Raw genomic sequence first — 225,441 nt, forward strand, 5'->3', positions numbered from 1 at the left:
CCGCGGCACGGCGGCCCGGCCCGGCTGATCGTGCCGCACCTGTACTTCTGGAAGTCGGCCAAGTGGGTACGCGGCATCCGGCTGCTGAACGAGGACTGGCCCGGCTTCTGGGAGACCGCCGGCTACCACAACTACGGCGATCCGTGGCGCGAGCAGCGCTACGAGGGCGACTGAGGTGCGCCGCCTGGTCTGGCGGGCGGCCGAGCTCGCCGAGATCGTCACCGAGACCGCGACCGCGCGCACGCTGCGGTTCCGGGTGCCCGAATGGCCGGGGCACCTGGCGGGGCAGCACGTGGACGTCCGGCTGACGGCCGAGGACGGCTACACCGCGCAGCGCAGCTACTCGCTGGCCGGCCCCGCCGACGGCGACCTCGTCGATCTGACCGTGGAGACCGCCCCGGACGGCGAGGTGTCGCCGTACCTGACCGAGGTCATCGAGGTCGGCGACCAGGTCGAGCTGCGCGGCCCGGTGGGCGGCTGGTTCGTCTGGCGGCCGGAGAGCAAGGCGCCGGTCGTGCTGGTGGCCGGCGGGTCGGGGATCGTGCCGCTGATGGCGATGGTCAGGGCGCGCAGGCAGGCGGGCAGCCAGGTGCCGTTCCGCCTGCTCTACTCGCTGCGCGACCCCGGCCGCCGCTACTACGCCGAGGAGCTGCGCCGCCCCGACCCGGGGCTCGACGTCTCCTACCTCTACACCAGGTCCGCGCCGCCCGGCGCGTCCCGACCGGCCGGGCGGATCATGCTGGACGACCTGGCCGAGGGCGGCTGGCCCGCGAGCTTCGAGCCCGACTGCTACGTGTGCGGGCCGACGGCGTTCGTGGAGGCGGCGGCCGACCTGCTGCTCGCGCTGGGGCACGCGCCCGAGCGCATCCGTACCGAACGTTTCGGATAGTGGGAGCTGATATGACCGCAGAGCACCTCGACGGCAACGCGCTGGCGGGCCCGCTCGGAGAGATCTTCGCCGTGGACGTCACCGCCGCCACCGGCCGCTGCGCGAGCTGCGGCCTGGCGGGCCCGATCGCCTCGCTGCGCGTGTACGGCCCCGGCCCCGGGCTGGTCGCCCGGTGTCCCGGCTGCGAGGAGGTGATCCTCCGGCTGGTACGCGGCCCGGGCACGGCCTGGCTCGACCTGCGCGGCACGGTGTCGCTGCGCGTCAACCTGCCCGACTGACGGCGTTGGGGACAGATCGTTCCTCATGGAGCCGCCCGACTGAGTACACTCGGGCAGGTTCAACCGGCCGAGATCTGTACGGCGAGGCTCTTGGCCATGGGCTGCGGCCCGCGGCCCCGTCCCTCTGGAGTCACGTGAGCAGCGGGCTAGTCGACGCGCCCCCGTCCGAACCGAGCGCGCCACCCCGGCGTCGCCGCCGCTGGCTGCGCTGGACGATCGCGGTCGCCGTGACCGTGGTCCTCCTGGTCGCCGGCGTGGCCGTCGGCGTCTACGCGAAGCTGACCGGCAACGTCAAGCACATCGACGTCACCGCCGACGACCTCGGCGCCACCCGGCCGCCCAAGGTCGCGGGCACCGCCATGAACGTCCTGGTCGTCGGATCCGACCAGCGCGACGGCAAGAACGCCAAGTACGGGCACCACATCGCCGGCGAGCGCACCGACACGATCATGCTCGTCCACGTGTCGTCCAAGCGCGACAACGCGATGGTCGTCAGCTTCCCGCGCGACTCGCTCGTCCAGCTCCCCGCCTGCCGCGCCACCGGCGGCCTGCCCGGCCAGCGGCCCCACCTGGGCATGATCAACGAGTCGTTCAACTCCGGCGGCATCGCCTGCACCTGGAAGACGATCGAGACGCTCACCCACATCCGCATCGACCACTTCGTGAAGGTCGACTTCACCGGCTTCAAGAGCATGGTCAACGCCGTCGGCGGCGTCGAGATCTGCCTGCCCGAGCCGGTGAACGACAAGAAGGCCCTGCTCCACCTGCCCGCCGGGCGGCAGACGCTCACCGGCGAGCAGGCGCTCGGCTACGTACGCGCCCGCTACAGCATGGGCGACGGCTCGGACATCGGGCGCATCCAGCGGCAGCAGATGTTCATCGCGTCGATGGTGAAGAAGGTCATGAGCGGCGAGACGCTCACCGACCCCGCCAAGCTGCTGGGCATCCTCGACGCCGGCACCAAGGCGGTGACCACCGACCGCGGCCTGAACTTCGGCGTCATGAAGGACCTCGCGACCAGCCTCCAGGGCCTGAACGCCGGGCAGATCCGCTTCATCACCACCCCCTGGCACTACTCCCTCACCCAGCCCGGCCGGGTCGAGTGGGTGCAGCCGCAGGCCGGCCACCTGTTCCAGATCGTGGCCAAGGACCAGAGCGTCCAGGGCGTCAAGGGCGGCCAGGCCAAGGTGGGCCGGACCAAGATCCAGATCGAGCTCCGCAACGGCACCTGGCGCAGCGGCCTCGGCACCCAGGTGGCCGCCGCCCTGGAGCAGCGCGGCTACCACATCACCAAGATCGGCGACTCGGCCCGCAAGCCACAACCCAAGACCACCGTCCTGTACGGGCCCAACGGCGAGACCCGCGTCCCCACCCTCACCAACGACCTCCAGACCTCCACGCTGCGGAAGGTGGCGGGGGCGCAGACCAACCGGCTGGTGCTGGTGATCGGCTCGGACTGGACGGGCCTGAAGCCGTTGCGCGCGGACGACACGGAGGCCATCAAGGGCTTCGACGCCACCCACGACACCTGCGCCACCTGACCCCCCGACGCGCCGCCGTACGAGAGCGCCGGGCCCCGCCCCGCACCCCATCCCGCCGACGCGGCGCGCCAAAGACCAGTGCCACCGCACGGCCGCCAAGCCGCCGCACCGTGCACCAGCAGCACCACGCCGCCGCGCGAGGGTGCCGGGCCCCCGGCCTCAGCCCAAGCCCTCCAAGCGCCGGGTCGGCGGGGCTAAGGACGGCGGCGTCCGGCGCAACGCGCACGGCGACCAGCCCACCAGCACGGCGACCCCAGCGGCGCATCCCGGCGCGCCGCCGTACGGGAGCGCCGGGCCCCACCGCACCCCGTCCCACCGACGCGGCGCGCCAAAGACCAGCGCGGCGGCCCCACCGGGGTGCGGCGGGCAGCGCTGTGGGCGCGGAGGGCAGCGCTGCGGGTGCGGCGCGCGGTGGTGGTGCCGCAGGTGGTGCCGGTTGCGGTGATGTGGGAGCGCGGTGTGGCGGGGCCGGGAGTGGGGGTGGGTTCGCGGGTGGCCAGAACGCGGTGAGAGGGTCAGAGGGCTTCGGAGAGGCCGCCCCCGTCGATGGCCGTGAAGCCGGCGTCCTCGATCAGCGGCACCACCGCCTTCTTGGCCGCGTCGTCGTCCCCCCAGTAGGGCATGTCGGCCCGCGAGCCGCCCCGCTGCCCCACCGTCCCCAGGGTCAGCAGCTCCTTCGAGTACTTCGTGTTGAACGTCCGCACCAGCCGGACCTCAGCCCCGAGCACGTGCTGCTGGTACTGCGGGCTGGTGAGCCCGCCGGGGACGGCGACCACCACGGACAGGCCGTCCCGTTCGGCGATCGGGTTGCTGGGGTCGACGACGATCTTGCCGGAGAGCGCGCCGTCGAGCTCCGCCGCCACGGCGCGGAACGCCTCCCATCCCACCGCCAGCACGATGACCTCGCCGAACCGCGCGGCCTCGCTCGGCGTGCCGCCCCCGGCCTGCCCGCCGGTCGCCGCCGTGGCCGCCTCCACGCGGTCAGGGTCGGCGTCGCTGAAGAACACCTCGTGTCCGCCCGTCGAGAGCAGGCGGCCAAGAGGCACGCCGAGTCTTCCAGAACCCACGATTGCCACACGCATGTCTTGATCACCTCGTCACCGAAAGGAACCCACCAGACCCCGCCGGTGACATTCCTCCCCAGGTCAGAGGCTTGCTACGCGATGAGTGACGAGAGAGCGGCAAGGGAGTCGACGACCTGCCGGGCGTCGGGCGTGGCGGCCGGGTCGAGCAGCCACTGCAGCAGCAGCCCGTCGGTGATGGCCACCAGCACCGACACGAGCACCTCGGGCGGCACCGGCAGCTCGATGCCGAACTGGGCGACGGCCCGGCGCACCATGTCGGCGCCCGCCTGGCGGCAGCGGGCGTACGACTCGGCCAGCCGCTGCCGCAGCGCGGCCTCGCGCAGCGCCGCCGGGTAGCCCTCGACGAAGACCACGAGCTGCGGCCGCAGCTCCTCGAACCTGTCGACCAGCTCCGTCATGGCGCGCTCCAGCAGCTCCCGCGCGCTGCCCGGCTCCGAGCTGAACATCGCCCGCTCGACCTCGGCGATCCACTGGTCGAAGAACTCGGCGAGGGCCTCGTTCAGCAGCGCGTCCTTGCCGCCGAAGTGGTAGCCGATGGAGGCCAGGTTGGTGCCCGAGGCGGCGACCAGGTCTCGGGCCGTCGTACGGGCATAGCCCTTCTCCTGCAGGCAGCTCACCGCGCCCGCCAGCAGTCTCTCCCGGTATCCACCGGCCTCTGTTCGTGCCACGCGATCCATGCTACAGATGTATACAAATGTCTATGACGAACGTACGTACATCTCAATGAAGAGGTCGGACATGATTCCTCCAGGGCCGAGGCTTCCCTCGGCGGTGCAGACGGCGTGGTTCATCCGGGACGCGCCCGGCATGCTCACCAGGCTCCGGCGCAAGTACGGGCCGATCTTCACGGTCCGCTTCACCGGCCTCCCGCCGGAGGTCTACGTGACCACCGGGGAGCTGGCCGAGCAGGTCTTCCGTACCGACCACGGCGGCGGGCGCGCGGGCGAGGCGAGGCGCGAGTTCCTCGCGCACATGGTGGGCGAGCACTCCGTCCTCACGCTCGACGGCGACCCGTGGTGGCGGCACCGCAAGCTGCTCAACCCACCGCTGCGCGCCAAGCAGGTCGCCGGCTACCGCGACGACATCGCGGCCATTGCGGCGGAAAGGATCGCGACCTGGCCGCTGGGCAGGCCGTTCGCGCTGCGCGACCGCATGCAGGACATCACGCTGGAGATCATCATCCGGCTGATCTTCGGCATCCGGGACGCCGGGCGCGTCAGCCGGCTACGGGCGCTGCTGCCCCGCCTGATCGAGACCGGCGGGTCGCCGCTGATCCCCATGCTCCCGGAGGGGTTCCGCCGGATCCCGTTCGGGCCCTACCCCCGGTTCGTACGGGTGAGCGCCGAGGTGGACGCGATCCTCTTCGACGAGATCCGCCGCCGCCGGAGCGCGCCGGGAGGCGCCGACGTGCTCGGCCGCCTGCTGGACACCGAGCTGGGCGACCACGAGATCCGCGACGAGCTGATCACCATGCTCCTCGCCGGGCACGAGACCACCGCCACCGGCCTCGCCTGGGCCTTCGAGCGGCTCCTGCGCATGCCCGAGATCCTCGACCGGCTCCCCGACGACGAGACCTACCTCGACGCGGTGGTCAAGGAGGTGCTGCGGGTCAGGCCGGTGGTCTACGAGGCGCCGAGAATGCTCGACGCCCCGCTACAGCTGGGTGAGTACGAGATCCCCGCCGGATGGTACGCCGGACCGTTCATCCCGCTCGTGCACCACGACCCCGCCGCCTTCCCCGAACCCGACGAGTTCCGCCCGGAGCGCTTTCTCGACGGGCCCCAGAGCAGGGCCTGGATGCCGTTCGGCGGCGGGCGGCGCTTCTGCGTCGGCGCGCAGCTGGCGCTGCTGGAGATGCGCGTCATCATCCGCGAGGTACTGCACCGCCTGGAGCTCACGGCACCCGATCAGGCGCCGGAGGCCAGGCGGCTGAAGAACGTCACGCTCGCACCCGCGAACCTGACCCGCGTCACTGCGCGCGCTCGGACTCCTGCTCGGACCCCGTAGGCGGGTAGATCTCCTCGCGGCGCGCATCGGCTCCCAGCTCCTCCCGAAGCCGGTCATAGTCGATGTTGTGGTTGGTGTACTTCAGCTGGCGAGCGACCTTCGTCTGCTTCGCCTTGGCTCTTCCTCGGCCCATGGCTACTCCCTAGTCCCCGCTGTCATCCTAGCCAACAACGTTACGACTTGAAGAATTATGCAACTGCGCTGGATTAGTCTGGGCTATATGCACGTGGAGGTCCACCAGGCCAAGGCCGACTTCTTCAGAACGCTCGGCCACCCCGCTCGCATCCGAGTGTTGGAGCTACTCCAGGAAGGGCCGCTTCCCGTCCGGGATCTGCTGGCCCAGATCGACATCGAGGCCTCGAGCCTCTCCCAGCAGCTCGCCGTCCTGCGTAGAGCGGGGATCGTGAGCGCGATTCGCGAGGGCAGCACCGTCGTCTACACGCTGGCCACACCCGAGCTGGCCGACCTGCTCGGGGCTGCCCGCAGGATTCTCACCGACATGCTCGCCGACCAGGGCGAGCTGCTCGCGGAGCTGCGAGCGGAGGTCACTTAGCCGGCGCCGGCCGCACGCGCTTGGGATACCAGGCCGTGAAGACGGCGGGCAGAACGAAGGTGAGCACCTTGATGGCGATGACGAGCGTCGTCGCGTGAGGTGAGACGGAAAGCACGAGCGTCAGGGAGGCCGCGGCGACGGTGAAGGCCGCCGCCCACACCGTGGTGATGACCGCGTTGACGCGGTGGAACCGCGGGGTCTCCCAGACCTCCTTCGGCGCCATCGTGCGCGCGATGCCGAGCGTGAAGGGCTTGCCGATGGCCAGCGAGCCCCAGGCGGTGCCCGCCAGCCAGACGTTGACCAGCGCGGGGCCGTACGGAGTGAGCGGCGAGTGCGGGGCCACCAGCGACAGCGCCGTGAGGCAGGCGAAGAACAGCGCCGCGCTGCTCTCGATCACCATCTCGTCCCAGGCCCTGCCCGCCCTGCGGTCGATGACGACGAGGCCGAGGGCGATGACGAGCCCGGTGATGGCGCCCCAGCGCCACTCGTCGCCGGTGGCGATGACCGCGTAGACGATCCAGGGCAGGAAGCCGAGCAGACCGCGCATGGTGGGATGTCCTTCCACATTCCTAAAGTGACATGTCGAAACTAGAACCTCCTATCTCGATATGTCAACATAGGAATATGAGCCTTCGACACGCCGTGCTGGGACTGCTCTCCGAGGGGCCCGCGAGCGGATACGACCTGATGAAGATGTTCGACATCTCGCTGTCGAACGTGTGGCCCGCCACGCAGAGCCAGCTCTACGCGGAGCTGGGCAAACTGGCCGACGCGGATCTCGTGGACGTGTCGGCCGAGGGCCCGCGCGGCCGCAAGGAGTACGCGATCACCGAGGCGGGCCTGGCCGAGCTGCGCCACTGGATCACCGAGGTCGAGCCGGCCAGGGTCCTGCGCAGCGACATGCTGCTGCGCGTGTTCTTCCTGGCCCAGGTCTCGCCCGAGCAGGCCCGCGGATACCTCCGCCACCAGGCCGAGCACGTCCGCAAGCACGTGGAGCACCTGGAGGGCCTGCGCGAGTTCCTTGAGAACCGCGAGGACAACCTCTCGGCGTACGGCCGGCTCAGCCTCGAATACGGCCTGCGCCTGGGCAAGGCCCAGCAGGAGTGGGCCGAGTGGGCCGAGGGACAGATCGGTTAGGCTCTGGCGCATGGTCTCCGAACTGTTCGATCCCAAGGCGTGGCAGGCGGTCGAGGGATTCGACTTCACCGACATCACCTACCACCGGGCAGTCGACCAGGGCACGGTGCGGATCGCGTTCAACCGTCCCGAGGTGCGCAACGCCTTCCGCCCGCAGACCGTGGACGAGCTCTACCGCGCGCTCGACCACGCCAGGCAGACCACCGACGTCGGCTGCGTGCTGCTCACCGGCAACGGCCCCTCGCCCAAGGACGGCGGATGGGCCTTCTGCTCCGGGGGCGACCAGCGCATCAGGGGCAAGGACGGCTACCAGTACGCCGACGGCTCGGCGGCCACCGGCCGGCTGCACATCCTGGAGGTGCAGCGGCTCATCCGGTTCATGCCGAAGGTCGTGATCTGCGTGGTGCCCGGCTGGGCCGCGGGCGGCGGTCACAGCCTGCACGTCGTGGCGGATCTCACCCTGGCCAGCGCCGAGCACGCCCGCTTCAAGCAGACCGACGCCGACGTGGCCAGCTTCGACGGCGGCTTCGGCTCGGCCTATCTCGCGCGGCAGGTCGGCCAGAAGTTCGCCCGCGAGATCTTCTTCCTCGGCGACACCTACACGGCGGCCGACGCGCACCGCATGGGCATGGTCAACGCCGTCGTCCCGCACGAGGAGCTGGAGCGCACGGCCCTGGAGTGGGGCCGCAAGATCAACGGCAAGTCGCCGACGGCGCAGCGCATGCTCAAGTTCGCCTTCAACGCGATCGACGACGGGCTCGTCGGGCAGCAGGTGTTCGCCGGCGAGGCGACGCGGCTGGCGTACATGACGGACGAGGCGGCCGAGGGGCGCGACTCGTTCCTGCAGAAGCGCGAGCCCGACTGGTCGCCGTACCCCTGGCACTTCTGAGCCGGCGCTTTCGGGCAGGCTGGGGGCATGAGGATCAAGGTGCCGGCGGCGTTGACCGAGTCGCACGTGAAATGGGACGGGGAGGCCGGTCGCGCCTGGTCCGCGGCGCTCCCCGCGCTGGCCGAGCGTTACCTGGAGGAGTGGGCGCTGCGGCTGGACGGGGAGCCCAGGCACGGGGTGGTGTCCCTCGTGCTGCCCGTCTTACGCGAGGACGGGACGAAGGCGGCGCTCAAGCTCCAGCCCGTCACCGACGAGAACGCCACCGAGGCCCCCGGCCTGCGCACCTGGGCCGGTGACGCGTCGGTGCTGCTGCTCGACTCCGACCCCGATACCGGCACCCTGCTGCTCGAACGCCTGGAGGCCGACCGGTCCCTGTCCGGCATGCCGGACGACATGAAGGCCCTGGGCATCCTCGCGGACCTCCTGGCCCGCCTGGTGTCCTACCAGGCGCCCGAGGGGCTGCGCCGGTTGGCCGACATCGCCCGGGCCATGCTGGACGACGTGGACCGGGCCGTGGCGAAGCTGCCGCGCGAGAGCGACCGCCACTGGATGCGCTACTGCGCGGGCGCCGTCGGCGAGCTCGTCTCCGAGCCGGGCGACCGGCTGCTGCACTGGGACCTGCACTACGACAACGTGCTGGCCGCCGAACGGGAGCCGTGGCTGAGCATCGACCCCAAGCCGCTGGCGGGCGACCCGGGGTTCGACCTGCTGCCCGCCCTGCACAACCGCTGGGACGACGTGGTCGCGACCGGCGACGTGACGCGGGGCGTGCTGCGCCGCTTCGACCTCATGGTGGACCGGCTCGGCCTCGACCCCCGGCGGGCCGCCGGGTGGACGCTCGGCCGGGTGCTGCAGAACGCCCTGTGGGACGTCAAGGACGAGGAGACCGAGCTCGACGAGATCGGCCTCGCCGTCGCCGAGGCCGTGCGGCACCGCCTCTAGACCGTCAGGACGACCTTGCCCTGGCCGTGGCCGGTCTCGACCTCCCGGTGCGCCTCCGCCGCGTCCTCCAGCGGGTACGTCCTGCGTACCGGGAACTTGAAGGCGCCCTCGGCGTACAGGCGGGCGTAGCGCCCGAGCCGCTCGGCGGAGCGCTGCCCCTGCACCACCCGGACGCCCAGCTCGGCCGCCTTGCCGTGCTCGGCCAGCGTGACAATCCGGCCGCGGTCCTTGACCAGCTCGATCGAGACCTCCAGCGCGTGGCCTCCGGCCCCGTCGAGCGCGGCGTCCACGCCGTCCGGGGCGAGCGCGCGTACCCGGTCGGCGAGCCCTTCGCCGTAGACCACCGGGATCGCGCCGAGGTCGCGCAGGTAGTCGTGGTTGACCTCGCGGGCCGTGCCGATCACGGTGGCCCCGCGCCGCCGGGCGATCTGCACGGCCGCCGTCCCCACGGCCCCGGCCGCGCCGTGGACGAGCAGCGTCTCGCCCTCCGCGAGGCCGATCCCGTCGATCGCCAGCTCGGCGGTCTGCACGCCCGCGGTCAGCCCGCCGGCCACCTCCCACGGCACCTCCGCCGGTTTGGGCGCCACGTCGGTCCCCTTCACCACGATGTACTCGGCGTACGCGTACAGCGCCGAGAACCCGAGCACCTCGTCCCCCACGGAGACCCCGCTCACCCCGTCGCCGACCTGGTCCACCACGCCCGCGAACTCGTTGCCGGGGATGCGCGGGAAGGGGGTAGGCCCTGTGTACGGCGGCAACCACCCCGCCCGTACGGCCGTGTCGAACGGCTGCACGCCGGCCGCACGCACCCGCACCCGGACCTCGCCGGGACCCGCCTGCGGCGCGGGCAGCTCCATCACCTTCAGGACCTCCGGGCCGCCGGGTTCGGCGAAGGCCGCGGCTCTCATCACGTCAGTCATGGGCCCCAGCCTGCAACCTCAACCTAAGTGGAGGTCAACCCCGGGAAAGTCGCCAGACTTTTCGGGAACTTTCCACTTTAGTCGCGCTTTATCTGTATATAGTCCGTCAGGACATCAACGGGGGATGGGCACACGGGGCGGGATGATCGAGTTCTTAGAGACCGTACTGAGCTTTCCGACTGTCATTTTCACTTTCCTTCTCGTGGTGGTCATCGGCTATTGGCTGACCGTGATCACCGGGCTGTTCGAACTGGAAGATGACGCCACCTGGCTGGGCCTCGGGGGAGTCCCGGCCGGGATCGTGCTTTCGCTGTTGATTGCCCTGGCCTGGTTGCTCTGCCTCATAGGCAGCGTGGTGGCGAGTGGCGGCCTGATGATCGCCGTCCCCTTCGCCGCGCCGGTCGGGGCCTGGCTGGCCATCCGTGGCCTGCTGGGTCCGCTGCGCAGGCTGTTCCCCGCCGGGGACCGGCACTCGCGTGGCGACTTCGTCGGACAGATGTGTGTGATCCGCACCGGCGCGGCCACCTCCGACTTCGGCCAGGCCGAGGTCACCGCCGCCGACGGCTCGTCCGCGGTCGTGCAGGTACGCACCACCGGCGAGGACCGCCTCGCCCGCGGCGACAACGCACTCATCTTCGAATACGACAAAGACGGCGAATTCTTCTGGGTCATGCCCTACGAAAGTGAGCACTGATGGACGTCATCTCCACCGGCTTCGGCGTATTTCTCGCCGTCATCCTGGTCATCGTGATTGGCCTGGTCGTCGTCATAGGCCGCCTTTTCCGCAAGGTGGAGCAGGGCAAGGCGCTGATCATCTCCAAGGTCAACAAAGTGGACGTGACGTTCACCGGCGCGGTCGTCTTACCTGTCGTCCACAAGGCCGAGACCATGGACATCTCGGTCAAGACCATCGAGATCGAGCGGACCGGCCGCGAAGGGCTCATCTGCCGGGACAACATCAGGGCCGACATCAAGATCACGTTCTTCGTCCGCGTGAACAAGACCGCCGAGGACGTCATCAAGGTCGCCCAGGCCATCGGCACCGTCCGCGCCAGTGACGAGTCGACGCTGCAGGAGCTGTTCAGCGCGAAGTTCTCCGAGGCGCTCAAGACGGCCGGCAAGCAGCTCGACTTCGTGGACCTCTACACCAAGCGCGACGAGTTCAGGGACCAGATCGTCCGGCTCATCGGCACCGACCTGAACGGCTACAGCCTCGAGGACGCCGCCATCGACTACCTCGAGCAGACCTCGCTGCTGCAGCTCGACAAGAGCAACATCCTCGACGCGCAGGGCATCCGCAAGATCACCGAACTGACGGCGATCGAGCACGTGCGCACGAACGAGTTCCAGCGCAACGAGGAGAAGGAGATCACCCGCCAGAACGTCGACGCCCGCGAGGCCATCCTGGAGCTGCAGCGCCGCCAGGCCGACGCCGAGCTCAAGCAGCGGCGGGAGATCGAGACCGTCAAGGCCCGCGAGGAGGCGGAGATCGCCCGCGTGCAGGCCGAGGAGCGGCTGCGCGCCCAGAGCGCGAACCTCAAGGCCGACGAGCAGCTCGGCGTGCAGAACGAGAACCGCGCCCGCGAGATCGCCGTCGCCGAGAAGAACCGCGAGCGCGTGATCGCCATCGAGTCCGAGCGGATCGAGAAGGACCGCCTGCTGGAGGTCATCGCCCGCGAGCGGGAGACCGAGCTGTCGCGCATCGCCAAGGACAAAGAGGTCGAGACCGAGAAGCGGACCATCGCCGAGGTCATCCGCGAGCGCATCGCGGTCGACAAGACCGTGGCCGAGCAGGAGGAGAGCATCAAGCGGCTGCGCGTGGTCGAGGAGGCCGAGCGCACCCGCCAGACCGTGATCATCGCCGCCGAGGCCGAGGCCCAGGAGAACCTGGTCAAGGACATCAAGGCGGCCGAGGCCGCGGAGGCCGCGTCCAAGTTCAGGGCCCGCGAGGAGCTGGTGCTGGCCGAGGCCAGGCAGCAGGCGGCCGAGCTGGAGACCAGGGCCAAGATCCGGCTGGCCGAGGGCATCCAGGCCGAGTCGGCCGCGGCCGGGCTGGCGCAGGTGCAGGTCAAGGAGCGCGACGCCGAGGCCATCGAGAAGGTCGGCCGCGCGGAGGCGCTGGTGCTGAAGGAGAGGCTGGCCGCCGAGGCCGACGGCGCCAGGTCCATGGCGCTGGTCGAGGGCGACCGGCTCAAGGCGCAGGCCGAGGGTGAGCAGGCGATGGCGCTGGCCGGGGCGGCCGCGGTGGGCGAGAAGCTCAAGGCCGAGGCCGAGGGTCTCACGCAGAAGGCGGCCGCGATGGCGGCGCTGGACGAGGCCAGCAGGGCGCACGAGGAGTACCGCCTGCGCCTGGAGGCCGACAAGGAGATCAGGCTCAAGCACATCGACGTGTCGCGGCAGGTCGCGGAGTCGCAGGCCAGCGTGCTGGCCGCCGGTCTCGCCAAGGCGAACATCGACATCGTCGGCGGCGACACGATGTTCTTCGACAAGGTGGTCGGGTCCATCACCGCTGGCAAGGTGGTCGACGGGTTCGTGGACCACTCGGAGGTCGCGGGGGCGCTGGTCTCGCCGTACGTGAACGGCTCGGCCAGCCTGGCGGCCGACCTGGCGAACCTGGTCGGCGGCGTGCGCAGCGAGGACATCAAGAACCTGACCGTCTCCGCCCTCCTCATGCGGCTCATCCAGGACGGCGGCCCGCAGGCGACGGCGCTCGGCGAGCTGCTGGAGACGGCCCGCAGGCTCGGCGTGGCCGACTCCCCCGTGGCGGCGCTCGCCGGAGCCGCTCGGTGACCGAGCGGAGCGAGGGCACCAATGAACACAGCACTGCCAGTCACAGGGCCGGAGGTCCTGTGACTGAGCTGAAGGCGGGTGAACTGGAGGCGGGGACTTATGAGGTCCTCAGGAACAGGCTCCAGGCCCAGGCCAAGACCCTGACGGCGGCGGCCGAGGCGCTCAACGGGGCGCGGCTGAAGGTGTTCGGCGGCGCGGAGCTGCGCCTGCTGGGCACCGAACGGATCCGCACGGAGAACAACTGCGTCCCCAGGGACATCGTCTCCCTGGGCGACGTGATGCTCTTCGGCTACAACGTCTTCATCGGGCTCAAGCCGGAGACGGCGGTGGCGGACGTGTTCGCGGTGCACCGGTTCTCCCGGGACGGCGACGCGTTCAGGTTCGACGCCGACAAGCTGGAGACGCTGGGCGATCCGGCGTTCAAGAAGGACTTCGCCGAGCTGTACCGGTACTACAAGGAGACCAGGCTGCAGCAGCTGCGGCGGGTCGAGGGCAAGCTGCTGGCGGTGTTCCAGACGGGACCGGCGGACCTGCGGGTGCTGCGGTGGGCGGTCGACAACGGCGGAGTCCCGAAATATCTGGACAACCGGGGGGAGCGTGACCACACCTTTCCCCCGTCCCACGACTTCGAGTGGACGCCGACCACGCGCGACGACCACGTGCTCGGACGGCACCCGCACATCTCGATCGAGGGCGAGGTGTTCGTCGAGACGGTCGGCGGCGACCTGACCATCAAGATCGAGAACAACACGGAGACCGGCGCCGGCATCTACGCCGAGCCGGTCGCCGAGCAGCTGCAGAGCCTGGCGGACGCCGACGTCGAGTACGCCAAGGTGGGGCCGCTCGTCCTCATGCGGATCAGGCCGTACAAGGAGACCGAGTGGCGCCACCTGGTCTTCAACACCCGCACCAAGGCCGTCATCAGGCTCGACGGCCTGGGCCAGGCGTGCCAGCGCCTGCCCGAGGACCAGGGGCTGATCTTCCCCGGCGGCTACTACCTGGCGACCGGGACCAGCAAGACGTTCGACACGGACGTGACGGACCTGGAGTTCGAGCGGGTGGTCCGCTCGCCCAACGGCGAGGACGTCCTGTACGTCTTCCACGCCAGGGGCGACGGGCGCTCGCTGCTGCTGCCGTACAACGTGATCAGGAAGGAGGTCGCCAACCCCATCGTCTGCCACGGCTACTCGCTGTTCGACGACGGCACGATGGTGGTCTTCCGCGCGACCTCCGACGAGCCCACCCGGGTGCACCCGATGCAGGTCTGGCAGACGCCGTACGTCTCCGACACCTACGCCGCCGCGCAGCCCGCCGGGACGGGGCCCCTGGAGCGCATCGGCAACGCGGAGCTGGTACGCGGCATCTCCGACTGCCTGTCCGTGTCGCGGATGGTCGAGGAGATGGCGGCGTCCGCGGGGACGTTCGAGGGGCTGATCGCCGCCTGCACGCGGACGTTCGACTCCTACCACTGGCTGGAGGAGCACGGCCTGAGCGGGCCGCTCGCCGACGTGCGGGCCACGGCCGAGCAGGTGCTGGACGAGTACGAGAACGTCGAGCAGCTCACCCGCCAGGCCGCCGAGGCGCTCGCCACCGCCTCCGAGGAGACCACCCACCTGGTACGCGAGGCGCGCTCCGGCAGCCCGGTCACCGCGGACGCCTGGGTCGACACGCTGGCCACGCTGCGGCGGGCCCAGGGTCGCCTGGTGACGTTGCGCGAGACCCGCTACATCGACCTGGCCGGGCTGGACGCGCTGTCCTCCTCCGTGACGGAGGAGCTGGCCTCCGTCGGCAGGCGGGCGGTCGGCTTCCTGCAGGGTGCGGACGCGTTCACCGCCTACCACGCGGCCGTCGAGGAGCTCGCCGCCGCGGCGGCCGGGATCGGCACGGTCGCGGAGGCCGCCCCCGTGGCGGACCGGCTGGCCGCGCAGGCGGAGGGGCTGGAGGTGGTGACGGAGGTCGTCGGCTCGCTGGACATCGCCGACGCGACCGTGCGCACCTCCATCCTGGGCCGGATCGCCGAGGTCCTCGGCGGGGTGAACCGGGCGCGCGCCATCCTGGACGGGCGCCGGCGCGAGCTGCTCGGGGCGGAGGGGCGGGCCGCGTTCGCCGCCGAGTTCGCCCTGCTCGGCCAGGCCATCACGGGCGCGCTGGCCATGGCGGACACCCCGGCCAAGTGCGACGAACAGCTCGGGCGGCTGATGCTGCAGGTGGAGACCCTGGAGTCGCGCTTCGGCGAGTTCGACGACTTCGCGGCGCAGCTTTCCGCCAAGCGGGAGGACGTCTACGAGGCGTTCTCGGCCCGCAAGCAGACCCAGCTCGACGACCTCGCCCGGCGCGCCGACCGCGTCTTCGCCTCCGCCGAACGCATCCTGGGCAGCATCACGCGCCGCCTCGGCACGCTCGGCTCCCTGGACGAGGTCAACACCTACTTCGCCACCGACCCGATGGTGGCCAAGGTCCGCTCGGCCGCCGTGGAGCTGCGCTCGTTCGGGGACGCCGTACGGGCTGAGGAGCTGGACGGGCGCGTCAAATCCGCCCAGCAGGAGGCCGGGCGGGCCCTCCGGGATCGCCTCGACCTCTTCTCCGACGGCGGCGAGACGCTCCGGCTCGGCCGCCACCGCTTCGCCGTCAACACCCAGCCCATCGACCTGACGCTGGTGCCGCACGACCAGTCCATGTACTTCGCGATCACCGGGACCGACTACCGCTCGCCGGTGCCCGCCTCCTTCGCCGACACCCGGCCCTTCTGGGACCAGTTGCTGGTGTCGGAGACTCCTGAGGTGTACCGGGGCGAGCACCTGGCCGCCTCGCTCCTGGACTCCCTCTCCCCTGGGGCCGCTCTTGAGGACGCGGTACGGCAGGCGGTGGAGTCGCGCTATGACGAGGGGTACGAGCGCGGGGTCCACGACCACGACGCCGCTGCCATCCTGGACGTGCTGGTACGGCTGCGGTCGGGGGCGGGGTTGCTGCGGTACCCGGCCGAGGTGCGGGCGGCGGCGCAGCTGTTCTGGGCGTTCGGGATGGACGAGGTTTCACGTAAAACATTCACCACGCGGGCCGTGTCGCTCGTCCGCGCCCGCGCCGTCTTCGGCCCCACCCCTGCCCTGGACTCGCTGGCGGTCGAGCTGGGGACGTTGATCGCCGGCTTCCTGGCAGGTCTCCGCACGATTGCGCCGGGCCCCACCGACGCGGCCCACCAGTGGCCGGCACCGGGTGTCGTAGGCGTGGCACCTCACACCGCCGGCCACGCGCCCACCCACCCCGACGCGGCACCCACCGGCGCCGGGTCGGCGGGATGGGGTGCGGCGGCACTCGGCACAACGGGGACGGCGCCCAGCACGGGCGCGGGCACGGGCGCCGGGTCGGCGGTTGACGCGGGCATCGGGGCGGGGGCCGGGCTCGCCGGGGAGTATCTCGTCGAGGAGCTGGGCAGCAGCCCGTTCGGGTTCGTGACCAGCAAGGCGGCGCGCGACCTCCTCGACGGTTTCCGGCAGACCCTCGGCCCGGCCAAGGTCCGGGAGTTCGAGGAGGAGCTCAAGAGCGTCCCCCTCTCCGAGCGCCTGCAACTGGCCCACGCCTGGATGGCCGCCTACCACCAGGGTCCCGAGGTGGCGGAGGCCATCGCGGTGCAGCTGTGCGACGTCCCCCGGCACGACTCCAGCGCCGCCACCCAGGAAACCGTGGACGGCCTCCTGGGCACCCACCCCCGCATCAAGGACCGCAAACTCGACATCCGGCTGGACGAGCTCCTCACCCGGACCCGCCGCTTCCGCCGGGAGCGGGTCCCGGCGTACCGGGCCTACCAGCGGCGCAGGAGCGAGCTGGTCGAGGCCGAACGCCACCGCCTGCGCCTGGACGAGTACAAGCCCAAGGTCATGAGCGCCTTCGTCCGCAACCGCCTCCTCGACGAGGTGTACCTGCCGCTGATCGGCGACAACCTGGCCAAGCAGCTCGGCGCGGCGGGCGCGGGCAAGCGCACCGACCAGATGGGTCTCCTCCTGCTCATCTCACCGCCCGGCTACGGCAAGACGACCCTGATGGAGTACGTGGCCAGCCGCCTGGGCCTGGTGTTCGTCAAGGTGAACGGCCCCGCCCTGGGCCACGAGGTGACCTCGCTGGACCCGGCGGACGCGCCCGACGCGACGGCCAGGCAGGAGGTGGAGAAGATCTCGTTCGCGCTGGAGACGGGCAACAACACGCTGCTCTACCTCGACGACATCCAGCACACCTCGCCGGAGCTGCTGCAGAAGTTCATCTCGCTCTGTGACGCCCAGCGGCGCATCGAGGGCGTGTGGAACGGCCGCACCCGCACGTACGACCTGCGCGGCAAGCGGTTCGCGGTGTGCATGGCGGGCAACCCGTACACCGAGTCCGGACAGCGTTTCCGCATCCCCGACATGCTGGCCAACCGCGCCGACGTCTGGAACCTGGGCGACGTCCTGTCGGGCAAGGACGACCTGTTCGCGCTGAGCTACGTGGACAACGCGCTGACCTCCAACCCGGTGCTCGCGCCGCTCTCCGGCCGCGACCGCGCGGACGTCGAGCTCCTCGTACGGCTCGCCAGGGGCGACACGACCGTCCAGCCCGACCAGCTCCGTCACCCGTACAGCAAGCCCGAACTGGACCAGATCCTCAGCGTGCTGGCCAAGCTCGTACGCGTCCAGGAGGTCGTGCTGGCCAACAACCAGGCCTACATCGCCTCGGCCGCCCAGTCCGACGCGGCCCGCACCGAGCCCCCGTACCGGCTGCAGGGCTCCTACCGCAACATGAACAAGCTGGCCGAGCGCATCGTCCCCGCCATGAACGACGCCGAGCTGGAAGCGGTGATCGACGACCACTATCTGGGGGAGGCCCAGACCCTGACCACGGACGCCGAGGCCAACCTGCTCAAGCTGGCCGAACTGCGCGGCCGCCTCACCCCGGCCCAGGCCGGACGCTGGGCGGAGATCAAGACCGCCTACCTCAAGGCCAAGGCCCTGGGCGGCGCCGACGACGACCCGATGGCCCGGGCCGTGGGCGCCCTCGGCCTGCTGGCCGACCGCGTGAGCGAGGTGGGCACCGCCATCCGCGAAGCCGACCGCTAGCGCCGGCCCACCCTGGTGCGGCACCCGCGAACCCATCCACCGCCCGCCGCACCAGGCCACCACCCGCCACCGCACGCCACGACAAGCCACCACCCGGCCGCCGCCCGAGCCACCGCACGCCACCACTGCCTGCCGCACCAGGCCGCCGCACACCACCACCGCCTGCCGCACCAAGCCGCCGCACGCCACCACTCAACGACCACCACCCGACGACCACCGGCCACCGCGCCCGGCGCACATCGCCACCGCCATCCGCCGACCCCGGCGCGCCATGTGCAGGGCGTCTGTGCTGGAGACCGCGCGTGATGAGCGGCGCGGAGGGGGCGGCCCCCGAGGACGGCGGGGGCTACGTCGTCAGGTCGCGGGTGGCCGCGCGCTGGAGGGCCGTGGCTCGGGTGACGTAGTCGAGGATCAGCTCCAGCTCGTCATCCGTGTACCGCTCGTACAGCTCCCCCAACGCCGCCACGAACGGCTCGAACAGCTCGCTGAACCCGGCCAGCCGCTCGTAGTTGATCTCCACGATGACCCGCCGCCGGTCCCGCGTGTCACGCACCCGCCGCACCAGCCACTTCGACTCCAGCCGGTCGATCAGCCCGCTGACGGTGGCCGGGGCCAGCCCCGCGTGCTGGCCGATCTCCCCCGCCGTCAGCGGCCCCATGCGTTGCAGCAGGTCGAGCGTCTTCTCCTCGGTCATGCCGAGCCCCAGCCGCTCGCCCATGGCGGTGTGGTACATCACGGCGGCGTTGCTGTTGTCCCGCCCGGCCATGCTGAGGGCCTCCAGCAAATTCTTTCGCCGCTCCGAAATATCTCTGGACACAGGTAAAGCCTCCGCATATATTTCGTTCGACCGAACGAAAGGTTATCACCATGCAGGCTCTGATCATAGGCTGCGGCATCGCCGGACCCGTCACGGCGATGGCCCTGCGCGAGGTGGGCATCGACGCCCAGATCTTCGAGGCGTACGAGCAGGGCGCGGAGGACGTGGGCTCGTTCCTGAACGTCGCCTCCAACGGCCTGGCCGCGCTCCGGGTGCTGGGCGCGCACCACAAGGTCCTGGCGCAGGCCATTCCCACCCCACGCATGGTCATGTGGAGCGGATCGGGCAAGCGGCTGGGCGAGGTGGCCAACGGGCTGCGGCTCGACGACGGCACGGTGAGCCATACCGTCCTGCGGTCCGACCTCTACCGGACCATGCGTGACGAGGCGACCCGGCGCGGCATCGAGGTCACGTACGGCAAGCGCCTGGTCTCGTACGACGAGAGCGAAAGGAAGGTGACGGCGAGGTTCGCGGACGGCACGGAGGCCACGGGCGACCTGCTGATCGCGTGCGACGGCGTGCACTCGCGCACCCGCACGATCCTCGACCCGCAGGCCCCCGCCGCCCGCTACAGCGGCCTCTACAGCTTCGGCGGGATCATCAAGGACGCCGGTTTCACCGGCGAGCCGGGCGTCTACAACATGGTCTTCGGCAAGCGCGCGTTCTTCGGTTACACGGAGCGGCGAGCCTGGGGCGGAGAGCGGCAGCTTGCGTCACCAGCGGAGCCCCGTGCGAGCGCGACCATGGGCGCGGTGCCCGAGCCGGGCGAGACCTGGTGGTTCGCGAACCTGCCCCGGCGGCTCGGCGACGTTCCGGAGGACTGGAAGCCGGTGCTGGTCAGGGCGTTCGAGGACGACGCGAACTTCTCCGCCGAGCTCATCCGGCGCAGCGACGTCGGGCCGGGGTCGCCGATCTACGACCTGCCGCCGGTGCCCGTGTGGCACCGCGGCCGGGTCCTGCTGATCGGGGACGCCGCGCACGCCACCTCACCCAGCTCCGGCCAGGGCGCCTCGCTGGCCGTCGAGGACGCGGTCGTGCTGGCCAGGTGCCTGCGCGACAGCGGGAGCCACACGAAGGCGTTCGAGCGCTTCGAGGCCGAACGGCGGCCCAGGGCGGAGCGGGTGGTGGCGTACTCGAGGACGATCAGCAACAGCAAGGCCGCGGGCCCGGTCGCCCGGGTCTTCCGCGACCTGATGCTGCCGTTCTTCCTGAAGAAGAGCGCGAGCCAGGAGTCACTCGCCTGGATGTACCGCTATCAGGCGAGCCTGTGAGACCGCCGCCTCCCCGGCCGGGACCAGCGGCAACCGCACGTCCGGGGTCGGGATCAGGCCCTGGGCGTGCAGCACTCCCTTGATCACGGTGGGGTTGGGCTCGGCGAAGAGCGCGGCCGAGAGCCTGGCCAGCCGGTGCCCGAGCGCCCTCGCCCTGGCCGCGTCGCCCGCGTTCCAGGCCTCCACCAGCTCGACGAAGCCGCGGGTCTGCAGATGCGCCGAGGCGAGGATCCCGCCGACGGCGCCCAGGGCGAGCAGCGGCGAGATGAACGCGTCGTCGCCGCCCACCACCTCGAACCCCTCGGGCAGGTCCCCCAGCAGGTCCACCGCGTCCTGGTCGATCCCGCCCGCCGCGTACTTCATGCCCGCGATCATCGGGTGCGCGCCCAGCTGCCGGAAGGTCGCGGCGCGGACCGCCTGACCCGTCCGGTACGGGATGTGGTAGATCACCAGTGGCACCGGCGTCGCCTCCGCCAGCGCCTCGAAGTGCGCGATCACGCCGCGCTCGCCCGGCCGCAGGAAGTACGGCACCGTCACCAGCGCGGCGCCGACCCCCGAGGGCAGGCCCTGCAGGGCCCGGGCCGTCGAACGCGTGTCGTTCCCCGTCACCCCCACCGTCAGCAGCGCCTGCCGCTCGGCGCACACCCGCGCGCACGCCTCGATCACCAGCTCCCGCTCGCCGGGGTCGAGCGCGGCCACCTCGCCCGTCGTGCCCAGCGCGACCAGCCCGGCGGCGCCCTGGTCGAGGTAGTCCGAGGCGAGCTTCTCGATCGCGTCCACGGCCACCTCTCCCGACGAGGTGAACGGGGTGACCAGCGGTACGTGTAGTCCTCTCAGCATGGTTCGAGCCTGTCCTGCCCGGACCCGTTAGGTCCAGCGCGGATTTCTTCGGTCGAGATTAAGCTGAGCTTATGCTCGACCCGCGCAAGCTCCACCTCCTCCGCGAACTCGCCCGGCGCGGCACCATCGCCGCGGTCGCGGAGGCGGTGACGTTCACCCCTTCGGCCGTCTCCCAGCAGCTCAGCGCCCTGGAGCGGGAGGCGGGCGTGCCGCTGCTGGAGCGCACCGGCCGCACGGTGGCGCTGACGCCCGCCGGGCGCCTGCTGGTCGAGCACGCGCACGCCGTGCTGGAGCAGCTCGAACGCGCGTCGGCGGCGCTCGCCGCCGCCCGTGGCGGGCCGTCCGGGCCGCTGCGGATCGGCGCGTTCCCGACGGCGGCCCGCGTGCTCCTGCCCCCGGCGCTCGTCGACCTGACCGGGGCGCATCCCGGGCTGGTGCCGATGGTCTCCGAGATCGACCCCGCCGACGTCTCGGCCGCGCTGCGGGCGGGCGAGCTGGACGTGGCGCTCGTACACGAGTACGACTTCGTTCCGCCCGTGACCGACGCGTCCATCGAGACGGAGCCGCTGTTCAGCGAGCCGATGTACCTGACCGACCGGCCCTCCGTGGCCGACGCCCGCGCCGACGCGTGGATCACCGACAGGCCAGGCACCCTCTGCCACACCATGGCGATCCGGGCGTGCCAGGCGGCCGGGTTCGAGCCGCTCGTACGGCACCACATCGACGACTTCGACACCGTGCTAGCGTTCGTCGCCGCCGGGCAGGGGGTCGCGCTCGTACCGCACCTGGCGGCGATCGACCCGCCGGCCGGGGTGACGCTCACCCGCCTGCCGCTGAGCCGCCGCACGCTCGCGGCGTTCAGGAAGGGGAACGGCGAGCACCCGGCGATCAGGGCGGCCGTCGCCGCCTTCCACGCGGCGATCCCCCACCTGCCCCTCTGACGCAGCAGCCCCCTGACCAGGCCGGCTCTACCGCAGCAGCCCCCTGACCAGGTCGGCGAAGCCGGCGGCGAGCCGTTCGTGCTGCCCGGCCCGCAGCTGGCTCGCGATCGGCTCCATGTGCAGCGTGCCGAGCAGCATGTGGGCGATCTGCTCGGCGTCCACGTCGGACCGCCCTTCGGCGATCAGCCGGGACACGTGCCGGTGCCAGGACCGGTAGATCGGGTTCTCCTCCCTGCGCTGCTCGCCGTGGGCCTTCGTGGTGACCCTGGCGTGCTCGATGGCGCTGACGAGGTTCCCGTTGCGCGCCGCCAGCACGGTCAGGTCCGCGAAGAAGGCGACCAGCCGCTCGACCGGCTCCGCGCCCGGCCCCAGCGGCGGCGGCCCCTCGGTGAACGCCTGCTCGAACTCGCGCGCCCGCTCGCTCATCAGCTCCAGCATGAGCCTCGTACGGCTCCCGAACCGGTGGAACACCGTCCCCTTGCCCACGCCGGCGGCGGCCGCCACCCGCTCCACCGAGACCTGCTCGGGCGGGTGCCGCCGCAGCAGTTCCTCGGCCGCCCGCAGGATGGCCTGCCTGTTGCGCGCGGCGTCGGCCCGCTCTCGACGTTCCATCCAGTCATTCTTTCCCATGGACAAACTTGACCAGTGGTCCATATATTAACTGGACCATCGGTTCAGTTAGAGGAGTTCAAGCATGCGCGCGATCGTCCTGACGGAAAAGGGCGGCCCCGAACGGCTCGAAGTCGCGGACCTGCCGCGCCCCAGCCCTGGCGAGGGCCAGGTCCTCATCCGCACCCAGGCCGTGGGCGTCAGCTACGCCGAGACGCAGATCCGGGCGGGGACGCTGCCGTTTCCGCTGCCGCTGCCCGCCGTGATCGGCGCGGAGGCGGCCGGCGAGGTGGTCGAGGTCGGCGAAGGGGTGGACGCCAAGCTGCTCGGGAGCACGATCGTGGGGGTCACCGGCGGCCTCGGCTCGTACGCCGAGTACGCCGCGCTCCCGGCCGCCATGACGGTCCCGGTGCCGGACGGCGTGACACCGGACCAGGCGCTGGCCGCGGGGGCGCCCGGCGCGATAGCCCTGGCCCTGCTGCACAAGGCGCGCCTCGCCGGCGGGGAGACCGTGCTCGTCGAGGCGGGCAGCAGCTCGGTCGGGACGTACCTGGTGCGGCACGCGAAGGAGTTCGGGGCCGGGCGGGTGGTCGCCACCGCCGGCTCGGCCGCCAAGCGGGACCGGACCGCCGAGCTGGGGGCCGACCTCGTGCTCGACCACGGCCCGGCCGGCTGGCCCGGTGAGCTGCCCGAGGTGGACGTGGTGTTCGAGGCCATCGGCGGCACGACGGCCAGGCGGGTGCTCGACCACCTCACCCCCGGCACCGGCCGGATGCTGTACTACGGGATGCTGACCGGGGAGCCCGCCGCCGTCACGGCCGCCGACCTCATGGAGCGCGGGGTGACGCTCACCGGGTGCAGCGGCCCCGGCTGGGCCGGGGAGGTGTTCGGGACGCACTATCCGGCGATGCTCGACCGGCTCGCCTCCGGGCGCAGCGTCGCCTACATCGACCGTACGCTGCCGCTGGAGGAGGCCGCGCAGGCCCACCGCCTGCTGGAGAGCCGCGCGGTCACCGGCCGGATCCTGCTCGTTCCGTGAGAACCCGTAAGGAACCTCAGGGAGCCGTCGGGAGCCGTCAGGAGGCGAGGACCGCTTCGAGCACGGCCGTGGAGCTGTCCCCGCTCTGGTCGTAGTCGCCGGCCGTCAACGCCACGACCAGCTCCTCCTCGGGCAGGACGAGCAGGCGCTGGCCGCCGTTCCCGAGGCCGCCGACCCAGTGGCGGTTCCGGGTGTTCACGTACCACTGGTAGCCGTACTCGAACCCCTCCTCGATCACCACCCGCGACCGCACCAGCTCCTGAAGCCACTCACCGGGCACGATGCCCCGGCCGCCGTCGAGCACCAGCTGCCCGACGGCGGCCAGGTCGACCGGCCGCAGCCGCAGGCCGGCCGCGGCGCTCACCGTGTCGTGGTACCCCTTCGACCACTCGAACGCGTCGATCCCGAGCGGGCGGAGGAGCGCGGTCGCGGCATACTCCTCCAGCGGCCTGCCGGCCCCGCGCGCGATCAGGCCGCCGAGCAGGGCGGCGGCTCCGCCGCAGTAGTGCCAGAGCTTGCCCGCCTCCTCGACCACGGGCCGCTCCAGCAGGTACCGGTACCGGTCGGGCGCCAGCTCCATCGCGATCTCGCTGTTGGCCGGGCTGGTGTAGGGGGCGCTCTCGTCCCATTCGAGGCCGAGGGTCATGGTCAGCGCGTGCTCGACGGTCAGATGAGCGCGCTCGGGATCTGCCACCAGATCCTGATATTCCGGAAATTGGGCCACCAAGGGCGCACCCGGCTCCGGCACGAGCCCATCGCCCAGCGCGATGCCGTACAGCAGCGCCACCACGCTCTTGGACACGGAGCGCAGGTCGTGCAGCGTGTCCCGGTCGAAGTCCACGTGCCCCAGCGAGTCGCCCAGCCGGTGGTCCGGCCCGGCGCCGTAACGCTCCAGCACGATCTCCCCGCCCCGCATCACCACGAGACCGTGGAAGTTCGGCGCCTTGCCCGTGCCCAGGATCTCGTCGACCCGCTCAGCCATTGCCACGATGTTCCTCCCGAAAGTCGGCACATCCTGGCATACCGCCTCACACGGTGTCAGGCGCAAGCCCCTAGGACAGCTCCGACAGCGCGCGTCCCCAGGGGAAGCGGTGGGCACCGGCGTCCGGCTCGTCCGTGGCGACCTGTCCCGGCAGGCCGAAGACGACCCGGACGCCGTCCGCGCGCAGCTCGTCGATGCTGCGCAGGAAGGGCCGGCGGGCGGCCAGGGCGCTGTTGACGAAGGGCAGCACGACGACGGGGATGCCGAGCCCGGGCGCCTCGGCCAGCAGGCCCAGGGCGTAGGTGTCGGCGATGCCCCGGGCGAACTTGTTGACCGTGTTGTACGTGGCCGGCGCGACGATGATCGCACCCGGACGAGGGGGTTTGGGCTCGTGCGGCTTGCGATAGCGGCTGCGGACGGGCCGGCCGGTCTGCGCTTCCAGGGTGGCCACGTCGATGAAGTCGAGAGCCGGCGGAGTGGCGACGACCTGGACGGCCCAGCCCCGCTCCTGCGCCATGGCGACGAGCCGGCCCACGTCGGGGGCCGGCCCGGCCGCGCACACGATGATGTAGAGCTCGTCGCCCTGCGGTTCGGCCACGCGTCGGCTCCTGGAGGTCGGCGGTGCCGCGGCGGCCTGGGCAGCCGCGGCACCTCTGCTGTGTCAGTCGGTGCCGAGCTCCATCGCAGCGTGGTCGAGCAGTTCGTCGTCGCCGGGGATCTCGCCGCGCTCCCCGCGGTTGGCGATCGCCTCGGCGCCGCCCTCGGGCATCTCGCCGATCAGCTCGGTCGAGGCCGTCTGCGGCACGTCGGTCAGCATCGGGTGCTGGGGGCCGACGATGCCGAGCCCGGCGTACTGCTCCAGCTTGGCGCGGGTGTCGGCGATGTCGAGGTTGCGCATGGTCAGCTGGCCGATGCGGTCGACCGGCCCGAAGGCGGAGTCCTCGGTGCGCTCCATGGACAGCTTGTCCGGGTGGTAGCTGAACGCCGGTCCGGAGGTGTCCAGGATGGAGTAGTCCTCGCCGCGCCGCAGCCGCAGGGTCACCTCGCCGGTGACCGCCGTGCCGACCCAGCGCTGCAGCGACTCGCGCAGCATCAGCGCCTGCGGGTCGAGCCAGCGGCCCTCGTACAGCAGCCGGCCCAGCCGCCGCCCTTCGGCGTGGTAGTTGGCCAGGGTGTCCTCGTTGTGGATCGCGTTGACCAGTCGCTCGTAGGCGGCGTGCAGCAACGCCATGCCCGGCGCCTCGTAGATGCCCCGGCTCTTGGCCTCGATGATCCGGTTCTCGATCTGGTCGGACATGCCCATGCCGTGCCGGCCGCCGATGGCGTTGGCCTCCAGCACCAGGTCGACGGCGGAGGGGAACTCCTTGCCGTTGATGGTCACCGGCCGGCCCTGGTCGAAGCCGATCGTGACGTCCTCGGCGGCGATCTCGACGGTGGGGTCCCAGAAGCGCACGCCCATGATCGGCTCGACGATCTCGATGCCCGCGTCGAGGTGCTCCAGCGCCTTGGCCTCGTGGGTCGCGCCCCAGATGTTCGCGTCGGTGGAGTAGGCCTTCTCCGTGCTGTCCCGGTAGGGCAGCCCGTGGGCGAGCAGCCACTCGGACATCTCCTTGCGGCCGCCGAGCTCGGTGACGAAGTCGGCGTCCAGCCACGGCTTGTAGATCCGCAGGGAGGGGTTGGCGAGCAGGCCGTAGCGGTAGAACCGCTCGATGTCGTTGCCCTTGAAGGTGGAGCCGTCTCCCCAGATCAGCACGTTGTCGTCGAGCATCGCGCGCACGAGCAGGGTGCCCGTGACGGCCCGCCCGAGTGGCGTGGTGTTGAAGTAGGTGCGCCCGCCGGAGCGGATGTGGAACGCCCCGCAGGCCAGTGCCGCGAGCCCCTCCTCCACGAGCGCCGCCCGGCAGTCGACCAGCCGGGCGACCTCGGCGCCGTACGCCGTGGCGCGGCCGGGCACCGAGGCGATGTCAGGCTCGTCGTACTGGCCGATGTCGGCGGTGTAGGTGCACGGCACCGCGCCCTTCTCGCGCATCCACGCGACCGCGACCGAGGTGTCGAGGCCACCGGAGAAGGCGATCCCGACACGTTCACCGACAGGCAGAGAGGTGAGCATCTTAGACACGAGTCGAAGTATATACACACCGATGCATGACCATGCAAACCCCCTCGCCGGATTTCCGCCGCGATGCGCATCGCCGGCTCAGGTGGCGGGTTTCCTGACCTCCAGAATGCCGGTGGTGAACCACGGCCCGCCGTACCAGAACCGCCAGCCCGCGTCGCGCCGCCGCACGTCCACGACGCCGAGCGAGCGCAGCGTGTCCTCGTACGCGGCCGTGTGCTGGAAGTCGGCGATCAGCATCAACCCGCCGGGCCGCAGCACCCGATGGGCCTCGCGCACGGCCTGCGCCCGCCCTTCGGCGTCGGGGATGTTGTGGATGGCCAGGCTCGACACGATCGCGTCGAACGCGCCGTCGCCGAACGGCAGGTCGTGCATGTCGCCCGTCACCAGCTCGACGCGGTCGGCGACGCCCTCGACCGCGGCGTTCGCCCTGGTCCTGGCCGCCCGGTTGCCCGACTGGTCCTTCGAGTGCCACAGGTCGACGCCGGTCGCCCTGCCGCGCTCCAGCCGCCGGGCCGCCATCAGCAGCACCGCGCCCCGGCCGCACCCGAGGTCGAGCAGGAGCTCGTCGCCCTTCAGCCGCTCGAGCTCCTCGGCCCAGACCGCGAACTTGCCGCGCCGCGTCGTGTAGAGGTAGCTGGCCGCGCTGGCCAGCGTGTAGAGCCCGCCGAACAGGAACGCGATGCCCGCCAGGGGGATGTCGAGCAGGAACGAGACCGACGCCAGGGCCAGGAGCACGAGCGCTCCGAACAACAAGCCGACCAGCGCCCAGGGAGCGTCGAATCCGTAGCTTCCGTGTCGCTTGCGCACACTCACGTTATATCTCAAGGTGGTCTTGACATGGAATTGACCTGACCCGTCCCTTCCTACCGTCTTTCCCGCACAGCGCATTACTAAGGTGGCGTGGATGGGCGCGCAAATGGGGGTTTGACCAGGCATGACGGAGAAAGAGCGGGGATTCGGCCTGGGGGCGAGCTTGGCCCTGACGCTGGCATCGTCCTTGTTGTGGGGAGTGGCACATCTGGCCGCAGAGCGCCGCAAGACGGGCTTGGCGCTCATGTTCGGATATGTCGTGATGCTTGCCGGCATCCTCATGGTGTTCACGGCGTACAGCACTCACCTGCTGACGCTGGCGGTGCAGCCCCGCTGGCTCGTCGGGTTCACCGTGGCGCTGGTGGCGATCGCGATCGCCTGGACCGGCGTGGTCGTCTGGTCCTTCGTCCTGGTGCGCCCCCCGCGCTCCGACAGGATCGGCCGCTTCCTGACCACGGCGCTGACGCTCGCGCTCTGCGCGCTCATCATGACCCCGACGATCTACGCCAGCAGGCTCGCGTACCTGTCGCGCGACGTCGTGAACACCCTGTTCCCCAACGCCACCGCCACCGCGCCCATCATGGCCCAGGACCCGTGGAACGGGGCCCGGCGGGTCAACTTCCTGCTCCTGGGCGGCGACGCCGCGCCGAACCGGCCCGGCGTGCGTACCGACAGCATGACCGTGGCCAGCGTGGACACCGAGACCGGCGCGACCACCCTGTTCGGCCTGCCGCGCAACCTCCAGCGCGTCGAGTTCGCCGCAGGGCCGGCCAGGGACCTGTTCCCCTACGGGTTCACCGGCAGCGGCCCCGACACGCCCGGCCTGCTCAACGAGATCTTCCAGTACGCCGAGGACCACCCCGAGGTGGTGCCGGGCGTGGAGCGGCGCCAGCGCGGGCCCGCCCTGATCAAGCAGACGATCGGCGACATCCTCGGCATCCCGGTGGACTACTACGCCCTGGTGGACATGAAGGGGTTCGCGGAGATCATCGACGCCATGGGCGGCGTGAAGGTCACCATCAAGGAGCCCATCGTCTACGGCAAGTACCGCGAGGGCCTGCTCCCGGCCGGCACCCGCAGGCTGTCCGGCGAGGAGGCGCTCTGGTACGGCCGCTCGCGCACCGACAGCGACGACTACGTCCGCATGGGACGCCAGAAGTGCCTGCTCAACGCGCTCGCCAAGCAGGCCGACCCGATGACCGTGATCAACAGCTTCGAGCGGCTGGCCGTGGCGACCAAGCGGGCCATCTCCACCGACCTTCCACAGGACCTGCTGCCGGCCGTCATCGACCTCGCCCAGCGGGTCAAGGACGCGAAGATCCGCAGCCTCAGCTTCGTGCCGCCGCTGATCAACACGGCCTACCCCGACTGGTCGTTCATCCGCCGCAAGGTCGCCGAGACCCTGGAGGCCGGGCCCGTGACCAGGGCCGGCACCGCCGCCGAGCGGACACCCGACCCGGAGACCCCGGTCAACCTCGACGCCACCTGCACCTGAACCACCTCGTCCCGGCCACGTGGAACCCCTTCCACGTGGCCTTTTTCGCGTTGTCCGGGCACGCCCCGGACGGAGTGTGGCATGATGACAACCGAAACGGAAACGGTTTTCATACCCACATGGAGGGGTCGTGAGGGTGGCGTTCGTCGGAAAGGGCGGCAGCGGCAAGACGACGATGTCCGCGCTGTTCGCCAGACATGTGGCGAGCCAGGGCGGGCCGGTGGTGGCCGTGGACGCCGACATCAACCAGCACCTGGCCATGGTGCTCGGCCTCGACCGGCAGCCCGAGCCGCTCGGCGCCCACCTCACCGAGATCAAGGAGCGGCTGCGCGGCGACAACCCCCGCATCCCCTCCGCCGAGGCCATGGTCAAGACCACCCCGCCCGGCCGCGGGTCCCGGCTGCTGAGCTTCGACGACCTGGCCGCCGACCCGTACGCGCTGACCACCCCGGAGGGGCTGCGCCTGCTCGCGACCGGCCCGTTCAGCGAGGACGACCTCGGCGTGGCCTGCTACCACTCGAAGGTCGGCGCGGTGGAGCTGCTGCTCAACCACCTGGTCGACGGCCCCGGCGAGTACGTCGTGGTCGACATGACCGCGGGCGCCGACTCCTTCGCCTCGGGGCTGTTCACCCGGTTCGACCTGACGTTCCTCGTCGCCGAGCCGACCAGGCAGGGCGTGAGCGTCTACCGGCAGTACCGCGAGTACGCCGCCGCGTACGACGTCGCGCTGGCCGTGGTCGGCAACAAGGTCCACGGCCCGGCCGACGTCGACTTCCTGCGCGAGCACGTGGGCGACGACCTGCTCACCTGGATGGAGCACTCCGCCGCCGTCCGCGCCATGGAGCAGGGCCGCCACTTCACGCTCGACGACCTGGAGCCGGTCAACGCCGACGCGCTGGCCGTGCTCCGCAAGACCCTCGACGAGCAGGAGAAGGACTGGGCGCGCTTCGGTCGCCAGACCGTGGAGTTCCACCTGCGCAACGCCCACGCGTGGGGCAACGACCGGACCGGGTCCGACCTGGCCTCACAGATAGACCCGGATTTCGTGTTCGGCCCCTGAGTGCCCCCCTCCAGGCATCTGGAGCGATCACAGATCCCCGCTTAGCGTCAGATTGATCCCATTCGAGAGGAGACAGCATGTCGCTGACCGTTCCGAACGAGCTGCTCGACCAGGCCAGGTCCGGTGACGTGGACGACGCGGCATTCATCGCGTGCGTCCGCGATTCGCTGCCGTACGCGTGGTCGCTGATCAGCGGGCTGGCCGAACAGCGCGAGCAGACCGGAGCCGAGTTCGCCGACAACCAGGTGCCACCGCCGTCCGAGGAGGCCCGCGGCCAGCTCCTGCGCTGCCTGGCGAGCGACGCGATGCGCGCGGCGCTGGAGCGCCACTTCGGAGTGCGGCTGGCCTTCCAGAACTGCCACCGGGTCGCCGTCTTCGACCCGACGGCGACCAAGGCCCTGCACGAGTTCGTCACCCCGAGGGCCCAGATCCTCAACCAGAAGCCGGAGCTGGTGGACTGCTGACCAACCGGCCCGGTGACCCGGCACTGCCCGGGTCACCGGGTCCGCAGCAGCGGCAGCACCTCCGCCCCGAACCGCCGCACGTTCTCCAGTGTCCGCCGATGCTCGCCCAGCCCCTCGACCAGCAGGATGAACCGCTCGATCCCGGTGTTCTCGGCGGTGCGCAGGATCGTCGCGGCACAGTGCTCGGCCGACCCGACCGGATGAATCCGTGCCAACAAATCCACATATGCCGGGATATTTCGCATAGGTCGGGGCCGGTCGTCCACCGGCACGTACCCCGCCAGCCCCGGCCCCAGCCACCGCGGCAGCGACTCCTTGATCTCCCGCACCGCCTGCTCCGTGGAGTCGGCCACGCAGGCCACCCCCGCCGCCACGTGGTCGGTGGCGCTCCCGCCGCGGGCGGCATAGTCCTCGACCAGGGCGGCCTTCTCGGCGTCCCCGATGTGCATCCCGAGCAGCATCGGCAGCCCCCGCTCCGCCGCCACCCCCACGGTCGCCTCCGAGGTGCACGCGACCACCGGCCGCATGCTCGCGGCCGGCACCACCCGGACCTCCCTGAACCGGAAGAACTCCCCGTCCCCGGCGACGGGACCGCCGGAGAGCCCGTCGAGCAGGAGGTCGAGCGACTCCCCGAACCCCCGCTCGAACCGCTCCGCCCCCGTCCCGAACACCTCCAGGTCCACCCACGGCCCGCCCCTGCCGACCCCCAGCGTGAACCGCCCGCCGGACAGGTGGTGCAGCATGGCCGCCTGCTCGGCCAGCGCCACGGGATGCTGCGTGGACAGCACGCTGACGGCCGTGCCGAGCCCGATCCGCGAGGTCCTGCCGAGCGCGACCGCCGCCAGGGTGGTCGCGGAGGGGCACACGCCGTAGGACATGAAGTGATGCTCGGCGACCCACGCGTCGTCGAACCCCGCCTCCTCGGCGGCCACGATCACTTCGACGGCATCGGCCAGCACCTGCCCGGCCTCCTGGCCGGGGAACTGCGCCGCGAGGACGAAGACGCCGATTCGCACCCATCCGATGATGCCCGATGCCCCGCGTTCAGCCGAACAGGCTGGCCTGGCCCTCCCCCACGAGCGGGTCCCGGTGGTGCTTGAGGTGCCGCCATCGAGGCAGGTCGTCCAGGTAGGACCACGAGAGCCGATGGTGGGCCGTGGGACCGAGCCGGGCCAGGGCCTCCTGGTGCAGGGGTGAGGGGTAGCCGGCGTTGTCGGCGAAGCCGTACTCCTCGCAGCCGATCGTCCCCATGTACGCGTCGCGCCGGACCTTGGCCAGGACGGACGCCGCCGCGACCGAGATGCTGGCCGCGTCCCCCTTGACCTCCAGGCGTACCGGCCAGGGCGGGCCGATGTAGTCGTGCTTGCCGTCGAGGATCACCGCGTCCGGGCGCACCGGCAGCGCCTCCAGCGCCCGCCTGGCGGCCCGGCGCAGGGCCTCGGTCATGCCCAGCTCGTCGATCTCCGTGTGGGTGGCCTCGCCGAAGCCGATGCCGGCCGCCCACGTGGCCAGCTCCTCGGCGAGCGGGGCGCGTCTGGCCGCAGAGACCTGCTTGGAGTCCGTGAGGCCGGACGGCGGGTCGGACAGGTCGGTGACGACGGCGCAGACCGTGACCGGCCCCGCCCAGGCGCCGCGGCCCACCTCGTCGACGCCCGCGACCGTGCGGGTGCTCGGCTGGGAGAGCAGGAGGTGCTCGATGTCGTACGTCGGCGCCATAACGGCAGACGCTATCGCCTCCCGAGCCGTTCACTGGGCCGCCCCGTCATTCTTCCAGCGGATCGCCGGGCGGGCGGCGGTCCGCCGGGCCTACCGGATCCAGGTCGGCGGCGAGGAAGCGGGCGGCCACGTGGATCGCGCGCAGCGTCACCGACACCGACGGCCGGTTGACGCTGGAGTTGCGGGCGACCGCGTGCACGTCGCGCCCCACCGGGTTTCCCGGGAACTGGCGCACCGCCAGCCCCCGCACCCCCGCCGCCAGCGCGAGCGCGGGCACGGCGGCGATGCCGATCCCCTTCGCCACCAGCGACAGGATCGTTCCCAGCCCCTCGAACTCCCACGGCGTGGGCCGGGTGCCGCCCACGTCCACCAGGAGCCGGTCCACCGCCAGCCGGGACGGCTCCCCGTCGGGCGTCGCCATCCACGGCTCGTCCCGCAGCTCCCGCAGGTCCACCGGCACGTCGGGGTCGGCCAGACGGTGCTTGCGCGGCACCACCAGCACCAGGGGGTCGCGCAGCAGCGGGAACACCCGCAGGCTCTCGTTGTCGCGCACCCGCCCGTACCAGTCGTCCACGAGCGCGATGTCCACCTCCCCCGACTGCACCTCGCGCATGCCCCGGCCCGACCTGCTCTGCCCCAGCCGGAGCGTCAGCCCGGTGTGGCGGCGCAGCGAGCGGGCGAGCGCGGGGGCGAAGGCGACCGCGGCCGTCGGGAAGGCGGTGACCACGACCCGCCCCGCGGGTGTCCCCGCCTGGGCGGACAGGTCCGACTCCGCCTCCTCGACCATGGCCAGGATGCGCTCCGCGTGCGCCACCAGCCGCCGCCCCGCGTCGGTCAGCTCGGCGCTGCGCGCGGTCCTGTCGATGAGGGCCGTGCCGGTCTCGCGTTCGAGCGCGACGAGTTGCTGCGACACGGCCGAAGGACTGTACCCCAGTGAAGCCGCAGTCGCAGCGATACTTCCGCGACGAGCGAACTCGCAGATCAGCACCAAACGCCGCAATTCAAGCATCAGTCTTCCTTATGCCTACCCACGAAAAGCCTCGCTTGTACCGATGCCTTCATCCAACCACCCTGGGAACGTGACAAACATGACGGTGACGTTGTCCGCCACATTGGCGGCAAACGAGGACATCGACCGAAGACGGCGCGCCGGGGAACGAGTGCTCCACCTGGCCTTCGGCGAGGCGGGGCTGCCCGTCCACCCGGCGCTGCGCGACAGGCTGGCCGGCGCGGCCGAACGCAACGGCTACGGGCCGGTCGCGGGGGCGTCCGGGCTCAGGTCGGCGGCGGCGGGCTACTGGACGCGACGCGGGCTCCCCACCGACCCCGAGCTCGTCGTCTGCGGACCGGGCAGCAAGTCCCTGCTGTACGGCCTGCTCCTGGCGATCGGCGGCGACATCGTCCTGCCCATGCCCAGCTGGGTCAGCTACGCGGCCCAGGCGGAGCTGGTCGGCTCCCGCCCCATCCTGGTGCCCGCACCGCCAGGAGGGGGCGGAGTGCCCGACCCCGACCTCGTGGCCGGCGCGGTGCGCCGGGCCAGGGCCCAGGGCAGGACGGTCAACTCGCTGCTGGTGACGCTGCCCGACAACCCGACGGGCCGCCTGGCCGGTCCGGAGACCATCGCCCGCCTGGTGGAGATCGCCCGCGAGCTCGATCTGATGATCATCTCGGACGAGATCTACCGCGACGTCGTGCACGACCCGGCCCTGCCGTTCACCTCCCCCGCCGACCTCGCCCCCGAGCGCACGATCATCACCACCGGGCTGAGCAAGAGCCTGGCGCTGGGCGGCTGGCGGATCGGCGTGGCCAGGCTGCCCGCGGGCAGCCACGCGCTGCACAGGAGCCTGCTCGCGGTGGCCAGCGAGATCTGGTCGGCGCCCGCGGCCCCGGTGCAGGAGGCGGCGGCGTACGCCTTCGACGAGCCGCAGGAACTGCTGGCCCGCATCGAGCTCGGCCGGCGGCTGCACGGCACGGTCGCCAGGGCCGTGCACGAGAGGTTCATCGAGATCGGGGCCGACGTGCCCGCCCCGCAGGGCGGCTTCTACCTCTATCCCGATCTGAGCCACCTCGGGCTCGGCGGCTCCGCCGAGATCACCAAGATCCTGCTGGAGGAACACGGCATCGGCGTCCTGCCTGGACACGCCTTCGGCGACGACCCGGCGGCGGCCAGGGTGCGGGTCGCGGTGAGCCTCCTCTACGGCGAGACCTCCGAAGAGCGACTGACCGCCCTGAACAGCCCGAACCCCCTCCAACTCCCCTGGATCGCCGACAATCTGGACTATCTTTCGACGGGTCTGAACGAGCTGGCCTCGGTGCGGCACGGAGCGGTGCGTGAACAGCGTCCCGCCTTCGTCCCGACACCATGTCACAGTTAGGCGAATCTTTCCCCAAGAGCGGGTTTACCATCCCTCAAAAGGGGCCGCTGACCTGCAGGAACACCCCCTCTGCAGAAAGCTGCAAAAGATCTTCCTTACTGCATGGTTACGTGCGCCCCCGCTTCCCCTCATCATGTGCTCATGCCCGCTCTTGTCACCTTGTCCGGGCGCTCTGTGCGCCTGGAACCTCTCAGCCTCGCGGCGATCGACGACCTCGTCGCCGCGGCGAGTGAAGACCGTTGCACTTACGCCTTCACTCGCGTCCCGGAAACCCGGGACGAGATGGTCTCCTATGTGGAGGCCGCCATGGCTGAGCAGGCGGAGGGCCGCTCCATGCCCTTCGCCATCCGGTGGCTGAACACCGACCGCGTGGTCGGTGCCACCCGTCTCATGCACCTGGAGTACTGGCAGGGCCCCATGCCCTGGCCTCCGGGTACACGTGGCGCGGTGGGCGAGATCCCGTCCGTGGCGGACATCGGTTACACCTGGCTGGCAGCCAGTGCCCAGGGCACAGGTGTCAACCGTGAGAGCAAGTTCCTGATGCTCTCGCTCGCCTTCGAGACATGGAACGTCCACCGCATCACCCTCAAGGCAGATGTACGTAACACCAAGTCCCGGGCCGCCATCGAGGCCCTCGGCGCACACTTCGACGGGGTGCGGCGAGCGGATAGCCGAGGCGCCGACAACACGGTCCGAGATACCGCGTTCTACTCGATCCTGAGCTCCGAATGGCCGCTCGTACGCGAGCGGCTCGCCCTGCGGCTCGGACTGGTCGAGGCGGCCTGAGAACCTGTCCACCACGGCCCCGCCCCAAGAAAGTTCGGGCGGGGCCGTATTTTTTCCCGCCTACGAGTGCTCTACATGACACGCCCCCGCGGTGTGAGTCATGCCTAGCCGACCATCAGCATCCAGGGGCGTGCTCAACACCGGATCAAAGACGGATCAACGGCACATTTAACGATCAGTCCGGAGTCTAGGTGACAAAGGACGTTGGATCTATCATTTGGTAACAAAACGATCCATTGGCTGGGAGACATTCGGCATGGCTGGTCAGAGCGTCGAGGGCGGGCTGAGGTTCGCCGTGCTCGGTCCTGTCCGCGCCTGGCGTGAGGGCCAGGAGCTCGATCTGGGCACCCCGCTGCAGCGTTCCATCCTGGGCATGCTCCTGCTGCGCGAGGGCCATGCGGTCACCCCCAACGAGATGATCGACGCGGTCTGGGGCGAGGACGCGCCCCCGAGGGCCCTGGGCGCCCTGCGCACCTACGTCTCCCGGCTGCGTACGGTGCTGGAGCCGGACCGGCCCGCCCGTTCCCGCCCGGAGCTGCTGACCTCCATCGGGAGGGGCTACGCGCTGCGGCTGCCCGACGGCTCGCTCGACCTGGTCCGCTTCGAACGCGGCGTCCAGGACTCCGAGAGCGCCCGCAAGGGCGGACGGCTGCGCGAGGCCGCCGAGGGGCTGCGCGAGGCGCTGTCACTCTTCGAGGGCGAGCCGCTGGCCGGGACCGTCGGCCCCTACTCCGAGCACCAGCGCGACCGGCTGGTCGAGCGCCGCATCAGCGTCGTCGAGACGCTCATGGACGTGGACCTGGAGCTGGGCAACCACGCGAAGGTCGTCTCCGAGCTGATCGCGCTGACCGCCGACCACCCGCTGCGAGAGAAGCTGCGCGCCCAGCTCATGCTGGCCTACTACCGGTGCGGGCGGCAGGGCGACGCCCTCAACGTGTTCACCGAGACGCGCGAGGCCCTCATCGAGGAGCTCGGCATCGAGCCGGGCCCCGAGCTGGCCGCGCTGCACCAGCGCATCCTGGCCGCCGACCCCACGCTGGCCGCCGCCGAGGTGCCCGCCGAGGAGCCGGTGGAGGAGCCGGAGCAGCGGCAGGCCCCGCAGTTGCCGCGCCCCGCGCAGCTCCCCGCCGCCGTCAACGACTTCACCGGCCGCAAGGAGATCGCCGTACGGCTCCGCACGCTGCTGTCGGCCCAGTCGTCGGCGCAGTCGTCGGCCGAGGGCGTGCCCGTGGTGGCGGTCTCCGGCATCGGCGGCGTGGGCAAGACCGCGCTGGCCGTGCACGTCGCGCACCTGGCCGAGGACCTGTTCCCCGACGGCCAGCTCTATGCCGACCTGCGCGGCTACACCGACGAGGCGACCGTGCCCGAGTCGGCGCTCGGCGGGTTCCTGCGAGCGCTCGGCATCCCGCCGGACATCGTCCCGGACGGGCTGCCGGAACGCGCCGCGCTCTACCGGTCGATCCTCGCCGACCGCCGCATCCTCGTGCTGCTCGACAACGCCCGCGACGCCGAGCAGGTCAGCCAGCTGCTGCCGGGCTCGCCCGGGTGCGCGGCCATCGTGACCAGCCGCGGCAAGCTGGCCGACCTGCCCTCCGCGCGGCTCATCGACCTCGACGTGATGGAGCCGGGCGAGGCGCTGTCGCTGTTCGCGTCGGTGGCCGGGGCCGAGCGCGTGTCGGCCGAACACGGCGCCGCCATGGACGTGGTGGCCGCCTGCGGGTTCCTGCCGCTGGCGGTGCGCATCGTGGCCGCCAGGCTCGCCGCGCGGCCCTCCTGGACGGTCGCCTCGCTGGTGCCCAGGCTGGCCGACGAGCAGCGCCGCCTCGACGAGCTGCGCGTGGGCAACCTGGCCGTCGAGGCCACGTTCGCGCTCGGGTACGGCCAGCTCGCACCGGCCCAAGCGCGGGCCTTCCGCCTGCTCTCGCTGTCCAAGGGGCCCGACATCTCCACGGGGGCGGCGGCCGCCGTGCTGGCGGTGAGCCAGTTCGAGGCGGAGTCCGTACTGGAGTCCCTTGTGGACGCGAGCCTGCTCGAGGCGCCCGCGCCCGGCCGCTACCGCTTCCACGACCTGCTCAAGCTGTTCGCCAGGCGCCAGCTCGACAAGGCCGAGCCGCCCGAGGCCAAGGCGCGGGCGCTGCACCGGCTGCTCGGCTTCTACCTGGCCTCGGCCCAGTCCGCGCACAGCCTGGCCTACGAGGGCAGCATGATCCCGGCCAACATCGTGACGATCAGCGAGGGACTGTCGTTCACCAGCGTGGACGAGGCCGTGGCCTGGCTGATCGCCGAGGGCGACTCGCTGTTCGCGGCCATCAACCAGGCCGCCGCGTCGGCCGTCGCCGGCGAGCAGCTGCTGCCCGCCGGCGACCTGCTGGTGGCGATGGAGCCGCTGCTGGAGGCGGGCACGCACACGCGCGAGTTCGCCCAGGGCACGCGTGCCGTGCTGAGCGCCGCGCAGCGGATCGGCGACCAGGGCAGCGAGCTGCGCAGCCGGTACGTGCTCGGCCGGGTGCTGTTCGCCGACAACCAGCTCAAGGCGGCCGAGGCGCACTTCAGGGTCGTCCACGAGCTGTCCACGGCCCGCGACGAGAAGATCGTCACCGGCGAGGTGCTCAACGCCCTGGCCGTCGTCGTCGGCAGGCAGCGCCGCCACATCGAGGCGCTGGAGCTGTTCGAGGCGGCCATGCGGTTCTACCGGGCGAACGACGTGCCGGCCGGCGAGGCGCTGGTGCTCAGCTACTCGGCCCGCGACCACCTGGGGCTCGGCCGCCCCGCGGACGCGATCGCGGCGGCGGAGAAGGGCCTGGCCCTGTTCACCGAGATCGGCAGCGGCGCCGGGACCGCCCGCGCCCGCTACCACCTCGGCATCGTGCTGTCCCGGGTCGGCCGGCTCACCGAGGCCGTCCACCACCACGCCGAGTGCCTGGCCTTCTTCCGGGCCAGCAAGCAGCGCGTCTGGGAGCAGCGGGTCTGCTCCAGGCTGGCCGAGACGTTCATCGCCGCCGGACGCCACCCCGAGGCCGTGCGCCACGCGGAGCAGGCGCTGGTGGTCTCCCGCGAGATCGGCCACCCGTACGGCGAGGCGCTGTCGCTCACGGTGCTCGGCAAGGCGCTGCACGGTCTGGGCAGCACGACCAGGAGCCTGGAATGCCTACGGCAGGCGTTCGAGATCTTCTCCCGGCTCGGCGCCCCCGAGGCCGGCGACCTCAAGGCCCTGATCGAGGCCGTCCCCGCCGAAGGGGCCGTCGTCGAGTCCTGAGTACAGCTCATCGTCCAGACGTGTCATCCACACATGGTTGAACAAGGCTGTCCTTCCGATGAGAAACCTGCCACATGGACTGCGCGCATGGTCTTAGGTTTCTTGTCGACCAGGCCGTCACGAACATGTCGTGATGCAGCCCGGCCGGTCATCTCGCCACCACGCGTCGCTAGGGGGCCCGGTTATCCGGATGCTCCGCGTAGTGGCTAGCCGCCTCACCTTTAGACGACCGGCCGGACCTGACACGGCCCTCGAACCCCCCGGGGTCCGCGTCTTGGCCATGAGCCTCCACCCGGGCGCTCAACGTCCAATTAACGGGCGATTAAAGCAGGAAGTAACCCTCCGCGATCAGCGGCCTGACCGCGTCGGAGTCAGGGATCTCACCGTCGCCGACCAGCTCGGCGATCACGTTGAGCAGGGGGCCGAGCGCCAGCTCGCCGTCGCAGACCCCGGCCAGCGCGGCCTCCACCGTGCCGACCTCCCTGCTGCGGCGCAGGCCCTGCGTCTGGCGCAGCACGATGCGGATGGGGTCCTCCGCGCCCGGCAGGCCGATGCGCTCGTCGAGCAGGCCGTCCGCGGTGCGCAGGAGCGCCGTGTCCAGCTCCTTGGCGCGGTGCGCGGCGGCGATGGCGTCGAGCACGGAGTCCACGTAGTCGCCGACCGGGAGCGAGACCGCGTGGTCCAGGTGCTCGACGCGGACGACCGGGTCGAGCGTGCCGGAGTTGCGCATCGTGATCCAGCCGAACCCGATGCCCTCGACCTTCCGCTCGTCGAACCAGGCCAGCCAGCGGTCGTAGTGCTCGGCGTACGCCTTCGTGCCCTGCTCGGCGGCGTCCCTGAGCCAGAGCTCGACGTACTCGGCCGGGTCCTGCACGTCGCGCTGGACCACCCAGGCGTCGCAGCCCGTCTCGCGCAGCCAGCCGCCCACGCGGTCGTGCCAGTCCTCGCCCTCGACGTGCAGCCAGTTGGCCAGGAAGTGGGCCTGGCCGCCGGGGCTGAGGTGGCCGGGCGTGCGGCGTACGAGGTCGCGGCAGAAGCCGTCGCCGCCGGCCTCGCGGTAGGTCAGGCCGCCCCCGGGGCCGATGACGAACGGGGGGTTGCTCACGATCAGGTCGAACAGCTCGTCCTCGACCGGCTCGAACATCGACCCCGTACGTGCCTCCACGCCGGAGATGCCGGACAGCTCCCAGCTCAGCCTGGCCAGCTCGACGGCCCGCGGGTTCACGTCGGTGGCCACGATGTGCTCGGCCCGCCCGGCCAGGTGCAGCACCTGCACGCCGCAGCCGGTGCCGAGGTCGAGCGCGCGCCCCACCGGGCGGCGGGTGGCGAGCTGGGCCAGGTTGGCCGAGGCGCCGCCGGCCCCGACCACGTGATCGGGACGCAGCGCCGGGTCGCCGGGGCGCACCTTGCGGTCGGAGACGAGGTAGCCGCCGGTCTCCCAGGGCTGCAGGTGCACGGTCGCGCTCACCTGGTCGCCGTCGGCCCTGACCAGCCCGGAGTCGAGGACCTCCGGGGCCAGGGACGCGGCCGGGACGGGAACGCCGAGCCACCACAGCCGGATCGAGGCCGCCAGCGGATCCAGGTCGGCGGTGGCGCGCAGGGCCGGCACCAGCTCCTCCCTGGCCAGGGCCGAGGCTGCCATGCTGCCCAGCCGCTCGCGTACGCCGTCGATCGTGTAGTCGGTCTCCAGGAGGTGATGGCGCAGTCGTTCCACGAGCCCATCTTTTCACCACGCACTCTCCCTCATGAGCTCGTCGCTCCGTGTGCTCATACTGTTACTTAGACACCCAAGCGTTCTGCAAGCGGCGGACAAGTGGTGAGCGATATCTCTAGGGAAGTCGGCGCATTATCCCGAGGAGCGGACCCATGCTGATCCCTTGCTTGGCCTGCGAGTCCCGGTTCGGACCCGACGAATACTTCCGCGCCTGTTCCGACTACAACCGCGGCATGGACCTGGTGTCCTGGACGTGCCCGCGCTGCGGCAACCGCGACGACCTGCGCGTGCTGCCGGGCGAGCTGGGGTTCGGCTATCCGCATCGGGGCAGGTTCGACGTGCACGACCGGGTCCGCGTGCCCGGCCTGCGCAGGCACCGCGGCGACCTGCGGCTGGACATCTCGCTCGACCGGGCGAGCTGGCGCGTCCACACGCGCCTCCGCCAGCCCGCCTGAGGGCCCGGACGACTCGGGCGGTCGGGGGCGAGGCGGATCAGGCGAACGGCAGGGCGGGCGCGCAGGCGTGGGCGGGCCGCTCGCCGCGCAGCAGCCGGGCGATGTCCTCCACCAGCGTCCCGGCCAGCTCCTCCCGGCTCTCGCCCGTGGCCTCGCCCAGGCGGGGCGTCAGCACCACGTTCGGCAGGCCCGTGAGGGGATGGGCCGGATCGAGCCACTCGCCCTCGAAGTGGTCGAGCCCCGCGCCGCCCACCTGGCCCTGGCGCAGCGCGTCGACCAGCGCCGTCAGGTCGTGCAGCGCGCCGCGCGAGGTGTTGAGGTAGATCGAGCCCGGCCGCATCGCGCCGAACTCGGGATAGCCGAAGAAGCCCCGCGTCTCCCCGGTCAGCGGCAGGTGCAGCGACACCACGTCCGCCTCGGCCAGCAGGGCGGGCAGGGGGTGGGTGGCCTCGGGGACGAACGGGTCGCAGGTGATCACCCGCATGCCCAGGCCCTCGCACCGCCAGCGCATGGCCCTGCCGACGCGGCCCAGCCCCACGATGCCGAGCGTCCTGCCGGTCAGCCGCCTGCCGCGGTGGCGCTGGGCGGGCGGCACCTTGCCGACGCGTCCCTGGCGCACCTCCCGGTCCGCGGCCACGATGTTCCGGCTGACGGCGAACATCAGCGCGAGCGTGAGCTCGGCGACCGACTCGGGGTCGCGGTCGGCGGCGTGCAGGACGGTCACTCCGCGCTCGGCGGCCAGCGTCAGGTCCACGCTGGTGGTCGGGCCCATGACGGCCACCACGTCGAGGGGCAGGGCGAGCACCGACGTGCGAACCTGGTCGCCGTCGGTGATGAGCACGCTCGCGCCGGTCTCGATGACCAGGTCGGCGAGCTGCTCGTCGGTGAAGCCGAGGCTGGGACGCGCGGGAACCTCGGCCAGGTCGGCTACCTCACCCAAGCGGGCGAGCGCGCTCTCCGGCATAGCGGGCAGTGCCAGCGCCCGAGGTCGAGTCACAAATGGACAATAACACCACAGACGGTGCCCGGATCATCGCTCCCCGCGCTGGCCAGGCCCCTTGTGGGGACCTGTCATTGCTGGCGCAGGCTCTGCCAGGCGGCGGCGCCCAGCCCCTTGATCTCCTCTTCCGTGGGCGTGTGGGCGCCCGCGAACCACAGGCGGCACATCTCCTGCGCCGGCCCCAGCCACAGCACGTAGCACATGGTCGGGTGGACGGTCTGGAGCAGGCCGTTCTTCATGTGCGGCCGCCACCAGTCGGAGACCTGGCGGAAGAACCCGCGCCGGGCCTCCGCCACCTCCGCGCCGCCCGGCTCGTGCTTGCGCGGCGGTCGCTCGCTGACCAGCAGCCTGGCCCGCTCCGGGTGCTCGCCGGCCCACCGCATGTGGAAGGCCACGACGGCCTCGATGCCGTCGCGGGCCTCGTCGTGGCTGACCAGCTCGGCGAGGAAGGCGGCCTGGTAGGCGGTCAGGATCTCCGCGTACAGCACGCCGAAGACATGCTCTTTGCTGGCGAAGTGGTGGTAGAAGCTGCCGACGCTGACGCCGCTCTCCTCGCGGAGGCTGGCCAGCGTGGTGGCCGACACCCCGTCCTGGCTGAAGCGGCGGAGGGCACCCTCGATGATGCGGGTACGGCCGTCGCGTCCGTTCTTGGCACTCTTCACGCTGTCAATGGTGTGCCAACAGAACCTTGTTCCGCAAATAGGCCGAGTGGATCGATCATAGCGGTCACCTCCACCGATCCGGAAGTCACCTTCATCTCGGCGTCCGGCCAGAGCCTGCGGACGAGTCTCAGGACGCGCCGGTTCTCCCCCAGCACGTCCATGCCCACGGTCCGCGCACCCCGCACGGCGGCCCTGAGCAGCAGCACGTCGATCAACCTGGGCCCGATCCCCCGCCCCTGCCACTGGTCGGCCACGACCACGGCGACCTCCACGTCGGCGCAGCCGCCCTTGAAGCTCATGGCGTGGCCGACGATCTCGCCGCCCTCGGTGGTCGCGACGAGCGCGTCGCGGCGCTCGTCCAGCGCGAGCAGCGTGCGCACCAGCCCCGCGGCGGGAGTGGAGATGCCGGTGAAGAAGCGGAGCGTCTGGGTGTGGAGCGACAGCTCCGCCAGGAAGCGTCTGATCCGTTCCTCGTCGTCCGGGCGCGCGGGGCGGATCTGGGTTCCCTGCATAGACTCAGCCTGCCCGTTCCGTGCTGAGTCTGTCAAATGAACTCAGATATAATGTGGCAATGAACGTTCCCTTCCGGGTGAACAACTGCTCGATCGAGCGCACCCTGGACATCGTCGGGGAGAAGTGGACCTTCCTGGTGCTGCGCGAGGCGTTCAGCGGCGTGCGGCGGTTCGCCGACATGCAGGCGATCACCGGCGCCCCCCGCCAGGTGCTCAGCGCCCGGCTGGCCCGGCTGGTCGACGAGGGCCTGCTGCGCAAGGAGCCCTACCGCGAGCCGGGCCAGCGGCAGCGCGACGAATACCGGCTCACGGACAAGGGCCGCGACCTCTATCCCCTCCTGGTCGCGCTCATGCACTGGGGCGACAAATACCTGGCGGACGACGACGGGCCGGCGGTCCTGCTGACCCACCGCGACTGCGGCGCCCCCATCGAGCAGCATTTTCGGTGCGCGGACGGCCACGAGGTGAGCGGGCCGCGCGAGGTGACCCCGGTGCCGGGTTCGGGGGCCCAGCTCAGAAGCGCCTAGGCGCGTGAAGGGGCACCCCCTCCAGTGCCTAACCTTGAAGCGTGTACCGGTTCCTGCTGACGCCCCGATGGCTCGCGCTCCACGTGGTGGTGCTGCTGGTCATCCCCGCCTTCGTGTTCCTCGGGCGGTGGCAGTTCGGGCGCTTCGAGGAGCGCTCGGCCAACAGCGAGCGGGTCACGGCCAACATCGAGGCCGCGCCGGTGCCGCTGGAGCGGCTGGCGGCCCCGGGGCAGCAGGTCCGCGCGGACGACCGGTTCAGGAAGGTCACGGTCGCGGGCACGTACGACCCGTCCCACGCCCTGCTCGTACGCAGGCGCCCCCAGGAGGGGCAGAACGGCTTCTACGTCCTGACGCCCCTCGTCACCGGCAACGGCACGGCGGTGATCGTCAACAGGGGCTGGGTCAAGGCGGGCGCCACCGCCGACGCCACGCCCGAGGTGCCCGCCCCGCCCGCAGGACAGGTAAATGTCACCGGGCGGCTACGGCTCAGCGAGACCGAGGACTCCAGCGGCATCCGCGACCGCGCCGGGCTGCCGGCCGGGCAGGTGCTGCTGATCAACGCCGACAAGATCGGCAAGGGGCTGCCGTACCGGCTGGTGGGCGGCTACGTGGAGCTGACCGAGCAGACGCCCCCGCCCGCCACGGCGCCCGCCCCGGTGCCCGAGCCCGACGTGGGCGCGGGAGGCGGCCTCAACCTGGCCTACGGGGTCCAGTGGTGGCTGTTCATCGGCATCGCCCTGGCCGGCTGGGTCCTGCTGATCCGCCGCGAGGTGGCCGAGCGGAAGGCCGGCGATTCATCCAAGGAGTCCGTCACCGTCGCCAATTAAGGTGTTGAGGGTGATCCGCCACATTGAGTTCGCCAACATCTTCAATTTCCGCGACGTAGGTGGATATGCGACCCATGACGGGCGCACAGTCCAGTGGCAGCGGCTCTACCGGGCCGACGCGCTCGGCTGGCTGGCCGGAGACGATCTCAGGATCTTCCGGGAGTTGCGCGTGCGCACGGTCATCGATCTGCGGCACGCGTACGAGGTCGAGAAGGGGGGCCGCGTCCCGGACGCCGAGGGGCAGAGCTACCAGAACCTGCCCATCGAGGGCCGCCGCTGGGACATCGCGGCCTACAGCATTGAGAGCGGCGTCGGGAGATACCTCGCCGACCGCTACCTGGAGACGACCGAGGACGGCGTCGCGAACCTCAGGACGGCCCTGGAGACGATCGCTCGGGCCGACAGCGCGCCCGTGGTGATCCACTGCGCGGCCGGGAAGGACCGCACCGGGGTGCTCGCCGCGCTCGTCCTGTCGCTGGTGGGCGTGGGCGAGGACGACATCGTGGCGGACTACGCGCTCACCGGGCTGGCCACCGAGCGGTTCATCGCCAGCTGGCGCAGCAGGCACCCCGACGCGCCCATGTGGCCGGGGTTCGGCCTGGCGCCCGCGGAGGCCATGCGCCTGTTCCTCGGCGACCTCGCGGCGCGGCACGGGTCGATCGAGACGTATGTCACACAGGTCCTGAACATTTCTCCGGCCACCATTTCCGAATTACGCGACCACCTGCTGACTGAACCGGGCTCGAAGGGGTAGTGGCAGGCCGGGTCCCACCTGCTGCGTCCAGGTGAGTGGCCCATCCCTGGCCTGGGACCGCCCGTCGACCCCCTCCCGGCGGTCCCGGGTCGAAGATCTCGGATACCCAACGGATACGTCGCAGCTTGTTCGACGTTATCCCGCCGTCGTACGGTTACCTGCGTGACTACGCCGCTGATCCCCGACCCTGACCCGAGGCGGCGCGACTACGTGATCATCTCCGCCGACGATCACCTGATCGAGCCTCCCGACCTGTTCGACGGGCGGCTGCCGGAGAAATATGCCGAGGTCGCGCCCAAGGTCGTGGAGACGGAGGCGGGTCACCAGGTCTGGCGCTACGGCGGGGCGACATACCCGTGCGCCGGCATCGACGTGGGCGCCGGGCTGCCCCGCGAGCAGCGCACGCTCGACCCCATCAGGTTCGAGAGCATGCGCCCCGGCTGCCACGACATCGAGGCCCGCGTCCAGGACATGGACGTGGCGGGCATTTGGGCCGCGCTGTGCTTCCCCGGCATGCTGGCCGGGCAGTCCGGCATGCCGTTCGCCAGGACCCGCGACCAGGAGCTCGGCCTGGCCCTGGTCAAGGCGTGGAACGACTGGCACATCGACGTCTGGGCCGGCACCTACCCCGAGCGCATCATCGGACTGCAGCTCCCCTGGCTGCCCGACCCCGACGTGGCCGCCAAGGAGATCCGCGAAAACGCCGCCCGCGGCTTCAAGGCCGTGGTCTTCCCCGAGTTCCCGACCCGGCTGCGGCTGCCGTCGATCCACTCCGGCCACTGGGACCCGTTCTTCGCCGCCTGCGAGGAGACCGGCACGGTGGTCGCCCTGCACACGGGCGCCTCGTCGTGGTCCCCGGTGCCCTCGCCCGACACGCCCATCGAGGCCATCACCACGCTGATGCCGACCAGCGCGATGTTCGCCTGCGCCGACTGGCTCTGGTCGGGCGTGCCGCTGCGCTTCCCCTCGCTGCGCATCCTCATCGTCGAGGGCGGCGTGGGCTGGCTGCCCATGCTGGCCGAGCGCGCCGACTACGCCCTCGACCACCCGGTCGCGGGCGAGGCGTCGTGGGAGGGCGGGCTCAAGCCCAGCGAGGTGCTGCGCCGCAACTTCTTCTTCGGCACGCTCGACGACCACGCGCTCTCAGGCGTGCGGCTCGCGGTCGGGCTCGACCACGTGCTGCAGGAGAGCGGCTACCCGCACTCCGACTCGACCTGGCCCGACACGCAGAAGTCCGTGGCCCGCAATCTCGGAACGCTCCCGCCCGCCGACATCGCCCGGGTCGCCTACGGCAACGCCGCCCGCCTCTTCGGCCACCCGCTGCCCTCGCGCGCCTGGCTGCGGATGGAGGAGATCTAACCCTCGTCCTCGACCAGCCTGGCCTGGATGACATTGCGCTCGTGCTCGACGTAGCGGCCGCTCTCGCCGAGCAGCGTGGCGGCCAGCCACAGGAACACGCCGAAGTCGTCGACCACGCCGACCATCACCAGGAAGTCGGGCACCACGTCGACGGGTGACAGGATGTAGACCACGCCGAGCCCGAGCATGGCGAGCTTGCCCTTGCCCATGCCCGCGTACTGCCCGCGCATGACCGCGCCGACCATCCGCGGGATCGCCCGGATCCTGGTCATCAGGCCGGGCGCCCCCGGCTTGGTCACCTCGCGGTAAGTCCGCCAGGCCGCCGCTGCCCGTGCTGCCTTCGCCATCATGAGGAACCCCCTACCCCCGGCTTCTCACGACATAACGCGTCGGGACCGCCACGAGTTCCTGACCCGGTTCAGACGGAGGTCAGCGCAGGGCCGCGTGCTCGAACGGCCTGGCCCGCTCGATCTGCGCGGCCACCCGGACGAGCAGGTCCTCCCTCCCGGCCGCCGCCACGAGCTGCACGCCCACCGGCAGACCGGCCTCGGTGCGGTGCAGGGGCAGCGAGATGGCCGGCTGCCCGGTCGCGTTGACCGGCGAGGTGTAGGCCACGGCGTGCGCCGTGCGGCCGAACGCGACGCTGAGGTCCTCCGGCGGGATCCAGCCCAGCGGGAACGGCGCGACGCCCAGCGAGGGCATCAGCAGCAGGTCGTGGCCCGCGCTCCACCAGGCGGCCATGCGGCGGCGGTAGCCGTCGATCCACTGGGTGGCCAGGATGTGATCGGCCGCGCTGTGCGTGCGCGCCGCGCCGAGCATGGCGGCGTTGCGCGGCTCCAGCTCCTCCGGCCGTACGGGCGCGCCGCGCAGCTCACCCAGGCTCGCCACGTGCGCGGCGAGGTTGTCGGCCACGATGGCGCCGAAGTGCTGGGCGAAGCCGGGCTCGGCGAGCGCCCTGGGGCCGCCGGGCTCGACGTCGTGACCGAGCGCCTCCAGCAGCGCGGCGGCCCTGGTCACGGCCTCGGCCAGCGCGGGCACCTCGGGCACGGACCGGTTGGGATGCCTCGTGACGAACCCGACCCGCAGCCGTCCCGGCTCCCTGCCGACCTCGTCGGCCAGCGGACCGGGCAGCGCGGGGGCGTCGTACGGGTCGCCGGGCCGCAGGCCGGACACGACGTCGAGCGCCGCCGCCGTGTCGCGCACGGTCCTGGTGACGAATCCCGGGCACGAGAACCCGCTCCACCCCTCCCCCATGGCCGGACCCAGGCTCACGCGCCCGCGCGTCGGCTTGAGCCCCACCAGGCCGCACAGGGACGCGGGGATGCGGATCGAGCCGCCGCCGTCGCTGGCGGTGGCCAGCGCGACCATCCCGGCCGCCACCGCGGCCGCGGAGCCCCCGCTGGAGCCGCCCGCCGAGTAGGCCGGGTCGTACGGGTTGCGCGTGGGCCCGAACGCCACCGGCTCCGTGGTGATCGTGCTGCCGAACTCCGGGGTGTTCGTCCGCCCGAGCAGGACGAACCCGGCCTCGCGCAGGCTCACCACGCCGTAGCCGTCGACGCCGGGCTCGACGCCGTCGCGGACGTTCGAGCCCCCGCTGTACGGCTCGCCCGACTCGCGCCACCCGAGGTCCTTCAGCAGGATCGGCACGCCGCGGAAGGGCGCCTCCTCGGGGATGGAGTCGATCTCCGCCAGCGCCCGCTCGAACCGGCGGTGGATGACCGCGTTCAGCTCGCCGTCGTGGGCCTCGATGCGGGCGATGGCGGCCTCGACCAGCTCCCTCGCCGTCACCTGCCCGTCCCTGACCGCCTGCGCCTGACCGACCGCGTCCAGCCTGAGTACGTCGTCCATGCACCCTCCTACGCTCGGGGAGCTACCTCTTGGGGGCCAGCTCGCGCACGGCCTGCTCTATGGAGATCTCACCGCCCGGGACAGGCGCGAGGACGGGGGTGTCGAGGCCGTTGTCCACGTACTCCTGGATCCTGGCCCGGCAGGTGGCCGCGTCGCCGTGCACGATCAGGGCGTCGACCACCTCGTCGGGGATCGCCTTGAGCGCCGCCTGCCGGTCGCCGGCCTGCCACGCCTCGTGCATGGGCCGCAGCACCTCGCCCCGGCCCAGCCAGTCGTGGAAGGCGGCGTACACCGGGACGGTCAGGTAGGTGGCCAGCATCCACCTGGCCATCTCGCGCACGCGGTCGGTGTCCTCGCTGACGCAGACGAACAGGCGGGCGATCAGCTCGGTGCCCTCCCCGATCTCGGCGCGCACCTTGCGCACGTCGTCGGGCGAGAGCCAGTTGGTGATCGCGCCGTCGGCCTCCGCCGCGGCCAGGTGGAGCATCCTGGGCCGCAGCGCGGCCAGCACGATCTTCGGCGGGAGCTCGGGGGCCCGCTCCAGCTTGAACCCCTTGATCTCGAACGTCTCGTACGACTCCGAGACCTTCTCCCCGGCCAGCGCCTTCTTCAGGAAGCGCAGCGTGTCGCGCGTGCGCGCGTACGGCTTGTCGAAGCGCCCCGCGTTCCACCGCTCGACGATCGCCGGCGACGAGGCGCCGATGCCCAGCACGAACCGGTCAGGCGCCAGGTCGGCCAGCGTGGCCGCGGACATGGCCAGCAGCCCCGGGCCGCGCGTCGAGACGGGCACGATGGCGCTGCCCAGCCTGATCCCCGGAGCCCACTGCGCGGCCATCGCCAGCGGCACGAACCCGTCGGCCCCGTTGACCTCGGCGGACCACGCGTCGGTGTAGCCCAGCTCGGGCAGCTCCGCGATCAGCTCCTGCGACTTCGACAGCGGGCGATCGTAGAAGGGGATGGTCATGCCCCAGTTGTGACTCATTCACGGCCTCCAGGCGCCTCCGCAGCGTGCCGCTCCACCGTACCAACCGACCGGTATGGCGTCCTAGGCTCGCAACTCGTGGACCGCCGCGATGAAGTCCTTCGTGATCCCCCTCAACCCGGGCAGATGCGACAGCCCGACCAGCCGGTCCACCAGCGGCACCGTCACCTCGATCAGCCGGTACGTACGCTCGCAGCCCGGCGAGGTGTCGTGCACCCAGAACAGCACCATGCCCATGGACAGCAGCCAGAGCAGCTCGGGCAGCTCCTCGCGCAGCTCGGCGTTCATGCGGTCACGCGACCCCTCGACGACCTGGCGGTAGATCTCGATGGAGGCCTCACGGGCCGGGGACGACTGCTTGCTGAACGGGCTCAGCGGGTTGGTGGGCTCGGCCGCGTGCTTGAAGAACTTCACGGCGAACTCGTGGTAAGGCTCGGAGACGCGTACCCACTCGCGCAGGACCCCGCTCAGCCTGGCCGCGAACGACGGCTCGCTGGCCAGGAACTCCCTGCAGGCCGCCTCGTGCTCGGCCTGGGCGCGGTCGTAGTACGCCTGGATCAACGCTTCCTTGCTCGCGAAGTAGTAGTAGGCGTTGCCCACGGACACCCCGGCCTCGGCGGCGATGGCACGCATCGTGGTCGCGTCGAAACCGCGCTCCCTGAACAACCGCAATGCCGTCTCGACGATGACGTCTCGGGTGCTCTCCGATCCTCGGTTTCGGGCTTCGGACACGTTCGTCACTTTACGTCGTGATCGGGCGTCGGGCAGAAAACCCGCTCATCAGGCTGCTGTCCCTCTGTTGCGTCTGGTCAGGGCCATAGCAGCAGTCAAACCTAGCAGGTTTTGCAGTCCAAGGTCATGGAGCCGCACGGTGATCACCGCCACAAGGCAAAGTTGCACCTGCGGCATGAGTTATCTCCTGTGAAAGGTGGGATTGTCGTTTCAGGCGGAAGGGCTATTTCCGCGAAAAGGCATCGACATGTGGATACGTGGACCAGTGCGCCTCGCAGTAGTCGCGCTCCTCGGCATTGAGATAACCATAATCGCGCTGGCCTCGGCCGCTTCAGCCGCCACCCACCCCGAAGGGTCGGCTGCGCCGGACAGCCAAAAATCGGCCGGGTCGGAGGGCTCGGAGTACCAGTCCGGGCCGGACCCGGGCAGGGTCTGGGCGTTCGATCGGCTCATGGCGGCCGGTGACGAGATCACCGCGACGTCGGGCTGGCCCTTCGGTGACTCGGCCGACGAACAGGAGTGGCCGGCGGACGAGCCGGCCGACGACTGGACGCCGGCCCGCCGGCGCCGGCCCGCGCAGCTGACGGTCATCGACCCGGCGGCGATGGCGCCGCGATCTCCGGCCGCCAGATCCGCCAAGAGCCGCGTTCGTACCAGGGTGGCCCGAATGCCCCGGGTACGGCCGCGCGCGGCGCTCAGGCGCTCTGAAGTCGATCTGACGCGGGTCCTGCCGCGCTTCGGGACCATGCCCATGTCCCACGCCCTGGCCACCGGCTGGCTGAGGAGCGGGGGCGTGCGGATGAAGTCGACCGGCAACTGCTCCAGCAAGCAGGTGCACCACTGCACGTCGCTCGACTCGGTGCGGACCGGGACCATCGCCCGGATGATCGAGCTGAAGCGTGAGAGCGGCTGCCCGATCATGGTGACGGGCGGCACGGAGGCGGGCCACGCGCCCGGCCAGTACAGCCACGGCAACGGCTACAAGCTCGACATCTCTCACAACAGCTGCATCGACCGGCACATCACGCGTTACCACGCGAAGGCCGGCGTGCGCAGCGACGGCGCCCGCCTCTACCGCTCCGGCTCAGGCACCGTCTTCGCCGACGAGAGCGACCACTGGGACATCCTCTTCCGGTGACAGAGCCCGGGTGAGGGGACGCCGCGCGGGAGGCGCACGGCGTCACACCCCTGGACCATCTGGACGGCTTGGACTGACGCCGCGCGGGGAGCGCACGGCGTCACACCCTCCGGGTGGGTTTTACAGCTCGCCCGCGACCAGCTCAGCGATCTCCGCCGCGTTGAGCGCCGCGCCCTTGCGCAGGTTGTCACCGCACACGAACAGGTCGAGCGTGTTGGGGAAGTCGATCGCCTGACGGATGCGGCCCACGTAGGTCGGGTCGTTGCCCACCACGTCGAGAGGCGTCGGGTAGACCCCGTTGGCCGGGTCGTCCATGAGGACCACCGTCGGCGCCGCCTCCAGCACGCGGTGCGCGTCGGCGACCGTGATCTCGCGCTCGAACCGCGCGTGCACGGCCAGCGAGTGGGTCGTGATCACCGGCACGCGCACGCAGGTCGCGGAGAGCTTGAGGTCGGGGATGCCAAGGATCTTGCGGGACTCGTTGCGGAGCTTGAGCTCCTCGGAGGCCCAGCCGCCGTCCTTGTAGGAGCCGGCCCACGGCACCACGTTGAACGCGATGGGCGCGGGGAACGGCGAGTCGTCGTCCAGCTTGTTGGCCAGCACCTTGCGTACGTCACCGGCCGCCTGGCCGATCGTGCGGTCGCCCGCCAGCGCCTCGACCTCGTCGTAGAGCCGCGCCGAACCCGCCACGCCGGCGCCCGACACCGCCTGGTAGGAGGCGACGACCAGCTCCGTGAGCGTGAACTCGGCGTGCAGCGCCCCCATGGCCGCCATCATCGACAGCGTCGTGCAGTTGGGGGTCGAGATGATGTTGCGCGGCCGGTTGCGGGCGTCGAGCGGGTTGACCTCGGGCACGACCAGCGGCACGTCCGGCTCCATCCGGAACGTCCCCGACTTGTCGATCACGATCGCGCCGCGCTCGGCCGCGATCGGCACCCACACCGCCGACACCTCGTCCGGCACGTCGAAGATCGCGATGTCGACGCCGTCGAACACCTCGGGCGCGAGGGCCTGCACCACGACGTCCTCACCGCGCACCTGAAGCACCTTGCCCGCCGAACGCGGCGAGGCGACGAGACGGATCTCGCCCCAGATGTCCTCACGCGACGACACGATGTCGCGCATGACGGTGCCCACGGCGCCGGTGGCGCCGATCAGGGCGAGAGTAGGCCTGCTCATCGTCCACTACCTCCGTACACCACGGCTTCGACCTGGTCGGCGTCGAGCGAGAACGCGCGGTGGGCGGCCTGCACGGCCGTGTCGACACCGTCCTGCTCGACGACCACTGAGATGCGGATCTCCGAGGTGGAGATCATCTCGATGTTGACCCCCGCGTCGGCGAGGGCCGCGAAGAACGTCGCCGTGACGCCGGGGTGCGAGCGCATGCCCGCGCCGATCAGCGACACCTTCCCGATCTGGTCGTCGAAGAGCAGCGACTCGAAACCGATCTGACTCTGGATCTTCTTCAGCGACGACAGCGCCGTCTGGGCGTCGGTCGTCGGCAGCGTGAAGGAGATGTCCGTGCGGCCCGTGGCCGCGGCCGAGACGTTCTGCACGATCATGTCGATGTTGATCTCGGCGTCGGCCAGCGTTTTGAAGATCGAGGCAGCCTCTCCGACCTTGTCGGGGACCCCGACAACAGTGATCTTGGCCTCGCTCCGGTCGTGCGCGACGCCGGAGATGATCGGCTGCTCCATCTCGGTTCCTTCGGTGTAAGGGTCGGAGACGACCCAGGTGCCTTCCTTGGTGCTGAACGAGCTGCGTACGTGAATCGGCAGGTCGAACCGGCGCGCGTACTCGACGCAGCGCAGGTGCAGGATCTTCGCGCCGCACGCGGCCATCTCCATCATCTCGTCGTACGAGATCCTGGGGATCTGCTTCGCCGCCGGCACGATGCGGGGGTCGGCGGTGTACACGCCGTCGACGTCGGTGTAGATCTCGCACACGTCGGCCTGCAGGGCCGCCGCCAGCGCCACCGCCGTGGTATCGGACCCGCCGCGGCCCAGGGTGGTGATGTCCTTGGTGTCCTGCGAGACGCCCTGGAACCCGGCCACGATCGCGATGTTGCCCTGGTCGATCGCCTCACGGATGCGGCTGGGCGTCACGTCGATGATGCGCGCCTTGCCGTGGGTCGAGTCGGTGATCACACCTGCCTGCGAACCGGTGAACGAACGGGCCTCGTGGCCGAGGTTGGCGATCGCCATCGCCAGCAGGGCCATCGAGATGCGCTCGCCCGAGGTCAGCAGCATGTCGAGCTCGCGGCCCGGGGGCAGCGGCGACACCTGCTCGGCCAGGTCGAGCAGTTCGTCCGTCGTGTCGCCCATGGCGGAGACGATCACGACCACGTCGTTGCCGGCTTTTTTCGTCGCGACGATCCGCTGCGCGACCCGCTTGATGCAGGACGCGTCGGCGACGGACGAACCACCGTACTTTTGCACAACGAGCGCCACGAGAGTCTCCCGGTTTGGAGTGTGAGGTGCCAGTCTACTGGGGGCCTCTCATGGACCGGCTGGTCCGTACCACTATCTGGACGATCAGATCAGACGGTGGTCTCCTCGGCGACGTCCAGCCGCGAGTGCGCGGCCAGGGCCTGCAGCGCGCGCATCGCGGCGCCCGCGTGGTTGCCCCAGGTGTTGAAGTAGGAGTACTGCCACCACCAGAGCGCCTCGTGGGGCCGCCCCGCGTGGTAGTGGCGCAGGCCGTGGATGAGATCTGCGGCGACCGCGGTCAGATCGTCGGAGAGCCGGTAGGGCGTGACGCCGGTGTCCTTGTACGGGTCGAACACCTCGGCGTAGTCGTCGACCGGCTTCAGCCGCTCGGCCAGCGCGGTGCGCACGCCGTCGATGTCGGGGTCCTCGCTCATCGCAGGCTCGTAGTTGCCCGAGAGGATCACGTCGCGGTTGGCCCCGAGCTTGGCGCCCGCCAGGCTGACCTGCGCGACCTCCACCAGCAGCAGCGACCAGATGGCATCGCCGCCCTCACCGCCGGCGACCCTGGTCAGGCCGTCGACGTAGTCCTGCGCATGCCCGGCGATCTCTTCAGCCAGCGCACTCCACTGGTCAGACATCCAGCAGCCTCCGTCCTTCGAACGCGCGGCCCAAGGTCACCTCGTCGGCGTACTCGAGGTCACCGCCCACAGGCAGACCGCTGGCCAGTCGTGTCACTTTGATGCCCATCGGCTTGACCAGACGGGCGAGGTAGGTAGCCGTCGCCTCGCCCTCGAGGTTGGGATCGGTGGCGAGGATGAGCTCGGTGACCCGGCCATCCGCCAGACGTGTCATGAGCTCGCGGATGCGCAGGTCGTCGGGGCCGATGCCGTCGATCGGGCTGATCGCGCCGCCGAGCACGTGGTACGTGCCGCGGAACTCGCGCGTCTTCTCGATCGCGACGACGTCTTTCGACTCCTCCACCACACATATCACGTGGGTGTCGCGGCGCGGGTCACGACAGATCCGACACTCTTCCTCAGCGGCCACGTTTCCGCAGACCCGGCAGAAGCGGACCTTCTCCTTGACCTCCAGCAGCGCGTGCGCCAGCCGCTTGACGTCGGCCGGGTCGGCCGCCAGCAGGTGGAACGCGATCCGCTGGGCGCTCTTGGGACCGACGCCGGGCAGCAGGCCCAGCTCGTCGATCAGGTTCTGGACGACCCCCTCGTACATGCCTAGAACCCTGGCAACTGTCCGAGGCCGCCGCCACCCAGCCCCTGGGCCAGCGGGCCGAGCTTCTCCTGCTGCAGATCGGCCGCCGCGCGGACGGCGTCGCGGACGGCCGCGATCACCAGGTCGGCGATCGTGTCCGCGGTGTCCTGCGCGTCCCCGGAGTCGATCACACTCGGGTCGATCTTGAGCTCCAGCAGCTCGCCCGAGCCGTTGACCACGGCCGTGACAAGGCCACCGCCCGATGAGCCCTCGATCTGCGCGTCGTTGAGCTCCTGCTGGGCGCTCACAAGCTGCTGCTGCATGAGCTGGGCCTGCTCCAGCAGCTGCTGCAGGTTGACATCCCCTGGGTTCACCGTCGTGCGCTCCTCGTGGCTCCGATTCTTGACTGCCACGAGCCTACGGGGTTTGAGCGTCGTCCTGTACTGGTGCGGCCCTACCTGGGATGTTTTTTGGCCGGATCTCGGCCCCCCTCCAGCGTCCGAGACCCGGCCACCACGTCGGCGGAGCGGCCGCACCACGCCGACGCGTTGCCACAAGAAGTTAGCGACCCGAACGTTGCACACACGTTGCGTTCATTCAATCACCCTCCGCAATCCCCCTTAGGGGGTTGCGCGGGACCACCCGCAAGACGGATGCTCTTTGTTGACTACTTGGAGTGACCGATGAGTTACGCAGACCTCGACGCGTACTCGCGCCTGCTACGCGGAGCGCACGAGGCGGCGGCGGCCGGCCGCGTGCCGCCGGAGCCGCCCCGCCGCCTGATCACCGCCTCCTGGCAGCGGTCGCTGGAGGCCGGCATCGACCCTGAGGGCGAGAGCGCGCCCCTGGTCTACGACCTTCCCGACATCGAGGACGTCCGTCAGGCGCACCCGTTGCGGCCGCTGCTGCCCCTCATCGCCCAGACGCTGTCCGCCCTGGCCGACGAGGTCCTGATCGTCACCGACGACGACGGGCGGGTGCTGTGGCGCGAGGGCAACCGCGCGATCATGCGCCGGGCAGACCAGATCGGTCTGGCCGACGGGCACCAGTGGGCCGAGGGCACGGTCGGCACCAACGGCATCGGCACCGCGCTCGAAGCGGGCCGGCCCGTACACGTCTACTCCGAGGAGCACCACATGCGGGTGCTGCACATCTGGTCGTGCAGCGCCGCCCCGATCACCGACCCGGACTCGGGCCAGATCGTCGGCTGCGTCGACGTCAGCGGCACCTCGCGCAGCCTGCACCCCGCGACCGTCGCGCTGGTCGCCGCCACGGCCAAGCTCACCGAGACCCAGCTCGCGCTGCGCATGCACGAACGCGACGAGCGCCTGCGCCGCCGCTTCGAGTCCCTGCGCGGCCGGCCCGGCGTCCTGCTGTCGGGCACCGGCCGCGTGCTCTGCGGCGACCCGGCCGGCTCCCTGGGCGAGCGCATCCGCCTGTCCGGCCCGCGGGTGATCCTCCGGGACGGCTCCGCCGCCGTGCTGGAGCCGTTCTCCGACGGCTTCCTCCTGCGTCTCACCCCTTCCGCGGCGCCTCCCACGCTCGCCCTGTCCTTCCTCGGCGAGGGGCAGCCCGTGGCCACGTTCGGCGAGCTCGACCGGCCGCTCTCGCTCCGGCACGCCGAGATCCTGACCCTGCTCGCGCTGCATCCGCACGGGCTGACGGCCGAGCAGCTCTCGTTCCGCCTCTACGGCGACGCCGGCAATCCGGTGACCATCAGGGCGGAGATCCACCGGCTGCGTACCCAGCTCGGGGAGGCCATCGCGGCCAAGCCGTACCGGCTGACCTGCCCGCTGGAGGCCGACTTCCTGGAGGTCCGCCGCCACCTGTCGGCCAACGACTCGCGCGCGCTGGCCCGCGCGTACCGCGGCCCGCTGCTGCTCCGCTCGGAGTCGCCGGAGATCCGCCGCGAGCGGGACGAGCTGGAGGCGCAGGTGCGTGTGTGCCTGCTGCGGCACGGGTCGCCGGAGGAGCTGTGGACGTACGCGCAGACGTGCAGCGGCCGTGACGACTACGAGGTCCTGGAACGCCTGGCCGCCCTCCCCTCCACCGACCCCCGCTCCGCAGCCGCCCGCTCCCGCCTCTGCCCCTGACCCTCAGCCGCACTCTCAGGCACGCCCTTGGGCACGGTCTCAGACGCGGCCGGGGCGCTCTCAGGCACGGTCTCAGTCTCAGGTGTGGTCTTACTCGCCCGCCGCAACCTCGAGCGCCATCGGTAGCCGTCACCGGGCAGGCGCGGCCCTTTCGGGGCGTCTCAGGTGTGGTCGATCTCGCCGATCACCTGGGCGCCGAGCTCGCGCTCCAGCAGTGCCATTCCGGAGACCGCGTCCACGTCGGCGTCGGCGTCGTTCAGGGGGTCGACCTCGTCCGACTCCGGCCCCTTGTTGCGGGCGGGGACGGTCTCCGGCCAGGCCGCCGCACCGCCACGGGCGGCCGGAACGCGCGGACCCGCCTGAGCCGCGGCCCGCGCCGCCGACCTCGCGGCGGCCAGCCCGCTGCCGACCGCGACGGCGGAGACGGTGTTCGTGGGGTCGGGGCCCGGCGGTGAGCCGGGGCTGACGTCGTCGGGAGCATCGGGCCAGGACTCGTCCGTGGTCTGACGGCCAGTGGATCCCGCCGCAGGGTGGCCTGGGCCCGCCTCCTGGGCGTCCCCGTCCTCGTGGGACCCGCCGTGGGAGGCCGTACGGCCCTGGGAAACATGCGCCCCCGACTGGGCACCCGGCCCACCCTGGGCACCGGCGGATCCGGCCATCCCGGAGGCAGCAGAATGCGGACCGGCCGAGCCGGGCGCCGCGCCGTGACCTCCCGCGGGACCACCATGTGGGGCGCCGTGACCTCCCGCCGGACCACCATGCGCCGCCGGACCACCGGGCGCCGGCGGACGGGGAGCACCCCGGGAAGCGGAGCCTCCACCAGGGGCCGGGGAGCCGCCGACGACCGCCTCGACGCGCCACGTACCGCCGAGCACGTCGCCGAGCGCCCCGGCCACGACGGCGTCCTTGCCGCCACCCGTGAAGTTCTTCATCGCGCCGACCTGGGTGAAGCCCAGCGTGACGACGTTGCCTTCCACGCCCACGACCTGGGCGTTGGTGCTCACGTTCGCCCAGACGACGATGCTGCGCTGCTTGAGCGAGGCCAGCACGGCCGCCCACTGCGCCTGAATGGCCCCCGCCCCACTCCCGGTGGGAGCGCCACCCCCGGCGGGCGCGCCGCCACTGGACTGTCCGGCACCGCTTCCCGCCACTGGGGCCGCCTGCGCCACGGAAGGCGAACCGGGACGAGCCGGCTCAGGCCAGTCGTCACCCCCCGCCGCCGCACCGGCACCGGCGACGGCCGAACCCTGACCGGACGAGGCACCCGCCTGAGAGCCGGGCACCGCCCCAGACCCAGCCGCAGAACCCGTACCGGCTCCCCCGGAAACGGGCGGGATGGAAACCGGCGGGACAGACGCCACCGAAGGGACCGAAGGGGCAGAAGGGACTGGTGGAGCAGCGACCCTGGCAGCGGCGGCCATCTGCGCGACAGCCCCACCACGCTCCAGCCGCTCGATACGGGCGAGCAACGCCTCCTCACCCTGCGCGGCCCCCGGGAGCAGGACGCGCGCGCACATCAGCTCCAGCAGCAGCCGAGGCGAGGTGGCCCCGCGCATCTCGGTGAGACCGGCGTTGAAGACCTCGGCCGCGCGGGTGAGCTCCGCCGGGCCCATCGAGGCGGCCTGCTGAACCAGGCGCTCCAGCTCGTCGGCGGGCCGGTCGAGCAGCCCGCTCGACGCCGCCTCGGGGACGTTCGCCAGGATGACCAGGTCACGGAAGCGTTCGAGCAGGTCGGAGGCGAAGCGGCGGGGATCGTGGCCGCCCTCGATCACCCGGTTGACCGCGTGGAACACCTGCCCGCCGTCACGCGCCGCGAACGCGTTGACGACCTCGTCGAGCAGGTCGCCGTCGGTGTAGCCGAGCAGGGAGACGGCCTTGGCATAGGTGATGCCGTCCTCCTCTGCCCCGGCGAGGAGCTGGTCGAGGATCGACAGCGAGTCACGCGCCGAGCCCGCGCCCGCCCGTACGACGAGGGGCAGCGCGGTGGGCTCGAAGGGCACGCTCTCGGAGGTGAGGATCTCCTCCAGCAGCCCGCGGAGCGTCGCGGGCGGCATCAGCCTGAACGGGTAGTGGTGGGTACGCGACTTGATCGTGCCGATGACCTTTTCCGGCTCGGTCGTCGCGAAGATGAACTTCAGGTGCGGCGGGGGCTCCTCGACGAGCTTGAGCAGCGCGTTGAAACCCTCCCGGGTCACCATGTGCGCCTCGTCGATGATGTAGATCTTGTAGCGCGCGGAGACGGGGGCGAAGAACGCCCGCTCACGCAGGTCGCGCGCGTCGTCCACGCCACCGTGCGAGGCGGCGTCGATCTCGATGACGTCGAGGTGGCCAGGACCGGTCGGGGCGAGCGCGACACACGACTCGCAGACCCCGCACGGGTCAGGCGTCGGACCCTGCTCGCAGTTGAGGGAGCGCGCCAGGATGCGCGCGCTGGAGGTCTTGCCGCACCCGCGGGGGCCGCTGAACAGGTAGGCATGGTTGATCCGCCCCGTACGCAACGCCTGCCGCAGCGGGTCTGTGACGTGCTCCTGACCCTTGACCTCGGCGAACGTCCCGGGCCGATACTTGCGGTAAAGCGCAAGGCTCATGCGACCATCCCGCCTGCGAGGGGGCTCTCAACGAAGAGACCCCTCGCACACCCGCCAGAGCCCGCTTATCCTTGCTGCCTTCCGGCCCTGGGGAGGTTCACAGGATGACGCCGCGCGAGGGGTCCCTGCACAGTCTAGCCGGATGCTGCAGTGCTTGCTCCACACCGGAAAAGGTGGTCTGCACACGTCCAGAAGTCCGGTAAGCTCGTCGGCGGAGGATTCGCCTAGTGGCCGAGGGCGCACGCTTGGAAAGCGTGTATAGGGCAACCTATCAGGGGTTCAAATCCCCTATCCTCCGCGCCTGGTTGAGGCAGTAAACGCGAAGGGGCCGACCCCATCCAAGTCGGCCCCTTTCGCTATTCGGGTCTCAGTTGGCCTCTCCAGAGTCCCTGTCTGCCTACCAGATGAGACCCCGACTTGCTTGGCCACGGTCTGCCGGATGCCGTCTGTCACGTGCTGATGCCGCGCCGCCATGCCCGAGCCGGACCACCCCATGATCGCCATGACTGTACGCTCAGGCACGCCGAGGATGAGCAGTACCGTGGCGGCGGTGTGGCGGGCGTCGTGAAGACGACCATCCCGTAGACGGCCTTTGACTTGGTGTCCGACGTGGCCTCGTTGACCTGCTTGCGCTTCGGGCAGTAGCCGGGTTTCCGGCCACAGGGCCTGTGGCCGCAGCCGTGGGCGTACTTAGGACGCTGACGACTGCGCCGTACCCGCAGAACGCCCTTGTCGAGCGCACCGGCCCGGACAGCGGCCGGACCAACGCTCCGCCGACGTGCTGGAACTGCGTCCCCACGGCCCTGGAGCAATGCCCCATGCTCCGAGAAGACTTCACCCTGTACACCGTGAGAGCCGTCAAGACCGCCGGGGTGCTGGCTGACCTCTACCGACCGGGGATCTTCCGTGAACCGATCCCGACCGCGCACAACGTCTTCGTTCCATGGGACGCGCCCCGGTACCACCCTCCTGGCCGTCGCCCAGGTGCTGGAGCTGTATGGCATGGAATCCGGCGCTCCCTGAAAGGCCGCACGCGACTCCCTCAGCCGGTTGTTCATACAACCTGCCTTGACCTGACTAGTTGATCAACCGTCGAAGACCGCCCACTTGATCCCACAGTTGGCCAGTGGGCGTAGCAGGCTGCGGTGTGCGGCACCGAACCAGACACTGCACTCGTCCTTCTCCTCGTCGTCATCGACACAGGCGATGAGACCAGGCGCCACGTAGAACGACGTCTGATACAGAGGCCACATCCAGGTCTTAAGCGGAACCCGGCGCAGCGTGCTGAGCAACTCGGAGGCGATCGGCGTCGGCACCGGGCCGCCTCCCGCGTGATAGGGCGCGTTCACCATGGCCTCATGCAGGGAGAACTGGAGCAGGAAGCCACTCAGGCGTTCCCGTTCGGCGTAGCGATATTCAGGCTCGTCGATCGTCCACACGGTCGGGTCGTCCTGGGAGAGGTCGAGCGACCAGGCGAAGCAGGCCTGGTTCTCGTAACCGAACTCCAGCAGACCGTCAGCGTCGGTGGACAGTTCCTCCGCGGGACTAATGAAGTTCTGGACGCCGAGGACTTGTGGCCGCCCATGAGCCAGCCGATAGAACGCGGCCAGGGCCTCAGGGACATGAACCGCTGGCGTGGCCGGCACCGCATCGGTGTTGGACAGCGGATGCCAACTCTCGATGAACAGTCGCAGCGCGGTGGCGCGGTCATCGTTGACATGGTCGAGCCAGTCCAGTCCGGGCAGGATGGTGGGCGTGCTCGGTGGGCGGACTCGGTCGAGCACGTCAAGGCTGAGTGGCTGATCGATCCACAGGCCACAGTCATCCATCGTCTGCTCGTCCGTCCTCCACCCGCTCCGACCGGGCCGGACGGTGCCGAGGTAGAGGGAACCTACCTCCAGTCGGACGAAGAGATGGATCGACCCGAGTTGCGATTGTTCCAGGGAAGGCCACGCCCCAGCCCACCTCAAAAACCGTTCTGCCAGAGCCTCTGGTACCGGGCCGATGAGCCGGAACTCCTCGCTACTCCACACTCCGCTGGCTGCGAGATCATCGACGGCATCAGCGATGACCACACTGCCGCTTGGGCCAACGGTGACATCGGCGCCACCGGCCGTGAACGTCTCCGTGGGCGTACCTGCCAGGCTCAGCACATCGACGTCAGCGACAATGTCCATGGGCGAAAGCTGCATGCCGGCGACTGTAGCCCGCTGTCAGGCGGAAGATCGATTTTCGCTGCTGATGGCCATAGAGCTTTTGTCAGAGGACCCCACCTCTGCTGGTTAGAACACAGAATCACGGTCCAGCTTGCTCGGGCACGTTCACGGCCGGGTCCTACCATCGATGGATGGGGCTTGACTACAGCTATGAGCTTTACCTACATCGCCGCGATATACCCAGCGTGTTGTCCGATCTGGCCACCGACAGGACGGCCGATCATGAGCCCACGAGGTCTACCGTAGTTGAGCCCCCGGAGGGGCAGCACCTTGTGATGCCCTTCACCAGCGGATTTACCGGTGGGCGAACCCTGCTCCTAGGTCCCGGACTGGCGCTGGATCTGACGATCCGCTTTGCCGAAGACCAGCATGTCCTCGACTATGCCAGGGCCCGCTCGATCCTCCCAGAAGACACCGGCTCCCAGTGGTCCACCGACGCAGACAGCCGACGACACTATGACATCGGCTACATCTACCTCACCGTGCACGAGGCCTCATGGCTGCACCCTGACTACCTGGAACTATGCTTCATGGCGGCCACGAGCAGTATGAGTCGCCTGTTTCGGGAATCGGTGTCGATCCGGGACTTCTTCGCCACCTTGACCATCCGCAACTCAGGGCTGCTCTGCATGCTCGATGTAGAGGACGACGGGAGGATCGTGGTGTCGGCGGGGAACCAGCGACTGTTCGAGCCCGTGCCCGGGACACGGTGGGCCTCGATTGCTGATCTGCTGTCCGCGTACAACCTCATCCCCTGACCGACCCAGTCCCTTCGAAAGAAGCCGCACCCAGGTTGGGCACTTTCATCCTGGGCTACGGCCATCCTCGACTGTGACTTTGGCGGTGGATGACGCGACATCTTTGTTGCTACGTGGCGCCCGTGACGATGTAGCAGTTCTATGACCCACCTGACGATGCGTGGTCCCTGCTGTCCCTACTGCCCCTGAACCTGCACTGGCCAGCACAAACGCAGAGGACGATGAGGGACACTCCACCGGGGTGGGTGTCCCTGCTGTCCCTGAACGACAAAGAGCTGAATGGCGCTTCGCACGCCTTCCTAGCGCGCTACGCGCGAAAACCGGCTGCAACACCTGGGGCCCCAGTGTTACAGCCGAATTCCCTCCGGATGGGTCTCATTCAGGGTCTCAGTTCACCCCCGTACAGGGGCATTCACCAGGGTCGCCGCAAAGGCCTTCGCCCCAGCTAGAGACCGCCATGACCGGCGGTGAACCCGCTCGCCCACAGCCCGAAGGCAGGCCTGCGCCTGCTGGAGCGTGCCGGTGCCCGCATGGTGCTGGACGCGCTCGCCGATGGCACCTGCCCGCTCACCCATGAGGGCCTGGACACCTTCCTGCCGAACAGGTCCGTCGCCTTCCCGCGGGCCGCCCTGGTCACCGCCAGGGTTCCGCCCGAGCGAGACGAACGGTTCATCGCCTTGGAACGGTGGATCGCCGCAACGACCGCCGAGGCCGTCCCCGACGACGGCGAACGCAAACTCGTCCAGCGTTTCGCGCCATGGCACCATCTGCGACGCGTTCGCCGCGAGACCTAGGGCCGCCCGATCACCTCGCCCCAGACGGCCTCGGTTCGGGCCAGCATCCGCGCCGCCGTCACCCTGCTGGTCTGGTTGCGAGAACATGGCACCGACAGGCCGGCGGCACCTGGGCCCGCTACGCGGCTCAACTCCCTGACCGACCCAACCCCAGAACCTAAGGTGTCGTCTCATCTGTTGTCGCCGCGTAGCAGGTGAGACGACACCTAAAATATGGTTCTACCTGGGCAGACTCTTAGAGCGCTCCAGACAGCCGGGATTCAGCTGCGCCTGCTCATTTCTTCGCCGAGCCCGTGAGGAATCGGATGATCAGATCGGTGAGGTCACTGGGCTGCTCCGCGACCATGTTGTGGCTCGCGGCCAGCTCGGTCACGCGAACAGTGCTCGGGAGGTCGTGAAGGTCGCGCCGTACCCCTCGGCGGAAGGCAGTCATGAGCTCACCGCCGTCCATTCCTGCCGGGTCTCGGTCGGACAGGACGACCAGCGCGGGGCACGTCACCGCGCGGAGGAGGGGGATCGCATCGCGAAACTCCGGCGCGTAGCGCAGCGCCGCCAGAGTCTCCGGGCCAGGGCGAAGGTAGCTGTGGCCGTCCCGGGCGGTGAGGGCCCTTTGAGGGAGCATCGGTGCCTGCTCGGCGGGGACCGGCTGGCCCATCACCGCAGTCTGAGCGTCGAAGGTGGCCTTGAGCTGGTCGAGGGCCGTCTTGAGCGCGTCCTGCGCCATGCCCGGATAGTTGCCCGGGTCGTTCTCCGCGGACCTGAGTCCGTCGAGGTTGACGATCGCCGGGCATCCGGGGTGGCGTCGCGCCCACATAATGGCGAGCATGCCGCCGAGAGAGTGGCCCACGATCGCCGGACGGTCCAGGCGGAAATGCTTGACCACGGCATCAAGGTCGTCGAGAACCGCGTCCCACTCCCAAAGACCGTCCCCGGACAGCCCATGGCCGCGCAGGTCCATGGCCACGACCCGGTGCCTTCGCGCGAGGAGCGGTGCGAGCGCGTCCCAGGCTTCGAGCGTCCCGCCCAGCCCATGAAGGAGCAATACGGCGGGGCCGTCCCCGCCGTGGTCACGGGCCGCCAGAGGAATGACATGGTCAGTGATGGTGATGTCCTGAGGGGACACGCTGCTCCTTTGGTTGGTTGAGCCGGGCGCGCACGGACTCCGTGGTCACCCCGCCGTCGGGATGGCGTTCGAGCTTCGCGCGCTTGACGAGGTCGTGAACCCCCTGGCGGGTGATGCCGAGCATCGCCGCAGCCGTGGCGTACGGCACGGCCGCGGCCCCCGGGTGCCCCGCGCGGCGGGCGACGGCCTGCCCGAAGGCTGAACGCCACCACGCCTCTGGAGGGTCGAACGGCTCGTCGCTGGGGAAGGCCGCCGCGATCAGCCGCGCCGCCGTACGGACCGCGAGCTTGTCGTCTGGGCCTAGCAGCTGTGCCGCCCATACCTCGGCCTCGATGCGCAAGCGTTTCCGTATCGGCCGGACCTGATCATCCGACTCGAAAAGGATCTCGAGCGGGTCAGCGATCCGGGTTTCCATCAGCCGGACGAGCTCTCTGGCCAGTTCGACGTGCTCTGCCGTACTCACTTGGTCCACTTGACGAACAGTAGCAAGTACTTGGCAGAGCATGTCAAGGAGAAAGGAAGCGCCTCAGGTCGCACTAGGCTGATCGACGCCGCTGGCATAGGCCGGATCGATGGTCGCGCCGTGGCCTGCATCAGTCCGGAGTGGCTGGTGAGGTTCCACACGGGTTATGCCACTGCCTCTGTCAGCCGGGGTTACCAGTAAGTGCAGAGCCGAGCGCAGCAACGATGCGGCGCTGTGGCAGAACCTGGTGACTGCATCAAACCCTGAGCCAGCATCTTCCAGAAGCTCCGTGTGGAGAGCTGCGGGGCGATGGGCTGGCGGAGTCTCATTGGCAGGCGTTGGGGTCGGCGGAGTTTGGGCTTACCCCGCGTTGGGCTACGTGTTGGCAGGAGGGGCTGCGCCGGCGATGCTCGCCCTCGTGATCGTCACGGCAGTCACCATCCTCAGCTCCAAGGAAGAGGATCCGCGTTTCGAACGCTTGATGCGGCTGTCCTGCCTCTAGCCAGGACGAAGCGAGCCTGGACGGAGAAGACGTCGAACGCCTCCGTGAGCTGCGACACAAGGATTCGCAGTCTCATTTGTAGTCTCAGTTCACCGTCGTTCGTGGGTGTTCATCGGGGTCGCCGATGCGTCGATGATCCTTGAGAGGATCCAGTGAGCGAATCGCGTGACCTCGCGCGGGTCGAGCTCGGCAGCGGGTAGGCATCGCTGGCGATCGAGGGCCGACCGGACCAACTCATGGTCCGCTGTCGACACGTGGCGGAGCGCCCACTGTCCACCGTCGATTTTGGACACGAGTGTGCCATCCACTGCGAACCGCCAGGCACGACAGGCATTGAGCACTGCGTATTCACCAGGCGCGTGCTCGGCGGCCCAGCGCAACTCTGGCACCAACTGGGCCAGAACCAAATCATGGGCGACCGGAGCGAACACCGCGGCCGGAGCGCGGCCGGGACCGACGAGGCGCCCAGCCTGGCGGCATACGGCAAAGTGCAACACCAAGTCGGGGTCTCCCTCGTGCCCATGACCATCGACGACCTTGGTGTTGTCGGGAGCTGTAGTGACATGGAGCTCGAATGGCGGCTGTGCCTTGGGGTGCAGGGTGACCGGGAGGGTAACAACGCTCAGTTCGAGCCCATGAGCAGGGCAAGGTAGGCGGTCGTTGCTTAGCCGCTCCGCGGCGGCTGCCTGCTCATCTGCCGTCATGGGGTGCTCACAGACGACAAGGGCGTCGATGTCGCTGCGTCGCGCGTCGAAGCCACCGAGCACTGCGGAACCATGCAGGTAGACCCCCACCAGGCGCGAGCCAAGCACCGCGGCCATCGCGGATGCGACGTCTCTGATGTAGTGGTCTGACAGAGAATCCATGATCCGGACTATAGGAATGCCGTAAGCCCATGAGCGAGATGGGCGATACGAAGTGGAGTGAAGTCGGTATCGGACTGGCGAGCAGGATGTTATGCCGTTTGCGTGCTTGATCAAGATCTGCCGTATGTCTGTGCCGTCGAGACTGCTGGGCCAAAATGGCCAGCATGTCTACCGTGCCCCAAGATCACGTTGAGACCGCAAACCCCTCCCCATTCAACGACTACGACAGGATGGCTGAGGGTTACGCGGCCGAGAACGAAACCAGTCTCCTCAACGCGTACTACGAGAGGCCCGCGATGCTGGAGCTTGCCGGGAATGTGGCCGGAAGGCGCATCCTCGACGCCGGCTGCGGCTCAGGCCCCCTGTTCGCCGAGCTGCGCGATCGAGGCGCCATCGTCACCGGCGTCGACGCGAGCGCCGGGATGCTGGAGCAGGCCCGGCAGCGGCTGGGCGCCGACGCCGATCTGCGGGTCGCCGACCTGGCCGGCCCACTGCCCTTCTCCGACGAAGCGTTCGACGACGTCATCGCGTCCCTGGTGCTGCACTACCTGGAAGACTGGGGACCGACGCTGGCCGAGCTGCGACGCGTGCTGAAGCCTGGTGGCAGACTCCTCGTCTCGGTCGACCATCCTTTCAGCGTCGCTCTCTTTCAGCACATGGCCGGGGAAAAGCCCAAGTACTTCGAGACCCGCAGCCGGACCGACGAATGGACCATGGGCGGGCAGACCGTCCAGATGAGCTTCTGGGACCGGCCCCTGCACGCGATGACCGAAGCCTTCACCGCGGCGGGCTTTCGCATCAGCGTCATCAGCGAACCGCCGTTTGTGCCGGAAGCCCGCGAACTGTTCCCCGAGGAGCTCCGCGAGATCGAGCCCACTCGCACGAGGTTCCTGTGCTTCTTGTTCTTCGTTCTCGAAGCCAGCTAGGCGCCCCCTGATCAATCGTCGTGACTGAGCGTTTCAGCGGACGATTCCCGCAACTGAAGCGCTCGGTCACAGGCAGGTCCAGGTCGTCGACAATCCGCTCCCATCTGGCGTGACGCACTTCCATCTGCAAGGCCGTCAGACAGTCGAACCCGTCAACGCCTCGAAGACTGCCGCTACCGGGCTGGCTCGTTTCACCGGCCTGAGCTTCCGTTCGGTGAACCGGTGGCAGGCGGACAACGTCATCAGCGTGTGAAGCGCATCCATTGGATCAGCGTCGTCGTGGCGGCGGTCCTGCTTCTCGTCGCGGTCGTCCTGGTTCCGGGCACGGTCGGCGCGCCTGCGCCGCCGGTGCCGGCTTCGTGTCCGCAGCGATGGGACAGCAACGAGATCGGCCGCTGGGTGCCGGCTGCCGCCGACTTCGACGGAGTTGAGGACTCGCTCGTGCCCGGTACGCCCACAAGCGCGTTGATCTGCGCCTACCCCGGGCAGAACTCGAATCCGGGCGGGGAGTTGCTCGCCGGATCACGGATCTTGACCGACCAGGCCAAGTCGATGGCCTACGACCTGGGCTATCTTCCCGTCACCACCGAGCGAGGGGAAAAGGTGTGCACGTTGGTGGGCGGGCTGGCGACCAACTATCTCATCCGGTTCGTCTACGCCGACGGCCAGGCGCTGTGGGTGGGCAGCGCCGAAGAGGTCAACTCCTGCGTCACCACCACCAACGGCACAGTCGTCAGCCATTCCTACATCGGGCCCGGCATCACCGCTGCCTACCGCACCGGGACCTGGGCACTCCCCCGGCCGAAGGACCCTTGCGACCCGGCGACCGGACGGCGAGGGCAGAACGAGCAGCTGGTGCCCGATGGGGCCGTCAAGGTGCTGGTCTGCCGGGATGATCAAGGTGGGAGCTCCACACCCCGCCCATCTCGCGGGCTGGAGCATGGGGAGCGGCAGGCGCGTGAACTGGCAGCGGAGCTGAACTCGCTGGACACCGAACCGGGCGGGAACACGTGCAGAGAAGTCGGTGACAGACGACGGGAGATGTTCCTTCTGCACTTCGGTTACGAGGAGGGGCCGCCGGCTTGGGTGCGGATCCTTTCCCGCTGCCGGCCCTCGGTGAACAACGGGGTGCTGGTGGCAGACCTGGACGATGCGCTTCTTAATCGGGTTGGTCGGCTGGCGCCGCCCGCCTGAGATGGCGGCGCCGGTTACATCGGCGGCTCGGCCACCGCCCGGTACTCCGCCGCCCGCGCCTGCTGCATCTCCGCCGCGATGGCTCTCTCCTGCGCCAGGCCGGCGGCCGTGGCCAGCCAGAGGGTGGAGCTGCCGCCGACCTCGCCGAGGAGATCCCACGATGCCTGCTCGCTCGCTCGTGCTGCTGGCCGCCTCGCTCCTCACGGGCTGCCTCGCGGCTCTGGTGTTGTACGTCCAGGACTCCGACCTGGTGCTCTTGAGTGAGCACCTGAACCATCCGTTCGCGCTCGGGTTGCCGGCCTGCGCGTTGATGGTGCTGGGCGCCCTCGAGCTGCGGTGGAGGTGGGTACGTGCCGCGGTCATCATCCTTGGCGGGCTGGGGGCGAGTGCCGCGCTGTTCGCGGGGTCGATCGCTCTTGCGCTCACCGCCACCAAGGAGGTCGGCTTCGTCGCCGGGCCGGCCCCGTACAGCGTCCGCCTCCAGCAGTCGGCGGCGGGTCTCGGGCCGGACACGGTGATGCGGCTCAGCGTCCTCAGGGACGGCGGGTTGCTCACCAGGGAGTGGGAGCTCGGCTGCTTCAATGGCGACGACCCCGATGACGGCTTCGACTCGGTCAAGTGGACGGGGCCGAGTTCGGTCGAGATCCGGGTGGTCGACGGGCGAACGTTCCCCGTGGCCCTGGACCCCGCCTCAGGCCGGCCCCGGACCACCGCTTCCCTCAACTGCTGACCTGAAGGTTGCGTCCATGGAAGATCTGTTCGGCGGGGCCGCGCCCTACTACGCCAGGTACCGTCCGGGCTACGGCGAGGCGGCGATGGAGCACCTGGCGGAGACGTTCGGCGCGGACAGCCGCGTGCTGGATCTCGGCTGCGGTCCCGGGACGATCGCGATCCCGCTGGCCCGGCGGGTGCGGGCGGTGCTCGCGGTGGACCCGGCGCGGGAGATGCTCGCCGAGGGCAGGCGGCTGGCCGAGGGGGTCGCCAACATCGCCTGGTTGCAGGGGGATTCGACCGTTCTACGGGCGTTGCCGGCGTTCGAGCAGGTGGTGATGGGCCGGTCGTTCCACTGGATGGATCGCAGGTCCGTGCTGGCGGAGCTGGACGAGCTGCTGCCGACCGGCGGCGCGGTGGCTCTGGTCGGCCCGGCGAGGCAGCGGGGAGAGCCGTGGCAGCCGGACGCGCAACCGTGGCAGCCGGTCGAGAGGCGGGTGTGCGAGGAGTTCGGCCTCGGCATCCGCGCCGCCGCCGACTCCTTCCACGCCACCGGCGAGCACCACCACGACGTGCTGGCCGCCTCGCCCTTCAGCAGGGTGGAATCCCGGGTGTTCGGCCGGCGGCTGGTCTGGGACGTGGAGGGGCTGATCGGGCTCCAGCTCTCCTACTCCTACAGCTCGCCCGCCAGGCTCGGCGAGCGCCTGACGGCGTTCGTCGAGACGCTGCGACGGGCGTTGCTCGCCGACAACCCGGCAGGCCGGTGGGAGCAGGAGCTGGTGAGCGAGGTGCTGGTCGCCAGGCGGCCCTGATCGCTCCAGGCGAAATCTAGGGCTTTATCCGGCTGGCCCGGGACTCCAGGTATCGCTGCTCGGCGAGGCTGGCCGTGGACTTCGCGGCGCGCCGGTAGTGCTCGTACGCCCCGGCCGGGTCGCCGGTCTTCTCCAGCAGATGCGCCCGTACGGACAGCAGCCGGTGATGCCCGGCCATCCGCTCGTCGCCGTCCAACGTGGACAGCAGGGCCAGCCCGGCCGCCGGGCCCTCGACCTCGGCGAGCGCGATCGCGCGGTTGAGGGTGACCATCGGGTTGGGCGCGATCCGTTCGAGGATCAGGTAGAGGGCGTGCACCTGCGGCCAGTCGGTCTCCTCGGCCGTGGCCGCGTCGGCGTGCGTGGCGGCGATGGCGGCCTGCAGCTGGTAGGGCCCCAGCGCCGGGCCGGCCAGCGACGCCTTGACCAGCTCGGTGCCCTCGTCGATCAGCCCGCGGTCCCACTTCGTACGGTCCTGCTCGTCCAGCGGTATCAGGTCGCCGGTCTCCGTCGTACGTGCCTGCCGGCGGGCGTCGGTCAGCAGCATCAGCGCGAGCAGCCCGGTCACCTCGCCGTCCTCGGGAAGCTGCGCGTGCACCATCCTGGCCAGCCGGATCGCCTCGCGCGCGAGGTCGGAGCGGTGCAGCTCGTGACCCGAGGAGGCGGTGTAGCCCTCGTTGAAGATCAGGTAGAGGACGTGCAGGACGACCCGCAGCCGCTCCTCGCGCTCCGGGCCCTCCGGCAGGCTGAACGAGCTGCCGGCGGCCTTGATGCGCTGCTTGGCCCGGCTGATCCTGGCCGCCATCGTGGCCTCCGGCACCAGGAACGCGCGGGCGATCTCGGCGGTGGTCAGGCCGCCGACCGCCCGCAGCGTCAGGGCGGTCTGGGAGGCCGCGGTCAGGATCGGATGGCAGCACAGGAACAGCAGGACGAGCGTGTCGTCGGTGTCCGGCACGTCCTCGGGCACCACCTCGGCGGCCGTGGCCGACTCCCGCTCGCGGCGCGCGTGGTCACTGCGCAGCTGGTCGATGAGCCGCCGGGAGGCGACGGTCACCAGCCAGCCGCGCGGGTTGTCCGGCAGTCCCTCGGCCGGCCACTGCACGCTGGCGGCGAGGACGGCCTCCTGCACGGCGTCCTCGCACGCCTCGAACTGGCCGTGCCGGCGTATCAACGCGCCGAGGACCTGCGGCGTGAGCTCACGCAGCAGGTCCTCGATGGCGGATGTCGTCATGCCTCCAATTGTCCGTCAGCGAACATCACCTGCCGCACCTCCACCCCCAGACCCTGGATCGCGGTGTCCGGGATCTGCGTCGCCAGCTCGATCGCCCGCTCCTTGTTCTCGCAGTCGATCAGGTAGAAGCCGCCCAGGTACTCCTTCGCCTCCAGGAAAGGGCCGTCGGTGACCACCGGCTGGCCGTTGCGTACGGACACCACCGCGGCCTGGGACGGGTCGACCAGCGCCTGCGTGGTGATCAGCTCGCCGGACTCCTTCAGCGCCTCCATGAACCTGCCGTGGCCCTCGCCGATCGCCGCCTTCTCCTCGTCGGTCAGCGCGTCCAGCACGGCCGGATTGATGTGCAGGCTGATCAGGAACTTCATCGTGTCCTCCTCGTGGTTCGCGAGCCCCGGCCGGGGCCCTTCGACCGGTTGGTCGGAGCCGCCGCCACCGTCTTGACATGCCCCGGCAGAACCTTCGCATGAATTTTTCGCCGTCCCTCCCCTGGGCCGATGTCAAGAAGCTCTCGGCCGCTCCGACCAACCGGCGAAACGTCGAGAGAACAGGGAGTTTCGGATATGCGAGTCAACCGGGCCTGGCTGGGGCTGGTGGTCCTCATGCTGCCGACATTGCTCGTCGCGATGGACATGACGGCGTTGCTCCTCGCGCTCCCCCAGCTGAGCGCCGACCTGGGTGCCACCAACGTCGAGCAGCTGTGGATCAGTGACGGCTACGGGTTCATGGTGGCCGGCATGGTCATCACGATGGGCACGCTCGGCGACCGGATCGGCCGCCGGCGGCTGCTGATGATCGGCGCGGCGGCGTTCGCGGTGCTGTCGGTCGTGGCCGCCTTCGCCGTCAGCCCGCTGATGCTGGTCATCGCACGGGCACTCCTGGGCATCGCCGGGGCGACCCTGGCGCCGTCCACCCTCGCCTTGATCACCAACATGTTCCGCGACGGACGGCAGCGCGGGCAGGCCATCGCGATCTGGGCGACCTGCCAGTTCGCCGGCGGCGCGCTCGGACCCGTGCTCGCCGGGTTCCTGCTCCAGCACTTCTGGTGGGGATCGGTGTTCCTGGTCGCCGTGCCGGCGATGGCGCTGCTGCTGCTCGCCGGGCCGGTCCTGCTGCCGGAGTTCCGCAGCGACCAGGCCGGGCGGCTGGACCTGGCCGGCGTCGGGCTGTCGCTCGTGGCGGTGCTGCTGATGGTCTACGGCATCAAGCAGCTGAGCGTCGAGAGCGTGCCGGTCGTGCCGGCGGTGGCCCTGGTCGCCGGCGCGGCCGTCGGGTCGCTGTTCGTACGCCGGCAGCTGCGGCTGGAGACGCCGCTGCTGGACCTGCGGCTGTTCCGCAACCGCCCGTTCACGGCCGTGATCGTCGGGCTGGTCTTCGCCGGCGTCGCCATGGCCGGCACGGGCCTGCTGGTGACCCAGTACCTGCAGAGCGTGCTGGGCTTCTCGCCGGTCGCGTCGGCGCTCCTGTTCGCGCCCATGGGCCTGGGCGTGGCGGTCGGCACCATGGCCGCGCCGGCGCTGGCCCGGCGGATGAAGCAGACGACCGCGATCGCCGGCGGGCTGGCGGGGTCGTCGCTGGGCAGCCTGCTGCTGGTCGCCGTCGACGGTACGGGCGCGCTGCCGCTGGTGATGATCGGCATCACCGTGTTGGCGCTGGGCACCGGCCCGCTGTTCGCGCTGGGCACCGGCCTGGTCGTCGGGTCCGTGCCACCGGAGCGCGCCGGCTCGGCGGCGTCGATGTCGGAGACCGGCAACTACTTCGGCGGCTCGCTCGGCTTCGCGCTGCTCGGCGTGGTGGCCGCGATGGTCTACCGCAGCCGGATGGACGGCACGTCCGACTCGCTGGCGGGCGCGGTCGCCGCCGGCCGGCACCTTCCCGCCGACCAGGGCGCGGAACTGCTGCACGCCGCGCGGGAGGCGTTCACCGCCAGCCTGCACGTCACCGGGGGCGTCGGCGCGGTCATCTTCGCCGGGCTGGCCGTACTGGTCCTGGCGATGCGCCCGGCAGCCCGGACCACCTCCGCCCCGCTCCCCGAGGCGGCCCGCTCATAGCCCGGCCGCTAGGCGGGGACCAGGGCCTTCGACCGGTCGGTGGCCATGTGGATGGCGAAGACGCCGAGGATCGTGCCGGTGACGTAGCGCTGGACGCGGAGCCAGAGGGGGCGGCTGCCCAGGAAGGCGGCCAGGGCGCCGGCCGAGATGGCGATCAGGCCGTTGACGGTGGTGGCGACGACGATCTGGACCGAGCCGAGCGCCAGGCTCTGCAGCAGTACGTGGCCCATCGAAGGCTCGATGAACTGCGGGAGCAGCGAGAGGTACAGGATGGCGATCTTGGGGTTGAGCAGGCAGGTGAGCAGGCCCATGCCGAACAGCTTGCGCGGGGGTTCGGGCGTGAGCGTGCGCGGCTCGAAGGCCGAGGTGCCGCCCGGCTTGAGGGCGTTCCAGGCCAGCCAGAGCAGGTACGCGGCGCCGGCGAGCTTGAGCGCCGTGTAGGCGGCCGGCACGTACGCGAAGATCGCCGTCAGCCCCAGGCACGTCGCGGCCAGGTAGAGCGTGAAGCCGAGGAAGACGCCGGTGAGGGAGATCAGACCGGCCCGGCGGCCCTGGGTGATCGATCGTGAGACCAGATAGACCATGTTCGGCCCGGGCGTGAGAACCATGCCCAAGGACACCAACGCGATTCCGATCAAGCCGCCCGTCATATCGGCAGATTAGCGGACATATCCGGTCGCGCGCATCCCCCTTTCGTCGCGCTGCGTATTCGATCCGTTGCTGGGGAGTAGGGAGGAATGCAGTTCGACGACGACGCGCAACTCGATCCGTCGCAGGTCGAGGACGTACGGGCCTCGGGTCCGCAGCCGGGCTGGGGCGGGATGCCGGGCGGGTGCACGTTGCCCATCGGCGGACGCGGCGGCTGCGGCGGCTGCCTGATGTTGATCCTGGCGGCGGCCGGGCTGTTCCTGTTCGGGGTCATCCCCTCGCCGTTCAGCGGCCAGGGAGGCGGGCCGCAGGGCGGTGGGCTGCAGCCGAGCGCCCCGGCCACGTGGCCGGGGGCCGCCCCGACCGGAAACCTGGCGGCGCGGTGCCGGACGGGCGCCGATGCCGAGCAGTCCGAGGACTGCCGCGTCGTCGGCACGGTCAACAGCATCCAGTCGTACTGGCGGCAGGCGTTCCAGGAGCGCGGGCGCACGTACAGGCCCGCCAGGACCGTGCTGTTCTCCAACGCGGTCGAGACCGGCTGCGGCACGGCCGACGCCGCCGTGGGCCCCTTCTACTGCCCCGTCGATCGCAAGGTCTACCTCGACCTGTCGTTCTTCAACACGCTCCAGCGCGACTTCGGCGCCGAGGGCGGTCCGTTCGCGCAGGCGTACGTGGTCGCCCACGAGTACGGCCACCACGTCCAGAACCTGCTCGGCACCATGAACAGGGTCGGCCCCGACAGCAGGCCGGGCGCCGGCAGCCCGTCGGTGCGACTGGAGCTGCAGGCCGACTGCTACGCGGGCGTCTGGGCGCACAACGCGGTCAAGACCGGCTTCTTCCGGCAGCCGTTCTCCCAGACGGACATCGACCAGGCGCTCAGCGCGGCCTCGGCGGTGGGCGACGACAGCATCCAGCGCCGCACGCAGGGCCGGGTGACCCCCGACGCCTTCACCCACGGCACGTCGCGGCAGCGGAAGAGCTGGTTCACCGTCGGGTACGACAGCGGGGACCCCAAGCGGTGCGACACGTTCTCCGGAGGTATTTGATACCGCCCTGTGGGGAAGTTGTCATGCGGTCGCATCCCCAGAAGGGACGTCAGTATGGATTTCAGGGACGACGTCGAACTCGACTCCTCACAGGTCGAGGATGCCGGCGGCGGTTATTCGGGCGGTGGTGGTGGCGGCGGCTTCCCCGGCGGCATGATCCTCGGCGGTGGCGGCATCGTCAGCCTGATCGTGCTCGTGCTGGTCGTCGTGCTGAACAACGTGGGCGGCGGCGGTGGCGGCGAGCCCGAGCAGCGGCGGTCCCCGTCCAACCTGTCCGGGCAGTGCCAGACGGGCAAGGACGCCGACCAGTCGGAGCGGTGCCGGGTGGTGGGCGTGGTCAACAGCATCCAGGACTACTGGAAGCAGGAAATTTCGGGATATCGGGCGGCGAAGACCATCCTCTACTCCGGCCGGTTACGTACGGGCTGCGGCACGGCCAGCTCGGCGGTCGGCCCCTTCTACTGCCCCAGCGACCAGCGCGTCTATCTCGACCTGAGCTTCTTCGACCAGCTCCACACCCAGTTCGGCGCCAAGGGCGGCCCGTTCGCGCAGGCGTACGTGATCGCCCACGAGTACGGCCACCACGTGCAGAATCTGCTCGGCGCGCTCGACACCGGCGGCTCCTCCGTCTCCACCGAACTCCAGGCGGACTGCTACGCCGGCGTCTGGGCGCACAACGCGGTCAAGACCGGCTTCTACGAGAAGCCGTTCACCCAGTCGGATATCTCCGAAGCCCTGGACGCCGCCGCGGCGGTCGGCGACGACAGAATCCAGCAACGCACGCAAGGCAGAATCGATCCTGAATCGTTCACGCACGGCAGCTCCGAGCAACGCGTCAACGCCTTCCAGCGCGGCTACGAAAACGGCTCGGCGGGCGCCTGCGAACCGGGCGACCTGCGCTGACGCTCCCGGACAACGCAAGGAATCGGATTCTCTCCTAAAATCGGGGGGGTGATCTTCAAGCTTGTCGGCGACGGCCGCCCTTATCCCGACCACGGTCTCTCGAACCGGGAGTGGGCGCAGATCCCTCCACGGCAGGTCCGGCTCGACTCATTGATCACCACGAAGGCCGTACTGGACCTGCATTCGCTGCTCGCCGCCGACTCCACCTTCTACGGAGACCTTTTTCCGCACGTGGTGCAGTGGCAGGGCGAGCTCTATCTGGAGGACGGCCTGCACCGCGCGTTGCGCGCGGCCCTGCACCAAAGATCGATCCTGCACGCCAGGGTCCTCGAGCTGCCCAACTGAGAAACGAAAAAGGGAGCCGCGAATGCCGCGGCTCCCTTTTCGTATGCGCGCCATAAATGATGTTGGAAAGCCCCCGCCTGACCTGGTGGGGCCACCCCCGCCATTCGATCCCACCGTCGCCGCGGTGCCGGCCGCGCTCAGCGGGGGAGGGATTCGGTGGTGCGCAGGTATTCCCTCAATCCCCGTTCGGTGCTGTTGACGTGCAGCAGTGCAGCGGCCTGGCTGAGAGCGGCGTCACGGGTGGACAGGGCCGTGAAGATCGCCTCGTGCTCGGCGAGGGTGCGGCCCGCAGCGTCGGCGTCAACGAGGCCACGCCAGATGCGGGCGCGCAACGTACGGCCGGAGATGGCCTCCAGGAGGGTGAGCAGCGTGTCGTTGCCCGTGGCTGAGACGACGGCACGGTGGAAGGCCGCGTCGTGGGCGTTGAGCCGTTCGACGTCGTCGCGGGCCTCACGCATGGCGTCCAAGTGCTGTTGCACCTCGGCGAGTTGTTCGTCGGAGATCCGGATCGCGGCCAGTGCTGTGGCGACCGGTTCGAGGAGCCGACGTACCTCCATCAGATCCTGCAGGGCGGCCGAGTCGCCCTGCAGCAGCTCCACAGCCCCGCCGAGACCCTCGAAGAGCAGACTCGGCTGCAGGCTGGTCACGTACGTGCCGTCCCCCCGCCGGATCTCCAGGACTCGCGCGACGGCCAGTGCCTTGACCGCTTCCCGTGCGAGGTTGCGGGACAGGCCCAGTTGAGCGGCCAGGTCCGGTTCCGGTGGCAGCTTCGAACCCGGCGGCAGGGCCCCGGTGCGGATCAGTTCCCGGATCTGCTCAATGGCCTTGTCGGTCAAAGACAATGCGAACTCCTCTGGTGCCCCTTCTCGGCAGGCACGTCGGATCTGATCAATCCTTGGGCACGAAGGTCCTCCCAAAGGCCTTCGGGGATGTGCCGACGGTGGAGTTCAGCGTTCCTCGCGACCTGCTCAGCATTCCGCATGCCCAAGGTGACGTTGATGATATGGGGATGGGTGTACGGAAAGGCAATCGCCGCTGCCGGGAGAGTCGTGCCGTGCGCCACGCAGACCTCGGCGATCGCCAGGGCACGGGCGACCAGAGCAGGCGGCGCGTCCCGGTAGTCGTACTTCATGCCCTGGGCGGGCCGGTCGAGGGAGAGCAGTCCCGAATTGAACACACCGACCGCCACCACACTTTTGTCCAGTTCCTGAGCGGCGGGCAGGACGTCGTCCAATGCCGACTGGTCGAGGAGCGTGTAGCGGCCGGCGAGCATCACCACGTCGGCGGCGGTGTCACGCAGGAAGCGGGCGAGCATGGCTGACTGGTTCATGCCGGCGCCGATGGCGCCGATCACTCCTTGGCCGCGTAGCTCCGCCAGGACGGGCATGGCCTCCTCGGCGGCCTGCCTCCAGTGGTCGTCGGGGTCGTGCAGGTAGACGACGTCCAGACGATCGAGGCCCGTGCGCTCCAGTGTCGCCTCGATGGAGCGCAGTACCCCGTCCCGGCTGAAGTCCCACTGCCTGCGCAGGTCGTCTCGGACGACGAAACCCTCGTCGTCGACCCCGCGCGGCCGCTCGTTGGGCACCAGCAGACGGCCCACTTTGGAGGATATGACGTACTCGTTCCGCGGACGGTCCCGCAACGCGGCGCCCAGGCGGCGCTCGGACAGGCCCAGGCCGTAGTGGGGTGCTGTGTCGAAGTACCGGATGCCCGCGTCCCAGGCCGCTTCGACCGCGGCTGCCGCGTCGAGGGCCGGTGTGACGCGGTGGAGATTGCCTATGACGGAGGCCCCGAAGCCGAGTTCGCTGAGCTCGACAGAGGTGTTCGTGATCTTCCGGTGTCGCAAGGTGTGCTACACCTGCTCGGGGGAGAGCACGGTGCCGGCGCCGACGGTCATCGGCCCAGCCATCCGCCGTCGACGGGGAGGACGGCGCCGTGCACGTAGGCGGCGCCGTCGGAGGCCAGGAACACGGTGGCGCCCGCGAGATCGTCGGCGGTGCCCCACCGCCCGGCCGGGATGCGGTCCAGGATCGCCCGGCTGCGCGCCGGATCGTCCTGGAGAGCCTGAGTGTTGTCGGTAGCGATGTAGCCGGGCGCGATGGCGTTGACGTTGACGCCGTGCGGGGCCCACTCGTTGGCCAGCGCCTTGGTCAGGCCGGCGACACCGTGCTTGGCGGCGGTGTAGCCGGGCACATTGATGCCGCCCTGGAAGCTGAGCAGCGACGCCGTGAAAATGATCTTCCCGTAGCCTCGGGACACCATCGCCGCGCCCACCGCCCTGGTCAGGGTGAACTGGGCGCTGAGGTTGACCTGGAGGACCAGCTCCCAGTCGGCGTCGGCGTGTTCGGACGTCGGGGCGCGGCGGATGGTGCCCGCGTTGTTGACCAGGATGTCCACCGGTCGCTCACGTCCAGCGAGGTCCGTGGCCAGGGCCCGGACGGCCTCTGGGTCGGCGAAGTCGGTGCGGATCGCCTCGAAGGTACGGCCTGCGGCAACGACGTCCTTCTCGACGGCGCTGCCGGACCCCTCCAGGTTGGCGCTGACGCCGATGACGTCGGCGCCGGCCTCGGCCAGCGCCCGGGCCATGGCCCGGCCGATGCCGCGCCGGGCGCCGGTGACAACGGCAAGTCTTCCCGTGAGGTCGAAGGCAGTCATACGGCTGCTCCCTGTGCGTCGTCGGTGCAGTTCACGAGGATCTTCATGACGTCACCACCCGCCTCGAGCGCTTCGAACGCGGCGGGCGCCTGGGTGAGTGGTACCACCTTGCTGATCAGCTGCTCGGCGGGGATGGTGGCGTCGGCAACCAGCGTGACCGCCTTCTCGAAGTCCGAACGGTCGTACAGCCTTGCCCCGATGAGGGTCAGTTCGCGCCAGAAGAACCGATGCAGGTCGACCTCTCGAGGCCGGGGGTGGATGGCCACGAGGCACAGCCGGCCGCGTACGCCCAGCACTTGGACCGCGGTGTCCACACCGCCTGCCGCGCCGGAGACCTCGAATGCGACATCCGCGCCTGCGTCGCCGGTCCACTGCCGGACCAGTTCGGGCACGTCCTCGGCAGCCGGGTTCCAGGCGGTCAGCCCCAACTTCTGCGCCAGGATCCGCCGGTGTCCGCTCAGCTCCACCACGCGGACTTCGGCACCGGTGGCACGCGCGACCAGCGCGATCAGGATGCCGATGGGTCCACCGCCCACGACGACCACCCGCTCACCGTCCCGCACCCGGGCCCGGCCGACGTCGTGTACCGCCACCGCAGTGGGTTCGACGAGCGCGGCGCGGTCCAGGGGGAGCGAGTCGGGCAGCCGTACGAGGGTGGCGGCGGGCACGATCCAGCGCTGCTGCATCGCTCCCGGGGAGTCGATACCGATGAAATCCAGGTGCTGGCAGATGTGCCGGTTGCCTGCGCGGCAGGCAGGGCAGCTGTCGTCCCAGCGCAGCGGCATCACGGTGACCGCGTCGCCGGGCCGCCAGCCTTCGACGTCCGGCCCGACACGGAGGACACGGCCGGACATCTCGTGCCCCAGGACCGCGGGTGTGCTGACCCGGGCGTCCATGTCACCGTGGAAGATGTGTAGATCGGTGCCGCAGATGCCGACGTAGGCGGGGGCCAGCTCGACCTCACCCGGTCCGGGGGAGGTGGGTTCGACGGGCGCCGTGTCCAGGGTTCGGGCAGCCGTGTAACGGACGGCGATTGTCATCGTGTTCTCACGGTCCTTTCAGTGCGAACGCCGATGGTCAGCAGCAGGTTCGCGTAGGTACGGATGTCGGCGGTGACGATCGCCAGCGCCAGGTCGGGTGAGCGGGCGGCGTCGTAGAACTCGAAGCGGCTGAGTTTCTCGACCGGGACGGGCGCCAGCTTCGAGCGGTACTCGGTGATGGCCGGCGGCTCCGGTGCGCCCTCGGGGGGCACCATCACCTGGGCCGACTCGACGGGCAGGGCCCGCAGCAGGACGTCGAGCACGACGGTGACGCCAGCAGGCCGGGGGCCAGGTTGAGGTGGACCGTCCTGGCACGCTCGCCGGTGGCGGTGCTGGCGGGGTAGTGGCCGTCGGCGAGCAGGACGCGGGCGCCGTGGCCGGCTCCGGCCAGGGCTTCGAGGATTCCAGGGTGCAGCAGTTCGGTCAGGAGCATGGGGCGGTCCTCCCGCCGGCGGATGTCAGGCCGTAGAAGGTGGTCGCAGTGGCAGCGAGCACGTCACCGATCGCCGGGGAGGTCAGGTCTGCCCAGCCGACGACCGCGCCGATCAGCGGGTTCTCGTCGGCCAGAGCCGGCAGCTCGCGTGTCTCGGCCACGGACGTGACGCACTGGACGACCAGGGCGTCAGACACGGGCGGTCCAGACCGGGCCGTCGGGGTAGGCGTACTCCTTGAGAGACTCCGGATGCATCTGCGCGCTGAGTCCGGGCAGGGCCGGGGCGAGGTAGTGGCCGTCCACAACGCGGACCGGGTCGACGAAGTGCTCGTGCAGATGGTCCACGTACTCGATGACCCGGTCCTCGACCGTGCCGGAGACGGCGACGTAGTCGAACATCGACAGGTGTTGCACCATCTCACACAGGCCCACACCGCCCGCGTGCGGGCAGACCGGCACCCCGAACTTGGCAGCGAGCAGCAGGATCGCGATGTTCTCGTTGACGCCGCCGACCCGTGCCGAGTCGATTTGCACGATGTCCACCGCGCCCGCCTGGAGGAGTTGCTTGAAGACAACCCGGTTGGCGATGTGCTCGCCGGTGGCGACCTTGATGGGGCTGACCGCCTTGCGAACGGCGGCATGCCCGAGGATGTCGTCCGGGGAGGTGGGCTCCTCGATCCAGTACGGCTGATATGGAGCCAGGGCGCGCATCCAGTCGATGGCGGGCTGCACGTCCCATCTCTGGTTGGCATCGACCGCGATGCGAATGCCCTCGCCCACTGTCTGACGAGCAGTGCGCATACGCCGTAGATCGTCCTCGAGGTCCGCGCCGACCTTCAGCTTGATCTGGGTGAAGCCGTCGGCGACGGCCTCGCGGGCGAGGCGGGCCAGCTTCTCGTCGGAGTAGCCGAGCCAGCCAGGGGTGGTGGTGTAGGCGGGGTAGCCGCGCTCCAGCAGGTGGGCGATGCGCTGCTGGCGGCCCGGTTCGGCGCGGCGCAGGATCTGAAGCGCCTCCTCTGGGGTGAGGGCGTCGCTCAGCCAGCGGAAGTCGATCTGGGCGACCAGATCCTCTGGCGACATCTCGCCGAGAAACCGCCAGACGGGCTTGCCGGCCCGCTTGGCCGCGAGGTCCCATGCGGCGTTGACGACGGCGCCGGTGGCCATGTGGATGGCGCCCTTCTCCGGGCCCAGCCAGCGCAGTTGGGGGTCGTGGACAAGGGAGCGGGAGAACTTGCCGAGGTCGGCGCAGACCTCGTCGACGGACAATCCGACCACATGCGGGGCCAGGGCCGCGATGGCGGCGGCCTGGACATCGTTGCCACGGCCCGTGGTGAAGGCCAGGGCGTGACCCTCCAGTCCGTCACCGGCGTCGGTGCGCAAGATGACGTAGGCGGCCGAGTAGTCGGGTTCGGGGTTCATCGCGTCCGATCCGTCCAGATGCTCGGACGTCGGGAACCGGACGTCCATGACGTCGAGCGCGGTGATGCGGGCGGATGCGGACACAGCAGAGGACATGGCAGCAACTCCTGTGGCGGCAGGCGGCGACACGACCTCCTGCGACGGAACAAAGATGGGGCGGCGTACGGCGGCGTGGGGCCGCCCGGTTCACTCCTGGACCTTGCCGCCCGTGATGCGGGAGATGGTCAGCGCGACCAGGATGATCAGGCCGTTGAGGGCGCCGATCCACTGGGCGGGGACACCCGCGAGGGTGAGCACGTTCTGGATCATGAAGAGCAGCAGGATGCCGCTGAAGGCGCCGAACATGGTGCCCTTGCCGCCGTTGAGGCTGATCCCACCGATGACGGCGGCGGCGAACACGGTGAAGATGTAACCGTTGCCCTGCGCGGAGGCGACGGAGGCGAGACGCCCGGAAAGCATCAGCCCGGCGAGTGCGGCCAGCAGGCTGCCGGTGACGATGACGATCCACAGCACCCGGTCAGTGCGGATACCGGCCGCCTTCGCCGCGTCGACGTTGCCGCCGATGGCGTACAGCGAGCGGCCGAAGCTGGTCCAGCCCAGGACGACGATCGCGACGGCGAACAGCACCAGGCAGATCCAGATGGAGGCGGGTATCCCGAACCACTGGGCGGTGCCCAGGTAGAGCATCGACTCCGGCAGTTGGAAGAAGGTCTGGCCGCCGGAGATGCCGGTGAGGACGCCACGCAGGACGATCAGCATGCCGAGGGTGACGATGAAGCCGTTGAGGCCGAAGCGGATGATCAGCAGGGCGTTGACCACGCCGATGAGCGCACCCACGGCCAGCGTGATGGGAATCGACCAGGCGCCGGGGAGGAGCCCGAGGCCGGGTCCGACGCCGGTCGGAACCACCAGCAGGGCGGCGACGCCGGGCGCGAGGCCCATGGTGGACTCCAGAGACAGGTCCATCTTCTTGACGATCAGGATCATCGTCTGGGCGAGGACCAGCAGGGCGATCTCGGACATGGTCTGCAGGACATTGATCAGGTTGTCGCCCTGGAGGAAGACCGGGTTGACGATCTGGCCGACGATCGCGATCGCGACGATCGCGGGAACCAGGGCGAGGTCGCGCAGCCGGGCCACGGGTATCCGGCCGCCGAACAGCCCCTTCCGCCCGGCCTCGGGCTTCGTGGGCTTGGGGGCGGGCGTGTCCGCGAGGGCGGTTTCAGGCATTGAGGTCCACTCCTTCCATCGCGGCCACTAGGTCGTGGTCGTGCCAGCCGCGGGCGATCTCTGAGGTCACTCGGCCCTGGAACATCACCAGGACCCGGTCGCACATGCGCAGGTCGTCGAGTTCGTCGGAGGCGATGAGCACTCCGGTGCCGCCTTCCGCGGTCTCCTCGACCTTGCCGAGGAGGAACTCCTTGGAGCGCACGTCCACGCCTGCGGTCGGGTTGATCAGTACCAGCAGCCGGGGGTCGTCGGCGAGGGCGCGGGCCATGACGACCTTCTGCTGGTTGCCCCCGGACAGCGCGGAGACCGACAGGTCGGGGCCTGAGGTCTTGATCGCCAGTTTCTCGATCATGCCCTCGGCGAGCTGGTCCCGGCGGTCGCGGCTCAGGAACCCTCCCCGGCCGAGCCGTTTGGGCACGGACAGCGTGGCGTTGTCCGCGATCGACATGTCGGGTACGAAACCCTGGTGGTGCCGGTCCTGCGGGACGAACCCGGCGCCGGCGGCGAGCGCGGCGGGCACGCTGCCCGGCTGTGGCCGCCGCCCTGCGATCTCGACCTCGCCGCCGTCGGCGGCCAGCAGCCCCACGACAGTCTCGGCGACCTCGATGCGACCGCTGCCGGCGGCCCCGGCCAGGCCGACGATCTCGCCGGCGCCCACCTCGAAGGTGACGTCCTCGTAGGCCTGGCCGGTGAGGCCCCGGACGCTCAGCGCCGACGTCGCGCCGGCGTCGAGGGCGCTCGCCCGTTCCTCGCGCCTGTCGGCCGCCGCCTCGCCGGTCATGGCGGCGATGAGTTCGGTGCGGGGAAGTTCGGCGACCGGTGCGGTCAGGATGTGCTGGGCGTCTCGGAACACCGTCACCATGTCGCAGATCTCGTAGATCTCCTGGAGGTGGTGGCTGATGAACAGGAAGGTCACGCCCTGGCGCTGCAGATCGCGTATTCTCTCGAAGAGCCGGTTGATCGCCGCGCCGTCGAGTTGCGCGGTCGGTTCGTCGAGGATGATGAACCGGGCTCCGAAGGACAGCGCACGGGCGATCTCGACGAACTGCCGCTGTTCCACGCTGAGATCGCCGGCCGGAGCTTGCGGATCCACGTCCACCGACCAGGTCGACAGCAGTTCCCGCGCTCGCCTGCGCACGCCCTGCCAGCTGATCAGCCCGCTCCGGCCGTGCTCATGCCGGTTCAGGAAGAGGTTCTCGGCGACGGTCAGCGTGGGGATGATCGTCGACTTCTGGTAAACACAGGCCACCCGCTGCCGCCAGGCGTCGCGGTCCGCGAGCCGGGGCGCCGGGCCGCCGCCGAAGGTGACCGTTCCCTCGTCCGGGGCCTGAAGCCCGGTGAGGACGGACACCAGGGTCGACTTGCCGGCCCCGTTGCGGCCGACCAGCGCGTGGGTCTCGTTGGGCATGATGGTGATCCGGGCGCCGTTCAGAGCCACCGTCGGACCGAATCGTTTGACAATGCCCGTCGCCTCGACGACGGGAGGGCCGGCCGGGGCTCTCCCGTCGTGCGCCGGGGCGGGCGCGGGGGTGACTGTCTGCTCCCCGTCGCTCATCTCAACCGCCTTGTGTTCGTGAGCCGTTCTGTTTCCTGACGAGCTCTGAGCCTCAGCCGAGGTTGTTGCCCCACAGGGACGTGTCGGTGCTCTTGAGGCTGGGGACACCGCCGTAGGTGCCGCCGTCGGCGGTGACGAGCGGGGCTGCGAGCTGGTCCTCCAGCAGGCCGTCACGGACCTGGACGATGGTGCTGTCGTGGTCGGTCTTGCCCGGCTTGAACGTCTTCCCGTCCATTGCGGCCTTCAGGTAGTACAGGGCGTACTTGGCGTAGAGGTCGGCCGGTTGGGAGACGGTGGCGTCGATCTTGCCCTCGGCGATGGACTTGAGTTCTTCGGGGATGCCGTCGTTCGAGACGACGAACACGTGCTTCGCGTCCTCGGGACCGACCAACAGGCCCTTTTGCTTGAGCACCTGGAGCGTGCCGGACAGGGCGAAGCTGGACTGCATGTAGACGCCCTTGATGTCCGGGTGGGCGGTCAGGTCTGTCTGGAGCTTCTGCGCGGCGACGGCGCCGTCCCAGTTGGTGGCCTCTCCCAACACCGTGATGCCTGGGTAGTTCTTCTTCATGCAGTCGTTGAACGCCTCGGTGCGGTCACGGCCGTTGATGGAGGCAAGGTCGCCTTGAAGCATGACGACCTTGCCCTTGCCGGCCAGCTTGGTGCCCAGGTACTGGCACGCCTTCTCGCCGTAGGCACGATTGTCGGCGCGGACGACCATGTAAACCTTGCCGCTGTCGGGGCGGGTGTCGACGGTGACGACCGAGATCTTCTTCGCCTCCAGCTGCGCGAGGGTCGGGGCGATGGCGGCGGTGTCCTGCGGAGCCATCGCCAGGCCCTTCACACCCTGGCTGATGAACGTCTGCGCGTTGGCGGTCAGCTTGGCGACGTCATTCTGCGAGTTGGTGGTCTTGAGCGAGAGGCCGAGCTCCTTGGCGTACTCGGGCGTGTACTTGATGTACGAGTTCCAGAAGTCGGTGTCGGAGCGTGGGTAGTCCACGCCGACCAGTGGCGTGTCGCTCGACGTGGCCGTGGTGCCGGAGCTGCTGCAGGCGCTGAGCAACACCAGCGCGGACACGGCGGAGGCAGTGGAGCACAGGACAGTTGTGAGTCTCATCGGCACTTCCTCGCACTGATCCCGAAGCGGGGGGTGTTTCATGTCGGCGGCATCCGTGTGTCACCGACATGAAGAGATGGGATGTATTTATAGGCCGAATCCGGGGCACTGTCTACCCCAAGGGTCGTTTTGCTGCGAGACTCTCGTTAGATCTCTGACCTGGACATCACCGGCAACGAGCGAGAGGATGGATCCATCCCATCAATTGGATTCAACGTGTGCGCGATGTGATCCGGCCATGCCGGCTGGGCTTCTTCGGGGTGCCGGCGAAGCTGCCGGTGGGCAGGATGGTGTCTTTGTCCTCGCCCACGGTGGGGACGTCGGCGGCGGCCCACGCACCGCCGGCACGCCTGCCGTCGATTTACCAGGTGACGCGGTAGCTCACGCGCCCCTTCAGGCCCTTGCACAGTCTGCGTGATCTTGACAGACGAAGGGCCCCCGACCCGTAGGTCGGAGGCCCTTCTGGTGGCGGTGGTGGTGGGATTTGAACCCACGGATGAGTTGCCCCATCACACGCTTTCGAGGCGTGCGCCCTCGGCCACTAGGCGACACCACCGCGCACGAGCTTACCGGATCCTGCGAGTAGCGAAGAACCGCTTTAGTACCGAGGAGCACTCGTCCGCCAGCACTCCCATGACGACCTCGGGGCGATGGTTGAGCCGGCGGTCGCGTACGACGTCCCAGAGCGAGCCCACGGCCCCGCCCTTCTCGTCCACCGCGCCGTACACGATCCGGTCGACTCTGGCCAGCACAGCGGCGCCCGCGCACATCGTGCAGGGCTCCAGGGTCACCACGAGCGTGCAGCCGCCCAGCCGCCACTGCCCGCGCCGCAGGGCCGCCTGCCGGAGCGCGAGCACCTCGGCGTGGGCCGTCGGGTCGGCGGAGGACTCGCGGTCGTTTCCCGCCGCGGACAGGACCTCGCCGAGCGGGTCGAGCACCACCGCCCCCACGGGGATCTCTCCCCTGGCCTCCGCCGTGACCGCCTCCGCCAGCGCCAGGCGCATGGCCTCCTCGTACGTCACGGCAGGAGCTCGGTCACCGCAGCCGGTCGAGCTCGTCGGCGAAGGCCAGCCGCTCGGCGATCACCGACAGGATGTCGGCCGGCAGCATGCCCTCCTCCATGCTCAGCTCCAGCAGCTCCTCGGAGCTGACCCCGAGGTCGCTGAGCAGCTCGAAGTCGCCGGCCGGGCGCACGCCCATGCCGTTGGCCTCCTTGTCGGGCGCCACGCCCGCGAACTCGGCGAACAGCTCGCCGAGCGGGTCGGACAAGATGGCGTGAGCGTCCGACAGGAACACGCGCGGCTCCTCCTCGCCCCGGTAGCGGGCGATCGCGAACCACTCGTCCTCGACCTCGACGCAGAGCAGGGCCAGCTCGTCACCGGACAGCCCCAGCGTCTCCGTGACCGCGTCGCCGAGATCGTCGACGATCTCGGCCTCACCCAGATCGATCTCGGCGCCGCTCCAGCCGTCCGAGGTCCTGACGAAAGCCGCAGAGAAGGTGTTGGACGCCATGTCCGAGCTCCAGGGGGTCAGCCGAAGACCGATTCGATGGCACGCTCGAACGGCTCGGAGAAGCCGAGCCGCGCGGCGATGCTGGACAGCACATCTTCGGGCAGCAAGTCGATGTCGCCGGAGAGGATGCCCAGCTCCATCTCGTCCAACCCGAGATCGGCGAAGATCGACAGATCTCCGGCGGGGAGCACGGTCTCCTCGTCCTGGAGGATCTCGTCGAGCTCCTCCTCGTCGGGCACCGGCACGTCGAGGTAGTCGAGAACCTGGCGGGCCAGCGGGAAGTCCCAGGAGGCGGCGATGTCGGACAGGAACACGTCCACCCGCTCGCCCAGGACCCGCAGCGCCACGAAGAACTCGTCGCCCACGGCGACCAGGCCGATCGTCCCGCTCTCGCTCGGCTGCTGACGCAGGGCATGGATCAGCCCCTTCAGGTCGGACGTGAGCACGACCGGCAGGAGCTCGGCGTCCCAGCATTCGTCCTCGCGATAAACCACGATGGCGAAGTCGAGAGCGTCGTCTTCGTCTGTCATCGCCATCTCCACCCGACCTCTGACACGACAGATATCACCAGCACCCAATCGTTCCAGACCCGCGCACGAAGCGTGTGCCTCTCGGACTAAATTGTGATCAAAACCAATGACCTGAGGCTACGGCGTGGGCAGAACCACCGCAGGTGGGGGGGTCCCCATGCACGTTCCCCAGCGGATAGCCTTGCCGTTTATGGAAACCCTCGTCGTCGACCATCCGCTCGTGGCCCACAAGCTGACCACGCTGCGCGATGTCCGCACCGACTCGCCGACCTTCCGCAGGCTCGCGGACGAGCTGGTGACGTTGCTCGCGTACGAGGCCACCCGCGACGTGCGGACCACCGACGTCACGGTCGAGACGCCCGTGTCCCCCGCCCACGGCGTGCGACTGGCCAAGCCGTACCCCCTGGTGGTGCCCATCCTGCGGGCCGGGCTCGGCATGCTCGACGGCATGACCAGGCTGCTGCCCACGGCCGAGGTCGGGTTCCTCGGCATGATCAGGAACGAGTCCACCCTCCAGGCCGAGACGTACGCCACGCGGCTGCCCGACGACCTGTCCGGGCGCCAGTGCTACGTCGTCGACCCGATGCTGGCCACCGGCGGCACGCTGGCGGCGGCCGTGCAGTTCCTGTTCGACAGGGGCGCGATCGACGTCACGGCCATCTGCCTGCTGGCCGCCCCCGAGGGCCTGGCGTACATGGACAAGGTGTTCGCCAACTCGGGCAAGCCCATCCGCGTGGTGACCGCCGCGCTCGACGAGCGGCTCAACGAGAACGGCTACATCGTGCCCGGCCTCGGCGACGCGGGCGACCGCCTCTACGGCGTGGTCTGACGCCACACGTGGCCTGAAAAGCACCTTTCCCGTCACAGGCAGTCATCTCTTCGTTACATACTGTTGTTTCGTGGGTACGAAGAGGCAGGAAGGCAACTTCCGCATGCGCGTGGGGGAGCACGATGAGCGATCACAGCGAGGCGGAGCCGGCTCCGTACGCGGAGGTGGAAACTGTGTTGTGCGACGAGTTCGCCGGCATCCACTCCGCGACCACCGTAACGCGCTGCGTTGAAGCAGCGCACTACGGCGCGCTGGAGGTCACCGGTTACGCCCATCCAAGCCTTGTAGAGCGCATCGCACGCAAGCACCTTCACGTCCTGGCCCTGGTGGCCAGCGAACGCGGCTGATCAAGATCGGATCTATACCGCCAAGGCATCTTTACCCGGGCATCCGGGTGGGTAATGTATAGGGCGGGTGGAGTGGGTAAGGGCACGGAGGCGACGGTGCAGGTCAAAAAAGTCCTCACATACGGTGGTATCGCATTTGTCGCGTACTACCTGTTCGCGCGACCATCTGACGCCGCGGACGCGGTGAGAGGAGCGTTCGACACGGTGTTCAACGCGGCAGACTCGCTGGCTCAATTTGTGAACAGCCTGTCATGAGACTTGTGACCCACGGGGACTCCGCCCCGTCGTCGGTCAACCGATACCTTCTCCCCCAAGAACAACAGTTCATCATGGTCCGGCGGCACCCTGCGATCTTGCTACGGCCGGTTGCCGAGGTGCTCGCCGGCCTGATCGTCGCGGGCTTGCTCAGCAAGTTCTTCGGAGGCAGCGATCAGGGTGGCACGGCGCTCGTCGTCGTGTGGTGGTTGTGGCTCCTGCTTCTGGTGCGTTTCGTGTGGAAAGTCGCGGAGTGGTCGGTCGATTACTTTGTGGTGACTTCGAAGCGCATGCTGCTGACAACGGGCTTGATCACCCGTAAGGTCGCGATGATGCCTTTGGGCAAGGTCACCGACATGAGCTTCCAAAGAAGTCTGCTTGGGCGCATGCTCGGTTACGGTGAGTTCATCCTCGAGTCAGCAGGTCAGGACCAGGCACTCTCGACCGTGGAGTACATTCCGTACCCCGAGACGCTGTACCTCGAGGTGTGCGGGATGCTTTTTCCCAGCAAGGACGAGAGCGACGATTAATCTCCTCGCGGGGAATTCTTCACTCGGGGATACCCGATTCGGCCACTTCATGCAATCATTGCGTGTTGTTGACCCTTCCCCGCCTTGAGAGATGAGATGCCGAGTCAGGGAACCATCGGTGACCGCGTCCGCGGACTGCGGCTGAACAGGCGGATGTCCCAGGCCCAACTGGCCGGACCCGACCTGTCTGACAGTTATGTCTCGCTCATTGAGTCGGGCAAGCGCACGCCGACTCCTGTCGTGGCCCGGCTGCTGGCCGAGCGGCTGGGGTGCACGACCGAGTTCCTCCTTCACGGGATCGAGCCTCGGCAGCGCATCGACACCGAGCTCGGCCTGCGTCACGCCGAGCTCGAGCTGCAGCATGGCGATCCTTCCGTCGCCGCCGACCGCTTCACGGAGATCGTGAAGGCGGCCGACGAGGAAAACGCCATGCTGACGGCGCACGCCCGGTTCGGCAGGGCGCGCGCGCTCGAGGCCCAGGGTCGCCTCGGCCAGGCGGTGGAGGCGTTCGAACGCCTGCGTAGGGAGGCCGCGGCTCACCCCGAGCGGCTGGCCGACCTCCCGCTCACGATCGCACTGAGCCGCTGCTACCAGCGGGCGGGCGACCGCCTGCGGGCCCGCGACCTGGCCACCGCCGCCCTCGAGCAGGCCGAGCGGCTGTCCATCACGCAGGGCGAGATCGCCGTCGACCTGGCAGCCGCTCTGGTCGAGGCACGCAGCGAGCGCGAGAGCGAGTCCCGCGAGCTGGGATACGTCAAGCGGGTGCTGGAGCTGACCGGCGTTCCTCAAGTTGTGGACCGTTCCGGAGAGATCCAGGCGCTGTGGCACGCGAGCGCCGCCGCCGCTGCCGGGGAGGACTCGGCGCTGGCCGTGCGCCTCGCCGACGACGCCATCATGGCCGGCCGCCAGGCCCGGCTGTCGCTGCAGCTGGCCAGGACCGCCATGCACTGGTCCAGGCTGACCTCGGTGCCGGCCGACGAGGCCGAGCGCCTCGTCTCGGCCGCCACCGAGGCGTTCGCCACGTTCCCCGGCACGGCGCGCGAGCACGGCGAGAGCCTCATCGTGCACGCGCGGGTCATGCTGCGGACCGGCGCCTCGGCGCGGGCGAGCGAGCTGGCGACCTCCGCCCTGGGCCTGTCGCACGACCGCGCCGGCACCACGCCCGCCGAGGCCCACCTCGTGCTGGCCACCGTCGCGTTCGACGAGGGAGGCGACGCCTCCGCGCACCTGCGCGACGCCCACCAGGCGCTCGACACGCTCGACCGGCCGGTGTTCGGCTCCGACCGGCAGGCCGCGCGTTGCTGGCGTGAGCTGGGCGACCTCTACGGCAGGGCCGGGTCCAGAGCACAACAGACCGCCGCATATCGTAAAGCCCTCGAAGCCGCCGGAGTCCGTTCCGCCATGGCGGGGGTGACCGTAGACGCCGCAGTTTCGCGCTGATCCTCCAGGAGCTCCAGATTTGGCGTTTTGAGTCTGGAATAATTAGGGTCTACCAGTCATTGACTCATAGGATGATTGGTTTCCCCGGAGGAGGCGGACTGTGAGTCTGCGTACGGCGCAGCGGGCTTCGCTCGTCGACCAGGTGATCGATCAGCTCAAGGAGCAGATCACCTCAGGGTCGTGGCCAATGAACGGCAAGATCCCGACCGAGACGGTGCTCGCCGAGCAACTCGGGGTGGGCCGCAACACCGTTCGGGAGGCCGTACGCGCGCTCACGCACGCAGGGCTGCTCGAGTGCCGTCAGGGGGACGGCACTTACGTCCGCGCGACCAGCGAGCTGTCCGGCGCGATGCTGCGGCGGCTCAAGCAGGCCGAGCAGCTCGAGATCCTCGAGGTACGCCGCGCGCTCGAGGTCGAGTCCGCGCGCCTTGCCGCCACCCGGCGCACGGATGACGACATCAAGCGCATCGAGGCGGCCCTGGCCGAGCGGGACCGGGCCTGGGAGCTGGACGACCCCGACTACTTCGTGGAGGCCGACCTGGCCTTCCACATGGCCGTGGCGCACGCGACGCACAACCTCGTGCTGATCGACCTGTACGAGGACTTCTCGGCGGCCCTGCGCGCCAGCATCACGGCCGCGGGGACCTCGCTCAACAAGAGCTACATCCCGCACGACGCCATCGCCCGCGCCATCGCGGCGGGTGACGCGGCGGCGGCCGAGCGGGCGGGGCACGCCTGCATGGAACACATCCTCATCGCCCTCACCGAGTCCTGACCCCCGGGGTGTGACAAAGGAGACAGCCGGCTCCGGAATGGCGCCTGATCGCTTCAGTGCTTTAGCGAAAGAGTGAAGCGAAAGGGAGAATGCCATGACCATCCTTGTCGCCTACGACGGTTCGGCCGACTCGCGGACCGCGATCGAGTTCGCGGCCAAGCACCTCGCCGCCGAGCCCACCGTCGTCGTCACGGTGTGGGAGCCGCTGCTCGTGCAGCTGAAGAAGTATCCGCTGGCGGCGGGCGTCCTCGACCAGAACACCGAGGACGAGTCGCACGCGCAGGCGGAGCAGCATGCCCGGGAGGGGGCCGAGCTGGCCATCGCGGCCGGGCTCTCGGATGTCACCTATCGGGCGGTGGCTGACAACGAGTCGATCTGGAAGACGATCGTCGACGTGGCGGATGATGTGGACGCCTCGGTGATCGTCACGGGGTCGCGGGGGTTGGCGGGGGTGCGGTCGGTGCTGCTGGGCAGTGTGTCCAACCACGTGCTCCATCACGCTCACCGGCCGACGCTCATCGTCCCGCCGGCCAAGCCCGCCCGCTGACGGCCGCCCCTTTTGCCGAAGTGCGCCACCGTACTTCGGCTGGGGTCCTTTGGGGGGAGTTCAGGAGGACAGGCCGTGGGGCCCGCCCGGGGTGTGAGACGGGCCCGGCCGTGGGGCCCGCCGGGAGCGAGAGGCGGGCCCGGCCGCGGGGTCCGTCAGGAGCCAGAGGCGGGCCCGGCCGTGGGGTCCGTCAGGAGCCAGAGGCGGGCCCGGCCGTGGGGCCCGCCGGGAGCCAGAGGCGGGCCCGGCCGCGGGGTCTGTCGGGAGCCAGAGTGGGCCCGGCCGTGGGTTCCGCAGGGAGCTGGAGGCGGGGCCCGGCGCCGGGTCCCCCAGGGCAAGCGTCAGGAGGCCGTGGGGAGGGGCGTTTCCGTGTAGGGGGCGCAGCCGGGGTTGGGGGCGCAGGACTGGGGTGGGCAGAGGCGGGTGTCGATGCGGCGGGCGCCCGGGCCCTCGTCGCCGAGCCGGTCGTGCGGGTTGGCCACCGGGCACCGGTCGAGGGACAGGCAGCCGCACCCGATGCAGTCCGTGAGATCGTCGCGCAGCCGCTGAAGCTGCTCGATCCGGTCGTCCAGCTCCCCGCGCCAGGCCGCCGACAGCCGGGCCCAGTCGTCCCGGGTGGGCGTGCGCTCGTCCGGCAGCTCGGTCAGGGCGTCCTTGATGGTCTTCAGGGGGATGCCGATGCGCTGGGCCAGCCTGATGAACGCGACCCTGCGCAGGCTGTCGCGGGTGTACCGGCGCTGGTTGCCGGCCGTACGGCGGCTCTTGATCAGCCCCTTGGCCTCGTAGAAGTGCAGGGCGGACACGGCGACCCCGCTGCGCTCGGCGAGCTGGCCGACGGTGAGCTCCTTGGTGTTCCAGGCGACCTTCGTCATACCTGGAGATTACTTGAGGGTTCGCTCGAACAGCGTCTCCAGGACCACGATCGTCTGCGTCCCCGTGACCCCGTCCACCCCGAACACCCGGCGCAGCACGTCCTGCAGCTCCACCGTCCCGGCCGTACGGACCTTGAGCAGCACCGACGCGGGACCCGCGATGACGTGCGCCTCCTCGATCTCCTGGATCGCCGCCAGCCGGTCGGCGCTGTCGCCCATCCAGGTGCTCCCGTCCACCAGCACGTACGCCGTCACCGCGCGCCCGAGCACCGCCTGGTCCACCTCGATCGTCGTGCGCCTGATCACCCCGCGCTCGCGCAGCTTGCGCACCCGCTCGTGGGCGGCCCCGCTGGACAGCCCCACCGCCTTGCCCAGCACCGCGTACGACCGCGTCGCGTCCTCCTGCAGCAGGCCGATCAGCATCCTGTCGATATCATCCACAACCGAATGCTATCCAGTGATATGCCGGAGATGTCGAACAGCATATGGTGGACGGTATGACGGACACGATCCCCACTGAGTTCGAGGTGCTCGACGAGCGGTTCGCCGGGGTAGGCGGAGACGACTATGTCGAACGCCTCCACACCGGCACCCGCTGGGCGGAGGGCCCTGTTTACTTCCCGGCCGGCCGGTTCCTGGTCTGGAGCGACATCCCCAACGAGCGGATGCTGCGCTGGGACGAGATGACGGGCGCGGTCGGCCCGTTCCGCCAGCCGTCCGGCTACACCAACGGCAACACCCTCGACCGCGAGGGCCGCCTGATCTCCTGCGAGCACGGCAACCGCCGCGTCACCCGGACCGAGCACGACGGCTCGATCACGGTCATCGCCGACCGCTGGGAGGGCAAGCGGCTCAACAGCCCCAACGACGTCGTGGTCCGCTCCGACGGGTCGATCTGGTTCACCGACCCGCCGTACGGGATCCTCAGCAACTATGAGGGCTACGCCGCCGAGCAGGAGATCGACGGCTGTCACGTCTACCGCGCCGACCCGGTGACGGGCGAGGTCCGCGTCGTGGCCGACGACTTCGCCCGCCCCAACGGCCTGGCGTTCTCGCTCGACGAGAGCCGGCTCTACGTCGCCGACACGCGGATGAGGCACGTACGCGTGTTCGACGTGCGCGAGGACGGCACGCTGGCGGGCGGCAAGGTCTTCACCGAGGGGACGGAGCAGGACAACTTCGACGGCCTGCGGCTCGACGACACGGGCCGCGTCTGGGCCGCGGCAGGCAGGGCGCTGCTCTGCCACGACCCGGACGGTACGCTGATCGGCCGGCTGAAGCTGCCGGAGCCCACGGCCAACCTGGTGTTCGGCGGGCTCAAGCGCAACCGGATGTTCATCACGGCCTCGTCCTCGCTCTACTCCCTGATGACCAACGTCACCGGCGCGCGCCCGGTCTGGGCCGGGCGCTAGCCTCACTCCCACCTGAACAGCCGCACGGCCAGCCCACCGAAGATCAGCAGCGCGGCGCCCACCACCGTGAGATGCGCGGCCTGCGGCGCGTGACCCGCCCAGGTGTCCCTGAGCGCCTGGGCGAACGGGCCCGCGACGGAGTAGTCGCTGACCGTCCGGAGCGCGTCCGGCATGATGTCGCGCGGCACCCACATGCCCCCCAGGAACATCAGCGGGAACATCACCGCGGACCCGATCCCCGGCGCGACCTTCGCGTTGGGGGCCACCGCAGCGATCACCAGCCCGATGGCCTGCAACGCGGCGCTGCCGAGCAGGAAGACCAGGACGAACCCCACCCACTGCCGCGGCGCCGCCGACCCGAACACCAGCGAGCCCGTCACGATCAGCAGGGTCGTGGTGACCGCCCCGACCATCAGGTTGATCAGGAGCTGCACCCCCAGCAGCCGTCCCGGGTGCACGGGCGTGGTGGACATCCGCCTGAGCACCCCTTGCTCGCGGTACGCGGTCAGCACGGCGGGCACCACGTTGCAGGCCAGGACCAGCAGCGCAAGCAGCGTCATCATGCTCGGCATCTGCGTGTCCACGGCCCTCTCCCCCGACGCCGCGCGCTGGGTCATGGCCGGGATGCTGAGCCCCAGCACGAGCAGGAGCGCGACCGGCAGCCCGATCGTGAAGATCAGGAACGGCCATTCGCGCAGGTGCAGCTTGATCTCCACGAGGAGCAGCTTCATGACAGCTTCCTTCCGGTGAGCGCGAGGAACGCGTCGTCGAGCGTGGTCTGCTCGATCCGCAGGTCTCCAGGGACGACCTGGTGCTGGGCCAGGGCGAGCGTGACGGCCGGCGCGAGGTTGCCGGTGCCGCTCACCACGAGCTGCTCGCCGCTCCTCGTGACCTCCCGCACCTCCGGCAGGGCCCGGAGCACCGCGTCGTCGATGGGAGCCGACGGCCGGAACCTCAGCCGCTGCTCCCCGCCCACCTGCGCGATGAGCCCGACAGGCGTGTCCGTGGCCACCACCTTGCCCGCGTCGATGAGCGCGAGCCGGTCGCAGAGGCGTTCGGCCTCCTCCATGAAGTGGGTGACCAGCACGATCGTCACGCCCGAGTCGCGTACCTGCTCGACCAGCTCCCAGGTGTCCCTGCGGGCCTGCGGGTCGAGCCCGGTGGTCAGCTCGTCCAGCACCGCCACGCGCGGCCTGCCGACCAGCGCCAGCGCGACGGAGAGCCGCTGGCGCTGCCCGCCGGAGAGCTTCTTGAACGCCGTGTCGCGCTTCGCGCCGAGGCCGACCCGTTCGAGCAGTTCGGACCAGTCGGCGGGGTCGGGGTAGAAGGAGGCGTACAGGTCCATGGCCTCCCACACCTTGATCTTCTCGGGCAGCGCCGCGCTCTGCAGCTGCATGCCCAGCACGTGCCGCAGCTCGCCCCTGTTGAGCCGCGGGTCCAGCCCGGCCACCCGTACGGTGCCGCCGTCGGGCACGCGCAGGCCGGCCACGCACTCGACGGTGGTGGTCTTGCCCGCGCCGTTCGGGCCGAGGATGCCGAAGATCTCACCCTCCGCGACCTCGAACGACACGTCGTCGACCGCCAGGTGGTTCGGGTACTGCTTGCGCAGGTTCCTGACTTCGATGACCTTCATGCAGACGACGCTAGGAACACGGCCTTCGCCGGGGAATCCTGCTGGGTGTCGGGCAAGGGTGTACCTAGGTGCAATGGTCCGGTCGCGCCCGTTGGCCCAGACTGGGGGCATGCTGCTCCGAAGGTTCGGTCAGGTCGCGGCGCTGCTCGCGCTCCTCCTCGTCGAGGTGCCGGCGATCGTGCTCAGCCTCGCCATGCTGCTGCTGTCGTTCGGGATGGGCATGGTGTTCCTGTATGCGCCGCAGGTCCGGCTGGTCAGGAGAATGGCCGAGTTCAACCGGCGGCTGATGCGGGACTGGACCGACGTCCACATCGAGTCCCCGTACCTGCCCGAGCCCCCGCCTCCGGTGCCGCAAGCGGACGGCATGTACCGCTCCGACCGGACCCTCTACAAGACGCCGCGGATCCCCGCCTGGAACAACCGGTGGAAGTGGCTGATCTCCGACCCGGCGACCTGGCGCGACACGATCTGGCTGGTGCTCGAACCGGTGGTGAAGTTGGCGCTGCTGCCGGCGTTCATCACGCTCCCCGAGCGTGGCCTGCGGGTCTACGCCCTCTGGAGCGACCTGATGCTCCGCGCGACCGTCGCCAGCCGCCTGGCGAGCCAGGTGAGCCATCTCACGCGGACGCGTAACCTGGCCGCCGACTCGCAGGCGGCCGAGATGCGCAGGATCGAACGGGACCTGCACGACGGCACGCAGGCCCGGCTGGTGGCGATCGGCATGACGCTGGGAGCGGTCGAGCAGCTCGTCGACGACGACCCCGCGGCGGCCAAGGCGCTGCTGTCGAAGGCCCGGGACGCCTCCTCCGAGACGCTGACCGAGCTGCGCCGGGTCATCCGTGGCATCCACCCTCCGGTGCTGGCCGAGCGCGGGCTGGCCGACGCGGTACGCGCGCTGGCCATGGACAGCCCGTTGCAGGTCACGGTGGAGGTCGACCTGCCGCACCGGCCGGAGGCGCCGGTGGAGGCGGCGGTGTACTTCGCGGTCAGCGAGCTGCTCTCCAACGCCGCCCGGCACGGCGACGCGCGCACGGCGACGGTGGACCTCAGCACCAACGGCCCCAACCTGCGCGTCACGGTCACCGACGACGGCATGGGCGGCGCCGACCCGGCCAAGGGCAGCGGCCTGTCCGGGATCGAGCGGCGGCTGGCCGCCTTCGACGGGCTGCTCGCGCTGAACAGCCCGCCGGGCGGCCCCACCACCGTGTCGATGGAGCTGCCCCGGGTGCTGCCCGAGCACTGGGCGGGCAGCCTGCCCAAGCTGCCGCGCTGGAAGGCGGCCATCGTCGTGCTCCTCTGGGCCACGGCCTGGTGCCCGACCTTCCCTCAGGGAATCGTGGCCGGCGTCATGAAGACGTTCGGCATCGGGGAGAAGAGCTGGTTCCTCGCTCTGCACATGCCCGGGCCCTGGCAGTGGCCGGTCATCCTCGGCATGATCGCCCTGGGCCTGTGCATGCACATCCTGGCCATCTGGATACCCTCCAGCCACAACCACAACCGCGAGCTCCGGTTCGCGCGTGTCTTTCCGATCAACCCCGGGTGCTGATGAAGAACCGCGTACTCATCGCCGAGGACCTCTACCTGCTCAGAGACGGGCTGGTCCACCTGCTCCAGGCCCATGGCTTCTCGGTCGTGGCGGCCGTGGAGAGCGGGCCCGAGCTGCTGCGGGGCCTGCTGGAGCTGCGGCCCGACGTCTCGATCGTGGACGTGCGGCTGCCGCCCACGTTCACGGACGAGGGGCTGCAGGCGGCGCTCGCGGCCAGGAAGCAGGTGCCCGGGCTGCCCGTCCTCGTGCTGTCCCAGCACGTCGAGCAGCTCTACGCACGCGAGCTGCTGGCCGACGGCTCGGGCGCGATCGGCTATCTGCTCAAGGACCGGGTCTTCAACGCCGAGCAGTTCATCGACGCCGTACGCAGGGTCGCCGAGGGCGGCACGGCCATGGACCCCGAGGTCATCGCCAAGCTGCTGGCCAGCAACGCCAGGAACGAGCCGCTGGCGGCGCTCACGCCGCGCGAGCGGGAGGTGCTGGAGGCCATGGCGGAAGGGCGCTCCAACACGGCCATCTGCCAGCGGCTCTATCTGAGCGAGAGCGCCGTGGCCAAGCACACGGCCTCCATTTTCGCCAAGCTGGGGCTCGCGCCGTCGGACGACGACAACCGCCGCGTACTGGCCGTACTCGCCTATCTCAACAGCCGTTAGAAACCCTCCACCTGGGGTTGGTCCTCCGGAGACTGCCCAGAGTTGTCGGTCGCACCGGCTATTTTCATAGGGGCACGGCGACGAAGGGGTGGTAGCAGGTGAAAATCCGGGTTAACCGCGATGTTCTGGCAGATGCGGTGGCGTGGGCTGCCCGAGTCCTGCCCACCCGGCCCGTGGTGCCCGTCCTGTCCGGGCTGCTGCTGGAGGCGAGCGACGAGCTGGTCCTGTCCGCGTTCGACTACGACGTCTCCGCCAGGGCCGCGGTCGACGCCGACGTGGCCGAGGCGGGCAGCGTGCTGATCCCCGGGCGGCTGCTGGCCGAGATCAGCAGGAGCCTGCCCGCCGACGACGTGGAGATCGTCACCGAGGGCGCAGAGGCGGTGCTGACCTGCGGGAGCGCGGAGTTCGGGCTGATCACGATGCCGGTCGAAGACTTCCCGACCCTGCCCGCGATGCCGCCGAGCATCGGCGCCATCGGCGGCGGCGTGTTCGCCTCGGCGGTCGGCCAGGTCGCGCCCGCCGCCAGCCGCGACGACACGCTGCCCATGCTCACCGGCATCAGGGTCGACATCGAGGGCGAGTCCGTGGCCATGGCGGCCACCGACCGCTACCGCATCGCGGCCCGCGACTTCACCTGGCGCCCGGCCGGCCCCGACCTCGCGGTCTCGGCCATGGTCCCGGCGAAGGTGCTGGTCGAGGTGGCCAAGTCGCTGCGCGGCGGCGAGGTGTCGATCGCGATGGGCGACGGGGTGGCCGGGTTCGAGAGCGTCGGGCGGAGCACGACCGTGCGGCTGCTCGACGAGCAGTTCATCGACTACCGCTCCCGGCTGACCTCCGACTGGTCGATCAGGGCCGACGTGGCGGTGGCGCCGTTCGTCAACGCCATCAAGCGCGTCGCCCTGGTGGCCGAGCGCAACACCGCGATCCGGCTGTCGTTCAGCCAGGGGCAGGTGCTCATCCAGGCGGGCGGCAGCGACATCGGGCGCGGCGCCGAGGTGGTCGACTGCGAGCTGCGCGGCGACGACATCCAGATCGCCTTCCAGTCACAGTTCCTGCTCGACGGGCTGACCGGGATCGAGAGCGACCTGGCCCGCATCAACATGGAGTCGCCCACCAGGCCCGCCCTGATCCAGGACGTGCCCGGCGACGCCGAGCCCGCCTTCCGCTACCTCGTCATGTCACTCCGCCAGGGCTGAGCCGCCGGTCTGGCGCTCGGCGACCAGCTTGAACACTCTTTTGAACTCCGCGTACGCCTCCTCCCCCACGGCCTCGGCGTGCTCCGCCTCCATGGCGGCGAGGATGGCGTCCGACCTGACCATGTGATCGCGGCCCCTCTCGGTGGGCACGATCAGCTTGGCCCGCCGGTCGGCCGGGTCCGGCTGCCGCTCCACGTAGCCCAGCTCGACCAGCTCGTCCACCAGCGTGCCGATCACCTGCTTGTGCTGGCCCGACTGCGCGGCCAGGTCCGTGGCCCTGCTGCCCTCCTCGTCCAGGTACGCCAGCACCGCCCCGTGCCGGGGCCTGAGCCCGGGATGCCCCTGCCGGGCCAGCTCCTCGAACAGCTGCCGCTGCAGGCTGAAAAGGGTCCTGCTGGACAGGATGCCGAGATCGGGCTCCTCCTGCTTGCGCCGGCTCCTGCGCACCGTCACGCCCTCCATTTAGTCATAAATCTTGATTGTCACTGAATCTTACTATATCGTCGATCGCATGAGCATCTTGATCACGGGTGCCAACGGCACCGTTTCCAGCGCTGTCCTCCGTTCCCTGTCCGGCACCCTGTCCGACATCGGGGACGTGCGGGTCCTCGTGCGCGACGCGGCCAAGGCGCCGTCCGGGGCGGAGGTCGTCGTCGGCGATCTGGACGACCCCGCCACCCTCGACCGGGCCTTCCAGGGTGTGGACACGTTGTGGCTGCTGACCGCCATGGGCCCGCAGGCGCCGCACGCCAGCATGAACGCCGTCTGGGCCGCCCGGAAGGCCGGGGTGAGCCACGTCGTACGCATGTCGGCCATCGGCGCGGCCCACGACGCGCCGACCCGCAACGGCCGCCTGCACGCTCTGTCGGACGTCGAGCTCGCGGCCTCGGGCCTCGACTGGACCGTCATCCGCCCGGCCTTCTTCATGCAGAACCTTTTCGGCTCGGTCAACGGCGACACCTTGTACGGCGCGACCGGCGAGGGGCGGCTCGGCATGATCGACGTGGACGACATCGGCGACTTCGCCGCCGCGGTCCTGCGCGCTCCCGCACAGCACAAGGGCAGCACCTACACTCTCACGGGCCCGGACAGCATCTCGCTGCGGGACGCGGCCGGCGCACTGGGCGAGGTGTACGGCACTCCGATCGCCTACCAGCCGCTGACGCCGGACGACGCCCAGCGGTCGATGCTGGAGGCCGGGGTGTCCCCGTGGATCGCGGCGGTCACCAAGGAGTATCTGACGGCGTACTCGGCAGGGTGGGGTGACTACACGACGCCGGACTTCGAGAAGGTGATGGGCCGCCCGGCCCGGTCGTTCGCCGACTTCGCCCGCGCCCACGCCGCCCAGCTCCGCCCCTGACCCACGCCAGGCGCTGCCGTCGTTTCCGTACAAGACAGTCGCGGTGGCCGCTTCGTAGCATGTTCTCGGGCGCTCGATCCACCTGGCGGCCTCGTCACCGGACCATGAGGAGAACAGCACATGCGTGATCTGGTCTATACCGGATTCGTTTCGCTTGACGGCGTTGTGGACTCCCCCGGCGGTGGGCCGGGCGAGGAGCACCGCAGCGGTGGCTGGGTGGTCAAGGACGTCGAGTTCCTGCCCGAGGCCTTCTCGCTCAAGGGCGAGGAGCTTGAGGACACGACGGCGCTGATGTTCGGCCGCCGGAGCTACGAGGCGTTCGCGCCGATCTGGCGCGACTCGGACGACCACGCGGCCTACAAGGAGCTGCCCAAGTACGTGCTCTCGACCACGCTGTCCGACGACGCCCTCGTCGAGGGGTGGGGGCCCACGACGATCCTGCGCTCGGCTGACGACGTCGTCGAGCTGAAGAAGAGCGAGGGCGGCGCGATCTTCATCCACGGCAGCGCGGAACTCGCCCGACGGCTCTCGGAGGCCGGCCTGATCGACCGGTACAACCTGCTCCTCTTCCCGGTGCTGCTCGGAGCCGGGAAGAGCCTGTTCAGCAAGGCGGACATGGACAAGCAGGTGCTGACCCTCCGAGAGTCCGCGGCCTATCCCAACGGGATCGTCAAGCTGATCTACGACGTCGTCCGCTGATCCAGATCCAGGGCGATCGCACCGCCGGCGCCCTCGCGCAGCTGCCGCGCCGTACGTCCGACGTACCGGCGCAGCGCACGGGCCAGGTGCGGCTCGTCGAAGTACCCCAGCCTGGAGACGACCTCGGCGGCCAGGACGCCGCCGGCCAGGAGCACCGAGGCCCTGCGTGCGCGTTCGATCTGCCGTACGGCGCCCTGGGTCAGCCCGGTCGCCTCTCGGAACCGGCGTTCGACGGTTCGTCCTGAGATCGCCGGACGGTGGCCTCGGCGGACCTCGGCGACGAGCGGGTCACGGACCACGGCTCCGGAACGGACCAGCCGGTCCACCAAGGCTTCGGCGTCGTCAAAGCCAGGGGATTCCCAGCGGACGCCGTCCAGCAGAAAGGTCCCGCGCCTGGCTTCGGGGAGCTCCACGCCTCCGTCGACCAGAGCGCGCGCGGGCACTGACCGCAGCGACGTGCCCACGGCGAACTCGATGCCGACGAAGCTCGCGCCCTCCGGCACCGGCGCGGTGCCGGCCCTGGTCTCAGGGCCGGTAATACTTGCGTACGCCCTGCCGTCGCGCCTCCAGAAAACCAGGCCCCAGCACACCGCCGCAACGGAGGTCATCTCCGCGACATGCCCGCTCGTACAGCTCCACACGGTGTCGACCCACGGCGAGTCGGACGCGCGCATCTCGAACCGCAGTGTCACGAAAGAAGGATACGCGCGGCACCGCTCAACCGGTGAGAAGATCGAGGGTGCTCCGAATAGCGAAGGCAGTACTCGCACGATTGCCGGAACCCCTGCACGCACTTGCGCTGAAGCATCGTGAGCTGCTGAAGTTCGCCGTGGTGGGTGGAACAACGTTCTTGGTGGACAACACGGTGTTCTACGGGCTGAAGCTCACCATTCTGGAGCCGAAGCCGGTGACCGCGAAGATCATCGCGGTGCTCGTGGCGACGATCGTGTCCTACGTGCTGAACCGCGAATGGTCGTTCCGGACCAGGGGCGGCCGCGAGCGCCGTCACGAGGCGGCGCTGTTCTTCCTGGTCAGTGGCGTCGGTCTGATCCTCAGTTCCGCGCCGCTGTGGATCTCCCGGTACGTGTTCCACCTGGAGACCCCGGACGTGAGCCTCGTGACCCAGGAGATCGCCGACTTCATGAGCGCGCAGATCATCGGCACGCTGATCGCCATGGTCTTCCGCTTCTGGGCACTCCGGAAGTGGGTCTTCCCCGACGAGCAGCCCCAGTCCGGCAGCGTGCGGCTGGCTCCCGCTCCCGATTCCACGGACGAGGCGGCTTGACGGCAGCGAACCCATAGGCCGTTCTGGCGGTTGGACAGCGATGTAGGGTCTCAGTTTCTGTGTCACCCGCCGAGCGTCTGACCTGCGGAGCATGGTTTCGTCTCAGGGGCTTGGCACGGAGGGCTAGGCCGTCGCGACGTCGTGCCGCGTAGGTCAGAGAACCGCAGGACAGTCCGGGCAGGAGAGCAGGAACTCGCGCGGCACGAACCCGGCGGTGCCGGCCCGCTCGGGTGCGCCGCGCCACCGCCATCCGGCTTCCGTGTCAATTCTGTCCGTGTTGCTGTGTGGGACGTCGGGGCCCCGGACAACTGCCCGGCCCCCGCTCAGCGCTTCCGCCAGTGCTTCCGCTCAGCTCTTCCGCTCACTCAGGACGCAGAACTCGTTGCCCTCCGGGTCGAGGAGGGTCACCCAGTGCTGCTCGTCCTGCACGGTGTCGGCGCGCCGGGCACCGAGGGAGAGCAGCCGGGCGACCTCGGCCTCCTGGTCGTCGGGGCGGAAGTCGGGGTGGAGCCGGTTCTTCGACGTCTTGCCCTCGGGGACAGGCACGAAGAGCAGCCCCGGCATCTGGTCCGGCTCAGGCCGGATCTCGATGATCTCCTCGGATTCGTCGACCACTACCCAGCCGAGAGCCTCGGCCCACCAGCGCCCGAGAGCGACGGGGTCGGCGGAGTCGACGATGATCTGTTCCCATTCCAGTGCCATGGGCCTGAGCATAGACCGGACCGGCGGCCCACCCGTCCCTCCGTCGAGGGGCGGGCCGCCCCGGCGGCCCTGGCTCATCATCTCCCGGCAATGACCCCACATCGTGGGGTCATTGCCGGCAAAGCACCATGCGGCTACGGTACGCGAGCAATGCATCTCAGGATGTGAGGGTTAAGCCGAAAGCCATTGATGCCGCTGGCAAACTCTCGATCCCAGTCACTTGTGCGATTCAGGTGTCATCGCGAATGAGAAAATGACACTAAATAATACTAGTGGGCAGCCATGTCAACAAAGCGAGAATAATGCCCTTGGAAGGCAACAGTGACGGTGGCAGTTGGACCATTTCGATGCTTGGCAACTATAAGGTCCGCCTCACCCGCTCTGGGCGACTCACGCTCGTAAGCATCCTCACGATGGAGCAAAATGACCATGTCCGCATCTTGCTCAATACTTCCGGACTCGCGCAGGTCGCTCACCGCGGGGCGCTTGTCCGTGCGCTGCTCCGGGCCACGGTTGAGCTGGGAGATCGCGATGACCGGCACCTCCAGCTCCTTGGCCAGCAGCTTGATCGCACGGGAGATCTCCGAGACCTCGTTCTGGCGGCTCTCGGTCTTCTTCGGCGAGCTCATCAGCTGGAGGTAGTCGATGACCACGAACCGCAGGTCGTTACGCTGCTTGAGCCGCCGGCACTTGGCCCGGATCTCCATCATCGACATGTTGGGCGAGTCGTCGATGAACAGCGGCGCCTCCGCCACCTCGCTCATCCGCCGGGCCAGGCGCGTCCAGTCGTCGTCGCCCATCATGCCCGAGCGCATGGCGTGCAGGGCGACCCGGGCCTCGGCGGACAGCAGACGCATGGTGATCTCGTTGCGCGACATTTCCAGCGAGAAGATGACCGTGGTCATCCCATGCTTGATAGCCGCTGAACGAGCGAAGTCCAGACCTAGCGTGCTGTTGTGCGTGGGAATGCACGTCTTGCCCGCCAGGTACATGTGGTCGGCGTTGTCCACTTCCACGCATCGGACGGGCTGGGAATCGGTGGGACGCACATCGACGATGTAGCGCACGCGCGTAACCGGGTTCGCGACCTTGACCTGCCTTTCCGCCTTGCGAGCCAGACGAAACACAGGATCGGACGGAGTGAAGTTGATCATGTAGCAGGTCGAAGATTCCTCCGTCCTGCCCTTCACGGGCTTGGTGCGCATCGTCGCCTTGTAGCCGAGGCTCAGGATGAGCTCATGCACATCGTGCGCGAGCCGCCGGTTGGTCACCGCGAACTGGACCTGCCCACGGCTGTTGACGTATCCGTCGGTGTCCAGTAGTCCTGCAAGGAGATCACGCCGCTGCCGCTCCGAGGCACGCAGGTAACTCGACGGAATTCGCTTGTCGTTGAGCACAGCGAGCGTACGCAGAACTGCTTGGACGCTGCCATGCTCGCGATGGCAGGCCTCGCAGCGGACGCGAGCTCCCGTCGGGGCTCCGCAGTCAGAGCACATCAACGGGGAGACCGTTGTCGGCTCGGGCAAAGTCAGCTGATGGGTCAGCGAGGATCCCACCCGCCGCACCAGCACCCCTTCAGCCTCGACGTTGGCGACGATCTCCGCGTCCGTGGTGCTGAAGCGTGCGCATCCCGTGTGGCCGTCACCCAACCAGACCCCCAGGACGTATGGGGCCAGCGGCAGCTCTTGCTCATCGAGGACGAACGGTGCGGACACGGCGACCGCGTGGTTGGGTCGCCCGTCGGCGCCGGCGCAGCGGAGCGAGGCGGCGATCTCCTCAGTGGTGACCACATCCTGGTGCCGCGCCGTCGTGGCTGCGTTCTTGGGTCTGCCGACCCGTTCGTGAAGATGGCCGAAGAGCGTTGCCGCAGGATACGCCGGGGCAGGCCGGCCGTTGCTGGGGCCGCTCGGCCCTCCCACTCCAAGGGGCGTCTTCTCGATGGCAGGGATGTCCTTCAACACCGTGTGGAGGACATGGCGGAACTCTCTTCCCACGATTTCGACGGCCTGCCTATGGGTGACGGGCCTGTCTGGGTCAGCCTGCGCCGCCTCGTACGCTTCCCGCACTCGCCGGATGGCCTCTGCAGGCCAATAGAAGGACTGTCCGGCATGCCGTGCCTTCCTGGCTGCGCGTGTGCTGGTGCGCCACTGGTGCTGAGCGTCCGCGACGATCACCGTGCCGTCGCTGAACTCCACCTCGTAGCACGGCCTGTCGTACATCACCTCAGTCGCCGCGAGCACCCGGGTCGGCCTGCCGTCCGCCCCCATCAATTGATCGCCGACCTGGACCTCGCCCATCGTCGTCCATCCGGTCGGCGTCGGCAGTGGCGTGTCCAGCGCCAGCGCCTTGCCGATGGCGGGCCGAGCGGCCACGACGATCATCTGGCCCGGGTGGAGGCCGTTGGTGAGCTGGTCGAGGTCCTGGAAGCCGGTCGGCACGCCGACCATCTGGCCGCCGCGGCTGCCGATGGCCTCCAGCTCGTCGAGGGCGCCGGGCATGATGTCGGCCAGGGGCGCGTAGTCCTCCGAGGTGCGGCGCTCGGTGACCTTGTAGATCTCCGCCTGGGCGCGGTCGACGAGGTCGTCGACCTCTTCGTTCTGGCCGCCGTAGCCGAAGGAGACGATGCGGGTGCCAGCCTCGATGAGGCGGCGCAGGATGGCCTGCTCCCTGACGATCTTGGCGTAGTAGCCGGCGTTGGCCGCGGTGGGGACGACGGCCGTGAGGGTGTGGAGGTAGGCGGCGCCGCCCACCCTGGCCATCTCGCCGCGCTTCTGCAGCTCGTCGAAGACGGTGACCGCGTCGGCGGGCTCGCCCCTTCCGTAGAGGTCGGTGACGACGTCGTAGACCATCTGGTGGGCGGGCCGGTAGAAGTCGTCGGAGCGCAGGATCTCGACGACGTCGGCGATGGCGTCCTTGGACAGCAGCATGCCGCCCAGGACCGACTGCTCCGCCTCGATGTTGTGCGGCGGGGTGCGCTCGAACCCAGGGCCTGCGCCCGTCTCGTCGTCAATGCTCACCGCGCCCCCTCGAACACTTGCAGGCGGTCGCACCACCCCCACTTGTAGCCGACCGGTCTGACAGTTTCTCGGAGTCGGGAGCCGACGGCAACGTGACCTGTGGACAACCCTGTGGCCAAGCTGTGCACTACCGTGCCCAGGGTGTGAAAGGCCTGTGGACAGCAGTTGTGGATAACTCTCTCGGATATCCACCGAACCGCCTCTGAGCTGGGCAAACGATATCCACCGGCTGTGGAGAAAAGAAAGTTTCGCCGACACGCCGTGTAATGGCCATAATGGACAAATGCCCATTACCCCCCGGGATCGGGAGATACTCCGGCTTGCCGTTCCGGCGGTCGGCGCGCTGGTGGCCGAGCCGCTCTTCCTCCTCGCCGACTACGCCATCGTGGGCCACGGGCTGGGCACCACGGCGGTCGGCGCGCTGGGGGTGGCCGGCACGGTCCTCGCGACCCTGGTGAACCTGTGCGTCTTCCTCGCGTACGGCACCACGGCCTCCGTGGCGCGGCAGACGGGCGCCGGGAACCACGCGCGGGCCATGCGCAGCGGGGTGGACGGGATCTGGCTGGCCCTGGCCATCGGCGCGCTCCTGATCGCCGTGTGCTGGCCGCTGGCCCCTGCCGTCGTGGAGCTGTTCGGGGCGGCCGAGGGACAGGGCGAGCAGGCCGTGACGTACCTGCGGATCAGCCTGCTCGGCGCGCCCGGCATGCTGGTCGTGCTGGCCGGGACGGGGGTGCTGCGCGGCCTGCAGGACACCGTCACGCCGCTGGTCGTCGCCATCGGCTCGTTCGTGCTGAACGCGGTCCTGAACGCCTGGTTCGTGCTGGGGCTGGGGTGGGGCATCGCCGGGTCGGCCTGGGGCACGGTGATCGCGCAGACGCTGGGCGCGGCCGTCTACCTCGCCGTGGTGGCGCGGGGCGCGCGGCGGCTGGGGACGCCGCTCACGCCCGGCCTGGCGGGGGTCAAGGAGGCGGGCACGGCCGGGTTCGCGCTGCTCGTGCGCACCCTCTGCCTGCGGGTGGTGCTGCTCGCGGCCACCGTGATCGCCACCAGGATGGGCGAGGCTGAGCTGGCCGCGTACGCCATCGCCACCCAGGTGTGGACGCTGCTCGCGTTCGCGCTGGACGCCATCGCGATCGCCGGGCAGGCCATCACGGGACGCTCGCTGGGCGCGGGGGACGTCGCCTCCACCAGGGCCGCGACTAGGCGGATGGTGCAGTGGGGCATCTGGTCGGGCGTGCTGCTCGGCCTGCTGGTCGTGGCCGCCAGGCCGCTGCTGCCCGGGCTGTTCGACACGGACCCGCGGGTCACCGACCTGCTGCTGGCGCTGATGTGGCCGGTGGCGGCGTTCCAGCCGGTGTGCGGGGTCGTGTTCGTGCTCGACGGCGTGCTGATCGGCGCGGGCGACCAGCGCTACCTGGCGTGGGCGGGGGTGTGGACGACGCTGGCCTACCTCCCCGCCGCCCTCCTCGCCTCCGGCTTCGGGGTGGTCGCGCTGTGGTGCGCGCTCGGGGTGTGGATGATCGCCCGCCTGGTCAGCCTCGTACGCCGGGCCGCCGGCACCGCCTGGCTGGTGACCGGGGCGTAGGCACTCTAACTATGGGCGCAGGCCCCGCTACCTGCAGTGATCTGCGGAAACACTGTGACCGTCCTGTGCTTGCCGTTGTCCGAGTGGTGAGACATTGTGGGCGCGTTCCCTGAGCGGGGTGTTGCTTGTCCACGATTCTGCGGCGACTGCCGCCCTCCGAGGCGACCGGATTGCGCACGGGCGCCCGCCACAGCCTGGCCGAGCTCTACCGCCCGGCCGATCTGGTGGTGCTCGGACTCGGTGTGATCATCGGCGCCGGCATCTTCTCCATCGCCGGGCAGCAGGCGGCCACCACGGCGGGCCCCGGCGTCATCCTGTCCTTCATGATCGCGGGCATCGCCTGCCTGCTCGCCTGCCTGTGCTACGCCGAGCTGTCGTCCACGATGCCGACCTCGGGCAGCGCCTACACCTTCACGTACGTCATCTTCGGCGAGGTCTGGGCGTGGATCATCGGCTGGGCGCTGATCCTGGAGCTGCAGTTCGCCGCCGCCGTGGTGGCCAGGGCGTGGGCCGCGATCACGGTCGGGGCGATCTCCAACTTCGGCGTACGCGTGCCGCACCAGGAGCTCGTCGGCGACGTGCTCGTGTTCGTGATCCTGGTGCTGCTCACCGGCGTGGTGGCGGTCAGCGCGCGGATCGGGCTGCGGGCGCTGTGGGTCATGGTGGCGGCCAAGCTGCTGGCCATCGGGGCGGTCATCGTCGTGGGCCTGCCCCACATCGACGTGCGGAACTTCGGCGAGTTCCACGTGCCGTCCAAGATCCTGCCGAAGCCGCCCACGAACGTGCTGGAGATCCTGGTCGGGCAGAGCCACGCGTTCGGCTGGTTCGGGATCTTCGCGGCGGCCTCGGCCATCGCGTTCGCGTACATCGGGTTCGACATCGTGGCCACCTCCGCCGAGGAGACCGTGAACGCGCCCGCCGCCGTGCCCAAGGGCATGATCCGCAGCCTGATCATCGCCACCGTGCTCTACATCGCGGTGGCCCTGGTCATGGTGGGCATGGTCCCGTACACGAAGATCTCCGAGGACGCGCCGCTGACCGGGGCGTTCCGGGCGGTCGGCGTGGACTGGATGGTGCACGTCATCGACGTGGGCGCGGTGCTCGGGCTGACGACGGTGATCCTGGTGCTGATCGTGGGGCAGACGCGGGTGCTGTTCTCGATGGCCCGTGACGGGCTGATCCCGCGCGGTCTCGCGACGGTCAGCCGGAAATATCACACTCCGACCCGGGTGACGCTGGTGATCGGGTTCGTGGCGATCGTGCTGGCCGAGTTCGTACCGGTGCTCACGATGCAGGAGCTCGTGGTGATCGGGACGCTGTTCGCGTTCGCGTTCGTGGCGGCCGGGGTGATCGTGATGCGGCGGCGCATGCCGTACCTGGAGCGGGGGTTCAGGGTGCCGCTCTCGCCGCTGCTGCCCGGGCTGTCGCTGGTGACCACGCTCTGGCTGATGGTGAACCTGCAACTGCTCACCTGGGCGTGGTTCGCCCTGTGGATGGCCTTCGGCCTGCTGGTCTACCTCCTGTACGGCCGCCGCCACAGCCTGCTGGCCCGCCCGCGCACCCCGCTCGAGCCGGTACGCGGCGGCCGCCACCGCCGCTAGGCCGTGTTTTGAAAATGCGGCGCAGAGCGTATGCGGAGGCCTCTCGCTGTCTTAGGCGCCGGGTTTCTCCAGCAAGTGATCGATTCTGAGCCGCAGTTCGTTCAGGTCGTGTTGGAGAGCGTCGTACCAGGCCGGGGTGTCGCGTTGAGCGGAGGTGATGTGCTGGTTCGTCTGTCGGCGAAGGCCTTCGATCTCGATGCCCATGGCCGCCAGGTCTTGAGTGATCTCGGCTCGGGCATCGGTCACCTCGGCCGTCACCAGGGCGACGGCGATCGCGATGGCTGTGATGACCGGGCCGGGACATGGTTGAGCTTCGAGTGCTTGCATACGCAGCTTCAAGCCGAGGATCTCCGCCTCTACGTTCACGTACCCCTGCCTTGTGCCGTCGTGGGACGGGCCCGGCCTGTGGATGACCGGGTTTCCGCTGTTGGTGAGCACATCGTGGCAGGTGGTTCACGCTCAGATAACCGGCGCAGGCGGTCGCGGTGTGGTTTTCTGCACCGCCGCCCGGGTGCCGCCGTTAGGACGTCCGATCACGCCCCATCCGGCATGTCTTGTGCGGGGGAGGAAAGCCATCCCAGTCACCTGGCTGGTGCGGCGTGTCGAAGATCGACAAATAGATGAGGTCTCCGGTAGTTGGTTCAACGACCAAGAAGAACGAAACACCGGAGACCTCGTGGCCAGCGTAGCGGCAATGAGGCGGCACGACCTCACCGACGCACAGTGGGCGGCACTGGAGCCGCACCTGCCTGCGCGTCCGGCCAGGGGGCGTCCGCCGAAGTGGAGCAGACGGCAGTTGATCGACGGGATCCGGTGGCGGATCCGGACCGGGGCGCCGTGGCGGGACGTGCCCGCCTGCTATGGCCACTGGTTCACCGTCTATGGCCTGTTCCGGCGCTGGCAGCGGGCGGGGATCTGGGCTCGGATCCTGGCGGCCTTGCAGGCGTGCGCCGACGCCGCCGGGAAGATCGGCTGGACGGTGAGCGTGGACTCCACCATCGTCCGGGCTCACCAGCACGCGGCCGGCGCACGCCGGGACGGTCATGCGCAGAAGGAGCCGCCCGGTGGGATGTGGGCCGAGCCGGCTGATCATGCGCTGGGGCGCTCGCGTGGCGGGCTGACCACCAAGACTCATCTGGCGTGTGAGCAAGGGCGCAAGCTGATGGCTGCGGTGGTGACCGCGGGGCAGCGGGGCGACAGTCCGCAGTTCACGGTGGTGCTGGGCCGAATCCGGGTGGCTCGGCTCGGCGGCGGCCGGCCGCGGACTCGCCCGGACTGGGTGATGGCCGACAAGGCCTACACCAGCAAGGCCAACCGGGGTTACCTGCGTCGGCGGGGCATCCGGGCGTGCATTCCAAGCAAGGCTGATCAGGACGCGCACCGGCGGGCCAAGGGGTCGAAGGGAGGCCGCCCGCCCGCTTTCGACCCCGCGCAATACCGGCTGCGCCACGCTGTGGAATGCGGCATCAGCCTGCTCAAAAACAATCGCGGCATGGCCACCCGCTATGACAAGCTCGCCGTCCGCTACGAAGCCGTCGTCACCATCGCTGCGATCAACGTGTGGCTCAGAGCCTTATGAAACACGGCCTAGAACCGGCCCGCTCCGCGTTCAAGTCGGCGCCGCTAGAGTCGGCCTGACTCCAGGACGCTGCGCAGGAACTCCCTCGTGCGGGGGTTCTCCGGCTCGGTGAAGATCTGCTCGGCGGGGCCCTTCTCCAGGAGCACGCCGCCGTCAAGGAAGCACACCGTGTCCGAAATATCGCGACAAAAGCTCATCTCGTGAGTCGTGAGGATCATCGTCATGCCCGACTCCTTGAGCTCCTTGATGACCCCCAGCACCTCCAGCACCAGCTCGGGATCGAGCGCCGAGGTGACCTCGTCCAGCAGCATCAGCCTGGGCTGCGTGGCCAGCGCCCTGATGATGGCCACCCGCTGCTGCTGACCGCCCGAGAGCTGGTCGGGGTACGCCCGCGCCTTGTCCGCCAGCCCGAACCTGGCCAGCAGGCCGTGCGCCTGCTCCTCGGCCTCCCCCTTGGCCACCTTGTGCACCTGGCGGGGCGCCAGCGTGACGTTGTCCAGGACGGTCATGTGCGGGAACAGGTTGAACGCCTGGAACACGATGCCCAGCCGCTTGCGCACGTCGTCCACGTTCACGCGCGGGTCCGTGATGTCCTCGCCGTCGAGGAGGATCACGCCGTCGTCCACGGTCTCCAGCAGGTTGACGCAGCGCAGGAGCGTGGACTTGCCCGAGCCGGAGGCCCCGATGAGGCTCACCACCTCGTGCGGGCGCACCTCGAGGTCGATGCCGCGCAGCACGCTGTGGCCGCGGAAGTTCTTCCACACCCCGTCAATGGTGAGCAGGTTGTGTCCCATTGGTTGCTCGCTCATGCGCCACGCCTCCTGCGCGTGCGGGCCGCCAGGTGGTCGGTGAACCTGGCCAGGGGGATGGTGAGCAGGATGAACAGCAGGGCCGCCACCAGGTAGGCCGTGTAGTTGAAGGTGCTGGCCACGTGGATCTGCGCCTGCCTGAGCGCCTCCAGCGGCCCGATGGTCGCCACGAGCGCGGTGTCCTTCTGCAGCGATACGAAGTCGTTGAGCAGCGGCGGCACGACCCTGCGGGTGGCCTGCGGCAGTACCACGAACCGCATGGTCTTGATGTGGCCCAGCCCCAGCGAGCGGGCCGCCGCGACCTGGCTCGGGTGGATGGACTCGATGCCCGAGCGGAACACCTCGGCCACGTACGCGCCGTACGAGAGCGTCAGCGCGATGACGCCCAGCGTCACCAGGTCGGTCGGAATGCCCTGAAGCTGGAGCGCGGGCAGCCCGAACCCGATCAGGTAGATCACCAGGATCGTCGGCACGCCGCGGAAGACGTCGGTGTAGAGCGTGGCCAGCGCCCGGATCGGGAAGAACGCGGGCTTCTTGATCCCCCTGGCCAGCGCCACCAGCAGCCCGACGACCAGGATCAGCGGCTCGGCGATCAGGAAGATCTTGATGTTGAGCAGGAAGCCCCTCAGCACGTCGGGCAGCGCCTTGACGAACTCGTCGAGGTTGAAGAACTTGTCCTGCACCCGCGGCCAGCCGGGTGAGTTCGTGACGATCGAGACGACCAGCACGATGAAGACGATCGTCGAGACCGTCGCGATCGAGGCGGAGCGGCGGGCGTGTGACCGGCGCACCCGCTCCCGCTCGACCTGCCGCTCCGACTTGACCCACTCACCGACCCCGCCGTTCCGGGGCCCGCCGAACTCGCCCACCGCCGTCTGGCCAGGTTCGCCCGCTGCGGACTTGCCGGGTTCGTCGAACTCGCTCATCGCAGCTCTGGGGCGCCCGCCGCCGAGCCGAGCCACTGCTGCTCGATCTTGGCCAGCTCGCCCTTCGACTTCAGCGCCTCAACGGCCTTGTCGACGCACGGCTTGAGCGCGCTGCCCTTCTCCATGACCAGCCCGAACTCCTCGGGCGTGCCGCCCGTCGAGCTGAACTGCCCCACGATCTTGGACTTCTCGACCTGCGCGGCCGTCACGTAGAACGCCGTCGGCAGGTCCACGACCAGCGCGTCCACCTGCTTGTTCTTCAGCGCGTTGACGGCGTCGATCTGCTCGTTGTAGACGTTGGGGTCGTCGGCGGGCTTGATGACGTTCTTGACCGCTTCGAGCGAGGTCGTGCCCACCTGTACGCCGATCTTCGCGTTCTGCAGCTCGGCCAGGCTCTTCGCCCCGGCGAACTTGCTCCCGTCGATCGCCACGATGGCCTGCTTGACGGTGTAGTAGCCCTTGCTGAAGTCGACCGCCTTGGCGCGGTCGGGCGTGATGGACACCTGGTTGACGTCGAAGTCGAACTGCTTGACCCCAGGGGCGAACGCCGAGTCGAACTTGATGGTGCTCCACTGCACCTCGGTGCGGTCGAAGCCGAGCTCTCCCGCCACGGCGAAGGCCACCGCGCTCTCGAAGCCCTGCCCGTTGCTCGGGTCGTCGTCCTTGAACCAGGGCTCATAGGCGGGCTTGTCGGTGCCGATGGTCAGCTTGCCCGCGTTGACCAGCTTGAGCTGGTCCTTGGTGCACGCGGTGGACGCGGACGCGATCGGGCTGGCCGAGCTCGACGTGTTGTCGACCGGCGCGCAGCCGACGAGCGCCACGGCCAGCGCGAGCAGCATGAGGGGACGGGCCATGGCCATGCCTCCAGGGGGAACACGCGAAAGAACGAACGCATTCTACGCTGACCGAATAGGAAATTACGCCCGGCGGTACCCCTGACCATGGAGTTGGCCTAGCTGGGCTCGCGTTGCGGCGACCCGCCGGTGAAGGGTCAGCGAGCGTTTCCTGGAGGGCCCCCAGGCAAGCACGGCGGGTGGCCTGCCCGTGCGCAGCCGTACATTCACAAAAGCCCTCAACCCGAGCCGGCCGTGCGGTGTGGGGCTTTTCACAGGGGCCACAAAAACGGGAAAGCCCCCTCCGGGCGGAGGGGGCTTCCACAGCAGGGCTCAGCCCGCGACGACCTCGACGTCCACCGAGGCCGAAACCTCCGGGTGGAGCTTGATGGTGACGCGGTGCGAGCCGACGCTCTTGATCGGGTTGACGATCTCGATGCGGCGGCGGTCGACGATCGGGCCGCCGGCGGCCTTGACCGCGTCGGCGATGTCGCCCGTCGTGATCGAGCCGAACAGGCGGCCCGACTCGCCGGCGCGCGTGGTCAGGCGGACGCGCAGCGCGCCGATCTGACCGGCGACCTCCTTGGCGGTGCCGAGGTCGCGGATCTCGCGAGCGTCGCGAGCCTTCCTGATCGTCTCGATCTGCTTCTCGGCGCCCCGCGTCCAGCGCATGGCGTAGCCGCGCGGGATGAGGTAGTTACGGCCGTAGCCGTCCTTGACCTCGACGACGTCGCCAGGGGTGCCGAGGCCGGAAACCTCGTTGGTGAGGATGAGCTTCATATCGACAGGCCTCCTTAGCGCGCGGTGCTCGTGTAAGGCAGCAGGGCCACCTCACGCGCGTTCTTGATCGCGGTCGCCACGTCGCGCTGGTGCTGGGTGCAGTTGCCCGTCACCCGGCGGGCACGGATCTTGCCGCGGTCGGAGATGAACTTCCGCAGCAGCGCCGTGTCCTTGTAGTCGACGTAGGAGATCTTGTCGTGGCAGAACAGGCAAACCTTCTTCTTCGGCTTGCGCAGTGCCGGCTTAGCCATCGTGGTGCTCCTTTCAGAGCCCCGCCTTCCGGGCGGGAATGGACTCGGGCTTGTGGACAGGTTTTAGAAAGGCGGTTCGTCGCTGAAGTCGCCGCCGCCGCCGAAGCCGCCGCCGCCCTGCTGGCCGCCGCCGCCTCCGAAGCCGCCACCACCGCCGCCGCCGCCGTAACCGCCGCCACCCTGGGGCGGGGCGGGCGAGGCGGAGGCCCACGGGTCGTCGGCGGGGCCGCCGAAGCCGCCGCCACCACCGCCGCCGCCCTGCCGGGAGGTGCGGTTGACCTTGGCGGTCGCGTTACGCAGGGACGGGCCGACCTCGTCGACCTCGACCTCGTAAACGGTGCGCTTCTCGCCTTCCTTGGTCTCGTAGGACCGCTGCTTGAGCCGCCCCTGCACGATGACCCGCATGCCGCGCTGCAGGCTCTCGGCGGCGTTCTCCGCCGCCTGTCGCCACACGTTGCAGGTCAGGAAGAGGCTTTCGCCATCCTTCCACTCGTTGGTCTGACGATCCATGAACCGCGGAGTGGACGCGATGCGGAATCGAGCCACCGCTTGCCCCGTCGGGGTGAAGCGCAGCTCCGGGTCGTCGACCAGGTTGCCGACGATGGTGATTACGGTGTCGCCTGCTGCCATGGCTTGCGCTCGCCTTCCTGCACGCCTTCGCTTGGATTACGGCTCAGAGTACGGGGCTTCCCCGACAAAAACCGGGGTTAGTGCACGTCGGGACGGAGGACCTTGGTGCGCAGAATGCCCTCGTTGAGGTTCATCTGCCGGTCGAGCTCCTTGACCGTCGCGGGCTCCGCGGACAGGTCGATGACGGCGTAGATGCCTTCGGACTTCTTGTCGATGTCGTAGGCGAGACGGCGACGGCCCCAGACGTCGACCTTCTCCACGGTGCCGCCGTCGTTGCGGACCACGGTGAGGAACTGGTCGAGGGACGGCGCGACAGTGCGCTCATCGAGCGAAGGGTCCAGGATGACCATTACTTCGTAACGACGCATGCGGACTCCAACCTCCTCTGGACTCTTGCGGTCACGACACTCTGCCGTGACAGGAGGACGCTGACGTCTGTGCCCGGATGCCCCTTTCGGCACCCCGGGGCGATGGTTCAGCCATCACAACGCAGCTTGCCCAGGTTACCAGCCGCGGGAAGGTGGGAAGGCCTTTAGGAAACCTAGGGGGTGGTGGCCGTGCCACATGTGCTTCAGCCCTCCCAGCGGGAGCGGTTCAGGCTCACACTCAACAGCGACGGGCATGCGCATCCGGTGGAGAACGCCCTGGCGGTGGCGGCGCTCGTTTGCGGTCTCGTCGCCTTCGTCTCCACATTCTGGGTCGCCGCGCACGCGGTCTCCTCGTGGGCCGGACTGCTGGGCTTCGGGGTCGGGCTGTATTCCCAGTACATCTCGGCGACCACGCCGCAGCGGGCGCTCAACATCGTCGGCATCGTGGCGTCGTTCGTGGGGGCCGCGCTGGGCATCGCCCACGGCGGTTTTCTCCCTCACTAAGACTCGCTGAGGCTCGTTCGAGCCGATGTGGAACGGCCCCGTCGCCCGGGGCCGTTCCGGCATGCCGCTCATCCGCCGATGTGCAGGTCTATACCGAGCAGGACCAGGAACCAGAGGAAGACCGCGAGCAGCGCTTCCGCGAGGTCTCTGAGCAGTCCGGGGGTGATGTAGTGGTAGACCCAGCCCACGTAGAGCCCGATCACGACGTAGACCAATAAGATCAGCGCTCGCAAGCGCCAGCGTGCCATGTCGTTTCTCCTCATTTAGGGGGCGCATGGCGACTTCCCGAGCAGGCGCCCGGCAAACCGATCGGTCCCCCGGCTGCGGCCCTGCTCCCCGGCGTAAGCTCGGGAGCTATGGTGCGCATCGGAGCTCATGTCGATCAGGACGATCCCGCCGCCCACGCCGAGGCGGTGGGGGCCGAGGTGGTGCAGTTCTTCCTCGGCGACCCGCAGGGTTACGACAAGCCGGTGCTGCCCGCCAAACCGGTCGAGGGCGTCGACATCTACATTCACGCCCCCTACCTGGTCAACGTCGCCACCACGAACAACCGCATCAGGATCCCCAGCCGCAAGCTGCTGGAGCAGCACCTCAAGGCCGCCGCCGGGCTCGGCGCCAAGGGCCTGATCGTGCACGGCGGCCACGTCAACAAGAACGACGACCCGCAGGCCGGCTTCGACAACTGGCGCAAGGTGTTCGAGCGCATGGAGTGCCCCATCCCCGTGCTGATCGAGAACACCGCGGGCGGCGGCAACGCGATGGCGCGCAAGCTCGAGCGCATCGCCCGGCTGTGGGAGGCGCTCGACGGGTTCGACGTGGGCTTCTGCCTCGACACCTGCCACGCCCACGCGGGCGGCGAGGAGCTGGTCGACCTGGTCGAGCGGGTCAAGGCCATCACCGGCCGGATCGACCTCGTCCACTGCAACGACTCGCGTGACGACTTCGACTCCGGCGCCGACCGCCACGCCAACCTGGGCAAGGGGAAGATCGACCCGGAGCTGATCCTGGCGGTCTGCCGCGCGGCCGACGCGCCGATCGTGGTGGAGACGCCCGGCGACGGTCAGGCGGACGACATCGCGTTCCTGCGCAAGAACCTCTAGGAAATACACACAGCCTGTGGATAACTTCCCTGGATTACCAAGACGAAGAAGTGGGTAGAAAGATCAGCCCGCCCACGCGCCACTCAGGAAGCGTTCCGCGTTGAGCAGCATGAGCGGCCCGAAGATCAGGGCGTACACGACCATCACCCACGGCCTCCTGGTCGCGACCTTCGCGACCAGGATCCACAGCGGGAACCACAGCAGCAGCGAGCGCGGGATCGACAGGTAGTACGCCGAGGTCATCAGCGCCGCCGCCTGCAGCCCCGTGTAGACGAGCTCGCTCCACCGGCGCAGCGTGAGGAGCCAGATCAGCACCGCCACCGCCAGGACCGCCCCCGCGATCTCCATCCGGAAGGCCACCGCGTTGTCGTCGGAACCCATGGCCGAGTGCCAGGTCGACTTCCACGCCTCCCACGGCCAGGCGAAGTCCCGCCCCCACCCGGCCTCCTGCGCGTGCTTCCACGCCAGCCAGTCACCCGACCTGCTGTAGTGGTAGTACGAGTACGTCACCAGCGGCACGAACGGCACGACCAGCCACCCCGCCTGCCGGATGCGCTCCCGGACGGGCTCGCGCCGGGTGAGGAACTCCACCACGAGCGCGACCGCGAGAAAAAGCCCCGTGATCCGCACGCACGAGGCGCACGCGGCGAGCGAGGCCGCCACGGACCATTGCCCCTGCCTGGCGGCCAGCCAGGCCGGGATCGCGAAGGCCAGGAAGAGGGACTCGCTGTAGCCCGCCGCCAGGAACACCGCCATCGGGTAGAGCAGCAGCGCCAGCACCGCCATCCAGCCGGAGGCGCCTTCCAGCTCGGCCAGCCGGGCCAGCGCCACCATGGCCACCGCCCCGGCGACGAGCGAGATGAGCAGCCCGGCCGCCGCCCAGTCCGGCACGACGAGGTGCACCGCCCGCAGCAGCACCGGAAAGCCGGGGAAGAACGCGGGCAGCCCGTCGTCCACATGCTTGCCGGGCTCGCCGTTGTAGCCGTACTGGGCGATGGTGATGAACAGCCCGGCATCCCACTTGCGCCACTTGTCGGCGTACGCGCCGAGGGCCGTCCCCAGCAGCGTCACCACCAGCAGTCCCGCCCGCGAGCCTAACCAGAGCAGCAGCGCGTCCCGGCCGGCCGAGCGAGTGATCATCGAACGGCTGGTGTCAGAGTGAACCGGTCACGAGCGTCGTCGAAGACGCCGCCACCCTGGTCGTCGACGTCGCCCTGGCGCACGACGTCCTTGTCGGGACGGAGGATGTCCCGCACGACGAACGCCATCATGATCCCGATCGTGATGACCCGCCCCCAGACGGCGGTGAAGTACGTGTCGTCACCGATGCCCAGGTCGTTCCTGCTGAACGGCGACTGCGCGACCAGGTAGAGCCAGATGGCGATGAAGTACCAGATCTCGGCGAGCTGCCACAGCACCAGCGGCTTCCAGTTGGGCCTGGCCAGCACGGCGAACGGCACGAGCCAGAGCACGAACTGCGGCGACCACACCTTGTTCGTCATCATGAACGCGGCCAGCGCCAGGAAGCAGATCTGCGCCAGCCTGGGCCGCCGCGGCGCGGCCAGCGCGAGCACGGCGATGCCCAGGCACAGGATGGCAAGGGACGCCATGCCCAGCTTGCTGACGTCGCCGTCCCCCAGGACGGGGATCCCCTTGTTCTGGAAGAACAGCCACGGCGAGCCCCAGTCGACCCCGCGTTCCTGGGAGAAGACGTAGAACCTGCGCCATCCCTCCCACGCGAAGATCATGAACGGCGCGTTGACCACGATCCACGCGCCGGCCGTGGCGCCCAGGGTGACCAGGAACGGCCGCCATCGCGCGGTGCGCAACGTGAGCAGGAACAGCGCCCCCAGGAACATCAGCGGATAGAACTTGGTCGCGATGGCCAGCCCCAGCAGCACCCCGGCCAGCACCTGACGCTGCCGCGCCCAGGCCAGCAGCATGCCCATCGACAGCGCGCCGGCGACCAGGTCCCAGTTGATGTACGCGGCCAGCACGACGGCGGGCGAGATGGCGTACCAGAGCGCGTCCCACCGCCGGGTGGGCCCGGCCACCGCGGCCATCAGCAGGACGCCGACGACCAGGCAGATGCCGAGCAGGATGACCGTCAGGTCGTAGAACCTGACCGCCTGCGCGCCCACGTCGGCTCCGACCGCCCTGGCGAACCAGCTGATGACCTGCATGACCTCGCCCAGCACGACCGGGTACTCGACCTGCTTGTCGAACGGCACGGCGGCGAAGTAGGGGTCCTGGGTCGACAGCGCCCTGTCGAAGTACAGGGGGTAGATGTCGGTGTAGCAGAAGTTGGTGTACGTCGTGACCTGGTCGTTCCAGCCGCCGGTGCGGCAGGGCAGGCGCACGACGTAGGCGAGGGTCGCCCCCAGGGCCGCGAACAGCCCCAGGGGGAGGTACGGAACGGCACGCGCCACGAAGGGGACGCGTACCTCCGTGCTGGTCACCGGTCCTCAGGTCTGGACATCGGCGACCATCCCGAGGGTCTCGCCTCGGGCACCCGGCCGCCGCCGACCCCGTCGCCATCGGCGGTCTGCGGGATGCCCTGGTCACCGCCGTCGTCGACGTTGTCGCCCCCGTCGTCGATGGTGACGTTGTCGTCGGGGTTGGCGTTGTCGTCACACGGGTTGACGAGGCAGTCCTGGTTGCCCTGGTCGTCGAAGGGGTTGTCCCCGCTGTCGAACGGGTTGTCGGGGGTCTTCGACGGCTTGGGCGTCGGGCTCGGCACGATGTTCTCGGCCAATCCCACATCGGCCTTCTCCGGGAACTGCTCGATCGGCAGGCCCTCGTGAGCGGCCAGCATGAACCTCTGCCACGTGAGCGTGGGCGCGTCGGCGCCCTCGAAGCCCAGGCCCACCTCGTACGGCCTGCTGTAGGGGTTGTCGGCGTTGTACTTCGTGCTCTTCTTGCTGCCGCGCGGCGTCACCGGGCAGGTGCGGTTCGCGTTGGGCGTGACGACCTTGCCCGTCTTCGTCTTGCACTGCTCGCGGTAGAAGCCGACCGCGGCGGAGATCTGCGGCGTGTAGCCGACGAACCAGGCGCCGTTCTCGTCGTTGTTCGTGCCGGTCTTGCCGGCGGCCGGCCGGTTGCCCAGGCCCTTGCCCCGCGCGGTGCCGCTCCGCAGCACCGCCTCCATGGCGACCGTGGCGTCGGCGGCGACCCCGGGGTCGATGACCCGCTTGGAGGCGAGCTGCTCGCCGTAGACGACCTGCTTGCCCAGCCTGACTTCCTGCACCACGTGGTACTTGGTGTACTTGCCGGCGTTGGCGAAGATGGAGTAGCCGGCGGCCTGCTCGACCGGTGTCACGAGGGCGCTGCCGATGGCGAACTGGTAGTGGTGCTGTTTGACGTCGTCTTCCATGCGCTGCTGGTCGAACCCGGCCGCCTCGACGAGGTTCTTCACGTCGTCAATCTTGTTGGGCAGCGCGAACGCCATCGACACGTACGCCGTGTTGACCGAATCGGCAGTGGCCTTGATCACATCGACGGCCGGGCCGACGTTGTGGCTGTTCTTGAATCCGCCCCGCGCCTGGCCCGGCAGCTCCTTCGGCACCGTCTCGTTGCCCGGCACGTAGCTCTTCAGCGAGTAGCCGGCCTGCAGCCAGGCCGCCAGCACGTACGGCTTGAACGCGGACGCGGCCTGCTTCTTGGCGTCAAAGGGCTCGTTGAACTGGTCCGTGACGTAGTTGCTGCCACCGTAGAACGCCAGAACTCGGCCGTTCTTCGGGTTCACCGCGGCCAGGCCCGCGTGGTACTCCTTGCTCATGCTGTCCGTCGTGCTCTTCACGGCGGTCTCCGCGGCCTTCATGAGCTTCTTGTCGAAGGTGGAGACGATGTGGTAGCCGCCGCTCCTGACCTCGTCGGGGGTGAGGCGGCGCCGCTCCTTCAGCTCCTGGAGGACCTGCGTCACCATGTAGCCCCTGAGACCGCCGAGCTCGTTGCTGTCGCTGTCCTTGCGGAGCTTGGGGAACTTGGCGGTCTGCGGCAGCTTGCCGTACTTGTCCGGCCACTGCTCGGCCATGTACTGGATCACGGTCTTCCAGCGGGCCTTGAGCTCAGGAGCATCGGGCTCCCAGTTGGGCTGCTGGATGCGCGCGGCGAGGTAGGCGCCCTGCTCGGGCGTCAGCTTGGCGGCGTGGGCGTCCTTGTCGAAATACGCCTGCGCGGCGGCCTCGACGCCGTAGGCCTTGCCGAAGTTGACGGTGTTCAGGTAGGTCTTCAGGATCTCGTCCTTGGACAAGGTCTCGTCGAGCTTGACCGCGACGAAGATCTCCATGACCTTGCGCTTGATGGACACTTCCTGGCTGAGGCCGTCGTAGTAGTTGCGGGCCATCTGCTGGGTGATCGTCGAGGCGCCCTGCAGCTGCTGGCCGGTCGCCGTCATCCAGACCGAGCGGAACATGCCGGAGATCGAGATGCCGGAGTCCTCGTAGAACGTCTTGTTCTCGATGGCCACCGCGGCGTCCCTGACGCTCGGGGACATCTTGGAGATGTCATCGAGGATCACGCGCTTCGTGCCGAGCCGGGCGATCTCGGTCTTGCCGTCCCGGTAGTAGATGGTGCTCTGCTGCGCGAGCGCGTCCGACTTCGCCTGGTCGGCGGTCGGCACCGGCGTGTTGGCGTACGCGACCATGACCATGCCGAAGAGGCCGGCCGCGAGCACCACGAAGCCGGCCACGACGATCTTCCAGCTGGGCACGAACCTGCGCCAGCCGCCCTTGCCGTCGCCGCCCTTCTTCGTCGGCGGCCCGGGAGGCTCGGGCGGCCCGCCGTCGCCCTTCCTGCGCGAGCGCCGCGGCGCGTCGCTGACGATCGTCTCCTGGTTGCTCATCGACCGCGCCTCCTGCCGGGCGCGCGTGCGCGGCCCCGGCTGGTCACCGCGCGTAAGCGGCCCGTCGCCACGCATGGGAGGGCCGTCGCCGCGCGTGGGCGGTCCGTCGCCACGCATAGGGGGGCCCTCACCGCGCCTGGGAGGCTCGTCGTACGGCTGCGCGGCCATGGCGCCGGTCTGCTCGTAAGCGGCTTCCGGACGACGCTCCGGCTGCGGCGCGCCGCCCCAGCCGGACTCACCGGTTTGCGGAGGAGAACCCTGGGGCACAGAACGGGATGAGCCGGAGCGACGGCGCCTTCCTGGGCGGGCCGTCCCCTCATTCATGCTGTTACTCACACGTCCTCGCATCGTCGTCGGAAACATAAACGGCGGTTGGGCGTGAGGTTTCTCGCCGCCCTCGGTCTTCACAGTTGGCTGACGAGGTCAGGCGGTCCGTTTCCGAGGACGTATGAAACCGTCAGGTGGTTCCAAGAACAACCTTGGCAGACCTCGACAACGTACACGCGGAACTCATCGTAATCATGAGCCATTGCGACGAGTTCCGATGTGACCTTTGCCTGTCCGGCATGCCTACCGAGCGAATCGCCGTAGACGTAGGTCACATTGGTGACGTTCTCCCTTTCGCAAACCGGGCAGAGGCGTTCGGTCGGCTCGCCGAAGTGGCGTGCCGCGCGAAGGAGGTAGGGCTGTGCGTCACACACGTCGCCCCGCGAGGTGCGCCCCATGCGCAGGGAGCGGACCACCGCCCGTTTCGCAAGGCCGTAATCCACCACCCTTCGCTGTGACCACATGGGCGCCAGACTACGGCGTTTTGCGACTCCATCCCAACGACTTGCCAGATTCACAGATTGCCGCCATATAGCGACCCGACGTATCCTGGGGATGTATCGGCTCGATACATCGACGCGAGAGGGGGCGGGTTCCGATGGGCGGCGGACAGGGCAGGGTCTTGGAACTGGCCGTGCTCGGGTCGCTGCACGAGACGCCACTGCACGGCTATGAGCTGCGCAAACGGCTCAACGCCCTGCTGGGGATGTTCCGTGCGTTCTCCTACGGGTCGCTGTACCCCTGTCTGCGATCGCTCCTGGCCCAGGGCCTCATCGCGGAGGAGCAACCCGCTCCCACCACGATCGTCGGCGGCAGATCGAAGATCGTTTACAAGCTGACGGCCGAGGGCAAGGAACGGCTGCAGGACATGCTGACGCAGGCCGGCCCCTCCGCTTGGGAGGACGAGAGCTTCGGCGTGCACTTCGCGTTCTTCCGCCACACCGAGGCGGAAGTGCGGCTGCGCATTCTCGAAGGCCGCCGTAGCCGGCTGGAGGAGCGACTCGACGCGGTGCGCACGGCTCTGGCGCGCACCAGGGAGCGCCTCGACAGTTACACGCTCGAGCTGCAGCGGCATGGGCTCGAGTCGGTCGAGCGCGAGGTGCGCTGGCTCAACGAGCTGATCGCGACAGAGCGTCGGGCCTCGTCGGAAGAGGGGCCCGCAAGAGATACCACGTCAACTGATGAGTAAGGGAGCGAATGCGATGGGTTCGGTTCGCGTGGCCATTGTCGGTGTCGGAAACTGCGCGTCGTCGCTGGTCCAGGGCGTCCACTACTACAAGGACGCCGACCCGGACATTCGGGTCCCGGGCCTCATGCACGTGAAGTTCGGCGATTATCACGTCGGTGACGTCGAGTTCGTCGCCGCGTTCGACGTCGACGCCAAGAAGGTCGGCCGCGATCTGGCGGAGGCGATCGTCGCCAGCGAGAACAACACGATCAAGATCTGCGACGTGCCGCCCACGGGGGTGACCGTCCAGCGCGGCCATACCTTCGACGGGCTGGGTGAGTACTACCGGGAGATCATCGAGGAGTCCGACGAGACGCCCGTCGATGTCGTCCAGGTGCTCCGTGACAACCAGGTCGACGTCCTGGTCTCCTACCTGCCGGTGGGCTCGGAGGAGGCGGACCGCTTCTACGCCCAGTGCGCCATCGACGCCGGCGTGGCGTTCGTGAACGCGCTGCCGGTCTTCATCGCCTCCGACCCGGTGTGGGCGGAGAAGTTCACCAAGGCCGGGGTGCCGATCGTCGGCGACGACATCAAGTCGCAGGTCGGCGCCACCATCACGCACCGCGTGATGGCCAAGCTGTTCGAGGACCGCGGGGTGGAGCTGCTGCGCACGTACCAGCTCAACGTCGGGGGCAACATGGACTTCATGAACATGCTGGAGCGCAAGCGCCTCCAGTCCAAGAAGATCTCGAAGACGCAGGCCGTCACCTCGCAGATCCCGCACGAGATGGGCAAGGCCGACGTGCACATCGGGCCGTCGGACCACGTGCCGTGGCTGGACGACCGGAAGCTGGCGTTCGTGCGGCTGGAGGGCCGCTCGTTCGGCGACACGCCGCTCAACCTCGAGTACAAGCTGGAGGTCTGGGACTCGCCGAACTCGGCGGGGATCATCATCGACGCGGTACGGGCCGCCAAGATCGCCCTCGACCGCGGGGTCGGGGGGCCGATCCTGTCGGCGTCCTCGTACTTCATGAAGTCGCCGCCGAAGCAGTTCTCGGACGACGAGGCGCGGGACTACGTCGAGAAGTTCATCCGGGGCGAGGTCGAGCGCTGACCCCCCTGGTCTGACCGGCGCCGCACCCGGGTCCACGGGTGCGGCGCCGCACTGTCTACGGGCGGGCGGCCGGGGGCAGCTCGGCGGGCGAGGCGGGATGCCAGGTCAGCGGGTCGGCGCCGAGGTCGGCCAGCAGGGGCACCTGCTCCTGGCACCAGGGCGAGACGGCCAGCAGCCCGTTGCGCACTCCCTCGGCGAACTCCTTCCACGGCATCCACATCGTCTCGCCCACCTCGGCGGGGTTGGGGACGACGGGCGAGGCCACGGTGACGCGGTAGACCGGGCAGAGCTCGTGCTCGACGATCCCGTTGGCCATGGCGGCGCGGTAGGAGAAGGCCGGCAGCATGAGGTCGACGCGGTCCACCGTGAGCCCCAGCTCGTAGGAGAGCCGGCGCTCGACGGCCCGCTCCAGCGGCTCGCCCGGCAGCGGGTGGCCGCAGCAGCTGTTGGTCCAGGTCCCCGGCCACGTGAGCTTGCTGTCCGCTCTCCTGGTCAGCAGCACCCGGCTCTCGTCGTCGAAGACATAGCTGGAAAACGCCAGGTGAAGAGGCGTCTCGCGACCGTGCACCGCCAGCTTGGGCGCTGTCCCGAGTGCGTGGCCGTCGCGGTCGACCAGCACAACGTGTTCCTCAGTCGTCACGCTATGAAGCGTACGAGACGCGGTGACCGTTCGGAACCCACGGCCCACCTGCCGTATCGCGACTCTCGCGCATCCTAGGCGATGGGTGGAGGGCTAGGCTGGCCGCGTGTCATTTGTGGCCGACCTACGCGTGGTCCTGCGGGGCGAAGATTTCCGGCGGTTGTTCGCCACCCGGCTGATCTCCCAGTTCTCCGACGGGATCTTCCAGTTCGGGGTGGCCGGATTCGCCTTCTTCAGCCCCGAGAGCCAGACGACGGCGCTCGCGGTGGCCGCCGGGCTGGCGGTGCTGCTGCTGCCGTACAGCGTGCTCGGGCCCTTCGTGGGCGTGTTCATCGACCGCTGGTCACGACGGCAGATCCTGGTGGTCGCGCCGATCGTGCGCGGCGCGCTGCTGCTGGTCGCGGCGGCGCTGGTCGCCGTCGACGTGCCGGACCCGGTCTTCTACGGCGCGGCGCTGGCCGTGCTGGGCGTCAACAGGTTCTTCCTGGCCGCGCTCGGCGCCTCGCTGCCGCACGTGGTGCCGCCCGACCGGCTGATGGCCGCCAACGCGGTCGTCCCCACGTCGGGCACCGTGGTCACGTTCGTGGGCGTGGGGCTCGGTTATCTGCTGCGCAAGGTGTTCGGCGCCGAGGACCACGGCGTGGCGCTGCTCCTGGTCGTCTCGGGCGTGGTATTCGGCCTGAGCGCGCTGGTCGCGCGGACGATGGACCGCGGCCTGCTCGGCCCGCAGTCCGACCCGAGCCGGCCGCAGGCGCGCGAGGCCCTGCGCAACGTGGTCGGCGGCCTCACGGACGGCGCCAGGCACCTGGTCAAGCACCGCGTCGCGGCCTCCACCATGGGCGCGATGGCCGCCCACCGCTTCTTCTACGGCATAGCCACCGCGCTCGGCATCATCCTCTACCGCTACTACTTCTACAACGGCGACGCCGACGCCGCGCTGAGCGGGGTCAGCCTGGTCGTGGCGACCTCCGGCGTCGGCTACGCCATCGCCGTGGTCATCACCCCGTACGCCACCGAGCGGTTCACGATCGAGCGCTGGGTGCCGATCGCGCTGACGACGGCCGGGGTGCTGACGGCGGCGCTGGTGCTGCCGTTCCAGGAGTGGGGGCTGCCGGTGGCGGGGTTCGTGCTGGGCGTGGCCGGGCAGAGCGTCAAGATCTGCGCCGACACCACGGTCCAGCGCGACGTCGAGGACATCTACCTGGGCCGGGCGTTCTCGATCTACGACATGCTCTTCAACGGCATGTACGTCCTCGCCGCGGCCCTGTCGGCGGCCATCCTGCCCGCCGACGGCAAGTCCTACGCGGCCGTCGTGATCGCCGCCGTCGGCTATCCCCTGGCCGCGCTCGCGTACCGGATGATCACGCGCCCACGTCGTTCGACCTCGCCCACTCCAACAGCGCCTCGGTAGCCGCTTCCTTGCCGATCACGCCCTTGTCGAGCCTGATCTCCAGCAGGAACTTGTACGCCCGGCCCACCACCGGCCCCGGCCCGATGCCGAGGACCCGCTGGATCTCGTTGCCGTCGAGCTCGGGGCGGATCTTGGCCAGCTCCTCCTCGTCGGCGAGCTTGGCGATGCGCTCCTCGAGCTGGTCGTAGGTCCGCGACAGCGTCACCGCCTTGCGCTTGTTGCGCGTGGTGCAGTCGGCCCTGGTCAGCTTGTGGAGCCGGTCCAGCAGGTGGCCGGCGTCGCGCACGTAGCGGCGTACGGCGCTGTCGGTCCACTCCCCCGTGCCGTAGCCGTGGAAGCGCAGGTGCAGCTCCACCAGCCGCGCCACGTCCGACACCACGTCCTTGGGGAACTTCAGCTCCGCCATGCGCTTCTTGGTCATCTGCGCGCCGACCACCTCGTGGTGGTGGAACGACACCCGCCCGCCCGTCTCGTGGCGGCGCGTCTTCGGCTTGCCGATGTCGTGCATGAGCGCCGCCCAGCGCAGGATGCGGTCGGCCTTGCCGTCCTCCTCCTGCGCGATGGCCTGGTCGAGCACGGTCAGCGTGTGCTCGTAGACGTCCTTGTGCCGGTGGTGCTCGTCGATCTCCAGCCGCAGCTTGGGCAGCTCGGGCAGCACGTGCGCGGCCAGCCCGGTCTCGACCAGCAGCCGCAGGCCCTCGCGCGGGTTGCCGCCGCAGACGAGCTTGTCGAGCTCCTCGCGGATGCGCTCGGCCGAGACGATCTCGATGCGCCCGGCCATCGCGATCATCGCCGCCACGGCGCCCTCGTCCACCGCGAACCCGAGCTGCGAGGCGAACCTGGCGGCCCGCAGCATGCGCAGCGGGTCGTCGCCGAAGGACCGTTCGGGGGTGCCCGGCGTGCGCAGCACCTTGGCCTTCAGGTCGTCGAGCCCGCCGTACGGGTCGACGAACTCGTGGCCCGGCAGCCGCACCGCCATCGCGTTGACCGCGAAGTCGCGCCGTTCGAGGTCCTCGTCGAGCGTCTCGCCGTACATGACCTCGGGCTTGCGCGACTTCGGGTCGTACGACTCGCTCCGGTACGTCGTGATCTCGATCAGCCAGCCGCCCTTGCGCAGGCCCACAGTGCCGAAGTCGATGCCGATGGTCCAGACGGAGTCGGCCCAGTCCCTGACGATCTCCAGCACCCGCTCGGGGCGGGCGTCGGTGGTCAGGTCGAGGTCGTTGCCGATGCGGCCGAGCAGCAGATCGCGTACGGGGCCGCCGACGAGGGCCAGCTCGTGGCCCTGTGCCGCGAAGAGGCGGCCGAGCTCGTCGGCCACCGGGGCGATCTTGCGGAACAGGTCCGTCATGGCCCGCCGTTGGCTGTCAGTCAGAGTTGAGTCGGACAAGCGGGTAGGTCCTTCTGGGAGCATTCCGGAACATATCCCCCGAGCCACACCAGGTCCGGGTTACCGTCGGTCCAAGGACCGTCGGGGGCCAGGGAACGAGGCAAGGAGGACTATATGAAGGACGCCCTCGCGATCCACCGCTGGCTCCTCGCCCACCAGGTCCATCATGAGATCGTACGCCTTCCGCGTCCCATGACTTGCGCGGAAGATCTGCCCGAGGCGGTCTCCGCGGCGCCGAGCAGGTGCCTGATGGTCACGGTGCTCGAGGTCGCCACGAGGGTCGGCCGCGAGGTCGTCATCGCGGTCACCACCCCCGTGTCGGCGCCGCCACCGGTGGGAGCCGTCGGCGGAGTGCTGGGCGTGCGCCGGGTGCGACCGGCTCCGGTCCACGTGGTCAACGCGGCCACCGACTACGCGAGCGGGCTGGTGTGCCCGCTGCTCCTGCCCGAGCCGCTGCCCAAGTTCGTCGACGACCGGCTGCCGGCCGACTTCCTGACCGACGGCGGGCCGGTCTACACCCCGACCGGCGAACGGCATACCGCCCTGACCCTGCGCGCACTCGACCTGATCGCACTTCTGCCAGGCAAGATGGTCGACCTCAGGGCGAAAGGATCACGTGAGGCGGTCGCGCGGCGGCACTGAGCCCGTACCATTGCGGGCGTGTGTCGTCGTCCTCCAGCTCGGGCATTCGCGTGATCCGTAAGGCCACGCTGCTCGCCGCGCTGCTCGCCCTCACCGTGGTGGCGACCGCGCCCGGCGCGGCTGCCGCGAAGTCCGCGAAGGCGATCAGGCAGACCGTGGCCCTGTCGATCTCGTCGATCTCGCCTCAGGTGCCGACCGCGCAGACCGATGTGATCAAGTTCACCGGCTCCCTCCGCAACGACAGCGGCGCGCCGCAGAACGGCCTGCGCGTGCGCCTGCGTTACGCCTCGCAGAAGTTCCCCGACCGCGCCGCCCTGACCACCTACCAGAACGACCAGAACCCCGCGACTCTGTGGGGCATCGGCTCCCAGAACTCGTTCATGGACGTGCCGGCGCTGGCCGCCGGCGCCCAGGCGCGATGGGAGTTCACCGCGACGCCCGTGCAGCTCGGCTACCGCTCGTTCGGGGTCTACCCGGTGGCCGTGGAGGTGATCCAGAACGGCGTGCAGGTCATGACGCAGCGCACGTACCTCACCTACGCGCCGCCCACGGTGCCGAAGCTGCCGCGCAACAAGCTGGCCATCGCCCTGCCCGTCATCGACCAGCCCCATCGCGGGACCGACCGCGACGCGAAGAGCGGCGCGCCGCTGTTCGTGGACGACAAGCTGAGCCAGTCGATCACCGGCAAGGGCCGCCTGGCCGACCTGGCGCGCATCGCGCAGGCCGCGCCCAAGGCCGTCACCTGGTTCATGGAGCCCTCGCTGCTCGACGACCTCGACGCGATGAAGAACAAGTACCTGGTCAAGGTCAAGGACGAGACGCAGGAGAAGCCCGCCAACCCCGAGGCCGCCAACTGGCTGACGACCATGCGCACCGCGCTGGCCAGCTCTCCCGTGGCCGCGGTCCCGTACGCCGATCCCGACGTGGCCGCGCTCGCGCACCAGGGGCTGGACACGCAGACCGGCCGGGCGATCGAGCTGGGCAGGCAGAAGGCCGCCGCGCTGCTCCAGCGCGAGGTCAAGACCAACATCAACTGGCCGCCCGCCGGCATGCTCGACGCCGACGCGCTCGACCTGCTCTCGGTCAGCAAGGACCGGGTCGACACGGTCCTGCTCAACTCCACCAACCTGCCGCCGCAGCCGCCCGTACCGTTCACGCCCGACGCCGCCTCCACGCTCGACTCGGTCAACGGGCCCGTCACCGCGCTGGTCGCCGACGCCGAGCTGAGCAAGCTCTTCGAGCCCGCGGCGCCCACCTCCGTGCTGCTCAGCACGCAGCGTTTCATCGCCGAGACCGCGATGATCGCCGCGGAGGCCGGCCAGACCTCGCCCAGGTCCCTCGTCATCGCCCCGTCGCGCCGGTGGGACCCCAACCCCACGCTCGTCAACGCGCTGATCAAGACCGCGAACAAGTTGCCGTGGCTGCATCTGACCCCGCTGGAGTCGATCAAGTCGACCAAGCTGTCGGTGCCGCGCGCCGGGCTGACCTACACCGACCAGGACCGCAAGGAAGAGCTGACCGCGAAATACCTCAACCCGGTCAAGGACATCGCGTCGAAGGCGCAGCTCACCTCCCTGATCACGGAGGCGAAGACGCCGTCCAGCTTCGACGCGGCGGTCCTGCGGCTGACCTCCTCGGCCTGGCGCAACAGCACCCGCGCGGGCCGCGCGGTGACCAAGCTGGTCAGCGCGGCGGTGACGGACCAGACCGAGAAGATCGAGATCACCGGGTCGGGCCCCACCCGGACCCGCACGCTGGCGGGCAGCAGCGGCCAGGTCCCGATCAGCGTCAAGAACGAGCTGGGCGTGCCGATCGCCCTCTACATCGACGTCACGTCCAACAACCCCGAGCTGTTGCAGGTCGACTTCCCGCAGACGGAGCCGATGACGATCGGCCCCCGGCAGAGCGGCATGGTCCAGGTGAAGATGAACGCCGCCCCCGGCACCAGCGGCGACGCGACGGTCACCGTGCAGCTCAAGACCTCCGACAACCAGCCGTACGGCAAGCCGCAGCGGCTGACCATCCGTACCACCGGCTACACCGGGATCGCCTCGGTGATCGTGGGCGCCGCCCTGACCGTGATGCTCGCCGCCGTGGTGATGCGAGTGCTGCGGCGCAGGTCGGAGCGGAAGCTCGCGCACGCGGCCAAGACCCGGGAGAATGAGATCGTATGAGTCGCATGCTTCGGGCCAGCGCCATCATGGCGGCGGGCACGATGGTGTCCAGGGTCACGGGGTTCGTGCGGACCATGGTGCTGGCCTACGCCATCGGCACGAAGGCGCTGGGCGACTCCTACAACGCGGCGTACGCGATCCCGTACAGCATCCTCGACCTGCTGCTGCTCGGCGTGCTGAGCAGCGTCGTGGTGCCGATGATCGTCCGGGCGCAGCAGCACGACGCCGACGGCGGCCGGGCCTACGAGCAGCGGCTGCTGACGATCTCGGCGGTGGCGCTGATCGTGGTGGCGGTGCTGGCGGTGTTCGGCGCGCCGCTGCTGATCGACCTCTACACCGACTGGGCGCCGGGCAGCCCCAAGTTCGAGGTCGCGGTCACGCTGGCCCGCTTCATCCTGCCGCAGCTCGCCTTCTTCGGCGTGGGCGCGGTGGCGGGCGCCATCCTCAACACCCGCGACCGCTACGGCGCGCCCATGTGGGCGCCCGTGGTCAACAACCTGGTCGTCATCTGCGTGTTCCTGGCCTACGCCATGGTCGGCGGCGAGCGCGACAACATCGAGCAGATCAGCACCGGCGACATGGCGCTGCTCGGGCTGGGCACCACGGCGGGCATCGTGGCCCAGGCGGCCATCCTGATCGTGGCGCTCAAGCGGGTCGGGTTCGTCTTCGTGCCCCGCTTCGACGTGCGCAACGCGCGGCTGGGCGAGATGGCCAGGGCGGGCGTCTGGACGATCGGCTACGTGATCGTCACCCAGCTCGGCTTCATGCTGACCACCAACCTGGCCAGCAAGGCGGGCGACGCGGTCGAGGGGCACGGCATCAGCCCGTACACGCTGGCGTTCCAGCTCTTCCAGCTCCCGTACGGCGTCATCGGCGTCTCGGTGATCACCGCGATGCTGCCCAGGATGAGCCGGGCCGTCGGCGAGGGGCGCTTCCACGACGTGCGGAGCGAGTTCGGGTCGAGCGTGCGGCTGATCTGCTCGCTGATGGTGCCCGTGTCGCTGCTGCTCATGGTGCTCGGGCCGGCGATCACCGTGCCCATCTACGGCCACGGCGCCAACAGCGTCGCGGACGCCGTCTACATCGGCAACGTGCTGCAGGTCTACGGGCTCGCGCTGGTGCCGTTCGCGCTGTTCCAGCTGTTGCTGCGGGTCTTCTACAGCTTCGGCGACACCCGTACGCCGGTGTTCGTGGGCGCGGCCACCACGGCCGCCAACGCGGTGCTCATGCTGGTGTTCAACGCGTTGCTGCCGGCCCGGTACCTGGTGATGGGGCTGGCGCTCGCGTACGCCATCGCGTACGCGCTGGGGTCGGTCGGGGCGTGGTTGCTGGCCAGCCGCCGTGTCAGAGGGCTGGGTGGCTGGACCATCGGCATGGCGTTGACCAGGATGTACCTGGCGGCCCTGCCCACCGCTGTGGTGGCGCTCGCGGCGGTTTGGGTAGTCACGGGGGTGTTCGCCGGGCTAGGGTTCGTCAATTCGCTGATCGTCCTTGCGGTCGGCGGGGGTCTCGGGTTGCTGCTCTATCTAGGCGTCGCGCACAGAATGCGCATCCCCGAGGTCAATTCCATCGTTGGGATGGTCGCTGGGCGGGTAGGCCGGTAAAGAACGCGGGCCGAATCCACTCGGCACTAACATGGAGCCCGACACGCGCGAATGGAAGCAGGAGGGGCGTGGGCGGATCCACCCGGCATAGCGTGCCTTCGTGGGACACCACCACGCAGGTGAGTCGAGTCATGAACACGCCCGATCGGCCAAGCGGAGTGAACCTGTGAGCACGTCGGCCGTCGAACCCGGCACCCGTCTGGCCGAGCGCTTCAGGCTCGAGGACCGCGTCAGCGAGTCCGACGGAGCCACGCTCTGGAAGGCCATCGATGAGATCCTCGCGCGTCCCGTGGCCGTCCACACCTTCGCGCCCGACTTCCCCCGCGTCCACGAGGTGGTCACGGCCGCCCGCGCCGCGAGCAGGCTGACCGACCCGCGTCTGACGCAGGTGTTCGACGCAGCGGAGGACGAGAAGGCCGCCTACGTCGTCAGCGAGTGGGTCACCGGCGAGTCGCTGACCGACCTGCTCGCCTCCGGCCCGCTGGAGCCCGAGCGCGCGGCGGGCCTGGTGGCCGAGGCCGCCGAGGCGCTCGCGCACGCCCACGAGGCGCAGCTCTACCACCTGTGCCTGCGCCCCTCCCACCTGGTGTGGACGACGGGCAACACGGTCAAGGTGCTCGGGGTGGCCGTCGACGCGGCCCTGTCCGGGCTCACCACCGACCAGCCGGCGCTCGACGACGCCGAGGGGCTGGGCCGGCTGCTGTACGCCGGGCTGACCGGCCACTGGCCGGGCGACGAGGAAGAGGGCGGCCTGCCCGCGGCCCCCATGACCGACGGCCACTTCTGCACGCCCCGGCAGGTCACCGCCGGCGTGCCGAGCTACCTCGACACGGTGACCGTGCGCGCGTGCCTGCCCGAGTCCCGCAAGGGCACGGGCGCGCTGGCCAGCCCGGCCGACATGGCCGAGGCGCTGTCCGGCGTGGCCAGGCCCATGCCGATCCCGATCTCCTACCCCTCGACCCCCGCGGTGGCCTCCGCCTCCCACACCGAGGGCCTGGACCTCGTCCACCGCCAGCAGCTCACCGTCCCGCCGAGCCCGCCCCCGCCGCCACGCCGTCCCTCGGGCGGCGGCAGCACGCTCAACCGCGTGCTGATGACGCTGGTCGTGCTGCTCGTCATCGCGGCCGTCGGCGTCGGCGCCTGGACGATCGGCCGCAGCCTGGGCAGCCCGACCAAGCCTGAGGCGTCGGGCTCCAGCCCCAGCGCCTCCACCTCCGCCTCGGCCGAGGCCCAGACCGTCAAGCCGAAGAAGGCCCAGGGCTTCGACCCGCTCGGCGACAACAGCGAGAAGCCCGAGATGGCCGACCTCGCCATCGACGGCAAGCCCAGCACCTTGTGGAAGACGGAGCGCTACACCAGCGCCGATCTGGGCAATCTCAAGAAGGGCGTGGGCCTGCTGCTCGACATGGGCAAGTCCATGCAGATCAGCGACGTGGTCGCTACGCTGTCCGATGCCCCGGGCGCGAGCGTCGAGCTCAAGGTGGGCGACTCGCCCGATCTGTCGTCACTGAAGACGGTGGCGACCGAGAAGAACGCCGCAGGTAAGACCACTCTTACCCCTGATCAGCCGGCAACTGGACAGTACGTTTTGATCTGGTTTACCCGGGTTCCGATGGATGGGGGCGAGTTTCATGGCACCATCTATGAAGTAGTGGTGCACTCTCCCGGATCGGCATAACCAGGAATCTCTCTTGTGAACTCCCCACCCGAGACACCCTCAGCAGCGGAGCGGCCGGCGGTAACTGACGCCGAGCTGCTGACCGCGCACATCAACGGGGATCCTCACGCCTTCAGCGAAATCGTCAAACGGCACCGCGACCGCATGTGGGCGGTCGCCCTGCGTACGCTCGGTGACCCCGACGAGGCCGCCGACGCCGTGCAGGATGCCTTCGTCTCCGCATATCGCAAGGCCGCCACGTTTCGCGGCGAAGCGGCCGTCACGACCTGGCTCCACCGGATCGTGGTCAACGCCTGCCTCGACAGGATGCGCCGCAAATCGGTCCGGCCCGTCGCCGACGACGAGCTGATCGAGGCCGCTGAACGCGAGACCCCCCTGCCCGACCAGACCGTCGAACGCGAAGTCTCCATGGAGGTTTCGGCCGCATTGAAACTCCTGCCCAGCGACCAGCGGGCGGCTCTCGTCCTCGTCGACATGATGGGTTATTCGGTCGAAGACGCAGCTCAGGTGCTCCAAGTGCCGAGCGGCACGGTCAAGAGCCGCTGCGCTCGAGGGCGCGCGAAACTTGCCCCAATTCTTTCCCATCTGCGGAACCGATCGGACCTCAATCGCGTCTCATCCGCGAAGGGAGCAGAACTTCGTGACGGGTGATACGCACTACGATCTGGAAATCCTGGCCGAGCTGGCCGAGGGTCTCCTAGACGTCGACACGGCGCGCCGGGTCCGCGAGCATCTCGCGGTCTGTGACCCATGCGGGGAGCTACTGGCAGACCTGGCGGCGGTTCGCGAGGTGCTCGCGGCGACCCCCACACCGGCCATGCCGATGGGCGTCGCACTGCGCATCGACAAGGCCCTGGCCGCCGAGGCGGAGTCCCGGCGGGGAGGCATCGGCCTCGTGGAGGCGCCCGACTGGGACGAGCTCATGCGGGACGCCCCGTGGGAACGACCGGTCGAGGTGGCCGCTGAGGCCGTCCCCGAGCCGGTGCGGCTGGGCGTCGTCTCCGACGACGGCACGATCGTCCCGGCCAGAGCCTCTCGCAGACGCCGATGGGCGATGCCCGCGATCGCGGCCGCGGCGGCGGTCGCCGTGGTGGGCACGGCGGTGGCCTCCACCGGCCTGCTCGCGAGCGGCGGAGGCCGGGGCGGCAGCATCGACGTGGTGGCCGACGGCGTGACCAAGACCTCCGTGGTCCCCTCGACCCCGGCCAAGGTCCCCACGATGGCCAGGTCCTACGGACTGACCGACAGCGGCCACAACTACAGCGACCAGGACCTGCGACAGCCGCTCGAAGGCATGTTCGGCTTCCAGCGCATGGTGGGTGGCGGCTCCGACGACGACGGCAAGGTCGACAAGTGCGTGAAGCGGGTCTCGAGCCGCTCCAGGCTGCCGGCGTACCAGGTCGACCAGGGCCAGTACAACGGCCAGGAGGCGCTCATCGTGGCCTCGTGGAAGGACAAGGCCAGCCAGCGGCTGCGCATCGACATCGTCGACCCGTTCAACTGCAAAAACCTGCGTAAGCCCACACTGGGCCGCTGGTAAAGGACATACGTGTCAGAGCCCGCCTCGGCGGGCTCTTTCGCTTTGTGCCAGCGTTGTGTGTAGGGCAGGGAATCAGGGCGGCCTAGGATCTGTTGACGCCGGTGCAACAGCAGACGAGGAAGGCGTGGAGCGTTGAGCGACGTTCGTAACGTGATCATTATTGGATCCGGCCCAGCTGGCTACACCGCGGCCGTCTACTCCGCGCGCGCCGAGCTCAAGCCGCTGGTCTTCGAGGGCTCCGTGACAGCCGGCGGCGCCCTCATGAACACCACCGACGTGGAGAACTTCCCGGGTTTCCCCGACGGCATCATGGGCCCCGACCTCATGGACAACCTGCGCAAGCAGGCCGAGCGGTTCGGCGCCGAGCTGGTCGCCGACGACGTGGTCGAGGTGGACCTGGAGGCGAACCCCAAGGTCGTCAAGACCCACACCGACACCTACTACGCCAAGTCGGTCATCCTGGCGATGGGCTCCGGCTACCGCGAGCTCGGCCTGGAGAACGAGAAGCGCCTGTCCGGGCATGGCGTGTCCTGGTGTGCGACGTGTGACGGCTTCTTCTTCCGCAACAAGGACATCGTGGTCGTCGGCGGCGGCGACACGGCGATGGAGGAGGCCACGTTCCTCACGAGGTTCGGCCGCATGGTGACGGTGGTGCACCGCCGCGACGAGCTGCGCGCCAGCAAGATCATGCAGGAGCGGGCGCTCGCCAACGACAAGATCCGTTTCGTCTGGGACTCCGAGGTCGTCGACGTGCTCGGCGACACCCACGTCGAGGCCGTGCGGCTGCGTAACGTCAAGACCGGCGAGGAATGCGAGCTGGCCACCGACGCGTTGTTCATCGCGATCGGGCACGACCCGCGCACCGATCTGGTCAAGGGGCAGATCGACCTCGACGCGGACGGCTACATCAAGGTGGCCTCGCCGTCCACGGCGACCAACATCGACGGTGTGTTCGCCGCGGGAGACGTTGTCGACCACACCTACCGTCAGGCCATCACCGCTGCCGGCACCGGCTGCTCGGCCTCGCTCGACTCCGAGCGCTGGCTGGCGAACAACGAGAAGTGAGTAAGGAGCGCACCGTGAAGGCTGTCACCGACGCCTCTTTCGAAGCCGACGTCCTCAAGAGCGACAAGGCCGTGCTGGTCGATTTCTGGGCCGAGTGGTGCGGGCCGTGCCGTCAGGTGGCCCCCATCCTGGAGGAGATCGCCAAGGAGCACGGCGACAAGCTGGAGATCGTCAAGCTCAACATTGACGAGAACCCCGGCGTTCCGCGCCAGTACGGTGTGCTCCAGATCCCCACGATGAACGTCTACAAGAACGGCGAGGTCGTGAAGCAGATCATCGGCGCCAAGCCGAAGGCCATGCTGCTGCGCGAGCTCGACGGCATCATCTAGCCCGCCCTCCCGCGGCGCGCGCCCGGCCCCCCGCCTCTGGCGGGGGGCTTTCGCGTACGGCCCCGTGTCTTGTACGGCTCGGCGGCTCGTACGGCCCCCGGTGTAGCCGCTTGTACGGCCCTGTGCGGTCGTCAGACGGGACGTAGCGCCCGTTCCGGACTCATGGAGCCCAGGAGCCGCTCCAAAGCCACCTCGACGTCCTCACGCCACGAGACGGCGGTCTTGAGCTCCAGCCGGAGCCGCGGAAAACGCAAATGCGGACGAACCGTCTTAAAACCAACAGAAAGGAAGTATTCCGCCGGAACTACGCAACTAGGCTCTTCCCACTTGAGGTCGCCAAAAGCTTCAATGGCTTTCACGCCGCGCCTGGTCAGGTCTTTGGCGACGCCCTGGATCAGCATCCGCCCCAGTCCGCCACCCGAGAACTCCGGAATGATGTGCGCGGTCATCAGCAGCACGGCGTCGGCGCTGACCGGCGAGGTGGGGAAGGCCACCGACCGGGGGCTGTAGAGCGGTGGGCTGTAGAGCGCGAACCCGGCAGGCACCCCGTCGACGTAGACGATTTTCCCGCAACTGCCCCACTCGAGCAGTGTGCCGGAGATCCAGGCCTCCTTCTCCAGCCCCGGATCCCCCGACCGGACCGCCCGCTCCCCGCTCATGGGGTCAAGCTCCCAGAACACGCATCGCCTGCAGCGATGAGGCAGATCTTCGAGATTGTCCAGGGTTATGTTGACCAGCCGGCGCGACAACTACGGCCCCCTGTCGTTGACCCGGAAAAGCGCGCGAAAACCGCGTCCACAGGTGGCATCGTAGCCCAGTGAAGATACCGCCAGCGGACACCACGACGGTCGAGCCCGTCACGGGCGACATGTCCGGTTAGCGTAATCTGGTATTTCAGTCCGATATGACACCTAGGAGGTGGGCCGTGACAGGAGAGCTGGATCACGGTCAGGCACCCGCGACCCAAGGGTCGCGCATCGACGCTTACGTCGATCGGTACGCCGCGCGAGCTACCGGGATGGTCGCCTCCGAGATCCGAGCTCTTTTCGCCGTCGCGTCGAGGCCCGAGGTGGTCTCGCTCGCGGGCGGCATGCCGTACGTCACGGCTCTTCCCCTCGACATGGTCGGCGAGCTGGTCTCCGACCTCGTCACCAAGCGCGGCCCCGTCGCGCTCCAGTACGGTTCCGGCCAGGGCGACCCGCACCTGCGTGAGCAGATCTGCGACGTCATGCGGCTGGAGGGGATCCACGCCGGGGCGGACGACGTGGTCGTCACCGTCGGTTCGCAACAGGCCCTCGACCTGATCACCCGGATCTTCATCGACCCGGGCGACGTGGTGCTCGCCGAGGGACCCTCGTACGTGGGGGCGCTGGGTACATTCGCCGCCTATCAGGCCAAGGTCGTCCACATCGCCATGGACGATCAGGGCATCGTGCCCGAATCCCTCGCCCAGACCATCTACGCGCTGGAGACGGCCGGGGCGCCCATCAAGTTCCTCTACACGATCCCGACCTTCCACAATCCGGGCGGCGTCACCCTGAACATCGCCCGGCGGCAGCAGGTGCTCGACATCTGCCAGCGGGCCGGGGTGCTGATCATCGAGGACAACCCGTACGGGCTGCTCGGCTTCGACGGGGAGCCCATGCGCGCCCTGCGGGCCGACAACCCCGACGGCGTGGTCTACCTGGGGTCGTTCTCCAAGACGCTCGCCCCCGGCTTCCGCGTCGGCTGGGCACTGGCCCCGCACGCCATCCGCGACAAACTCGTGCTGGCCATGGAGTCGGCCGTGCTGTCGCACTCCTCGTTCACCCAGCTCGCCGTGGGCCAATACCTCGCCACGCAGCCATGGCGGGAACAGATCAAAACGTTCAGGGAGCTCTACCGCGAGCGCCGCGACGCGCTCCTGGACGCGCTCGAAGCCCTGATGCCGCCCGAGGTCACCTGGACCAGACCCGCGGGCGGCTTCTTCGTGTGGGCGACCCTTCCCGAGGGGCTCGACTCGAAGGCCATCCTGCCGCGGGCGGTGGCCGAGCGGGTGGCGTTCGTACCGGGGACCGGGTTCTTCTCGGACGGGAGCGGGGCGCGGCACATGCGGCTCTCGTACTGCTTCCCCGAGCCGGACCGGATCCGGGAGGGCGTGCGGCGGCTGGCCGGCGTGATCGATCAGGAGATGCAGCTGAGGGACACGTTCGGCACCAGCTCGGCCCGCGACCACCAGGGCGTCGACACCCCCGGCCCCGACCTGGCCTGACCACCGTCCTCAAGTGGGGCCGGCACCACCCGCCGGCCCCACCACCCCACCCGATCCCCCTCTCCGGATCGGCCTTCCTTGCCCCACCGAGCCCGCCCTTCGGATCGGCCCTCCCCTACCCCACCGAGCGCGCTCGCCGGACTCGCCCTCTCTTACCCCAGCGAGCCCGCCCTTCGGATCGGCCTTCCCTGCCCCACCCAGCCCGCCCTTCGGATCGGCCTCTCCCCTGCCCCACCGAGCGCGCTCGCCGGACTCACCTTTCCCCGCCTATCCATCCCCCTCGGCCCGCCCGCTCGCCCCCAGGCCCAGACGCCCCCTGCCGCACCCTCCGCACTCTCCGGGCGCAGCTCCCTTCGACCCACGAGCGCCGCGACAGACCCACCGACGCCCTTTGGCGGTTCACCTTCACTCTCCCCGGCCCGGGCCCCGCGTCGCCATCAGCGTCATCTCACGCCCACCCGCGAACCACAACCTCAGCCTGGCCTCCCAGACCCACCCCAGCCTGCCCCTCCCACAGCCCATCCCCGCCTGCCTCCCAGAACCCGCCAGCGACCTGCCCCATAAGCAGCGCCCCAGATGCCGCCGTTTCCCCTGCACTTCCTTCAGGCACCGCCACCACCCCCGTTCCCTAAGCACCTGAAACCGATCGCCAGCCTCGGGCCCTCCTCAGGCCCTCTCCCCTTCCGGCGCCGGAGGAGCAGGCATCAGCCGAGCGTCGCAAAAGACCAGGCATCGGTCAGGCGCGCCAGGCACTGGTGGCGTGCCAGCCCTCGGCAGCTTGGCGGTACGGTTGGACAGCGGCGCGTGCGATCAGCGGAGGAGATGTGATGAGCGATCTGGGCCACGTGCTCGTGCTGGCCGGAGGTCTCTCCTATGAGCGAGAGGTGTCCCTGCGCTCCGGTCGCCGAGTCAGCGAGGTGCTGCGTGCGGCGGGCATCGACGTGGAGGCCCGCGACACCGACGCGTCCCTCGTGCCCTCCATCCTCGCGGACCCGCCGGACGCGGTCTTCGTGACCCTCCATGGCGGCGCGGGCGAGGACGGCGCGATCCGTTCTGTCCTCGAGCTTCTCAACGTCCCGTACGTGGGCGCCGACCCCGACGCGTGCCGAGTGGCCTTCGACAAGCCCACGGCCAAGGCCGTCGTGCGCTCGGTCGGTCTGCAGACGCCGCAGTCCGTCACGCTGCCGAAGGAGACGTTCCACGACCTCGGCGCCACGGTGGTGCTGGGGCGCATCATCGAGCGCCTCGGCCTGCCTCTCTTCGTCAAGCCCGCCCGAGGCGGCTCGGCGCTGGGCGCCTCGATCGTCCGCACGGCGGAGGAACTCCCCGCCGCCATGGTCGGCTGCTTCGCGTATGGCGACACGGCGCTGATCGAGCGGTACGTGGAGGGCGTGGAGGTGGCGGTCTCCGTCGTGGACCTCGGCAACGGCCCGGAGGCTCTGCCGGCAGTGGAGATCGTCCCGGACGAGGGCGTCTACGACTATGCGGCGCGCTACACGGCCGGACACACCGAGTTCTTCGCCCCTGCCCGTCTCTCCGCCCAGGCGGCCGCGGCGTGCGCCGAGACGGCGGTGACCGCCCACACGGCCCTCGGCCTCCGCGACATCTCCCGTACGGACCTGATCGTCGACGCCGACGGCATCCCGCACTTCCTGGAGGTCAACGTGGCCCCAGGAATGACGGAGACCTCGCTGCTCCCGATGGCCGCCGAAGCCGCGGGCCAAGACCTGGGCGACCTCTGCCGCACCCTCCTCCAAAACGCCGCCACCCGCGCCCACACCTGACCTACCACTCCTGCCGCCTCCTCCACAGCCGACTCGTCAACGCGCGCCTGCCCGGACTCCCAGGCGCGCCCTCCCACCCGCGCCTGCACGCCACAGGCCACCCGCTCCCATCCACCACGAGCGCGGTCAACTCGGAAATCCACTCAAGCCTGCGCGGCCAGCGGCACGGCCCTCCCGAAAGCCGACGTCGAAGACCAGCTCAGAAGCAAACGCCCAACAGCAAGCCAACTCGAGCCGACGCGCGCCCAGCAGCACAGCCCTCTCGAATGCCGACGTCGAACACCGGCTCAGAAGCAAACGCCAACAGCAAGCCAACTCGAGCCGACGCGCGCCCAGCAGCACAGCCCTCTCGAATGCCGACGTCGAGAACCGGCTCAGAAGCGAACGCCTAACGGCAAGCCACTTCGAGGCCGAGCAGCCATCAGCGCGACCGCCCCGAAAGCGAACGGCCGTCACCGCCGCCGAGTCGCCAACAAGCGACCCGCTGCCCGGACTCAAGCACTCCGCCAGCACGCCGTCCCACAGCGAACGGTCAGCACCACAGCCGACCCACAGGTGGACGTCCGACAGCACGGCCAACCCGGACACGGGCAACCACCACAGCCGTCCCCAGCGCGAACGGCCGGCACCGTAGCTGACGCAAAAGCAGACGTCCGGCGGCAAGCCAACGCGGACGCGAGCAACCGCCACCACGACCATCTCCGGAAGACGAATGACTAACACCACAGCCGATGCAAGGACGGACTTTCGAGAGCACGACCAGCCAACCCAGAGACGAGCAACCGCCAGCACGTCCGCCCGGAACACGACCACCCCGGAACACGACCACCCTGGAACACGACCCCTGGAACACGACCCCCGGGACACGACCCCCGGGACACGACCCCCGGGACACGACCCCCGGGACACGACCCCCGGAAGACGACCGCCCCAGAAGACGACCGCCCTAGAAGACGAGCGACCAGCACCACGGTCGACTCAGAGGTGAGCACCCGAGAGCACCGTGGGTTCGGTGGGCCGGCCAGGTTCCGACAGGGTTGCCGAATCCCTGAGACAGCACGTGGCTCAGATCGGTTTCCTCCTGACAGAGTCCGCGGCGGCGGCGGCGCTCGCTTGCCGGAGTGGAGCACCACGCACACATGGGCGATGCGACCCACCCTCCCGGCCGCCCGGCGCTTCTCCACCCCATCCCCACCTTTCCACGCTGAGCCACTCATGCGGAGGAAGAGCGCACGCGTACGCGCCAGCGCCTGCTGCATCGAGTTCGGCGCACACCTCTCAACCATCATCACCGCCCCATCCACAGAACACGCGGAAGGGCGACCCCACCGGATCCGCAGCCCACGGGGCTGGGTGGATCGATGGACGCCCGAGCACCGGCCTGCCGAGGGCAGATAAGTAGCCTTACCGTGTGCTGATCGATTCGATGTACCCCAAGAGCTTCGCCAGCGACAACCACGCCGGCGTTCACCCGACCATTCTCGAAGCCATCGCCTCAGCCAACCACGGAGACGCGCCCGCCTACGGCGACGACAGCTGGACCTCCGCCTTCGCGGACAAGGCCAAGGAAGTGTTCGGCGCGAGCGCCGAGGGCTTCGCGGTGCTCAACGGCGCGGGCGCCAACATGGTCGGGCTGGCCCTCATGCTCGGCCGCTACGACGCGATCCTCTGCGCCGACAGCGCCCACATCGCCACACACGAAGCAGGAGCCTCGGAACGCCTGCTCGGCGTCAAGCTGATGACGATCCCCACCGAGGACGGCAAGCTCCGCCCGGAAGACATCAAGTCCCGCCTGGGCGGGATCGGCAACCCCCACGAGTCCCAACCCACGGTGGTCTCCATTTCCCAAGTCACGGAGCTCGGCACCTGCTACTCCCCCGCCGAGATCGCCGCCGTGGCGGAGGCGGCACACGAGTCAGGTCTACGACTCCACATGGACGGCGCCAGACTCGCCAACGCCGCCGCCTTCCTCGACTGCGATCTGAAGGCCATCACGACTGATGCCGGGGTGGACGTCTTCAGCTTCGGCGGCACCAAGAACGGCGCCCTGGCGGCCGAGGCGGTCGTCGTCCTCGACTCCTCACTCGCGCCCGCTGTCCCGTTCCTCCGCCGCCAGTCGCTGCAACTCGCCTCGAAGATGCGCTTCATCTCGGCTCAGCTTTCGGCGCTTCTGACGGATGACCTATGGCGCGAGAACGCCTCTCAAGCCAACAAGATGGCGGCCCGGCTGGCGGACGGACTGACCGACGTGCCCGGCGTTTCCTTGGCGTTCCCGATCCAGTCCAACGCCGTCTTCGCCGTCCTCCCACCCGCCGTCGCGGAGATTCTCGGAGGACGCTACCTGTTCCACCACTGGGACGAGCAAGCCGGCATCGTCCGCTGGATGACCGCCTTCGACACGACGCCGGAGAACGTGGACGACTTCCTCGACGACATCCGCAAGGCCGCCGCCGCGTAGTCGCGAACCACGCTGACCCCTGTTTCACGTGAAACACGCCACCGTCTCAACAGCGCGACCCAGCTCCATGTTTCACGTGAAACGCTCCCCCAAGGGCCCGCTCGATCTCAAGAGTTGTTCCATAAGCCGACCCGCCGACCCGAGCTCCCAGCCACCCAAGCTCCTCGTTTCACGTGAAACATCGGCCCCCTCGAAGCAGGGCATGGCGTCGATTTCACTGAAACAGCAGCCCCGACGAACTAGCCGCGGCCGTTTCACGTGAAACAGCGGATTCAACCGGGCGCCTCAACCTTTCGTCGGTCGGCACCGCCGCAGCAGCCGCGCGAGAGGATGACAGCGACAGGGGCGACGGGCTGGCAGTGACGGTTTCACGTGAAACAGCGAATCCGGACCGGGCGTGTAGTCATTCGCCCGGTGTCACCGCTCCGGCGTCCGCGCGCACGGATAGCAGTGGCTGGGAGCGATGAACCGGCGGTGACGGTTTCACGTGAAACAGCGTCAGTCCTCGGACTCTCGCATCGCGCGGACAGCTTCCGGTGCCATGGTGCCGATGATTCGCTCAAGGTCGTCAATCGTGGCGAACTCAACGACAATGCGTCCCTTGCGACGCCCCAGATCCACCTTCACCTTGGTCTCGAAGTGGTCCGAGAGGCGGTCGGCGAGGTGAGTCAGACCCGGAGCGGTGGGCTTGGGCGCCTGGCGCTCGCGAGCCGGCTTCTTGGCGGCCTTGGCGCTGCCCATCGCGACGATCTCCTCAACCGCCCTGACCGAGAGGAGCTCCGCCACGATTCGCTTGGTCAGTTCAATCTGCTCCTCAGCACTGCCGAGGCCGAGGAGGGCTCGAGCGTGGCCGGCGCTGATGGTCTGAGCGGCCACCTTCTGCTGAACCTCGGGCGGGAGGTTCAGGAGGCGAAGGGTGTTGGTGATGTGGGAGCGGGAGCGGCCGACCTTCTGCGCCAACTGATCGTGCGTCGCCCGGAAGTCGTCGAGGAGTTGCTGATAGGCGGCGGCCTCTTCAAGAGCGTTCAGTTGCTCGCGCTGAAGGTTCTCGATGAGGGCGTCGCGGAGGAGGTCATCGTCCTGGGTGTTGCGCACGATCGCCGGGACCGGATCCAAGCCGACCTGCTGGCACGCCCGCCAGCGCCGCTCCCCCATGATCAGTTCGTACTGACCACCACCGACCGATCGGACCACGATCGGCTGCAGGAGACCGACCTCCCGGATGGAATCTGCCAACTCCTCGAGACGTTCTCCGTCGAAGATCTCACGCGGCTGGCGCGGGTTGGGGACGATCGCCTCCAGCGCGACCTCCTTGAAGTACGCGCCAGCGATCGGCCTCGGGCCGGTCTCCCCCGTTGAACCGTTCGACGGGGCCGGCGCCGTTCCCGTTCCGTCACCGATGGGACCGGTCGGGATGAGCGCCCCGAGCCCCTTGCCCAATCCCCGCCGCTGCTGACTCACTGCGTCTCCTCATCCACCCGGCCGATTCCGGTCACTCCAGGAGAGGTTACCGTCGTGCGCGCGACGGGGTGCCCCCTCGCCACACACCACCCGGTTCTATTTACACCGACACGATCACAAACCAACCCAACGACGAACTTGAGCCCATCTCGCGCTCGAGATGATCGTCGCCACCACACGATCCGACACCACGACCAAGGGCCAGATGCCACGACCAAGGGCCGGACGCCACGTCTGAACACCGCTCCCCCGCAGTGCCCACCCGCCGTCCTCCCTGCCACCCGCCTACCTTCTCACTGCCTCTCTCGCTGCCTCACGCTGCCTCACGCCTCTGCGACTGCACCATCTCGCCGCCTCCACTGCTCCCCCGCCTCGCCGCCTCGCTGCGCCTTTGCGTCGCCGATCCGCCGCTTTGCCTTCCCACCGCCGCGCCGCCTCACCGTCCCGCCGCCTCCACTGCTCCCCCGCCTCGCCGCCTCGCTGCGCCTTTGCGTCGCCGATCCGCCGCTTTGCCTTCCCACCGCCGCGCCGCCTCACCGTCCCGCCGCCTCCACTGCTCCCCCGCCTCGCCGCCTCGCTGCACCTTTGCGTCGCCGATCCGCCGCTTTGCCTTCCCACCGCCTCACCGCTTCGCCATCCCACCGCCGCGCCGCCTTCACCGCCGCGCCGCCTCACCGTCCCACCGCCTCACCGTCCCGCCGTCCCATCTCCCTCGCCGCCTCGGCCAGGGCAGCATTGGCCCTGGGCAGATCAGCCAGCGTGCCAGTCTCCACAGCTTCGCCGCATCGCCATAGTCCGGGACGCCGAGGTGGCCGGGAACGGCGGATCATGGGTGCCTTCGCGCACCAGGCGATGCGCTCAGACGCCACGTTTGACGACAGCCGTGCTGGCGGCGCCTTCGTCCACCGCACGCTGCCCTTGGACACCACGCTTGGGTTGAGTTGCGGGCAGGTGGGTGGATGTGAGGGATGCGTGCGGATGGCGGCGTCTTGGGCGCTGTGGCGGGACGGTGGGCGCTGCGGCGCAAAGGATGGCTGCACGACGGGGACGTGGGCGCTGCGGCGAAAGGTGGGCGCCGCAGTGGGAGCGTTGGCTGGACGGCGGAGGCGTGGGGCGCTGTGGTGTGGAGGTGGGCGTCGAGAGAGCTGTGTGGGCGGCCGGTGGATGAAGGTTTGGCGGGCGGGGGGTGGGTTTGTGGTTTTGGGGTGGGAGGGGTGGGTTAGGCGACGGGGGCGCGGTGGGCGATCTCGCGGGCCGCGTCCATGTAGGCCATCGCTCCGCTGGAGCCCGGGTCGTACGTCATCACCGACTGCCCGTAGCTGGGCGCCTCCGACAGGCGGACGCTGCGCGGGATGACCGTGTTGAGCACCGTGTCGCCGAAGTGCGACCGGACCTCGTCCGCCACCTGGGAGGCCAGTCGGGTCCGCCCGTCGTACATCGTCAGGACGATGGTCGAGAGCTTCAGCGTCGGGTTGAGGTGTGCGCGGATCAGGTCGACGTTCCTGAGGAGCTGTCCGAGGCCCTCCAGGGCGTAGTACTCGCACTGGATCGGGATCATGACCTCGTCGGCCGCCACCAACGCGTTCACCGTCAGCAGGCCCAGCGACGGCGGGCAGTCGATCACGATGTAGTCCAGGTCGATCGCGTCGTACGCCGCCAGTGCGCGCCGGAGGCGGGCCTCCCGGGCCACCAGCGAGACCAGCTCGATCTCCGCGCCGGCCAGGTCGATGGTGGCGGGGGCGCAGTAGAGGTTCGGCATGTCGGGGACCTGCTTGACGATGTCCGCCATCGGGAGGTCGTCGACGAGGACCTGGTAGACGTCAGGCACGTCGCCGCGGTGCTCGGTGGCCAAGGCGGTGGAGGCGTTGCCCTGAGGGTCGAGGTCCACCACGAGGACACGCTGGCCATGCATGGAGAGGGCGGCGGCGATGTTCACCGAGGTGGTGGTCTTGCCCACGCCGCCCTTCTGGTTGGCCACCGCGATCACCCTGGTCTTGGATGGGCGCGGCCACGTGCCATCCCCGCCGTCGGGAGTCTGGGCGGCCGTCGGGGTTGCGGATGTTTCACGTGAAACCACTGAGCTGAGCGCCTCTCGTACCAACGGCGAATCACCGGGATTCAGGGGGGTCTGGGTCACGATGTCCATCCTTTCAACCAGTGGTGTGCCGGTGCCGGGAATTGACTGTCGCGACACGCCCATTTCGGGCCAGCCAACCCCGCTTGGACTCTCAGACGGACGGCTGTCCGGCCAGCCAAGACCGCTTGACGCGACTGGCACGACCGTCACCTCCTTCGTCGACGCCTGGCTCGCTCCGGCGCGCGACCCGCTACCACCCGAACCAATGTTGCAGGCGGCTCGACCTTACCGTGCCCGACGGTCACAAGCTCGGCCGTTCGTGCCCCGATGGCCCGCAATTGGGACTCCGCCTCGGCGAGCTCCTCGGCGGCGCGCTCCCCCTTCATGGCGATCAGCTCGCCACCCTCGCGGAGCAGCGGCATGGCCCATTTCAGCAGCCGGTCGAGTGGCGCCACCGCGCGAGCGCTGGCCACGTCGAACTCACGCTTGCCCGCCAGCTCCTCCGCCCGGCCGCGCAGCACCTCGACGTTGTCGAGCTTGAGCGCCTCGACGCACTCCTCCAGGAAGACGGTACGGCGGAGCAGCGGCTCCAGGAGCGTGACCCTGATGTCCTGCCGGACGATCGCCAGCACGAGCCCGGGCAGCCCGGCGCCGGAGCCGATGTCCACCAGGTGCGCGTCCGCAGGCACGGCCTCGGCCACGACCGCGCAGTTGAGCAGATGGCGATCCCAGATCCTGGGCACCTCACGCGGACCCAGCAGTCCACGGACCACGCCGGGCCCCGCCAGCAGCTGGGCGAACGCGTTCGCGCGCTCCCAAGCCTCCCCGGCGAAGACGTCCCGCGCTATGTCCGGCGGCGCCGGAAGCTCATCGCTCACTGGTCGGTGGCCCTTTCTGGGGCTGGTGGCCCTTGTTCGGTGGGAAGCCGGGTGGTCTCTACCCAAGGCTAAAGGTGAGATCACAGTGGAAGACTAGCGGGCCGGTCTGAAGGCGACCTTTCAGCACGCCGCCGTCGGTGTGACCCGGTCCGGATGGGGAGCGTTAACAAGGGGCATGCGCGCATATATGCGCGCTACGACATACGTACAGGGATAAAAGAGCATAAATGCGAAACGGCCGTCCACCACGCGTACGTGCGGGCAGACGGCCGGATCGGATGGCTTGACACCCCTCAGGCGGGCAGGACCACCACGTAGCGGTGTGGCTCCTCGCCCTCGGACTCGCTGCGGAGCCCGGCGGCCGCCACCGCGTCGTGCACGATCTTGCGCTCGAAGGGCGTCATCGCGTGCAACGACCGGGGCTCGCCACCGTCCTTGACCTCGTTGGCGACCTCGGTGCCGAGCTTGGTCAGCTCGGCCCTGCGCCGCTCGCGGTAGCCCCCGACGTCGAGCATCAGGCGCGAGCGCTCGCCGGTCTGCCGGTGCACCGCGAGGCGGGTCAGCTCCTGGAGCGCCTCCAGGACCTCTCCCCCGGGCCCGACGAGCTCGTTGCCCTTGAGCCCCACGACGGAGACCATGGCGCGGTCGCCCTCGACGTCCATGTCGATGTCGCCGTCGATGTCGGCGATGTCGAGAAGGCCCTCGACGTAGTCGGCAGCGATCTCGCCTTCCTGCTCCAGCGCGTTGAGATCAGGAGCCTTCTCCTGCTCGGCCTCGGTCATGGCCGGCCTCTCCTTCGTGTTCAAGACTTCTTGCTGCCGGTGCGCTTGCTGCGGGACTGGCGGCTTGGCTGCTGCCTGACGATCTTAGGCTCCGGCGGGGGCGGAGGCGCCTGCTCTTCGGGCGTGGTCTTGCGAAGCTTGGCGAACAGGCCGGGCTTGGCCTCGATGGGGACCGCGTTGCCCTTGGCGTCGAACTGCGGCATCGGGTGCCGGCTGTAGAACCAGTGCTGCTGGCCCAGCGTCCACAGGTTGGTGGTGACCCAGTAGAGGATCAGGCCCAGGGGGAAGTTCAGGCTGAAGAAGGCGAACAGCGGCGAGATGTACATCAGGATCTTCTGCTGCTGCGCCATGGGGTTGTCCGGCATCTGGGCCATCGAGCGGGTGACGCTCTGCCGGACGGTGAGGAAGGTGGTGAGCGAGCTGATCGCGACGAAGCAACCGATGATGATCTTCTCGTGGATCTGGGCGGCCTCGAAGAACGTGGCAGGAAGCGGGGCGCCCAGGATGAGGGCGTGCTTGGCGCTGTCGACCAGCTCCTGCGTCATGCCGAACTTCGGCTGGTCCGCCGCGATCGCCCGCAGCACGGTGAACATCGAGATGAAGATCGGGAACTGGGCCACGACGGGGAGACAGCCGCCGAGGGGGTTGGCGCCCGCACCTTGGTACAGCGCCATGACCTCCTGGTTCATGCGCTGCTTGTCGTTCTTGTAGCGCTTGCGGAGCTCCTGGACCTTCGGCGCCAGCTCCTGCATCTTTCGCGACGAGCGCATCTGCTTGAGGAACAGCGGGAAGATCAGGATCCGCATGCAGATGGTCAGCGTGATGATGGTGAGCGCCCAGGTCAAGCCGCTGTTCGGGTCGAGCACCGTGCTGTATGCCTGGTGGATCCAGGTAATGACTTGGGCGACGGCTGTGTACAGCCAGTTGAGCCAGGACAGCTCCACCGAGCTATCTCCCTTGCGTTTCGTGGGACCGGACCGGGCGTGGGGGCACCGGGTCTATACCTCCGGGATGGAATGGGTGGCACCGCCCGATGCGCCGGACAGTCAGCCATATGCCGCGCAACGCTCCGTGCGTGGCGATCGCCTCGAGCCCATACGCACTGCACGACGGGTAGAAACGGCAGCGTGGACCGAGCATCGGGCTGATGAACGCCCGGTAGAACCGGATCGGGATGATCAGCGCCCGAGCGGCGAGGCTCGGCGCCACCCCTGGCGGCTGCTCCGTCATTTTTGTCCACCCGTCGAGGACTCGCGCCGCCTGAGCAAACGTTCCAGTGCGGAATCGAGCTCGGCGGCCAGCAGCTCGAATCGCGCGGACGCGGCCGGTGGATTGGCGCGTACCACCAGCAGGCTACCTCGCGGCAGCCGGTCGAGACGGTCCCGCATCAGGTGTCGGAGCCGTCGCTTGACCTTGTTCCGGGTCACGGCGCCGCCTACGGCCTTGCTCACCACGAAACCCACTCGAGGGGACTCTTCCCCCGAAGTGGCGAAATGCACCACAAGGGTCGGGCGACCTGCGCGCTTCCCGCGCCTGACCGCCGCCTCGAACTCTTCCCCGCGCCGCATGCGGGATTGATGGGACAGCACCGTATACGCCTATCGCCCGCCGGCAAGACGCACCGGCGGGCCATATACGCGCGGAACGATCAGGCCGACAGCTTCTCGCGGCCCTTGCGGCGGCGAGAAGCGAGGATGGCGCGACCGGCCCGGGTCCGCATCCGCAGCCGGAAGCCGTGGGTCTTCGCGCGGCGACGGTTGTTCGGCTGGAAAGTACGCTTGCTCACGGGTGGGCTCCAGGCTTGATGGTACGCCGCAAGGGCGCTGTACACACATGGATGGCCTGCCAGGGAAGCGAGGGCACGCGAAATAGCCGTCGCGTGACAAGCCGACCGTCGTACGTTACGGGGGAAGTGGCCCTCAGGTCAAACTGGACGGGTTATCCACCTTTCCACAGGCGACTTTTCCACCGCCGAGCCTGCGTCCACAGTATGTGCACCCAGGTGCCACTAGGCTGTGGACAATGCCTTGAACACAGCTGTGCACATAGATACTGTCGGGCCTTCCCGAAGCCGCTCAAGGGCTGTGCACAACCTGTGGATCTCCTGTGGAGGACCTGGGCACGAAGCCCGGCCGCCAGGTTGTGGACGAAGGGGCCGCCGATCACCGCGGGCGGCCGCGCATGTGGATAAACGATCGCGGGGGGCCGCGAGAGGAAGGAGGGGAACCGCACCATGAACGGTGTCGACCTCGGCACGGTATGGGGTAGGGCCCTGAGCAACTTCCTCAACGAGAACGTGCCGATCCAGCAGCGTACGTGGCTCTCGATGGTGCGCCCGATCGCGCTGGCGAACGACACGATCGTGCTCGGCGTGCCCAACGACTTCCTCAAGGACCTCATCGAGGGCAAACTGCGCCCGCTCGTGGCGCACGCGCTGTCACAGGAGCTCGGCCGGACCATGCGGCTGGCCGTGATGATCGACACCACGGCGCCGGAGCCGCCGTCGGTCGACCCCCATCAACAGCCTGTGACTCAGAGTTATCCCCAGAATGTGGAGAGCCACCCGCTCTATCCACAGCCCGCGCCACCGCAGCACCAGCAGGCTTCGGAGCCTCCGCAGTTCTATTCTCCACAGCCTGAGCCGCCCCAGATATCCACCGAATATCCACAGCCGGGCTTCTCTTTTGAACAGGCGCAGCCGTACACACCGCCTGTGGAAAAAGAGCCTGAGCCGGCACCGAACCGGTGGGAAGCGAAGAGCAACAAGCCCAGCGAACCGGCCAGACTTAATCAGAAGTACACATTCGAGACATTTGTCATCGGGGCCAGCAACCGGTTCGCCCACGCGGCGGCCGTGGCAGTGGCCGAATCCCCCGCGAAGGCGTACAACCCGCTCTTCATCTACGGAGACTCGGGGCTGGGGAAGACGCACCTGCTGCACGCGATCGGGCACTACGCACAGAGCCTGTACGACGGCGCGCGGGTCAGATACGTGAGCTCCGAGGAGTTCACCAACGACTTCATCAACAGCATCCGCGACCACAAGGCCGACGGCTTCCGCGGCCGCTACCGGGCGATCGACATCCTGCTCGTGGACGACATCCAGTTCCTGGAGGGCAAGGAGCAGACCCAGGAGGAGTTCTTCCACACCTTCAACACCCTCCACAACGCCAACAAGCAGATCGTCATCTCCAGCGACCGCGCGCCGAAGCAGCTGACCACGCTGGAGGACCGGCTGCGCAACCGGTTCGAGTGGGGCCTGATCACCGACGTCCAGCCGCCGGAGCTGGAGACCCGGATCGCGATCCTCAGGAAGAAGGCCATCCAGGAGGGCCTGGCCGCGCCGCCCGAGGTGCTGGAGTACATCGCCAGCCGCATCTCCACCAACATCCGCGAGCTCGAGGGCGCCCTGATCAGGGTCACCGCGTTCGCCAGCCTCAACAGGCAGGGTGTGGACCTGCAGCTCGCCGAGGTGGTGCTCAAGGACCTGATCACCTCGGAGTCCGACACCGAGATCACCATCGCGGCGATCATGACCGAGACCGCCAACTACTTCGGCATCAGCATCGACGACCTGTGCGGCACCTCACGCAGCCGGGCGCTCGTCAACGCCCGGCAGATCGCCATGTATCTGGCCCGCGAGCTGACCGAGCTGTCGCTGCCCAAAATCGGCCAGCAGTTCGGCCGCGACCACACGACGGTCATGCACGCCGAGCGGAAGATCCGCTCGCTCATCGCCGAGCGCCGGTCGATGTACAACCAGGTCAACGAGCTGACTTTGCGTATCAAGCGGACATCCCGCGGGGCCTGAACATCATGCACAGCCTGTGGAAAACACTGTGGATCTGCGGAAACGCCGAAACGCACCGGCTCTTCGCCACACAATGCCCGGAAAAATCCCCCACAGGGCCTGGGGACAAGGTTGGGGACACCCTGGGGAGAACCTGGGGACTACTCGTGGATAACGTGTGGACGGCCTGTGAACAGGCGATCTGGGACTCCAGCAGCGTCCCTTTTACCCCGTGGACAACTTGTGGAAACCTCGTGGATAACCGGTGGATGAAGGCCCCAAGATCTGGGGACAGCCTGTGTGCACAGAACCTTCATCCCCAGGCGCGCGAGTTCTCCCCAGGCGTCACCCACACCCTCAGTGGATGAAAACAGGGCCGCTGAACAGCCAGAACGCCGGTTGTCCACAGTTTCCACAGCCCCTAGTGTGATGACCTCTTATCTCTCTAACTAAGAAACTCAAGACCCATAGAGGGGTTCTCCCGGAGCTCAGGTGCGGGAGAGTGAACACTTGAATCAACGACGAACCCAGGAGGCCGATCACCGTGATGTTCCGAATCGAGCGAGACGTTCTCGCTGAGGCGGTGGCATGGACGGCACGCAGCCTCCCGGCGCGCCCGTCGGTGCCCGTACTCGCCGGCATGCGTCTGGAGGTCACCGAGCAGCAGCAGCTGAAGCTGTCCGGATTCGACTACGAGGTCTCCGCCGAGGTGACGCTCGAACTCCAGACCGGTGAGGCCGGCGTCGTGCTGGTCTCGGGCAAGCTGCTCGCCGAGATCACCCGCGCACTTCCCGCACAGCCTGTGGACTTCGTGGTGGACGGCGCCAAGGCGGTCGTCACCTGCGGCAGCGCTCGATTCACACTGCTGACCATGCCTGTGGAGGACTACCCGTCCCTCCCTGCCATGCCGCCGGCCGCCGGCCGGGTGGGCAGCGACGTGTTCGCCTCCGCCGTCGGCCAGGTCGCCGTCGCCGCAGGCCGGGACGACACCCTGCCGATGCTCACCGGCGTGCGGATGGAGATCGAGGGCGACACCGTGACCCTCGCCGCGACCGACCGCTACCGCCTCGCCGTACGCGAGCTGAAGTGGCAGCCGGGCCAGCCCGACTTCACCGCCATCGCCATGATCCCCGGCAAGACCCTCGCCGACACGGCCAAGGCGCTCGGCACGACCGGCGCCGAGGTGGAGATCGCGCTCAGCTCCGCCGGCGGCACCGGCGAAGGCATGATCGGCTTCTCCAGCGCCGGCCGGCGGACCACCACGCGGCTGCTCGACCCCGAGTTCCCCAAGTACCGGTCGCTGCTGCCCACGGAGTTCTCCGCCCGCGCGGACCTGTCCACAGGGCCGTTCGTGGAGGCGGTCAAGCGCGTCGCCCTGGTCGCCGAGCGCAACACCCCGGTGCGGCTGGCGTTCAAGAGCGGCGAGGTCGTGCTCGAGGCCGGCAGCGGCGACGAGGCGCAGGCCGTCGAGGCCCTGCCTGTGGATTACGAGGGCGAGGACATGAACATCGCCTTCAACCACCAGTTCCTGCTCGAAGGACTGGGCGCGATCGACTCGGATGTTGCGCGACTTCAGATGACCACGTCGACGAAGCCCGCTATCCTCACCGGTGGCAAGCCTGTGGATGACGGAGCCGCTACGGACTACCGTTACCTGATCATGCCCATCCGCCTGTCAGGCTGATCCTGTCATCGGGGATGATGGAAGTCTGACAAGGGGGTAGGACAACATGCAGATCGGCATGGTCGGACTGGGCAAAATGGGCGGCAACATGGCCGAGCGCCTGCGCCGCGGAGGCCACGACGTCGTCGGTTACGACCGCGATCCCGCGATCAGCGACGTGGGCAGCCTCAAGGAGCTGGTCGAACGCCTGCAGAAGCCGCGGGCGGTCTGGGTCATGGTCCCCGCAGGCAAGCCCACCCAGTCGACGATCGACGATCTCGGCGAGCTGCTCGACCCCGGCGACATCGTCGTCGACGGCGGAAACTCCCACTATGTGGACGACCAGAAGCACGCCGCCGAGCTGGCCGAGAAGAGCATCGGGTTCGTCGACTGCGGCGTGAGCGGCGGCGTCTGGGGCCTCAAGAACGGCTACGCGCTCATGTGCGGCGGCGACCAGGCCAACGTCGACCGGCTCATGCCGATCTTCGAGACGCTCAAGCCCGAGGGCGAGGACGGCTTCGTGCACGCGGGCGAGGTCGGCGCCGGGCACTTCGCGAAGATGGTCCACAACGGCATCGAATACGGCATGATGCAGGCCTTCGCGGAGGGCTGGGAGCTGCTCGAAGCCTCCGACGTCGTCAAGGACGTCAAGGGCTCGTTCAAGAGCTGGCGCACCGGCACCGTGATCCGCTCCTGGCTGCTCGACCTCATGGTGCGGGCGCTGGACGACGACGAGCACCTCGAGCAGCTGCGAGGTTATGCACAGGACTCCGGGGAGGGCCGGTGGACGGTGCAGGCGGCTGTGGACCACGCGGTGCCGCTGCCGGTCATCACCGCCTCGCTGTACGCCAGGTTCGCCTCGCGGCAGGACGACTCGCCCGCGATGAAGGTGGTCGCGGCGCTGCGCAACCAGTTCGGCGGCCACGCGACCACCTCCGCGGAGGGCGGCACCGAAAAGGGGGCCGACTCCCCCGGCGCCGACGTGGTCCCGCCGCGCGAGACCGAGCGTCGGTGACCCCAGGCATCCCCGAGGCGCACTAACCTCGTGGGGTGCATGTCGCCCACCTCTCGCTGACCGACTTCAGGTCGTACGCGTCCGTGGAGCTCGGCCTGGAGCCGGGCGTCACGGCGTTCGTGGGGCCCAACGGCCAGGGCAAGACCAACCTGGTCGAGGCCCTCGGCTACGTCGCGACGCACTCCAGCCACCGGGTGTCCAGCGACGCGCCGCTGGTGCGCAGGGGCGCGACGCGGGCGATCGTGCGCTGCGCCGTCCACAGGGAGGACCGCCGGGCGCTGGTCGAGCTGGAGCTCAACCCGGGGCGGGCCAACCGCGCCAGGCTCAACCGCTCCCCCGTGTCCAGGGCCCGCGACGTCGTCGGGCTGCTGCGTACGGTGCTGTTCGCCCCCGAGGACCTGTCGCTGTCCAAGGGCGACCCGGCCGAGCGGCGCCGGTTCCTCGACGACCTGCTGGTGGCCAGGACGCCCAGGTTCGCCGGCGTACGGGCCGACTACGACCGGGTGCTCAAGCAGCGCGGCGCGCTCCTGCGTACGGCCGCGCAGGCCCGCAGGGGCAGCAGGGGTGCCAGACGGGCCGAGAGCGACACCGCGTTCGCCGCGGCCGGCGCGGGCGACGTGCTGAGCACTCTGGAGGTGTGGGACGCCCACCTCGCCAGGCACGGCGCGGAGCTGCTGCGGGCACGGCTGGAGCTCGTCGAGGCGCTGCGCCCGCTGGTGGCCGGGGCCTACTCCGGGCTCGCTCCCGGGAGTGCCCCCGCGACGCTGGCCTACCGCAGCACGTTGTCCACAGGTGGGGATACGGATGAGGGTGTCCAGGAAGACGAAGCCGCCGGTGAGCGGGGATCTTTCGATACACAGACGTTATCCACAGACTTGGGGAAAACCCTTGAAGAACGGCTGCGGGAACGGCTATTGGAGGTCCGTCCGGCGGAGCTCGAGCGCGGCGTCACACTCGTCGGCCCCCACCGCGACGACCTGATCCTCGGCCTGGGCGACCTGCCCGCCCGGGGCTACGCCAGCCATGGCGAGTCCTGGTCGTTCGCGCTGGCGCTGCGGCTGGCGGCGTACGACCTGCTGCGGGCCGACGGCGGCGATCCCGTGCTGATCCTCGACGACGTGTTCGCCGAGCTCGACAGCCAGCGCAGGCGGCGGCTGGCCGAGATCGTCGCGCCGGCCGAGCAGGTGCTCATCACCGCCGCCGTACCGGACGACGTGCCCGCGGAGCTGGTGGGAGGCCGGTTCGACGTCGCAGAAGGGAACGTGACGCGTGTCCGCTGACGACAACCCCGCGGCCAGGGGCGCCGCGATGGCCAGGGAGAAGCTCGCCCAGGCCAAGGCCGACGCGGCCAAGCGCGGCCAGCTCCCCCGGCGCGAGCCCAGGCGCAAGGCGGCCGGGCCGCGCAGGGAGGGCGGCGATCCACAGCTTTTCGGACGTGCCATCGCCGACCTCCTGGCCGACCGCGGCTGGGAGCGCTCGGCGGCGGTCGGTGGGGTGTTCGGGCGCTGGATCGACATCGTGGGTCCTGACCTGGCCGCTCACACCAAGCCAGAGTCGTTCGAGGACGGCGAGGTGCTGATCGTGGCCGACTCGACGGCCTGGGCGACGCAGGTGCGGCTGCTCGCGCGCACCCTCGTACGCCGGCTGAACGAGGAGCTCGGCGACGGCACCGTCACAAAGGTCAAGGTCAGAGGCCCGCAGAACGGGCCGCGGCCGTCCGGAGGGTTGCGGGTGACCGGAAGCCGGGGCCCGGGCGACACGTACGGATAGCCTCGATCAGCGGTTTTCCGCAGCAGGCGGTTTTGCTGCTCCGGTTGGGCCCATGGGGCGATCAGAAAGCCACAGACGCGATAAGCCCCCTTTCCGAAGGGGGGATGCTTACCAGGGGGCAAAACGAGCTAGGAGCCATCACAGGCGCGTTCCTTGCCACCTTCGGCCTCCGGACCCGGTAGAATGAAGACGGATTCCGGACACGTCCGCTTGCGTGTCACCCCGGCGGTAAGCCGACTCCCTTGGGTGACCGCGCATCGGGGCACTCACGACGGTGACGGGCACGGTAGGGGCAGCTTTCGCAGGTCGATGGCCTCCCCCGCCGCGTGTCCGCGGCAGGAGGATTTCGCAGTTGTCCTACGACGCTAGCTCTATCACCGTACTCGAGGGGCTTGAGGCGGTTCGCAAGCGCCCGGGTATGTATATCGGCTCCACCGGTGAGCGCGGCCTGCACCACCTCGTCTACGAGATCGTGGACAACGCGGTGGACGAGGCCCTCGCCGGCTACTGCTCCCGGATCGACGTCACGCTCTTGGCCGACAACGGCGTACGCGTGGTCGACAACGGCCGTGGCATCCCCACTGGCATCATGCCGAAGGAAAACCGTTCGGCGGTCGAGGTCGTGCTGACCACGCTCCACGCGGGCGGCAAGTTCGACAGCCAGTCCTACGCGGTCTCCGGCGGCCTGCACGGCGTCGGCTCTGCCGTCGTCAACGCGCTGTCCACCGCCATGGACGTCGAGATCAAGCAGAACGGCCACTTCTGGCGCCAGCGCTACGAGATGTCCAAGCCCCTCGCGCCGCTGGCCAAGGGCGAGGGCACCGACGAGACCGGCACCACGATCACGTTCTGGCCCGACCCCGACATCTTCGAGACCACCGCCTGGAACTACGAGACGTTCTCGCGCCGCTTCCAGGAGACGGCCTTCCTCAACAAGGGCCTGACGATCACGCTCACCGACGAGCGCCCCGACCACGTCAACGGCGAGGTCCACACCGTCACCTACTGCTACGAGGGCGGTCTGACCGACTTCGTCCAGCACCTCAACGCCAAGAAGGAGGCGGCGCACGCGTCGATCATCTCCTTCGAGGAGGAGGGCGACGGCATCGCGGTCGAGATCGCCATGCAGTGGAACAACTCCTACTCCGAGTCGGTCTACACCTTCGCCAACATGATCAACACCGCGGAGGGCGGCACCCACGAGGAGGGCTTCCGCGCGGCGCTGACGACGATCGTCAACCGCTACGCCCGGGAGCAGAAGTTCCTCAAGGAGGGCAAGGACGACAACCTCTCCGGTGAGGACGTCCGCGAGGGCCTGACCGCGATCATCTCGGTCAAGCTGTCCGAGCCGCAGTTCGAGGGCCAGACCAAGGCCAAGCTGGGCAACACCGAGGCCAAGTCGTTCGTGCAGAAGGCCTGCAACGACCACCTGCGCGACTGGTTCGAGCGCAACCCCGGCGAGGCCAAGGACATCATCAACAAGTCGCTGCAGGCCTCGCGCGCCCGCCTCGCCGCCCGCCAGGCCCGCGACCTGACCAGGCGCAAGTCGCTGCTCGAGTCGGGCAGCGGCCTGCCGGGCAAGCTGGCCGACTGCCAGTGGAACGACCCGGAGAAGTGCGAGCTGTTCATCGTCGAGGGTGACTCGGCCGGCGGCTCGGCCAAGGGCGGCCGCGACTCGCGCTTCCAGGCGATCCTGCCCATCCGCGGCAAGATCCTCAACGTCGAGAAGGCGCGGATCGACAAGGTCCTGAAGAACAACGAGGTCCAGGCGCTGATCACCGCCCTGGGCACCGGGGTGCACGACGAGTTCGACATCGCCAAGCTGCGCTACCACAAGGTCATCCTCATGGCCGACGCCGACGTCGACGGCCAGCACATCAACACGCTGCTGCTGACGCTGCTGTTCCGGTTCATGAGGCCGCTGATCGAGGCCGGCCACGTCTACCTGTCGTGCCCGCCGCTCTACAAGATCAAGTGGGACCGCAAGGGCGAGGACGCGTCCTACGCGTACTCCGACTCCGAGCGCGACGCGGTCATCGCCGAAGGGATCGCCAACGGCAAGGCCGACCCGCGGCCGCGGGACAACGTACAGCGCTTCAAGGGTCTCGGCGAGATGAACGCGAGCCAGCTCTGGGAGACCACGATGAACCCGGAGACCCGGCTGCTGCGCCTGGTCACGCTCGACGACGCGGCGCAGGCCGACGACCTGTTCAGCGTGCTCATGGGCGAGGACGTGGAAGCCCGGCGCGACTTCATCATCCGCAACGCGCGCGACGTCCGCTTCCTCGACGTTTAGTGAGAAAAGGGATCATCACCTGTGACGGACGTGAACACCACTCCCCCGGCTGAGCGCATCGAGCCCGTGGACATCCAGTCCGAGATGCAGCGCAGTTACATGGACTACGCGATGTCGGTCATCGTGTCCAGAGCGCTGCCGGACGTCCGCGACGGTCTCAAGCCGGTGCACCGGCGAGTGCTCTACGCGATGTACGACGGTGGCTACCGTCCCGACCGCGGCTACTTCAAGTGCGCCCGCGTCGTCGGCGACGTGATGGGCACCTACCACCCCCACGGCGACACCTCGATCTACGACGCGCTGGTACGCCTGGCGCAGCCGTGGTCGCTGCGTTACCCGCTGGTCGACGGGCAGGGCAACTTCGGCTCGCCGGGCAACGACCCGGCGGCGGCGATGCGCTACACCGAGTGCAAGCTCGCGCCCATCGCCATGGAGATGCTGCGCGACATCGACAAGGACACCGTCGACTTCCGCCCCAACTACGACGGCAAGTCGCAGGAGCCCGACGTCCTGCCGGCGCGCTTCCCGCAGCTGCTGGTCAACGGCTCGGGCGGCATCGCCGTCGGCATGGCCACCAACATCCCGCCGCACAACCTGCGCGAGGTCGCCTCGGCGGTCAAGTGGGCCCTGGAAAATCCCGAGGCCGGCGACGAGGAGCTGCTCGAAGCGGCGATCAGGCTGGTCAAGGGGCCCGACTTCCCCACCAAGGCGCTGATCGTCGGGCGGCGGGGCATCGAGGACGCCTACCGCACCGGGCGCGGCTCGATCACCATGCGGGCCGTGGTCGAGGTCGAGGAGGACAAGGGGCGGCAGGCGCTCGTCGTCACGGAGCTGCCGTACCAGGTCAACCCCGACAACCTCGCCCTCAAGATCGCCGAGCTGGTGCGCGAGGGCAAGCTGACCGGCATCGCCGACGTACGCGACGAGAGCTCCTCGCGGGTCGGCCAGCGCCTGGTGATCGTGCTCAAGCGCGACGCGGTCGCCAAGGTCGTGCTCAACAACCTGTACAAGCACACCCAGCTCCAGGACACCTTCGGCGCCAACATGCTGGCGCTGGTCGACGGGGTGCCGCGCACGCTGCGGCTCGACCAGTTCATCCGGCACTACGTGGCCCACCAGATCGAGGTCATCGTCCGCCGGACGCGCTACCTCCTGCGCAAGGCCGAGGAGCGCGCCCACATCCTGCGCGGCCTGCTGAAGGCCCTTGAGCGGCTCGACGAGGTCATCGCCCTCATCCGGGCCTCGGAGTCCGCCTCGCACGCCCAGCAGGGCCTCATGGCGCTGCTGGAGATCGACGAGGTGCAGGCTCAGGCCATCCTCGACATGCAGCTGCGCAAGCTGGCCGCCCTGGAGCGGCAGGCCATCCAGGACGAGTACGACTCCCTGATGACGCAGATCGCCGAGTACAACGCGATCCTGGCCAGCGAGGCACGCCAGCGGGAGATCATCAACGAGGAGCTCGCCGAGATCGTCGGCCGCTACGGCGACGAGCGGCAGACCGAGATCATCGCCTACGACGGCGACATGTCGATCGAGGACCTCATCGCCGAGGACGAGATCGTCGTCACGATCACCCGGGGCGGTTACGCCAAGCGCACGCGTACCGACCTCTACCGGGCGCAGAAGCGCGGCGGCAAGGGCGTGCGCGGCGCCCAGCTGCGCCAGGACGACATCGTCGACCACTTCTTCGTCACCACGACGCATCACTGGCTGCTGTTCTTCACGAACAAGGGCCGGGTCTACCGGGTCAAGGCGTACGAGCTGCCCGACGCCGGGCGTGACGCGCGTGGCATGCATCTCGCGAACCTTTTGGCGATGCAGCCCGACGAAACAGTCATGGAGGTTCTCGACCTACGCGACTACGACGTCGCCCCCTACCTCGTCCTCGCCACCCGCAGCGGGCTGGTCAAGAAGACCCGCCTGTCCGAGTACGACTCCCCCAGGTCCGGTGGCCTGATCGCGATCAACCTGCGGGATGACGACGAGGTCATCGGAGCCCGCCTGGTCTCCGAGCAGGACGACCTGCTGCTGGTCTCCAAGGGAGCCCAGTCGATCAGGTTCACCGCTTCCGACGAGGCGCTGCGGCCCATGGGCCGCGCGACCAGCGGTGTGATCGGCATGAGGTTCCTCGATGGTGACGAACTTCTCGCCATGAATCGGCTCGCCGATGGTCAAGATGTGCTTATCGCCACGGAGGGTGGGTACGCAAAACGGACGCCAGTGGAGCAGTATCCAGTTCAAGGACGTGGCGGTAGGGGAGTGCTTACTGCGAAAATCGTGTCTTCCCGTGGCAAGCTGGTCGGTGCCGTCATGGTCAACCCAGAGGACGAGGTCTTCGCGATCACGTTCGCCGGCGGGGTGATCCGGACGAGTGCCGGTGAGATCAAGCAGTCCGGCCGCCAGACCATGGGAGTGCGATTGATGAATCTCGCTGAAGGCGACAGCGTGGTGGCCCTCGCCCGGAACGCGGAGTCGATGGAGACTTCGGTGGAAATTGAGGAAGACGGGGGAGGAGAGTAGTTCATGAGCGCCCAGGGTGGCACCGCCAGGACAAAGGCGGCTTCGGGTAACGGACAACAGCCGAAGAAGCCCAACGAAACCGAGATCTTCGGCGCGGTCGACGACGGCAAGGACACGTCGCCCGCGCAGGGCAAGCCAGGCCCGCCCAAGGAGGAGTCGCGGTCGACGGCCCCCGCGCCGTCACCCAAGCCCACGCCGTCCGCTCCCGGCCAGGGCCCCGGCCCTGTTCCCGGTCCTGGTCCCGGTCCTGGTCCCGGCCCCGTCTCCGGCCCGCAGGGGCCTCCGGAGGGCAACGACACGGTCCGCGTCCGTCCGTCGCTCGCCACCGAGGCCCCGCCCGCTCTCGAGCTGCCCAACAAGAAGAAGTCGTCGAACTCCTCGGGGTCCCGGCTCCCCCGCAAGGCCCACCTGGTCCTGCGCCGTGTCGAGCCGTGGTCGGCCATGAAGTTCAGCTTCGTGGTGTCCCTGGTCTGCTTCGTGGTGCTGTTCGTGGCGGTGGCCGTCCTGTACGGCGTGCTGTCGGCCCTGGGCGTGTTCGACTCGCTGGTCGACCTGGTCAACCAGCTCGGCCAGGGGGAGCAGGGGCAGAGCTCCATCCCCATCAACATCGCCTCCTGGTTCGAGCCGGTGCGCATTCTCGGCTACACGGCACTGATCGGCGCCGTGAACGTCGTACTGATCACCGCGCTCTCCACGCTGGGGGCGGTCATCTACAACATCGCCTCTGACCTGGTCGGAGGCGTCGAGGTGACCTTCAGCGAGGCCGAGTAGCCGTGGCGCTCGCGCCGGCCCCCGTGGCGGGGACGGCGCGAGCAGCACGCTGGAGGCGGTAAGCTTTTCCTCGTCCGAACAACCGGTTCGCCTCCGTCCTGCGGATGCGATAACGTTCGGTGTGCGCGGGGCTATAGCTCAGTCGGTTAGAGCGCTTCCCTGATAAGGAAGAGGTCCCAGGTTCAAGTCCTGGTAGCCCCACAGAGTTTCACCAGTCCAGAGGCTAGATCCCGTGATCGTGGATCTGGCCTCTTGATCGTTCGGCCGTCATTTGACCGGAGTGTTCGGTCCGTGCGGCGAGGCAGGATGCGCGAGATCCAGCCCGGCCAGGACCTCGACTTCGTCTGCGGTGCGGAGCGGCTGTCGACGCAGGCCATCCGGAGCATCTACCCACCGGAGAAGGAGCGCCTTGGCGTCCCCGCCATCGGCGTGCAGAGGCCCGTGGGGGGCGGGGCGTCCGGGGAGGGCTGGACAGGGCTTGCGCGGGTAGCGTCCTGGACATGGGCGGTATCGGCCCCGCCTGGGAGATCGTGTACGACGGCTTCGATCCCGGTCGAGAAGGGCTGAGAGAGGCGTTGTGCACGCTCGGCAACGGCAGGTTCGCCACCCGGGGCGCCACCCCGGACGGCGAGTCGCGCACGCCGGGCACGTACGTGGCGGGCTGCTACGACCGCCTCGACTCCGAGGTCGCCGGACGCACCGTGACCAACGAGGACATCGTCAACCTGCCCGACTGGCTGCCGCTGACGTTCGCCACCCCGGGAAGCGAGTGGTTCCGGCCCGAGCGGGCCGCGCTGCCGGCCTACCGGCATGAGCTCGACCTGTGGCATGGCGTGCTGGTGCGGGACCTGCGCTGGCGCGACGGCGAGGACCGGGTCACCCGGGTACGGCAGCGTCGCGTCGTGTCGATGGCGGACCCGTACCTGGCCGCCCTGGAGACCACGTTCACCGCAGAGAACTGGTCGGGGCCGATACGTGTGCGCGCCACCCTGGACGGCCGGGTGACCAACCGGGGCGTGGCCCGCTACCACGGCCTGCGCGGCGACCACCTCACCGGGCACGCCACCGGCTCCGACAACGACGTGGCCTGGCTGACGGCGAGCACCCGGAGCTCGCACATCACCGTGGGACTGGCCGCCAGGATCGACGCCGATGCACGTGGCGCGCAAGTATGTCCGGGCCTCGACCACGTCTCCTCCGAACATGTGCTCAACCTGGCTCGAGGCGATCCCGCTGCGCTCACCAAGATCGTGGCGTTGACAACCTCGCGCGACCCTGCCGGCCACGATCCTCTCTCGTCGGCGCTCGGCCGGGTATGCCACGCGCCATGCTTCGAGGAGCTCCTGGCCCGCCACGCGGCAGCGTGGGAGCGGTTGTGGGGGCGCGCCCGGCTCGACGTGAGCAGCGCCAGATTGTCCCAAGCCATCCACCTGCACATCTTCCACCTGCTCCAGACGCTCTCCCCGCACACCGCCGACCTCGACGTGGGCGTGCCCGCGCGCGGGCTGCACGGGGAGGCGTACCGGGGGCACGTGTTCTGGGACGAGCTGTTCGTGCAGCCGTGGCTGGCCCTGCGCTTCCCCGAGGTCTCGCTCGGCCTGCTGCGCTACCGCCGGCGGCGGCTGCCGGAGGCCAGGGCCGCGGCCAGGGCGGCCGGGCACGAGGGCGCGATGTTCCCGTGGCAGAGCGGCAGCGACGGCCGCGAGGAGACCCCGGCCCTCCACCTCAACCCCCTTTCCGGACGCTGGCTGCCCGACCACTCGCGCCTGCAGCGGCACGTCGGCCTGGCCGTCGCCTACAACGTGTGGCAGCACTACCTGGCCACCGGCTCCATGCCGGCGTGGTGCGCGGAGCTGCTGCTCGACATCGCCAGGTTCTTCGCCTCGCTGGCGGTGCTCCACGGCGACCGCTACGAGATCCGCGGCGTCATGGGACCCGACGAGTACCACGACGCCTACCCGGGCGCGGACGTGCCGGGGCTGGCCAACAACGCCTACACCAACGTCATGACCGCGTGGTTGCTCATGCGCGCCCGCGAGACCGCCGCGCTGGCGCCGGACCTGAGGCCCACGGCGGACGAGCTGGCCCGCTGGGACCACGTCAGCCGCCGCCTGCGGGTGGACTTCCACGACGGCGTGATCAGCCAGTTCACCGGGTACGGGGACCTGCTGGAGCTCGACTGGGAGCGCTACCGCGGCGTACGGCGGCTGGACCGGGCGCTGGAGGTCGACGGCGACGACGTCAACCGCTACAAGGCCTCCAAGCAGGCCGACACCCTCATGCTCTGCTACCTCCTGACCGCCGACGAGCTGACCAGCCTCCTGGAGCGGCTCGGCTACCCTGCCGAACCAGGGCTGATCCCCCGTACCGTCTCCTACTACCTGGCCCGCACCAGCCACGGCTCGACGCTCAGCGCGGTCGTGCACGCCTGGGTGCTGGCCCGCTCGAACAGGGCGCAGTCCTGGAGATTCTTCACCGAGGCCCTCTACAGCGACATCAAGGACGTCCAGGGCGGCACCACCGCGGAGGGCATCCACCTGGGCGCCATGGGCGGCACCCTCGACCTCCTGCAACGCTGCTACCTGGGCCTGGAGCTGCGGCCGGACGGGCTGAGGCTGGACCCGCTGCTGCCCGGCCGGCTCGGGGTGCTGTCCATGCCGATCCGCTACCACGGGCGCCAGATCTTCATCGACGCCGACCACCGCGAGGCACGTCTGAACGGCACCGCGCGCCGTACAGCCCCGCCAAGGTGACGAGCCGGGGTGAGCTGAGGCAAGCATTACCCGAATTGCCGCATCAGCTCATCGGGGGGCGGGCAGACACCTGGCGTGATGCGGTCACACTGGCCCGTATCGGACTGGTTCAGGGGGCCGGAGCTGAAGATGAGGAAACAGGCAAGCAGCGACCGCGAGACACCGATCGTGCGCCGCCGCGAGGTGCTCGGGTTGCCTGCCGCCCTGGCCTGCGGCTCGGCGGTGCTGACCGGTTGCGGCGCCGCTCAACAAGCCCCACAACAAGCCGCTCAACAAGCCGGCAACGCCGCAACGCCCACGCCTGCCCCCACTCCGGAGCAGATGCCGGTCACGCCACCGGAGGACCTCATGCGCGAGCACGGGGTTCTCAAACGCGTACTGCTGATCTATCGCGAGGGTATCCGGCGGATCAACGTCGGCGAGCAGGTCCCCGCGCAGCCGCTGCACGCCGGGGCAGGGATCATCCGCACCTTCATCGAGGAGTACCACGAGCAGCTCGAAGAGCGCTACGTCTTCCCGCGCCTGGTCAAGGCCGGCAAGTTGACCGACACCGTCCCGGTGCTCGTCCAGCAGCACCGGCGCGGACGCGTCCTGACCGGCCGCATCCTGGACGCCACCGCCAGACCCACCCCCCAGCAGGCCCGCCGCGACCTGGTCACGAACATGGCCGCCTTCATCCGCATGTACGAGCCACACGAGGCCCGCGAGGACACCGTGGTCTTCCCCGCCATGCGGGACGTCATCCCGCCCAAGGAATTCGCCGAGCTGGCCGAGACCTTCGAAGACGAGGAGCACCGCCGTTTCGGCGCAGCCGGCTTCACCGGCGTCGTCGGGCAGGTGGCCGACATCGAAAAGACGCTCGGCATCTACGATCTGAAGCAGTTCACGCCCCGCGTATGACGGTGGCCTTGGCGCCGGCCTTCATCCCGGCGGCCGTGTCCGGCGACCACCCGGTTCCCGGGCCTTTCACCCGCGCCAGGCTTGGGCGAACCGGCAGTGGCCGGTGCGGCAGTCTTCCAGGCTCTTCACGGCGGCACGCCGGGCTTCGGCCAGCTCGGCCATCTTCGCCTCGATCCGGTCCACCACCGCCTCCAGCCGCCACCGCTCGCTCTCGCAGGTCGTCCCGCCCGCATCGTGCGCGGCCAGCGCGTCGACCACCTCGTCCAGGGTGAAACCCAGCTCCTGCAGGCCCTTGGCGAAGCGGATCCTTTCCACCGCCGAGGGGTCGAAGATGCGATAACCCGACGGCCTGCGCTCGGCGGCGGGCAACACCCCGCGTCGCTCGTAGAAGCGCACCGTGTCCACGCTCACTCCGGCTTCGCCGGCCACCTGTCCGATCTTCACGCGGCTTCACCTCTTGACTCTGGAGTATGGTCCAGACTTTAGGGTTCGGGAGACGGCGTCACAAGACCGCAGGACGCCCCTTCGCGAAGGAGTCCCGCCATGGACATCCCGCCCGCCTCCACCCCCGTCGTCTGCGACATGACCGCTGCCCCCGACACCCCGAAGCAGCGCCTGGACGAGTACCGGCGCCTGTTCGGCCGGCACCTCGTCGGCCGGGAGAAGACCGCCGAGGGCATCCGCTTCCTGCTGCGCGCCGAGCCCGGCGTCGAAGCGCAGGTACGGGATCTGGCCGCCCGGGAAAGGGCGTGTTGCGCGTTCTTCGCCTTCGACGTCACCACCGACGGCGAGCACGTGCTCTGGGACTGGGCGGTCAGCGACAACGACGCCGCACGCGCCCTGCTGGAGGAGTTCTACCTCCTGCCCGACGCGGCCCCCCGAAGCTCCGGCGAGTTGGAAGAGCGCCTGGCTTCCCAGGGGCTGCACTTCATCACCGAACCGGACGGAACCGCAGGTAGGAGCAGGTGAGCGCGTGTCTGTTATCCGGGAAATGGGCAAGAAGAAATACGTGATGCGACCCTTTCGATGCATTTCGCGCCCTGGCTGAGCGGCGCGGGCGGCCAGGTGTCCGCCTGATCGAGGCTCTTGCCGGAGACGCCGAAGAGCAGAGGGAAGGGCCTGAAAGCTGGGCGCCGGAGGTGGCCAGGCGGTTCGGGCTGCCCGCGGCGGCGGGGCTGGGTCCGGCCACCTTCTACGCGGACCTGGCTGTCCCGCACGGGCGCCGCCATGTGCGGGTCTGTGCCGCGACCGCGTGCTTCGCGGCGCAGGCGGGCCGGCAGCTGCCTGCCATCCAGGACGTGCTCGGTGTCAAGGCCGATGACGCTCCGGACCGGGAAGCCGGCGTCTCCCTGCAGACGGTCCGCTGCCTCGGTTACTGCTACGCCGGGCCCGCCTGCCTGGACGGAGAGGTCCCCTGTACCGGGCCGGACGTCGTCGATCAGGTGGCCGGACGTACGCAACCGCACGCACCACCGATCCCGGCGTCCGACGCCACCGGGGACCCGGTCGTGCTGGCCGGGATCGTGGCAGGTGAAGCCGAGTGGCGGACCTGGGAGGAAACCGTCCGCCGCCGCTCGCCGGAGCTGGTCCGGTCCGAGGTCGCGGCCTCCGGGCTGCGTGGCCGGGGCGGAGCGGGCTTTCCCGTGGCGGCCAAGTGGGCGGCGGCGGGCGGCTCTCCGGACACGGTGGTGATCGCCAACGGCGACGAGGGCGATCCGGGCTCGTACGCCGACCGGTTGCTGATGGAGGCCGACCCGGCCCGCGTGCTGGAAGGGCTGGCGCTGGCCTGCTTCGCCTGCGGGGCTCGCCGTGGTCTGGTGCTGGTGCGTTCGGAATATCCCCGGGCGCTGGCGGCGATGCGGCAGGCCGTGGAGCAGGCCCGCGCGGACGGCCACCTCGGCCGGCGGGTGCACGGCAGCGACGTGGACCTGGACGTGGAGGTGGTGGCCGGCGCCGGCTCCTACGTCGCGGGTGAGGAGACGGCGCTGATCGCGGGGCTGGAGGGCGGTCGTGGCTGCGCGCGGGCGCGCCCGCCGTATCCGACCAGCCAGGGTCTGTGGGATGCGCCGACCGTGGTCAACAACGTCGAGACGCTGGCCGCGGTGCCGTGGATCGTCAGCCGCGGTGGCGAGGCGTACGCCCGTCGCGGCACGCCCGGCGAGACCGGTACGAAGCTGGTCTGCCTGTCGGAGCGGTTCGCCCGGCCCGGCTGCTATGAGGTCGAGCTCGGCGTGCCGGTGCGGTGGATCGTCACCGAGCTGGGCGGCGGCTTGAAGGAAGGGGCCGAGCTCGGTGTGCTGCAGGTCGGCGGCCCGCTGGGCGGCTTCCTCGCAGAAGAGGACCTTGACGTGCCGCTCACGGAGGCGGGGCTGGCGGGATACGGCGCCGCGCTGGGTCATGCCGGGTTGGTGGCCGTCGATCGGCGGCTGGAGCCGCTCGATGTGCTGCGGCACGTATGGGCCTTCGCCGCGGCGGAGAGTTGCGGAGCCTGCTCGCCGTGCCGGGTCGGCTCCCGTCGCGGGCTGGAGCAGGTCAGGTCCGGAGTTCCGCCCGGCGAGGCGTACACCGGCATGTTGAACGTGATGAGCGAGGCCAGTTTGTGTGCGTTCGGCCGCCGGCTGCCGCATGCGGTGCGGAGCCTGGTCCGCGCCTACGGGGATCGTCTGCGGGGGTGGGGCGGATGAGGGTCACGGTGGAGGGCGCCGTCGTCGATCTCCCGGAGGAGGTCTCGGTGCTGCGGGCGGTGCGGTCGGCGGGCCGTGATCTTCCCGCGCTCTGCCATGACGACCGGCTGACGCCCGTGGGCTCCTGCCGGGCCTGCCTGGTACGGCTCGACGGGCGAGTCGTGGCGGCCTGCGTGACGCCCGCGGTGGACGGCGCCCAGGTGAGCGTCGAGGAAGAGGACCTGCGCCGGTTGCGCCATGACGCCGTGGAGCTGATCGTCTCGGCGCTTCCGCCCCAGGCGCTGGAGGGGGATGGCGAGCTGGCCCGGGTGTGCCGGGCCCTGGGCATCGGACCGGAAGCCGCTCAAGGCGGTGCCGATCGGGGCCGGGACCACTCTCATCCGTTCGTCCAGCTCGACCGGGATCTGTGCATCGCCTGTGGCCGCTGCGTGCGGATGTGCGCCGAGGTCCAGGGCACGTTCGCGCTGACGCTGGTGGGGCGCGGCTCGGAGACGGTGGTCGCGCCCGGCACCGGTGGCCCCTGGGCGGAATCGGACTGCGTCGCGTGCGGTGGCTGCGTGGACACGTGCCCCACCGGCGCTCTCACCGAGCCGGGGTTGCCGCTCGGGACTCAGGTGGCCGCGCTCACCCGTACGCGTACCACCTGTGGATACTGCGGCGTCGGCTGCGCACTCGACGTTCTGACCCGCGACGGCGAGGTCGCCGCGGTGCGCCCGGCCAAGGACGGCCCGGTCAACCGGGGGCACGCGTGTGTGAAGGGCCGCTTCGCCCACGGGTTCCTGCGCTCTCCCGAGCGGATCACCCGGCCGCTGCTGCGCCGCCGTTCCGGGCTGGAGCCGGTGAGCTGGGACGAGGCGCTCGACCACATCGCCCGCGGGCTGCGGGCCGCGGTGGCCGAGGCGGGCCCCGACGCGGTGGCGGCGATCACCTCGGCCCGGGCCACCAACGAGGAGAACTACCTGATCCAGAAGTTCATGCGCGTCGTCATCGGCACCAACAGCGTCGACAACTGCTCGCGGCTGTGCCATTCCCCGTCCGCCGCCGGGCTGACGGCCGCGTTCGGCCTGTCCGGCGGCACCGACGCCTTGGAGGACGTGGAGCGCGCCGACTGCCTGCTCGTGGTGGGCGCGAACCCCGTCGAGGCGCACCCGGTCGTCGGGGCGCGGCTGCTGCAGCGGGTGCTGCGCGGCACGCGCCTGGTCGTCGCCGACCCGCGGGCCGTCGGGCTCGCGACCTACGCCGACGTGCACCTGCGGCCCCGCCCGGGGACCAACGTCGCCTTGTTCAACGGCCTGGCCAACGTGCTGCTCGCGCAGGGCCTGGTGGACGAGGAATTCCTGCGGCACCGCGCCAGGGGGTTGCCGGAGCTGACCGCGATCCTGGCCGGCTACCCGCCCGATCGGGTGGCCGAGGTCACCGGCGTGCCCGCGGCGGATCTGGTCGCGGCGGCACGCCTGTACGGGCTGGCCAAGCGGCCGGCCATCGTCTACGGGCTCGGCGTGACCGAGCACCTGCACGGCACCGACGGCGTGCGCACCCTGGCGAACCTGGCGATCCTGCGCGGCGCGGTCGGCACCGGCCACGGGTTCGGCGTGAACCCCCTCAGAGGGCAGAACAACGTCCAGGGCGCCTCCGACATGGGCGCCCTGCCCGACCTGCTCCCCGGCTACGCAAGGGTCACCGACCGCGTCGCGCGCGAGCGGGCCGAGCAGGTGTGGGGCACCCGGCTGCCGGACCACGACGGCCTGCGCATCCCGCAGATGTTCGCGGCGGCACGCACAGGGGCCCTGCGGGCCCTGTGGATCGTCGGGGAGGACGTGTGCGCCACCGACCCCGACACCAACCAGGTCGTCGAGGCCCTGAGGTCCTGCCCGCTGGTCATCAGCCAGGAGCTGTTCCTGTCCGAGACCGCTCGCCACGCCGACGTGGTCCTGCCCGCCGCGTCCTGGCTGGAGAAGGACGGCACCTTCGTCAACTTCGACCGGCGTTTCCAGCGCGTGCGGCCCGCTCTCGCCCCGCCCGGTCAGGCCCGTACGGACTTCGCCATCGTGCACGCGATCGCCGCCGCCTACGGCGCCGACCTGGGCTGCCCGACCCCCGCCGAGGCGCTGGCCGAATGCGGCCGGGTGGCGCCGATGTTCGCCGGGATCTCCCACCGGCGGCTGGATCGCGAAGGCGCCATCCCCTGGCCGTGCCCCGATCCCGAACATCCCGGAGAGGCCAAGCTCTACCTGGACCGATTCGCCACTCCGGACGGGCTCGCGCACCTGGCCGCCCGCCCCTACCTGCCGCCCGGCGAAAGCCCCGACGACGACTACCCCCTGGTCCTGATCACGGGCCGCCGGTGGGCGCACTACAACTCCGGCAACATGACCCGGCGCTCCGGCACCCTCGAACTCGACCCTTCGGATCACATTGACCTGCATCCCGCCGACGCCGCCCGGCACGCCGTCCGCGACGGCGACACAGTGCTGGTCGAAAGCCGGCACGGGCAGGCCACGTTCCCGGCACGGATCACCGAGGAGGTCACGCCGGGCCAGCTCTTCTGCACCTTCCACTTCTCCTCCAGCGGGGCGAACGCCCTCACCTCCGACCATGCCGACACCGTGACCTCATGCCCGGAGTACAAGGTCACCGCCGTGCGCCTGCGCGGCATCCCGGGTGGCTGTACCGCGGCGACCGGGCAGTGAGCGCGGTGCAGCACGCCGTGACTCACCTTTCGGACACCACCGCCACAGGGCATGGAGCGTGCTGGAGGAGTGAGTCCGCCGCGCCGAACCAGGCGGCGCGCCTGCGCCCGACGACCATGAGCGTCGCGTGATCGGGAGCCTCACCGGCCTGGACGCGGACTTCCGGGTGGCTCGCCGCCCACTCGGTCAGGTCCGCCGAGGCGGACACCGGCACCTGACGCAGGGCGGCCTCCCCGAACGCGAATTCCACGACGGAGGCATCCGGCTCCCTGTCGGCCACGACGATCGGTCCTGGATCCGTCGGCGCGGGGAGGGGACCCGGGCCGCGTACCACGATCACGGGGCGCTCGGCATGAGCGGCGACATATCCGGCCACCGAGCCGACGACGGCCCTGGGAAGCGCGCTCAGCCCGCGGGAGCCCACCACGACGAGCGTGGCATCGCCGGAAAGCTCGACCAGGCGCTGGGCCGCCGAGCCTTCGTACAGGTCGGTCTCGACCTGCACGCCCGAACTGGTCGAGCGGGCGCACTCGGCGCCGTGCCACAACACGTGATCGGCCGCCTTACGCAGGTGGGCCTTGGCCTCCTCCTCCGCGTCGCCGTACGGCCACTGCCAGGCGTGGGCGAGCGTCAGCGGCAGCTTGCGCAGCTCGGCCTCGTCCAGCGCCCAATCCAGGGCCTGCATCGCGAAGTCCGAGCCGTCGTAGCCGAGCACGATGTGGTCCATGTCCTCGGGCCCCTTCCACGGGCAGGGAGTCATCACCTTCAGTGTCGGAGCACTCCCGGAACCCGCCGTAGGGCCGGGCGACCCGGCCCGCCGGGACCTTGGTCCCCGGCCGGAAGGTCGTCCGGCACTGCCGGGCACGCCCGTCGTGCGGAAACGTCAGGTTCTGAAGGGCCAGAACTCGGCTGGACGGGAGCCCGGCATGCCTGATGAGGGATACGACGTGCTGCTGCGCGACGGTGGCATCGCTCATGTACGCCCGCTGCGCCCCGCCGACCGGGAGGGCCTGCACGAGCTGGTGGACCGCTCGTCCGAGCGCTCGGCCTACCTGAGGTTCTTCACCGGCGGCCGCAACACCGCCCACGCCTACATCGATCGCATCACCGGTGACGGCTACGACGGCCGCGCGCGGGTGGCCGGCCTGCACGGCCGGCTGGTCGCGATAGCCGAGTACATCCCCATGGAGGCCGGCCGCGCCGACCTGGGCATCCTTCTCGACGACGCCGTGCACGGGCACGGCCTCGGCACGCTGCTGCTGGAGCACCTCGCCGTGGACGCCGCCGAGCATGGCATCCGCGAGCTGGTGGCCGACGTGCTGGCCGAGAACCGGCCGATGATCCAGGTGCTGCGCGACCTGGGCCTGAAGGTGGAGCAGTCCTTCGAGGGCGGCACGCTGCACGTCAGCGTCGCCGCCGAGCCCACCCCCAGGCTGATGGCGGCCATCGAGGCCCGCGACCACGAGGCGGAGAGGGCTTCGCTGGCGCGGGTGCTGGCGCCCCGTTCGGTGGCGGTGATCGGTGCGAGCCGCGACGAGCACGCCATCGGGCACCAGGTGCTGCGCAACCTCATTGACGGCGGCTTCTGCGGGCCGATCCATCCCGTCAATCCGAACGCGAGCGAGATCGCCGGACTGGCCTGCCACCCCAAGGTGCCCGACGGTGTGGACCTGGCGGTCGTGGCGGTGCCCGCCCGGCAGGTGCTGGACGTGGCGCGTGACTGCGCGGCGGCCGGAGTGGCCGGGCTGGTGGTGCTGACGTCGGGGTTCGCCGAGGCCGGGCAGCGCGCGGCCGAGTCGGAGCTGCTGCGGGTGTGCCGTACGGCCGGGATGCGGCTGATCGGCCCGAACTGCCTGGGCGTGGTCAACACCGGAGCCTGGCTGAATGCCAGCTTCCTGCCGCACCGGCCGGTCCGTGGGTGCGTGGCGTTGATGTCGCAGTCCGGCGCCGTGGGCGCGGCGCTGCTGGACCGGCTGGACGTGTCGTCGTTCGTGTCGGTCGGCAACAAGGCCGACGTCAGCAGCAACGACCTGCTGGAGTACTGGGAGGACGACGACGACACCTGCGTGATCGCGCTGTATCTGGAGTCGTTCGGCAACCCGCGCAAGTTCGCCCGTATCGCCCGCCGGGTCGGCAAGCGCAAGCCGGTGCTGCTGGTCAAGAGCGGCCGCGGCGAGGCCGGCGGCCGGGCGGTGCGCTCGCACACCGCCGCCGCGGCCACTCCGGACGTGGCGGTGGACGCGCTCACCCGGGCCGCCGGCGTGATCCGGCTCGACAGCGTGCACGAGCTGATCGACGTCGCCAAGCTGCTGGCCGCTCAACCTCTGCCGACCGGTCGCCGCGTGGCCATCGTGGGCAATTCGGGTGGGCCGCAGGCGATGGCCGCCGACTCCTGCGAGGCCCACGGCCTGGTCGTTCCCGAGCTGCCGCCCGGGCTGTTGGAGGCTCGTGCGGCGGCCGCGCTGGGCAATCCGCTGGACTTGACCGCCGACGCCACCGCCGCCGAGATCGGCGCCGCCGTCGAGGTCCTTGCCGCCTCGTCCGCCGTCGACGCGGTCCTCGTCGTTTACACCCCGCCGTTCGGCGACGGCCTGGACGCGACCCGTCAGGCCATCGCGGACGCCACCAAGACGGCGGCCAAGACCGTGCTGACCTGCGTCGTCGGCCACGACGGCCTGATCGACGGCCGCGTACCGAGCTACGCCTTCCCCGAGCAGGCCGTCCAGGCGCTGGCCCACGTCGTGCGCTACGCCGAATGGCGCGGCCGCCCCGTCGAACCCGTCCCGGTGCCTCCGCCGGCAGACGAGAAGACCGCCAGGGAGATCGTCCAGGCGGAGTTGGCGGCGCACCCGGACGGTGGCTGGCTGTCACCCGCCGATGCCGCCCGGCTGCTCGGCTGCTACGGCGTGACCCCGGTGGAGTCCGTCGACGCGGACAGCCCTGAGGCCGCTGCCGGGGCGGCCTCCCGCGTCGGGCTGCCCGTGGTGCTCAAGGCCACCGGTCCCGTCCACAAGAGCGAGGTCGGCGGGGTCCGGCTCAACCTCCAGACCCTGGACGAGGTACGGCAGGCATATCACGACATGTTGGCACGGATAGGCGCGGACATGACGGGCGCGATCGTCCAGCACATGTTGTACGGAGGCGTGGAGATCATCGTGGGCGGCCTGAACTACCCGGTGTTCGGGCCGCTGGTCATGGTCGGCATGGGCGGCGTGCTGGCCGATCTGCTGGCCGACCGCGCCTTCCGGGTGCCGCCCGTCGTCGACGCCATCGCCATGATCAACGAGCTGCGCTGCGCCCCGCTGCTGCACGGCTACCGAGGTTCACCACCCGTCGACGTCACCGCCCTGGCCGATCAGGTCGTACGGATCAGCCGGCTGCTCGAAGACCTGCCGCAGGTGGCCGAACTCGACCTCAACCCGGTCATCGTCACGACGGAGGGCACGGCCACGGTGGACGCCCGGATCAGGGTGGCGCCCTGCGAAAAGCCGCCCTCACAGCTGCTGCGGCGGATGCGCTGATCAAAAGGCCATCTACTGGGCTTCCCGTTGATCCTCCTTTCCCAAGGTTTGGCCGTCTGCCGGGTCTCGTACGTCCTCGGTGGGAAAGGCGTTCACCATGTCGACGTGGTCCGAAACAGAGGTTCCTGTGGTCAGGGCGGAAGAGCGGGTCATCGTCGTCGGCTATGACGAATCGCCGGGCAGCGAGCAAGCGCTGCGCTGGGCGGTGGATGAAGCGCAATTGCGTCAGCTTCCTGTGGCGGTGTGCCATGCCTGGCATTGGCCTTATCTTCGGCGTCCCGTCGACAAGGAGGTTCTGGCCCAGTTGAGGGCCACCGGCGCCGCTGTGGTGGAGGAAGGCGTGCGTCACGCGCGAGAACTGGCGCCTGCTCTCGATGTCCGGCCCCTGTTGGGGAAGGGTGTGGCCACGGCGGTGCTCCTGCAGGCGGCGCGCAACGCGGAGCTGGCGGTGCTCGGATCTCGGGGGCAGGGCGGCTTCGAAGAACTGCGGGTGGGATCGGCGGCCGTGCAGGTGCCCGCGCACAGCGTCCGGCCTGTCGTCATCGTCGGTCCTGAAAACGTTCCGGTGAGGGAGGGCGGGGCGCGGATCGTGGTCGGCGCCGACGGATCTCCCGCTGGACAGAGCGCCCTGGAGTTCGCCTTCGAGGAGGCGGGGCTGCGTGGCGGCTCGGTGACGGTGGTGTGCTGCTGGCAGGATGCCGGTGATCTGTCCGGGCAGGACGGTCTGCCCTTCGTGGATCGCGGAGAGTTGCGGGTCAGCGCGGAAGCCTGCTTCCGTGATGCGGTCTCAGCGCTGATCTGCCGGCACCCGGATGTGCCGGTTACGACGGAGTTCGTAGCCGGGCGCCCCGAACGCGCCGTGATCGACGCGGCGCGGGACGCGACTCTGCTGGTGCTGGGCAGTCGTGGTGTCGGCTCGACGCCCACGACGCTGGTGGGGCCGGTCACCCAGGCCGCGCTCGCGGCGGCCGGATGTCCCGTCGCTGTGACACCACCCTCGTGCTGACGGAGCCTGGCAGACATTCGGCCGTGAACTGACCGACTTTTGGCTTTGCCGGGGGCATTACCCAAGGGGGAGGTGACTGATGGTCCGGCTGGCCGATTTCCTGGCACGATTTCGTCCCTCCGGCGTGCCCGGGGCAGCGGCGCCCGCAGGTGTCCCCGCCGACTATGTGGCCGACCAAGCAGAGGAACTGGCGCCGGTCTTCTCGGCACTCGCCGACAGCCAGGCCGCGTGCGCGAACGAGCGTGAAAACGCCCGGCGCCGTGCCGACCACATGCGGGCGCGCGCCCACGATCAGGCCGTGGCCATCGTCGCCGCGGCCCACGCTGAGGCGGATGCGGAGCGCGCACGGTCATCGGCCCTTGTCCGCCATGATCATGATCAGGCCGTCGCGGAGCTCCTGCGGGAGGCCTCAGCCGCCGCTGAGGGTGTCCGCAGGCGCTCGGCCGGCCGGATGCCGGAGATGGTGGCCCGGGTGACCGACATGGTCAGGTCCTTGGCCGACGATCGGCCATGACCGCTTCGTGGGTCGCGGGGGCGACACGTGCCAGGGCTCTCGTCCGGCGGAGGGCTGGGACGGCGGGTGCGCGGCGCATCGCGGCATGCGGTTCCGTGAGCGAGGCGGTCGCTCTGCTGGGTGACACGCCGTACGGACATGACGTGCGGCGCGGGCAAAGCCTGGCGGAGGCCCAGTGGGCGGTCCTGGCCACACTGCTGTGGCATCTGCGTGTGCTGGCCGGCTGGCTGCCTCGGGAGGGAGGCCAGATGGTCCGCGTGCTGGCCCGCTGGTTCGAGCTCGCCAACGCGGACGAGCTGATCTGCCGGCTCGCGGGAGGTGAGGCGGAGCCCGAGTTCGTCCTGGGCTCGCTGGGCACCGCGTGGGAGAGGCTGCGGCGGTGCGGATCCCTCGCCGAGGTACGGGCGGCCCTGGCCGCTTCCCCGTGGGGAGACCCGGGTGGTACGAGCCCCCGCGAGATCCAACTGGGCATGCGCCTGGCCTGGGCCGAACGGGTCGCCGGGACCGTTCCGCAGGCCAGGTCGTGGGCTTTGGGGGCGACAGCGCTGCTGCTCGCCCGTACGCATCTGGCAGAAGGTGAAAGGCCGGCCGAACGCTGCCGCGTGCTCGTCGGACAGGGCGCGCTCGACGCCTCGTCGATACGCGAGATGGCCGAGCGGCTTCCCACGGCGGCACGCTGGGTGCTCCACGAGATCGAGGATCCCCGCGAGCTGTGGCGAGGCGAGGAGCGCTGGTGGCAGCGCGTGGAAGACGAAGGGCGCGACCTCCTGGCCGGGGCGGGATTCACGGCAGGACCGGTCCTCGGCGCGGTCGCCGTCCTGGCGGCGGACGCCCGCCGGGTCCGCGCCGCCCTGGAACAGGCCGCATGGCGGTGACCGCGATGCGCTCACCCGATCGGGGACCGGCTCCATGAGCCGGCGAGAGGCGCTGCGGCCCGTCCGCATGGAGCGGGTGGCGATCGTCGCTCCGGCCCGCTCGCTGGACGACGTGCTGAGGATCGTGGGCGCGGCGGGGGTCGTCGAACTGGCCACACCCCCTGACGCACAGCTGCAGGCGGTCTCGAAGAGCGCCGTCGTCCGCGGTGAGGTGGCGGCGCTCGCCGGCTGGATGCCGGCCAAAGTCGTCTCCGAACTCGCGCGCCAGGTGGCGCCCGAGGGCGGGGCCGTGGTGCCGCTCGCCCGTCCCCGGGGCAAGGAGGCGCCGTCCCTGCTGCGCTCCGAAGGGCTGCGCGGCGACCTGGCCCCGCTCGTCAACACCTACGGGACGACGCCGTACGCCGACATTGACCCGACACCCCTGGCCGTCGGCGCGTACGTCCTGATGTTCGGCATGATGTTCGGCGACGTCGGGCACGGCCTGCTGCTGCTCGTCGCGGCGATCGGGCTGTATCGCAGGCGCCCGCGATGGTTGTCCCGCCTCCATCGGGCGTGGCCGTTCGCCGTCGGCGCGGGACTGGCGAGCATGCTCTTCGGCCTGCTCTACGGCGAGTTCTTCGGCCCCACGGGCGTCGTCCCCGTGCTCTGGGTCCGGCCGCTGGCCGACCCGATCGCCCTCCTCGCTGCCGCCCTCGCCGGTGGCGCGCTGCTGCTCGCGGTCGCCTACCTGCTGGGCGTCGTGAACCGGTGGCGGGAGGGCGGCTGGCCGGCCACCCTGTACTCCCCGGCGGGGGTGGCGGGTTCGGCGCTGTTCTTCGGGCTGGGGCTCGCCCTGCTCGGGTGGTACGCCAAGCTCGGCTGGCTGTCCGCCGCCGGCGGCGTGATCGCGGTGGTGGGCCTGATCCTGGCTTTCGTCGGGTTCTACGCCGAAGCGGGAGGCGGCGCGAGCGCGACCGCCCAGGCGATGATCCAGCTCTTCGACGCGGTCGTCCGGCTGGGCGCCAACATTGCCTCCTTCGCCCGCCTCGCCGCCTTCGGCCTCACCCACGCCGCCATCGGCTCGATCGTCTGGAGCGCGACCACCGGGCTGTGGGCCGCCACCCCCTTCGCTGCGGCGGCGATATTCCTGCTGGGCAACGTGCTGGCGCTGACGATCGAGGGGCTCGTGGCCGGTGTCCAGGCGCTGCGTCTGGAGTACTACGAGCTGTTCTCCAGGGTCTTCCAAGCCGAGGGACGGCCCTTCCGCCCCTGGCACCTGCCGCCGACGTCCAAGGAGGTCGCCCCATGTTCGTCTGGGTGAAACGAGGACTGCACGCGCTCAATGCGGTCATCGCGCTCGCCGCGGTCATCCTCCTCGTCTGCGCCGTGACGGCGGGCTCCGCTCAGGGGACGGCGACCGCCGACCCGGGCGGCGGCAACTGGGCGGCCCTGCTCGGCGCGGCCATCGCCGTCGCCAGCTCGGCGATCGGCGCGGGCATCGCCGTCGCCTACACCGGAGCGGCGGCGCTCGCCGCGATGAGCGAGCGACCCGAGCTGTTCGGGCGGGCCATCGTCATCGTCGGCCTGGCGGAAGGGATCGCCATCTACGGGCTCGTCATCGGCATCATCCTCATCGGACGGGCTTGACCTGCCATGGCGAACGTCGCCGTCATCGGTGAGACCGTCCGCGTGGCGGGCTTCCGGCTCGCCGGAGCGGTCGTCCTTCCTGCCGACACTCACGATGCCGCTCGTGCGGCCTGGGCCTCCCTCGGTGACGACGTCGCCGTGGTGATCCTCACCCCGGAGGCGGCCGAGGCCGTCGGCGAGAGGGCCGGGGAGAGAACGACGGTGGTGATGCCGCCGTGACGACCATGCGGGACGCGCTGGCACCGCTCGCCGCAGCCCTGTCCAGGCAGGCCGGGATCGACGCCCGGGCGATCGTCGCCGGAGCCGAGGAAGAGGCCGCCGAGCTGGTCGCCGCCGCCCGCCAGGAGGCCAGGACCATCCTCGCCGACGCCCGCGCCGACGGAGCCGCCCAGGCCAAGGCGGATGCGGTCACCGGACGGATCCACGCCGAGCGCCGGGCCCGCGGCATGGAACTCGCCGCTCAACGAGAGGCCCTGGACGAACTGCGCACCCGATCGGCCGCCGCGGTCAGGACCCTGCGTGACGACCCCTGCTACCCCAGGCTCCTCGACCGGCTGAGCGCCCTCGCCCGCGCCGCCGGAGGAACGGACCTGGTCGTCAAAGAGCAGCCCGACGGTGGCGTGCTGGCAGAGGGGCACGGACGGCGCGTCGACTGCACGCTCAGCGCGCTGGCCGCACGAGCCGTGGACGCGCTCGGAGCGGAGGTGGAGCGGCTGTGGGCACCGTGACCCGGGTCAACGGGCCCTTGGTCGAGGTCGAGGGTCTCGCCGGCGCGGCCATGTTCGAGCTGGTCCTGCTCGGACCCCACAAGCTGCTGGGTGAGATCGTCACGCTGGGAGGCGGCCGCGCCACGGCGCAGGCGTACGAGTACACCGGAGGGCTGGCTCCAGGCGATCCCGCCGAGCGCGGCGGATCTCCCGTCTCGGCTCTGCTGGGGCCGCACCTGCTCGGCGGGGTGTTCGACGGGCTGCTCCGGCCGCTCACCGGCGCGGGCCCCTGGCTGGACCCGGCCGTGCCCGCGCGCGCATCCGTCGCCCGCTCGTGGCGGTTCACGCCGCTGGTCGAGCAGGGACGGAAGGCGGCGCCGGGCACGGCCATCGGGCGGGTCGAAGGTGCGGGCTCGCTGGCCTACCTGGTCCTGTCGCCGGGAGGCGAGGTCTCCGCCATCCGGCGGGCGGGCCGCTATCCTCACGACGCCTCGGTCGCGGTCGTCGGCGGGACCGAGGTCCGGCTGACCCGCCGCCGGCCGGTGCGCCAGCCACTGCCGTACGCGTCGCGGCTGGACGAGACCGTGCCGCTCGTCACGGGGCAGCGGGTCATCGACCTGCTCCTGCCGGTGTGCCTCGGGGGCACCGCGGCCGTGCCCGGCGGCTTCGGCACGGGCAAGACCGTGCTCCTCCAGCAGATCGCCAAGTGGTGCGACGCCGACGTGGTGATCTACATCGGCTGCGGGGAACGCGGCAACGAGATGGCGGACATCGTGGCCGAGCTGGCCGAGCTGCCGGACCCGCGTACCGGCGGGCGGCTCTCCGACCGGACCGTCGTGATCGCCAACACCTCCAACATGCCGATGATGGCGCGCGAGACCTGCATCTACACGGGTGTCACGGTCGCCGAGCATTTTCGCGACATGGGCTACGCCGCGGTGGTCATCGCCGACTCGACCTCACGCTGGGCCGAGGCGCGCCGGGAATTCGCCTCCCGCAGCGGGACCCTCCCCGCCGAGGAGGGCTACCCGGCGGACCTCGCCTCCGCCCTGGCCGCGTTCTACGAGCGCGCCGGTCGGGTCGTCACGCTGGGCGGTGCCACCGGATCGGTGACGATCATCGGGGCCGTCTCGCCCCCGGGCGGCGATCTGACCGAACCCGTCACCGCGCACACGGAGCGGTTCGTGCGAACGCTGTGGGCCCTGGACCGCGACCTCGCCTACGCACGCCACTACCCGGCGATCTCCTGGCGCGAATCCTTCTCCCGCGACGCCGACGCCCTGGCACAAGGCGCTCCCGACAATGCGACCCGCCGCGTGCGCGTGGCCGGCCTGCTGGCCGAGGCCGACCGGCTGGCCGCGCTGGCCGAGCTCGTGGGGGCGGGCGCTCTGCCCGCCCATGAGCGAATCGGCCTGCTGGCCGGGCGTCTGCTGCGGGAGGGCTTCCTGCGGCAGAGCTCGCTGAGCAGGCTGGACGCGTACTGCCGGCCCGAACGGACCGCCCTCATCGCCGACGCGCTCCTGGCGATCCTGGCGCTCTGCCAGGACCTGGTCGAGCACGGCGTGCCTGCCGCCGCGGTCGAAGATCGCGACTTCTCTGCCATCCTGCGTGCCAAGGAGGCGCCGGAGGAGGAGATCGCGGCACGGCGCGACACCGTGCTGAACGATCTGGAGGCGCCGCGGTGACGACGTGGGCTCCGATCGAATACACCGGCGTGGCGGAGCTACGCGGGCCCCTCATCGTCGTCCAGGGAATCCAGAACGTCGGCTGGGACGAGTACGCCACGATCGTGCTGGAGTCCGGCGAGCGCAGGCACGGCCTCGTCCTGGACGTCGACCGCGACCTCGCCGTCGTCCAGGTCCTCGAGGGCACCGCAGGACTCAGGGCGGAGACGACACGGGTCACTTTCACCGGAAGCCCGCTGCGCATTCCGGTCGGCGCCGGATGGCAGGGACGCGTCTGCAACGGGCGCGGCGGGCCACTGGACGGCGGTCCCCCGATCTTCGGCGACGACAGTGCCCTGGTGGCCGGCTTCCCGATGAATCCCACGGTACGAGAACCTCCCGCCGAACCCGTGATCACCGGAGTCTCCGCCATCGACGCGCTGACCACCCTGGTCCGCGGCCAGAAACTGGCCGTCTTCGCCGAAAGCGGCCTGCCCCACCTGGAGCTCGCCGCCCAGGTGGCCGCCCAGGCCCACACCGGCGGCGAGCCGTTCAGCGTCATCTTCGCCGCCATGGGACTGACCCATGGCGACGCGGGGACGGTGCGCGACATCCTGGAGCGGCGTTCGTCGGCCGCGGAGCTGACGCTGCTGCTCAACCTCGCCGGCGACCCCGTGATCGAACGGCTGCTCACGCCCCGGATCGCGCTGACCGTGGCCGAGCATCTGGCGTTCGTCCTGCGGCGTCACGTCCTCGTCGTGCTGGCCGACATGACGAGCTACTGCGAAGCCCTCCGCGAGGTCTCCGCCGCCCGTGGCGAGATTCCGGCCCGCCGGGCCTACCCCGGCTACCTCTACAGCGATCTGGCCTCCGTCTACGAGCGGTGCGGCCGCATCCGGGGACATCCCGGCTCCGTCACCGTCCTGCCGGTGCTGAGCATGCCCGCCGGAGACATCACCCATCCCGTGCCCGACCTCACCGGATACATCACCGAAGGCCAGATCCTGCTGAGCCGCGAGGTGACCTCGTACCCGCACATCGATCCGCTGTCGTCCCTGTCCCGCATGATGCGCGCGGGCGTCGGAGCGGGACGGACCCGGCCCGAGCACCTGGACCTCGCCGCGCAGATCCAGGCGGGCCTGTCCCGCGCCCGGCAGGCCGGTGAACTCGCCGACCTGGTGGGGGAGAGCGCGCTGAGTCCGGCCGACCGCCGCTACCTGGCCATGGCTGAGACCTTCCGGACGCGCCTGCTGGCCCAGCGGCCCGACGAGGCCCGCACCCTGGAGGAGACCTTCGAGCGGGCCTGGCACGTGGTCTCCGCGCTGCCGCGAAGCGAACTGTCGATGCTCAGCGAGGAAGCGCTGGAAGCCGGATACAGGGGAGCGCCATGAGACTGCGGATCCCTCCTGGCCGGGCGGGGCGGATGTGGCTCCGTCGTCGCCTGACCTCGGTCCGGCACGGACTCGACGTACTCGACAGGAAGCTGCGGATACTGCGGCGCGAACAGGACCGGCTCGCTCGGAATGCGGCACGGACCCAGGCTGAGTGGACCGCGGCATGCCGGGCCGCCGACGAATGGCTCCTCCGAGTGACCCGCCTCGGCGGCCGGCGGGCCGTGCGCCTCGCGGCCGACGGCCGCCTCGCCGACGTCCACGTGTACTGGGCCGACGCCATGGGAACCAGCTATCCGGCCAGGGTCTCCTGCGCGCTTCCTGACCTCGACGCGGCGGCTCCCCTCCCGATCACCACCGCTCTCGTTCCGGCCAGGCACGCCTACCGCGCCGCCTTGCGCGCAGGGCTGGAACACGCGATCGCCGCGGAGGCCGCACGAATCATGACGGCCGAGGTCGCTTTGACGAACCGTAGGATCCGCGCCCTGAAAGATCGCCTCCTTCCCCTGCTGGAGGAGGCGCTGGCCGCCGTCGAACTGTCGCTGGACGAGACGGAGCGAGCCGACATCGACCGCGTACGCCGTATCAGCGGCTCCAGACCGCAGCCGGCGGACCGGCTGAACAGCGACCGGCAATGATGCGGCGCCGGCCTCCCTGCTGTTCCTCGGCTATCAGGCCTGCCACGCGGAGTCGTCGATCTTCCAGGCCAGTTCGTCTGCCACGCTGACGACGCCGTTGACGCCTCCGACCACGCGGACGGCAATGGCGGCCTCGGCGCGGCGTTCCATCCGGCCGGACAACGTGACCACACCCTCGTTCACCGAGACGGTCACACCGGAGGTGTCGAACCACAGGGTGCGGCCGAGGATGTCGTCGCGAACCTCGGCGGCGATCTCCTCGTCACCACGCAGGAACAGCTTGACGAGGTCGCAGCGGCTGACGATGCCCTGCAGTCGGCCGTTGTAGTCGATGACCGGCAGTCGTTTGACACCGTGGGCGTCCATGATGCGGGCGGCCACCACAGCCGACGCCTCAAGAGGGACGGTGACGGCGGGACTGGTCATCAGGTTGGAGGCGGTGTCGCCCTCGGCCTTCTTGCGGCTCTTGTGGTGGCGCAGCCAGGTACGCAGCGGCGGGCGGTAACCCTCAGGGTAGAACTGCTCGCGAAACTCCTCTTTGCACATCAGGTCGGCTTCGGAGACCACGCCGATCACGTGGTTGTCGTCGTCCAGAACAGGAACGGCGCTGACGCCGTTGCTGACGAGCGTTTCCGCGACTGCCTTGAACGGGGTGGTGGCGGTGACGGAGACGACCTTGCTCGTCATCACGTCCTCAACGGTCATGCCCATGGCCGGCCGGCTCCTTCCTGCTCTTTCCGGTTGCTTTCATCACAGCTCCAGGCGAAGGCCGGGAAACAGGGCCGGAAGTCCCGAGAGGCGGTGACCATCGCGACGCTCTGAGTCCCCTCCGGGACTTTCGACCCGACTGAGCCCTGGGCTGATCACTCCTTCGGCTGGATGACGCCCTGGATGGGGATGTGCCGTCCCTCCGGCCTCCTTTCGGCCAGCTTCACGCTCACTTCGAGGATCCCCTGGTCGTAGACGGCCTTGACGTCGTTCTCGTCCGCTCCCTGAGGCAGCGAGATGGAGCGGGTGAAGGACCCGTACCGGAATTCGGTGCGGTACTGCTCCCTGTGCTCCTCGCGCCGCTCCGCGTGGATGGTAAGAACCCCGTTGGTCAGGTCGATCTCGACGTCCTTCTCGGGGTCTATGCCTGGCAGTTCGACGCGGAGGACGTACCTGCCGTCCTTGATGTAGTCCTCGAACCGCATGGACTGCCAGGTGTGCGGTCGCATAGTCGCCAGCGGCTCTTCGAACCAGTCGAGCAGATCGGGTAGGAAGCGCTCCCTGCGCATCAGCGTGTCCATGGATACCTCCATATCCTTTCGGGTGCTATATGGGTATTAATCCCATTTGTGGAGGCTTTGGTGCAGAGGCGGAGGTCCTGGGCGCCGGGGTCTTTCGGCCCGCCGTGTCGCCGTATGTCGGAAGGACGATCCCGTGATGATCGTTCGCTGCCTTCGACCATGCGCGCGGTCAGCGGCCAGGTTGATCGTCACCGCGGCGGCGGACCACGGCGACCGGGCAGTGAGCGTGGTGCAGCACGCCGTGGCTGACGGAGCCGAGCACCGCTATCCCACGCCCGCGAGTGCCCACCACGAGCAGGTCCGCGTCTTTGGACGCCTCAGTGAGCGCCGCGACCGGATGCACGGAGGTGATGTCCACGAACGCGTCGACCTCAGGGTGTCTGGCCCGCCAAGGGGTGAGCCGGTCGTGGACGAAGTCGTACTGGGCTCGTTGTAGCCGGTCCAAGTCGAGCGAGACCGCGTGAATGGGGACGGAGTAGGCGTAGAGGACGCGCAGCGGCACTCCGCGCAGGGCCGCTTCGGCGAAGGCGTGCGCCAGGGCGGGTTCGGAGGAGTCGGTCTCGTCCAGACCTACCACGAGCCGCCGACGATCAGCCTCGGCCGAGCGTACGACGACGACCGTGCCGTGGGCGTGGCCCGCCAACCGCAGGCTCACCGAGCCGAGCAACGCGCTGGCGAATCTGCTCCGTCCGCGCGAGCCGACCACCAGTTCGGCGGCCGGCTCCGCCTGCGCCCGCAGCTCCGCGACCGGCGATCCGATCTTCACCTTGGTGGCGACCTCGATGCCGGGCCAGCGGGCCATGACAGTTTTGGCCTTCTTCTCCAGCATCGCCTCGGCGGCCTCCCTGAGGCTCTCCAGCAGGCCGGGGATCGGGAAACGCGGAAGTTCGTAGGAGCCGCGTTCGATCACATGCACGAGCTCAAGCCGGAGCCCTTTGCGTACGGCGTCGGCAGCAGCCCACGCGATGGCGGTATCGGCGCCCGGCGAGTCGTCAGTCCCCACGACGATGACGTCGTTCATGGTTGCGCCTTTCGCTTGAGGACGTCGTACGGAGCCTCTGCCCGAAGCGTGGCAAAACCACGGCAAAGATCCTCAAGGCCGAGTGGTCCAAGGGCCTGCGGAGGCCGGGACATATGCCCCTGTTGTGAACCGGTGTCGCCGCCGCAGGGTGAGAGGGAGGGGGAGGTGCATGATGAGGCTCGCGCGTCAGTGGGTGATGCTTCGCGTGCGCCGGTACTGGCTGGGGCGCAATCCGCTGCGTCGTCGCTCCGATCGGCTGGAAGCGGCAGGTGCGGCCGTCATGCTGGTTCTGCTGCTGCTGAGCGTCTGGTCTGCCGTCGTCGTGGGGCGGTTGATCTATGAGAAGGGTCTGCAGGCCGAGCGAGCCGGTCCGGGCATCCGCCAATCGGTGACGGCGACCCTGGTGCGGGACGCGCCGTACGCCGTTCCGGCGGGGGAGGGCGACAATGGCCTGGTGTTGACTCCGGCGCGATGGAAAGCCCCGTCCGGGGTGCAGAAGACGGGCCAGGTGGCCGTCCCCGCGGGCACCAGAGCGGGTACGGCCGTGAAGGTGTGGATCGACGGTCGCGGCGAGCTGACCAGGCCTGCGAGGAGCCACGCGGAAACACTGACGAGCGCCGCGGCCACGGCCTTCCTGGTCGTCGCGGGATCAGCGGTCACGCTGATGTCGGCGTTCCGGATCTTCAGATGGTTGCTCGACAGAGGCCGGTACGCGGCGTGGGATGCCTCCTGGGCGGAGGCGTGCGCGCGGTGGCACCGCCGCAAACCTGACGGGTAGCCCCTTTCATCTCACACAGCGAGAGTGGAAGATCAGGGTTTGTCCGCCACGGTGATCACGGCCAGCGGGCCCTTGGCGTACTGGACCAGCCCTGATGCCCAGATCGGCGGGTGCCTTACCATCCCTGAGGCGCTCCCGGCCGACCCCGGGCTTGGGCCGCGCGTGCCAGGTAGACCTCAACCCACGTAGTACGTCATCTCCACCCCCGACACCGTGCGCCGCACCGCCTCGAAGCCCGTCAGGTCGACGTGGTCGCCCAAGGCATCGCGCACAGCCTCGCTCAGGTGGACGCGGCCCGGCGTGCCGAGGTCCTGGGCCATCTTGGAGGCGAGGTTGACCGGGGCCCCGGCGACGTCCCAGCCACCGCTGGGGGTGCGGCCGGCGAGCACCGGCCCGGCGGCCACCCCGATCCGGCCCACGATCTCCCGCTCGGCGAGCCCCGTGCGCATCCCCAGCGCGAAGCGCACGGCCGGGGCAGGCTCCTCGAACAGGTAGATGCCCAGCGGCCCGGCGACCTTGATCTCGACGGCTCCCTGGGGCGGCAGGAGGCTCAGGCCCACGTCGCGCATCGCGGCCGACAGCGACAGCCCTCTCAGCAGTTCCACCTCCGGTGTGTCGGTCGGGGCGGCGCTCCGCTCGACCAGGACGACGGTGCGCTCGCGCAGGTGCTCGGCGGCGAGCCGCCCGGCCAGGTCGGCGTCGCCGGGGCGGGCGTCGAGCAGCAGCAGGTCGGCATAGAAGGCGCCGGAGTAGGGGATGGGGTAATGCTCCTGGCCGGTGACCCCCGACTTGCCGGGCCACCCCACGGCCGCCCACGCCTCGTCCAGTCCGGGAATGTCGAGGCGGGGACCGTCGAGCACCTGGTAGACGGGCCCGACCAGGCCGCCGACGCCGTCCTTGGGCCGCAGCGCGAAGGGATGCCCGTGAGGCAGCCGGTCCACCACAGACTGCGTCACCGCGATCTCCCCGCCCTCGGTGTCGTTCTCGGCGAACTCCTCGACCGCGTCGGCCTCCGCCCCGTACAGCCCGCCTGACAGCTCGTAGTAGGAGCCGAGGTGCGCCCCGATCCCGATGCGGACCTCGCAGTGGCGCCGGATCTCGTCCTGCGCCGTCAGCAGGGCTGACAGTAGCGTGGACGCCTCCACCGTCTCCGGATGGAACAGTTGCGCGTTGTCGGCCGCCCACACCCCCACCGCGCGCCCGCCGGCGGCCCTGGCGCAGGCGTGCAGGATCCGCTTCGGCCGGTCGATGAGCGCCAACACCTCCAGCAGCCCGAGCCGCTGGCTGAGCCGGGTGAGCCCTGCCGAGTCGGACATCACGGAGTATCCGCGCGTCTCGTGGCGGCTCAGCAGGCGGCGCGCCTCACCGTCGGTGCGGTCGGAGGCGCGCCACTGCTCGACGAGGAACAGCGGCAGGCCGGCGGCGACGTCGCGCCGGGTGTCGAAGCCGCCCGGGGTGAGCGGGCCGGCGGGTGGTTCGTAAGCCACCCCATCACTTTACCTTACTTAAAGTGATCGTCTGCATGCGTTCGGTGATGTAGCTATGGCCGCCAGCCGGACCCAGCGCGTCACGTCCACTAGAGGTCGTTAGTCCTCCAAGAGAAGGACTTTCGTCCCTAGCAGGACGAATCGGATGGCGGGAGTTTGGTTGAAGGCCTGTGAGACGAGCGAGGGAGCCCAACCTGAGAGTCCTCTACGGAGGAGCGACGGAAGGGCTGAGAGGCCGGAAGCCGAAAGGCCGACCGGCGACCCCTAGCCACCTGATCCGGACCATACCGGCGAAGGGAGAGCGCCTCACGGGTCTTCGCCATGTGCTGCACGCTCTGTTCCCCGAACGCGTTCAGCCGGCTCGGACACGTGGCCGTACGACGGCGACCGGGCAGGAGGCGTAGTGCAGGACACCATGGCTGACCGAGCCGAGCATGGCTGAGCGGATCACCCCCCGGCCCCGCGAGCCCACGACGACCAGGTCGGCACGAGCGGAAGTCTCGCACAGCGCCGCGATGGGATTCCCGCGGAAGACCGACTCGGTCACCTCTACGCGGGGATACCGCTTCGCCCATGGCGACAGAACGTCATGAACATGCTTCTGCCGTGCTTGGGCGATGAATTCGAGATCGGGCGGGAAGCTCGCGACCACCCTGCTCGACGGCAGATCCCAAGCATGTACGACCCACAGCCGGGCCCCGCGGGCCTGCGCCTCCTCGAAGGCGTAATCGATGGCCGGGTGCACGGCGTCCTCGGGGTCCAGACCGGCCACGATCTCGCCCTGCACCACGCTGGGTGTGCCGCGGATCACGACCACTGCCCCCGGCGCGTGCCCGGCAAGGCCCAGCCCCACCGAGCCCATCAGGAGCCCGGCGAACCCGCCCAGGCCGCGGCTGCCCACCACGATGGCCGCGCCCTCGCCGGCCTGCGCGCGCAACATCTCGGTGGTGTCCCCGTAGAGCAGTTCGGTGCTCACGTGGAGGTGGTCGTGGGACTCGGCCGCCAGAGCGGCGGCCTCTGCCAGCAACCGCTCGCCGTCCTTGCGTACCGGGTCGCCGGACGAGCGCTCATATGCCTGCCCGCCGTAGACCAGCGGCTCCTCGACATGGATGATCCGCAAGTCGCAGCCGCGTCGAGCGGCGTCGTCCGCTGCCCACAGCACCGCGGCCAGCGCTCCCCGGGAACCGTCCACCCCTACGATGATCGGCTCGGACATGCGATCAGCCTTCCCCGGCCGTCCCGGTGGGCTGCAACACGGTACGTACGTCCCGAGGGAGCCGGTCGAGCACATGCATAACCGACGGCTCCGAGAGCTCCCCGCACAGGAATTCCGTGACAGTGGCGGCGAAGTGGGGCACATCCCTGAGCGCGACGCGGGCTGAGCGTGCGAAGTACTCGATGAACTGCTCCCGGCCCCTGCGAATCGGTACGCGACTGGGATCCCAGCCGGCGTAGTACACCCCCCGGAGCAGATCCGGCAGTTGCGCGGCCAGGTGAGCCGCGCTGTCCACGGTCAAACCGTCCCTGACCGCGTGCAGCCAGGCCCTCAACACCCGCTGGGCGAAGTCCCGGTCCTCGGTGCCGATCGCGTCAGCCAGGTCGGCCAGCCATCGGTTGGTGGTCTGGACGGTGTGCTCGATGCTCTGTACTCGTGTGTGCGGCATTGTTCCCTCCCTGTGCATGCCCGCCGCCACAGAACCGTCAGGTCCGGGCAAGCAGATCGTCGGGCAACGGTGTCGGTGACCAGCACCCGATGGATCCCGGCACGGTTGGGACGCCCCGCCGCTGCCTCCACGAACAAGCCGACGATCTCCGGCGCCGGGCTGACCGCGGAGTATCAGGCCGGCGTGTCAGTCGAGGGCGTAAACGCGATGAACGAACTCGGCAAGCTTGTTGTCGGGCAGCTCTTTCGCGAGATCGGCCTCGCTGATGATGCCGGCAAGGCGGTGCCTTTCGACCACGGGCAGGCGCTTGACGTGGTTCTGCTCCATCTTGAACAGCGCCTCCTCGAGGCTGGCATCGGCGTCCACCCACACCAGCCCACGAGCCAGCTCCCCGGCGGTGGTCTGGTCGATGTCCCCGCCGTGGGCGCAGCACTGGACCACGATGTCCCGGTCGGTGACGATGCCCTTGAGCCGGTCGTCATCCCCGCAGATGGGTAGCGCGCCGACGCCGAGATCGCACATCATCTGCGAGGCGACGCGCAGGCTCTCGTGTTCGCCGATGCACTGGACCCCCTCGTGCATCACGTCCCGGGCTTTCACCCCGGTTTCGCCTATATCCATCGCTCGCCTCCCCAACAGGGTATGAAGCCCTCTCACCTGCACCTACCCGTGCTGGTCCGAGCATGGGCAGGCGTGCCGCCGGAAGATGTAAAAATCGTTCGACGAAGTCTTCCGGGTGCCTCACGCGTTCACGTGCTCGACCCTCGCATCGGGCCCCGGGAACACCAGGGTGTCGTGCTCCGAGTCGAACCAGTGCACCATGTAGGGCGGCGAGCCGTCCGTGTGCTCCACCTCGGTGATGACGCCGATCCGGCGCGGATCACTTTCGTGACGGCCCTCGATGACCAGCTTGTCTCCAACGACAGCCTTCATCATGCACCTCCGTTGGTCCTCTCCCCTCAAGGGACGCTCTTCCCCCATTCGGCCTGCCGATTCAGGAGACAGGACCCGAGCGCGGGGCGACCAGGGCTGAGCGGATCAGGCGACCGCCTCGGGGACTTCCACCGACAGCAGGAACAGGCCGTCGTGGGCGGTGGTGAGCCACGTGCCGGAGGCGGCGCGGGTCCGCTCGGCCAGCCCGGAGAGCCCTGTGCCGGGTGGGGTGCGGGTCAGGTCGGCTGCTCCGGTGAACCTGGACGCCGAAGGGGGCTGGACGCCGTCGTTGACGATCTCCAGCCGTACCGTGCCCTGGTGACGGGTGAGGGTGATGGTGCAGGTGCGGGCCTCGCTGTGACGGAGCAGGTTGGTGGTGCCTTCGCGGATCGCCCAGGCCAGGGCGTTCCGGGCGGGGCCGGACAGGGGTGGCAGGTCGGCCACGTCCAGGCGGGTGTCGACGCCGGCGGCGCCGAGCAGGGCTGCGGCGCCGTCGATCTCGGTGCGCAGCGATACGGAGTGCTCGTCGCGGGTGATCGCGCGTACGTCCCGCAGCGCGTCCCTGGCGACGCCGGTCAGGCTGTCGATCTCGGCGCGGGCGGCGGCGGTGTCTTTCGCGAGCAGGCGGAGGGCCAGGTCGCCTTTGAGGGAGATGGCCGACAGGCTCTGGCCGAGCAGGTCGTGCAGGTCGCGGGAGACGCGGATGCGTTCCTCGCCGACGGCGGTGGCGGCCAGCTCGGTGCGGGCGGCCTCCAGCTCGTTCAGCAGCCGGACCAGGCGGGCGCCGCCGACCAGCGTGCCGGCGTACAGGACGATGACGAAGAGAGCGTACGCCCCCAGGAGGAGGGCCTGGGGGACGGTGGGGGCGCCGTCGCGCAGCATGGCGATCACCTCCTTCACCGGGTTGTGCAGGAGCTGCGCGATCGCCGCGAACACCATCAGCCGGCCGCGTAGCAGCATCACGATCGAGGCGAGGGCGAAGGCGGTGAAGGCCTGCCAGTTCGAGCCGAACCACCACAGGGGGACGTTGGCGAGGATGGCGAGCGCCACCAGGGTCCAGGGCCAGCCCGCCGGTCGTTCGCCCCTGGAGACGGCCAGGACGTGTCGCAGGCTCAGGCAGAGGATCAGGACGAAGGCGACGGTGGCGGCGACCGGGTTGCCGGGTGGGCCGTCCATGCCGAGGGTCGTGTAGACGGGGACCTGCACGGCCAGCAGGACGTGCAGGGCGATCAGCGGCCAGAGGGGGTGGCGCATGACCCACCGCGGCGCGATCGGCGGGGTCATGGGTGGGCCTCGGACGCGTGGATGTGGGGCCGCACGTCAATGGTTTCGGTGGTGTCGTCGGCGCGCACCTCCAGGCGTACTCCGCTGGTCAGGACGGTTGCCGTGATCGTGCAGGCGCTCACTCCGTCGGTGCGCAGCAGGCGGGTGACCGTCGCGCGCAGGGCCGCCCGGAGCTGCGGTGCGATCGTGTCGGGGATGCCCGTGCGGGGCAGCTGCAGGCGGGTCTCGATGCCGGCCGCCGAGAGCAGGGTGGCGGCCGTGTCGAGCTCGGCCCGGAGGGACGGCCGGCGGTAGCCGCGTACCCGCTGCCTGGCCTCGGCGAGCGTACGCCGCGAATCGTCGGCGAGCCCGGACAGCTCCGCCTCCAGCTCGGCCCGCTTGTCGAGCGAGGTCGTCAGCAGGTCCGCGGCGCGTGCGCCGCGGGCCGCGAGGGACTCCAGGGCGGTGCCGAGCGTACGGCGGAGGTCGTCGTCGATGCGGCGCCGCTCCTGCGCGACAGCCCGCTGGGCGAGCACCTCCCTGGCCGACTGCAGGCGCACGAGTACGGCGGAGAGCCAGACGAGCAGGAGTACGGCCCCGCTGGCGCAGAGCACCGAGAGGGTGAGCCACGGCGCGGCGTTCCACGGCAGGCCCAGCAGCAGGGAGGCGGGTGCCGCCGCGATCATCAGAGACAGGTACGCGACGAAGGACCACGGGCCGGGAAGGACCAGGACGGCCGACACGGCGAGGCTCGCGTAGGCGCGGGGCCACATGTTCCCGGCCAGTGGAGTGGCGGCGAGGATGATGACGGCCATCGCCGCGAATGTCCAGCGGCCGGCCGGGGGACGGGTGGCGCGTGCCGCGTACCAGACGTGGCGCAGGTGCAGGGGCAGGTACACCGCGGTCGCCGCGAGGCTCCACAGCCCGGTGCGGGCGTCGTTGTCCAGGTAGCTGAACGCCAGCGCGACCTGCGGCAAGGGCAGCAGGCCGCTGCAGGCGACCGCGCCGGCCGGAGCCAGCCGGACGACGCGGTCGGACCGCCAGAATTCCACCAGCGGAACCACCCCCCGTCCACGCGCCCTGGCAGACCAGGGTAGGTGACCTGGCCGATCGGCGACCACCAGCGGCGGCCTGGCCGGGGAGAGCGGGAGGGGTGCAGCGCGTCGACAAGCCGCGGAATGGAGCAGGCCGTTCCGCAGGATGCGGCTGCCGAAGGTCAGGACGTCCCCGCCGACGCGTGACCTGAGCTCGTTGACCTGCACCTCCGCGCCGGTGCGCCGGACGATGCCTACGAGCCTGCCCCGTCGGCGTCGATCACGCGGCCGAGGTTGTCGAGCTCGTTGGCGCGGCCGGCGGCCAGCCGCTGGGTCCACTCCTCGTCGTGCATCGCGTCCGCCGTCATCGTGACGCGGACCCCGCCCTCGACGGTCTCGAGCTCGACCACGGTGAGGAAGTCGTACGGGTCCACGCCGGGGATGAAGTCGGCGAGCGAGGTGTAGGAGAGCCTGGCCGGCTCCGACACCTCGACGAACTTCTTGCGGGATTCGGTGCTCAGCGGCATCCCGTGGCTCTCCATGAACGCGATCTGCTCCGGCGCCGTGGCGGTCATCGTGTAGACGAGGTCGCCGCCGGGCCGCAGGTCGAGCTTGCCGACCTCGATGGTGAAGCCGTCCGGCGACCACCAGGAGGCGATGCCCTCGGGGGTGGTCCACAGCTTCCAGACGTGCTCGCGGGTGGTCGGGTAGGTACGCGTGATCCGCACGCTCTCGTTGGCCAGTGTCATGGTTTGCTCCCTATCAAGTGGGTGAGGAACCCCAACCTTGCACCCCCGGCGGCCAGGACAAACAGATGCAGATGTCACTTAGCGCCCCGTGTATTTCGCGTGGACGAGCAGCCCGCTCAGGCGGCGGGGTCGGGGCTGCGCCTGTAAGAGGGGCTCGAGTACCTGCCGTCCGGCCTTGCCGGTCGGGACCTTCGTCCCTGGGCTCCGGGTTCGTTTCCTGCGAAAACAGGTAGGCGAGACGATACGACGCCTTGGCCGGCCGCGGATCAAGGAGGAGGACGTGGTGATACTCACACGTTCCGGACTGTCGTCTGCGGAGGCGGCAGTGCGCCTGGAGCGGGATGGGCCAAACACGCTCCCGCAGAAGCCGCCCGTCCCGCTGTGGCGGCGGGTCGCCGCCCAGCTCCGCGATCCGCTGATCATCGTCCTGCTCGTGGCGGCGGTACTGACCATCGCCACCGGCGACTGGACCGACACCGCCGTGATCATGCTTGTGGTCGTCGTCAACACCTCCGTCGGCGTGGTGCAGGAGGTTCGCGCCGACCGGGCCATCACGGCGTTGTCGCAGCTCACAGCGCCGGTGGCGCGGGTGATCCGCGACGGTTCCCAGACGGAGGTCCCGGCGGCCGGCGTCGTCGTGGGAGACCTGCTGGTGCTGGCCGAAGGCGACATCGTCGTGGCCGACGCCACGGTGGTGGAGTCGGCGGCGTTGCTCGTGGACGAGTCGTCCCTGACGGGAGAGTCGGTGCCGGTGGACAAGACCGGCGGCGACCCGGTCTCCTCGGGCACCGTCGTGGTGCGGGGGCGGGGCCGGGCGGCCGTCACCGCGGTGGGGGCGGCGAGCGCGAGCGGCCGGATCGCGTCCATGATGGTCAAGGGGGCCGGTCTGACGCCGTTGCAGCGGCGCCTGGTGGAGGTCGGTCGCCTGCTGGCCGGCGTCGCGGTGGCGCTGTCCGCGCTGGTGCTGGCCCTGGGACTGGTCCGCGGGCAACCGGTCGAGCTGATGGTGGTGACCGCGATCAGCCTGGTGGTCGCGGCCGTACCCGAGTCGCTGCCCGCGGTCGTGACCCTGAGCCTGGCCTTGGGCGCCCGCCGGATGGCCGCGCGCCACGCACTCGTCCGCAGGCTGCCCGCGGTGGAGACCCTCGGCGCGGTGACCGTGCTCGCCACCGACAAGACCGGCACCCTCACCGAGGGCCGGATGGTCGCCCGGCGCCTCTGGACCCCTACGGGAGAGGCCACGATCACCGGATCCGGATACGCACCCGACGGCCAGATCGTGCGTGACGACTCCCTCGACGTCGAGACCCTCAACGACCTGCTGACGGCGGCCGTACTGTGCAACGACGCCGGATTGTCACCACCTCAAGACCCTCGCGCGGACTGGACGGCGCTGGGCGATCCCACCGAGGCGGCCCTGCTCGCCGCCGCCGCCAAGCTCGGTCTGGAGCGTAAGCAGCTGCAGGAGCGATTCCCACGGGTGACCGAGCGCCCTTTCGACAGCGAACGCAAGCGCATGAGCACCGTGCACCGCCTGCCCGGCGGGCATGGCCGCGTGATCTGCAAGGGCGCACCCGACGTGCTCCTCAGCTCGAACGTCCTGACCGACGATCCGGCGCTCCTGGCCCGCGCCGCCGAACGCGCCGAGCAACTGGCCCGGGACGGTTACCGGGTCCTGGCGGTCGCCGGCCGCAATCTGCCCGCCGTTCCGGAAACCGCCCTGGAGAGCGGATTGTCGTTGCTCGGGCTGGTCGCGATCCTGGATCCGCCGCGCCCGGCGGCGGCCGCCGCGATCAGGGAGTGCAAGCAGGCCGGCATCAGGCCGCTCCTCATCACCGGTGATCATCCGGGGACCGCCCGGGCCATCGCCACCGATCTGGGCATCATCGACGCCGGTGATCCGGTCGTGGATCTCCGCGATCCCGGGACGGCGGACAACGCCAACGTGTACGCCCGGGCGACACCCGGCCAGAAGCTCGAGATCATCCAAGATCTGCGGACGCGTGGTGAGACCCTGGCGATGACCGGTGACGGCGTCAACGACGGCCCCGCGCTACGACGCGCCGACATCGGCGTCGCCATGGGCGGACGCGGCACCGAAGTAGCCCGCCAGGCGGCCGACCTCGTGCTCGCCGATGACAACCTGGACACCGTCGTCGCGGCCGTCGAGGAGGGCCGCCGGGTCTACGCCAACATCCGCCGGTTCCTGGTCTACGGCCTGTCCGGCGGGGCGGCCGAGATCGCGGTGATGTTGCTGGGACCGTTCGCCGGGCTCGCGCTGCCCCTGCTCCCCGCCCAGATCCTGTGGATCAACCTGCTCACGCACGGGCTGCCCGGCGTGGCCCTCGGCGGCGAGCCCGCCATCCCCGGATCCATGGCAGTCCCACCGCGGCCACCCAGCCAGAGCATCCTGGGCGCGGGACTGTGGCAGCGCCTGATCCGCATCGCCGTCGTCCTGACCGCCGTCACCCTCGGCGTCGCCGTCTGGGCCCACCAGACCGGCCGTCCCTGGCAGAGCATGGCCTTCTTCGCCCTCGGCGCCACCCAGCTCGGTGTCGCGCTCGGCTCCCGTACCCGGCCAGGCACGCCGGCCAACCCGATGCTGCTGCTCGCCGTCGCCGGCGCGCTCGTCCTGCAACTCGCCGGGCTGTACCTCCCACCGCTCCAAGAGCTGCTCGGCACCCAACCGCTGACCCTCGGCGACCTGCTCATCGTCGGGGCACTGTCGGTCCTCGGCTACGCCGCCGTCCGCCTCGACCGGATCCTGCACCCGTACCGCCCGCCGCGGCCCGTCCCTTCTCCGGACGGTCCGGCCCAGGTCCGATGATCGACCTCTCGCGGCGGTGGCGGGGGCTTTCGGCCCTGGCCGGACTGACTTCCGGCCCTGCAATCGCAGACCGGCAGCGGGTCCGATGGAGGTGTGAGCGAAGGAGAGCACACGCTGGTCATCGTAGGAGTGGACGGCTCAGCGGCGTCGCGGACCGCTGTGAAATGGGCGGCCGGCGACGCCTTCCGGATGCGCCTACCGCTGAGGATCGTGCATGCCGTGGACCCGTCCACAGGTCAGATCGGCAAGAACGCCATCCCCGACGCGTTGCTCCGTAGAGGGCAACGGATCCTGCTCGAAGCGGAAGCCTTCGTCCGGGAGCGCTGCCCCGCGGTAGAAGTCACCACGCAGGAGGCCGAGGGCGCGCCTGCCCCGGCCCTGCGCGAGCTGGCGAAGGGTGCGACCGAGGTCGTGGTCGGCAGGTGCGGGCTGGGCGGGTTCAACGACCTGCTGCCGGGCTCGGTCAGCGTTGATCTGGCCGGCCGGGCCACCTGCCCGGTTGTCGTGGTGAGCGGCGAGCTGAGACCTGTGTACGAGGAGGTCGTGGTCGGGGTGAACACCTCATCGGTGTGCGAGCCCGCGCTGGCCTACGCCTTCGAGCAGGCGAGGCTGCGCGGCGCCACGCTGAGGGCTGTGCATGCCCTCGCACCGGGGGCCGCCCATGACATGGACGAGGTCCACGATCGGCTGGAAGCGCTCCGCAAGGAGTACGCCCAGGTGACGGTGATCGAGGACGTTCGATCCGAGCAGCCCGTGGACGCATTGGCCGACGCGTCCGAAAGCGCGGACCTACTGGTGGTGGGCTCACACGGACTCGGCACTGTCGGATCGCGGCTGTTCAGCTCGGTCAGCCGCGGTGTCTTGTTCCAGGCCCGGTGCCCGGTAGTGGCGGTTCACTCCTGGCGACCACCGGCAAGCGGCAGATCTTGAACATCAGCGCGTGCCTCGCCATTCGCGGCCGCCTCGGGGCAGGTCGTCTTGGCGCAGCCCGGCTCCTCCGATACGGCGAGTCTGCGTTCGCCGACAGTGCCTGCGGCCTAGGCTCCAAACGCGGCCCGGCTCGGGTGGCAGATCCCCCCGCCTTGGCTGCACGGGTCGTCCAGCCGCTCCACGGGACAGTCACTGCGGGGGAGACGAATGGAGTGGTTGGTCTCGCTGCTCGGGGCCGCGCTCATCATGGCCGCCCTACGAGACCTGTTCCACACGCTCTGGCACCCCACCCGCCACGGAGGGCTGAGCCGGCTCGTCATGGCGGCGTTGTGGAAACTGGCCCGGCATCTCCGGGCCCGCAGGCGGGTGGTGGGGCTCGTCGGTCCGCTCGCCATGGCGACAGTGGTCGGCATGTGGGCCGTCACCATCATCCTGGGCTGGGCCATCGTCTACTGGCCCCACATGCCGGAGGCGTTCGCCTTCGCAGCCGGCTCCGGGCTGTCGCAGGAGCCGGCACTGCTCGACTCCGTCTATCTGTCGCTCGTCATGGTCGCCACCCTCGGGCTCGGGGACATCGTGCCTGTCGCAGGCTGGCTCCGCGTGGTCTCGCCCCTGGAGGCTCTCGTCGGCTTCGTCCTGCTGACGGCTACCGTCTCCTGGGTGCTGGAGATCTATCCGACGCTGACCCGCCGACGGGTGCTCGCGATCAGGTTGGCGCTGCTGCACCGCTCGAACCCGTCCGTGCAGCAGCTCGACTGCGCTGCGGGTGCGTCATTGCTGGGGAGCCTGGCCACCGAGGTGGTACGTGTCCGCATCGACTTCACCCAGTACGCGGAGGCCTACTACTTCCATGACGGTGAGGACCACTCGTCCCTGGCGGCCACGATCGGCTATGCCACTCGCCTCGCCCAGCTCGGGCGGGCAGGCCGGCGGGCAGATGTGCGGCTGACGGCCGACCTGCTCGGTGGTGCGTTGGAAGACCTCGCCATCATCCTTGACCAGCGTTTCCTCCACACAAATGGGACACCGGCGGAGGTATTCGCCGCGTACGCGGCCGACCACGGCCGAGCCCTCACCGGGGCCTGAGCGCTGCTCGTCCCATCGGCACGGCGGTCCGGATCTCGCGCTTGCCGGTGCCGACCAGGTGCGGGGCTCCGGGCGAATTCCGCATAAATGCAAGGGTGCCGTCACGATCCGACATGGCGCCGTGTGTCGCATCAGGCGTCTCTGTCCGCCGGGACATAGTGGTCGAGCCCGCCACAGGCACGACAGGGCGCGTGCGCGTCCATGAGCGAGAAGGCTTCCACCACCGCATGACCAAGAGGGACCGAATCCGAGAAGCGGGCGGAAAGCATCGGAGGCTGGCGCTCAGCGTGCCACAGATCGTGGGAAGCACGATGGCCGCGGTCACGGCGGCGGTCGCGGCGTCGTACCTGGGCGTCGCCGGCACGGTGATCGGCGCCGCCGTGATGAGCTTCGCCAGCACGGTGGCCACCGACGTCTATGCGCACTGTCTCAAGCGCACCGGTGACAAGGTCAGGCAGCACACCGTGAGCGCGTGGAACCAGCGGGCAGCAGGGGCGGGCGATGGCGCGCCCCGGCGGTCCGCGCAGGCCCTGGCCTCGGCCGGGGCACTGCTGAAGGTCTTGCCGTGGGCCAAGCTGGGGGCGGCGGCCGCGCTGGTGTTCTGCGTCAGCATGGGCGGCATCCTGACCTACCAGGTGATCGTCGATCAGACGGTGGCCGACCAGGTGGCCGGCAAGCCCCGGAAACGGGCCGAACCCCGCAAACCATCATCCAAGAAGAGCAGGCACGCCGAGGTCCCGGCTCCGGCGCCGTATCGGGAGTCAGCCACCTCGACGCCCACAGGCGCGTCCTTGCCTCCCACTCCTTCCGCGTCACCGGCCACCCGCACCCCCACGCCGACACCCACCCTGACGCCGAGGCCGACGCGGAGCGGGCCGGAGCCGTCCGAGCCTTCCACCTCCGGAGGGACTCCCGACGTGACGAGGCAGCCCCCGGCGCCGGGCCGGGGCGGGCCGGTCGGCTCGCCCTCCGCCACGCCGCCGGGCGCGGTGCACATAGATCTCTTCTGAACGTGGCGCCGTCCCCGGCGCCGCAGGCCGCCGCGTCGCCCGGCGGACACGTCAGCGGAGCGGGGTGGTCATGTCGTTCCCGTCAGTTGAGCCAGCTCGCGACCTGCGACTCGACCGCGGGGTACCAGCCGAGCTGGAGATGGTTGGCGCCGGCGATCAGCGCGGTGCCGGCCACCGTACCGATGCCTACCTTGGACAGCGCGCTGCTGACGAACACCACGCCGTCGCTGGGTCCGCGGTTCTCGTTGTAGATGCCCACGACGCTGGGCGATCCGCCGGCCAGCAGGTACGTCGCCACCGATGCCGGCACCCCCGCCTGCTGGATTCGCGAGATCAGCGAGCCCGCGTCGATCGCGGCCTGGATACCCGGCCCAGAGGTGTAGAAGCCCTGTCCGCCGTAGTAGGTGGTGTACCAGTCCTGCTGCGTCTGGTCGATGCCGTAGGTGCCGTCGAAGCGCGCCAGCATCTGCCGCTGCCCCGGATAGCAGTCGAACCCGCCGGTGGGCACGAACGAGAACTCCGGGTGGTAGGCGTAGTTGCCGTAGCAGGTCATGTACGTGTGCGGCGCGGGGGAGTTGACGCTGCCGCCGCACTCCGGCCAGATCGAGAAGTCGTGCGCCCAGCCGTGAGCGAACGGATAGTCGTAGCCGGCGTTCGGGCCGCCGAGCGTGATGAGCTTGCGCACGTCGCCGGCGTACGATCGGCCCCAGCTCGGCTTGACGGACGACACGTACATCCGCGCCGACATCTCACCCTTGCTCCAGCCCACCAGATCAACGGCGGGCACACCGAGCTTGGCCTTGATGATCGCGATCGCGTCGCCGACCTCCTGGGCCTGCATCAGGTTGTCGCCTTCCTTGTGCGCGAACCCGATCGCGAAGACCCGGTAGCCGGCGTTCGACAGGTGCTGCATCAGGCCGGTGTTCGGGCAGCTTATGGAGCCGCAGCCGAAGCCGCCGGACTCGCCGGGATTGGCCCACGCCCGGTCCGGGTTGTCGTTGGCGCCGTGGACCAGCAGGACGGGAGTGGTCTTGGGGTTGGTGTTCCATCCTGGGGCGTGGTACAGCAGGAAGCGTCCGGAGAACGGCCGCTTGACGCCGCCGAAGAACGTCAGCCGCTGGCCGTCCTGATCTCCGCGGCCGTCCGGCGGGTAGCTCTCCTGGGTGAACCCGGACGTGGTGTCCAGGTACCGCTCCACGGTGGTCCAGCCGTTCGCGACGTTGGTGTACGTGGCTTCCAGCGTCAGGTACGAGGGCGCGGCGGCGGCATGGGCCGCGGTCGGCACCAGCAGTGCGGTCAGCATCACCGCGACCGTCCATAAGCAACGCATCGGGCCTCCTGTCTGCAAACTTTCGGCGACCGCGGCGGCGACGCGCGCGGCGATCAGGATCGTGTGGCGGCCGGTGGCGCGCGTCGGCATCCGGGTGGTGGTCGCCGCTGTGGCGGAGGGTCGGTCGGGCATGAGTGCTCCCTGCGTACGTCGGCAACCCCGAGACCGCCCGCCATCGTCACTTGATCGCCGCGGCCGTTCCAGTGCCGCCCGCCACACCTTTGCCGCCCCGGACGTGTGCGTGCGGCACATCCGCCGAGCCGGGCCCTCGCGGTACGGCGGGCGGCGACGGACGCGCCGGAGACCGGCTTGCCGGTCAGGCGAGGGCGCTGACAAGCCCCCTGATCGCCGACAGCGGGCGAGGAGCTAGGGCTGCTGGTAGAGATCGGGGATCCCGTCATTGTCGGAGTCGGCGGTCTCGGACTCGTGGATGCGCCGGTAGACCCGGGCGCGCAGCCGAAGGATCACCGTGGCCAGCAGGGCCGCGGTCAGGGAACCGGCCAGGACCGCGATCTTGACCGGCGCGGCGGCCTCGCCCGTGCCGAACGCCAGCTCCCCGACCAGCAACGACACGGTGAACCCGATGCCGGCCAGGACGGCCAGCCCGGCCATGTCGATCCAGGCCAGTCCTTCGTCCAAAGTGGCGCGGGTGAAGCGGGCCACGAGCCAGGTGGCGGCCAGGATACCGACGGGCTTGCCGACCAGCAGCCCCGCCACGATCCCCATCGCCACGGGGTCGCTCAACGCTCCTGCCGCCCCGCCGAGGCCGCCGAGGCCGACCCCGGCGGAGAAGAACGCGAAAACAGGCACGGCCACACCGGCGGACAGCGGGCGGAATCGGTGCTCGAAATGTTCGGCCGGTCCCGACCCCTCCGTGGCGTTCCCGGTGCCGCCCCGCGGTGTCCGGGACAGTACAGGGACGGTCAGAGCCAGCAGCACCCCGGCCACGGTGGCGTGCACGCCTGAGGCGTGGACCAGCGCCCAGCAGGCGAACGCCGGCGGCAGCAGCAGCCACCACGCGCGCACTCCTCGCCGTACCAGCACGGCGAAGACCGCCAGCGGCACCACGGCCGCCAGCAGCGGGAGCACCGACAGGTGCGAGGTGTAGAAGGTGGCGATGATGATGATGGCGATCAGGTCGTCCACCACCGCCAGGGTCAGCAGGAACGTGCGCAGCGCGTCCGGCAGGGAGCGGCCGATCACCGCGAGCACCGCCAGCGCGAAGGCGATGTCGGTGGCCGTCGGGATCGCCCACCCCCTGGCCGCCGTTCCGCCGGCGACCGCCAGATACGCCAGCGCGGGCACCGCCACGCCGCCGACCGCCGCGGCCACCGGAACCACGGCCCGGCGCACGTCGCGCAGATCGCCGGCGACGAACTCCCGTTTGAGCTCCAGACCGGCCACGAAGAAGAAGATGGCCAGCAGCCCGTCCGCGGCCCAGGTGGCCAGGTCGAGGTTCAGGTGCAGGGCGGAAGGGCCGACCTCGATGGCGCGCAGGTCCTGGTAGGTCTGCGCCCACGGCGAGTTGGCCCAGATCAGCGCGGCGAGCGCGGCGGCGAGCAGCAGCGCCCCGCCGATGGTCTCCTTGCGCAGGATGTCGGCGATGCGGCGCGCTTCGGGCCAGGTGCTCCGGTTGAACAGGCGGGGAACGCGCGTCGCGCTGGTGCCGGGCATGGAACTTCGCTCCTTCGGCAGGGGTCGGGCCGCTCACTTGCCGACCAGACTTCCCGGCACACCTATCAATAACGTATCAGGACACGTAAAGAGACACATAACGGATTCTCGTCCACGCGGGTGAGAAACAGCGCCGAGTCTTTTCGCGTGCCCTTTCCGGAAGGGCTCGGCGCTGTTTTCGCTGGGCCGGCTCGCGGGCGGGCGCTGAGCGCAAGGTCATTTCGCGGATCCGGAGGTGATGGTCCACGGGATCTGCTGGTCGCTCGGGTGGCCGGCGTCGAGTGCCAGACGCGCGCAGCGGCGGCCTTGGTCTCGCAGCGGGTTGGTGACGGACGTGATGCCCAGTCGCCGGCCGGCCGGTGATGCGTCCCAGCCGAGGTAGGCAGCCTCCGGGTGAGTCTCCTGGAGGGCCTGGTGGGCTCCCAGGGCGAGTTCGTCGCTCATGGCGATGACGAGCGCAGTGGGGGTGAGCTGCGGTGCGAGCTCTCGCGCTGCGGCGAGGCCGTCCTGCTGGGTGTTGCGGGCCACGACGGCGACCGGTGTGTTCGTCCAGTTGAGCCCGGCCTGTTCGATGGCGGTGCGGTAGCCGCGCAGGCGGGCGTCGGTGACGGGGAACGGTGCGCGTGGCGGCAGGTCGGCGCCGGTCGTCACCATGGGCTCCCGGTCGCGATCGAGGGGGAACGAGATCACGACGGGGGTCCGGCCTTCGCGGAGTCCCTGGGAGGCGATCGCGAGCGCGGCCCGGTAGTCGTCCTGGGTGACGCACGCGATCCCCCGGCGCGGCGGGCCGCCCTGGATGACAGCGGGGCGGGGGTCGCCGGCGACCGCCGCCAGCACAGGATCGTCCTCTGCGGTGGTCCACAGCACGAAGCCGTCGACTGCCGCGGACAGCACGCGGTCGGCATCGGCGGCATCGCCCCGCGTGGGGATGAGCGTGAGGCCCCGGCCCTCCTCGACGCAGACCTCCGCGACCCCGGCCAGGAACTGTGCCGCCTGGGGATCGTCGAAGGCGTACGCCAGATGCTCGCTGAAGACCACGCCGATCTGATGCGTTCGACCGGATTTCAGTGCGCGGCCCACGGCGTCGGGGCGGTATCCCAGCTCGTCGGCGGCGCGGTGTACGCGTTCGCGGGTGGCGGTCGCGACCCGGGCAGGCCGGGTGAAGGCGTAGGAGGCGGTCATGGGTGACACCCCGGCACGAGCCGCCACATCTTTCAGCGTCACGCGTCTGCGGTCGGTTGGCACGGAGCCATTCTATTTGTGTAGCGTTACACAGGTGTCCACAATGATCATCCGCCGCGCCGGCACGTATCGCGCGGCGCCGTTCCTCGGCTTCGCCGGATTCGGCGCCTTCTGGGGTGTGTGGGGCGCCACCCTGCCCCTGCTGCGAGCCCAAGCCGGTGTGAGCGATGCGGAGTTCGGCGTCGTGCTGCTCTTCATCGGCGCCGGAGCGCTGCCCGCCATGCTGCTGACCGGGCGGCTCGTCGACGCGCTCGGTCTGCGCGTCACCGGAGTGCTGCTCGCGCTCCTGGGTGTCATGGGCGTCGTGCTTTCCGCCGCCGCGGTGAACTATCCCGCGTTGTGCGCCGGCATCCTGCTGACGGGGGCCGGCTCGGGAGCGGCCGACGTGGCGCTCAACACGCTGGCGGCGACGGTCGAGAAGCGAACCGGCCGGCCCGTCGTGACCCGTTCGCACGCGGCCTTCTCCGCCACGGTCGCGCTCTCGAGCCTGGGCGCCGGTGCGCTCACCGCAATCGCGGACAGCCTGCTGGTGAACTTCGCCGCGGGCGCCGTGGTGGTCGTGGCGCTCGGCCTGGCCGTTGTCACCACGACGAGGCCGGCCCGTGCCCAGGACGCCGCCGCATGTGAAAGGCAGGACGCCGCCGCACGTGAAAGGCAGAACGCCACCGCGCCTGAAAGGCAGAACGCCGCCGCGCCTGAAAGGCAGGACGCCGCCGCGCCTGAAGGGCGGGGCGAGCCCGCGCGTCCTGGTCGTAGGTCGTGGTGGGTCGCCCTGGTCATGATCGGTGCGATCGGCGCGTTCGCGTTCGCGGCGGAGAACGCCTACCAGTCCTGGAGCGCCGTCCTGCTGACCGACGCCTTCACCGCCTCGCCGGCGCTGGCCGCCGTCGCGCCGGCGGCGTTCGCCACCACGGCGGCACTGACCCGGTTCGCCACCGGTACGGTCACGTTGCGCCGCCCGATCGCCACGCTGGTCGCGGCAAGCGCGATCGCCACGGGCGGTGGCGTCCTGACGGCGTTCGCGCCCACGCTGCCGCTCGCCCTGGGAGGCATCGTCGCTGCCGCCGTCGGCACCTCGGCGCTCTTTCCGACCCTGCTGTCCTACGGGCTTCGACCCGTCCCCGACGGGTCACGAGGACGGGCCACGTCCGCGATCTCCACGGTCGCCTATCTCGGCTATCTCGCCGGACCGGCGTACTTCGGGCTGCTCGCCGACGCCGGCGGGGTGCAGAGGACGTTCCTCGGCATCGCCGCGCTGACCGCCGTGGTGCTGGCGGCGATCCCGGCACTGAAGCGGGCAGACAGCCGTGCCTTGGTTCAGGTGAGCAGGAAGGTGGCCAGCGCCGGGCCGAAGGCGCCGCCGAGCTGGTAGCACAGGGTGAACAGGCTCACGGCGGTGGCCCGGTGCTCCTGCGGCACGACCGCGCCGGCGCGGGTCGCGTACCAGGCCATCGCCGCCGTGGTGGCGAACACCGCGAACGCGGTGGAGGCCGCGACGAGCACCGGCCACGGGGCGACCGACGCCAGCGCGACGGCCGTGGCGCCCGCGGCCGGCAGGACCGATCGGGTGACGGCGGGGCCGAGCTGAGCGGCCCGCCGGGTGAACAGCAGCGAGGCGATGGAGCCGGTGGCCAGCATGATGAGCGTCACCAGCCCGATCCGCTCGGTCGTCCAGTGGTGTTCCAGCAGCCGGGGCACGGTGTAGAGCAGGGCGAAGTAGGAGGTGGACAGCGTGCACGCCGCCGCTGCCGCGGTCACGAACGCCCGGGTGCGGACCACCGGCTGAGGGATGAAGCCGGCAGGTGTCCGGCGGACGTGCAGGGTCAGCAGCAGGCCGGCGACGGCCGCGGCGGCGACGGCCACCAGTTCCAGGCGCGGGATCAGGACGAATGCGCTGACCAGCGTCATCACCAGCAGGATCCCGATGGTGTCGGTACGGGCGGCGGCGTCCTGGCGGTGGTGGACCGGGGCGTGGCGCGGGACGGCGGGGGCGTGGCGCAGGACGGCAGGGGTGTGGCGCAGGACGGCGGGGACGGCCAGCAGCGCGGGCAGGGACAGCAGCAGCGGCACCCGCCAGGAGATCGCCGACAGGGTGGAGCCGGCCAGCGGGCCGAATGCGCCGACCAGGCCGACCCCGGCGGTGATGGAGCCTGCTCGCGAGGCCGTCCCGGCCAGGGTGATCGCGATGGTGATCAGCCCGCCTCCGCCCGCGGCTTGGGCGGCGCGTCCGGCCAGCAGCATCGCCAGCGTCGGCGCGCCGGCCACCAGGAGCGTGCCGAGGAGTACGAGGGCGGCGTTGACGAGCGTGGCGGCGCGGATGCCGCGGGTGCGGAGCAGCGCGACGGTGAGCGGGGCGCCGAGGACGCCGCCCCAGCCGAACGCCGTGGCGGCCCAGGTGGCGTCGGCGGCCGAGACGCCCAGGGCGCGGGCCAGGCCGGGGATGACGGTGGTGGTGCTGTTGGCGCTGAGCGAGGTCGGCGTGGCCAGGAGAGCGAGGTACCGGACTGCGATTCGTTCCTTGTGTACGGGTTCGGCGATCACACGGCTCAAAGTACACCAATCAGTTTCTCTTTGACACTAGCTGGTGTACTTTGGCGACATCGGCCCACGAAAGGAGAGACATGAACCAGATCGACGTCCTGGCCCTGTCCGGCAGCCTGCGAGCGGACTCCCACAACACGGCCCTGCTGCACGCGGCCCGCACCCTGCATTCCGGCGGGCTGGCGATCGACATCGATCACGACCTGGGCCGGTTGCCCCTCTACAACCAGGACCTGGACACCGGTGCGCCGCCGCTGCCGGTCGCCGAGCTGCGGGCCCGGGTCGCGGCGGCCGATGCGCTGCTGATCGCCACGCCCGAGCACAACGCCTCCGTTCCCGCGGCGCTGAAGAACGCCATCGACTGGGTCAGCACCGCCCCCGAAGGGCTGCTGCGCGGCAAGCCGGTGGCCATCGCCGGCGCCTCGCCGGGCCCGTTCGGCTCGGTACGCGCCCAGCTCGCCCTCCGCCAGATCCTGGCCTCGGTGGGAGCGGAAGTCCTGGTCAAGCCGGAGGTGACGGTGTTCCACTGCGACACCCGCTTCGCCCGCGACGACCGCCGGCTGACCGACCCCTACACCGCCGACCTGCTGCGGGAACTGCTCGACGCCCTGGCCCGCAAGGCCCACCGCCACGCCGGCCGCCCCTACACTGCATCGAGGAGTTTCCAGCCGGAAGGACGCTGATGACCCTCCGCCAGGCCGAGCCGTACGGCCGACCGGAAAAGCGCCAGGCGATCACCCGGGCCGCCCGCCGCGTGTTCGGCCGTGACGGCTACACCCGGGCCGGCGTGGACGCGATCGCCGCCGAGGCGGGGGTGTCCAAACGGACGATCTACCGGCACTTCGCCGACAAGGAGCAGCTGTTCCTGACCGTCGCGCTGGAGGGCGCCGACGAGGTCACCGCCGCGATCGCGCAGATCATGGACCGGCACCTGCACAAGATCGTGGATCTGGAGCAAGACCTCATCGACTTCTCCCTCGACAGGGTCGCCGCGGTCACCGCCTTCCCCGACCACTTCGCCCTGGTGCGGGCCATCGAGGCGGAGGCGGCCCACATCCCGCCGCCGATTCTTAAGGCGTGGATCGCGGCCGGACCGCAGACCGGGCACCTGCGCCTGGCACCATACCTGCGTCAGATCGCCGATCGCGGCCTGCTGCAGATCGACGACGCCGACCTCGCCGCCGCCCACCTCACCCTGCTGACCATCACCGACATCAACCAGCGGACGTTCTACGGCGCCGTCCCCCTTGCCCAGGAAGAGGTCGACCGGCTCGTCGTCGCGGGCGTGCGGGCCTTCCTCCGCAGCTACGCTCCCTCCTCCGCGTAGCGCTCAGCTCAACCCCGAGGCAACCCCGTCCACGTCACCGGCCATCCGCACCCCGGCGTCGGCACCCACCCTGACGCCGAAACCGACGCGGAGCGAGCCGGAGCCGTCCGAGCTGTCCACTTCCGGAGGGACTCCCGACGTGACCTGGCAGTCCCCGACGTCGAGTCAGGATGGGCCCTCCGCCACGCCGCCGGGCGCGGTGCATATTGATCTCTTCTGAACGTGGCGGGAGACCGGCTGCCGTCACCGACCGACCCCGCCGCGCGGTCGGACTCAGACATGCAGGGTGGGCCGGTAGATGAGCTCCTGGGTGTGGCCGTCGAGCGTCCGGCTCTCGATCAGCTCGAGGTCGAAGTCGGCTGCCCCCTGGAAGATCGGGTCTACTCCGGTCTGACCGGAGATGACGGGGAAGATCGTCACCTGGACGCGGTCGACCAGACCGGCGGCCATCAGCGCCCGGTTCATCGACAGGCTGCCGTGCGAGCGCAACGGCACCTCGGACTCCTCCTTGAGCCGGGCGACGACGTCGACGGCGTCGCCGCTCACGAGGGTCGCGTCCGGCCAGTTGAGGGGTCCTTCGAGAGTCGTCGACACCACCGTTGTCGGCAGGTTCCTCATCCGGGTGTTCACCGGGTCGCTGACCTGGGACTCCTCAGTGCTCGGACCCAGCACCTCCACGAATTGCCGAAAAGTGCCGGCCCCGAGGACCATGCGCTGCTCCTCGCCGTACAAGGCGAGGCGACGGTCGAGAAACTCGGGACCTTGCTTGCCCCAGTAGCCGCCCCAGTCGCCGCTGCTGTTGTAGGAGCCGAAGCCGTCCAGGGTGGTGAAGACGTCGAACGTGTAGATAGCGGTCATGATGCTCTCCTCGAAAGCCGAAAGCCGAAAGCGGTTGATCGGGTGTGTGGACACAGGCGGGACTTACCGCCGTTTGACCGACGACATCACCCAAGGGAGACCAGCTCGGCCAGGTGGTGCAGCGAGTTGATGAGGTGCTCGGGGCCGAAGGGCGGGAACTGTATGTACTCCCGTCGGAACTGCGGCACCGCCGACCAGTCGTAGGTGAGCGTGACCTCGGTCTCGGACGGGCCGAGCGGCACCAGGTCGTAACGCCAGAGCCAGCCGCCGAGCTCCAGCTGACCGTCGTCCTTCTCCGACCCCGTCAGCCAGCCGATGGCGTGCGGCGGGTCGAGCACCTGGACCTTGTTGACCACCTGGTAGTCACCGTCTGGATGGTTGGCGTGATGCATGTCCATCCGGAAAATCTGTCCCACCTCGGTCAGCGGCGCCTGGTTGACCGCTTCCTGAACCCAGCCGGTGCCGTCGATCGCAGCATGGGTCGTCGGGTCCGCCAGCGCCGCGAACACCTTCGCGACGGGCACGGCGACAGTCAGCGTGGCGCTCACGTTCTCCTGGCCCACGGTGTGCACGCTCCTTGCCGTCTCATCTCGGGCCGCCCGCCCCAGGAGTGCCCGTCGCGTCCGCAGGAAGGTCCGTTCGGTGTCGTTGGTGGCCAGGGTGATGGCCTCGTCGTAGGCGGCGAGGGCATCGGCGGTACGGCCGAGGCGGGTGAGCAGGTCCGCGCGGGCGGCGGGCAGCAGGTGGTAGCCGGGCAGGTCCAGTTCATCGATGGTGGCCAGCGCCTGCGCCGGACCGTGCACCTCGGCGATGGCGACCGCGCGGTTGAGCGCGACGATCGGAGTCGGGGTGTGCTGCAGTAGCTGGTCGTAGAGCGCCAGCACCTGGGTCCAGTCGGTCGCCTGCCCGTCGGTGTGGACGGCGTTGATCGCGGCCTGCAACTGGTACGGCCCCGGCTGGTTACGGCGCAGGCACCGCCGTACCAACTCGTGTCCTTCGGCGATCAGCTCCCGGTTCCACAGCGCCCGGTCCTGTTCGGCGAGCACCACCAGCTCACCCGAAGGCCCCACCCGCGCGGGTCGCCGGGCTTCGGTGAGCAGGAGCAGCGCCAGCAGCCCGATCACCTCCGGCTCGTCGGGCATCAGCTCGGCGAGCGCCCTGGCCAGGCGGATCGCCTCCAGGCACAGGTCCGTGCGCAGCAGTTGCCCGGAGGTCGCGCTGTATCCCTCGTTGAACACCAGGTAGAGCACGGTGAGTACCGAGGCCAGCCGGTCGGGGAGTTCGGCAGCGGCGGGCACCCGGTAGGGAATGCCGGCGTCGCGGATCTTCTTCTTCGCGCGGACGATCCGCTGGGCGACGGTCGCCTCCGGCACCACGTAGGCCCGCGCGATCTCCGCCACCTCCAGCCCGCCGAGCAGGCGCAGGGTGAGCGCGGTCTGCGCGAGCGGTGACAGCGCCGGGTGGCAGCACGTGAAGATCATGCGGAGCTGGTCGTCGCGCACCGGTCCCACCTCCTGTGGCTCGTCGGGTTGGTGCAGCAGCAGCGCCTGGGCGTGGCGGGCCTCGCGGGTGGATTCCCGGCGCAGGCGGTCGATCGCTCGGTTGCGGGCGGTGGTCACGATCCACGCGCCGGGATTGGGCGGCGGCGTCTCGTCCCACTTCTGGACGGCCACCGCGAATGCGTCCTGCACGAACTCCTCGGCGAGCCCGATGTCACCGAGCAGGCGCGTCAGCGTGGCCACGCACCGGCCGTACTCCGCCCGGTAGACGCTGTCCAGATCCATCCGCGCTCATCCCCACTGCGCGTCTTCGAACGGGCGTACCTCGATCGGGGCTCCGCAGGCCAGCGCGCACTTCTCGGCCCAGGCCAGCGCCTGGTCCAGGTCGTCGCACCGGACCACCCAGAACCCGCCGAGCTGCTCCTTCGTCTCGGCGAACGGGCCGTCGGTCATCGTGGTCGTGCCGTTACCGGGACGGACGACCGTGGTGGAGTGCGAGGGCAGCAGACCGCCGACGAACACCCACGAACCGGCGGACTGCATCTCGGCGGTGACCTTGGCCGTCCGGGCCTGCTGCTCCTGAATCTCCTCTTCGGGCGGCGACGGCGCGCTCTCGTCGAACTGGACGGCGAGCAGATACTTCTTCATGACGGACTCCTTGAAAGGGATCAGGCGGACAGGCGGCGGGCGATGACCGGAATCACGATCGCGGCGGCTACCACGTGCGTCAACATCAGCAGCACCTTCGTTGCCACCGACGCGTCCGCGAGCACGTCCGGCACCAGTGACAACGCGGTGAGCACGATCGTGGTGCGGACGAACGCCGTACGCGGACGGCGAACCGAGCGAGCCAGCACCAGGGCCAGCACCAGGCCCACCATGGAGAAGATGACGGTCAGCACGGCGAACCCGGACACCGGGATCGGCGCGCCGCCGACAACGAGGCTGATCCCGGCGAACTCACCCGCCGCGGCGACGGCCGCGGTCGCCGCGGCGGCGACGACAGCGGCGGTCAGACCGCCGGTGATCAGTGGTTTGGCGGGAGCGGTGGTGGTGGTGACAGACATCGTGGACCTCCGGTGATTGGCGACCGGTCCGTTGCCCGGCCTCTCACCTTGGCTACGAACGCCCTCGACGCCAATCGACACCCGCACAGAAAAATCAGAAGACACGAGGCGCGGACCGCGTCAGAGACTTCGCGCGGGGCCTCTGCACCTCGGCCGAGTTCATGGCCCTGAACCACGACGCCGAGGAGCGCGCACCAGTGCGGCGGGGTCGCCGGGTAGGACCCGCAACCGCCCGTCCATGGCGCGCCGGCCTTGGAAGGGGAACGCCCCCATCGGCTGATGATGACTGCCGATTCCACGGATCCGGATCTCGAATCCTTCGGTGGGTGTGGCGCCTCTCATAGGCGTTCCTTCATCGACGAATGAGAGGTTGTCGTGATCGTAGCTGTGGGAGTCGCGGTCGCCGTCGTACTCATCTGCACCTGTAGCGTGGTCGTGCTGCGGCGGAGGAGGCGTGCGCGTGGCTGAGACGATGACCTGGCCGGACGAGGCGGTGATCGCGGCAGCCCGGGACGGTGACGCCGAGTCGATCGCCGCGCTGGTGTCGGGCGCGCACCCGCACGTGCGGCGCTTCGCCCGCCACCTGTGCGCCACGCCGGAGGATGCCGAGGACGCGGCGCAGGAGGCGTTGATCGTCCTCTATCGCAAGATCGGTACGCTACGTGCCACCGGAGCCCTGGTGTCGTGGATGTTCCGGATCATCCGCAACGAATGCGTACGCCGGGCCAGGCTGGCGCTGCGGCCACCGCCTCCCCTCCACGGCGCCGCCATGCGGTCCGCGGAGGAGGAAGTGTTCGAGCGGCTGGAGGCGGCGCGGGTGGCGGCGGCCATCGCGGCGCTGCCGGCCGACCAGCGGCAGGTGCTGATCATGCGAGACGTCCAGGGCCTCAGCGGCCGGACGACCGCCGACGCGCTGGGCCTGAGCGTGGCGGCGATGAAGTCGCGCCTGCACCGCGCCCGCGCGGCCGTGCAGGACCGGCTGGGCGAGGGGGCGTGCGATGACTGACGGACACGAGTTCGCCGGCGCGTCGCTGTCTCGGCATCTGGCGCGTGGCGTGGTGGGGTTCGGGGCGTTGATCGGCTCGTTCGCGCTGATCCCGGTGATCGGGCCGGTCAGCCTGGTGCTGGCGCCGGTGGCGCTCCTGGCCTTCCGCGGGTGCCCGACGTGCTGGCTGATCGGCCTGGCGCAGACCGTCTCGATGGGACGGTTGCGGCGGTCGTGCACGGACGGCGTGTGCGAGCTGCACGTCGCCAAGAGGACGTAGCCCCCGGAAGCCGCCGCCTGGCCCGTCGGCCGGGTGGAGGGCGGGTCATGTTCATGTGGTGTCGCCGGCAGAGCGGGTGACAGCCGGGCCGTCGATCCGCTGGTACGGGAGATCGGGGGAAACGACGCGAGGCGCCCGTGGTGATCGATAACGTGCCGGAATGAGCGAAGCGTTTCCTAGGCATGTGCTGTGCGTGCTCGGCGCCGGGCTGGACCTTTCGGAGATGGAACGGACTGCGGCGGGCTTCGGCGGTTTCGTCCTCGACCGCGAATACTCCGAGGCCGAACCCGACCCTCGGATGCCGGAGGCGTTCGGGGCCAGTATGGCGGCGGCCTCGTTCGACGAGGCGGACTGGGCCGCGGTGCGGTCCCACGACACAGTCGGCTACCTGCTGTCCGCGCCGATGATGCGGGAGCTGGCGTTCGACACCTCCCGGCGGCTACTGGCGGTGACGGCCGCGCTGCTGCGGTCCGGAGCCACGGCGGTGAAGAACGAGAGCAGCGGGATCGCGCACGGCCGGGACTGCTGGCTCGCGCTGGCCGATCGAGCGGCCGACGCCACGGACGAGGCCCTGGCCGACGCGCTGGTCAGCGCCTGGGTGAAGCGGCCGATCCACGACGGTCAGGTACTCTACACCTGTGGCATGCACCTGCTCGGCGCGCCCGAGGTGGAGATCGAGGTCGGTGAGGATCCTCCGGCGGAGGACAGGCTGATCGAGCTCGTCGCGCACCTGGACGCGCTCGCGATCTACCTGCTGACCGATCCGCGCGCGGAGGAGATCGAGGACGGCGCCGGGTTCCGGATGGCCGAGGACGCCCCGCGCTGGTTGCTGCGCACCGGCGCATGCGACCGCTACGACGAGGACGATCTGTTCTTCAACCCGTACGGATACGTCCGGCTGACTCACGTCTAGCCGGCTGCGGTCCTCGATTCCGCCGGATGGCGGTCTCGCTGAGCCCAGCAGACGGCGAAAGGGGGCGGCCAGGCCCGTCAGGGCGAACAGCCCTCCGACGACGTACCAGCCCGGACGGCCCCAGGTGATGCAGAGCGCGAGGCCGGTGATCAGGGGCAGATCTTCTGGTACGGCAAGCCGGGCAGATACTCCTGCCACTCCGCGCGCGTCAGCGAGCGCCCGGCCCGGGCGCAGACGGCCGTGGCCGTGCGCTGCGGATCGACGGAGACCGCGCGCAGCACACCCGCCTCGTCGATGGTACGGAGCACCGCGCCACCGGATCCGAACGCGGCCGCCATCAGCGGCTCGTCCGCCCCTGCGATGGACGGCCCGAGCTTGCGAGGCGTGACAGGGTCCCAGAGCTGGACCTCCTCCTCGGTGATGGACGCGGCCACGTCGCCCGTCCGGGAGAAGACCAGCTGGATGATCCCGTTGTCGTCACCGGGGTACGGACGGAACGTCGAGCCATGCCTCTTACCCGTGCGCAGATCCCAGAATGCGAGCCTGCCCGACCGGCTGTAGGCGGCGAGGCTCGCCCCATCAGGGCTGAAGGCGATGCTGCTCAAACCGCTGTTCAGCCCTCCTGGACCGAAGGCGGGGCCGACCGGCTGCCCGGAGCGAAGTTCGATCAGGCGGTTGGCCGAGTCGCTCAGCGGAGCGATCGTCGTGCTACCCGGCCGGAACACGATGCCCAGCAGGTCCTTGACGTCGACGGGCCGCAACCACGTGTGGTGCGGCACGTCCCAGACGAAAAGCCGGCTCCGAGATGTGCCGCCGACCTCGTCGGCGGCGATCGCGACCAGCGTCCCGTGCTCGTTCACGGCCACGGCGTCCGCCATCCACTCACCCGGCAGCCGGGCCCTGGTCACGCGCGACGGCTGAGCGGGGTCCCACATCTCCAGCGGCTTCCCCATGCCGCTGAAGGCCGCCAGCAGCCGCCCGTCGCCGCTGAACGCGAAGTGCAGGTCGCCGTCCCCGAGCCTTATCTCCAAGGGCGATCCGAGCGGGCGGAGCCTTTCCGCGTCCCAGAGCACGAGTTGCTTCGCCTCGTACTGATGAGTGGCGAGGAATCGGCCATCGGGGCTGAACACAGCGGTCTCAGGGGCGTGGCCGGGCAGCCGCGTGCGGTGGAGGACATCGGAGAGGTCCAGGCTCACCACGGTCTCGTCGGTCAGGTAACGCAGGGTCGTGCCGTCGAAACCCACGTTCTCGGGGGAGCCCCGGTAGGAGAGCACGGTGTTCCCGTCCGAGACCCGGACCAGCCCGAAGCTGTTGTCGTTCCCGACCACGAGGTAGCGGCCGTCCGGGCTGAACCACATTCCGTCGACGCCTCCCCCGACCGCCGGCTGACCTGCGAGGTCGCGCCCCGTGCGCGCGTCGACCAGGGAGATCCCTGAACCGGTGCGGCAGGCGACGGTGCGGCCGTCGGGACTGATGGCCGCCGCCCGCACCTGCTTGGCGCAGCCGCCCGAGCGGGGCCATGGCGCCACCGGATTCCCGCTCGGCAGCCTCAGCATCGTGAACCGGCCTTCGAGGCCCCCGTTCACGACCAGGTCGTTGGCCAGGGTGACGGAGGGTTCGAGCATGCCGTCCCTCGCGCCGATGTTCCTGCCGGTCCGCGTGTCCCAAAGGTCGCCCGCCTGGGAGCCCAGCACGAGGACGTACCGGTCGCCGGTCTGGAACGTGACGCCGTTGAAGTACTCCTGCTCGATCCTCTGCCTGGCCCCGGTCTGCCTGCCGGTGCTCGTGTCCCAGACGCGGATCTCATGGCCCGCCGCCACGGCCAGCAGCCGGCCGCTGGGGCTGAGGCTTGCCCCCAGGAACTTCTCCCCACCGAGCTTCAGGTCGTCCCAGCCGCCGGTCTTCTTCCCGGTCCGCAGGTCGTAGATCCGCACTCCTTTCGGGGACACGCTGACGAACGTGCGCCCGTCCCTGGTGATCTGCCGTACGGTCTCCGCGCCCGAGTCCGGGTCGGAGAACGCCGCGCGCTCGCGCTGCGCCCACGCGTTCTGCAGCGTCGCCCGCGTCGCGGTGACCGGGGCCAGCCGCCAGGCGGCGACGCTGAGCAGCATCGCCCGCACCGGGTCCGCCGTGCGCATCGCGTCGGCCTGTGCCGCCACCTTGCCCGCGACCGCCTCGTCCCGCTGCGCGGCGACGATCCTGCTCTGCTCCGAGATGACGAGGCTCTGCCGTACGGCGACGGCGCCGCCGATCAGGGCGAGGACGAGCAGGGCGGACAGGGTGACGGTGAGGAGGCGGCGGCGCCGGATCCGGTGGCGGGTGGCGGCGTTGCAGGCGTCGAGGAAGTCGCGTTCGAGCTTGCTGAGCGTGAGATGGCGGCGTCCGGTGGCGGCCCAGCGCAGGGCCGTCTCCAGGCGGCTGCCCTGGAAGACGTCGCCGTCACGGCGCCCGTGGGCGCTCCAGTGGCGTGCGGCGGCGCGGATCAGTTCGTGCGTGGGCAGGCCGTCGCGCTCGTCGCCGACCCAGGACCGCAGCCGTGGCCACGCCTGTAACAGGGCGGGCCGGGCCAGTGCGAGGTCGTCGCCCCGGACGGCGATCACGTAGGAGAAGACCTCCAGGATCCGCTCGAGCGCCGCCCGCTCGTCCGGCGTCCTCGCCTCGAACAGCTCCTCACGCGATGCGGTGCGTACGCTCACCTCACCGGCGCCGGTGACAGCCACCATGCGCAGGAACAGGTCGGGCACCAGGTCGCGTTCGGCCGGGCCGAGAAAGCCGTAGGCGTCCTCCGCGAGCGTGCCGAGGGCGGGATCGGCCGCGGCTCCCCGGCCGAGCAGCCCGGCCTCGGCGCTCCCGGCGGTGAGCAGGTCGGCCTGGCCGCCCTGGAACCCGCTGATCAGGCCGAGCAGCAGCTCGCGCGCGGTAGGCCGGGCGAGCGGGTCCTTGGCCAGGGCCGCCGAGACCAGGGGCCGCAGCGAACGCGGCAACACGGAGAGGTCGGGTTCGGCGGACAGGACGCGGTGCATGACCGCGCCCAGACTCTCGGCCCTGAAGGGGTCGTCGCCGTTGGCGGCGTAGAGCACGATCGCGCCCCAGGAGAACACGTCGGCGGGAGCGCCGGCACGCTGGCCGGTGAACACCTCCGGCGCCATGTAGGTCGGGGTGCCGGCCACCAGACCGGTGGCGGTCAGCGACATCTCCAGGGTCCGCGCCACCCCGAAGTCGATGACACGCGGACCGTCGGGACCCAGCAGCACGTTGTCGGGCTTGAGGTCGCGGTGCACGACGCCGGCGTCATGGATCGCGGTCAGCGCCGTGGCCACCGCGGTGGCCAGGCGGTGCAGCTCGTCGCCGCTGAAGCGGCGCCCGTCGGCGACGGCCTGACGCAGGCTCGGCCCTTCGACGTAGTCGCTGACGATGTACGGCTTGGGCGCGTCCAGATCGACCGCCAGCACTCGTGCCGTGCAGAACGAGGCCACCCGCCGGGCCGCGGTCGCCTCCTTGCCGAAGCGTGAGCGCAGATCCGGATCGCCGGCCGCGTCACCGTGCAGCACCTTGATGGCCACCCGGTCGCCCTGCGCGTCGTACGCCTCGTAGACCACCCCCTGGCCCCCGGCACCCAGCCGCCCGGCCAGCCAGAACTCCCCCAGCCGAAGAGGATCCCCAGGCAGCAGGGCCGACGCCATCTGATCACCCCGTCATCTCGGATCTTCTACGTCCTTAGATGCGGCCCCTGCGGCGGAAGTTGTCCTCCGCTGATCATCACCCGGCAGCGCCGTGGTCGGGGAAGAACCCCTGGAGGAGCGTGTAGCCGGGCATGCGTTCGGCCGGACGCACGCCCACGGTGAACATCTCCGGCTCGTCGAACACCGGCTCGCCGTTCGGGCGGCGCGCGTACGGGACGCGCCCGTAGTCCACGCCGTCGCTCTGGTCGAAGCTCATCCAGGTGATCGCCTCCTGCTCCCCTTCGCGCAGAGGGAGGTTCGAGACGGCCCGGCTGAGGACCTTGTCCGGGGTGATCACCCATACCTGGGGGACGGCGAAGATCCATCGCGTCGCGGCGATCTCCTGGGCCCTGGTGGCGGCCCGGTTCTCGAAGTCCGTCGCCGACTGCTGGTCGCGAAGGTAGTCGTAGTCGCTGAGCACGAGCTGTCGCTCGCCCTGGAGCGCGACGATGGCCGGGCAGTCGCGAGCGAGGATGCTCTTCTCCAGCCGGCCGATCACGTCGAAGAGCAACGCGGCCGTCTCGTCGTTCATCACGTCCTCCGAACTTCGCAGTCCCCCACAGATCCTGTCATGTCCTGTCATGACGCAATGCGATGGATCTCGCGGCTGCGGAAGCCCCGGGTCAGTGCTGAGCGGCGGCTCTGGCCTTGTGCATCGGGAGCAGGTCGAAGATGCTGATCACGCGCGTGATCCTGCCGTTCTCGACGGTGAAGTAGTCGATGCCGCGGAAGTCCTTCAGCAGCGGGGTGTCGGTCGTGTACACGGTGGCCGCGGTCGTGTCGTTTCCCAGGACGTCGATGACGGTGGCGCTGATCAGCGAGGTCGCGAACGGTTCGAGGAACCCGCGGTAGCCCTCCACCCCCTCGAACGTGCCGGTCGGGGCCTCGCACACGACGTCGTCGGCGAGGAGGCTCAGGGCCTTGTCGATGTCCTTGCTGGTCCACGCGCGGACGAATTCCTCGGCGACCTGCTGGGCGAGCCCGTTCGTTCCAGTCACGGCACAGTTCCTTTCGTGGTGGTTTGTCCACGGCAATGCCAGGGACGCTCGGCGCCGCCCCTTGCGGGCGGCGCGTCTACCTGCATCTTCACGGGGATATATGTCAGGTAGCGTCATATACCTGCGCATGAACCTGGAAGCCGCTGGTACGCCAGACCGTTCCCGACGAGGTCACCGCGAACGCCTCCAGCTCGTCCTGCTCCTCCACCCACTCCCTCGCCGCGGAGCCCATCGCGAACGCGGCGGTGGCGTAGGCGTCCACGGTGGCCAGGTCGTACCCGACGAGGGTGAGCGAGGCCAGCGCGGTGGCGGGGGCGCCGGTGTGCGGGTCGACGATGTGGTGCCCGCGTTCGGCGGTGCCGGAGGTGGCGACCGCCAGGCCGGTCCCCGACACGACGGCGGCCAGCGCCCCGGGGCGCAGCGGGTGGGCGATGCCCACGCGCCAGGGCCGGCCCGGCTCCGGCGATGCGCCGAGGCGGACGTCGCCGCCGCCGTTGACGCTGTGCCGCCGCGCGCCCGCCGCCGCCAGCAGCGCCGAGGCGTGCTCGATGGCCCAGCCCTTGACCAGCGCGGACGGGTCGAGCCGGCCGCCGGGCATGAGCGTGAAGTAGCCGCCGGTGTCGCGCTCGACCTGGGCGCAGCGGGCCAGCACGCGGACGATCTCGGGCGGGCAGCCCTCCGGGGCGATCTCGCCGCGGCCGAGGCGGCTGATCGGGCTGCCGGGCCGGTACGTGGAGAAGAGAGCGTCCACGTGGTGCAGCCACGCCACCGCCTCCTCGATCGCCGACGTGATCCGCTCGGACGCCTCGTGCCGGACGTCGAAGGAGAACACCGTGCCCATGACGTGCTCGACGTGCCGGATCGTCACAGCCCCGCCCGGTCGATCGCGCTCTGCAGGGAGCGGGCGTAACCCTCGCTGGTGTACGTGGCACCGGACACCGTGTCGATCTGCGCGCTCTGCGCCGACAGCGCCTCCTGGGTGAGGATCGGCAGCGCGGCGTCGTTGATCTCGATGTCACGGCGGTTGCCGTCGGGCGCCTGCAGCACCTGGACGTCGGCGATCTTCCCGCCGGACACGGTGATCGCGACCTGCACCGGGCCCCAGCGGGTCTCGGCGGGATCGCCGGTCACGGTGGTCCCCGCGGTCCCCTTGGTACCCGTGGTCCCCGTCCCCGTGGTCCCCTGCGTCGGCGTGGTGCCGGACTGCTTCTGGGCCAGGGCGGCGGGTGGCTGGGCCGCCTGCGACACGTCGTGCGGCTTGAACGACAGCAGCAGCACCAGGCCGACGGCGGTGGCCAGCACGGCCAGCAGTGCTCTACGGATAGGCATTTATCCTCGTACTCCTAGAACTCGAAGGATTCGTGATGGATGTTTCGCCGGGGCACCCCGGCGGCCCTCAACGCCTGGATCGCGGCCCGGGTCATCTCGGCGGGGCCGCACACGTACACGTCGTGGTCGCGCAGGCCGGGCACGACCCGGGCGAGCACCGCCGCGTCGAACGGCCCCCCGGAGCCGCGGGGGCCGGTCGAATAGTGCAGATTCGCACCCCGGGCGACGGCGATGTCCTCGAGCTCCTGCCTGAACACCAGGTCGGCCTCCCTGCGCGCCCGGTAGAGCAGGGTCAGCTCGCCGGGAAGCGACTCGAACAGCGCGCGCAACGGGGTGATGCCGACTCCGCCGGCGATCAGCAGCACCTTCCGGCGGGAGCGCAACCGCCCGGTGAAGGCCCCGTACGGTCCCTCGGCGAAGATCCGAGTCCCGGGGCGCAGCCCGGCCAGGGTCGCGCTGTGGTCGCCCAGCGCCTTGACCGTGATCCGCAGCCCGCCGGCGCCGGGCGGGGCAGACAGCGAGTAAGGGTTCGCCGACCACCACAGCCCCCTGGCCAGGAAGCGCCAGCGGAAGAACTGGCCGGGCTCGGCGCGCAGCCGCTCCAGTCGCCGGCCGGTGACCTGGACGGAGATCACGCCGGGAGCCTCAGTGGTCACCGCGGCCACCCGCAGCCGATGCCGCAGGAACAGCCGGACGGGGGCGAGGAGCCGGTACCAGATGACGAGCGCGGCCACGCCGAGATAGAGGACGTACCAGGCGACCTGGGCGGCCCGGTCACCGGCGAACTCCGCGCCGGTGGCGAGCTGGTGGCCGAAAGCCAGGTAGGCGGCGACGTAGGTGTAGAAGTGCAGCAGGTACCAGGTCTCGTAGCTGAGCCGGCGGCGGGCGGCACGGGCCGAGATCGCGCCGATGCCGAGCAGCAGCAGGCAGGCCGCGGTGGCCTCCCACATCTCGGGGAAGGTCACGACCATGGTGACGGCCTCGTCCGTCACGTGCTCGCCGTCGGTGATCGCGTACCCCCAGATGACGGACAGCACGTGCGCGGTCATCAGGCCGACGAAGTAACGCCCGCCCATGGCGTGCCAGCGGGTCAGCCGGTCGGTGCCGACGCCGTGCTCCAGCGCGGGCACCCGCGCCATCAGCGCGATCAGCACCGCCATCGCGTAACCGGCCAGCAGGCCGGTGACGCGCCCGGCGTTCGTGAGCCAGCCGGCGGCGCCCACGACCGCGGAGGTGTCACGCCACCACAGCGCGACGACCGCGACCGCGCCCAGGCCGATCAGGGCGAGCACCGGGCCGGGGCGAGCCACGAAGCCGGTGGGCCTGACCTGCGGGGCGGTTCGGGATGGTACGTGCGTGATGGTCACACCGCTCTCCTGCTTCTCCGGGAACGGGACCCACCGTGCCAAGCGAAGCTCTGCGTTCCTTCTGAACGGGCCGGGACGGAGGTGACCTCAGAGGATTTTCAGAAGATTCAGGTATGAAATGGACAGGGAGGTGACCGTGTCAGTGTTGCTGCGTCCTGACGGTGCGCCGATCCGCGTGCTGGTCGTGGACGACGAACCGGACATCGTCGAGGTGCTGGAGACGGTGCTGCTCCAGGAGGGGTGGCGGGTCCGCGGGGCCGGCGACGGCGCGACCGCGGTGCGGGCGGCGGAGGAGTTCGTGCCGGACGCGGTGGTCCTGGACGTGATGCTGCCCGATCTGGACGGCCTGGAGATCATGCGCCGGATCCGCGAGCGGCTGCCGGAGGTGTGCGTGCTGTTCCTCACCGCCAGGGACGCGGTGGAGGACCGCGTCGCCGGGATCACCGCCGGCGGCGACGACTACGTGACCAAGCCGTTCAGCCTGGACGAGGTGCTGGCCCGGCTGAACGGGCTGCTGCGCCGCGCGGGGATGGCCCGCGCCGGGAACGGCACGCGGCTGGCCGTGGCCGATCTCGTCATGGACGTCGAGGCCAGGGAGGTGGCCAGGGCGGGGACGTTGATCGACCTGACGCCGACCGAGTTCGACCTGCTGCGGCTGCTCATGCTCAACCCGCGCCACGTGCTGAGCAAGGCCCAGATCCTCGACCACGTCTGGTCCTACGACTTCGGCGGGCAGGCCCATGTGGTCGAGCTGTACGTCAGCTACCTGCGCAAGAAGATCGACGCGGGCCGCGAGCCGCTCATCCACACCGTCCGCGGCGTCGGCTACGTGCTCAAGCCGCCCGCATGAGCCGCTTCCTGCCGCGAACGCTGCGGGGCCGGCTCGTCGCGGGGGTCCTGGCGCTGCTGGCGCTGGCCTGCGCCGCCGTCGGCGTGGCGACGTCGTTCGCGATGGACCGCTTCCTGCTGACCCAGCTCGACCAGCAGCTCGCCACGATCGGCGGCAGGTACGCGGCCAGCCTGGAACACGACGGCCGGGGCGGGGGAGACACGCGCAGCCAGGCCCCGGGCACCTTGGGGGTGCGCGTCGCCGGCGGCGTGATCACTCAAGGGTCGGTGGTGACCCCGGACGACGACGACCGGGCGCGGCTCACCGGCGGCGACCAGGCCGTCCTGGCCGCGGTGCCGGCCGACGGCGTGCCCAGGACCGTGTCCCTGTCGAGCCTGCACGAGTACCGGGTCGTCGCCGTGCCGGGCCGAGACGGCGACGTGCTCATCACCGGTCTGCCGCTGCACGAGGCCGAGGAGACGCTGATGCGCATGGAGGTGTTCGAGTTCTTCATGTTCGGCGCCGCGCTGGCCGTCACCGGCGTCGCCGGCGCGGTGTGGGTCAGGCTCGCGCTGCGCCCCCTGGAACGCGTGGCCGCCACCGCCCGCCGGGTCACCCGGCTGCCGCTGGCCAGTGGCGAGGTGGCGCTGACCGAGCGGGTGCCCGACACCGATCCGCGTACCGAGGCGGGGCAGGTGGGGGCCGCGTTCAACAGCATGCTGGGGCACGTGGAGGCGGCGCTGGCCCGCCGGTACGCCGTCGAGCAGCGGCTGCGCGCGTTCGCCGCCGACGCCAGCCACGAGCTGCGCACCCCGCTCGCCGCGATCCGCGGCCACACCGAGCTGGCCCTTCGCGTGGCCGAGCCGATGCCCGAGGGGGTACGGCACGCGCTCGACCGCATCGACGCCGAGTCGGGCCGGATGAGCGAGCTGGTCGCCGACCTGCTGCTGCTCGCCCGGCTGGACGCGGGCCGGCCGCTGGCGCGGGACGAGGTGGATCTCACCAAGCTGGCCATCGAGTCCGTCGGCGACGCCAGGGCCGCCGCGCCCGCCCACCGCTGGCGGCTCGAACTGCCCGAGGAGCCGGTCACCGTCCAGGGCGACCCGTCACGGCTGCGCCAGGTGATCACGAACCTGCTGACCAACGCCGGCATGCACACCCCCGAAGGCACGGCGGTCACCCTGACCGTACGCCAGGCTCCGGACGCGGCCGAGCTCACGGTCGCCGACGGCGGGCCGGGCATCCCGCCGGACATGCAGGAGGAGATCTTCGAGCGCTTCTCCCGCGTGGACAAGGGGAGATCGCGCGCTTCCGGCGGCACGGGGCTCGGCCTGGCGATCGTCAAGGCGGTCGTCGCCGCGCACGGCGGCACGATCACCGTCGAAAGCCGCCCCGGCCACACCGCCTTCCACCTCCGCCTGCCCGACGCGGGGCGATAGCGTTCCGCGAACGGGGTGCCCCGTGAAAACGGCAGGCACGCGAGCGGAGTGATGGCCTACCGTGCCACGAGTGACGGATCCGCTTCCCCAGGCAGTGCTGGACTCGGTGCTGGGCCACCCGGGGGGCTCGCTCGTGTCGTGCCGGAGCGAGCCGATCACGGGTAGCTCAGGAGCCGCCACCGATGCCGTGAGCAGGTTGTCCGGCCAGGCACGGCTCGGCCGCGACCAGGTCTCCTTCACCGTGATCCGCAAATCCTGCCGGCCGCTGACCACCGGACGACACGCCGCCGACGCCGCCGACCCCCGGCACTGGGCCAACTGGCGGCGGGAGCCTCTCGCCTATGCCAGCGGGCTGCTGCCAAAGGGACCGGGGCTGGCCGCTCCCCGCTGTTACGGCGTCATCGGCGACACCGTCTATCTCGCCGACGCCGGCGCCGTCCCGGAAGCCCCACGCGTGGCCGCACACCGGCTCGGCCGCTGGCAGGCCGACGTCGCCGTGCCCGACGTACCGTGGCTGTCCGGCCACCAGCTCGCCCAGCGGATCGCTGTCAGTGACCTGAGCTGGACCGGCATGGACGTGCCCGCACACATCCCGGCGTTGTGGCAAGAGCGCCACGAACTGCTGGAGCGGCTTGACCGGGTGCCTCGAGTGCTCGTCCACGGTGACTTCTCCCACGGCAACCTCGTCGCCGCCGACGACGGCGCCGGCACGGTGGCGCTGGACTGGGCGACGTTCGGGGTGGGCCCGGTGGGAGCCGATCTCGCGTCACTGGCGCTGACCACCCTCGGGCGCCATCTCGACGACTACCTCGACGGACTGGCCGGCCGCATCGACGCCGCCGACGTCGAGCTGGGCTACCGGGTGACCCTCGCGCTGACCGGAGCCGGTCGCATCCACTGGATGTTGTCGCGCGGAATGAAGCCTCCCTCGGGCTACGTCGACTTCGTCACCGCCGAGGCCATCTCACGCCTGTGCCCGTAGTGCCCGTCGCGTCGTGTGGTCGGTGGCGGGGGTCTGGACGTCCGGTCCGGTCGAGCCGCCGTACGTGGCGATCTTGTACTCGACGGCCGTGAGGGAAAGGGTCAGCTCACGGATCCGGCGGCGGATGGTGTCGCGATGCTCGACCAGCATGTCGAGCCGCTCGGGCACCGTGTGCTCCCCGGCGTCGACGAGCGAGATGTAATCCTGAAGGTCGCGCATCGGCATGCCGGACAGCCGCATCCGGGTGAGGAACACCAGCCGTCGCACCGCGTCGGCGTCGTAGACGCGGTGACCATGGCTGTCGCGGCCCACCTCGACCAATCCGGCCCGCTCGTAGTAGCGCAGCGTGTGGGGAGAGATGCCGAGAAGGTCGGCGACGTCGGCGATCGTCATCGGCTCCGCCACGGCGGCCAGATCGGTGAGGCGGTGGATCGCCTCGACCGACATCGGGCCGTCGTCGCCGAGCGTTTCGAGCGCCCTGGTCATCAGCTCGTCGGTGGCCATGACAACCAGCCTAAATCGGCCGCGCCGATGCCGGGGCGTCCGCGAAGTCGGCGCTGCGGGCGGTCTCGGCCCACCGCTCGACCTCCTCCAGGCCACGCCGGTACGTACCCGAGATCCGCTCGACGGCCTCGCGCCCGAGCGGCAGCCGCAGCGGCACCTCGTCACCGTGCGCGAGGGACACGATGATCTCGGCTGCCCGCACCGGGTCGCCCTCCTGGCGGCCGTCGGCCCCGGCCATGTCCGAGCGGACGGCGGCCAGCAGCTCACGGTAGGTCTCGGACGACTCCACGAACTCCAGCACGTCCCCCGCGTTGAAGTCGGTCCGGAACCGGCTCGGCTCGACGATCATCACGCGGATCCCGAACGGCGCGACCTCCCCGGCCAGCGCCTCCGACCAGCCTTCGAGCGCGAA

218 protein-coding genes, 3 tRNA genes, 1 other RNA gene and 1 pseudogene (2 of these 223 only partly in view) are annotated in these 225,441 nt (G+C 69.9%); 111 read left to right on the forward strand and 112 right to left on the reverse strand.

From position 1 onward, the window contains the following. The 4 genes from H4W80_RS34580 to H4W80_RS34595 all read left to right on the forward strand — a co-directional run. On the forward strand, positions 1-174 hold the 3' end of the coding sequence (locus H4W80_RS34580; protein ID WP_192788911.1) for a sulfite oxidase-like oxidoreductase. It extends 426 nt beyond the left edge of the window; only the last 174 of its 600 coding nucleotides appear in the window; the start codon falls outside the window, past its left edge; its stop codon occupies positions 172-174. Position 175: 1 nt separating this feature from the next. Beyond that, positions 176-889 (forward strand): ferredoxin reductase, encoded by a 714-nt coding sequence (locus H4W80_RS34585; protein ID WP_192788912.1) that lies wholly within the window; start codon positions 176-178, stop codon positions 887-889. A gap of 11 nt (positions 890-900) precedes the next feature. Continuing rightward, positions 901-1,167 (forward strand): DUF6510 family protein, encoded by a 267-nt coding sequence (locus H4W80_RS34590; RefSeq protein ID WP_192788913.1) that lies wholly within the window; start codon positions 901-903, stop codon positions 1,165-1,167. Positions 1,168-1,301: 134 nt separating this feature from the next. Next, positions 1,302-2,708, forward strand: coding sequence for an LCP family protein (locus H4W80_RS34595; RefSeq protein WP_192788914.1), 1,407 nt, complete (start codon positions 1,302-1,304; stop codon positions 2,706-2,708). A 515-nt stretch (positions 2,709-3,223) separates the two neighbouring features. On the opposite strand, the gene H4W80_RS34600 is transcribed toward H4W80_RS34595, so the two are convergent. Next, complete coding sequence (locus H4W80_RS34600) at positions 3,224-3,790, reverse strand: NADPH-dependent F420 reductase (protein WP_192788915.1); 567 nt, start codon at positions 3,788-3,790, stop codon at positions 3,224-3,226. A gap of 74 nt (positions 3,791-3,864) precedes the next feature. Then, a complete protein-coding gene (locus H4W80_RS34605; RefSeq protein ID WP_192788916.1) occupies positions 3,865-4,461 on the reverse strand; it encodes a TetR/AcrR family transcriptional regulator in 597 nt (198 codons plus the stop codon). Between the two features lie 70 nt (positions 4,462-4,531). Here H4W80_RS34605 and H4W80_RS34610 point away from each other — a divergent pair, with 70 nt between their 5' ends. Then, complete coding sequence (locus H4W80_RS34610) at positions 4,532-5,800, forward strand: cytochrome P450 (RefSeq protein ID WP_192788917.1); 1,269 nt, start codon at positions 4,532-4,534, stop codon at positions 5,798-5,800. Here H4W80_RS34610 and H4W80_RS34615 read toward each other — a convergent pair. Further along, positions 5,763-5,933, reverse strand: coding sequence for a DUF3073 domain-containing protein (locus H4W80_RS34615; protein ID WP_185069452.1), 171 nt, complete (start codon positions 5,931-5,933; stop codon positions 5,763-5,765). The two genes, H4W80_RS34610 and H4W80_RS34615, sit on opposite strands and share 38 nt — an antisense overlap. 87 nt (positions 5,934-6,020) lie before the next feature. Here H4W80_RS34615 and H4W80_RS34620 point away from each other — a divergent pair, with 87 nt between their 5' ends. Continuing rightward, positions 6,021-6,353, forward strand: a complete 333-nt coding sequence (locus tag H4W80_RS34620) for an ArsR/SmtB family transcription factor (RefSeq protein ID WP_090938046.1) — start codon at positions 6,021-6,023, stop codon at positions 6,351-6,353. On the opposite strand, the gene H4W80_RS34625 is transcribed toward H4W80_RS34620, so the two are convergent. After that, positions 6,346-6,900: a hypothetical protein gene (locus H4W80_RS34625; protein ID WP_192788918.1), complete on the reverse strand. Its 555-nt coding sequence runs from the start codon at positions 6,898-6,900 to the stop codon at positions 6,346-6,348. The genes H4W80_RS34620 and H4W80_RS34625 overlap by 8 nt on opposite strands. Before the next feature lie 77 nt (positions 6,901-6,977). Here H4W80_RS34625 and H4W80_RS34630 point away from each other — a divergent pair, with 77 nt between their 5' ends. Genes H4W80_RS34630 through H4W80_RS34640 form a run of 3 tightly spaced genes read left to right on the forward strand, consistent with a single transcriptional unit; the run spans position 6,978 to position 9,321 of the window. Then, positions 6,978-7,490 carry a PadR family transcriptional regulator gene (locus H4W80_RS34630; protein ID WP_192788919.1) on the forward strand — a complete coding sequence of 171 codons (513 nt, stop codon included), beginning with the start codon at positions 6,978-6,980 and terminating at the stop codon, positions 7,488-7,490. Between the two features lie 10 nt (positions 7,491-7,500). Beyond that, complete coding sequence (locus tag H4W80_RS34635; protein WP_192788920.1) at positions 7,501-8,379, forward strand: 1,4-dihydroxy-2-naphthoyl-CoA synthase; 879 nt, start codon at positions 7,501-7,503, stop codon at positions 8,377-8,379. A 27-nt stretch (positions 8,380-8,406) separates the two neighbouring features. Next, positions 8,407-9,321 carry an aminoglycoside phosphotransferase family protein gene (locus tag H4W80_RS34640; protein ID WP_192788921.1) on the forward strand — a complete coding sequence of 305 codons (915 nt, stop codon included), beginning with the start codon at positions 8,407-8,409 and terminating at the stop codon, positions 9,319-9,321. Here H4W80_RS34640 and H4W80_RS34645 read toward each other — a convergent pair. Beyond that, entirely contained in the window at positions 9,318-10,229 is a 912-nt protein-coding gene (locus tag H4W80_RS34645; protein ID WP_192793914.1) for an NADP-dependent oxidoreductase, read from the reverse strand. The genes H4W80_RS34640 and H4W80_RS34645 overlap by 4 nt on opposite strands. Positions 10,230-10,383: 154 nt before the next feature. Here H4W80_RS34645 and H4W80_RS34650 point away from each other — a divergent pair, with 154 nt between their 5' ends. Genes H4W80_RS34650 through H4W80_RS34660 form a run of 3 tightly spaced genes read left to right on the forward strand, consistent with a single transcriptional unit; the run spans position 10,384 to position 18,115 of the window. Next, positions 10,384-10,935, forward strand: a complete 552-nt coding sequence (locus H4W80_RS34650; RefSeq protein ID WP_192788922.1) for a hypothetical protein — start codon at positions 10,384-10,386, stop codon at positions 10,933-10,935. Continuing rightward, a complete protein-coding gene (locus H4W80_RS34655) occupies positions 10,935-13,031 on the forward strand; it encodes a flotillin family protein (RefSeq protein ID WP_192788923.1) in 2,097 nt (698 codons plus the stop codon). Before H4W80_RS34650 ends, H4W80_RS34655 begins: the two co-directional genes overlap by 1 nt. Positions 13,032-13,090: 59 nt before the next feature. Continuing rightward, on the forward strand, positions 13,091-18,115 hold the full coding sequence (locus H4W80_RS34660; RefSeq protein ID WP_192788924.1) for a DNA repair ATPase: 5,025 nt from the start codon (positions 13,091-13,093) through the stop codon (positions 18,113-18,115). Positions 18,116-18,461: 346 nt separating this feature from the next. Here the strand turns inward: H4W80_RS34660 and H4W80_RS34665 are convergent, their stop codons facing one another. After that, on the reverse strand, positions 18,462-18,932 hold the full coding sequence (locus H4W80_RS34665; RefSeq protein ID WP_318787203.1) for a MarR family transcriptional regulator: 471 nt from the start codon (positions 18,930-18,932) through the stop codon (positions 18,462-18,464). A 50-nt stretch (positions 18,933-18,982) separates the two neighbouring features. Here H4W80_RS34665 and H4W80_RS34670 point away from each other — a divergent pair, with 50 nt between their 5' ends. Beyond that, positions 18,983-20,203: an FAD-dependent oxidoreductase gene (locus tag H4W80_RS34670; RefSeq protein ID WP_192788925.1), complete on the forward strand. Its 1,221-nt coding sequence runs from the start codon at positions 18,983-18,985 to the stop codon at positions 20,201-20,203. Here H4W80_RS34670 and H4W80_RS34675 read toward each other — a convergent pair. Next, a complete protein-coding gene (locus H4W80_RS34675; protein ID WP_192788926.1) occupies positions 20,165-21,043 on the reverse strand; it encodes a 4-hydroxy-tetrahydrodipicolinate synthase family protein in 879 nt (292 codons plus the stop codon). The two genes, H4W80_RS34670 and H4W80_RS34675, sit on opposite strands and share 39 nt — an antisense overlap. 71 nt (positions 21,044-21,114) lie before the next feature. Between H4W80_RS34675 and H4W80_RS34680 the strand changes: the two genes are divergently transcribed. Next, positions 21,115-21,984, forward strand: a complete 870-nt coding sequence (locus H4W80_RS34680) for a LysR family transcriptional regulator (protein WP_192788927.1) — start codon at positions 21,115-21,117, stop codon at positions 21,982-21,984. A 27-nt stretch (positions 21,985-22,011) separates the two neighbouring features. Here H4W80_RS34680 and H4W80_RS34685 read toward each other — a convergent pair whose 3' ends face one another. Next, positions 22,012-22,596, reverse strand: coding sequence for a TetR/AcrR family transcriptional regulator (locus tag H4W80_RS34685; protein ID WP_192788928.1), 585 nt, complete (start codon positions 22,594-22,596; stop codon positions 22,012-22,014). Between the two features lie 82 nt (positions 22,597-22,678). Here H4W80_RS34685 and H4W80_RS34690 point away from each other — a divergent pair, with 82 nt between their 5' ends. Beyond that, entirely contained in the window at positions 22,679-23,632 is a 954-nt protein-coding gene (locus tag H4W80_RS34690) for a quinone oxidoreductase family protein (protein WP_192788929.1), read from the forward strand. Positions 23,633-23,669: 37 nt separating this feature from the next. On the opposite strand, the gene H4W80_RS34695 is transcribed toward H4W80_RS34690, so the two are convergent. The 4 genes from H4W80_RS34695 to H4W80_RS34710 all read right to left on the reverse strand — a co-directional run bounded on the left by H4W80_RS34695 (position 23,670) and on the right by H4W80_RS34710 (position 27,540). After that, positions 23,670-24,614, reverse strand: coding sequence for a serine hydrolase domain-containing protein (locus H4W80_RS34695; RefSeq protein WP_225963824.1), 945 nt, complete (start codon positions 24,612-24,614; stop codon positions 23,670-23,672). A 70-nt stretch (positions 24,615-24,684) separates the two neighbouring features. Next, complete coding sequence (locus H4W80_RS34700) at positions 24,685-25,212, reverse strand: flavoprotein (RefSeq protein ID WP_192788931.1); 528 nt, start codon at positions 25,210-25,212, stop codon at positions 24,685-24,687. A 63-nt stretch (positions 25,213-25,275) separates the two neighbouring features. Beyond that, positions 25,276-26,733: an argininosuccinate synthase gene (argG, locus tag H4W80_RS34705; RefSeq protein ID WP_192788932.1), complete on the reverse strand. Its 1,458-nt coding sequence runs from the start codon at positions 26,731-26,733 to the stop codon at positions 25,276-25,278. Positions 26,734-26,811: 78 nt separating this feature from the next. Then, positions 26,812-27,540 (reverse strand): class I SAM-dependent methyltransferase, encoded by a 729-nt coding sequence (locus H4W80_RS34710; protein WP_192788933.1) that lies wholly within the window; start codon positions 27,538-27,540, stop codon positions 26,812-26,814. A 127-nt stretch (positions 27,541-27,667) separates the two neighbouring features. Between H4W80_RS34710 and H4W80_RS34715 the strand changes: the two genes are divergently transcribed. The 3 genes from H4W80_RS34715 to H4W80_RS34725 all read left to right on the forward strand — a co-directional run bounded on the left by H4W80_RS34715 (position 27,668) and on the right by H4W80_RS34725 (position 30,562). After that, entirely contained in the window at positions 27,668-29,038 is a 1,371-nt protein-coding gene (locus H4W80_RS34715) for an LCP family protein (protein WP_225963825.1), read from the forward strand. A 130-nt stretch (positions 29,039-29,168) separates the two neighbouring features. After that, positions 29,169-30,098 carry an ATP-binding protein gene (locus H4W80_RS34720; protein WP_192788934.1) on the forward strand — a complete coding sequence of 310 codons (930 nt, stop codon included), beginning with the start codon at positions 29,169-29,171 and terminating at the stop codon, positions 30,096-30,098. 77 nt (positions 30,099-30,175) lie between these two features. Continuing rightward, positions 30,176-30,562, forward strand: coding sequence for an SCO5389 family protein (locus H4W80_RS34725; RefSeq protein ID WP_192788935.1), 387 nt, complete (start codon positions 30,176-30,178; stop codon positions 30,560-30,562). Positions 30,563-30,594: 32 nt separating this feature from the next. On the opposite strand, the gene H4W80_RS34730 is transcribed toward H4W80_RS34725, so the two are convergent. From H4W80_RS34730 to H4W80_RS34740, 3 genes are read right to left on the reverse strand one after another with little or no spacing between them, the layout of a single operon-like run. Next, positions 30,595-31,578 carry an LLM class flavin-dependent oxidoreductase gene (locus tag H4W80_RS34730; RefSeq protein WP_192788936.1) on the reverse strand — a complete coding sequence of 328 codons (984 nt, stop codon included), beginning with the start codon at positions 31,576-31,578 and terminating at the stop codon, positions 30,595-30,597. A gap of 28 nt (positions 31,579-31,606) precedes the next feature. After that, positions 31,607-32,278 (reverse strand): ribonuclease HII, encoded by a 672-nt coding sequence (locus tag H4W80_RS34735; RefSeq protein ID WP_192788937.1) that lies wholly within the window; start codon positions 32,276-32,278, stop codon positions 31,607-31,609. A 46-nt stretch (positions 32,279-32,324) separates the two neighbouring features. Next, positions 32,325-33,287, reverse strand: coding sequence for a LysR family transcriptional regulator (locus tag H4W80_RS34740; RefSeq protein ID WP_192788938.1), 963 nt, complete (start codon positions 33,285-33,287; stop codon positions 32,325-32,327). 79 nt (positions 33,288-33,366) lie between these two features. Here H4W80_RS34740 and H4W80_RS34745 point away from each other — a divergent pair, with 79 nt between their 5' ends. The 3 genes from H4W80_RS34745 (at position 33,367) to H4W80_RS34755 (ending at position 38,695) form a co-directional block, all read left to right on the forward strand. Then, positions 33,367-34,653 (forward strand): pyridoxal phosphate-dependent aminotransferase, encoded by a 1,287-nt coding sequence (locus H4W80_RS34745; protein WP_192793917.1) that lies wholly within the window; start codon positions 33,367-33,369, stop codon positions 34,651-34,653. A 141-nt stretch (positions 34,654-34,794) separates the two neighbouring features. Further along, positions 34,795-35,439: a GNAT family N-acetyltransferase gene (locus H4W80_RS34750; RefSeq protein WP_192788939.1), complete on the forward strand. Its 645-nt coding sequence runs from the start codon at positions 34,795-34,797 to the stop codon at positions 35,437-35,439. Positions 35,440-35,695: 256 nt separating this feature from the next. After that, complete coding sequence (locus H4W80_RS34755) at positions 35,696-38,695, forward strand: AfsR/SARP family transcriptional regulator (protein ID WP_192788940.1); 3,000 nt, start codon at positions 35,696-35,698, stop codon at positions 38,693-38,695. A 322-nt stretch (positions 38,696-39,017) separates the two neighbouring features. Here the strand turns inward: H4W80_RS34755 and H4W80_RS34760 are convergent, their stop codons facing one another. Next, complete coding sequence (locus tag H4W80_RS34760) at positions 39,018-40,409, reverse strand: DUF7059 domain-containing protein (RefSeq protein ID WP_192788941.1); 1,392 nt, start codon at positions 40,407-40,409, stop codon at positions 39,018-39,020. A gap of 152 nt (positions 40,410-40,561) precedes the next feature. Here H4W80_RS34760 and H4W80_RS34765 point away from each other — a divergent pair, with 152 nt between their 5' ends. Next, positions 40,562-40,864, forward strand: coding sequence for a hypothetical protein (locus H4W80_RS34765; protein ID WP_192788942.1), 303 nt, complete (start codon positions 40,562-40,564; stop codon positions 40,862-40,864). Between the two features lie 37 nt (positions 40,865-40,901). On the opposite strand, the gene H4W80_RS34770 is transcribed toward H4W80_RS34765, so the two are convergent. From H4W80_RS34770 to H4W80_RS34780, 3 genes are all read right to left on the reverse strand, one after another. Next, a complete protein-coding gene (locus H4W80_RS34770) occupies positions 40,902-41,861 on the reverse strand; it encodes an NAD(P)-dependent oxidoreductase (RefSeq protein WP_192788943.1) in 960 nt (319 codons plus the stop codon). Between the two features lie 74 nt (positions 41,862-41,935). Further along, positions 41,936-42,526: a TetR/AcrR family transcriptional regulator gene (locus H4W80_RS34775; protein WP_192788944.1), complete on the reverse strand. Its 591-nt coding sequence runs from the start codon at positions 42,524-42,526 to the stop codon at positions 41,936-41,938. After that, positions 42,523-43,038: a GNAT family N-acetyltransferase gene (locus tag H4W80_RS34780; RefSeq protein ID WP_192788945.1), complete on the reverse strand. Its 516-nt coding sequence runs from the start codon at positions 43,036-43,038 to the stop codon at positions 42,523-42,525. Before H4W80_RS34780 ends, H4W80_RS34775 begins: the two co-directional genes overlap by 4 nt. A 59-nt stretch (positions 43,039-43,097) precedes the next feature. Here H4W80_RS34780 and H4W80_RS34785 point away from each other — a divergent pair, with 59 nt between their 5' ends. From H4W80_RS34785 to H4W80_RS34800, 4 genes are all read left to right on the forward strand, one after another. Continuing rightward, entirely contained in the window at positions 43,098-43,565 is a 468-nt protein-coding gene (locus H4W80_RS34785) for a winged helix-turn-helix transcriptional regulator (RefSeq protein WP_192788946.1), read from the forward strand. 41 nt (positions 43,566-43,606) lie between these two features. Then, positions 43,607-44,392, forward strand: coding sequence for an SURF1 family cytochrome oxidase biogenesis protein (locus H4W80_RS34790; protein ID WP_192788947.1), 786 nt, complete (start codon positions 43,607-43,609; stop codon positions 44,390-44,392). Between the two features lie 10 nt (positions 44,393-44,402). Next, a complete protein-coding gene (locus tag H4W80_RS34795; protein WP_192788948.1) occupies positions 44,403-45,146 on the forward strand; it encodes a tyrosine-protein phosphatase in 744 nt (247 codons plus the stop codon). Between the two features lie 162 nt (positions 45,147-45,308). Then, positions 45,309-46,505: an amidohydrolase family protein gene (locus tag H4W80_RS34800; RefSeq protein ID WP_192788949.1), complete on the forward strand. Its 1,197-nt coding sequence runs from the start codon at positions 45,309-45,311 to the stop codon at positions 46,503-46,505. On the opposite strand, the gene H4W80_RS34805 is transcribed toward H4W80_RS34800, so the two are convergent. The 4 genes from H4W80_RS34805 to H4W80_RS34820 all read right to left on the reverse strand — a co-directional run bounded on the left by H4W80_RS34805 (position 46,502) and on the right by H4W80_RS34820 (position 50,067). Then, positions 46,502-46,855 carry a YkvA family protein gene (locus H4W80_RS34805; protein WP_225963827.1) on the reverse strand — a complete coding sequence of 118 codons (354 nt, stop codon included), beginning with the start codon at positions 46,853-46,855 and terminating at the stop codon, positions 46,502-46,504. The genes H4W80_RS34800 and H4W80_RS34805 overlap by 4 nt on opposite strands. A gap of 79 nt (positions 46,856-46,934) precedes the next feature. After that, the gene (locus tag H4W80_RS34810) at positions 46,935-48,353 is read right to left on the reverse strand and encodes an amidase (protein WP_192788950.1); all 1,419 of its coding nucleotides are present in this window, start codon (positions 48,351-48,353) and stop codon (positions 46,935-46,937) included. Positions 48,354-48,375: 22 nt separating this feature from the next. Next, the gene (locus H4W80_RS34815; RefSeq protein WP_192788951.1) at positions 48,376-49,335 is read right to left on the reverse strand and encodes an LLM class F420-dependent oxidoreductase; all 960 of its coding nucleotides are present in this window, start codon (positions 49,333-49,335) and stop codon (positions 48,376-48,378) included. Between the two features lie 63 nt (positions 49,336-49,398). Beyond that, positions 49,399-50,067, reverse strand: a complete 669-nt coding sequence (locus H4W80_RS34820; protein WP_192788952.1) for a TetR/AcrR family transcriptional regulator — start codon at positions 50,065-50,067, stop codon at positions 49,399-49,401. 451 nt (positions 50,068-50,518) lie between these two features. Between H4W80_RS34820 and H4W80_RS34825 the strand changes: the two genes are divergently transcribed. Next, positions 50,519-51,205: a hypothetical protein gene (locus H4W80_RS34825; RefSeq protein WP_192788953.1), complete on the forward strand. Its 687-nt coding sequence runs from the start codon at positions 50,519-50,521 to the stop codon at positions 51,203-51,205. Between the two features lie 120 nt (positions 51,206-51,325). Here the strand turns inward: H4W80_RS34825 and H4W80_RS34830 are convergent, their stop codons facing one another. From H4W80_RS34830 to H4W80_RS34850, 5 genes are all read right to left on the reverse strand, one after another. Continuing rightward, positions 51,326-52,384, reverse strand: a complete 1,059-nt coding sequence (locus H4W80_RS34830) for an aspartate-semialdehyde dehydrogenase (protein ID WP_192788954.1) — start codon at positions 52,382-52,384, stop codon at positions 51,326-51,328. After that, entirely contained in the window at positions 52,381-53,655 is a 1,275-nt protein-coding gene (locus H4W80_RS34835) for an aspartate kinase (protein WP_192788955.1), read from the reverse strand. The genes H4W80_RS34830 and H4W80_RS34835 overlap by 4 nt, the downstream gene beginning before the upstream one ends. Before the next feature lie 89 nt (positions 53,656-53,744). After that, a complete protein-coding gene (locus tag H4W80_RS34840) occupies positions 53,745-54,272 on the reverse strand; it encodes a DUF5063 domain-containing protein (RefSeq protein ID WP_192788956.1) in 528 nt (175 codons plus the stop codon). After that, entirely contained in the window at positions 54,265-54,864 is a 600-nt protein-coding gene (gene recR, locus H4W80_RS34845; RefSeq protein WP_192788957.1) for a recombination mediator RecR, read from the reverse strand. The genes H4W80_RS34840 and recR overlap by 8 nt, the downstream gene beginning before the upstream one ends. Positions 54,865-54,866: 2 nt before the next feature. After that, complete coding sequence (locus H4W80_RS34850; RefSeq protein WP_192788958.1) at positions 54,867-55,217, reverse strand: YbaB/EbfC family nucleoid-associated protein; 351 nt, start codon at positions 55,215-55,217, stop codon at positions 54,867-54,869. Between the two features lie 309 nt (positions 55,218-55,526). Between H4W80_RS34850 and H4W80_RS34855 the strand changes: the two genes are divergently transcribed. Then, a complete protein-coding gene (locus H4W80_RS34855; RefSeq protein WP_192788959.1) occupies positions 55,527-56,936 on the forward strand; it encodes a helix-turn-helix domain-containing protein in 1,410 nt (469 codons plus the stop codon). A 161-nt stretch (positions 56,937-57,097) separates the two neighbouring features. Here the strand turns inward: H4W80_RS34855 and H4W80_RS34860 are convergent, their stop codons facing one another. Then, positions 57,098-59,524 carry a DNA polymerase III subunit gamma and tau gene (locus H4W80_RS34860; protein ID WP_192788960.1) on the reverse strand — a complete coding sequence of 809 codons (2,427 nt, stop codon included), beginning with the start codon at positions 59,522-59,524 and terminating at the stop codon, positions 57,098-57,100. Between the two features lie 31 nt (positions 59,525-59,555). Then, an RNA gene (gene ffs, locus H4W80_RS34865) (signal recognition particle sRNA small type) lies at positions 59,556-59,651 on the reverse strand. Between the two features lie 86 nt (positions 59,652-59,737). Between ffs and H4W80_RS34870 the strand changes: the two genes are divergently transcribed. Beyond that, positions 59,738-59,822: transfer RNA gene (locus tag H4W80_RS34870), tRNA-Ser, on the forward strand. A gap of 787 nt (positions 59,823-60,609) precedes the next feature. Here the strand turns inward: H4W80_RS34870 and H4W80_RS34875 are convergent. After that, positions 60,610-61,716 carry a hypothetical protein gene (locus H4W80_RS34875; protein ID WP_192788961.1) on the reverse strand — a complete coding sequence of 369 codons (1,107 nt, stop codon included), beginning with the start codon at positions 61,714-61,716 and terminating at the stop codon, positions 60,610-60,612. Between the two features lie 155 nt (positions 61,717-61,871). On the opposite strand from H4W80_RS34875, the gene H4W80_RS34880 reads away from it, so the two are divergent. Together H4W80_RS34880 and H4W80_RS34885 are read left to right on the forward strand one after the other, a co-directional pair. Continuing rightward, positions 61,872-62,498, forward strand: a complete 627-nt coding sequence (locus tag H4W80_RS34880) for a hypothetical protein (protein ID WP_192788962.1) — start codon at positions 61,872-61,874, stop codon at positions 62,496-62,498. A 467-nt stretch (positions 62,499-62,965) separates the two neighbouring features. After that, entirely contained in the window at positions 62,966-63,292 is a 327-nt protein-coding gene (locus H4W80_RS34885) for a hypothetical protein (protein WP_192788963.1), read from the forward strand. A 274-nt stretch (positions 63,293-63,566) separates the two neighbouring features. Here the strand turns inward: H4W80_RS34885 and H4W80_RS34890 are convergent, their stop codons facing one another. The 3 genes from H4W80_RS34890 to H4W80_RS34900 form a co-directional block, all read right to left on the reverse strand. Beyond that, the gene (locus tag H4W80_RS34890; protein WP_318787204.1) at positions 63,567-64,415 is read right to left on the reverse strand and encodes an alpha/beta fold hydrolase; all 849 of its coding nucleotides are present in this window, start codon (positions 64,413-64,415) and stop codon (positions 63,567-63,569) included. Continuing rightward, on the reverse strand, positions 64,387-64,878 hold the full coding sequence (locus H4W80_RS34895) for a hypothetical protein (RefSeq protein ID WP_318787205.1): 492 nt from the start codon (positions 64,876-64,878) through the stop codon (positions 64,387-64,389). Before H4W80_RS34895 ends, H4W80_RS34890 begins: the two co-directional genes overlap by 29 nt. 591 nt (positions 64,879-65,469) lie before the next feature. Then, positions 65,470-66,246: a nucleotidyltransferase domain-containing protein gene (locus H4W80_RS34900; RefSeq protein ID WP_192788964.1), complete on the reverse strand. Its 777-nt coding sequence runs from the start codon at positions 66,244-66,246 to the stop codon at positions 65,470-65,472. Between the two features lie 155 nt (positions 66,247-66,401). Between H4W80_RS34900 and H4W80_RS34905 the strand changes: the two genes are divergently transcribed. The 4 genes from H4W80_RS34905 to H4W80_RS34920 all read left to right on the forward strand — a co-directional run bounded on the left by H4W80_RS34905 (position 66,402) and on the right by H4W80_RS34920 (position 69,889). Continuing rightward, entirely contained in the window at positions 66,402-67,172 is a 771-nt protein-coding gene (locus tag H4W80_RS34905) for a class I SAM-dependent methyltransferase (protein ID WP_192788965.1), read from the forward strand. A 249-nt stretch (positions 67,173-67,421) separates the two neighbouring features. Continuing rightward, the gene (locus H4W80_RS34910) at positions 67,422-68,366 is read left to right on the forward strand and encodes a hypothetical protein (protein ID WP_192788966.1); all 945 of its coding nucleotides are present in this window, start codon (positions 67,422-67,424) and stop codon (positions 68,364-68,366) included. A 160-nt stretch (positions 68,367-68,526) separates the two neighbouring features. Beyond that, complete coding sequence (locus H4W80_RS34915) at positions 68,527-69,096, forward strand: DUF423 domain-containing protein (protein WP_192788967.1); 570 nt, start codon at positions 68,527-68,529, stop codon at positions 69,094-69,096. Between the two features lie 16 nt (positions 69,097-69,112). Continuing rightward, positions 69,113-69,889 (forward strand): class I SAM-dependent methyltransferase, encoded by a 777-nt coding sequence (locus H4W80_RS34920; protein ID WP_192788968.1) that lies wholly within the window; start codon positions 69,113-69,115, stop codon positions 69,887-69,889. A 16-nt stretch (positions 69,890-69,905) separates the two neighbouring features. On the opposite strand, the gene H4W80_RS34925 is transcribed toward H4W80_RS34920, so the two are convergent. Together H4W80_RS34925 and H4W80_RS34930 are read right to left on the reverse strand one after the other, a co-directional pair. Next, positions 69,906-71,117 (reverse strand): RNA polymerase sigma factor, encoded by a 1,212-nt coding sequence (locus H4W80_RS34925; RefSeq protein WP_192788969.1) that lies wholly within the window; start codon positions 71,115-71,117, stop codon positions 69,906-69,908. After that, positions 71,114-71,485, reverse strand: coding sequence for a YciI family protein (locus tag H4W80_RS34930; protein ID WP_192788970.1), 372 nt, complete (start codon positions 71,483-71,485; stop codon positions 71,114-71,116). The genes H4W80_RS34925 and H4W80_RS34930 overlap by 4 nt, the downstream gene beginning before the upstream one ends. Before the next feature lie 195 nt (positions 71,486-71,680). Between H4W80_RS34930 and H4W80_RS34935 the strand changes: the two genes are divergently transcribed. Next, on the forward strand, positions 71,681-73,168 hold the full coding sequence (locus tag H4W80_RS34935) for an MFS transporter (protein WP_192788971.1): 1,488 nt from the start codon (positions 71,681-71,683) through the stop codon (positions 73,166-73,168). An 8-nt stretch (positions 73,169-73,176) separates the two neighbouring features. On the opposite strand, the gene H4W80_RS34940 is transcribed toward H4W80_RS34935, so the two are convergent. Next, entirely contained in the window at positions 73,177-73,776 is a 600-nt protein-coding gene (locus H4W80_RS34940; RefSeq protein WP_225963828.1) for a LysE family translocator, read from the reverse strand. Between the two features lie 129 nt (positions 73,777-73,905). On the opposite strand from H4W80_RS34940, the gene ypfJ (H4W80_RS34945) reads away from it, so the two are divergent. Genes ypfJ (H4W80_RS34945) through H4W80_RS34955 form a run of 3 tightly spaced genes read left to right on the forward strand, consistent with a single transcriptional unit; the run spans position 73,906 to position 76,110 of the window. Further along, a complete protein-coding gene (gene ypfJ / locus H4W80_RS34945; RefSeq protein ID WP_192788973.1) occupies positions 73,906-74,862 on the forward strand; it encodes a KPN_02809 family neutral zinc metallopeptidase in 957 nt (318 codons plus the stop codon). Between the two features lie 54 nt (positions 74,863-74,916). After that, the gene (gene ypfJ / locus H4W80_RS34950) at positions 74,917-75,765 is read left to right on the forward strand and encodes a KPN_02809 family neutral zinc metallopeptidase (protein WP_192788974.1); all 849 of its coding nucleotides are present in this window, start codon (positions 74,917-74,919) and stop codon (positions 75,763-75,765) included. Between the two features lie 48 nt (positions 75,766-75,813). Beyond that, on the forward strand, positions 75,814-76,110 hold the full coding sequence (locus H4W80_RS34955) for a type II toxin-antitoxin system VapB family antitoxin (RefSeq protein ID WP_185069514.1): 297 nt from the start codon (positions 75,814-75,816) through the stop codon (positions 76,108-76,110). Positions 76,111-76,247: 137 nt separating this feature from the next. Here the strand turns inward: H4W80_RS34955 and H4W80_RS34960 are convergent, their stop codons facing one another. The 14 genes and pseudogenes from H4W80_RS34960 to H4W80_RS35025 form a co-directional block, all read right to left on the reverse strand. Continuing rightward, on the reverse strand, positions 76,248-76,946 hold the full coding sequence (locus H4W80_RS34960; protein WP_225963829.1) for a FadR/GntR family transcriptional regulator: 699 nt from the start codon (positions 76,944-76,946) through the stop codon (positions 76,248-76,250). Further along, positions 76,943-77,956, reverse strand: a complete 1,014-nt coding sequence (locus H4W80_RS34965) for an aldo/keto reductase (protein ID WP_192788976.1) — start codon at positions 77,954-77,956, stop codon at positions 76,943-76,945. The genes H4W80_RS34960 and H4W80_RS34965 overlap by 4 nt, the downstream gene beginning before the upstream one ends. 47 nt (positions 77,957-78,003) lie before the next feature. Continuing rightward, positions 78,004-78,765, reverse strand: coding sequence for an SDR family oxidoreductase (locus tag H4W80_RS34970; protein WP_192788977.1), 762 nt, complete (start codon positions 78,763-78,765; stop codon positions 78,004-78,006). Continuing rightward, complete coding sequence (locus tag H4W80_RS34975) at positions 78,762-79,805, reverse strand: zinc-dependent alcohol dehydrogenase (protein ID WP_192788978.1); 1,044 nt, start codon at positions 79,803-79,805, stop codon at positions 78,762-78,764. The genes H4W80_RS34970 and H4W80_RS34975 overlap by 4 nt, the downstream gene beginning before the upstream one ends. Then, positions 79,802-80,238, reverse strand: a pseudogene (locus tag H4W80_RS64705) (RbsD/FucU domain-containing protein). The gene H4W80_RS34975 and the pseudogene H4W80_RS64705 overlap by 4 nt, the downstream one beginning before the upstream one ends. Next, positions 80,229-80,435 (reverse strand): hypothetical protein, encoded by a 207-nt coding sequence (locus H4W80_RS61445; RefSeq protein WP_225963830.1) that lies wholly within the window; start codon positions 80,433-80,435, stop codon positions 80,229-80,231. Before H4W80_RS61445 ends, H4W80_RS64705 begins: the two are co-directional and overlap by 10 nt. Continuing rightward, positions 80,428-81,753: an L-fuconate dehydratase gene (locus tag H4W80_RS34990; RefSeq protein WP_192788979.1), complete on the reverse strand. Its 1,326-nt coding sequence runs from the start codon at positions 81,751-81,753 to the stop codon at positions 80,428-80,430. Before H4W80_RS34990 ends, H4W80_RS61445 begins: the two co-directional genes overlap by 8 nt. 90 nt (positions 81,754-81,843) lie before the next feature. Next, a complete protein-coding gene (locus H4W80_RS34995) occupies positions 81,844-82,887 on the reverse strand; it encodes an ABC transporter permease (protein ID WP_192788980.1) in 1,044 nt (347 codons plus the stop codon). Beyond that, positions 82,880-84,442, reverse strand: coding sequence for a sugar ABC transporter ATP-binding protein (locus H4W80_RS35000; protein WP_192788981.1), 1,563 nt, complete (start codon positions 84,440-84,442; stop codon positions 82,880-82,882). Before H4W80_RS35000 ends, H4W80_RS34995 begins: the two co-directional genes overlap by 8 nt. Before the next feature lie 52 nt (positions 84,443-84,494). Continuing rightward, positions 84,495-85,556, reverse strand: coding sequence for a sugar ABC transporter substrate-binding protein (locus H4W80_RS35005; RefSeq protein WP_192788982.1), 1,062 nt, complete (start codon positions 85,554-85,556; stop codon positions 84,495-84,497). A gap of 466 nt (positions 85,557-86,022) precedes the next feature. Continuing rightward, positions 86,023-86,112: transfer RNA gene (locus H4W80_RS35010), tRNA-Ser, on the reverse strand. Positions 86,113-86,122: 10 nt separating this feature from the next. Further along, positions 86,123-86,560 carry a tRNA adenosine(34) deaminase TadA gene (gene tadA, locus H4W80_RS35015; RefSeq protein WP_192793921.1) on the reverse strand — a complete coding sequence of 146 codons (438 nt, stop codon included), beginning with the start codon at positions 86,558-86,560 and terminating at the stop codon, positions 86,123-86,125. A gap of 31 nt (positions 86,561-86,591) precedes the next feature. Next, positions 86,592-87,068 (reverse strand): tRNA adenosine deaminase-associated protein, encoded by a 477-nt coding sequence (locus tag H4W80_RS35020; protein WP_192788983.1) that lies wholly within the window; start codon positions 87,066-87,068, stop codon positions 86,592-86,594. A 17-nt stretch (positions 87,069-87,085) separates the two neighbouring features. Further along, positions 87,086-87,604, reverse strand: coding sequence for a tRNA adenosine deaminase-associated protein (locus tag H4W80_RS35025; RefSeq protein WP_192788984.1), 519 nt, complete (start codon positions 87,602-87,604; stop codon positions 87,086-87,088). Positions 87,605-87,788: 184 nt separating this feature from the next. Here H4W80_RS35025 and upp point away from each other — a divergent pair, with 184 nt between their 5' ends. The 7 genes from upp to H4W80_RS35060 all read left to right on the forward strand — a co-directional run bounded on the left by upp (position 87,789) and on the right by H4W80_RS35060 (position 92,321). Beyond that, complete coding sequence (gene upp / locus H4W80_RS35030; protein WP_192788985.1) at positions 87,789-88,427, forward strand: uracil phosphoribosyltransferase; 639 nt, start codon at positions 87,789-87,791, stop codon at positions 88,425-88,427. 122 nt (positions 88,428-88,549) lie between these two features. Next, the gene (locus H4W80_RS35035; RefSeq protein WP_192788986.1) at positions 88,550-88,774 is read left to right on the forward strand and encodes a hypothetical protein; all 225 of its coding nucleotides are present in this window, start codon (positions 88,550-88,552) and stop codon (positions 88,772-88,774) included. A gap of 72 nt (positions 88,775-88,846) precedes the next feature. Beyond that, positions 88,847-89,029: a hypothetical protein gene (locus H4W80_RS35040; RefSeq protein WP_192794450.1), complete on the forward strand. Its 183-nt coding sequence runs from the start codon at positions 88,847-88,849 to the stop codon at positions 89,027-89,029. After that, positions 89,026-89,559 carry a PH domain-containing protein gene (locus H4W80_RS35045; protein ID WP_192788987.1) on the forward strand — a complete coding sequence of 178 codons (534 nt, stop codon included), beginning with the start codon at positions 89,026-89,028 and terminating at the stop codon, positions 89,557-89,559. Before H4W80_RS35040 ends, H4W80_RS35045 begins: the two co-directional genes overlap by 4 nt. A gap of 96 nt (positions 89,560-89,655) precedes the next feature. Next, the gene (locus H4W80_RS35050; protein WP_192788988.1) at positions 89,656-90,999 is read left to right on the forward strand and encodes a helix-turn-helix domain-containing protein; all 1,344 of its coding nucleotides are present in this window, start codon (positions 89,656-89,658) and stop codon (positions 90,997-90,999) included. Between the two features lie 100 nt (positions 91,000-91,099). Then, the gene (locus H4W80_RS35055; protein WP_192788989.1) at positions 91,100-91,774 is read left to right on the forward strand and encodes a FadR/GntR family transcriptional regulator; all 675 of its coding nucleotides are present in this window, start codon (positions 91,100-91,102) and stop codon (positions 91,772-91,774) included. A gap of 94 nt (positions 91,775-91,868) precedes the next feature. Beyond that, positions 91,869-92,321, forward strand: a complete 453-nt coding sequence (locus tag H4W80_RS35060) for a universal stress protein (protein ID WP_192788990.1) — start codon at positions 91,869-91,871, stop codon at positions 92,319-92,321. Between the two features lie 341 nt (positions 92,322-92,662). Here the strand turns inward: H4W80_RS35060 and soxR are convergent, their stop codons facing one another. Further along, positions 92,663-93,193, reverse strand: a complete 531-nt coding sequence (soxR, locus tag H4W80_RS35065) for a redox-sensitive transcriptional activator SoxR (protein ID WP_192788991.1) — start codon at positions 93,191-93,193, stop codon at positions 92,663-92,665. A gap of 9 nt (positions 93,194-93,202) precedes the next feature. Continuing rightward, positions 93,203-93,634 carry an Lrp/AsnC family transcriptional regulator gene (locus H4W80_RS63910; protein WP_318787207.1) on the reverse strand — a complete coding sequence of 144 codons (432 nt, stop codon included), beginning with the start codon at positions 93,632-93,634 and terminating at the stop codon, positions 93,203-93,205. A 56-nt stretch (positions 93,635-93,690) separates the two neighbouring features. On the opposite strand from H4W80_RS63910, the gene H4W80_RS35075 reads away from it, so the two are divergent. Continuing rightward, positions 93,691-94,605 carry an SMP-30/gluconolactonase/LRE family protein gene (locus tag H4W80_RS35075; RefSeq protein WP_192788992.1) on the forward strand — a complete coding sequence of 305 codons (915 nt, stop codon included), beginning with the start codon at positions 93,691-93,693 and terminating at the stop codon, positions 94,603-94,605. A gap of 2 nt (positions 94,606-94,607) precedes the next feature. Here the strand turns inward: H4W80_RS35075 and H4W80_RS35080 are convergent, their stop codons facing one another. Then, positions 94,608-95,336: an ABC transporter permease gene (locus H4W80_RS35080; protein ID WP_192788993.1), complete on the reverse strand. Its 729-nt coding sequence runs from the start codon at positions 95,334-95,336 to the stop codon at positions 94,608-94,610. After that, entirely contained in the window at positions 95,333-96,238 is a 906-nt protein-coding gene (locus H4W80_RS35085) for an ABC transporter ATP-binding protein (RefSeq protein WP_192788994.1), read from the reverse strand. Before H4W80_RS35085 ends, H4W80_RS35080 begins: the two co-directional genes overlap by 4 nt. A gap of 109 nt (positions 96,239-96,347) precedes the next feature. On the opposite strand from H4W80_RS35085, the gene H4W80_RS35090 reads away from it, so the two are divergent. From H4W80_RS35090 to dnaN (H4W80_RS35100), 3 genes are all read left to right on the forward strand, one after another. Further along, positions 96,348-97,784, forward strand: a complete 1,437-nt coding sequence (locus H4W80_RS35090) for a sensor histidine kinase (protein WP_192788995.1) — start codon at positions 96,348-96,350, stop codon at positions 97,782-97,784. Continuing rightward, positions 97,784-98,437 carry a response regulator gene (locus tag H4W80_RS35095; RefSeq protein ID WP_192788996.1) on the forward strand — a complete coding sequence of 218 codons (654 nt, stop codon included), beginning with the start codon at positions 97,784-97,786 and terminating at the stop codon, positions 98,435-98,437. The genes H4W80_RS35090 and H4W80_RS35095 overlap by 1 nt, the downstream gene beginning before the upstream one ends. Before the next feature lie 98 nt (positions 98,438-98,535). Beyond that, positions 98,536-99,633, forward strand: a complete 1,098-nt coding sequence (dnaN, locus tag H4W80_RS35100) for a DNA polymerase III subunit beta (RefSeq protein ID WP_192788997.1) — start codon at positions 98,536-98,538, stop codon at positions 99,631-99,633. On the opposite strand, the gene H4W80_RS35105 is transcribed toward dnaN (H4W80_RS35100), so the two are convergent. Then, the gene (locus tag H4W80_RS35105; RefSeq protein ID WP_192788998.1) at positions 99,616-100,095 is read right to left on the reverse strand and encodes a MarR family winged helix-turn-helix transcriptional regulator; all 480 of its coding nucleotides are present in this window, start codon (positions 100,093-100,095) and stop codon (positions 99,616-99,618) included. The genes dnaN (H4W80_RS35100) and H4W80_RS35105 overlap by 18 nt on opposite strands. A gap of 49 nt (positions 100,096-100,144) precedes the next feature. Between H4W80_RS35105 and H4W80_RS35110 the strand changes: the two genes are divergently transcribed. Next, positions 100,145-100,993 (forward strand): SDR family oxidoreductase, encoded by an 849-nt coding sequence (locus H4W80_RS35110; protein ID WP_192788999.1) that lies wholly within the window; start codon positions 100,145-100,147, stop codon positions 100,991-100,993. A gap of 120 nt (positions 100,994-101,113) precedes the next feature. Continuing rightward, positions 101,114-101,692 carry a dihydrofolate reductase family protein gene (locus tag H4W80_RS35115; RefSeq protein ID WP_192789000.1) on the forward strand — a complete coding sequence of 193 codons (579 nt, stop codon included), beginning with the start codon at positions 101,114-101,116 and terminating at the stop codon, positions 101,690-101,692. Here H4W80_RS35115 and H4W80_RS35120 read toward each other — a convergent pair. After that, positions 101,674-102,384 carry a helix-turn-helix domain-containing protein gene (locus H4W80_RS35120; RefSeq protein WP_192789001.1) on the reverse strand — a complete coding sequence of 237 codons (711 nt, stop codon included), beginning with the start codon at positions 102,382-102,384 and terminating at the stop codon, positions 101,674-101,676. The genes H4W80_RS35115 and H4W80_RS35120 overlap by 19 nt on opposite strands. A gap of 140 nt (positions 102,385-102,524) precedes the next feature. Here H4W80_RS35120 and H4W80_RS35125 point away from each other — a divergent pair, with 140 nt between their 5' ends. Further along, positions 102,525-102,977: a GtrA family protein gene (locus H4W80_RS35125; protein WP_318787632.1), complete on the forward strand. Its 453-nt coding sequence runs from the start codon at positions 102,525-102,527 to the stop codon at positions 102,975-102,977. A 348-nt stretch (positions 102,978-103,325) separates the two neighbouring features. On the opposite strand, the gene H4W80_RS35130 is transcribed toward H4W80_RS35125, so the two are convergent. Both H4W80_RS35130 and dnaB read right to left on the reverse strand, forming a co-directional pair. After that, complete coding sequence (locus tag H4W80_RS35130; protein ID WP_216372758.1) at positions 103,326-103,679, reverse strand: VOC family protein; 354 nt, start codon at positions 103,677-103,679, stop codon at positions 103,326-103,328. A gap of 269 nt (positions 103,680-103,948) precedes the next feature. Then, on the reverse strand, positions 103,949-106,696 hold the full coding sequence (gene dnaB, locus H4W80_RS35135; RefSeq protein WP_192789003.1) for a replicative DNA helicase: 2,748 nt from the start codon (positions 106,694-106,696) through the stop codon (positions 103,949-103,951). Positions 106,697-106,979: 283 nt separating this feature from the next. Here dnaB and H4W80_RS35140 point away from each other — a divergent pair, with 283 nt between their 5' ends. Together H4W80_RS35140 and H4W80_RS35145 are read left to right on the forward strand one after the other, a co-directional pair. After that, positions 106,980-108,281, forward strand: coding sequence for an MATE family efflux transporter (locus H4W80_RS35140; RefSeq protein ID WP_192789004.1), 1,302 nt, complete (start codon positions 106,980-106,982; stop codon positions 108,279-108,281). A 125-nt stretch (positions 108,282-108,406) separates the two neighbouring features. Further along, positions 108,407-109,882 carry an APC family permease gene (locus tag H4W80_RS35145; RefSeq protein ID WP_225963832.1) on the forward strand — a complete coding sequence of 492 codons (1,476 nt, stop codon included), beginning with the start codon at positions 108,407-108,409 and terminating at the stop codon, positions 109,880-109,882. A 51-nt stretch (positions 109,883-109,933) separates the two neighbouring features. On the opposite strand, the gene H4W80_RS35150 is transcribed toward H4W80_RS35145, so the two are convergent. Continuing rightward, on the reverse strand, positions 109,934-110,248 hold the full coding sequence (locus H4W80_RS35150; RefSeq protein ID WP_192789005.1) for a hypothetical protein: 315 nt from the start codon (positions 110,246-110,248) through the stop codon (positions 109,934-109,936). Between the two features lie 328 nt (positions 110,249-110,576). Here H4W80_RS35150 and H4W80_RS35155 point away from each other — a divergent pair, with 328 nt between their 5' ends. Beyond that, positions 110,577-111,461 carry an IS5 family transposase gene (locus H4W80_RS35155; protein ID WP_192789006.1) on the forward strand — a complete coding sequence of 295 codons (885 nt, stop codon included), beginning with the start codon at positions 110,577-110,579 and terminating at the stop codon, positions 111,459-111,461. A gap of 44 nt (positions 111,462-111,505) precedes the next feature. Here H4W80_RS35155 and H4W80_RS35160 read toward each other — a convergent pair whose 3' ends face one another. The 7 genes from H4W80_RS35160 to rpsF all read right to left on the reverse strand — a co-directional run bounded on the left by H4W80_RS35160 (position 111,506) and on the right by rpsF (position 116,058). Then, a complete protein-coding gene (locus H4W80_RS35160; RefSeq protein ID WP_192789007.1) occupies positions 111,506-112,270 on the reverse strand; it encodes an amino acid ABC transporter ATP-binding protein in 765 nt (254 codons plus the stop codon). After that, positions 112,267-113,196, reverse strand: coding sequence for an amino acid ABC transporter permease (locus H4W80_RS35165; protein ID WP_192789008.1), 930 nt, complete (start codon positions 113,194-113,196; stop codon positions 112,267-112,269). Before H4W80_RS35165 ends, H4W80_RS35160 begins: the two co-directional genes overlap by 4 nt. Further along, a complete protein-coding gene (locus H4W80_RS35170; protein WP_192789009.1) occupies positions 113,193-114,050 on the reverse strand; it encodes an ABC transporter substrate-binding protein in 858 nt (285 codons plus the stop codon). Before H4W80_RS35170 ends, H4W80_RS35165 begins: the two co-directional genes overlap by 4 nt. Positions 114,051-114,362: 312 nt before the next feature. Continuing rightward, positions 114,363-114,809: a 50S ribosomal protein L9 gene (gene rplI, locus H4W80_RS35175; RefSeq protein ID WP_185069541.1), complete on the reverse strand. Its 447-nt coding sequence runs from the start codon at positions 114,807-114,809 to the stop codon at positions 114,363-114,365. A 14-nt stretch (positions 114,810-114,823) separates the two neighbouring features. Next, positions 114,824-115,060 (reverse strand): 30S ribosomal protein S18, encoded by a 237-nt coding sequence (gene rpsR, locus H4W80_RS35180; protein ID WP_020543048.1) that lies wholly within the window; start codon positions 115,058-115,060, stop codon positions 114,824-114,826. 63 nt (positions 115,061-115,123) lie between these two features. After that, positions 115,124-115,690, reverse strand: coding sequence for a single-stranded DNA-binding protein (locus tag H4W80_RS35185; protein WP_192789010.1), 567 nt, complete (start codon positions 115,688-115,690; stop codon positions 115,124-115,126). Between the two features lie 77 nt (positions 115,691-115,767). Further along, positions 115,768-116,058 (reverse strand): 30S ribosomal protein S6, encoded by a 291-nt coding sequence (gene rpsF / locus H4W80_RS35190; protein ID WP_026214314.1) that lies wholly within the window; start codon positions 116,056-116,058, stop codon positions 115,768-115,770. 189 nt (positions 116,059-116,247) lie between these two features. Here rpsF and H4W80_RS35195 point away from each other — a divergent pair, with 189 nt between their 5' ends. Then, positions 116,248-116,562 carry a hypothetical protein gene (locus tag H4W80_RS35195; protein ID WP_225963833.1) on the forward strand — a complete coding sequence of 105 codons (315 nt, stop codon included), beginning with the start codon at positions 116,248-116,250 and terminating at the stop codon, positions 116,560-116,562. Positions 116,563-116,630: 68 nt separating this feature from the next. Here H4W80_RS35195 and H4W80_RS35200 read toward each other — a convergent pair whose 3' ends face one another. Continuing rightward, a complete protein-coding gene (locus H4W80_RS35200) occupies positions 116,631-116,810 on the reverse strand; it encodes a hypothetical protein (RefSeq protein ID WP_192789011.1) in 180 nt (59 codons plus the stop codon). Between the two features lie 108 nt (positions 116,811-116,918). On the opposite strand from H4W80_RS35200, the gene H4W80_RS35205 reads away from it, so the two are divergent. Then, positions 116,919-117,662 carry a deoxyribonuclease IV gene (locus H4W80_RS35205; protein WP_192789012.1) on the forward strand — a complete coding sequence of 248 codons (744 nt, stop codon included), beginning with the start codon at positions 116,919-116,921 and terminating at the stop codon, positions 117,660-117,662. Positions 117,663-117,725: 63 nt separating this feature from the next. On the opposite strand, the gene H4W80_RS35210 is transcribed toward H4W80_RS35205, so the two are convergent. From H4W80_RS35210 to H4W80_RS35225, 4 genes are all read right to left on the reverse strand, one after another. Further along, positions 117,726-118,802, reverse strand: coding sequence for a mannosyltransferase family protein (locus H4W80_RS35210; RefSeq protein WP_192789013.1), 1,077 nt, complete (start codon positions 118,800-118,802; stop codon positions 117,726-117,728). Then, positions 118,799-120,121 carry a glycosyltransferase family 87 protein gene (locus H4W80_RS35215; protein WP_192789014.1) on the reverse strand — a complete coding sequence of 441 codons (1,323 nt, stop codon included), beginning with the start codon at positions 120,119-120,121 and terminating at the stop codon, positions 118,799-118,801. Before H4W80_RS35215 ends, H4W80_RS35210 begins: the two co-directional genes overlap by 4 nt. Then, complete coding sequence (locus H4W80_RS35220) at positions 120,118-122,505, reverse strand: transglycosylase domain-containing protein (protein ID WP_192789015.1); 2,388 nt, start codon at positions 122,503-122,505, stop codon at positions 120,118-120,120. The genes H4W80_RS35215 and H4W80_RS35220 overlap by 4 nt, the downstream gene beginning before the upstream one ends. A 404-nt stretch (positions 122,506-122,909) precedes the next feature. After that, on the reverse strand, positions 122,910-123,296 hold the full coding sequence (locus H4W80_RS35225; RefSeq protein ID WP_192789016.1) for a DUF5318 family protein: 387 nt from the start codon (positions 123,294-123,296) through the stop codon (positions 122,910-122,912). 134 nt (positions 123,297-123,430) lie between these two features. Here H4W80_RS35225 and H4W80_RS35230 point away from each other — a divergent pair, with 134 nt between their 5' ends. Next, complete coding sequence (locus tag H4W80_RS35230) at positions 123,431-124,021, forward strand: PadR family transcriptional regulator (RefSeq protein ID WP_185069549.1); 591 nt, start codon at positions 123,431-123,433, stop codon at positions 124,019-124,021. Positions 124,022-124,034: 13 nt separating this feature from the next. Continuing rightward, positions 124,035-125,114: an inositol-3-phosphate synthase gene (locus H4W80_RS35235; RefSeq protein ID WP_192789017.1), complete on the forward strand. Its 1,080-nt coding sequence runs from the start codon at positions 124,035-124,037 to the stop codon at positions 125,112-125,114. A 55-nt stretch (positions 125,115-125,169) separates the two neighbouring features. Here H4W80_RS35235 and idi read toward each other — a convergent pair whose 3' ends face one another. Continuing rightward, positions 125,170-125,754, reverse strand: coding sequence for an isopentenyl-diphosphate Delta-isomerase (gene idi, locus H4W80_RS35240; RefSeq protein WP_192789018.1), 585 nt, complete (start codon positions 125,752-125,754; stop codon positions 125,170-125,172). A 106-nt stretch (positions 125,755-125,860) separates the two neighbouring features. Between idi and H4W80_RS35245 the strand changes: the two genes are divergently transcribed. Then, positions 125,861-127,165 carry an MFS transporter gene (locus H4W80_RS35245; protein ID WP_192789019.1) on the forward strand — a complete coding sequence of 435 codons (1,305 nt, stop codon included), beginning with the start codon at positions 125,861-125,863 and terminating at the stop codon, positions 127,163-127,165. Here H4W80_RS35245 and H4W80_RS35250 read toward each other — a convergent pair. Further along, complete coding sequence (locus H4W80_RS35250; protein WP_378526845.1) at positions 127,116-128,516, reverse strand: CCA tRNA nucleotidyltransferase; 1,401 nt, start codon at positions 128,514-128,516, stop codon at positions 127,116-127,118. The two genes, H4W80_RS35245 and H4W80_RS35250, sit on opposite strands and share 50 nt — an antisense overlap. A 153-nt stretch (positions 128,517-128,669) precedes the next feature. Between H4W80_RS35250 and H4W80_RS35255 the strand changes: the two genes are divergently transcribed. The 8 genes from H4W80_RS35255 (at position 128,670) to trxA (ending at position 137,587) form a co-directional block, all read left to right on the forward strand. Continuing rightward, positions 128,670-129,197, forward strand: a complete 528-nt coding sequence (locus H4W80_RS35255; RefSeq protein ID WP_192789021.1) for a YbaK/EbsC family protein — start codon at positions 128,670-128,672, stop codon at positions 129,195-129,197. A gap of 50 nt (positions 129,198-129,247) precedes the next feature. Next, a complete protein-coding gene (locus tag H4W80_RS35260) occupies positions 129,248-131,371 on the forward strand; it encodes a DUF6049 family protein (RefSeq protein ID WP_192789022.1) in 2,124 nt (707 codons plus the stop codon). Next, positions 131,368-132,975 (forward strand): murein biosynthesis integral membrane protein MurJ, encoded by a 1,608-nt coding sequence (gene murJ / locus H4W80_RS35265; protein WP_225963834.1) that lies wholly within the window; start codon positions 131,368-131,370, stop codon positions 132,973-132,975. The genes H4W80_RS35260 and murJ overlap by 4 nt, the downstream gene beginning before the upstream one ends. 166 nt (positions 132,976-133,141) lie before the next feature. Then, positions 133,142-134,653 carry a protein kinase family protein gene (locus H4W80_RS35270; protein WP_192789023.1) on the forward strand — a complete coding sequence of 504 codons (1,512 nt, stop codon included), beginning with the start codon at positions 133,142-133,144 and terminating at the stop codon, positions 134,651-134,653. Between the two features lie 15 nt (positions 134,654-134,668). After that, on the forward strand, positions 134,669-135,304 hold the full coding sequence (gene sigM, locus H4W80_RS35275; RefSeq protein WP_185069557.1) for an RNA polymerase sigma factor SigM: 636 nt from the start codon (positions 134,669-134,671) through the stop codon (positions 135,302-135,304). Continuing rightward, complete coding sequence (locus H4W80_RS35280) at positions 135,294-136,193, forward strand: anti-sigma factor family protein (protein ID WP_192789024.1); 900 nt, start codon at positions 135,294-135,296, stop codon at positions 136,191-136,193. Before sigM ends, H4W80_RS35280 begins: the two co-directional genes overlap by 11 nt. A 132-nt stretch (positions 136,194-136,325) precedes the next feature. Next, the gene (trxB, locus tag H4W80_RS35285) at positions 136,326-137,258 is read left to right on the forward strand and encodes a thioredoxin-disulfide reductase (RefSeq protein WP_192789025.1); all 933 of its coding nucleotides are present in this window, start codon (positions 136,326-136,328) and stop codon (positions 137,256-137,258) included. A gap of 14 nt (positions 137,259-137,272) precedes the next feature. Then, positions 137,273-137,587 carry a thioredoxin gene (gene trxA, locus H4W80_RS35290; RefSeq protein WP_192789026.1) on the forward strand — a complete coding sequence of 105 codons (315 nt, stop codon included), beginning with the start codon at positions 137,273-137,275 and terminating at the stop codon, positions 137,585-137,587. 131 nt (positions 137,588-137,718) lie between these two features. Here the strand turns inward: trxA and H4W80_RS35295 are convergent, their stop codons facing one another. Further along, positions 137,719-138,336, reverse strand: coding sequence for a GNAT family N-acetyltransferase (locus H4W80_RS35295; RefSeq protein ID WP_192789027.1), 618 nt, complete (start codon positions 138,334-138,336; stop codon positions 137,719-137,721). 155 nt (positions 138,337-138,491) lie between these two features. Here H4W80_RS35295 and H4W80_RS35300 point away from each other — a divergent pair, with 155 nt between their 5' ends. From H4W80_RS35300 to H4W80_RS35310, 3 genes are all read left to right on the forward strand, one after another. Beyond that, the gene (locus H4W80_RS35300; protein ID WP_192789028.1) at positions 138,492-139,838 is read left to right on the forward strand and encodes an aminotransferase-like domain-containing protein; all 1,347 of its coding nucleotides are present in this window, start codon (positions 138,492-138,494) and stop codon (positions 139,836-139,838) included. Between the two features lie 827 nt (positions 139,839-140,665). Further along, positions 140,666-141,622 (forward strand): D-alanine--D-alanine ligase family protein, encoded by a 957-nt coding sequence (locus H4W80_RS35305; RefSeq protein WP_185069563.1) that lies wholly within the window; start codon positions 140,666-140,668, stop codon positions 141,620-141,622. A 1,411-nt stretch (positions 141,623-143,033) separates the two neighbouring features. Continuing rightward, entirely contained in the window at positions 143,034-144,080 is a 1,047-nt protein-coding gene (locus H4W80_RS35310; protein WP_318787208.1) for a threonine aldolase family protein, read from the forward strand. A 498-nt stretch (positions 144,081-144,578) separates the two neighbouring features. Here the strand turns inward: H4W80_RS35310 and H4W80_RS35315 are convergent, their stop codons facing one another. The 8 genes from H4W80_RS35315 to rpmH all read right to left on the reverse strand — a co-directional run bounded on the left by H4W80_RS35315 (position 144,579) and on the right by rpmH (position 151,064). Next, positions 144,579-145,541 (reverse strand): ParB/RepB/Spo0J family partition protein, encoded by a 963-nt coding sequence (locus tag H4W80_RS35315; protein WP_192789029.1) that lies wholly within the window; start codon positions 145,539-145,541, stop codon positions 144,579-144,581. Between the two features lie 1,219 nt (positions 145,542-146,760). Then, complete coding sequence (locus tag H4W80_RS35320) at positions 146,761-147,687, reverse strand: ParA family protein (RefSeq protein ID WP_225963835.1); 927 nt, start codon at positions 147,685-147,687, stop codon at positions 146,761-146,763. Positions 147,688-147,824: 137 nt separating this feature from the next. After that, positions 147,825-148,496, reverse strand: a complete 672-nt coding sequence (rsmG, locus tag H4W80_RS35325) for a 16S rRNA (guanine(527)-N(7))-methyltransferase RsmG (RefSeq protein ID WP_192789031.1) — start codon at positions 148,494-148,496, stop codon at positions 147,825-147,827. Positions 148,497-148,789: 293 nt separating this feature from the next. Next, positions 148,790-149,278: a Jag family protein gene (locus H4W80_RS35330; protein WP_192789032.1), complete on the reverse strand. Its 489-nt coding sequence runs from the start codon at positions 149,276-149,278 to the stop codon at positions 148,790-148,792. 20 nt (positions 149,279-149,298) lie between these two features. Then, a complete protein-coding gene (gene yidC, locus H4W80_RS35335) occupies positions 149,299-150,222 on the reverse strand; it encodes a membrane protein insertase YidC (RefSeq protein ID WP_192789033.1) in 924 nt (307 codons plus the stop codon). Between the two features lie 4 nt (positions 150,223-150,226). After that, positions 150,227-150,508, reverse strand: coding sequence for a membrane protein insertion efficiency factor YidD (yidD, locus tag H4W80_RS35340; RefSeq protein ID WP_192789034.1), 282 nt, complete (start codon positions 150,506-150,508; stop codon positions 150,227-150,229). Then, a complete protein-coding gene (rnpA, locus tag H4W80_RS35345; RefSeq protein ID WP_221520410.1) occupies positions 150,505-150,846 on the reverse strand; it encodes a ribonuclease P protein component in 342 nt (113 codons plus the stop codon). Before rnpA ends, yidD begins: the two co-directional genes overlap by 4 nt. Before the next feature lie 80 nt (positions 150,847-150,926). Continuing rightward, on the reverse strand, positions 150,927-151,064 hold the full coding sequence (gene rpmH / locus H4W80_RS35350) for a 50S ribosomal protein L34 (protein ID WP_020547366.1): 138 nt from the start codon (positions 151,062-151,064) through the stop codon (positions 150,927-150,929). Between the two features lie 447 nt (positions 151,065-151,511). Between rpmH and dnaA the strand changes: the two genes are divergently transcribed. From dnaA to H4W80_RS35405, 11 genes are all read left to right on the forward strand, one after another. Next, the gene (gene dnaA / locus H4W80_RS35355; protein ID WP_192789036.1) at positions 151,512-153,089 is read left to right on the forward strand and encodes a chromosomal replication initiator protein DnaA; all 1,578 of its coding nucleotides are present in this window, start codon (positions 151,512-151,514) and stop codon (positions 153,087-153,089) included. A 523-nt stretch (positions 153,090-153,612) separates the two neighbouring features. After that, complete coding sequence (dnaN, locus tag H4W80_RS35360) at positions 153,613-154,752, forward strand: DNA polymerase III subunit beta (RefSeq protein WP_192789037.1); 1,140 nt, start codon at positions 153,613-153,615, stop codon at positions 154,750-154,752. Positions 154,753-154,798: 46 nt separating this feature from the next. Beyond that, positions 154,799-155,746, forward strand: a complete 948-nt coding sequence (gene gnd / locus H4W80_RS35365; protein WP_192789038.1) for a phosphogluconate dehydrogenase (NAD(+)-dependent, decarboxylating) — start codon at positions 154,799-154,801, stop codon at positions 155,744-155,746. 35 nt (positions 155,747-155,781) lie between these two features. Continuing rightward, the gene (gene recF / locus H4W80_RS35370; protein ID WP_192789039.1) at positions 155,782-157,026 is read left to right on the forward strand and encodes a DNA replication/repair protein RecF; all 1,245 of its coding nucleotides are present in this window, start codon (positions 155,782-155,784) and stop codon (positions 157,024-157,026) included. Then, positions 157,016-157,516, forward strand: coding sequence for a DciA family protein (locus tag H4W80_RS35375; RefSeq protein WP_318787209.1), 501 nt, complete (start codon positions 157,016-157,018; stop codon positions 157,514-157,516). Before recF ends, H4W80_RS35375 begins: the two co-directional genes overlap by 11 nt. Positions 157,517-157,868: 352 nt before the next feature. Continuing rightward, complete coding sequence (gene gyrB / locus H4W80_RS35380; protein WP_192789040.1) at positions 157,869-159,812, forward strand: DNA topoisomerase (ATP-hydrolyzing) subunit B; 1,944 nt, start codon at positions 157,869-157,871, stop codon at positions 159,810-159,812. 21 nt (positions 159,813-159,833) lie between these two features. Beyond that, a complete protein-coding gene (gene gyrA, locus H4W80_RS35385) occupies positions 159,834-162,332 on the forward strand; it encodes a DNA gyrase subunit A (RefSeq protein ID WP_192789041.1) in 2,499 nt (832 codons plus the stop codon). Between the two features lie 3 nt (positions 162,333-162,335). Next, the gene (locus H4W80_RS61450) at positions 162,336-163,103 is read left to right on the forward strand and encodes a DUF3566 domain-containing protein (RefSeq protein WP_225963836.1); all 768 of its coding nucleotides are present in this window, start codon (positions 162,336-162,338) and stop codon (positions 163,101-163,103) included. 127 nt (positions 163,104-163,230) lie between these two features. Further along, positions 163,231-163,304, forward strand: a tRNA-Ile gene (locus tag H4W80_RS35395). Positions 163,305-163,603: 299 nt separating this feature from the next. Beyond that, positions 163,604-165,856, forward strand: coding sequence for a glycoside hydrolase family 65 protein (locus tag H4W80_RS35400; RefSeq protein WP_192789042.1), 2,253 nt, complete (start codon positions 163,604-163,606; stop codon positions 165,854-165,856). Positions 165,857-165,985: 129 nt separating this feature from the next. Next, positions 165,986-166,756 (forward strand): hemerythrin domain-containing protein, encoded by a 771-nt coding sequence (locus tag H4W80_RS35405; protein ID WP_192789043.1) that lies wholly within the window; start codon positions 165,986-165,988, stop codon positions 166,754-166,756. Between the two features lie 66 nt (positions 166,757-166,822). Here H4W80_RS35405 and H4W80_RS35410 read toward each other — a convergent pair whose 3' ends face one another. Continuing rightward, the gene (locus H4W80_RS35410; RefSeq protein WP_192789044.1) at positions 166,823-167,200 is read right to left on the reverse strand and encodes a MerR family transcriptional regulator; all 378 of its coding nucleotides are present in this window, start codon (positions 167,198-167,200) and stop codon (positions 166,823-166,825) included. A gap of 99 nt (positions 167,201-167,299) precedes the next feature. Between H4W80_RS35410 and H4W80_RS35415 the strand changes: the two genes are divergently transcribed. From H4W80_RS35415 to fdhF, 3 genes are all read left to right on the forward strand, one after another. Continuing rightward, entirely contained in the window at positions 167,300-167,725 is a 426-nt protein-coding gene (locus tag H4W80_RS35415) for a hypothetical protein (protein ID WP_192789045.1), read from the forward strand. A gap of 107 nt (positions 167,726-167,832) precedes the next feature. After that, on the forward strand, positions 167,833-169,440 hold the full coding sequence (locus H4W80_RS35420; protein ID WP_318787633.1) for an NAD(P)H-dependent oxidoreductase subunit E: 1,608 nt from the start codon (positions 167,833-167,835) through the stop codon (positions 169,438-169,440). Then, complete coding sequence (gene fdhF, locus H4W80_RS35425) at positions 169,437-172,130, forward strand: formate dehydrogenase subunit alpha (protein WP_192789046.1); 2,694 nt, start codon at positions 169,437-169,439, stop codon at positions 172,128-172,130. The genes H4W80_RS35420 and fdhF overlap by 4 nt, the downstream gene beginning before the upstream one ends. Before the next feature lie 22 nt (positions 172,131-172,152). Here fdhF and H4W80_RS35430 read toward each other — a convergent pair whose 3' ends face one another. After that, positions 172,153-172,890, reverse strand: a complete 738-nt coding sequence (locus H4W80_RS35430; protein WP_225963837.1) for a universal stress protein — start codon at positions 172,888-172,890, stop codon at positions 172,153-172,155. A gap of 166 nt (positions 172,891-173,056) precedes the next feature. Here H4W80_RS35430 and H4W80_RS35435 point away from each other — a divergent pair, with 166 nt between their 5' ends. The 11 genes from H4W80_RS35435 (at position 173,057) to H4W80_RS35485 (ending at position 184,072) form a co-directional block, all read left to right on the forward strand. Beyond that, the gene (locus tag H4W80_RS35435) at positions 173,057-175,651 is read left to right on the forward strand and encodes a GNAT family N-acetyltransferase (RefSeq protein ID WP_192789047.1); all 2,595 of its coding nucleotides are present in this window, start codon (positions 173,057-173,059) and stop codon (positions 175,649-175,651) included. 97 nt (positions 175,652-175,748) lie between these two features. Next, positions 175,749-176,657 carry a universal stress protein gene (locus tag H4W80_RS35440; RefSeq protein WP_192789048.1) on the forward strand — a complete coding sequence of 303 codons (909 nt, stop codon included), beginning with the start codon at positions 175,749-175,751 and terminating at the stop codon, positions 176,655-176,657. 79 nt (positions 176,658-176,736) lie between these two features. After that, positions 176,737-177,171, forward strand: a complete 435-nt coding sequence (locus H4W80_RS35445; RefSeq protein WP_192789049.1) for a hypothetical protein — start codon at positions 176,737-176,739, stop codon at positions 177,169-177,171. Between the two features lie 95 nt (positions 177,172-177,266). Further along, on the forward strand, positions 177,267-178,046 hold the full coding sequence (locus tag H4W80_RS35450) for a hypothetical protein (RefSeq protein ID WP_192789050.1): 780 nt from the start codon (positions 177,267-177,269) through the stop codon (positions 178,044-178,046). 34 nt (positions 178,047-178,080) lie between these two features. Beyond that, entirely contained in the window at positions 178,081-179,346 is a 1,266-nt protein-coding gene (locus H4W80_RS35455) for a V-type ATPase 116kDa subunit family protein (RefSeq protein ID WP_192789051.1), read from the forward strand. Continuing rightward, positions 179,331-179,672, forward strand: coding sequence for an ATP synthase subunit C (locus H4W80_RS35460; RefSeq protein WP_192789052.1), 342 nt, complete (start codon positions 179,331-179,333; stop codon positions 179,670-179,672). Before H4W80_RS35455 ends, H4W80_RS35460 begins: the two co-directional genes overlap by 16 nt. A gap of 6 nt (positions 179,673-179,678) precedes the next feature. Further along, a complete protein-coding gene (locus H4W80_RS35465) occupies positions 179,679-179,891 on the forward strand; it encodes a V-type ATP synthase subunit F (RefSeq protein WP_192789053.1) in 213 nt (70 codons plus the stop codon). A 5-nt stretch (positions 179,892-179,896) separates the two neighbouring features. After that, a complete protein-coding gene (locus H4W80_RS35470; RefSeq protein WP_225965611.1) occupies positions 179,897-180,400 on the forward strand; it encodes a V-type ATP synthase subunit E family protein in 504 nt (167 codons plus the stop codon). Further along, entirely contained in the window at positions 180,388-182,064 is a 1,677-nt protein-coding gene (locus tag H4W80_RS35475) for a V-type ATP synthase subunit A (protein WP_192789055.1), read from the forward strand. The genes H4W80_RS35470 and H4W80_RS35475 overlap by 13 nt, the downstream gene beginning before the upstream one ends. After that, positions 182,061-183,434 carry a V-type ATP synthase subunit B gene (locus H4W80_RS35480; protein ID WP_192789056.1) on the forward strand — a complete coding sequence of 458 codons (1,374 nt, stop codon included), beginning with the start codon at positions 182,061-182,063 and terminating at the stop codon, positions 183,432-183,434. Before H4W80_RS35475 ends, H4W80_RS35480 begins: the two co-directional genes overlap by 4 nt. Next, a complete protein-coding gene (locus H4W80_RS35485) occupies positions 183,431-184,072 on the forward strand; it encodes a V-type ATP synthase subunit D (RefSeq protein ID WP_192789057.1) in 642 nt (213 codons plus the stop codon). The genes H4W80_RS35480 and H4W80_RS35485 overlap by 4 nt, the downstream gene beginning before the upstream one ends. Before the next feature lie 33 nt (positions 184,073-184,105). Here H4W80_RS35485 and H4W80_RS35490 read toward each other — a convergent pair whose 3' ends face one another. The 3 genes from H4W80_RS35490 to H4W80_RS35500 form a co-directional block, all read right to left on the reverse strand. Beyond that, positions 184,106-184,783, reverse strand: coding sequence for a CBS domain-containing protein (locus H4W80_RS35490; protein WP_192789058.1), 678 nt, complete (start codon positions 184,781-184,783; stop codon positions 184,106-184,108). Positions 184,784-184,935: 152 nt separating this feature from the next. Next, entirely contained in the window at positions 184,936-185,361 is a 426-nt protein-coding gene (locus H4W80_RS35495) for an Hsp20/alpha crystallin family protein (protein WP_192789059.1), read from the reverse strand. Positions 185,362-185,530: 169 nt separating this feature from the next. After that, a complete protein-coding gene (locus H4W80_RS35500) occupies positions 185,531-186,382 on the reverse strand; it encodes a universal stress protein (RefSeq protein ID WP_192789060.1) in 852 nt (283 codons plus the stop codon). A gap of 196 nt (positions 186,383-186,578) precedes the next feature. On the opposite strand from H4W80_RS35500, the gene H4W80_RS35505 reads away from it, so the two are divergent. Beyond that, a complete protein-coding gene (locus H4W80_RS35505; RefSeq protein ID WP_465263743.1) occupies positions 186,579-187,160 on the forward strand; it encodes an Rv1733c family protein in 582 nt (193 codons plus the stop codon). Positions 187,161-187,336: 176 nt separating this feature from the next. Here the strand turns inward: H4W80_RS35505 and H4W80_RS63915 are convergent, their stop codons facing one another. The 8 genes from H4W80_RS63915 to H4W80_RS35545 form a co-directional block, all read right to left on the reverse strand. After that, entirely contained in the window at positions 187,337-188,647 is a 1,311-nt protein-coding gene (locus H4W80_RS63915; protein WP_192789062.1) for an adenylate/guanylate cyclase domain-containing protein, read from the reverse strand. Positions 188,648-188,999: 352 nt separating this feature from the next. Continuing rightward, positions 189,000-189,863, reverse strand: coding sequence for a universal stress protein (locus H4W80_RS35515; RefSeq protein WP_192789063.1), 864 nt, complete (start codon positions 189,861-189,863; stop codon positions 189,000-189,002). A gap of 4 nt (positions 189,864-189,867) precedes the next feature. Then, positions 189,868-190,311, reverse strand: a complete 444-nt coding sequence (locus H4W80_RS35520; RefSeq protein WP_192789064.1) for a DUF2267 domain-containing protein — start codon at positions 190,309-190,311, stop codon at positions 189,868-189,870. A 186-nt stretch (positions 190,312-190,497) separates the two neighbouring features. After that, positions 190,498-190,932, reverse strand: coding sequence for a CBS domain-containing protein (locus H4W80_RS35525; RefSeq protein WP_192789065.1), 435 nt, complete (start codon positions 190,930-190,932; stop codon positions 190,498-190,500). A gap of 120 nt (positions 190,933-191,052) precedes the next feature. After that, on the reverse strand, positions 191,053-191,247 hold the full coding sequence (locus H4W80_RS35530) for a DUF1918 domain-containing protein (RefSeq protein ID WP_318787210.1): 195 nt from the start codon (positions 191,245-191,247) through the stop codon (positions 191,053-191,055). Positions 191,248-191,349: 102 nt separating this feature from the next. Beyond that, positions 191,350-192,528 carry a sensor histidine kinase gene (locus H4W80_RS35535; protein WP_192789066.1) on the reverse strand — a complete coding sequence of 393 codons (1,179 nt, stop codon included), beginning with the start codon at positions 192,526-192,528 and terminating at the stop codon, positions 191,350-191,352. Beyond that, complete coding sequence (locus tag H4W80_RS35540; RefSeq protein WP_192789067.1) at positions 192,525-193,559, reverse strand: hypothetical protein; 1,035 nt, start codon at positions 193,557-193,559, stop codon at positions 192,525-192,527. The genes H4W80_RS35535 and H4W80_RS35540 overlap by 4 nt, the downstream gene beginning before the upstream one ends. Before the next feature lie 236 nt (positions 193,560-193,795). Beyond that, complete coding sequence (locus tag H4W80_RS35545) at positions 193,796-194,290, reverse strand: SRPBCC family protein (RefSeq protein WP_192789068.1); 495 nt, start codon at positions 194,288-194,290, stop codon at positions 193,796-193,798. 280 nt (positions 194,291-194,570) lie between these two features. Here H4W80_RS35545 and H4W80_RS35550 point away from each other — a divergent pair, with 280 nt between their 5' ends. The 4 genes from H4W80_RS35550 (at position 194,571) to H4W80_RS35565 (ending at position 200,143) form a co-directional block, all read left to right on the forward strand. Next, positions 194,571-197,117, forward strand: coding sequence for a cation-translocating P-type ATPase (locus H4W80_RS35550; RefSeq protein WP_318787211.1), 2,547 nt, complete (start codon positions 194,571-194,573; stop codon positions 197,115-197,117). A gap of 129 nt (positions 197,118-197,246) precedes the next feature. After that, positions 197,247-198,047 (forward strand): universal stress protein, encoded by an 801-nt coding sequence (locus H4W80_RS35555; protein WP_318787212.1) that lies wholly within the window; start codon positions 197,247-197,249, stop codon positions 198,045-198,047. 207 nt (positions 198,048-198,254) lie between these two features. Then, positions 198,255-199,133, forward strand: a complete 879-nt coding sequence (locus H4W80_RS35560) for a potassium channel family protein (protein WP_192789069.1) — start codon at positions 198,255-198,257, stop codon at positions 199,131-199,133. 299 nt (positions 199,134-199,432) lie between these two features. Then, complete coding sequence (locus H4W80_RS35565) at positions 199,433-200,143, forward strand: hypothetical protein (RefSeq protein WP_192789070.1); 711 nt, start codon at positions 199,433-199,435, stop codon at positions 200,141-200,143. Between the two features lie 82 nt (positions 200,144-200,225). Here H4W80_RS35565 and H4W80_RS35570 read toward each other — a convergent pair whose 3' ends face one another. The 3 genes from H4W80_RS35570 to H4W80_RS35580 form a co-directional block, all read right to left on the reverse strand. Continuing rightward, positions 200,226-201,605: an esterase/lipase family protein gene (locus H4W80_RS35570; protein ID WP_225963838.1), complete on the reverse strand. Its 1,380-nt coding sequence runs from the start codon at positions 201,603-201,605 to the stop codon at positions 200,226-200,228. 234 nt (positions 201,606-201,839) lie between these two features. Next, complete coding sequence (nhaA, locus tag H4W80_RS35575) at positions 201,840-203,147, reverse strand: Na+/H+ antiporter NhaA (protein WP_192789071.1); 1,308 nt, start codon at positions 203,145-203,147, stop codon at positions 201,840-201,842. Between the two features lie 216 nt (positions 203,148-203,363). Beyond that, positions 203,364-204,392 (reverse strand): LacI family DNA-binding transcriptional regulator, encoded by a 1,029-nt coding sequence (locus H4W80_RS35580; RefSeq protein ID WP_318787213.1) that lies wholly within the window; start codon positions 204,390-204,392, stop codon positions 203,364-203,366. Positions 204,393-204,432: 40 nt separating this feature from the next. Between H4W80_RS35580 and H4W80_RS35585 the strand changes: the two genes are divergently transcribed. Further along, entirely contained in the window at positions 204,433-205,761 is a 1,329-nt protein-coding gene (locus H4W80_RS35585) for an MFS transporter (protein WP_225965615.1), read from the forward strand. Here the strand turns inward: H4W80_RS35585 and H4W80_RS35590 are convergent. Then, positions 205,707-206,930, reverse strand: a complete 1,224-nt coding sequence (locus tag H4W80_RS35590; protein WP_192789073.1) for an MFS transporter — start codon at positions 206,928-206,930, stop codon at positions 205,707-205,709. The two genes, H4W80_RS35585 and H4W80_RS35590, sit on opposite strands and share 55 nt — an antisense overlap. Before the next feature lie 80 nt (positions 206,931-207,010). On the opposite strand from H4W80_RS35590, the gene H4W80_RS35595 reads away from it, so the two are divergent. Then, complete coding sequence (locus H4W80_RS35595; RefSeq protein WP_192789074.1) at positions 207,011-207,613, forward strand: NADPH-dependent FMN reductase; 603 nt, start codon at positions 207,011-207,013, stop codon at positions 207,611-207,613. After that, positions 207,613-208,257 carry a TetR/AcrR family transcriptional regulator gene (locus H4W80_RS35600; RefSeq protein WP_192789075.1) on the forward strand — a complete coding sequence of 215 codons (645 nt, stop codon included), beginning with the start codon at positions 207,613-207,615 and terminating at the stop codon, positions 208,255-208,257. Before H4W80_RS35595 ends, H4W80_RS35600 begins: the two co-directional genes overlap by 1 nt. A gap of 273 nt (positions 208,258-208,530) precedes the next feature. On the opposite strand, the gene H4W80_RS35605 is transcribed toward H4W80_RS35600, so the two are convergent. The 4 genes from H4W80_RS35605 to H4W80_RS35620 form a co-directional block, all read right to left on the reverse strand. Continuing rightward, the gene (locus tag H4W80_RS35605) at positions 208,531-209,115 is read right to left on the reverse strand and encodes a dihydrofolate reductase family protein (protein ID WP_192789076.1); all 585 of its coding nucleotides are present in this window, start codon (positions 209,113-209,115) and stop codon (positions 208,531-208,533) included. An 86-nt stretch (positions 209,116-209,201) separates the two neighbouring features. After that, on the reverse strand, positions 209,202-210,899 hold the full coding sequence (locus tag H4W80_RS35610; RefSeq protein ID WP_225963840.1) for a sigma-70 family RNA polymerase sigma factor: 1,698 nt from the start codon (positions 210,897-210,899) through the stop codon (positions 209,202-209,204). 6 nt (positions 210,900-210,905) lie between these two features. Next, a complete protein-coding gene (locus H4W80_RS35615) occupies positions 210,906-211,262 on the reverse strand; it encodes a YciI family protein (RefSeq protein ID WP_192789077.1) in 357 nt (118 codons plus the stop codon). A gap of 20 nt (positions 211,263-211,282) precedes the next feature. Beyond that, positions 211,283-211,681: a DUF6069 family protein gene (locus tag H4W80_RS35620; RefSeq protein WP_192789078.1), complete on the reverse strand. Its 399-nt coding sequence runs from the start codon at positions 211,679-211,681 to the stop codon at positions 211,283-211,285. Positions 211,682-212,141: 460 nt separating this feature from the next. Between H4W80_RS35620 and H4W80_RS35625 the strand changes: the two genes are divergently transcribed. The 3 genes from H4W80_RS35625 (at position 212,142) to H4W80_RS35635 (ending at position 213,859) form a co-directional block, all read left to right on the forward strand. Further along, positions 212,142-212,687: a sigma-70 family RNA polymerase sigma factor gene (locus H4W80_RS35625; protein WP_318787214.1), complete on the forward strand. Its 546-nt coding sequence runs from the start codon at positions 212,142-212,144 to the stop codon at positions 212,685-212,687. Further along, a complete protein-coding gene (locus tag H4W80_RS35630; RefSeq protein WP_192789079.1) occupies positions 212,680-212,946 on the forward strand; it encodes a hypothetical protein in 267 nt (88 codons plus the stop codon). Before H4W80_RS35625 ends, H4W80_RS35630 begins: the two co-directional genes overlap by 8 nt. A 160-nt stretch (positions 212,947-213,106) precedes the next feature. Continuing rightward, positions 213,107-213,859, forward strand: a complete 753-nt coding sequence (locus H4W80_RS35635) for a hypothetical protein (RefSeq protein WP_192789080.1) — start codon at positions 213,107-213,109, stop codon at positions 213,857-213,859. A gap of 149 nt (positions 213,860-214,008) precedes the next feature. Here H4W80_RS35635 and H4W80_RS35640 read toward each other — a convergent pair whose 3' ends face one another. From H4W80_RS35640 to H4W80_RS35665, 6 genes are all read right to left on the reverse strand, one after another. Beyond that, complete coding sequence (locus H4W80_RS35640) at positions 214,009-217,542, reverse strand: WD40 repeat domain-containing serine/threonine protein kinase (RefSeq protein WP_192789081.1); 3,534 nt, start codon at positions 217,540-217,542, stop codon at positions 214,009-214,011. A 76-nt stretch (positions 217,543-217,618) separates the two neighbouring features. Next, on the reverse strand, positions 217,619-218,113 hold the full coding sequence (locus H4W80_RS35645) for a hypothetical protein (RefSeq protein WP_192789082.1): 495 nt from the start codon (positions 218,111-218,113) through the stop codon (positions 217,619-217,621). A gap of 91 nt (positions 218,114-218,204) precedes the next feature. Then, entirely contained in the window at positions 218,205-218,579 is a 375-nt protein-coding gene (locus H4W80_RS35650) for a nuclear transport factor 2 family protein (protein WP_318787215.1), read from the reverse strand. Positions 218,580-218,682: 103 nt separating this feature from the next. Further along, complete coding sequence (locus tag H4W80_RS35655; RefSeq protein WP_318787216.1) at positions 218,683-219,447, reverse strand: FAD:protein FMN transferase; 765 nt, start codon at positions 219,445-219,447, stop codon at positions 218,683-218,685. Further along, positions 219,444-219,908, reverse strand: a complete 465-nt coding sequence (locus H4W80_RS35660; RefSeq protein ID WP_192789084.1) for an FMN-binding protein — start codon at positions 219,906-219,908, stop codon at positions 219,444-219,446. The genes H4W80_RS35655 and H4W80_RS35660 overlap by 4 nt, the downstream gene beginning before the upstream one ends. 14 nt (positions 219,909-219,922) lie before the next feature. Next, positions 219,923-221,275 (reverse strand): ferredoxin reductase family protein, encoded by a 1,353-nt coding sequence (locus H4W80_RS35665; protein ID WP_318787217.1) that lies wholly within the window; start codon positions 221,273-221,275, stop codon positions 219,923-219,925. Positions 221,276-221,411: 136 nt separating this feature from the next. Between H4W80_RS35665 and H4W80_RS35670 the strand changes: the two genes are divergently transcribed. The 3 genes from H4W80_RS35670 to H4W80_RS63920 all read left to right on the forward strand — a co-directional run bounded on the left by H4W80_RS35670 (position 221,412) and on the right by H4W80_RS63920 (position 224,525). Next, positions 221,412-222,125: a response regulator transcription factor gene (locus H4W80_RS35670; protein ID WP_318787218.1), complete on the forward strand. Its 714-nt coding sequence runs from the start codon at positions 221,412-221,414 to the stop codon at positions 222,123-222,125. Further along, entirely contained in the window at positions 222,122-223,543 is a 1,422-nt protein-coding gene (locus tag H4W80_RS35675) for a sensor histidine kinase (RefSeq protein ID WP_192789085.1), read from the forward strand. The genes H4W80_RS35670 and H4W80_RS35675 overlap by 4 nt, the downstream gene beginning before the upstream one ends. Before the next feature lie 70 nt (positions 223,544-223,613). Next, the gene (locus H4W80_RS63920) at positions 223,614-224,525 is read left to right on the forward strand and encodes a phosphotransferase family protein (protein ID WP_318787219.1); all 912 of its coding nucleotides are present in this window, start codon (positions 223,614-223,616) and stop codon (positions 224,523-224,525) included. Here the strand turns inward: H4W80_RS63920 and H4W80_RS35685 are convergent. Together H4W80_RS35685 and H4W80_RS35690 are read right to left on the reverse strand one after the other, a co-directional pair. Beyond that, positions 224,508-225,029: a MerR family transcriptional regulator gene (locus H4W80_RS35685; RefSeq protein WP_192789086.1), complete on the reverse strand. Its 522-nt coding sequence runs from the start codon at positions 225,027-225,029 to the stop codon at positions 224,508-224,510. The genes H4W80_RS63920 and H4W80_RS35685 overlap by 18 nt on opposite strands. 10 nt (positions 225,030-225,039) lie before the next feature. Next, a protein-coding gene (locus tag H4W80_RS35690; protein ID WP_192789087.1) for an SDR family NAD(P)-dependent oxidoreductase crosses the window boundary here: on the reverse strand, positions 225,040-225,441 show its end. The gene runs 459 nt beyond the window's last position; the window shows 402 of its 861 coding nt (coding positions 460-861); the start codon falls outside the window, past its right edge; it ends in the stop codon at positions 225,040-225,042.

Source organism: Nonomuraea angiospora (assembly GCF_014873145.1).
GTDB lineage: Bacteria > Actinomycetota > Actinomycetes > Streptosporangiales > Streptosporangiaceae > Nonomuraea > Nonomuraea angiospora.

What these genes read in the sequence shown, in the direction of transcription:
- H4W80_RS35305 (WP_185069563.1), top strand. Translation starts at nt 140,666, where the DNA reads ATGAGCGATCTGGGCCACGTGCTCGTGCTGGCCGGAGGTCTCTCCTAT.
- H4W80_RS34905 (WP_192788965.1), top strand. Translation starts at nt 66,402, where the DNA reads ATGGCCAGCATGTCTACCGTGCCCCAAGATCACGTTGAGACCGCAAAC.
- H4W80_RS35490 (WP_192789058.1), bottom strand. Translation starts at nt 184,783, where the DNA reads ATGGGCATGACCGTTGAGGACGTGATGACGAGCAAGGTCGTCTCCGTC.
- H4W80_RS35585 (WP_225965615.1), top strand. Translation starts at nt 204,433, where the DNA reads ATGATCATCCGCCGCGCCGGCACGTATCGCGCGGCGCCGTTCCTCGGC.
- H4W80_RS34900 (WP_192788964.1), bottom strand. Translation starts at nt 66,246, where the DNA reads ATGGATTCTCTGTCAGACCACTACATCAGAGACGTCGCATCCGCGATG.
- H4W80_RS34825 (WP_192788953.1), top strand. Translation starts at nt 50,519, where the DNA reads ATGGCGGCCGGTGACGAGATCACCGCGACGTCGGGCTGGCCCTTCGGT.
- H4W80_RS35465 (WP_192789053.1), top strand. Translation starts at nt 179,679, where the DNA reads ATGGCGAACGTCGCCGTCATCGGTGAGACCGTCCGCGTGGCGGGCTTC.
- H4W80_RS35440 (WP_192789048.1), top strand. Translation starts at nt 175,749, where the DNA reads ATGTCGACGTGGTCCGAAACAGAGGTTCCTGTGGTCAGGGCGGAAGAG.
- H4W80_RS35610 (WP_225963840.1), bottom strand. Translation starts at nt 210,899, where the DNA reads ATGGATCTGGACAGCGTCTACCGGGCGGAGTACGGCCGGTGCGTGGCC.
- H4W80_RS34915 (WP_192788967.1), top strand. Translation starts at nt 68,527, where the DNA reads ATGCCTGCTCGCTCGCTCGTGCTGCTGGCCGCCTCGCTCCTCACGGGC.
- H4W80_RS35225 (WP_192789016.1), bottom strand. Translation starts at nt 123,296, where the DNA reads ATGTGGTCACAGCGAAGGGTGGTGGATTACGGCCTTGCGAAACGGGCG.
- H4W80_RS34990 (WP_192788979.1), bottom strand. Translation starts at nt 81,753, where the DNA reads ATGTCCTCTGCTGTGTCCGCATCCGCCCGCATCACCGCGCTCGACGTC.
- H4W80_RS35320 (WP_225963835.1), bottom strand. Translation starts at nt 147,687, where the DNA reads ATGGACATCGTGACCCAGACCCCCCTGAATCCCGGTGATTCGCCGTTG.
- H4W80_RS34655 (WP_192788923.1), top strand. Translation starts at nt 10,935, where the DNA reads ATGGACGTCATCTCCACCGGCTTCGGCGTATTTCTCGCCGTCATCCTG.
- H4W80_RS34680 (WP_192788927.1), top strand. Translation starts at nt 21,115, where the DNA reads ATGCTCGACCCGCGCAAGCTCCACCTCCTCCGCGAACTCGCCCGGCGC.
- H4W80_RS34590 (WP_192788913.1), top strand. Translation starts at nt 901, where the DNA reads ATGACCGCAGAGCACCTCGACGGCAACGCGCTGGCGGGCCCGCTCGGA.
- H4W80_RS34855 (WP_192788959.1), top strand. Translation starts at nt 55,527, where the DNA reads ATGAGTTACGCAGACCTCGACGCGTACTCGCGCCTGCTACGCGGAGCG.
- H4W80_RS34765 (WP_192788942.1), top strand. Translation starts at nt 40,562, where the DNA reads ATGCTGATCCCTTGCTTGGCCTGCGAGTCCCGGTTCGGACCCGACGAA.
- H4W80_RS35605 (WP_192789076.1), bottom strand. Translation starts at nt 209,115, where the DNA reads ATGACCGCTATCTACACGTTCGACGTCTTCACCACCCTGGACGGCTTC.
- H4W80_RS34745 (WP_192793917.1), top strand. Translation starts at nt 33,367, where the DNA reads ATGACGGTGACGTTGTCCGCCACATTGGCGGCAAACGAGGACATCGAC.
- H4W80_RS35140 (WP_192789004.1), top strand. Translation starts at nt 106,980, where the DNA reads ATGCCCATTACCCCCCGGGATCGGGAGATACTCCGGCTTGCCGTTCCG.
- H4W80_RS34975 (WP_192788978.1), bottom strand. Translation starts at nt 79,805, where the DNA reads ATGACAATCGCCGTCCGTTACACGGCTGCCCGAACCCTGGACACGGCG.
- H4W80_RS34815 (WP_192788951.1), bottom strand. Translation starts at nt 49,335, where the DNA reads ATGAGTCACAACTGGGGCATGACCATCCCCTTCTACGATCGCCCGCTG.
- H4W80_RS35430 (WP_225963837.1), bottom strand. Translation starts at nt 172,890, where the DNA reads ATGACTCCCTGCCCGTGGAAGGGGCCCGAGGACATGGACCACATCGTG.
- H4W80_RS35435 (WP_192789047.1), top strand. Translation starts at nt 173,057, where the DNA reads ATGCCTGATGAGGGATACGACGTGCTGCTGCGCGACGGTGGCATCGCT.
- ypfJ (WP_192788974.1), top strand. Translation starts at nt 74,917, where the DNA reads ATGGATTTCAGGGACGACGTCGAACTCGACTCCTCACAGGTCGAGGAT.
- H4W80_RS35110 (WP_192788999.1), top strand. Translation starts at nt 100,145, where the DNA reads ATGAGCATCTTGATCACGGGTGCCAACGGCACCGTTTCCAGCGCTGTC.
- H4W80_RS35400 (WP_192789042.1), top strand. Translation starts at nt 163,604, where the DNA reads ATGGGCGGTATCGGCCCCGCCTGGGAGATCGTGTACGACGGCTTCGAT.
- rpsR (WP_020543048.1), bottom strand. Translation starts at nt 115,060, where the DNA reads ATGGCTAAGCCGGCACTGCGCAAGCCGAAGAAGAAGGTTTGCCTGTTC.
- H4W80_RS35130 (WP_216372758.1), bottom strand. Translation starts at nt 103,679, where the DNA reads ATGGCACTGGAATGGGAACAGATCATCGTCGACTCCGCCGACCCCGTC.
- H4W80_RS35645 (WP_192789082.1), bottom strand. Translation starts at nt 218,113, where the DNA reads ATGAACGACGAGACGGCCGCGTTGCTCTTCGACGTGATCGGCCGGCTG.
- H4W80_RS35330 (WP_192789032.1), bottom strand. Translation starts at nt 149,278, where the DNA reads ATGACCGAGGCCGAGCAGGAGAAGGCTCCTGATCTCAACGCGCTGGAG.
- rnpA (WP_221520410.1), bottom strand. Translation starts at nt 150,846, where the DNA reads ATGCGGCGCGGGGAAGAGTTCGAGGCGGCGGTCAGGCGCGGGAAGCGC.
- H4W80_RS35600 (WP_192789075.1), top strand. Translation starts at nt 207,613, where the DNA reads ATGACCCTCCGCCAGGCCGAGCCGTACGGCCGACCGGAAAAGCGCCAG.
- H4W80_RS34750 (WP_192788939.1), top strand. Translation starts at nt 34,795, where the DNA reads ATGCCCGCTCTTGTCACCTTGTCCGGGCGCTCTGTGCGCCTGGAACCT.
- H4W80_RS35455 (WP_192789051.1), top strand. Translation starts at nt 178,081, where the DNA reads ATGAGCCGGCGAGAGGCGCTGCGGCCCGTCCGCATGGAGCGGGTGGCG.
- H4W80_RS34600 (WP_192788915.1), bottom strand. Translation starts at nt 3,790, where the DNA reads ATGCGTGTGGCAATCGTGGGTTCTGGAAGACTCGGCGTGCCTCTTGGC.
- H4W80_RS35525 (WP_192789065.1), bottom strand. Translation starts at nt 190,932, where the DNA reads ATGGATATAGGCGAAACCGGGGTGAAAGCCCGGGACGTGATGCACGAG.
- H4W80_RS34690 (WP_192788929.1), top strand. Translation starts at nt 22,679, where the DNA reads ATGCGCGCGATCGTCCTGACGGAAAAGGGCGGCCCCGAACGGCTCGAA.
- H4W80_RS34670 (WP_192788925.1), top strand. Translation starts at nt 18,983, where the DNA reads ATGCAGGCTCTGATCATAGGCTGCGGCATCGCCGGACCCGTCACGGCG.
- H4W80_RS35495 (WP_192789059.1), bottom strand. Translation starts at nt 185,361, where the DNA reads ATGGACACGCTGATGCGCAGGGAGCGCTTCCTACCCGATCTGCTCGAC.
- H4W80_RS35630 (WP_192789079.1), top strand. Translation starts at nt 212,680, where the DNA reads ATGACTGACGGACACGAGTTCGCCGGCGCGTCGCTGTCTCGGCATCTG.
- H4W80_RS34840 (WP_192788956.1), bottom strand. Translation starts at nt 54,272, where the DNA reads ATGTCTGACCAGTGGAGTGCGCTGGCTGAAGAGATCGCCGGGCATGCG.
- H4W80_RS34810 (WP_192788950.1), bottom strand. Translation starts at nt 48,353, where the DNA reads ATGGACGACGTACTCAGGCTGGACGCGGTCGGTCAGGCGCAGGCGGTC.
- H4W80_RS35235 (WP_192789017.1), top strand. Translation starts at nt 124,035, where the DNA reads ATGGGTTCGGTTCGCGTGGCCATTGTCGGTGTCGGAAACTGCGCGTCG.
- H4W80_RS35685 (WP_192789086.1), bottom strand. Translation starts at nt 225,029, where the DNA reads ATGGCCACCGACGAGCTGATGACCAGGGCGCTCGAAACGCTCGGCGAC.
- H4W80_RS35205 (WP_192789012.1), top strand. Translation starts at nt 116,919, where the DNA reads ATGGTGCGCATCGGAGCTCATGTCGATCAGGACGATCCCGCCGCCCAC.
- H4W80_RS35515 (WP_192789063.1), bottom strand. Translation starts at nt 189,863, where the DNA reads ATGTCCGAGCCGATCATCGTAGGGGTGGACGGTTCCCGGGGAGCGCTG.
- dnaA (WP_192789036.1), top strand. Translation starts at nt 151,512, where the DNA reads ATGAACGGTGTCGACCTCGGCACGGTATGGGGTAGGGCCCTGAGCAAC.
- H4W80_RS34615 (WP_185069452.1), bottom strand. Translation starts at nt 5,933, where the DNA reads ATGGGCCGAGGAAGAGCCAAGGCGAAGCAGACGAAGGTCGCTCGCCAG.
- H4W80_RS34805 (WP_225963827.1), bottom strand. Translation starts at nt 46,855, where the DNA reads ATGATGGCGAAGGCAGCACGGGCAGCGGCGGCCTGGCGGACTTACCGC.
- H4W80_RS34645 (WP_192793914.1), bottom strand. Translation starts at nt 10,229, where the DNA reads ATGAGAGCCGCGGCCTTCGCCGAACCCGGCGGCCCGGAGGTCCTGAAG.
- H4W80_RS34625 (WP_192788918.1), bottom strand. Translation starts at nt 6,900, where the DNA reads ATGCGCGGTCTGCTCGGCTTCCTGCCCTGGATCGTCTACGCGGTCATC.
- H4W80_RS35230 (WP_185069549.1), top strand. Translation starts at nt 123,431, where the DNA reads ATGGGCGGCGGACAGGGCAGGGTCTTGGAACTGGCCGTGCTCGGGTCG.
- H4W80_RS34930 (WP_192788970.1), bottom strand. Translation starts at nt 71,485, where the DNA reads ATGAAGTTCCTGATCAGCCTGCACATCAATCCGGCCGTGCTGGACGCG.
- soxR (WP_192788991.1), bottom strand. Translation starts at nt 93,193, where the DNA reads ATGACGAAGGTCGCCTGGAACACCAAGGAGCTCACCGTCGGCCAGCTC.
- H4W80_RS35505 (WP_465263743.1), top strand. Translation starts at nt 186,579, where the DNA reads ATGCTTCGCGTGCGCCGGTACTGGCTGGGGCGCAATCCGCTGCGTCGT.
- H4W80_RS34880 (WP_192788962.1), top strand. Translation starts at nt 61,872, where the DNA reads ATGGGGCTTGACTACAGCTATGAGCTTTACCTACATCGCCGCGATATA.
- H4W80_RS35025 (WP_192788984.1), bottom strand. Translation starts at nt 87,604, where the DNA reads ATGGCGATGACAGACGAAGACGACGCTCTCGACTTCGCCATCGTGGTT.
- H4W80_RS34640 (WP_192788921.1), top strand. Translation starts at nt 8,407, where the DNA reads ATGAGGATCAAGGTGCCGGCGGCGTTGACCGAGTCGCACGTGAAATGG.
- H4W80_RS34940 (WP_225963828.1), bottom strand. Translation starts at nt 73,776, where the DNA reads ATGGTTCTCACGCCCGGGCCGAACATGGTCTATCTGGTCTCACGATCG.
- H4W80_RS35020 (WP_192788983.1), bottom strand. Translation starts at nt 87,068, where the DNA reads ATGGCGTCCAACACCTTCTCTGCGGCTTTCGTCAGGACCTCGGACGGC.
- H4W80_RS34735 (WP_192788937.1), bottom strand. Translation starts at nt 32,278, where the DNA reads ATGGCGCCGACGTACGACATCGAGCACCTCCTGCTCTCCCAGCCGAGC.
- H4W80_RS35220 (WP_192789015.1), bottom strand. Translation starts at nt 122,505, where the DNA reads ATGAGCAACCAGGAGACGATCGTCAGCGACGCGCCGCGGCGCTCGCGC.
- H4W80_RS35635 (WP_192789080.1), top strand. Translation starts at nt 213,107, where the DNA reads ATGAGCGAAGCGTTTCCTAGGCATGTGCTGTGCGTGCTCGGCGCCGGG.
- H4W80_RS35035 (WP_192788986.1), top strand. Translation starts at nt 88,550, where the DNA reads ATGAGCGATCACAGCGAGGCGGAGCCGGCTCCGTACGCGGAGGTGGAA.
- H4W80_RS35170 (WP_192789009.1), bottom strand. Translation starts at nt 114,050, where the DNA reads ATGGCCCGTCCCCTCATGCTGCTCGCGCTGGCCGTGGCGCTCGTCGGC.
- H4W80_RS35545 (WP_192789068.1), bottom strand. Translation starts at nt 194,290, where the DNA reads ATGACACTGGCCAACGAGAGCGTGCGGATCACGCGTACCTACCCGACC.
- H4W80_RS35200 (WP_192789011.1), bottom strand. Translation starts at nt 116,810, where the DNA reads ATGGCACGCTGGCGCTTGCGAGCGCTGATCTTATTGGTCTACGTCGTG.
- H4W80_RS35075 (WP_192788992.1), top strand. Translation starts at nt 93,691, where the DNA reads ATGACGGACACGATCCCCACTGAGTTCGAGGTGCTCGACGAGCGGTTC.
- H4W80_RS35615 (WP_192789077.1), bottom strand. Translation starts at nt 211,262, where the DNA reads ATGAAGAAGTATCTGCTCGCCGTCCAGTTCGACGAGAGCGCGCCGTCG.
- H4W80_RS35085 (WP_192788994.1), bottom strand. Translation starts at nt 96,238, where the DNA reads ATGAAGGTCATCGAAGTCAGGAACCTGCGCAAGCAGTACCCGAACCAC.
- H4W80_RS34695 (WP_225963824.1), bottom strand. Translation starts at nt 24,614, where the DNA reads ATGGCTGAGCGGGTCGACGAGATCCTGGGCACGGGCAAGGCGCCGAAC.
- H4W80_RS34650 (WP_192788922.1), top strand. Translation starts at nt 10,384, where the DNA reads ATGATCGAGTTCTTAGAGACCGTACTGAGCTTTCCGACTGTCATTTTC.
- H4W80_RS35415 (WP_192789045.1), top strand. Translation starts at nt 167,300, where the DNA reads ATGGACATCCCGCCCGCCTCCACCCCCGTCGTCTGCGACATGACCGCT.
- H4W80_RS35000 (WP_192788981.1), bottom strand. Translation starts at nt 84,442, where the DNA reads ATGAGCGACGGGGAGCAGACAGTCACCCCCGCGCCCGCCCCGGCGCAC.
- H4W80_RS35530 (WP_318787210.1), bottom strand. Translation starts at nt 191,247, where the DNA reads ATGATGAAGGCTGTCGTTGGAGACAAGCTGGTCATCGAGGGCCGTCAC.
- H4W80_RS61450 (WP_225963836.1), top strand. Translation starts at nt 162,336, where the DNA reads ATGAGCGCCCAGGGTGGCACCGCCAGGACAAAGGCGGCTTCGGGTAAC.
- H4W80_RS35160 (WP_192789007.1), bottom strand. Translation starts at nt 112,270, where the DNA reads ATGAGCGAGCAACCAATGGGACACAACCTGCTCACCATTGACGGGGTG.
- H4W80_RS34740 (WP_192788938.1), bottom strand. Translation starts at nt 33,287, where the DNA reads ATGCTTGAATTGCGGCGTTTGGTGCTGATCTGCGAGTTCGCTCGTCGC.
- H4W80_RS35165 (WP_192789008.1), bottom strand. Translation starts at nt 113,196, where the DNA reads ATGAGCGAGTTCGACGAACCCGGCAAGTCCGCAGCGGGCGAACCTGGC.
- H4W80_RS35535 (WP_192789066.1), bottom strand. Translation starts at nt 192,528, where the DNA reads ATGACCCCGCCGATCGCGCCGCGGTGGGTCATGCGCCACCCCCTCTGG.
- H4W80_RS34755 (WP_192788940.1), top strand. Translation starts at nt 35,696, where the DNA reads ATGGCTGGTCAGAGCGTCGAGGGCGGGCTGAGGTTCGCCGTGCTCGGT.
- gnd (WP_192789038.1), top strand. Translation starts at nt 154,799, where the DNA reads ATGCAGATCGGCATGGTCGGACTGGGCAAAATGGGCGGCAACATGGCC.
- H4W80_RS34925 (WP_192788969.1), bottom strand. Translation starts at nt 71,117, where the DNA reads ATGACGACATCCGCCATCGAGGACCTGCTGCGTGAGCTCACGCCGCAG.
- ypfJ (WP_192788973.1), top strand. Translation starts at nt 73,906, where the DNA reads ATGCAGTTCGACGACGACGCGCAACTCGATCCGTCGCAGGTCGAGGAC.
- H4W80_RS34830 (WP_192788954.1), bottom strand. Translation starts at nt 52,384, where the DNA reads ATGAGCAGGCCTACTCTCGCCCTGATCGGCGCCACCGGCGCCGTGGGC.
- H4W80_RS35470 (WP_225965611.1), top strand. Translation starts at nt 179,897, where the DNA reads ATGCGGGACGCGCTGGCACCGCTCGCCGCAGCCCTGTCCAGGCAGGCC.
- H4W80_RS34635 (WP_192788920.1), top strand. Translation starts at nt 7,501, where the DNA reads ATGGTCTCCGAACTGTTCGATCCCAAGGCGTGGCAGGCGGTCGAGGGA.
- H4W80_RS35500 (WP_192789060.1), bottom strand. Translation starts at nt 186,382, where the DNA reads ATGAACGACGTCATCGTCGTGGGGACTGACGACTCGCCGGGCGCCGAT.
- H4W80_RS35005 (WP_192788982.1), bottom strand. Translation starts at nt 85,556, where the DNA reads ATGAGACTCACAACTGTCCTGTGCTCCACTGCCTCCGCCGTGTCCGCG.
- H4W80_RS34995 (WP_192788980.1), bottom strand. Translation starts at nt 82,887, where the DNA reads ATGCCTGAAACCGCCCTCGCGGACACGCCCGCCCCCAAGCCCACGAAG.
- murJ (WP_225963834.1), top strand. Translation starts at nt 131,368, where the DNA reads ATGAGTCGCATGCTTCGGGCCAGCGCCATCATGGCGGCGGGCACGATG.
- fdhF (WP_192789046.1), top strand. Translation starts at nt 169,437, where the DNA reads ATGAGGGTCACGGTGGAGGGCGCCGTCGTCGATCTCCCGGAGGAGGTC.
- H4W80_RS34860 (WP_192788960.1), bottom strand. Translation starts at nt 59,524, where the DNA reads ATGAGCCTTGCGCTTTACCGCAAGTATCGGCCCGGGACGTTCGCCGAG.
- nhaA (WP_192789071.1), bottom strand. Translation starts at nt 203,147, where the DNA reads ATGCCCGGCACCAGCGCGACGCGCGTTCCCCGCCTGTTCAACCGGAGC.
- H4W80_RS34620 (WP_090938046.1), top strand. Translation starts at nt 6,021, where the DNA reads ATGCACGTGGAGGTCCACCAGGCCAAGGCCGACTTCTTCAGAACGCTC.
- H4W80_RS35155 (WP_192789006.1), top strand. Translation starts at nt 110,577, where the DNA reads ATGAGGCGGCACGACCTCACCGACGCACAGTGGGCGGCACTGGAGCCG.
- H4W80_RS35095 (WP_192788996.1), top strand. Translation starts at nt 97,784, where the DNA reads ATGAAGAACCGCGTACTCATCGCCGAGGACCTCTACCTGCTCAGAGAC.
- H4W80_RS35520 (WP_192789064.1), bottom strand. Translation starts at nt 190,311, where the DNA reads ATGCCGCACACACGAGTACAGAGCATCGAGCACACCGTCCAGACCACC.
- H4W80_RS34725 (WP_192788935.1), top strand. Translation starts at nt 30,176, where the DNA reads ATGTCGCTGACCGTTCCGAACGAGCTGCTCGACCAGGCCAGGTCCGGT.
- H4W80_RS34630 (WP_192788919.1), top strand. Translation starts at nt 6,978, where the DNA reads ATGAGCCTTCGACACGCCGTGCTGGGACTGCTCTCCGAGGGGCCCGCG.
- H4W80_RS34715 (WP_225963825.1), top strand. Translation starts at nt 27,668, where the DNA reads ATGACGGAGAAAGAGCGGGGATTCGGCCTGGGGGCGAGCTTGGCCCTG.
- H4W80_RS35570 (WP_225963838.1), bottom strand. Translation starts at nt 201,605, where the DNA reads ATGCCCGACCGACCCTCCGCCACAGCGGCGACCACCACCCGGATGCCG.
- H4W80_RS35050 (WP_192788988.1), top strand. Translation starts at nt 89,656, where the DNA reads ATGCCGAGTCAGGGAACCATCGGTGACCGCGTCCGCGGACTGCGGCTG.
- tadA (WP_192793921.1), bottom strand. Translation starts at nt 86,560, where the DNA reads ATGCGCCTGGCGCTGGCGGAGGCGGTCACGGCGGAGGCCAGGGGAGAG.
- H4W80_RS34970 (WP_192788977.1), bottom strand. Translation starts at nt 78,765, where the DNA reads ATGACTGCCTTCGACCTCACGGGAAGACTTGCCGTTGTCACCGGCGCC.
- H4W80_RS34610 (WP_192788917.1), top strand. Translation starts at nt 4,532, where the DNA reads ATGATTCCTCCAGGGCCGAGGCTTCCCTCGGCGGTGCAGACGGCGTGG.
- H4W80_RS35445 (WP_192789049.1), top strand. Translation starts at nt 176,737, where the DNA reads ATGGTCCGGCTGGCCGATTTCCTGGCACGATTTCGTCCCTCCGGCGTG.
- recR (WP_192788957.1), bottom strand. Translation starts at nt 54,864, where the DNA reads ATGTACGAGGGGGTCGTCCAGAACCTGATCGACGAGCTGGGCCTGCTG.
- H4W80_RS35300 (WP_192789028.1), top strand. Translation starts at nt 138,492, where the DNA reads ATGACACCTAGGAGGTGGGCCGTGACAGGAGAGCTGGATCACGGTCAG.
- H4W80_RS34935 (WP_192788971.1), top strand. Translation starts at nt 71,681, where the DNA reads ATGCGAGTCAACCGGGCCTGGCTGGGGCTGGTGGTCCTCATGCTGCCG.
- H4W80_RS35210 (WP_192789013.1), bottom strand. Translation starts at nt 118,802, where the DNA reads ATGATCACTCGCTCGGCCGGCCGGGACGCGCTGCTGCTCTGGTTAGGC.
- rplI (WP_185069541.1), bottom strand. Translation starts at nt 114,809, where the DNA reads ATGAAGCTCATCCTCACCAACGAGGTTTCCGGCCTCGGCACCCCTGGC.
- H4W80_RS35560 (WP_192789069.1), top strand. Translation starts at nt 198,255, where the DNA reads ATGGAGTGGTTGGTCTCGCTGCTCGGGGCCGCGCTCATCATGGCCGCC.
- H4W80_RS35640 (WP_192789081.1), bottom strand. Translation starts at nt 217,542, where the DNA reads ATGGCGTCGGCCCTGCTGCCTGGGGATCCTCTTCGGCTGGGGGAGTTC.
- H4W80_RS35105 (WP_192788998.1), bottom strand. Translation starts at nt 100,095, where the DNA reads ATGGAGGGCGTGACGGTGCGCAGGAGCCGGCGCAAGCAGGAGGAGCCC.
- H4W80_RS34785 (WP_192788946.1), top strand. Translation starts at nt 43,098, where the DNA reads ATGAACGTTCCCTTCCGGGTGAACAACTGCTCGATCGAGCGCACCCTG.
- H4W80_RS34780 (WP_192788945.1), bottom strand. Translation starts at nt 43,038, where the DNA reads ATGCAGGGAACCCAGATCCGCCCCGCGCGCCCGGACGACGAGGAACGG.
- H4W80_RS35250 (WP_378526845.1), bottom strand. Translation starts at nt 128,516, where the DNA reads ATGACGGACCTGTTCCGCAAGATCGCCCCGGTGGCCGACGAGCTCGGC.
- rpsF (WP_026214314.1), bottom strand. Translation starts at nt 116,058, where the DNA reads ATGCGTCGTTACGAAGTAATGGTCATCCTGGACCCTTCGCTCGATGAG.
- H4W80_RS35660 (WP_192789084.1), bottom strand. Translation starts at nt 219,908, where the DNA reads ATGCCTATCCGTAGAGCACTGCTGGCCGTGCTGGCCACCGCCGTCGGC.
- H4W80_RS35405 (WP_192789043.1), top strand. Translation starts at nt 165,986, where the DNA reads ATGAGGAAACAGGCAAGCAGCGACCGCGAGACACCGATCGTGCGCCGC.
- H4W80_RS35115 (WP_192789000.1), top strand. Translation starts at nt 101,114, where the DNA reads ATGCGTGATCTGGTCTATACCGGATTCGTTTCGCTTGACGGCGTTGTG.
- H4W80_RS35460 (WP_192789052.1), top strand. Translation starts at nt 179,331, where the DNA reads ATGTTCGTCTGGGTGAAACGAGGACTGCACGCGCTCAATGCGGTCATC.
- H4W80_RS35045 (WP_192788987.1), top strand. Translation starts at nt 89,026, where the DNA reads ATGAGACTTGTGACCCACGGGGACTCCGCCCCGTCGTCGGTCAACCGA.
- H4W80_RS35185 (WP_192789010.1), bottom strand. Translation starts at nt 115,690, where the DNA reads ATGGCAGCAGGCGACACCGTAATCACCATCGTCGGCAACCTGGTCGAC.
- H4W80_RS34920 (WP_192788968.1), top strand. Translation starts at nt 69,113, where the DNA reads ATGGAAGATCTGTTCGGCGGGGCCGCGCCCTACTACGCCAGGTACCGT.
- yidD (WP_192789034.1), bottom strand. Translation starts at nt 150,508, where the DNA reads ATGACGGAGCAGCCGCCAGGGGTGGCGCCGAGCCTCGCCGCTCGGGCG.
- upp (WP_192788985.1), top strand. Translation starts at nt 87,789, where the DNA reads ATGGAAACCCTCGTCGTCGACCATCCGCTCGTGGCCCACAAGCTGACC.
- H4W80_RS35090 (WP_192788995.1), top strand. Translation starts at nt 96,348, where the DNA reads ATGCTGCTCCGAAGGTTCGGTCAGGTCGCGGCGCTGCTCGCGCTCCTC.
- H4W80_RS34875 (WP_192788961.1), bottom strand. Translation starts at nt 61,716, where the DNA reads ATGCAGCTTTCGCCCATGGACATTGTCGCTGACGTCGATGTGCTGAGC.
- H4W80_RS35080 (WP_192788993.1), bottom strand. Translation starts at nt 95,336, where the DNA reads ATGAAGCTGCTCCTCGTGGAGATCAAGCTGCACCTGCGCGAATGGCCG.
- H4W80_RS35595 (WP_192789074.1), top strand. Translation starts at nt 207,011, where the DNA reads ATGAACCAGATCGACGTCCTGGCCCTGTCCGGCAGCCTGCGAGCGGAC.
- H4W80_RS35255 (WP_192789021.1), top strand. Translation starts at nt 128,670, where the DNA reads ATGAAGGACGCCCTCGCGATCCACCGCTGGCTCCTCGCCCACCAGGTC.
- H4W80_RS35485 (WP_192789057.1), top strand. Translation starts at nt 183,431, where the DNA reads ATGAGACTGCGGATCCCTCCTGGCCGGGCGGGGCGGATGTGGCTCCGT.
- H4W80_RS35060 (WP_192788990.1), top strand. Translation starts at nt 91,869, where the DNA reads ATGACCATCCTTGTCGCCTACGACGGTTCGGCCGACTCGCGGACCGCG.
- H4W80_RS34675 (WP_192788926.1), bottom strand. Translation starts at nt 21,043, where the DNA reads ATGCTGAGAGGACTACACGTACCGCTGGTCACCCCGTTCACCTCGTCG.
- H4W80_RS35620 (WP_192789078.1), bottom strand. Translation starts at nt 211,681, where the DNA reads ATGTCTGTCACCACCACCACCGCTCCCGCCAAACCACTGATCACCGGC.
- H4W80_RS35675 (WP_192789085.1), top strand. Translation starts at nt 222,122, where the DNA reads ATGAGCCGCTTCCTGCCGCGAACGCTGCGGGGCCGGCTCGTCGCGGGG.
- H4W80_RS34685 (WP_192788928.1), bottom strand. Translation starts at nt 22,596, where the DNA reads ATGGAACGTCGAGAGCGGGCCGACGCCGCGCGCAACAGGCAGGCCATC.